Origin of the sequence: Pseudomonas congelans (assembly GCF_900103225.1) — a bacterium.
Lineage (GTDB): Bacteria > Pseudomonadota > Gammaproteobacteria > Pseudomonadales > Pseudomonadaceae > Aquipseudomonas > Aquipseudomonas congelans.
In genome coordinates, this window is sequence record NZ_FNJH01000001.1 from 371864 (window position 1) to 556894 (window position 185031).

The 185031-nt window shown below is 59.8% G+C and carries 171 protein-coding genes, 1 tRNA gene and 5 pseudogenes (1 of these 177 running past the window's edge); 101 read left to right on the plus strand and 76 right to left on the minus strand.

All coding sequences use genetic code 11. The annotated features are described in order from the left end of the window. Positions 1 to 1676, plus strand: partial view of a bifunctional 23S rRNA (guanine(2069)-N(7))-methyltransferase RlmK/23S rRNA (guanine(2445)-N(2))-methyltransferase RlmL gene (gene rlmKL / locus BLR20_RS01515; RefSeq protein ID WP_010428108.1) — the 3' portion only. It extends 577 nt beyond the left edge of the window; only the last 1676 of its 2253 coding nucleotides appear in the window; its start codon lies off the left edge, out of view; its stop codon occupies positions 1674 to 1676. A 202-nt stretch (positions 1677 to 1878) separates the two neighbouring features. After that, the gene (locus tag BLR20_RS01520; protein ID WP_054993021.1) at positions 1879 to 4269 is read left to right on the plus strand and encodes a sensor domain-containing diguanylate cyclase; all 2391 of its coding nucleotides are present in this window, start codon (positions 1879 to 1881) and stop codon (positions 4267 to 4269) included. Between the two features lie 53 nt (positions 4270 to 4322). Here the strand turns inward: BLR20_RS01520 and dacB are convergent, their stop codons facing one another. Beyond that, positions 4323 to 5789: a D-alanyl-D-alanine carboxypeptidase/D-alanyl-D-alanine endopeptidase gene (dacB, locus tag BLR20_RS01525; protein WP_054993020.1), complete on the minus strand. Its 1467-nt coding sequence runs from the start codon at positions 5787 to 5789 to the stop codon at positions 4323 to 4325. A gap of 338 nt (positions 5790 to 6127) precedes the next feature. Here dacB and BLR20_RS01530 point away from each other — a divergent pair, with 338 nt between their 5' ends. Continuing rightward, on the plus strand, positions 6128 to 6472 hold the full coding sequence (locus tag BLR20_RS01530; protein ID WP_003346101.1) for a YggL family protein: 345 nt from the start codon (positions 6128 to 6130) through the stop codon (positions 6470 to 6472). Between the two features lie 93 nt (positions 6473 to 6565). Here BLR20_RS01530 and BLR20_RS01535 read toward each other — a convergent pair whose 3' ends face one another. From BLR20_RS01535 to BLR20_RS01565, 7 genes are all read right to left on the minus strand, one after another. Beyond that, entirely contained in the window at positions 6566 to 10186 is a 3621-nt protein-coding gene (locus BLR20_RS01535) for a transporter substrate-binding domain-containing protein (RefSeq protein ID WP_074594303.1), read from the minus strand. Positions 10187 to 10194: 8 nt separating this feature from the next. Next, a complete protein-coding gene (locus BLR20_RS01540) occupies positions 10195 to 10821 on the minus strand; it encodes a response regulator transcription factor (protein ID WP_003423744.1) in 627 nt (208 codons plus the stop codon). Between the two features lie 357 nt (positions 10822 to 11178). Beyond that, positions 11179 to 11571: a response regulator gene (locus tag BLR20_RS01545; RefSeq protein WP_010428096.1), complete on the minus strand. Its 393-nt coding sequence runs from the start codon at positions 11569 to 11571 to the stop codon at positions 11179 to 11181. A 250-nt stretch (positions 11572 to 11821) separates the two neighbouring features. Beyond that, positions 11822 to 13153: a deoxyguanosinetriphosphate triphosphohydrolase gene (locus BLR20_RS01550; RefSeq protein WP_003433027.1), complete on the minus strand. Its 1332-nt coding sequence runs from the start codon at positions 13151 to 13153 to the stop codon at positions 11822 to 11824. Between the two features lie 178 nt (positions 13154 to 13331). Then, a complete protein-coding gene (locus BLR20_RS01555; RefSeq protein ID WP_010428094.1) occupies positions 13332 to 13688 on the minus strand; it encodes a hypothetical protein in 357 nt (118 codons plus the stop codon). After that, the gene (locus tag BLR20_RS01560) at positions 13685 to 14077 is read right to left on the minus strand and encodes a phage holin family protein (RefSeq protein WP_002553117.1); all 393 of its coding nucleotides are present in this window, start codon (positions 14075 to 14077) and stop codon (positions 13685 to 13687) included. The genes BLR20_RS01555 and BLR20_RS01560 overlap by 4 nt, the downstream gene beginning before the upstream one ends. A 4-nt stretch (positions 14078 to 14081) precedes the next feature. Beyond that, positions 14082 to 14396: an ElaB/YgaM/YqjD family protein gene (locus tag BLR20_RS01565; protein ID WP_003315618.1), complete on the minus strand. Its 315-nt coding sequence runs from the start codon at positions 14394 to 14396 to the stop codon at positions 14082 to 14084. A 247-nt stretch (positions 14397 to 14643) separates the two neighbouring features. Between BLR20_RS01565 and BLR20_RS01570 the strand changes: the two genes are divergently transcribed. The 8 genes from BLR20_RS01570 to pcaC all read left to right on the plus strand — a co-directional run bounded on the left by BLR20_RS01570 (position 14644) and on the right by pcaC (position 21676). After that, entirely contained in the window at positions 14644 to 15714 is a 1071-nt protein-coding gene (locus BLR20_RS01570; RefSeq protein WP_032614570.1) for an acyltransferase family protein, read from the plus strand. 57 nt (positions 15715 to 15771) lie between these two features. Then, on the plus strand, positions 15772 to 16014 hold the full coding sequence (locus tag BLR20_RS01575) for a glutaredoxin family protein (RefSeq protein WP_010428091.1): 243 nt from the start codon (positions 15772 to 15774) through the stop codon (positions 16012 to 16014). 52 nt (positions 16015 to 16066) lie between these two features. Next, positions 16067 to 16987 (plus strand): pca operon transcription factor PcaQ, encoded by a 921-nt coding sequence (gene pcaQ / locus BLR20_RS01580; protein WP_010428089.1) that lies wholly within the window; start codon positions 16067 to 16069, stop codon positions 16985 to 16987. A 137-nt stretch (positions 16988 to 17124) separates the two neighbouring features. After that, positions 17125 to 17844 (plus strand): protocatechuate 3,4-dioxygenase subunit beta, encoded by a 720-nt coding sequence (gene pcaH, locus BLR20_RS01585; RefSeq protein WP_003366939.1) that lies wholly within the window; start codon positions 17125 to 17127, stop codon positions 17842 to 17844. An 11-nt stretch (positions 17845 to 17855) separates the two neighbouring features. Further along, positions 17856 to 18458: a protocatechuate 3,4-dioxygenase subunit alpha gene (gene pcaG / locus BLR20_RS01590; RefSeq protein ID WP_054993019.1), complete on the plus strand. Its 603-nt coding sequence runs from the start codon at positions 17856 to 17858 to the stop codon at positions 18456 to 18458. 87 nt (positions 18459 to 18545) lie between these two features. Next, the gene (pcaK, locus tag BLR20_RS01595) at positions 18546 to 19895 is read left to right on the plus strand and encodes a 4-hydroxybenzoate transporter PcaK (protein WP_032614574.1); all 1350 of its coding nucleotides are present in this window, start codon (positions 18546 to 18548) and stop codon (positions 19893 to 19895) included. Between the two features lie 24 nt (positions 19896 to 19919). Then, a complete protein-coding gene (locus BLR20_RS01600) occupies positions 19920 to 21281 on the plus strand; it encodes a 3-carboxy-cis,cis-muconate cycloisomerase (protein ID WP_054993018.1) in 1362 nt (453 codons plus the stop codon). Continuing rightward, a complete protein-coding gene (pcaC, locus tag BLR20_RS01605; protein ID WP_003416189.1) occupies positions 21278 to 21676 on the plus strand; it encodes a 4-carboxymuconolactone decarboxylase in 399 nt (132 codons plus the stop codon). Before BLR20_RS01600 ends, pcaC begins: the two co-directional genes overlap by 4 nt. A 58-nt stretch (positions 21677 to 21734) precedes the next feature. Here the strand turns inward: pcaC and BLR20_RS01610 are convergent, their stop codons facing one another. Continuing rightward, the gene (locus tag BLR20_RS01610; RefSeq protein WP_054993017.1) at positions 21735 to 22991 is read right to left on the minus strand and encodes an OprD family porin; all 1257 of its coding nucleotides are present in this window, start codon (positions 22989 to 22991) and stop codon (positions 21735 to 21737) included. Positions 22992 to 23227: 236 nt separating this feature from the next. On the opposite strand from BLR20_RS01610, the gene BLR20_RS01615 reads away from it, so the two are divergent. After that, positions 23228 to 24115, plus strand: a complete 888-nt coding sequence (locus BLR20_RS01615) for a DMT family transporter (RefSeq protein WP_010428081.1) — start codon at positions 23228 to 23230, stop codon at positions 24113 to 24115. A gap of 573 nt (positions 24116 to 24688) precedes the next feature. Here the strand turns inward: BLR20_RS01615 and BLR20_RS01625 are convergent. Continuing rightward, entirely contained in the window at positions 24689 to 26017 is a 1329-nt protein-coding gene (locus BLR20_RS01625) for an MFS transporter (RefSeq protein WP_010433346.1), read from the minus strand. A gap of 616 nt (positions 26018 to 26633) precedes the next feature. Here BLR20_RS01625 and quiC point away from each other — a divergent pair. After that, positions 26634 to 28541, plus strand: coding sequence for a 3-dehydroshikimate dehydratase QuiC (quiC, locus tag BLR20_RS01630; protein ID WP_054993016.1), 1908 nt, complete (start codon positions 26634 to 26636; stop codon positions 28539 to 28541). 107 nt (positions 28542 to 28648) lie between these two features. Beyond that, complete coding sequence (locus BLR20_RS01635; RefSeq protein WP_032614585.1) at positions 28649 to 29305, plus strand: TetR/AcrR family transcriptional regulator; 657 nt, start codon at positions 28649 to 28651, stop codon at positions 29303 to 29305. Between the two features lie 3 nt (positions 29306 to 29308). Here BLR20_RS01635 and BLR20_RS01640 read toward each other — a convergent pair whose 3' ends face one another. Then, positions 29309 to 30163, minus strand: a complete 855-nt coding sequence (locus tag BLR20_RS01640) for a shikimate dehydrogenase (protein ID WP_054993015.1) — start codon at positions 30161 to 30163, stop codon at positions 29309 to 29311. 185 nt (positions 30164 to 30348) lie between these two features. Between BLR20_RS01640 and BLR20_RS01645 the strand changes: the two genes are divergently transcribed. Beyond that, on the plus strand, positions 30349 to 31239 hold the full coding sequence (locus BLR20_RS01645) for a pseudouridine synthase (RefSeq protein ID WP_010433337.1): 891 nt from the start codon (positions 30349 to 30351) through the stop codon (positions 31237 to 31239). 77 nt (positions 31240 to 31316) lie between these two features. On the opposite strand, the gene BLR20_RS01650 is transcribed toward BLR20_RS01645, so the two are convergent. Both BLR20_RS01650 and mobA read right to left on the minus strand, forming a co-directional pair. After that, complete coding sequence (locus BLR20_RS01650; protein ID WP_010433334.1) at positions 31317 to 31541, minus strand: YgdI/YgdR family lipoprotein; 225 nt, start codon at positions 31539 to 31541, stop codon at positions 31317 to 31319. 96 nt (positions 31542 to 31637) lie between these two features. After that, entirely contained in the window at positions 31638 to 32243 is a 606-nt protein-coding gene (gene mobA / locus BLR20_RS01655) for a molybdenum cofactor guanylyltransferase MobA (RefSeq protein ID WP_054993014.1), read from the minus strand. Between the two features lie 75 nt (positions 32244 to 32318). Here mobA and moaB point away from each other — a divergent pair, with 75 nt between their 5' ends. From moaB to BLR20_RS01670, 3 genes are all read left to right on the plus strand, one after another. Further along, positions 32319 to 32858 (plus strand): molybdenum cofactor biosynthesis protein B, encoded by a 540-nt coding sequence (gene moaB / locus BLR20_RS01660; protein WP_002553131.1) that lies wholly within the window; start codon positions 32319 to 32321, stop codon positions 32856 to 32858. 6 nt (positions 32859 to 32864) lie between these two features. After that, positions 32865 to 34076, plus strand: coding sequence for a molybdopterin molybdotransferase MoeA (locus tag BLR20_RS01665; protein ID WP_054993013.1), 1212 nt, complete (start codon positions 32865 to 32867; stop codon positions 34074 to 34076). An 89-nt stretch (positions 34077 to 34165) separates the two neighbouring features. Beyond that, entirely contained in the window at positions 34166 to 35092 is a 927-nt protein-coding gene (locus tag BLR20_RS01670; RefSeq protein ID WP_054993012.1) for a glycosyltransferase family 2 protein, read from the plus strand. Positions 35093 to 35129: 37 nt separating this feature from the next. On the opposite strand, the gene BLR20_RS01675 is transcribed toward BLR20_RS01670, so the two are convergent. Then, positions 35130 to 36938: a monovalent cation:proton antiporter-2 (CPA2) family protein gene (locus BLR20_RS01675; RefSeq protein WP_054993011.1), complete on the minus strand. Its 1809-nt coding sequence runs from the start codon at positions 36936 to 36938 to the stop codon at positions 35130 to 35132. Positions 36939 to 37184: 246 nt separating this feature from the next. Between BLR20_RS01675 and BLR20_RS01680 the strand changes: the two genes are divergently transcribed. Further along, positions 37185 to 37373 (plus strand): hypothetical protein, encoded by a 189-nt coding sequence (locus tag BLR20_RS01680; RefSeq protein ID WP_003393013.1) that lies wholly within the window; start codon positions 37185 to 37187, stop codon positions 37371 to 37373. Positions 37374 to 37406: 33 nt separating this feature from the next. On the opposite strand, the gene BLR20_RS01685 is transcribed toward BLR20_RS01680, so the two are convergent. Both BLR20_RS01685 and BLR20_RS01690 read right to left on the minus strand, forming a co-directional pair. After that, on the minus strand, positions 37407 to 37799 hold the full coding sequence (locus BLR20_RS01685; protein ID WP_010433319.1) for a hypothetical protein: 393 nt from the start codon (positions 37797 to 37799) through the stop codon (positions 37407 to 37409). Between the two features lie 225 nt (positions 37800 to 38024). Next, a complete protein-coding gene (locus BLR20_RS01690; protein ID WP_054993010.1) occupies positions 38025 to 39053 on the minus strand; it encodes a FecR family protein in 1029 nt (342 codons plus the stop codon). A gap of 273 nt (positions 39054 to 39326) precedes the next feature. Between BLR20_RS01690 and BLR20_RS01695 the strand changes: the two genes are divergently transcribed. The 4 genes from BLR20_RS01695 to map all read left to right on the plus strand — a co-directional run bounded on the left by BLR20_RS01695 (position 39327) and on the right by map (position 41791). After that, on the plus strand, positions 39327 to 40358 hold the full coding sequence (locus BLR20_RS01695; RefSeq protein WP_054993009.1) for an Ldh family oxidoreductase: 1032 nt from the start codon (positions 39327 to 39329) through the stop codon (positions 40356 to 40358). 102 nt (positions 40359 to 40460) lie between these two features. Then, on the plus strand, positions 40461 to 40658 hold the full coding sequence (locus BLR20_RS01700) for a hypothetical protein (RefSeq protein WP_054993008.1): 198 nt from the start codon (positions 40461 to 40463) through the stop codon (positions 40656 to 40658). Between the two features lie 87 nt (positions 40659 to 40745). Beyond that, positions 40746 to 41003, plus strand: a complete 258-nt coding sequence (locus tag BLR20_RS01705) for a ParD-like family protein (RefSeq protein WP_032614602.1) — start codon at positions 40746 to 40748, stop codon at positions 41001 to 41003. Continuing rightward, on the plus strand, positions 41000 to 41791 hold the full coding sequence (map, locus tag BLR20_RS01710) for a type I methionyl aminopeptidase (protein ID WP_010433306.1): 792 nt from the start codon (positions 41000 to 41002) through the stop codon (positions 41789 to 41791). Before BLR20_RS01705 ends, map begins: the two co-directional genes overlap by 4 nt. A gap of 74 nt (positions 41792 to 41865) precedes the next feature. Here map and BLR20_RS01715 read toward each other — a convergent pair whose 3' ends face one another. From BLR20_RS01715 to BLR20_RS01725, 3 genes are all read right to left on the minus strand, one after another. Beyond that, a complete protein-coding gene (locus BLR20_RS01715; RefSeq protein ID WP_025990999.1) occupies positions 41866 to 42102 on the minus strand; it encodes a DUF6555 family protein in 237 nt (78 codons plus the stop codon). Between the two features lie 223 nt (positions 42103 to 42325). Next, entirely contained in the window at positions 42326 to 43027 is a 702-nt protein-coding gene (locus tag BLR20_RS01720; protein ID WP_032614603.1) for an endonuclease, read from the minus strand. A 4-nt stretch (positions 43028 to 43031) separates the two neighbouring features. Beyond that, positions 43032 to 43283: a DUF1654 domain-containing protein gene (locus tag BLR20_RS01725; RefSeq protein ID WP_003416220.1), complete on the minus strand. Its 252-nt coding sequence runs from the start codon at positions 43281 to 43283 to the stop codon at positions 43032 to 43034. Positions 43284 to 43421: 138 nt separating this feature from the next. On the opposite strand from BLR20_RS01725, the gene BLR20_RS01730 reads away from it, so the two are divergent. The 8 genes from BLR20_RS01730 (at position 43422) to BLR20_RS01765 (ending at position 50963) form a co-directional block, all read left to right on the plus strand. Continuing rightward, positions 43422 to 43646, plus strand: a complete 225-nt coding sequence (locus tag BLR20_RS01730) for a YgdI/YgdR family lipoprotein (protein ID WP_010433300.1) — start codon at positions 43422 to 43424, stop codon at positions 43644 to 43646. 183 nt (positions 43647 to 43829) lie between these two features. Continuing rightward, on the plus strand, positions 43830 to 44789 hold the full coding sequence (locus BLR20_RS01735) for a sugar ABC transporter substrate-binding protein (protein WP_032614605.1): 960 nt from the start codon (positions 43830 to 43832) through the stop codon (positions 44787 to 44789). 53 nt (positions 44790 to 44842) lie between these two features. Beyond that, positions 44843 to 46396, plus strand: a complete 1554-nt coding sequence (locus BLR20_RS01740) for a sugar ABC transporter ATP-binding protein (protein WP_054993007.1) — start codon at positions 44843 to 44845, stop codon at positions 46394 to 46396. Continuing rightward, positions 46393 to 47385: an ABC transporter permease gene (locus BLR20_RS01745; protein WP_032614608.1), complete on the plus strand. Its 993-nt coding sequence runs from the start codon at positions 46393 to 46395 to the stop codon at positions 47383 to 47385. The genes BLR20_RS01740 and BLR20_RS01745 overlap by 4 nt, the downstream gene beginning before the upstream one ends. 1 nt (position 47386) lies before the next feature. Continuing rightward, positions 47387 to 48403, plus strand: a complete 1017-nt coding sequence (locus BLR20_RS01750) for a LacI family DNA-binding transcriptional regulator (protein ID WP_010433291.1) — start codon at positions 47387 to 47389, stop codon at positions 48401 to 48403. A gap of 30 nt (positions 48404 to 48433) precedes the next feature. Beyond that, entirely contained in the window at positions 48434 to 49354 is a 921-nt protein-coding gene (gene rbsK, locus BLR20_RS01755; protein WP_054993006.1) for a ribokinase, read from the plus strand. Further along, positions 49351 to 49755: a D-ribose pyranase gene (gene rbsD, locus BLR20_RS01760; RefSeq protein WP_054993005.1), complete on the plus strand. Its 405-nt coding sequence runs from the start codon at positions 49351 to 49353 to the stop codon at positions 49753 to 49755. Before rbsK ends, rbsD begins: the two co-directional genes overlap by 4 nt. A gap of 182 nt (positions 49756 to 49937) precedes the next feature. Continuing rightward, the gene (locus tag BLR20_RS01765; RefSeq protein ID WP_032614612.1) at positions 49938 to 50963 is read left to right on the plus strand and encodes a nucleoside hydrolase; all 1026 of its coding nucleotides are present in this window, start codon (positions 49938 to 49940) and stop codon (positions 50961 to 50963) included. 22 nt (positions 50964 to 50985) lie between these two features. On the opposite strand, the gene BLR20_RS01770 is transcribed toward BLR20_RS01765, so the two are convergent. Then, positions 50986 to 51180, minus strand: a complete 195-nt coding sequence (locus tag BLR20_RS01770; RefSeq protein ID WP_003315568.1) for a hypothetical protein — start codon at positions 51178 to 51180, stop codon at positions 50986 to 50988. Between the two features lie 309 nt (positions 51181 to 51489). Between BLR20_RS01770 and BLR20_RS01775 the strand changes: the two genes are divergently transcribed. Beyond that, positions 51490 to 51831 carry an I78 family peptidase inhibitor gene (locus BLR20_RS01775; RefSeq protein ID WP_054993004.1) on the plus strand — a complete coding sequence of 114 codons (342 nt, stop codon included), beginning with the start codon at positions 51490 to 51492 and terminating at the stop codon, positions 51829 to 51831. A gap of 66 nt (positions 51832 to 51897) precedes the next feature. Here BLR20_RS01775 and BLR20_RS01780 read toward each other — a convergent pair whose 3' ends face one another. Further along, positions 51898 to 52110 carry a cold-shock protein gene (locus tag BLR20_RS01780; protein ID WP_003315566.1) on the minus strand — a complete coding sequence of 71 codons (213 nt, stop codon included), beginning with the start codon at positions 52108 to 52110 and terminating at the stop codon, positions 51898 to 51900. Positions 52111 to 52405: 295 nt separating this feature from the next. Next, on the minus strand, positions 52406 to 52711 hold the full coding sequence (locus tag BLR20_RS01785; protein ID WP_054993003.1) for a hypothetical protein: 306 nt from the start codon (positions 52709 to 52711) through the stop codon (positions 52406 to 52408). A gap of 350 nt (positions 52712 to 53061) precedes the next feature. Between BLR20_RS01785 and thrS the strand changes: the two genes are divergently transcribed. The 17 genes and pseudogenes from thrS (at position 53062) to BLR20_RS01875 (ending at position 69852) form a co-directional block, all read left to right on the plus strand. Beyond that, positions 53062 to 54984, plus strand: coding sequence for a threonine--tRNA ligase (gene thrS / locus BLR20_RS01790; RefSeq protein ID WP_010433481.1), 1923 nt, complete (start codon positions 53062 to 53064; stop codon positions 54982 to 54984). Further along, positions 54984 to 55535, plus strand: coding sequence for a translation initiation factor IF-3 (infC, locus tag BLR20_RS01795; protein ID WP_170846037.1), 552 nt, complete (start codon positions 54984 to 54986; stop codon positions 55533 to 55535). Before thrS ends, infC begins: the two co-directional genes overlap by 1 nt. A 60-nt stretch (positions 55536 to 55595) precedes the next feature. Further along, positions 55596 to 55790 carry a 50S ribosomal protein L35 gene (gene rpmI, locus BLR20_RS01800; protein WP_002553160.1) on the plus strand — a complete coding sequence of 65 codons (195 nt, stop codon included), beginning with the start codon at positions 55596 to 55598 and terminating at the stop codon, positions 55788 to 55790. Positions 55791 to 55819: 29 nt separating this feature from the next. Continuing rightward, positions 55820 to 56176, plus strand: coding sequence for a 50S ribosomal protein L20 (gene rplT / locus BLR20_RS01805; protein ID WP_002553161.1), 357 nt, complete (start codon positions 55820 to 55822; stop codon positions 56174 to 56176). Positions 56177 to 56280: 104 nt separating this feature from the next. After that, complete coding sequence (gene pheS, locus BLR20_RS01810) at positions 56281 to 57297, plus strand: phenylalanine--tRNA ligase subunit alpha (protein WP_003367019.1); 1017 nt, start codon at positions 56281 to 56283, stop codon at positions 57295 to 57297. A gap of 27 nt (positions 57298 to 57324) precedes the next feature. Then, complete coding sequence (pheT, locus tag BLR20_RS01815) at positions 57325 to 59703, plus strand: phenylalanine--tRNA ligase subunit beta (RefSeq protein WP_054993002.1); 2379 nt, start codon at positions 57325 to 57327, stop codon at positions 59701 to 59703. 3 nt (positions 59704 to 59706) lie between these two features. Then, entirely contained in the window at positions 59707 to 60009 is a 303-nt protein-coding gene (ihfA, locus tag BLR20_RS01820; protein WP_002553164.1) for an integration host factor subunit alpha, read from the plus strand. Next, entirely contained in the window at positions 59990 to 60346 is a 357-nt protein-coding gene (locus tag BLR20_RS01825; RefSeq protein ID WP_003315559.1) for a MerR family transcriptional regulator, read from the plus strand. Before ihfA ends, BLR20_RS01825 begins: the two co-directional genes overlap by 20 nt. 88 nt (positions 60347 to 60434) lie before the next feature. After that, a tRNA-Pro gene (locus BLR20_RS01830) sits at positions 60435 to 60511 on the plus strand. Between the two features lie 297 nt (positions 60512 to 60808). After that, a pseudogene (locus tag BLR20_RS27945) lies at positions 60809 to 61303 on the plus strand (Hcp family type VI secretion system effector). Positions 61304 to 61399: 96 nt separating this feature from the next. Further along, complete coding sequence (locus BLR20_RS01840; protein WP_054993001.1) at positions 61400 to 62092, plus strand: DUF4225 domain-containing protein; 693 nt, start codon at positions 61400 to 61402, stop codon at positions 62090 to 62092. Between the two features lie 697 nt (positions 62093 to 62789). Next, a complete protein-coding gene (locus BLR20_RS01850) occupies positions 62790 to 63512 on the plus strand; it encodes a GntR family transcriptional regulator (protein ID WP_054993000.1) in 723 nt (240 codons plus the stop codon). Then, positions 63509 to 64297: an SDR family oxidoreductase gene (locus tag BLR20_RS01855; protein WP_010433500.1), complete on the plus strand. Its 789-nt coding sequence runs from the start codon at positions 63509 to 63511 to the stop codon at positions 64295 to 64297. The genes BLR20_RS01850 and BLR20_RS01855 overlap by 4 nt, the downstream gene beginning before the upstream one ends. 90 nt (positions 64298 to 64387) lie before the next feature. After that, complete coding sequence (gene kce, locus BLR20_RS01860; protein WP_010433502.1) at positions 64388 to 65320, plus strand: 3,5-dioxohexanoate:acetyl-CoA acetone transferase; 933 nt, start codon at positions 64388 to 64390, stop codon at positions 65318 to 65320. 47 nt (positions 65321 to 65367) lie between these two features. Continuing rightward, positions 65368 to 66246: an SMP-30/gluconolactonase/LRE family protein gene (locus tag BLR20_RS01865; RefSeq protein WP_054992999.1), complete on the plus strand. Its 879-nt coding sequence runs from the start codon at positions 65368 to 65370 to the stop codon at positions 66244 to 66246. An 83-nt stretch (positions 66247 to 66329) separates the two neighbouring features. Then, positions 66330 to 67652 (plus strand): MFS transporter, encoded by a 1323-nt coding sequence (locus BLR20_RS01870; RefSeq protein WP_032614622.1) that lies wholly within the window; start codon positions 66330 to 66332, stop codon positions 67650 to 67652. Between the two features lie 577 nt (positions 67653 to 68229). Further along, positions 68230 to 69852 (plus strand): methyl-accepting chemotaxis protein, encoded by a 1623-nt coding sequence (locus BLR20_RS01875; protein ID WP_032614624.1) that lies wholly within the window; start codon positions 68230 to 68232, stop codon positions 69850 to 69852. 279 nt (positions 69853 to 70131) lie between these two features. Here BLR20_RS01875 and BLR20_RS01880 read toward each other — a convergent pair whose 3' ends face one another. Then, the gene (locus BLR20_RS01880; RefSeq protein ID WP_074594313.1) at positions 70132 to 70467 is read right to left on the minus strand and encodes an ArsR/SmtB family transcription factor; all 336 of its coding nucleotides are present in this window, start codon (positions 70465 to 70467) and stop codon (positions 70132 to 70134) included. A 59-nt stretch (positions 70468 to 70526) separates the two neighbouring features. On the opposite strand from BLR20_RS01880, the gene BLR20_RS01885 reads away from it, so the two are divergent. Next, positions 70527 to 71618, plus strand: coding sequence for an NADH:flavin oxidoreductase/NADH oxidase (locus BLR20_RS01885; RefSeq protein WP_010430619.1), 1092 nt, complete (start codon positions 70527 to 70529; stop codon positions 71616 to 71618). A 38-nt stretch (positions 71619 to 71656) separates the two neighbouring features. Here the strand turns inward: BLR20_RS01885 and BLR20_RS01890 are convergent, their stop codons facing one another. Next, complete coding sequence (locus BLR20_RS01890) at positions 71657 to 73129, minus strand: efflux transporter outer membrane subunit (RefSeq protein ID WP_054992998.1); 1473 nt, start codon at positions 73127 to 73129, stop codon at positions 71657 to 71659. An 87-nt stretch (positions 73130 to 73216) separates the two neighbouring features. Here BLR20_RS01890 and BLR20_RS01895 point away from each other — a divergent pair, with 87 nt between their 5' ends. The 4 genes from BLR20_RS01895 to fabF all read left to right on the plus strand — a co-directional run bounded on the left by BLR20_RS01895 (position 73217) and on the right by fabF (position 79419). Then, entirely contained in the window at positions 73217 to 73831 is a 615-nt protein-coding gene (locus tag BLR20_RS01895; protein WP_032614630.1) for a TetR/AcrR family transcriptional regulator, read from the plus strand. Between the two features lie 76 nt (positions 73832 to 73907). Further along, a complete protein-coding gene (locus BLR20_RS01900; protein ID WP_054992997.1) occupies positions 73908 to 75011 on the plus strand; it encodes an efflux RND transporter periplasmic adaptor subunit in 1104 nt (367 codons plus the stop codon). Then, a complete protein-coding gene (locus tag BLR20_RS01905; RefSeq protein WP_054992996.1) occupies positions 75008 to 78127 on the plus strand; it encodes an efflux RND transporter permease subunit in 3120 nt (1039 codons plus the stop codon). Before BLR20_RS01900 ends, BLR20_RS01905 begins: the two co-directional genes overlap by 4 nt. Before the next feature lie 2 nt (positions 78128 to 78129). Then, positions 78130 to 79419: a beta-ketoacyl-ACP synthase II gene (gene fabF, locus BLR20_RS01910; RefSeq protein ID WP_054992995.1), complete on the plus strand. Its 1290-nt coding sequence runs from the start codon at positions 78130 to 78132 to the stop codon at positions 79417 to 79419. 41 nt (positions 79420 to 79460) lie between these two features. On the opposite strand, the gene BLR20_RS01915 is transcribed toward fabF, so the two are convergent. The 11 genes from BLR20_RS01915 to urtA all read right to left on the minus strand — a co-directional run bounded on the left by BLR20_RS01915 (position 79461) and on the right by urtA (position 89370). Beyond that, positions 79461 to 80318: an urease accessory protein UreD gene (locus tag BLR20_RS01915; protein WP_054992994.1), complete on the minus strand. Its 858-nt coding sequence runs from the start codon at positions 80316 to 80318 to the stop codon at positions 79461 to 79463. Next, positions 80315 to 80986, minus strand: a complete 672-nt coding sequence (gene ureG, locus BLR20_RS01920; protein WP_074594315.1) for an urease accessory protein UreG — start codon at positions 80984 to 80986, stop codon at positions 80315 to 80317. The genes BLR20_RS01915 and ureG overlap by 4 nt, the downstream gene beginning before the upstream one ends. A gap of 27 nt (positions 80987 to 81013) precedes the next feature. Continuing rightward, positions 81014 to 82726, minus strand: coding sequence for an urease subunit alpha (gene ureC / locus BLR20_RS01925; protein ID WP_054992993.1), 1713 nt, complete (start codon positions 82724 to 82726; stop codon positions 81014 to 81016). 3 nt (positions 82727 to 82729) lie between these two features. Beyond that, on the minus strand, positions 82730 to 83425 hold the full coding sequence (locus BLR20_RS01930; protein WP_054992992.1) for an urease subunit beta: 696 nt from the start codon (positions 83423 to 83425) through the stop codon (positions 82730 to 82732). 33 nt (positions 83426 to 83458) lie between these two features. Next, complete coding sequence (locus BLR20_RS01935; protein WP_054992991.1) at positions 83459 to 84190, minus strand: urease accessory protein UreF; 732 nt, start codon at positions 84188 to 84190, stop codon at positions 83459 to 83461. Further along, positions 84187 to 84627 (minus strand): urease accessory protein UreE, encoded by a 441-nt coding sequence (gene ureE / locus BLR20_RS01940; RefSeq protein ID WP_032614639.1) that lies wholly within the window; start codon positions 84625 to 84627, stop codon positions 84187 to 84189. Before ureE ends, BLR20_RS01935 begins: the two co-directional genes overlap by 4 nt. A 22-nt stretch (positions 84628 to 84649) precedes the next feature. Further along, complete coding sequence (gene urtE, locus BLR20_RS01945; protein WP_003432976.1) at positions 84650 to 85339, minus strand: urea ABC transporter ATP-binding subunit UrtE; 690 nt, start codon at positions 85337 to 85339, stop codon at positions 84650 to 84652. A 2-nt stretch (positions 85340 to 85341) separates the two neighbouring features. Continuing rightward, positions 85342 to 86079 carry an urea ABC transporter ATP-binding protein UrtD gene (gene urtD / locus BLR20_RS01950; protein ID WP_003367067.1) on the minus strand — a complete coding sequence of 246 codons (738 nt, stop codon included), beginning with the start codon at positions 86077 to 86079 and terminating at the stop codon, positions 85342 to 85344. Then, complete coding sequence (gene urtC / locus BLR20_RS01955; RefSeq protein WP_010430657.1) at positions 86076 to 87218, minus strand: urea ABC transporter permease subunit UrtC; 1143 nt, start codon at positions 87216 to 87218, stop codon at positions 86076 to 86078. The genes urtD and urtC overlap by 4 nt, the downstream gene beginning before the upstream one ends. 1 nt (position 87219) lies before the next feature. Beyond that, complete coding sequence (urtB, locus tag BLR20_RS01960) at positions 87220 to 88122, minus strand: urea ABC transporter permease subunit UrtB (protein ID WP_003432973.1); 903 nt, start codon at positions 88120 to 88122, stop codon at positions 87220 to 87222. 66 nt (positions 88123 to 88188) lie between these two features. Next, positions 88189 to 89370, minus strand: coding sequence for an urea ABC transporter substrate-binding protein (urtA, locus tag BLR20_RS01965; protein WP_032614641.1), 1182 nt, complete (start codon positions 89368 to 89370; stop codon positions 88189 to 88191). A 728-nt stretch (positions 89371 to 90098) separates the two neighbouring features. Here urtA and BLR20_RS01975 point away from each other — a divergent pair. The 6 genes from BLR20_RS01975 (at position 90099) to BLR20_RS28215 (ending at position 98185) form a co-directional block, all read left to right on the plus strand. Next, the gene (locus BLR20_RS01975; RefSeq protein WP_004412535.1) at positions 90099 to 91247 is read left to right on the plus strand and encodes a transporter substrate-binding domain-containing protein; all 1149 of its coding nucleotides are present in this window, start codon (positions 90099 to 90101) and stop codon (positions 91245 to 91247) included. Next, complete coding sequence (locus BLR20_RS01980) at positions 91244 to 91876, plus strand: ANTAR domain-containing response regulator (RefSeq protein ID WP_003407311.1); 633 nt, start codon at positions 91244 to 91246, stop codon at positions 91874 to 91876. The genes BLR20_RS01975 and BLR20_RS01980 overlap by 4 nt, the downstream gene beginning before the upstream one ends. Before the next feature lie 88 nt (positions 91877 to 91964). Continuing rightward, on the plus strand, positions 91965 to 93635 hold the full coding sequence (locus BLR20_RS01985) for an amidase (RefSeq protein WP_202907609.1): 1671 nt from the start codon (positions 91965 to 91967) through the stop codon (positions 93633 to 93635). Between the two features lie 758 nt (positions 93636 to 94393). Then, a complete protein-coding gene (locus BLR20_RS01990; protein ID WP_032614643.1) occupies positions 94394 to 96520 on the plus strand; it encodes a methyl-accepting chemotaxis protein in 2127 nt (708 codons plus the stop codon). After that, the gene (locus tag BLR20_RS01995) at positions 96517 to 98004 is read left to right on the plus strand and encodes a chemotaxis protein CheW (protein ID WP_054992990.1); all 1488 of its coding nucleotides are present in this window, start codon (positions 96517 to 96519) and stop codon (positions 98002 to 98004) included. Before BLR20_RS01990 ends, BLR20_RS01995 begins: the two co-directional genes overlap by 4 nt. A 55-nt stretch (positions 98005 to 98059) precedes the next feature. Beyond that, positions 98060 to 98185 (plus strand): hypothetical protein, encoded by a 126-nt coding sequence (locus tag BLR20_RS28215; RefSeq protein WP_003315538.1) that lies wholly within the window; start codon positions 98060 to 98062, stop codon positions 98183 to 98185. A 73-nt stretch (positions 98186 to 98258) separates the two neighbouring features. Here the strand turns inward: BLR20_RS28215 and BLR20_RS02005 are convergent, their stop codons facing one another. Together BLR20_RS02005 and BLR20_RS02010 are read right to left on the minus strand one after the other, a co-directional pair. Further along, the gene (locus tag BLR20_RS02005) at positions 98259 to 98744 is read right to left on the minus strand and encodes a GNAT family N-acetyltransferase (protein ID WP_054992989.1); all 486 of its coding nucleotides are present in this window, start codon (positions 98742 to 98744) and stop codon (positions 98259 to 98261) included. A 61-nt stretch (positions 98745 to 98805) separates the two neighbouring features. Beyond that, positions 98806 to 99204, minus strand: coding sequence for a hypothetical protein (locus BLR20_RS02010; protein ID WP_010430683.1), 399 nt, complete (start codon positions 99202 to 99204; stop codon positions 98806 to 98808). Between the two features lie 122 nt (positions 99205 to 99326). Here BLR20_RS02010 and BLR20_RS02015 point away from each other — a divergent pair, with 122 nt between their 5' ends. Continuing rightward, on the plus strand, positions 99327 to 99722 hold the full coding sequence (locus BLR20_RS02015; protein WP_054992988.1) for a DUF4280 domain-containing protein: 396 nt from the start codon (positions 99327 to 99329) through the stop codon (positions 99720 to 99722). Positions 99723 to 99729: 7 nt separating this feature from the next. Here the strand turns inward: BLR20_RS02015 and BLR20_RS02020 are convergent, their stop codons facing one another. From BLR20_RS02020 to tssB, 11 genes are all read right to left on the minus strand, one after another. Then, complete coding sequence (locus BLR20_RS02020; RefSeq protein ID WP_054992987.1) at positions 99730 to 100272, minus strand: toxin-antitoxin system YwqK family antitoxin; 543 nt, start codon at positions 100270 to 100272, stop codon at positions 99730 to 99732. 11 nt (positions 100273 to 100283) lie between these two features. Then, positions 100284 to 102290, minus strand: a complete 2007-nt coding sequence (locus tag BLR20_RS02025; RefSeq protein ID WP_010430692.1) for a type VI secretion system Vgr family protein — start codon at positions 102288 to 102290, stop codon at positions 100284 to 100286. Between the two features lie 55 nt (positions 102291 to 102345). Beyond that, on the minus strand, positions 102346 to 102723 hold the full coding sequence (locus BLR20_RS02030) for a hypothetical protein (RefSeq protein ID WP_025990933.1): 378 nt from the start codon (positions 102721 to 102723) through the stop codon (positions 102346 to 102348). Between the two features lie 40 nt (positions 102724 to 102763). After that, on the minus strand, positions 102764 to 103414 hold the full coding sequence (locus BLR20_RS27695; protein WP_010430699.1) for an endonuclease/exonuclease/phosphatase family protein: 651 nt from the start codon (positions 103412 to 103414) through the stop codon (positions 102764 to 102766). A gap of 30 nt (positions 103415 to 103444) precedes the next feature. Beyond that, the gene (gene tssH, locus BLR20_RS02035; protein WP_054992986.1) at positions 103445 to 106006 is read right to left on the minus strand and encodes a type VI secretion system ATPase TssH; all 2562 of its coding nucleotides are present in this window, start codon (positions 106004 to 106006) and stop codon (positions 103445 to 103447) included. Next, positions 106006 to 107025, minus strand: a complete 1020-nt coding sequence (gene tssG / locus BLR20_RS02040; RefSeq protein WP_010430703.1) for a type VI secretion system baseplate subunit TssG — start codon at positions 107023 to 107025, stop codon at positions 106006 to 106008. Before tssG ends, tssH begins: the two co-directional genes overlap by 1 nt. Next, positions 106989 to 108785 (minus strand): type VI secretion system baseplate subunit TssF, encoded by a 1797-nt coding sequence (gene tssF, locus BLR20_RS02045; RefSeq protein ID WP_010430705.1) that lies wholly within the window; start codon positions 108783 to 108785, stop codon positions 106989 to 106991. The genes tssG and tssF overlap by 37 nt, the downstream gene beginning before the upstream one ends. After that, positions 108769 to 109218 carry a type VI secretion system baseplate subunit TssE gene (gene tssE, locus BLR20_RS02050; RefSeq protein WP_010430708.1) on the minus strand — a complete coding sequence of 150 codons (450 nt, stop codon included), beginning with the start codon at positions 109216 to 109218 and terminating at the stop codon, positions 108769 to 108771. Before tssE ends, tssF begins: the two co-directional genes overlap by 17 nt. A gap of 15 nt (positions 109219 to 109233) precedes the next feature. Then, positions 109234 to 109731, minus strand: a complete 498-nt coding sequence (locus BLR20_RS02055; RefSeq protein WP_003382818.1) for an Hcp family type VI secretion system effector — start codon at positions 109729 to 109731, stop codon at positions 109234 to 109236. Positions 109732 to 109807: 76 nt separating this feature from the next. After that, positions 109808 to 111295 (minus strand): type VI secretion system contractile sheath large subunit, encoded by a 1488-nt coding sequence (gene tssC / locus BLR20_RS02060; protein ID WP_010430711.1) that lies wholly within the window; start codon positions 111293 to 111295, stop codon positions 109808 to 109810. Positions 111296 to 111329: 34 nt separating this feature from the next. Further along, positions 111330 to 111881 carry a type VI secretion system contractile sheath small subunit gene (tssB, locus tag BLR20_RS02065; protein ID WP_010430713.1) on the minus strand — a complete coding sequence of 184 codons (552 nt, stop codon included), beginning with the start codon at positions 111879 to 111881 and terminating at the stop codon, positions 111330 to 111332. A 199-nt stretch (positions 111882 to 112080) separates the two neighbouring features. Here tssB and BLR20_RS02070 point away from each other — a divergent pair, with 199 nt between their 5' ends. Genes BLR20_RS02070 through tssA form a run of 5 tightly spaced genes read left to right on the plus strand, consistent with a single transcriptional unit; the run spans position 112081 to position 119631 of the window. Continuing rightward, positions 112081 to 112554 carry a hypothetical protein gene (locus BLR20_RS02070; RefSeq protein ID WP_010430715.1) on the plus strand — a complete coding sequence of 158 codons (474 nt, stop codon included), beginning with the start codon at positions 112081 to 112083 and terminating at the stop codon, positions 112552 to 112554. 54 nt (positions 112555 to 112608) lie between these two features. Then, on the plus strand, positions 112609 to 113940 hold the full coding sequence (gene tssK / locus BLR20_RS02075; RefSeq protein ID WP_010430716.1) for a type VI secretion system baseplate subunit TssK: 1332 nt from the start codon (positions 112609 to 112611) through the stop codon (positions 113938 to 113940). 17 nt (positions 113941 to 113957) lie between these two features. Further along, positions 113958 to 114728 (plus strand): DotU family type IV/VI secretion system protein, encoded by a 771-nt coding sequence (locus tag BLR20_RS02080; RefSeq protein WP_054992985.1) that lies wholly within the window; start codon positions 113958 to 113960, stop codon positions 114726 to 114728. Further along, positions 114725 to 118534: a type VI secretion system protein gene (locus BLR20_RS02085; RefSeq protein ID WP_054992984.1), complete on the plus strand. Its 3810-nt coding sequence runs from the start codon at positions 114725 to 114727 to the stop codon at positions 118532 to 118534. The genes BLR20_RS02080 and BLR20_RS02085 overlap by 4 nt, the downstream gene beginning before the upstream one ends. Further along, a complete protein-coding gene (gene tssA, locus BLR20_RS02090) occupies positions 118531 to 119631 on the plus strand; it encodes a type VI secretion system protein TssA (RefSeq protein ID WP_010430722.1) in 1101 nt (366 codons plus the stop codon). Before BLR20_RS02085 ends, tssA begins: the two co-directional genes overlap by 4 nt. A 30-nt stretch (positions 119632 to 119661) precedes the next feature. Here the strand turns inward: tssA and BLR20_RS02095 are convergent, their stop codons facing one another. After that, complete coding sequence (locus BLR20_RS02095) at positions 119662 to 120537, minus strand: MBL fold metallo-hydrolase (protein ID WP_054992983.1); 876 nt, start codon at positions 120535 to 120537, stop codon at positions 119662 to 119664. Positions 120538 to 120644: 107 nt separating this feature from the next. On the opposite strand from BLR20_RS02095, the gene BLR20_RS02100 reads away from it, so the two are divergent. Beyond that, on the plus strand, positions 120645 to 121541 hold the full coding sequence (locus BLR20_RS02100; protein WP_235809995.1) for a LysR family transcriptional regulator: 897 nt from the start codon (positions 120645 to 120647) through the stop codon (positions 121539 to 121541). A gap of 224 nt (positions 121542 to 121765) precedes the next feature. On the opposite strand, the gene BLR20_RS28305 is transcribed toward BLR20_RS02100, so the two are convergent. The 11 genes and pseudogenes from BLR20_RS28305 to BLR20_RS02150 all read right to left on the minus strand — a co-directional run bounded on the left by BLR20_RS28305 (position 121766) and on the right by BLR20_RS02150 (position 135364). After that, on the minus strand, positions 121766 to 122533 hold the full coding sequence (locus tag BLR20_RS28305; protein WP_390175897.1) for a methyl-accepting chemotaxis protein: 768 nt from the start codon (positions 122531 to 122533) through the stop codon (positions 121766 to 121768). Positions 122534 to 122623: 90 nt separating this feature from the next. Then, positions 122624 to 123706, minus strand: a pseudogene (locus tag BLR20_RS28310) (cache domain-containing protein); the annotation flags it as partial. Positions 123707 to 123920: 214 nt separating this feature from the next. Beyond that, entirely contained in the window at positions 123921 to 124493 is a 573-nt protein-coding gene (locus tag BLR20_RS02110; RefSeq protein ID WP_054992980.1) for a sarcosine oxidase subunit gamma, read from the minus strand. A 3-nt stretch (positions 124494 to 124496) separates the two neighbouring features. After that, a complete protein-coding gene (locus BLR20_RS02115; RefSeq protein ID WP_054992979.1) occupies positions 124497 to 127403 on the minus strand; it encodes a 2Fe-2S iron-sulfur cluster-binding protein in 2907 nt (968 codons plus the stop codon). Further along, a complete protein-coding gene (locus tag BLR20_RS02120; protein WP_010436663.1) occupies positions 127400 to 127705 on the minus strand; it encodes a sarcosine oxidase subunit delta in 306 nt (101 codons plus the stop codon). The genes BLR20_RS02115 and BLR20_RS02120 overlap by 4 nt, the downstream gene beginning before the upstream one ends. A gap of 13 nt (positions 127706 to 127718) precedes the next feature. After that, positions 127719 to 128960, minus strand: a complete 1242-nt coding sequence (locus BLR20_RS02125) for an FAD-dependent oxidoreductase (protein ID WP_054992978.1) — start codon at positions 128958 to 128960, stop codon at positions 127719 to 127721. Continuing rightward, the gene (gene folD / locus BLR20_RS02130; protein ID WP_054992977.1) at positions 128942 to 129844 is read right to left on the minus strand and encodes a bifunctional methylenetetrahydrofolate dehydrogenase/methenyltetrahydrofolate cyclohydrolase FolD; all 903 of its coding nucleotides are present in this window, start codon (positions 129842 to 129844) and stop codon (positions 128942 to 128944) included. The genes BLR20_RS02125 and folD overlap by 19 nt, the downstream gene beginning before the upstream one ends. Then, on the minus strand, positions 129841 to 130707 hold the full coding sequence (gene purU / locus BLR20_RS02135; protein WP_010436655.1) for a formyltetrahydrofolate deformylase: 867 nt from the start codon (positions 130705 to 130707) through the stop codon (positions 129841 to 129843). The genes folD and purU overlap by 4 nt, the downstream gene beginning before the upstream one ends. A gap of 276 nt (positions 130708 to 130983) precedes the next feature. Then, positions 130984 to 131712 carry a DUF4198 domain-containing protein gene (locus BLR20_RS02140; protein WP_054992976.1) on the minus strand — a complete coding sequence of 243 codons (729 nt, stop codon included), beginning with the start codon at positions 131710 to 131712 and terminating at the stop codon, positions 130984 to 130986. Between the two features lie 53 nt (positions 131713 to 131765). Further along, complete coding sequence (locus BLR20_RS02145; protein WP_054992975.1) at positions 131766 to 133877, minus strand: TonB-dependent siderophore receptor; 2112 nt, start codon at positions 133875 to 133877, stop codon at positions 131766 to 131768. Positions 133878 to 134062: 185 nt separating this feature from the next. Continuing rightward, a complete protein-coding gene (locus tag BLR20_RS02150; RefSeq protein ID WP_054992974.1) occupies positions 134063 to 135364 on the minus strand; it encodes an Nramp family divalent metal transporter in 1302 nt (433 codons plus the stop codon). A gap of 161 nt (positions 135365 to 135525) precedes the next feature. Between BLR20_RS02150 and BLR20_RS02155 the strand changes: the two are divergent. Continuing rightward, positions 135526 to 136275: pseudogene (locus BLR20_RS02155) on the plus strand (carbon-nitrogen hydrolase family protein). A 6-nt stretch (positions 136276 to 136281) separates the two neighbouring features. Here the strand turns inward: BLR20_RS02155 and BLR20_RS02160 are convergent. The 3 genes from BLR20_RS02160 to BLR20_RS02170 form a co-directional block, all read right to left on the minus strand. Next, positions 136282 to 137535, minus strand: a complete 1254-nt coding sequence (locus tag BLR20_RS02160) for an MFS transporter (RefSeq protein ID WP_010436646.1) — start codon at positions 137533 to 137535, stop codon at positions 136282 to 136284. 105 nt (positions 137536 to 137640) lie between these two features. Further along, positions 137641 to 137823 (minus strand): DUF1289 domain-containing protein, encoded by a 183-nt coding sequence (locus BLR20_RS02165; RefSeq protein WP_003315517.1) that lies wholly within the window; start codon positions 137821 to 137823, stop codon positions 137641 to 137643. 2 nt (positions 137824 to 137825) lie between these two features. Beyond that, positions 137826 to 138197 carry a hypothetical protein gene (locus BLR20_RS02170; protein WP_010436642.1) on the minus strand — a complete coding sequence of 124 codons (372 nt, stop codon included), beginning with the start codon at positions 138195 to 138197 and terminating at the stop codon, positions 137826 to 137828. Between the two features lie 329 nt (positions 138198 to 138526). On the opposite strand from BLR20_RS02170, the gene BLR20_RS02175 reads away from it, so the two are divergent. The 5 genes from BLR20_RS02175 (at position 138527) to BLR20_RS02195 (ending at position 142041) form a co-directional block, all read left to right on the plus strand. Continuing rightward, positions 138527 to 139027: an Hcp family type VI secretion system effector gene (locus BLR20_RS02175; RefSeq protein WP_010436640.1), complete on the plus strand. Its 501-nt coding sequence runs from the start codon at positions 138527 to 138529 to the stop codon at positions 139025 to 139027. A gap of 23 nt (positions 139028 to 139050) precedes the next feature. Next, positions 139051 to 139560 (plus strand): DUF2778 domain-containing protein, encoded by a 510-nt coding sequence (locus BLR20_RS02180; protein WP_074594322.1) that lies wholly within the window; start codon positions 139051 to 139053, stop codon positions 139558 to 139560. A 25-nt stretch (positions 139561 to 139585) separates the two neighbouring features. Further along, positions 139586 to 139885: a hypothetical protein gene (locus BLR20_RS02185; RefSeq protein ID WP_054992972.1), complete on the plus strand. Its 300-nt coding sequence runs from the start codon at positions 139586 to 139588 to the stop codon at positions 139883 to 139885. Positions 139886 to 139995: 110 nt separating this feature from the next. Then, positions 139996 to 141096, plus strand: a complete 1101-nt coding sequence (locus BLR20_RS02190) for an SMP-30/gluconolactonase/LRE family protein (protein WP_074594324.1) — start codon at positions 139996 to 139998, stop codon at positions 141094 to 141096. A 108-nt stretch (positions 141097 to 141204) separates the two neighbouring features. After that, positions 141205 to 142041: a DUF1206 domain-containing protein gene (locus tag BLR20_RS02195; RefSeq protein WP_032614655.1), complete on the plus strand. Its 837-nt coding sequence runs from the start codon at positions 141205 to 141207 to the stop codon at positions 142039 to 142041. Between the two features lie 122 nt (positions 142042 to 142163). On the opposite strand, the gene BLR20_RS02200 is transcribed toward BLR20_RS02195, so the two are convergent. Beyond that, positions 142164 to 143108 carry a DNA/RNA non-specific endonuclease gene (locus BLR20_RS02200; RefSeq protein ID WP_010436630.1) on the minus strand — a complete coding sequence of 315 codons (945 nt, stop codon included), beginning with the start codon at positions 143106 to 143108 and terminating at the stop codon, positions 142164 to 142166. A 205-nt stretch (positions 143109 to 143313) separates the two neighbouring features. Between BLR20_RS02200 and BLR20_RS28315 the strand changes: the two are divergent. The 4 genes and pseudogenes from BLR20_RS28315 to BLR20_RS02215 all read left to right on the plus strand — a co-directional run. Then, a pseudogene (locus BLR20_RS28315) lies at positions 143314 to 144069 on the plus strand (MCP four helix bundle domain-containing protein); the annotation flags it as partial. A gap of 132 nt (positions 144070 to 144201) precedes the next feature. Beyond that, positions 144202 to 144927, plus strand: a complete 726-nt coding sequence (locus tag BLR20_RS28320; protein WP_390175898.1) for a methyl-accepting chemotaxis protein — start codon at positions 144202 to 144204, stop codon at positions 144925 to 144927. A 161-nt stretch (positions 144928 to 145088) separates the two neighbouring features. Then, positions 145089 to 146885: a methyl-accepting chemotaxis protein gene (locus BLR20_RS02210; RefSeq protein WP_010436626.1), complete on the plus strand. Its 1797-nt coding sequence runs from the start codon at positions 145089 to 145091 to the stop codon at positions 146883 to 146885. 178 nt (positions 146886 to 147063) lie between these two features. Beyond that, a complete protein-coding gene (locus BLR20_RS02215; protein WP_025991095.1) occupies positions 147064 to 147375 on the plus strand; it encodes a DUF6482 family protein in 312 nt (103 codons plus the stop codon). 7 nt (positions 147376 to 147382) lie between these two features. On the opposite strand, the gene BLR20_RS02220 is transcribed toward BLR20_RS02215, so the two are convergent. From BLR20_RS02220 to BLR20_RS02230, 3 genes are all read right to left on the minus strand, one after another. Then, on the minus strand, positions 147383 to 147784 hold the full coding sequence (locus BLR20_RS02220; protein ID WP_010436620.1) for a RidA family protein: 402 nt from the start codon (positions 147782 to 147784) through the stop codon (positions 147383 to 147385). Positions 147785 to 147847: 63 nt separating this feature from the next. Continuing rightward, a complete protein-coding gene (locus tag BLR20_RS02225; protein ID WP_054992970.1) occupies positions 147848 to 149824 on the minus strand; it encodes a DNA topoisomerase III in 1977 nt (658 codons plus the stop codon). 170 nt (positions 149825 to 149994) lie between these two features. After that, the gene (locus BLR20_RS02230; protein WP_054993043.1) at positions 149995 to 150822 is read right to left on the minus strand and encodes an HDOD domain-containing protein; all 828 of its coding nucleotides are present in this window, start codon (positions 150820 to 150822) and stop codon (positions 149995 to 149997) included. Between the two features lie 332 nt (positions 150823 to 151154). Between BLR20_RS02230 and BLR20_RS28325 the strand changes: the two are divergent. The 15 genes and pseudogenes from BLR20_RS28325 to phnP form a co-directional block, all read left to right on the plus strand. Then, positions 151155 to 152189 (plus strand): annotated as a pseudogene (locus BLR20_RS28325) (HAMP domain-containing protein); the annotation flags it as partial. 90 nt (positions 152190 to 152279) lie between these two features. Next, on the plus strand, positions 152280 to 153044 hold the full coding sequence (locus BLR20_RS28330; protein WP_390175899.1) for a methyl-accepting chemotaxis protein: 765 nt from the start codon (positions 152280 to 152282) through the stop codon (positions 153042 to 153044). 240 nt (positions 153045 to 153284) lie between these two features. Then, complete coding sequence (phnC, locus tag BLR20_RS02240; RefSeq protein WP_010436608.1) at positions 153285 to 154118, plus strand: phosphonate ABC transporter ATP-binding protein; 834 nt, start codon at positions 153285 to 153287, stop codon at positions 154116 to 154118. Positions 154119 to 154162: 44 nt separating this feature from the next. After that, the gene (phnD, locus tag BLR20_RS02245) at positions 154163 to 155173 is read left to right on the plus strand and encodes a phosphonate ABC transporter substrate-binding protein (RefSeq protein WP_010436606.1); all 1011 of its coding nucleotides are present in this window, start codon (positions 154163 to 154165) and stop codon (positions 155171 to 155173) included. 28 nt (positions 155174 to 155201) lie between these two features. Next, complete coding sequence (gene phnE / locus BLR20_RS02250) at positions 155202 to 155990, plus strand: phosphonate ABC transporter, permease protein PhnE (protein WP_003403611.1); 789 nt, start codon at positions 155202 to 155204, stop codon at positions 155988 to 155990. 36 nt (positions 155991 to 156026) lie between these two features. Beyond that, positions 156027 to 156776, plus strand: a complete 750-nt coding sequence (gene phnF, locus BLR20_RS02255) for a phosphonate metabolism transcriptional regulator PhnF (RefSeq protein WP_025991093.1) — start codon at positions 156027 to 156029, stop codon at positions 156774 to 156776. 14 nt (positions 156777 to 156790) lie between these two features. Further along, positions 156791 to 157255, plus strand: coding sequence for a phosphonate C-P lyase system protein PhnG (phnG, locus tag BLR20_RS02260; RefSeq protein ID WP_010436601.1), 465 nt, complete (start codon positions 156791 to 156793; stop codon positions 157253 to 157255). Next, entirely contained in the window at positions 157255 to 157851 is a 597-nt protein-coding gene (gene phnH, locus BLR20_RS02265; RefSeq protein ID WP_054992969.1) for a phosphonate C-P lyase system protein PhnH, read from the plus strand. Before phnG ends, phnH begins: the two co-directional genes overlap by 1 nt. Next, on the plus strand, positions 157851 to 158930 hold the full coding sequence (locus BLR20_RS02270; RefSeq protein ID WP_032614664.1) for a carbon-phosphorus lyase complex subunit: 1080 nt from the start codon (positions 157851 to 157853) through the stop codon (positions 158928 to 158930). Before phnH ends, BLR20_RS02270 begins: the two co-directional genes overlap by 1 nt. Before the next feature lie 11 nt (positions 158931 to 158941). After that, entirely contained in the window at positions 158942 to 159814 is an 873-nt protein-coding gene (locus BLR20_RS02275) for an alpha-D-ribose 1-methylphosphonate 5-phosphate C-P-lyase PhnJ (protein WP_390175900.1), read from the plus strand. After that, positions 159811 to 160632: a phosphonate C-P lyase system protein PhnK gene (gene phnK, locus BLR20_RS02280; RefSeq protein ID WP_010434783.1), complete on the plus strand. Its 822-nt coding sequence runs from the start codon at positions 159811 to 159813 to the stop codon at positions 160630 to 160632. The genes BLR20_RS02275 and phnK overlap by 4 nt, the downstream gene beginning before the upstream one ends. A gap of 41 nt (positions 160633 to 160673) precedes the next feature. Next, entirely contained in the window at positions 160674 to 161390 is a 717-nt protein-coding gene (gene phnL, locus BLR20_RS02285) for a phosphonate C-P lyase system protein PhnL (RefSeq protein ID WP_010434784.1), read from the plus strand. Continuing rightward, entirely contained in the window at positions 161384 to 162529 is a 1146-nt protein-coding gene (locus tag BLR20_RS02290; RefSeq protein ID WP_010434785.1) for an alpha-D-ribose 1-methylphosphonate 5-triphosphate diphosphatase, read from the plus strand. Before phnL ends, BLR20_RS02290 begins: the two co-directional genes overlap by 7 nt. Continuing rightward, entirely contained in the window at positions 162529 to 163095 is a 567-nt protein-coding gene (gene phnN, locus BLR20_RS02295; RefSeq protein ID WP_003423939.1) for a phosphonate metabolism protein/1,5-bisphosphokinase (PRPP-forming) PhnN, read from the plus strand. Before BLR20_RS02290 ends, phnN begins: the two co-directional genes overlap by 1 nt. Further along, positions 163086 to 163838: a phosphonate metabolism protein PhnP gene (phnP, locus tag BLR20_RS02300; protein WP_074594330.1), complete on the plus strand. Its 753-nt coding sequence runs from the start codon at positions 163086 to 163088 to the stop codon at positions 163836 to 163838. The genes phnN and phnP overlap by 10 nt, the downstream gene beginning before the upstream one ends. A 9-nt stretch (positions 163839 to 163847) precedes the next feature. Here the strand turns inward: phnP and BLR20_RS02305 are convergent, their stop codons facing one another. From BLR20_RS02305 to BLR20_RS02340, 8 genes are all read right to left on the minus strand, one after another. Beyond that, positions 163848 to 165371: an amidase gene (locus tag BLR20_RS02305; RefSeq protein ID WP_074594333.1), complete on the minus strand. Its 1524-nt coding sequence runs from the start codon at positions 165369 to 165371 to the stop codon at positions 163848 to 163850. A gap of 228 nt (positions 165372 to 165599) precedes the next feature. Continuing rightward, positions 165600 to 166751, minus strand: coding sequence for a M20 family metallopeptidase (locus BLR20_RS02310; RefSeq protein ID WP_074594335.1), 1152 nt, complete (start codon positions 166749 to 166751; stop codon positions 165600 to 165602). Further along, entirely contained in the window at positions 166748 to 168175 is a 1428-nt protein-coding gene (locus BLR20_RS02315; protein WP_074594337.1) for a M20 family metallopeptidase, read from the minus strand. Before BLR20_RS02315 ends, BLR20_RS02310 begins: the two co-directional genes overlap by 4 nt. Next, complete coding sequence (locus BLR20_RS02320; RefSeq protein WP_074594339.1) at positions 168172 to 169194, minus strand: ABC transporter ATP-binding protein; 1023 nt, start codon at positions 169192 to 169194, stop codon at positions 168172 to 168174. The genes BLR20_RS02315 and BLR20_RS02320 overlap by 4 nt, the downstream gene beginning before the upstream one ends. Continuing rightward, positions 169191 to 170192 (minus strand): ABC transporter ATP-binding protein, encoded by a 1002-nt coding sequence (locus BLR20_RS02325; protein WP_032614677.1) that lies wholly within the window; start codon positions 170190 to 170192, stop codon positions 169191 to 169193. Before BLR20_RS02325 ends, BLR20_RS02320 begins: the two co-directional genes overlap by 4 nt. A 16-nt stretch (positions 170193 to 170208) precedes the next feature. Then, positions 170209 to 171117, minus strand: a complete 909-nt coding sequence (locus tag BLR20_RS02330; protein WP_032614679.1) for an ABC transporter permease — start codon at positions 171115 to 171117, stop codon at positions 170209 to 170211. Positions 171118 to 171125: 8 nt separating this feature from the next. After that, the gene (locus BLR20_RS02335) at positions 171126 to 172043 is read right to left on the minus strand and encodes an ABC transporter permease (RefSeq protein WP_003348343.1); all 918 of its coding nucleotides are present in this window, start codon (positions 172041 to 172043) and stop codon (positions 171126 to 171128) included. Between the two features lie 101 nt (positions 172044 to 172144). Beyond that, positions 172145 to 173665, minus strand: coding sequence for an ABC transporter substrate-binding protein (locus BLR20_RS02340; protein WP_074594341.1), 1521 nt, complete (start codon positions 173663 to 173665; stop codon positions 172145 to 172147). 206 nt (positions 173666 to 173871) lie between these two features. Here BLR20_RS02340 and BLR20_RS02345 point away from each other — a divergent pair, with 206 nt between their 5' ends. From BLR20_RS02345 to BLR20_RS02360, 4 genes are all read left to right on the plus strand, one after another. Next, complete coding sequence (locus tag BLR20_RS02345) at positions 173872 to 174780, plus strand: LysR substrate-binding domain-containing protein (protein ID WP_003408081.1); 909 nt, start codon at positions 173872 to 173874, stop codon at positions 174778 to 174780. A gap of 174 nt (positions 174781 to 174954) precedes the next feature. Next, the gene (folE2, locus tag BLR20_RS02350; RefSeq protein ID WP_074594344.1) at positions 174955 to 175860 is read left to right on the plus strand and encodes a GTP cyclohydrolase FolE2; all 906 of its coding nucleotides are present in this window, start codon (positions 174955 to 174957) and stop codon (positions 175858 to 175860) included. Between the two features lie 11 nt (positions 175861 to 175871). Next, positions 175872 to 176432, plus strand: coding sequence for a gamma carbonic anhydrase family protein (locus tag BLR20_RS02355; protein ID WP_074594346.1), 561 nt, complete (start codon positions 175872 to 175874; stop codon positions 176430 to 176432). 51 nt (positions 176433 to 176483) lie between these two features. Next, a complete protein-coding gene (locus BLR20_RS02360) occupies positions 176484 to 177650 on the plus strand; it encodes an acetyltransferase domain-containing protein (protein WP_074594349.1) in 1167 nt (388 codons plus the stop codon). 48 nt (positions 177651 to 177698) lie between these two features. Here the strand turns inward: BLR20_RS02360 and BLR20_RS02365 are convergent, their stop codons facing one another. Beyond that, a complete protein-coding gene (locus tag BLR20_RS02365; protein ID WP_003423969.1) occupies positions 177699 to 178304 on the minus strand; it encodes a helix-turn-helix domain-containing protein in 606 nt (201 codons plus the stop codon). A 289-nt stretch (positions 178305 to 178593) separates the two neighbouring features. On the opposite strand from BLR20_RS02365, the gene glnT reads away from it, so the two are divergent. From glnT to BLR20_RS02395, 5 genes are all read left to right on the plus strand, one after another. Beyond that, complete coding sequence (gene glnT / locus BLR20_RS02370) at positions 178594 to 179928, plus strand: type III glutamate--ammonia ligase (protein WP_010434809.1); 1335 nt, start codon at positions 178594 to 178596, stop codon at positions 179926 to 179928. Positions 179929 to 180045: 117 nt separating this feature from the next. After that, the gene (locus BLR20_RS02375) at positions 180046 to 180966 is read left to right on the plus strand and encodes a class II glutamine amidotransferase (RefSeq protein WP_074594351.1); all 921 of its coding nucleotides are present in this window, start codon (positions 180046 to 180048) and stop codon (positions 180964 to 180966) included. After that, positions 180963 to 181646 (plus strand): GltB/FmdC/FwdC-like GXGXG domain-containing protein, encoded by a 684-nt coding sequence (locus BLR20_RS02380; RefSeq protein ID WP_032614689.1) that lies wholly within the window; start codon positions 180963 to 180965, stop codon positions 181644 to 181646. Before BLR20_RS02375 ends, BLR20_RS02380 begins: the two co-directional genes overlap by 4 nt. Positions 181647 to 181661: 15 nt before the next feature. After that, positions 181662 to 183002 (plus strand): FMN-binding glutamate synthase family protein, encoded by a 1341-nt coding sequence (locus tag BLR20_RS02385; RefSeq protein ID WP_010434814.1) that lies wholly within the window; start codon positions 181662 to 181664, stop codon positions 183000 to 183002. Positions 183003 to 183549: 547 nt separating this feature from the next. Beyond that, positions 183550 to 184875 carry an ammonium transporter gene (locus BLR20_RS02395; RefSeq protein WP_054994015.1) on the plus strand — a complete coding sequence of 442 codons (1326 nt, stop codon included), beginning with the start codon at positions 183550 to 183552 and terminating at the stop codon, positions 184873 to 184875. Positions 184876 to 185031 lie beyond the last annotated feature (156 nt).

The following is a 185031-nucleotide window of genomic DNA, read 5'->3' on the forward strand; positions in this document are numbered from 1 at the left end:
TCGCTGCCGAGGGGGGCGCGCTGGCTGACCCGATGTGCGGTGTCGGTACGTTCCTGGTCGAGGCCGGCATGATCGCCGCCGACATCGCCCCGAACATCAAGCGTGAACGCTGGGGCTTCTCGGCCTGGCTGGGCCACGTCCCGGCGCTGTGGCGCAAGCTGCACGACGAAGCGCTGGCCCGCGCCGAGGCCGGGTTGGCCAAGACACCTTCCTGGATTCGCGGTTACGAAGCCGATCCGCGGCTGATCCAGCCTGGGCGTAACAACATCGAACGTGCCGGTCTCAGCGACTGGATCAAGGTCTATCAGGGCGAAGTCGCGACCTTCGAACCGCGTCCCGACCAGAACCAGAAAGGCCTGGTGATCTGCAACCCTCCGTACGGCGAGCGTCTGGGAGATGAAGCCAGCCTGCTGTATCTCTACCAGAACCTCGGTGAGCGCCTGCGTCAGGCCTGCCTTAACTGGGAAGCAGCGGTGTTCACCGGCGCGCCTGACCTGGGCAAGCGCATGGGTATTCGCAGCCACAAACAGTATTCGTTCTGGAACGGCGCCTTGCCGTGCAAGCTGCTGCTGATCAAGGTCACACCTGATCAGTTCGTGACCGGCGAGCGACGCACACCCGAGCAGCGTCAGATCGAACGCGAAAACCCTGTCGAGGTTGAAGTCGTTGAGCGGAAACTCAACAAGAACGGCAACCCGATCAAACCGGAACCGGTGGTGGTCGAGCAGGCACGCCTAAGCGAAGGCGGGCAGATGTTTGCCAACCGCCTGCAGAAGAACCTCAAGCTGATGGGCAAGTGGGTACGTCGCGAAGGGATTGATTGCTACCGCGTGTATGACGCCGACATGCCTGAATACTCGCTGGCAATCGATCTGTATCACGACTGGGTGCATGTTCAGGAATACGCAGCGCCCAAGTCCATCGATCCGGAAAAGGCGTCAGCGCGGCTGTTCGATGCGCTGGCGGCCATTCCGCAAGCTCTGAACATCGACAAGAACCGCGTGGTAATCAAGCGTCGCGAGCGTCAGAGCGGCACCAAGCAGTACGAGCGCCAGAGCGCCCAGGGTCAGTTTCTTGAGGTCAGCGAAGGCGGCGTCAAGCTGCTGGTCAATCTGACCGACTACCTGGATACCGGACTGTTTCTCGACCACCGGCCGATGCGTATGCGTATCCAGCGCGAGGCGTCGGGCAAGCGCTTTCTGAACCTGTTTGCCTACACGGCCACGGCCAGTGTGCATGCTGCCAAGGGCGGTGCGCGCAGCACCACCAGTGTCGACCTGTCGCGGACCTATCTGGACTGGGCGCGTCGCAACCTGTCGTTGAACGGTTTCTCCGACAAGAATCGCCTGGAGCAGGGCGACGTGATGGCCTGGCTGCAGGCTAATCGCGACGAGTACGACCTGATCTTCATCGACCCACCAACGTTCTCCAACTCCAAGCGCATGGAAGGCATTTTTGATGTCCAGCGTGATCAGGTCGAGCTGATCGATCTGGCCATGGCACGTCTGGCGCCGGGGGGCGTGTTGTACTTCTCCAACAACTTCCGCAAGTTTGTGCTCGACGAAAACCTGAGTCAGCGCTATGCGGTCGAGGATATTACTGCGCAAACCATCGACCAGGACTTTGCCCGTAACGGCAAGATCCACCGTGCCTGGAAAATAATGGCGCGTAGCTGATCCGGTGCGCGATGAACGGATCGCTAACGGTCCGTTCATCGCGCGTCGCGACACGTCCTGCACTCGTTCGCATGTCCTCGCGGACAGACCAGCGGATCATCCCGAAACAGTCATAAACCTATGAAAATTACTGGCGAATAGCTATAACAGAAGTCATAGCCAGCCTGACGCTTCCGTATGTTGGCGTCATGAGTTTGTGTGTATGACAGTGAAACGGTTCAAACTCAGAGTTCTGAGTTTCATCAATGGCCAGCTTTCAGCGTGGCTTATCGCCGTCCTGGCATTGCTGGTCGGCGCAGCACTTACGATCATGCTGGCGCTGGCCGACAACGAGTTGTATCAACGCCAGTTGCGTCAGCGTTTCGATACGGTTGCCGCGGAGCGCTTCAGTCGCCTGCAGGAACGTCTGGACAGGCAGGTTACCCGGCTCGACACCTTGGCTCGCTTCTTTATCTACTCCCATCAGGTTGAACTGTCCGAATTCGACGGGTTTGTCGCGCCGTTACTGATTGGCACCCAGGCGTATGCCTGGAATCCGAGGGTGCTGCAGGGCGAACGGGCGATGTTTGAAAGGCAGTCGCGTGAGGAAGGCTCGCCCGGATATGCCATACGCGAGATGGATGAAAACGGCACCTTGAAAATCGCTGCCGTGCGAAATGACTACTTCCCGGTTCGATTCATACAGAGCCTCAGCAACATTCCCACGCCAGCGGGTTTCGATATTGCCTCGGAGCCGATTCGCCGCGCCGCTCTGGAACGTGCGCGCTTGCTGAAACGAACGGTCGCAACGCCTCGTATCCGCCTGCTGTCCCTGGAACCTTCCGACACCTACGGCATTTTGCTGGTCGCGCCGGTGTTCTCGCTTGGCCAACCGGTCCCACAATTGAGGGGCTACGTCACCGCAGTGATCAGCCTGACGCAATTGATGAACATCGGCACGGCAGAGCAGGACAACCTTGCCGTGACCATGCTCGACCTCAGTTCGCCGGAAACGCCCGAGCAGGTCTACCAGTCGCCTCTCCCTGCAATAGGTAATCAGCTGTACGCCAGCAGCCTGCTTAGCCTGGGCGACAGGGATTATCTGGTCGAGGTTCGCCCTACGCAGATTTTCAGCCTGAACAACCAGATCATGATGCCCGGCCGGGTGTTATGGCTTGGAGGGCTTTTGAGTCTGATGCTCAGTGCCTTGCTCTACAGCCTGATCAGTCAGCGTCAGCGCGCCTTGCAACGGGTGGCGCAGCGCACCCGCGAGCTGCGCCAGCGCGAGCAGCAATTGAGGGCCGCGCACGGGCAGTTGCGCAGTGTGCTGGACGCGGCGACCGAAGTGGCGATCATCGCGACCGATCTGGACGGGCTGATCAAGACCTTCAATGTCGGTGCACAGAAAATGCTCGGCTATGCGCAGGAGGACGTGCTGGGCAGGTTCCGCCTCATGGACTTTTACCAGTCTGCCGATCTGGAGGCCCGCGCGAGCCGCATGAGCAAGAGCCGCGGACAAACGATCAGCGCTTCGCAACTAATGTTTCTCGACGCCGTGCAGGACGGTAACCACCCTTCGCAGGAGTGGACCCTGCAGCGCAGCGATGGCAGCACGCTGGTGGTGAACATGCTGGTCACTGCGGTGCGTGATGATCAGGGGCTCTGGACCGGGTATCTGGCGGTGTGCATCGACGTCACCGAGCACAAGCGCGTCAATCAGGCCTTGGCCGAGAAGGGGCAGTTGCTGAAAAAGCTTGGCTCGCAAGTGCCCGGCGGTATTTACCAGTACCACCTGGCCATCGATGGCAGCGCACGTTTCAGGTACGCCAGCGCTGGCATGTGCGAGCTGTTCGAAGTGGACGAAGAGCAGTTGCTGAGCGATTCCGAAACTATCCTGCGGCGGATCCATGCGGTGGACCTGGTGCGAGTCAGAAGCTCCATTCTGATCAGTGCCGAACACCTGACACCGTGGAGCGAAGAGTACCGTGTCGAGCTGCCACGCAAGGGGCAGCGCTGGTTACGCGCGGCGTCGACGCCTGAGCGCCTGGCCGATGGCAGCGTGCTGTGGCATGGTTTTGTGTCCGATATCACCGACCTCAAGCGCGTCGAGCAGGAGTTGCGTGCGCTGTCGGTCACCGACGTGCTGACCGGTGCCTACAATCGGCGCTACTTTCAGGACCGGATGCAGGCCGAGTTGAAAAGAATCGACCGGCACGGCGGTAACCTGTCGATCATCATGCTCGATATCGATCACTTCAAACGCATCAATGACCGCTTCGGTCATGCCGCAGGTGATCAGGTGCTCAAGGCCATCTCGGAAAAGATCAGCCAGCGGCTGCGCAGCGACGATGTGTTCTGCCGTCTGGGTGGCGAAGAGTTCATGGTGATCTGCCCGGGAACGCGCGGTGCCCAGGCCTATCAACTGGCACTGAGTCTGAGCGAGGAATTGCGCAAACAGGTTATCGAAGGCGTCGATCAGGTGGTCACGGGCAGCTTCGGGATCGCCAGCTGGCGCGAGGGTGAGGGTATCGACGCGATGTTGCTGCGCGCCGACTCGGGTGTCTACGCCGCGAAACAGGCCGGCCGCGACCGGGTCGAGCCCGAGCAGGGCTGATGCAGACAGACCCGCTGCGAAAGCGGGTCTGCCGATGGCCGGTACTCGGTTGGTTATTGCTGGATCGAGACCGTGGTGTTGGTCAGTTTGGGTTGTCGATACAGATCGACCAGTACCTCGTCGAGTATCGAGGATGCGCCGAACGGACGCGGGTCGTTGAGGATCGCCACGACTGCCCAGGTGTTGCCGTTGCTGTCGCGGCTGAAACCGGCAATCGCGCGCACGGTATTCAGGGTGCCGGTCTTGATGTGCGCCTCGCCGAGCAGCGGGGTGCGTTTGAGTCGCTTGCGCATGGTGCCGTCAAGGCCGGCCAGCGGCATCGAGCTCATGAATTCGGCAGCGTAGGGACTGCGCCACGCCGCTTGCAGGATCACCGCCATTTCACGCGCGCTGACACGCTCGGCCCGCGACAGCCCGGAGCCATTCTCCATGACCAGATGCGGCGCAGTGATGCCTTTCTTCGCCAGCCACTGACGGATTACCCGCTGCGCGGCTTTGCCGTCGTCACCGTCAGCGTCGTTGCGAAACTCTTCGCCGAGGCTCAGGAACAGTTGCTGGGCCATGGTGTTGTTGCTGAATTTATTGATGTCACGAATGACTTCCACGAGGTCCGGAGAAAAGGCTTTGGCCAGCAGCTTGGCATTGCCGGGCAGCACGCCGACGCGGTCCTTGCCCTGAATGGTGCCGCCCAGTTCCTGCCAGATGGCCCGCACTGCGCCGGCCGCATAGGTCGGGTGGTCCAGCAGTGACAGGTAGGTCTGTGAGTTGCAGCCATTGCCCAACTGGCCGGTGACCGTCACGTTGACACTGCCATCCGCCTGGGTGACCGGGTTATAGCGCACATCCCCGGTGCATTGCTTCGAAGCGCTTGCCTTGACCTGATTATCGATGCGAATGCTGGCAATCGGCGGCTCGACCGAGACCAGAATCCTGCCGTCGTCATTGCGGGTCACGAAGCGCAGCGCCTTGAGGTTGATCATCAGCGCGTCGGGCTTGACCAAAAACGGCTTGTTGTCGTCATTGCCGTCATCGTTGAACACCGGCAATTGCGGTTGCACAAAATGACTGCGGTCCAGCACCAGGTCGCCGGTCACCTGCTGCACGCCATTGGCGCGCAGATCACGCATCAGCAGCCAGAGCTTTTCCATATTCAGCTTGGGGTCGCCGCCGCCCTTGAGGTACAGATTGCCGCGCAGCACGCCATTGCTCAGGGTGCCGTCGGTGAAGAACTCGGTTTTCCACTGGTGGGTCGGGCCGAGCATTTCCAGGGCCGCGTAGGTGGTGATCAGCTTCATGGTGGAAGCCGGATTGACCGATACGTCAGCGTTGAATACGGTCGGCGTGCCTGGGCCGTTGAGCGGCAACATCACCAGCGAGAGCGCTTCATCGCCGAGCTTGCTGGCTTTCAGAGCCTGTTGGACCTTGGGGGGCAGGGTGGTGTTGATGACGGCGGCGTAGGAGGGCAGAGCCAGGGGCAAAAGGAGTGACGCGAGCAACAATGGACGTAGCGACTTGATCATTGACTAAAACCCTACTGCAAAGAGGGAAACGAAAAAGAGGGCATGGATGAATTCCCTCGGTAACTATTGCAAATGTCGATTCGATTTCGGTAACTATAGTAGTGAATGCGCGGCGGGCTTTTTTTGTAACACAGAATGCCACGCATGAAACGAGCCGCATTATGCCCCAAGCCGGGCAGGCTTGTGACCGGGGGGCAAGCCGGTAAATGCTATTTTTTATTGATTCGGCATCCAAGGCCGTCGCAAAGCCGGATATCCACCACACGCCGCAATTGTCGGGCTTTTAAATCGCCAAGCTGGTAAAGTGCCGCCCGATATTTATTGATGAGGATTGTCCCATGGCCACTAACCGCTCCCGCCGTCTGCGCAAAAAACTGTGTGTGGACGAGTTCCAGGAATTGGGTTTTGAACTGAACCTGGACTTCAAGCAAGAGCTGGACGACAAGGCAATCGATGCTTTCCTTGACGCTTTCCTGAAAGAAGCAATGGAAGCCAACGGTCTTGGCTATGTGGGCGGCGATGACTTCGGTCTGGTTTGCCTGAGCAAGCGTGGCTCGGTCAGCGAAGAGCAGCGTGCTGCTGTCGAAGCCTGGCTCAAAGGCCGCAGCGAACTGACAGAAGTCACTGTCAGCCCGCTGATCGACGTCTGGTACCCGGAAAAAGAAATCAATCCGGCCGCCTGATGTAACGGGAAGCAGGCCAGCGCCTGCTTCCTTGATTTTCTCCAGTACATCCCTTCGTATTCCCCCTCTCGTCATACCGTCTTTGGTACTCGCTCATTCAGGCCTTGCCTGTTGCAGGATCAGTGCGTCTTCAAGCTCGATCATTGCCAGTTCGACCGCCTGCCGGCAGGTACGAAACTGTTCATCCGGTGTGTCCGGGTCGCAGGCCAGTTCCAGCGCATCGCAGGCATCAACCACCCTTGAAGCCGTGATGATCCGGGCTGCGCCCTTGATCCTGTGCGCCAGATCGCGGGTTTTCCGGCGATCCTTTTCCGGTGTCAGTCTGGCCAGCGCCAGCCTATCCTCATGGTTGCTGTGCAGCAGTTGTGCGAGCAGGCGCTCAACCATTTCAGGACGTTCACCGGTCAGGTTGCTGACGCTGTCGAGGCTGAAGGGCAGCGTACGCGTGTGCGCCAGCGGAGCAATGGCTGCCAGTCGTTCGCTGAGCATCGAGAGGCCAATGGGCTTGAACAGGCAATCGTCCATGCCTGCGGTCCGGCAACGCTCGATCTCGTCGGATTGCGCGTTGGCCGTGAATCCCCAGACAGGACAGCGTTGCCGTTCGGATGCGCGCTCCTGTCTGCGGATGGCAGCGGTCATGTCGTAGCCGTTCATGATCGGCATGTTACAATCCGCGACGACCAGATCAAAGTGATCGGCCTTCCAGCGCTCAAGCCCTCGCGCGCCGTTTTCAGCCATTTCGCAGTGATGACCGAGATAGCCTAGCTGCTGGCAAAGCAACAACCTGTTGGCAGGATGATCGTCGACGATCAGGATCCTGAGCGTCTGGTGAGCGACGGCTGCCGGTTGCTCTGCCACGGGCTGTCCGCTCAGCGCTTCAAGTGTGGTCAGCACCAGGTTCATGCTGATCCGGGTGCCGTGCCCCGGCGTACTGTCGAGCGAGAGATTGCCGCCCATCATCATGCACAGGCTGCGGCATATCACCAGCCCGAGTCCGGCTCCGGTACGCGCCATCTGTCCGGTGTTATCGGCCTGGGCGAACGGCTCGAACAAGCGTTGCTGGTCTTCGACACTGATGCCGATGCCGCTGTCCTGAACGGTGATGTGCAGATGCAGCAGTTGCGGGTCCGGACTTTCGGCTGCCTGCAATACGACCTTGATCCGCCCCATCGGGGTGAACTTGATGGCGTTGCTGACCAGGTTGGACAGTATCTGTTTGAAGCGCAACGGGTCGATCAGTACGTCGGCGTTGATCCTGCTGTCCAGTTCCAGCACCAGTTCGAGGTCCTTCTGCCGGGCCAGACCGTCGAATACCCTGAGCACCGACTCCACCAGTCGACGCAGATTCGCGCGTTCGGGGTTGAGTGACAGCCGCCCGGATTCAATACGTGCGATATCGAGGATATCGCCGATCAGATCCAGCAGGTCGTTGGCCGAACTGTAGGCGACTTCGATGGCGGAACGATCCAGTTCGCCGTGTTCGGCACGTTTGAGCGCCAGCTCCAGCATGCCGATCACGGCATTCATGGGTGTGCGGATTTCATGGCTCATGGTCGCAAGGAAGGTGCTCTTGGCACGACTGGCGGCGTCGGCCTGTTCCTTGGCGGCCTGCAGGTCCTCGATCAGCTGGCGGCGCTCGCTGATGTCGATCCAGCCGCCGATGATGCCCTGTACTTCACCCAGGGAGTCACGAAACGGCAGGATCCAGTGATAGATGGTCAGCTCTCGTTCACCGATGTGCAGCGGTCGGTCGAGGATAAGTGCGGTATCGCTGGCCATGACCCGCTGATAGTCGGCAGCGTACTCGCGGGCTTCGAAGGCATTGCCGAGGCCGCCTTCGGTCGCGCTCTTGCCGATGATGTCTTCGCGTTGCGCGGAGAAAACCTTGAGGTAGCTGTCATTGCACATGCGCAGCATACCCTCGCGATCGCGCACGTAGATCGGATGGGGCGTACCTTCGACCAGCGCGCGCATGAATTCGAACTGATCGCCCAGGGCTCGTTCTGCGGCTTCGCGTTGACGTATCTGCCGTCGCATCCAGGCGTTCCAGGCCAGCAGACCCAGCAGCAACAGGCCCGCACCCACAATAATCTGGTAGATCAGGCGTTGATAGTCATGCCAGTTGGCGCTTGAAGGGGTGTAAACGCGCCAACGGTTGTTGATCGCTGCCAAATCCTGGGGCGCGATGCTCGCCAGCGCCTTGTCGAGAATCGAACTCAGCTCGATGGCATTGCGTGAGGTTGCCATGGAGATCAGCGCTGGGTCCTCACCGACAGTGGCGGTCATCTGCAAGCGGTCCTCGAAGATGCCGGAAGAGAGAAAGTAATCTGCGCTGAGCAGCGAGACGACCGCACCTTCCGCTCTGCCCAGGGACAACATGTCCAGCGTCTGGAACGGGTTGTCGATTTCCAGTGGCACGACCCTCGGGTATTTGCGGCCCAGCCAGTCAAGCATCGGGCTGCCCTGGGTGATTGCCAGACGTTTGCCGTCCATCTGTTCGAGGTAGCTGGGGGCACCCTGATCCTTGCGGGTGACCAGCACGAACGAGTTGTCTATGTACGGGCGGCTGAAGCTCAATCGATCCTCACGCACATCGCTGGACACCAGCGCACCGATCATGTCGGCCTGGCCCTCGCTGACCTGGCTCAGCATGTCGGTCAGGCTGGGCGAACGTTTGACGTCGAACCTGAGGCCGGTACGCAGGCGCACCAGTTCAAGCAGGTCGGCGGTGATGCCGCGAAAGTTGCCCTTGGCGTCGAAGAAGGTCAGCGGTGCGTACGCTTCGTTGACGACCACGCGCACGGTCGGGTGCTGAGCGATCCAGCGCTCCTCGCGTTGCGTCAGTTGCAGCTTCTGGTCGGTGAGCATCAGGTCGCTGCCAGTGCTCCAGCGTCTGGAGATATTGATGCGTTCATCGACAGGGATGGCTTTCAGCGTCTGGTTGATGATGCCCAGCAGTTGCGTGTTTTCATTGCTGACGGCGAAGCTGAAACCGTTGGGCTCGTGCTTGCCGAAATTCGACATCTGCACGTTGTTCAGATAACCCTTGTTGATGATGTATTGGGTGGAAATCGTATCGCCCAGAAACACATCCGCCTGATTGAAGGCGACTGCATTGATGGCGTTCTGAAAAGAAGGGTAGGTCTTCAGCGTTGCGCCCGGATAGGACGCCTCGACCTCGGCAGGCGGCAGGTAGTGATAGACCATGCTCAGCCGCATGCCTTTGAGGCCTTCGTTCAGGGGGCGCGTGTCTCCGACCCGGGTGACCAGAACGGGCTGATCAACCGAGTAGGGCTGGGACAGTCTGATGTTGCGATCAATGGCTTCAAAACCGTTGGCGGTGCCCAGCAGGTCGATCTGACCTGCGGCAAGCGCCTTGATCGCTGCGTCGCGCGTTTCGAAACGCTGCACCCTTACCGGCAGGTCCAGCGCATCCGAAATGATCCCTGCGTAGTCTGCAGTGATGCCTTCGTAATCGTTGCCGGATATCGTGATGTCGAAGGGTGGGTAATCGGGGTTCGAGGTGCCGAGAATCAGTTCACGTTTACCACGTACCCATTGCCATTGGCTGTTGTCCAGCTTCACGTCCATGTGCGCCGGGCTCGAGCGACCGAGCAGGGTGTAATGATCGGCCGCATAGAGTCCGGCCTGAGCACCCCAGCCTATGCACAGGCTTATGGCCAGTATTAATAATTGTCTGAAGCGCTTGGGCATCCGTTTTCTCACACTAGCGCGTTACGTTTTGCCATCTCGATAAGTTCTACCAAGGTTCTGGTTTTCAGTTTTTGCATAAGCCGTGTTTTGTAAGTGCTGACGGTCTTGTTACTGAGAAACATGCCCTTGGCTATTTCCTTGTTGGAGCGGCCCTGGGCAAATAACTGTAATACCATCAGTTCGCGGTCATTGACCAACTTGAATAGCTCGAGCTCGTTGGTCTGACCATCTTCGCGAACCGCACACGTCAACGCTTGACTGGGAAAGTAATTGTAGCCGGATAATACCGCTTTCACCGAACTGAGCAGTTCGCTCAGGTCCTCCTGCTTGCAGACATAACCCGAGGCACCCGATTGCATGCAGCGAATGGCGAACAGGTTGGGGGTTTGCGAGGTCAGCACCAGAATCTTGGAGGGCAGCCCCATCGTATTGAAGCGAGCCAGCACCTCGAGGCCATCGAGCTTGGGAATGCTGATGTCGAGAATGATCAGGTCGGGCATGCATTCACGGACCATCTGCATGGCGTCGACACCGTTATCGGTTTCGCCGACTACCTCATAATTTTCGTTCTCCAAGAGCATTCTTACCGCCATCCGGATAACCGGGTGGTCGTCGATGATGAAAACTGAGTTCATATTCCATTCCATAACAAGCAGTGAAGAAAGCGCGCACCTTAGCTCAGATGTTCGGGCAGGCACATAAAGAGACTTGCTCGGCAGGCATATATAGGAAAAGTCCTACAATAATTAGCGTATCGGAGTACGTAAAAGCCTACGTAAAACATAAGTGTATTTAAACGTTAACGCTTATTTCATTGTGTGTTCGGCAACTGATGCACCGGGTGTTTATTACTTTCTGGAATCATCATTCATGTTGACTGCTGATTTCCTACGAGTCTGAACGTGGATTCACAATCGATCCATTTTCACAGGGTAATGAATGCAGGTATTTCGCCGGTATTGCTGCAACCGAATGAAGTCGACTTGCCGACGTCATTCAGTGATCTCTCCCAGCAGACGGCTGAGGTCGGGGCCATGCAGGGGCTTGCTCAGGCAACCGAGCAGGGGCAGATTGCGCCGCCTGGCGAGCTGCTGAAGACTTTCAAGCTGTGTGTCCGGCAAGCCGCTGAGCAGAATGGCCTGGTGCAGCCAGCCTTGCCGGGAGGCCTCATCAATCAGGTCCAGGCCTGACATGTCCGGCAGGCACTGATCGCACAGCACAAGGCCGTAGGGATGTTCACTGCGTTGCATGGCAGCGAGTGCCTCCGCGGCCGTAAGTGCTGGCGTCAGCAGGAAGTAGCCATGATTGTTGAGCAGCACCTGGGTGGCGATCAGTTGAAACGGGTGATCTTCTACCAGGAGGATGCGCAGGCTATGTGTGGACATGAGTGTTCCGGAAAGGCCCTGACGAGGCGTTCAGGCATCGGCAGGCGGCGTGCGGGCCGGCAAGTTTCGCTGGCGGATGGATGAGGTGCCGGATGGCAGTTGAAGTGGCTGGAATTATTGAGGGATGCAAGAAAAGCTGCGATAGGACTCGTCTGACATGCATGTAGGGCCTGTCTGAGTTTCGCGAGGTAATCAGGTCTGACCAGCCCTTTGCCTGCGTCTGTTCAGGCAGCGGGCCGGTCGATGGAGGCTATATCTGTCCGGAGCGGCCGGTCATTTCCCGGGCCATTTCGCTGGCGTAGCTGTCGGTCATGCCCGCGATGAAGTCGATCATGCGCAGGAACGAGGTATGCAGCGGTGCCTTGGGATCAGGCGCGCTGTTACCCAGCAAGTCGAGGATACGGCGATGCTTGAAGGATGGCGTTCTGCCGCCAAACTGTTCGACGGCCGCACCGCAGAACGCGTTGAGGAGGATCTCCAGCGTGGTGTAGGCGCCGATTTCGTGCAGCGTCTTGCGCTTGTCCTGAAAGATTTTCTTGCGCGCCATGTCCTTGGCGTTGAGCACACAGCGTTTGGCCGGGCCATGCATGTGCTCGACCAGATCGCCAGGCAGGGTGCCGGCCAGCAAGGCGTCCTGTTGCTCGACGAAGGCTCTGGCTGCCGCATTGGTCAAGTGTTCGATGGCCTTGCCGCGCAGGATCGCCAGCTTGCGCCGCCGTGAGTCGCCCGGGCCCAGCTGTCGGTAAGTTTCCGGAAGATCATCACCGACCAGCCCGAGCAGAAGTGATTCCACTTCCGCGTAGTTGAGCAGGTCCATCTCCAGACCGTCTTCCAGGTCGATCAGGGCGTAACAGATGTCGTCGGCCGCCTCCATCAAATAGACCAGCGGATGGCGCGCCCAACGCTGATCTTCGAGCTGCGGCAAACCCAGCTTGCCGGCGATCTGCTCAAGGATCGGCAGTTCGCTCTGGTAACAGCCGAACTTGTGCTTCTTGTAGCCCAGCGAGTCTGCGTGGCGGGCGGTCCACGGGTATTTGAGGTAAGTGCCCAGTGTGGCGTAGGTCAGGCGGGTGCCGCCGTCGAACTGGTGGTATTCCAGCTGCGTCAGCACCCGGAACCCTTGGGCATTGCCTTCGAAATTGAGGAAGTCATTGCGCTCGGTGTCGCTCATCGCGTCGAGCCAGCCACGCCCGGCCGCCTGATTGAACCAGTTGCGAATCGCATCTTCGCCCGAATGGCCGAAAGGCGGATTGCCGATGTCGTGCGCCAGACAGGCCGATTGCACAACCATGCCCAGGTCGCTGGGATCGCACCAGTCGGGCAGGGCGGAGCGCAGCGTTTCGCCGACGCGCATGCCCAGAGAGCGACCGACGCAACTGACTTCCAGCGAATGGGTCAGGCGCGTATGGATGTGATCGTTGCTGGACACCGGATGCACCTGGGTCTTGCGTCCCAGGCGGCGGAAGGCCCCGGAAAAGATGATCCGGTCATGGTCCTTGTGAAACGGACTGCGCCCCAGTTCCTCGGGGCTGTGCAGGGTCTTGCCCAGTCGTTCGCGGTTAAGCAGTGTTTGCCAATCCAATGCGTTCACTCCGTCAGTAATAGGGGCGTAGCTTCCCGGTTCGACACGCCTGCCGCAAGGGGCGCACTGATGAAAACAGGCCTCGTAGAAAAACAAATGCCTGCTCCGGTTACCGGAGCAGGCATTTATATTCAGGCCAGTACAGTCAGGCCATGATCATGCGAAACGCATGGCGCAATCAGATCTTGCGATTGCGATTCTGCAGGGCGCGCGCTTGCATGGCGACCTTGACCACCGGCGTCAACGTGATGCCCAGCTTCAACAGGCGGCCCAGCAGGCTGGTGCGTCCGGTCTTGGCACGTTTGCCGCTCAGAAAGCCCAGCAGGGCGACCGAGCCCACGCCCCAGAGCGGCGCGTGGCGAAAGCCCAGCGCGCTTTTCCAGTCGTGGCGGATGCCGCGAAAGCGTTGCAACGGTTGCATCAGTTGCGCCGATTCGTGGCGAATTTCCTGGCGGTGCATTTCCATGCGCAGACGGATCAATGCCTTGCGCAGTTCTCGACGAGTATTGCTCTGGTGCGACTTGGGTTCACTCATGGCATCAATCGCTCACGGTCGTTGGCCAGTTCTTCGAGAGTCGCATGGAAGGGCGAAGACTCGTCGAAGATCGCTGCCTTGAGGCGCAATCCACAGAAGATCGCGGCCAGCAGGTAAAACGTACACAGGCCGACAATGCCCGCCAGGCGATAGCTGTCCCACAGAACGATCAGCAGCAAGGCCGAGAGCCCGGTGAGCAGCAGCAGGCCGAAAACCAGTGCCAGACCGGCAAACAGCAGCAAGCTGACGGTTCGCGCTTTCTGTTCCTGCAATTCGATGCCGAACAGCTCGACGTGAGTGTGCAACAGGCCAAGGAATGCAGCGCCCAGGCGCCGCGGTGAAGAGCCCGGAGTTCCCTCGGGCGGTGCTGATTCCGTTCCCAGAGTCATGATGTTAGCGCCTTGTAGCCAGCAGACCGATCAGAAAGCCGACACCTGCGGCGATACCGACTGACTGCCAGGGGTTGTTCTGAACATAATCTTCGGTGGCGACCACTGCCGCTTCGCCGCGCTCGCGCAACGAATCCTCGGTGGTCTTCAGGGTTTCCTTGGCACGCAACAGGCTTTCGCGGATCTGGGCGCGCAGTTCATCGGCCTGATCACCAGCGAGAGAGGCGGTATGCGCCAGCAATTTCTCAGTATCGGCAACCAGTACCTGGAAGTCGGCTCTCAGGATTTCCTGAGCATTCTGTGCAGTTTCGCGGGCCATGATGTTCTCCGTTTGGTGGGCGTATAAATGTTTCGAGTACAGGTGATTCCTGAAGGTTCACTTCGATTGCCGTATCGTGTTCGATCAGGCTTCACACTGCCGCTGCACCTTACTCCAAAAGTATCTGCCAGGAAAAACCACAAGCACCGGAAGATTGGGGTTCCGTATTTCTGGCCATTGGCTATGCTCCACACGCGTGACCACGGGATGGCCTGGCGCGCGCGACATCGGTTTAATGGAGAGAGGCATGGAGCGGCTGTATTCCCTGCAGGGGCTCAGGGGCGTAGCGGTCCTTGGCGTTGTGTTGTTTCACATGATGTCGGTAGAGAGCAAGTTTTCCGGTGGCGATATCCTTCTGCCGCCCTGGCTCGATTTTTTTCAGTTGGGCGTCGATCTGTTTTTCGTCATCAGCGGATTTGTGATGGTGATTGTCAGTCGTGGCCGTTTTCAGAGTGCACCCGAGGCTCAGCGCTTTCTGTTCAATCGAGTATCGCGGATCTACCCCACGTACTGGTTGTACTTTTTCATCACCCTGGCGGTTTATCTGGTGCAGCCGGGCATGGTCAACAGCGGTCATGGCTCGTCCAATCTGATCATGTCGTTCCTGCTGTTGCCCAACGACAAGGTGCTGCTGGTAATGGTGGCCTGGTCGCTGCTGTTCGAGCTGTGGTTCTACGTGGTGTTCTCAGGCTTCCTGCTGTTTCGCGAGCGCAATCTGCCGTTTCTGCTTGGCGCCTGGAGTCTGATCATCGTGGTGTTTAACACACTGGCAGACTGGCAGGACTATTCCCCGGCAGTGAAGATCATCCTGCATCCCTATGCCCTCGAGTTCGTGCTGGGTGCTGCGCTGGCACTGTTCTTTTACGGGCGCCACTGTGCGCGCGTGCCCACCGCTGCGGTCTGGTTGCTGCTCGGTGTCGCGCTGATGGCGGCGGTGCCCCTGATCGGCTATTACCGGTTGTATGAGAGTCAGGGGCTGCTGCGCATGCTCATGGTTGGTGGAACGTTCGGCGTGCTGGTCGTGACGCTGGCCTTGCTTGAACGACGCAGACAGCTGCTGGTGCCGCCGTTTATGGTTGCCGTGGGCGACATGTCCTACACGATCTACCTGTCTCATCTGCTGGTGCTGGGGGTGATCGGCAGGGTCTGGAGTCTGGTGGGGCCCTGGCCTGAAAGCTATCTGGACAACCTGTTTTTCGCTCTGCTGATGATGGCGGCAGCGGTGTGCTATGGCTGGGTCGGTTATCGTTGTTTCGAGAAACCGGTACTGGACCGCGCCAATGCGTTCAGCAAGGCGCATTTCCGGGTGTCGACGTGATCCCGGTGCGCGCCTAGAATGATTTCCGGTTACCGAGGATTCGCCGAGGATCGACTCATGCCACCCGAATGCCAGCTGTTCAGCACCCCGGGCTGCCCGCTGTGCGAGGTTGCCGAAGCGGTTTTGCTGCCGTTCGCCATCGAGCACGGCCTGCTGATTGAGCTGGTCGACATCTGCGAGGATGAGCAACTGCTTGAACGCTACGAGTTGCGCGTTCCTGTGTTGCGTCGAGCCGACACCGGTGATGAGCTGGAATGGCCATTCGACGCACCTCAAGTGGCGTCTTTTCTGAGTCGCTGAGCTGCCTTGTCGTCGAGCTGCATGCCCTTTCATTTATCGGACACGACGCGCAGTGAATATCGATACACGCATCAAATTTCGTCATCTGGTCTGCTTTCTCGAAGTGGCCCGGCAGGGCAGCCTGGCGCGTGCTTCCGACGTTCTGGCGATCAGTCAGCCTGCACTGTCGAAAAGTCTCAAAGAGCTGGAAATCCTGCTCGACACCACCTTGTTCGTGCGCAGCAAGAGCGGCGCGGCACTCACCGACGCGGGCGTGGCGTTCATGCGTTTTGCCGGGCCCAGCGTTCAGGCCCTGCGCGAGGGCGTCAGCAGCCTGCGCTCGGGTGAGCATGACACCGTCACTGCACGTCTGGGCGTACTGTCGACGGCCGAAAGCCTGCTGGTGCCCGAAGTGGTTCATCGCCTGCACCAGCGGCACCCGGCGCTGATCGTCAGCGTGATGACCGGGCCCAGTGCCTATCTGTTGTCGCAATTGAGGGTAGGGGAGCTGGATCTGGTGGTCGGGCGCATGACTGACAGTCCGCAGATTCAGGGTCTGACGTTCGAGCACCTGTACAACGAGTCGATGACACTGGTGGTACGCAGTGATCACCCTTTGCTGGCTGCGCCGCTCAAGCCGGAGAGTCTGGAGCGATTCCCGCTGGTGTTGCCGCTGGCAGGCACGACCATCCGCAAGTTTGCCGACAGTCTGTTCGTGCAGTGCGGTATCCGCATGCCGCGCCAACGCCTTGAAACCCTCTCGCTCACCCTCAGCCGCCGCTATGTGCAATGCAGCGATGCAGTCTGGATCGCGCCGCTGGATGCCGTGTCGCTGGAGTTGCAAGGCGGCACGCTGGTCGAGCTGGACATGGGTATTCGTGAGCCGGGCGGCTCGGTCGGTTTGTGCAGCAACCCGGCCTTGCCACTGACGCGCGCGGCGCAGTGGTGTGTGGACGAGCTGCGCAGTCTTGGAGAGGCTTATCGCAATGCCTAGTATCCATAACCAATTGGTTATGGATCATGGGGTTTATTTCAGTTCTCTGTAAGCATGGATCGCGCGACACTTCGCCGCAGCCTGTAGCGCATGTGACCGACGCCTGCGCGCCCCATAAGAAAAACGAGGAGAACGCCATGTCTGCCGCGGACAACAGCCGCTTCGTCATTCGTGACCGAAACTGGCATCCCAAAGCCCTGACACCTGACTACAAGACCTCGATCCTGCGCTCGCCGCGCCAGGCCCTGGTCAGTATCCCGCAGTCCATTTCCGAAACCACCGGCCCGGATTTCTCGCATTTGAAATTCGGTCAGCACGACAATGACCTGCTGCTCAATTTCAACAACGGTGGGCTGCCCATCGGTGAGCGTATCCTGCTGGCCGGACGGGTCTGTGATCAGTACGGAAAACCGATACCGCATACGCTGGTGGAGATCTGGCAGGCCAATGCCGGTGGCCGTTATCGCCACAAGCGCGATGCCTATCTGGCGCCCATCGATCCCAATTTCGGCGGTGTCGGACGTGCGTTGACCGACAGCGAAGGCAATTACAGCTTCCGTACCGTCAAGCCCGGGCCTTACCCATGGCGCAACGGTCCCAACGACTGGCGCCCGGCACATATTCATGTGTCGATCAGCGGCCCGTCGATTGCCACACGCCTGATCACCCAGTTGTATTTCGAAGGCGATCCGCTGATTCCGATCTGCCCGATCGTCAAGGCCATCGCCAATCCCGACGCCGTGCAAAGCCTGATTGCCAGGCTCGATCTGGGCATGGGCAACCCGATGGATTGTCTGGCGTACCGCTTTGATATCGTGTTGCGCGGCCAGCGCAAGACTCACTTCGAAAACTGCTGAGGAGGCCCGACATGCCCGTTCAATTGCTGCAGGAAACCCCTTCGCAAACCGCTGGCCCCTACGTCCACATCGGTCTTGCACCACAAGTGGCCGGCAACTCCACCCGCGAGCTGGAAATCTGGAACGAGATGGCCAGGCCCGAGGCGCCCGGTGAGCACATCGTATTGCTGGGCAACGTCTTCGACGGCAACGGTCATCTGATCCGCGATGCCTACCTGGAATTCTGGCAGGCGGATCATCAAGGCGCGTATCACAGCGAATTCGACCCGGACAGGCCGTTCAACGGCTTTGGTCGCACTGCAACCGCGGACGATGGCCAATGGATCCTCAAGACCATCAAGCCAGGCTCGGCACGCAATGCGGCGGGTGTGCCGATGGCGGCGCACATCAACGTTTCGCTGTTTGCGCGCGGCATCAATATTCATCTGCAGACACGTTTGTATTTCGATGACGAAGCCCAGGCGAATGCGCAGGACCCGGTGCTCAATCTGATCGAGCAGCCCCCGCGTCGCGAAACCCTGGTGGCGCGTCGCTGCACGCACGAGGGGCAGACGGCCTATCGTTTTGATATCCGTGTGCAAGGTGAAGGCGAGACAGTATTTTTCGATTTCTGAATCGTTCTTCGATTTCGAAATCAATGTGCGTGCGTTTCAAGGCGCCTGCATCGGCAGGCGACCCTATAAAAATAAAAGGACACCTTCATGACGCTTTCCGCCAGCAGCCCCGCGTCGAGTACGCTCGACGTTCAGGCCTTCATCAATGCGCAACCGCTGTCCGGGTATCAGTGGCGAGTGGTTGCGCTGTGTTTTCTGATCGTGTTTCTCGACGGCCTCGATACTGCCGCAATGGGCTTCATTGCACCCGCACTCAGTCAGGATTGGGGTATCGACCGGGCCAGTCTGGGGCCGGTGATGAGCGCCGCGCTGATCGGCATGGTGTTCGGCGCGCTGGGTTCAGGCCCGCTGGCCGACCGCTTCGGGCGCAAGGTGGTGCTGGTGGTCGCGGTGCTGCTGTTCGGTCTTTTCAGCCTGGCATCAGCCTACAGCAGCAACATCGATCAATTGCTGGTACTGCGCCTGTTGACCGGGTTGGGGCTTGGCGCAGCGATGCCCAACGCCACCACGTTGCTGTCGGAATACACTCCCGAGCGGCTCAAGTCGCTGCTGGTGACGAGCATGTTCTGCGGTTTCAATCTGGGCATGGCGTGCGGCGGTTTTGTGTCGGCCAAGCTGATCCCGAGCATGGGCTGGCACAGCCTGCTGATGCTGGGCGGTATCCTGCCCATCCTGCTGGCGGTGGTGCTGATGGTCTGGCTGCCGGAGTCGGCGCGGTTTCTGGTGGTACGCAATCGCGGTGCGGAGCGGATTCGCAAGGTGCTGGCACCGATTGCGCCGAAGGCGCTGGCCGGCATCACTGACTTCAGCGTTCCCGAACAGAAAACAGTCAGCAGCCGCAACGTGCTGAAAGTGATTTTTTCCGGCAACTACAGTGCCGGCACCCTGTTGCTGTGGCTGACCTATTTCATGGGCCTGGTGATCGTTTACCTGCTGACCAGCTGGCTGCCGACGCTGATGCGCGACAGCGGCGCAAGCATGGAGCAGTCCGCCTTCATCGGCGCGCTGTTTCAGTTCGGCGGGGTGTTGAGCGCTGTGGGCGTGGGTTGGGCGATGGATCGTTACAACCCGCACAAGGTCATTGGTTGTGCCTACGCACTGGCGGGGGTATTCGCCTGGCTGGTCGGGCAGAGTCTGGGTAACGTCGCGCTGTTGGCCACACTGGTGTTGCTCGCCGGTATGTGTATCAACGGCGCGCAGTCGGCAATGCCGTCGCTGGCCGCGCGTTTTTACCCCACCCAGGGGCGTGCCACGGGCGTGTCGTGGATGCTCGGGATCGGCCGTTTCGGCGCCATTCTCGGCGCCTGGGCCGGTGCCACGCTGCTGGGCCTGGGCTGGACGTTCGAGCAGGTGCTGACCGCGCTGGTGATCCCGGCGGCGCTGGCCGCGATAGCCGTGCTGATCAAGGGCTGGGTCAGTCATTCGGACGCCACCTGAAACCTTTCAATCTGGAGTGGTGATGTGAACAGAGCGAGCAATCAACTTTTCGATGCCTACTTCATGCAACCCGAAATGCGCGAGATTTTTTCGGATGAGGGCCGGGTGCAGGGCATGCTCGATTTCGAGGCTGCGCTGGCTCGTGCACAGGCACGCGTCGGCCTGATCCCGCCCGAGGTGGTCGCCGACATCGAGCTGAGCTGCGACGCACGGCTGTTCGATTTCGACGCGCTGGCAATTGCCATCGGCAGTGCCGGCAATTCGGCGATTCCGCTGGTCAAGGCGCTGGGCAAACAGATTGCCGCACGCAGCGCTGAAGCCGAGCGCTACGTGCACATGGGCGCGACCAGTCAGGATGTGATGGACAGCGGGCTGATCCTGCAGCTGCGTCGAGCGGTCGTGCTGCTTGAGCGTGACCTCACCCGGCTGGCCGATGCGATGGCTGAGCAGGCGCAGCGTCATGCGGGCACGCCGCTGGCCGGACGCACCTGGCTGCAGCAGGCTACGCCGGTCACTTTGGGGATGAAAATCGCTGGCTGGCTGGGCGCGGTCACGCGTCATCGACAGCGTTTGAACGAGATCAAGCCGCGCCTGCTGTGCCTGCAGTTCGGCGGTGCTTCCGGCAGCCTTGCGGCGCTGGGCGACCAGGCGTTTTCGGTGGCCGAAGCGCTCGCGGGTGAATTGCAACTGACGTTGCCCGAGCAGCCCTGGCACACCCAGCGCGACCGACTGGTGGAGTTTGCCGGTCTGTTGGGTCTGATCGCCGGCAGTCTCGGCAAACTGGGGCGCGACGTGAGCCTGCTGATGCAGACCGAAGTGGGCGAGGTCTTCGAGCCATCGGCACCTGGTAAGGGCGGCTCTTCGACCATGCCGCACAAACGCAACCCGGTCGGCGCTGCGGTCATGATCAGCACCGCCACCCGCGCACCGGGGCTGGTGGCCACGATGCTGGCGGCCATGCCGCAGGAGCATGAACGCAGCCTGGGCCTGTGGCATGCCGAGTGGGAGACCTTGCCGGAGCTGTGCTGTCTGGTTTCCGGTTCTCTTCAGCAGGCGTTGCAGGTGATACCCGGTCTGCAGGTGGATGCCGAGCGCATGGCGATCAATCTGCAATCCACCAAAGGGCTGGTTCTCGCCGAAGCAGTGAGTATCGCGCTGGCTCAGCGCATCGGCCGCGATGCTGCCCACCATCTGGTTGAACAGTGCTGCCGGCGTGCGGTGGAGCAGGGTGCGCATTTGCGTCAGGTGCTCGGCGAAACCCGGCAGGTCAGCGAGCAGTTTTCTTCCGACGAGCTGGATCGCCTGCTCGATCCGGCCCATTACCTTGGCCAGGCTCGCCATTGGGTCGAGCGCGCCGTGGCCGAACACACAAGGATTTCCCGATGACCGAAGACGAACGTTACGAAGCCGGCATGCAAGTGCGCCGTGCGGTGCTGGGCGACGCGCATGTCGATAACAGCCTGAGCAAACTGACGCCGTTCAATGAAGAATTCCAGGAGATGATCACCCGTCACGCCTGGGGGGATATCTGGACACGTCCAGGATTGCCGCGCCATACGCGCAGCCTGATCACCATCGCAATGCTGATCGGCATGAATCGCGAAGGCGAATTGCGCCTGCACCTCAAGGCCGCCAAAAACAACGGCGTGACCCGTGAGGAAATCAAGGAAGTGCTGATGCAGAGCGCTATCTACTGCGGCATTCCGGCGGCCAATGCGACGTTCCACCTGGCGGAAGCGGTGTGGGACGAAATGGGCGTGGAGTCGTTGCAGGACCACTGAGCGCTTTGATTGAGAACGCCGCCGCAGCGCCATCGGCCACGGCGGCGTCCTGTGCGGATCAGAGCAGCGACAACGGGTAGCTGACGATCAGGCGGTTTTCGTCGAACTGGTTGGTGCTGTAGTCGCGACGCATGGTGGAGTTGCGCCATTTGACTGAAAGACTTTTGAACGCACCGCTCTGGAATACATAGGCCAGCTCGGTTTCCCGCGCCCATTCTTCGCCGTCGGTGATGGCGCCGGTGTGTACGTTGTCACCGCTGATGTAGCGGTTCATCAGGGTCAAACCGGGCACGCCCATGGCTACGAAGTCATAGTCATGGCGCAACTGCCAGGACTTCTCCCTGGCGTTGTCGAAGCTGGAGTTGTAACTGTCGTTGGCCAAGGTCCCGCCGCTGGTGCCGTTGACGCGCATCCAGGCGCTGTCGCCGCTGACTTTCTGCAGGCCCAGGTAAAAGGTGTTGCCGCCGTACCGTGCCGAAAGCAGCGCTGACCAGGTCTTGTTGTCCAGCTCGCCGGCCAGCGACTGACCGTCGTCCTTGCCCTGGAAGTAGCCGAGGTTGGCTCCCAGAGTCCAACTGCCCAGCGGCTGGCTGTGCAGCAGGTTGAAATATTGCTGGTGGTAGATGTCTTCAAGCTCGGCGTACCACACGCCGACCTGGGTGCGCTTTTCGTTGAACACATATTCGCCGCCGCCAAAGTTGAAGCGGTCGGAAGTGAACGCGGTGCGGCCATTCAAGGACATGTCTTCCATGCTCGCGTCGTTGCGCGGGCTGTTGCCACGGAACTGGCCACCGTAGAGGGTCAGGCCGTCGATCTCCTTGGAGGTGAGCTGCCCGCCCTGAAAGGTTTGCGGCAGTGAGCGGCCGTCATCCGAACGCAGGATTGGCAGTACCGGCATCCACTCGCCGACCTTCAATTCGGTCTTCGAGAAGCGTGCCTTGCCGGCCACTGCCAGACGGCCGAAGTCGTCGGCCGGGCGTCCATCGCTATGGATGGGCAGCAATTGTGTGCCGCCGGTACCCTTGCCGCCGTCTAGCTTGAGCGAGTAGAGGCCCAGTGCGTCGACACCAAAGCCGACAGTGCCTTGGGTGAACCCGGAACGGGCGTCGAGGATGAAGTTCTGCGTCCACTCCTCGGCGTAGTTCTGTGCGTTGGCCGGGTCGACGAAGTTGCGGTTGATGTAGAAGTTGCGTAGGTTCAGATTGACCTTGGCATCTTCGACGAATCCGGCACTCTGGCCGCTGATGGGCGTCAGGCTTGCAGCGACGGCCGCCGACAGACCGCAAAGGAGTTTGCAGGGGGAATTCACGCGCATGGAACAGACCTTTTTTGTAGTTATTGAGTCGTGTAGCTGGCTGCGATAGTGAAATGGCGCAACGCGCCGTGCAATTGTGAAATAGTTGTTTCGGGCGATTATCGAACCTTAATGAACCGGTTAGAACATTTTCTTCGAGATGCTGCAAGCGTGTGTGCGATGCTCACGGGTCAATATGGGTAGAGAGTGCGTTCGGCCATGGCGTCGGGCTGCTGAAACTTGAACAAGGAAGCGCAATGAGCACTGCCAGCACGCCGTTGTCCGGCGTCAATAAACCTCTCAAAGGTATTGGCTTCATTCTTCTGGCGACTTTTCTGTTTGCCAGTCACGACACCCTGTCCAAATACCTCTCCGGCTTCTATCCGATCATTCTGGTGGTCTGGGCGCGCTATCTGGTGCACACGCTGCTGATGGCCTGCATCTTCATGCCGTCATCGGGATTGCGGGTGTTGCGCACCAAGCGTCCCGGCCTGCAGGTCTTGCGCGCACTGGCGCTGCTGGGCACCAGTCTGCTGTTTACCAGCAGCCTGATGTTCATCCCGCAGGCAGAGGCGACGGCGGTCAACTTTCTTGCGCCGTTGCTGGTCACCGCGTTATCGGTGCCGCTGCTGCACGAGCGTGTGACGCGCGGGCAGTGGATAGCGGTGGTGGTCGGGTTTGTCGGGGTGATGATCATCATTCATCCGGGCGGCGAGCTGTTTACCCCGGCGATTCTGCTGCCGCTGTCGTCAGCCTTGTGTTTTGCGCTGTATCAACTCCTGACACGGCTGGTCAGCCCGTTCGACAGTCCGACCACCAGCAACTTTTTCGCGGGGCTGTTCAATACCCTGTTGATGAGTGCGCTGGTACCGTTCTTCTGGGAAGTGCCGGCGCTCAAGCACCTGCCGTTTCTGCTGGCGCTTGGTGCGTGTGGCATGTCGGCGCATTTGCTGCTGACCCAGGCCTTCCGCTTCGCCGCTCCGGCCATGCTTGCGCCTTTCAGTTATTGCCAGATCGTGTTCGCCGGATTGCTGGGGTTTCTGTTCTTCGATCACATGCCATCGCCCACTGCCCAGGCCGGCATTGCCATTATCTGCCTCAGCGGTCTGGCGGCGGCCTGGCAACAGCGCCGCAAGGGTGGGTAGCTCCTGGTGTGAGGCGTCGATTGACGTCGATGCCAATGTTCAGTTCGCATGCAGTTCCTGACGCACTGCCTCACAGGTCTTCGGCGCAGCATAATGTCATGCTGCGCCTGCAGGAGGCCGCCATACGTGCTTTTCGATCACGTTGGCACAGACGACGCAAATTGCGACGTAAGTGACGGCTGAGTCCTGGCGCTGATCCGGGGGTAGCCTGGCAGGACGCCAGGCTAGCCGCACCGGGCCATGGATGGCCCGTTGCGGCGACCCCCGGATCAGTGACAGGGCGAAGGAACCCGACGAAGTCGGGCCGGAAACGGAGCCAGGGGGTTTGGTTACTTTGGCCCCATCAAAGTAACTCGCCGAGGGGCGAAAAGGTGACCTGAGCCGACCCCCAATCCATCTGACAAAGAAAACCCGCCGTGTGACGCGGAGCGTCACGAACTGCATTCCCACGCGGAGCGTGAGGAACGAGAGTTATACGGGAGAAAACTTCTCGCACTCTGCGCAGAGCTTAGGGACGATAGCAAAAAGGCCCGGTCACTGAGTGAGCCGGGCCTTTTTGATGGTGTCAGACGATTACTCGCTGAGTGTCGGAACCTTGCGAGGGGCCATGAAGTACATCCAGATCAGGGCAATGAAATACATCGCCGGGATCATGGTGAACAACACGTTGTAGTTGTTATTGGTGGCGGTCAGCACTGCACCCACGATCTGCGTCATGAACATACCGCCGATGGCCGCACACATGCCGCCGAAGCCGAACACGGTACTCATCATGTGCTTGGGGGTGTAGTCCATCACCAGGCTCCAGATATTCGCCGTCCAGGCCTGATGCGCACCCACGGCAAGCGAAATGGCCAGTACCGCCACCCACAGCCCGCTGGCATTGGCAGCGAACACCACGCTGCAGATCGTGATGGCAAAGATCAGCATCGACAACAGGCGTGCAGTCGTCGCACGCATGCCGCGACCAATCAGCCAGGACGACAGAATGCCGCCACCGACACTGCCGAAGTCGGCCGTCAGCCAGATCAGAATCAGCGGGATGCCCATCTGCGTCACGCTGATCCCCAGGTTGTATTGCTGATTGAGGAACGGAGGCAGCCAGTACAGGTAGAACCAGAACACCGGAGCCGTGATCGCATATGCCAGCGCGAATGCCCACGTACCGCGCATCTTCAGAATGCCGGTGAAAGGTACCTTGACCGGAGCCGGTTCGACTTCCTGATTGATGTAATCCAGCTCGGTCTTGCTGACGGTCGGATGCTCTTCGGGGTTGTAATACTTCAGGCGCCAGGTGATGACCCAGAGCAGCCCCAGCGAACCCATCGCCACGAAGGCAGCCTGCCAGCCCCAGACAGTGAGGATCACCGGCAGCAGGGCCGGGGTCAGCATGGCACCGACGTTGGTGCCGGCGTTGAAGATACCGGTGGCCACCGCACGTTCACCTGCCGGGAACCACAGGCGGGTGGTCTTCACACAGGCCGGGTAGTTGGCTGCTTCGGTCAGGCCCAGAATGAAGCGGCAGACCATGAAGCCGACAGCGGAGGTGGCAAGGCCATGCGCGCCAGTCGCCAGGCTCCACAGCAGCACCGCGAGGAAGAACGCGCGCTTCACGCCGACCTTGTCGATGAAGCGGCCCTGCAGCACGAAGCCGACCGCATAACCGACCTGAAACCAGAAGTTGATGTTGGCGTAGTCCATCGCCGTCCAGCTCATTTCCTTGGCGAGGATAGGCTGCATGACGCCGAGCGCGGCCCGGTCGATGTAATTCAGTGTAGTGGCGAAGAACACCAGGGCGAGCATGCCCCAGCGAGTCTTGCCCACGGCGAGCGCGCCGCGGATCTTTTCGCCCATCCCGGCACGGGCGGCCTGGGCGACAGGGTTGGTCTGGGTGTTAAGCATGATGTTCTAACCATCCGTTCCAGGACTGTGCTGCTGGCAACAGTCGGACTGAGAAGTCCACTCGATGCAGGCGTTGTGCAGGTAAAGTGAAGTCGTAGAACCGTGATTCGACTGGCCTGTAGACTCAGGCTGTCCTCGAAACGATCCGTCGGGCCGACAATTTACAGGCTGGGCCGCGTAAGTGTGTTGGAATGTTTCAGGCGACGCAGACCGTGGCCGGGCTTTTGGCTGGGCGGGTTCGTCGAACATGACGTCTGGTAAGACGGACGGGTGAGCGGGCGAGCGAAGCGAGAAGGGTGCACATGAGCAATGTTCCTGTTTTTTGAATTGTTATGGGTTTGCTGCTGATGAAGCGAAGATCAAATGTCGGACTGCGGGTCTATCCTGCAATGTGATGCTGATGTTGAGCATTGCGAGATACAGCGTCAATTGAGTAAAACGGCTTTTGTTCGATAATCGAACGTAAAACTAACCGGTTCGTACACTTTATGTTGCTGTAGTATTTCCGCAGGCAAATACTTTACTCGCACCTCTGAATAAGGCCGGGAAAGGCCAGGAATGCGGTGCTGTCCAGTCGCGACCCAAGCAGGTCGCGTTCATCCAGGAGCTGAAAAGCATGCAGCGTTCAATTGCTACCGTATCCTTGAGCGGTACTCTGCCCGAAAAGCTCGAAGCCATCGCCGCAGCCGGCTTTGACGGCGTCGAGATTTTCGAAAACGACTTGTTGTATTACGACGGTAGCCCACGCAACATCAGGCAGATGTGTGCCGACCTGGGCATCGCCATCACCCTGTTCCAGCCATTCCGCGATTTCGAAGGCTGCCGCCGTGATCGTCTGCAGCGCAATATTGACCGTGCCGAACGCAAATTCGATCTGATGCAGGAACTGGGCACTGATCTGGTGCTGGTCTGCAGCAATGCATCTGCCGATTCGGTGGGCGACGAAAACATTCTGCTCGATGACCTGGGCCTGCTCGCCGAACGCGCGGGTGCCCGTCACTTGCGCGTCGGTTATGAAGCGCTGGCCTGGGGCAAGCATGTGAACACTTGGCAACAGGTCTGGAGCCTGGTGCGTAAGGTCGACCACCCGGCGCTTGGCGTGTTGCTCGACAGCTTCCATACCCTGTCGCTGAAGGGCGATCCGAGCGCCATCGCGCAGATCCCGGGCGACAAGATCTTCTTCGTGCAGATGGCCGATGCGCCGCTTCTGGCAATGGATGTACTGGAATGGAGTCGCCATTTCCGCTGCTTCCCGGGCCAGGGTGAATTCGATCTGGCCGGCTTCCTTGCGCCGATCCTGCGCAGTGGCTACAACGGTCCGTTGTCGCTGGAAGTGTTCAACGACGGCTTCCGTGCAGCGCCGACGCGCGCCAATGCCGCGGACGGTCTGCGTTCGCTGCTCTATCTGGAAGAGAAAACCCGCCAGTTGATGGCGCGTGACGAGCCGGCTGCGGCTCCCGAAATCCTCTTCAACCCACCTGCTGCCAGTACCTACAATGGCGTCGAGTTCCTCGAGTTTGCAGTCGACGAGAGCCATGGCGCTCGCCTGTCGGGCTGGCTGCAACGGCTGGGCTTTGCCAAGCTGGGTCAGCATCGCTCCAAGGCGGTCAGCCTGCTGGGGCAGGGCGATATCAGGATTGTGCTCAATGCCGAACCCTATTCCTTCGCCCACAGCTTCTTCGAGGCCCACGGCCCGTCACTGTGCGCCACCGCCTTGCGCGTCGACGACGGTCATCAGTCGCTGGAACGTGCGCGTGCCTTCAAGGGCCAGCCGTATCGCGGGCTGGTCGGCCCTAATGAACGGGAGATCCCTTCGGTCCGCGCACCCGACGGCAGCCTGATCTATCTGGTGGATAACGCGGCGCCGGGAGAATCGATCTACGACAGTGATTTTGTCGTCGATCCGCAGGCAGTCGCCAAGGGCGGGTTGCAGCGTATCGACCACATGGCCATGGCGCTGCCGGCCGACAGCCTGGACAGCTGGGTGCTGTTCTACAAAAGCATTCTGGACTTCGAAGCTGACGACGAAGTGGTCTTGCCCGACCCGTACGGTCTGGTCAAGAGCCGTGCTCTGCGCAGCCGTTGCAGCACCGTGCGCTTGCCGCTGAATATTTCCGAGAATCGCAATACGGCTATCTCCCATGCGCTGTCGAGTTATCGCGGCTCGGGTGTGCACCACATCGCATTTTCCTGCGAAGACATCTTCGCCGAAGTAAGCCGCGCCAAGGAAGCTGGCGTACCGTTGCTGGACATCCCGCTCAATTATTACGATGACCTGGCGGCGCGCTTCGATTTCGACGAAGAGTTTCTCAGCGAGCTGGCGTATTACAACGTGCTCTATGACCGCGATGCGCAGGGTGGCGAGTTGTTCCACGTCTACACCGATGCGTTCGACGGGCGCTTCTTCTTCGAAATCCTGCAGCGCAAGAACGGCTACGTAGGGTACGGCGCTGCCAACGTCCCGGTGCGTCTGGCTGCGATGGCCAAGGCGCGCAATGTGGCAGCACGTCAGGCGCGTCTGTAAGGCGAATCCGATTGCAACGCTGCTGCGAGGGTGTGACGCCCTCGCGGCTTCCCTCGGTTGCCGGTCGGCTTCATACTCCGCGCATCACTCGTGGTCATGAGCCAACAATGAAAACAACTGACGACTCTGTTGCCGTTACGTCGAAAGGGCGCAAGAACAATCCGGAAAAGACCCGCGAAGACATTCTGCAGGCCGCCGTTGCCGAGTTTGTCGCCCATGGCCTGTCGGGCGCGCGCGTCGATGCCATTGCCGAGCGCACCAAAACCTCGAAACGGATGATCTATTACTACTTCGGCAGCAAGGAGCAGCTGTACGTCGAAGTGCTGGAAAAACTCTACGGCGCGATTCGCAACACCGAGAGCCAGCTCAATCTGTCCGAACTCGAGCCGGTGGAGGCGATTCATCGCGTGGTCGAGTTCACCTTCGATCACCACGACAGCAATGTCGATTTCGTGCGCATCGTGTGCATCGAAAACATCCATTACGGCGAGAACGTCAAACAGTCCGAGTCGATTCAGGCCAAGAGCCAGAACATCATCAGTGCGCTCGACGGCATCTTGCGTCGCGGTGAAGCCAGCGGCCTGTTCCGTGATGGCGTTCATCCGGTGGACCTGCACCTGATGATCAGCTCGTTCTGCTTCTACCGGATCTCCAATCGCCATACCTTCAGCGAAATCTTCCAGATCGAGCTGTGGAGCGAGGAGGTCAAACAGCGTCACAAGGCGATGATCTGCGACGCTGTATTGCGTTATCTCAAGCGCTGAGGCTTACAACGTGTGGAAGTGCGCCATCATCCGCTCTGCATCGGCGGACCGGCCGCTGAACAGCTCAAACGCCTTGACCGCCTGAAACACCGCCATGGTGCTGCCATCCAGGGTTCGGCAGCCCAGTGCCCGGGCCTGTTTGAGCAGTTCGGTTTCCAGCGGAAAGTAAATGATTTCCGCCACCCACAGGGCAGGCCGTAGCAACTCGACCGGCAACGGCGTGCCCGGCAGTTTGGTCATGCCGACCGGTGTGGTATTGACCAGCCCGTCGGCTTCGGCCATCGCCGCAGGCAGGTCGCTACCCACCTGAGCGCGCCCGGCACCGAAGTGTTGGTTGAGGTTGTCCACCAGTCTCTGGGCGCGTTGCGGCTCGACTTCGAACACCGTGAGGCGTTCGACGCCTGCGCTGAGCAGCGCATGAGCCACGGCCGCTCCCGCGCCACCTGCACCCATCTGCACCACCTGTTGGCGCGGGGCCTTGTCCAGGCCGCGCTGAAAGCCTTCGGCAAAACCCAGGCAGTCGGTGTTGTGACCGATGCGCTTGCCGTCCTTGAACACCACCGTATTCACCGCACCGATACCGCGCGCTTCATCGGACAGCTCATCCAGTAACGGGATGACCGCCTGCTTGCAGGGGAAGGTGATATTCAGGCCAGTGAAGCCGCACTGCCGGGCGCCCTCAAGCAGCCGGGGCAGGGCATCGATGTCCAGTTGCAGGGCGTCGATATCGATCAGCCGATACAGATAGCGCATGCCTTGCGCATCGCCTTCACGCTCGTGCATGGCAGGTGTCCGCGAGGCCTGGATGCCCGAGCCGATCAGACCGGCAAGGATGGAAGGTTTTTCAGCGTGAGCCATAAAATACGTCTCTTGTTTTTGTGTCACTGCCCGGTTGGCGGCAGGTGCTAAGCGGAATGTACCAGATGGTTAATAGTGCCGCAGGCAGGAGTCGATTACCACGCAGCGATGTTGTGCGGTGATCGCACTAATCAGTGATAATCCACGGCCAGCCGCTTCAGGCTTACACGAGTTCGAGTCCCCGCATGTCCGAGTCCGTCTTCAGCGCCGCACAGCAGCAAGCCAGTACGTTGTATCTGCCACCGGGCTCGTGGGCCACGGTGCTTGATTGCCTGTGCGCGAAATTTCCGGCCATCAGTCGTGAACAATGGCTGGATCGTTTTGCTCGCGGCCGGGTGCTGGATGAAAACGGCAAGGCCATCGCGCCTGATCTGGCGTATCGGGAGGGGCTGCGGGTTCACTACTTTCGTGAGGTTGCCAACGAAACGCCGATCCCTGTGGTTGAAACGATCCTCTACGCCGACGAGCATCTGGTGGTGGCTGACAAGCCGCACTTTCTCCCGGTAACGCCCGCCGGCGAGTACGTCGAGCAGACCTTGCTGCGACGCTTGATCCATCGCCTGGGCAATCCTGATCTGGTGCCGCTGCACCGCATCGACCGGCACACCGCAGGGTTGGTACTGTTTTCCGCCAACCGGCAGACGCGCTCGGCTTATCAGGCTCTGTTCCCCACCCGGCGCATCGACAAGTTTTACCAGGCCATTGCGCCAGCGCTGCCGGGGCTGACGTTTCCGCGTCTGCACGAGAGCCGTCTGGTCGAGGGTGAACCGTTCTTTCGCATGCAGGAAGGCGCCGGCGCGAGCAACACCCGTACGCAGATCGAGGTGCTCGAACGGCAGGACAAATTGTGGCGCTACGGGCTTTATCCGGTGACCGGCAAAAAGCATCAGTTGCGTGTGCACATGGCCGCGCTGGGCGCTGCTATCTGCAATGATCCGTTTTACCCGGACGTGGTGAAAGACCCGGTGGACGACTATCGCCATCCTTTGAAGCTGCTGGCCAGCAGCTTGCGTTTCGTCGACCCGCTCAACGGCGAACAGCGCCACTTCGAGAGCCTGTTGACGCTCGACTGGTAGTACAGGGATCGCGAAATGACAGGCAAAAAAAACCCGCACTCGGCGGGTTTTTTCAAATCAGTAGCGCGACGCCCGGATTACAGATCCTTTACGGTACGTACCTGATCCTTGTTAATGCGGGTCTGCTTGCCGTCGAGTTGCTTGAACTCGTAGAAGCCCGAGTCTTCATCGTATTTTGGCGTGTCGACAGACTGGATTTCACGACCATCGTTCAAGGTGATCACAGTGGGCGATGCGCAGCCGGCGAGGGAGGCAATGCTCAATGCAAGCAGGAAGGCAGCGGGAAGGGTCCGTTGTTTCATTACTGTGTCTCCAGATGGATTCTTGATTTACTGAACTCTCAGACGGATACACCGTCAGCAAGTTCCGTATACACCCGCAGCAACTTCAATGACCAGTCACTTGTTGCGGTTTTCGCTGATCCCGGTCAACAGACAGGGAGTGTTCAGGTTGGCCAGGCGTGAATCGCCAGCTTCCAGTTGCAGAGCAACGGGTTGCAGCGGCTCCAGAGCCCGTCTCGGGCTGCGTTCGCCGGCCTGCCATGCGGCTTCCAGCGTTGCGGCGTGGGCGACAGGGATAATACCTAAAAGCGGCTGCCAGTGTTTGCCTTCACGCACCATTATCGGTCGCTCCGGGTATTCAGACGCTTTTTCACGCAGTGCCTGCAGTAACGCTTCATCGACCAAAGGTGCGTCGCAGGGCAGGATCAGCAACCATCGATGCCGCGCGATGGGCAGTGCGGCGCGTATTCCGGCCAGCGGGCCGTTGAAATCGGTATCGTCGTCCTGCACCAGGCGATCGGCGTAACGCGCATAGCGATCGATATTACGATTGCAGGAAATGATCAGGTCATCGGTCAGCGGCCGGGTCAGCCGGTGCAGATGTTCGATCAGCGCGGTGCCCTGCCATTCGATCAGGCCCTTGTCACGCCCGCCCATGCGCTGCCCCCGGCCTCCGGCCAGCAGCAGAATCGAGCAGGGCGGCAGTGTGGCAGGAACATTCATCAAACACTCGTCGGGCAGTCAAAAGGAGTGCTGTGATATAACACCCGCCTGTTTTCTTAACAACTGGATGAGGCCATGAAAGCCAAGGCTGACACACCTTTCGTACCCCTTAATATCGCCGTGCTGACCGTCAGCGATACCCGCACCCGTGAAACCGATACGTCGGGCCAGATGTTCGTCGACCGCCTGACCGACGCAGGCCACGGCCTGATCGAGCGCGTGCTGCTCAAGGATGACCTGTACAAGATCCGCGCTCAGGTAGCGACCTGGATTGCCGATGATCAGGTGCAAGTCGTGCTGATCACCGGTGGCACCGGCTTTACCGGCCGCGACAGCACGCCTGAAGCCGTGGCCTGCCTGCTGGACAAGCAGGTCGATGGTTTCGGCGAGCTGTTCCGGCAGATATCGGTGCCGGACATCGGCACGTCGACCATTCAGTCCCGCGCGCTGGCCGGCCTGTCCAATGGCACGCTGGTCTGCTGCCTGCCAGGGTCCACCAATGCGGTGCGTACGGCATGGGACGGCATTCTTGCCCAGCAACTGGACTCGCGCTTCCGGCCCTGCAACTTTGTGCCTCACCTCAAGCAGGCCGAGCCCTGTGCGACCCGTGGTTGAGTGCTCATGAACAACGAGCCGAAAACCCTGCTGCCGGTTGAAGACGCCATCGCGCGTCTGTTGAAGATGGCCGAGGCCACGCCGGTCACCGAGCGCGAAAGGGTCTCGCTGGCCGACGCCGAAGGCCGGGTGCTGGCAGTGGATCTGGTCTCCACACTGGACCTGCCGCCCTGGCCGAACAGCGCCATGGACGGTTATGCCTTGCGCGTGGCGGACTGGCATGGCGAGCCGTTGACGGTCAGTCAGCGTATCTTCGCCGGTCAGGCCCCTGAGCCTCTGGCCCCTGGCACCTGTGCGCGTATCTTCACCGGCGCGCCGATGCCCGAAGGCGCTGACTGCGTCGAGATGCAGGAAAACGCCGAGGTCCTGGCGGATCAGCGTGTGCGGTTCAACGAATCGCTGGGCGCCGGGCAGAATATTCGTCCGCAAGGCCAGGAAACCCGGGTCGGCGATACCGTGCTGGCCGCCGGTACGCGGCTGGGTCCTATCGAGCTGGGGCTGGCGGCCTCGCTGGGCCTCGCCGAGCTGGAGGTCATTCGCCGCATGCGGGTCGCGGTGCTGTCCACGGGCGATGAACTGATCGAGCCCGGTCAGCCGTTGGGGCAGGGGCAGATCTATAACAGCAACCGTGTGTTGCTGTGCAGCTGGCTGAAGCGGCTCGAATGCGAGGTCGTGGATGCTGGCATCCTGCCGGACGATCTGGAAAAGACTCGCGCTGCGCTGGCGAATCTGCAGGGTGTCGATCTGATTCTTTCCACGGGCGGAGTGTCCGTGGGCGAAGCGGATTTCCTCGGCCACGCCTTGCGGGAAGAGGGCGAGCTGACGCTCTGGAAGCTGGCCATCAAGCCTGGCAAGCCGCTGACCTTCGGGCATTTTCGGGGGGTGCCGGTGATCGGTCTGCCTGGCAATCCGGCCTCTACGCTGGTCACTTTTGCCTTGCTGGCCAGGGCATACCTGTTGCGTCGCCAGGGCGTGATCGACGTCGCACCCTTGCAGTTTCCGGTGCCCGCCGGCTTTGTCTGGACGCGTCCGGGCAATCGTCGCGAGTACCTGCGCGGTCGTCTTGAGCAGGGCCGGGCCGTGGCGTACCGCAATCAGAGTTCGGGGGTACTGCGCAGCGCTACGTGGGCCGATGGTCTGATCGAGGTCCGCGAAGGCTCGACCGTAGCTGAAGGCGACTGGGTCAACTTCATCCCATTGAGTGAAGTGTTGGGCTGATTGCATTCGAATGGTGGGGCGGGTACGCATGAGCTACTCTCAACAACGCTGACACAATGGGCAACCGGACTTCGCCCTGGAGTATTGTTATGGCGCCATTGAGAGTGGCTTGTGTGATCCCGACCTACAACGGACGCAAGGATCTGGAACGTCTGCTGGACTCACTGGCTGCGCAGACCGCGAGCTTCGATACGCTGATCGTGGATTCCAGTTCCTCGGATGGCACGCTGGAGCTGGCGCGATCCCGATGTGCCAATGTGCTGCGCATCGACAGCAAGGATTTCAACCACGGCGGCACCCGGCAGATGATGGTCGATCTGCATCCCGACTACGACGTGTATGTCTTCATGACCCAGGATGCGTACGTTGAAGACATCAATGCCATCGCCAACATTCTGCTGCCCTTCGCCGACCCGAAAGTCGGTGCCGTTTGCGGGCGGCAGTTGCCGCACAAGGACGCCAACCTGCTGGCCCAGCATGCGCGGCTGTTCAATTACCCGCCGACCTCGCAGATCAAGACGCTCGCCGACGCTGGCACGCTGGGCATCAAGGCGCCATTCATGTCCAACTCGTTTGCGGCCTATCGAGGTGAAGCGTTGCGGGCCATTGGCGGTTTTCCGCGGCATGTGATTCTTTCGGAAGACATGTACGTCACCGCGAAAATGCTCATCGATGGCTGGAAAGCGGCTTACGAAGGCTCGGCAGTATGCCGTCATTCCCACAATTACAGCCTGCGCGAAGAGTTTCGCCGTTACTTTGACATCGGCGTGTTCCAGGCCCGTGAAGCGTGGATCTACGAAACCTTCGGCGGCATCGGTGGCGAGGGCATGCGTTACGTCAGGTCCGAGCTGAAATTCCTCGGTCCCCGGCGAATCCTCTGGTGGCCTGTGTCGTTCGTGCGTAATGCGCTGAAGCTACTGGCCTACAAGCTAAGCCGACAGGAAAAGCGCTTGCCCCGCGGCGTGAAGAAGAAACTCGGCATGTACGCGCGCTACTGGGACAGCCCTTACGCCTGAGTCGCGCCGCAAGCCATGCCTGCGGCGCATGAGCAGGTCAGCCTTTCGCGGCTTCTTCGTCCAGACGGTCTGCTTCGAACAGTTGCGCCAGGTCGGCCCTGGCTTCGCGGGCGGTCTGCAGGACCTTGGCGTCGTCGTCATACACCTCATGCTGAGCGGCCAGCACCTGTTCGTCGTGACGCTTGAAGCGACTGATGCGCGCGTCGGCCTGTGTTTCGCTGAGGCCCAGACCCATGAGGGTCTGGCGACTCATTTCCAGGCTTGAGTAGAACGTTTCGCGAACCGCGTGAGCGCCCAGGTCCATCAACCGATGAACATGCTGGCGGTTACGTGCGCGGGCAATGATCTTCATGTGCGGGTACAGCTTGCGGATCAGCTCGGCGGTCTTGATGTTGGTGTCGGGATCATCCGTCGCGATGACGAAGAATTCGGCCTCATCGACTTTGGCGGCACGCAGTATTTCCGGGCGCAGCGGGTCGCCATAGAAGACCGGGACATTGCCGAAGCTGCGCGAGAACTCGATGGACTCGACGGCGGTGTCCAGGGCGATGAAAGGAATCTTCTGCGCGCGCAGGATACGCGCGACGATCTGTCCCATACGGCCCATGCCGGCGATGACCACCCGTGGTTTGTCGGTCTGGATATCGCGGTATTCGTCCGGCACCTCGACGGGTTTGATCCTTGGTTTGATCCAGCGCGCCAGGGCAATGAACAGCAACGGCGTGATCGCCATCGACAAAGTGATCGTCAACACCAGCATGTCGTACAGCCCGGCCTCGAACAGCCCCTGAACGCTGCCGATCTTGAACACCACAAAGGCAAACTCGCCGCCTGCGGCCAGTACCAGACCCAGCTGCAGCGCGCTGCGGTTGTTGAGTTCGCCAAGGGTGCGACCGATCAGGAACAGCATCGGCAGCTTGATTGCGATCAGCAACAGCGTCAGGCCCAGCACGATCAGCGGTGAGCTGAGCAACAGGCCGACGTTGGCGCCCATGCCGACGCTGATAAAGAACAATCCCAGCAGCAATCCCTTGAACGGTTCGATCTGCGCTTCCAGTTCGTGACGGTACTCGGAGTCTGCCAGCAACAGGCCGGCGAGAAACGCGCCCAGCGCCATGGACACTCCGACCAGCTCCATCAGCCACGCCGTGCCTATCACTACCAGCAAGGCCGTGGCGGTCGAGACTTCCTGGATTTTGGTCTTGGCAACGATACGAAACACCGGGCGCAGCAAATAGCGTCCACCAATCACCACAATGGCAATGCTGCCCAGCATGCGCAGGCCGTGGTTGATGCTTTCGCCGGTGTCCATCGCGTGATCGGCCCCAGCCAGAAACGGCACCATGGCAATCAACGGGATCGCCGCAATGTCCTGAAACAGCAGAATGGCGAACGCCATCCTGCCGTGCGGGCTGTTCAGCTGTTTGCGTTCCGCCAGGCTTTGCAGGCCGAAGGCCGTGGAGGACAGGGCAAGGCCCAGGCCCAGAATGACCGCAGTGTTCAGCGGCTGGCCGAAAGCAGAGAAGGCCACCCCGCCGATGATCAGGCCGGTGAGCAGCACCTGCGCCATGCCGACGCCAAACACGGATTTGCGCATGACCCATAAACGCTTGGGCGAAAGCTCCAGGCCGATGATGAACAGCAGCAGCACCACGCCAAGTTCGGAAATGTGACTGACGCTCTCGGTATCGCCGATCAGGCCCAGGACCGATGGGCCAATGATCACGCCGGCGAACAAATATCCAATCACTGCGCCCAGCTTCAGCCGCTTGGCCAGTGGCACAGTCAGCACGGCGGCGAGCAGAAATACCACTGCGACCTGCAGCAGGCTGCCTTCATGGGGCATGTAAAACTCCTTGGTAATAATTGAACACACTGTTGAAGCAGGGGCGGTATTAAAGCATGGGAGTTTTACACGGCAACGCTCATCGCGGCATGACGATAATCAACGTCGTTGATAGAACGTGCAGGAAAGGGCGGGCAGGGATGTGAGGCGAGGCGGGTGACGATGCCATCCGTTGCGTATCGGCGTAAGATATGCCCGCAAACAGGCAGCGTCAGTTGCCCGCTCATGAGCATTCAGGAAACCGTTATGACCAACAAGCAGCGTTTGATTTACTCGATTCTGATCGCCCTCGGCGTTCTGGCGATCATGCTGGGCTTGTCGCATCTGCAAAACAGCGGTGCTATCACCGAAAAGACCTTTCAGTACATCGCCATCAGCGTGGCGGTGCTGGTGGTGATCCTCAACGGGATCATGCGTCGCAAGGTCAAGCGCTAAGCGCTGTTGACCGGTGCGACAACGGCGCCGGGTTTACCGGGCGTTGTCCTTGCCGACTTCTCCCAGCCATTCCCGGGCGCGAGGATGCAGGCTGTAGGTCTTGTCATCGTTGAGATGAATCACGCCCTCGTCGCACAGACGCTTGAGGACCTCGCGCACACTCAGAAACGATAGCGGTACATCAAGCCTGAGCAACTGGCTGTGCACACCTCGCACGCCCAGAGGATGGCCGTCCTCGCTCGAGACCAGTAGTGCATCGAGCACCTTGAGCCTGACCAGGCTGGTGCGCAAGCCAAAGCTTTTCAGGAGCATCCGGATGTGCTCGTTTCCGGGGCGCTCGGTCTCCAGTGCGGGCGACTGTGCCTGCGCAGCCAGTGCGGTTTGCCGCAGCAGGGTGCGAGTCGTGATTCCTTGGCGATTGAACATCCGTAAACTCCTTTTCAGGCTTTTTTAAACACTCTCAATTACTAAGACGAACGAGCCCGGCAAAACCTCAGTTATCAGCGGAAAAAAATACGCGGCCCAATACGTACAGACTCGCTGCAGCGTTGTGCGCTTGAGGTTAGATGAACAATCGTCGGGCGCGAGTGGGATTGCTCTGACGATAGGCGCAGCCGAAATGGCTGCGCATCAGCAGCACCGCGAGTGCGATCAGCCTTTCGGTGTGGCGGAGGGGCGGCGATTGAGTACCGGGTTGCCGTTCTGATTCTGTGTCACATACACCGGCAACACCTTGGGCAGGGAGTCCACCAGGTTCGACAGGTCGTGGGTGTTGTAACTGCCGCCCAGACGCATGGCGCCGGTTGCGCTGTCCGCCAGCAGAATAGGTGTTTGCAGGTAGCGATTGATCAGCGGCAGTGCCTGGCTGAGCGGCAGATCATTGAAGATCAGCTTGCCATTGCGCCACGCCAGGCTGGTATCGCGTGCTTCGGTCTGGCTGATCAGTGGAGCGTCGTCGCCCGCCTTGTAACTGGCCTGCATGCCGGGGGCCAGGGCGTGGCTTGAAGAGGCATGTGCACGATCACTGTTGACCTGAACCGAACCCTCGACCAGCGTCACGCGCACCTGATCCTGATACATCCATACATTGAAGCGTGTGCCTGTGACCTTGATGCTGCCTGCGCCGGCATCGACTACAAAGGGGTGCGTGCTGTCGTGGCTGACCTCGAAGAATGCCTCGCCCTTTTTCAGGGTGACGCTGCGTCGATCCCGGTAATTGGCATAGGTCAGCTCGGTACCCAGATTCAGCTCGGCGCGGCTGCCATCCTCCAGCATGACCAGCCGTGTGGTGGTATCGGCGTTGTAAGTCTGGTAAGCGTCAGGCAGCCAGCCCTGATGCCAGCCGACGTATCCGGCAACCGGCAGCGCCAGGGCAACGACCGCTGCCGCTGCGGCCAGTTGTACCCGGCGGCGACTGCGACGAGGCCGAACGAGATCGTGCGGGGCAGCCTCGACCTGGGGCACAGGTGCCGGGTTGAGCGGTTCGATTTGCCCGGTGATGTCCCAGACCTCGAGCATGGCGTTGTATTCGACCGTATGCAGGGGGTGGGCCTTCAACCATTGCTCGAATGCTTTTCGTTCTGCGGCGGTACAGTCTTCGGCATGCAGGCGCATGCACCAATGCGCAGCGGCATCGGTGATCGCATCGTGTTCTGCCTTGCTGAAATGAGGGTCGCTCATGGGCGCTCCGGCCTATACCTTCGGCGCATTCTACCCTTGGATTTCAGGGAGAGAGAATATTTGCAGGCCATTACCCACCAAGGTGCTGCGTATTTTCTGGTGAATGCAAGCTGCTCTCATTGAAATCTGCCCTGCGACAGTCAGCTCAAGGCAATGAAGTTATCGCATGGGGAGTGTCTTTGCAGAATCCGCAGCGCTACTCTCGGGGGCCTGCTTTCGCCTTGTCGTTTCTCGCTATCGTCCTCGATCTACTGCCATGAACAGGAGTTTCAGATGCGCGCCAACCCTACCGATCAGTCGACCCGGACCGTTTCCTTTGAGCAACTGACAGAGCTGTTGCGTCGAATCTTTGTCGCCCATGGCACCAGCGCGGAGGTTGCCGATGTGCTTGCCGAAAACTGCGCCAGCGCCCAGCGTGATGGCTCGCATAGCCATGGCATTTTTCGCATTCCCGGCTATCTCTCATCGCTGGCCAGCGGCTGGGTGGACGGCAAGGCTGTGCCGCTGGTCGAGGATGTCGGTGCTGCGTTTGTCCGGGCCGACGCCGGGGGCGGCTTTGCCCAGCCTGCACTGAAGGCGGCCAGAGCACTGTTGATCGACAAGGCGCGCAGCGCCGGGATTGCGATTCTGGCCATCCGCAACTCTCATCACTTCGCTGCGTTATGGCCGGATGTCGAACCTTTCGCTGAACAGGGGCTGGTGGCCCTGAGCATGGTCAACAGCATGACCTGCGTTGTGCCGCATGGCGCGCGTCAACCCCTGTTCGGTACCAACCCGATTGCGTTCGCTGCACCCCGTGCAGGCGGCGCGCCCATCGTTTTCGACCTGGCGACCAGCGCCATCGCCCACGGTGACGTACAGATCGCCGCCCGTGAGGGGCGACTGCTGCCAGCAGGCATGGGTGTCGATTGCGCCGGCCAGCCCACCGAAGATCCTCGCGCCATTCTCGAGGATGGCGCGTTGCTGCCCTTCGGCGGGCACAAAGGCTCGGCACTGTCGATGATGGTCGAACTGCTGGCCGCAGGGCTGACAGGGGGCAATTTCTCGTTCGAATTCGACTGGTCGAAGCATCCCGGAGCACAGACGCCCTGGACCGGTCAGTTGCTGATCGTCATCGATCCTGACAAGGGCAGCGGTCAGTCGTTTGCACAGCGCAGCGAGGAATTGGTACGACAGCTCCATGGGGCAGGGCAGGAGCGTTTGCCGGGGGATCGGCGTTACAGCGAACGCGCGCGATCAATGGCGCACGGTATCAGCATTGCCCTGGCTGACCTGGAGCGCCTGCAGGCCTTGGCGGGTCATTGAGCCATTTGCAAATTCACTGACCATTCGTCGCGACCGGTCTTGTATCAGCGCGCTGTTCAAAATACTGTATGTATGAACAGTAAAGAACGAATGAGGTCTGTCATGTCCCTTAAGTCAGCGCAAAGCCCGGTTGCTCAGCAGCATCGCACTCTCTCTGCGGTCAATGAAATGCAACGCGAGGATTTTCTCCGGCTGGCGGCCGCACTGCGCCAGTTCAATGCCTATGAACCGGAGGTGTCGATAGTTATAGCGGCCGCCCGCGCGAGCGGTGAATACCGCCAGGCCAGCGCCGTGGAATAGCGTGGCTGATCGCGGCCATAGCAAGTCTCGAGTTGATTGTGAGTATACGTAACGTATATGCTTCATATATTCAACTTGAGGTGAATCATGGGTCTGGTAAAAATCTCCGAAAACATGCACGCCAATCTGCGCTCTGCCAGCGTTGCGCTCAGCCGCTCCATCAATGCGCAGGCCGAGCACTGGATGCGTGTCGGTATGCTCGCTGAACTGCACCCGACGCTGGATTACAGCGAGATCTGCCAGATGCTGATCCGTCTCGAAAATGCCGGTGAGACCGTTCTCACTGCTTCGAACTTCAATGTCTCCGAGCTTGCAGCTTCCAACCTGTCCAAGGCGGCCTCATGAGCAGCGCTATCGGTATCAAGACCGAACAGGATCTCGTGCACTTGCGTGTAGCCGGCAGACTGGCTGCCGATGTACTTGCGATGATCAAGCCTTACGTCAAGGCCGGCGTCAGCACCGAAGCGCTCGACGACATCTGCAACGAATACATCGTCAAAGAGCTGAAGGTGATTCCCGCGAATGTGGGCTATCACGGTTTTACCAAAACCACCTGTATCTCTCCGAATGCAGTGGTGTGCCATGGCATACCTTCGGCTACCGATATTCTCAAGGAAGGCGATATCGTCAATATCGACGTCGCGGTGATCAAGGACGGCTGGTACGGTGATACCAGCCGTATGTACCTGGTCGGTGAGGTCAGCCCCCTGGCCAGGCGTCTTGTCGAGACGACCTATGAGGCAACCCGCGCCGGTATTCACGCAGTGCGCCCAGGGGCAACCCTGGGTGACATCGGTTACGCCATCCAGAGCGTCGCTCATCGCGAAGGCTTCAGCGTGGTGCGTGAATATTGCGGACACGGCATCGGGCGCAAGTACCATGAAGAACCGCAGGTTCTGCACTACGGTGCGCAGGGCAAAGGCCTCAGACTGAAGCCTGGCATGGTCTTTACCATCGAGCCGATGATCAATGCGGGCAGGGCGGGCACCCGGACGTTGCCGGATGGCTGGACGGTTCTGACCAGTGACCTTTCACTGTCTGCGCAGTGGGAGCATATGGTTGCCGTCACCTCGACCGGTTTCGAGCTGCTGACGCCGTGGCCTGATGGCACAGGCGATTACCCTGCCATTTGATCTGCGGTGGTCTGACAATGCATATGAACAATGGCCTTTTCGAAGGCCATTGTTTTGTTGAACAGAACGATGCCTCATGCTTGCAGCGAAGACCGTCTCCAATGCACCTGCGTCACGCCGAAACGACTGGCCTGAAGGGTTGCCACGCTTATCGGGCCAGCAGATATATTACCGCTTACGGTTCCGACACCTGCATGCAGCGTTGCACAGTGCAGGGCGTCGCTCTGGCAAAGCTGTCTTGCATGGTGCAGGAAGCAACGAGGCTCGCCGTTGAACTGATAGTGAATTTCAAATTCCGCTTGATGATCCATCTTCCCTGCCCGCGAACGTGATAATTAGTCTGACTATTTTCGGCGTGCGTACGACAAAGCTCTTCCCGATCATTCCCTTGTTTTCAGAGCGTAGAACGAAAATAGTATCATTTCGGATTGAGTTAACAGTTGTCCGATGAGTGGCGTTTGCTTCACCCAAATGCGTTGATCAATGGCCGGGCTGACCCTCGTGCGAGGGTGCCCGGCCTTCAATAACGCTGATTTATTTACACGCCTTCAGATCTACAGGACCTACAAAATCATTACCACGCCCCATGACACAGGCGACCTGCTGGTTACGCTGGCGCTCCCAGACCTGGGGCGGATAGGTTTTGTCCCAGGCCTGATAAAGCTGTCGGTCCTGGCGCGACAGGCGCAAGTTGTACTGTTTGCTCATGTAGAAATAGGTGCGCGCGATCATGCCGCGTATCGAGGGGCGCGGCATGACCTTTTTGGCCTTGAAATCCACCTGGGTCAGGCAGGAGCCGTACTGGCCCTTTTGCTCGGGTATCCAGCCAAAACTGAAGTTGCTGCGGTCACCGTTGACCTCGCCGATGCTGGGCACCAGATTGTGCAGGTCAGCCTCTGCGCGTTTGTAAACCGCGTCGGTTCGTGTGCAGTTCTTGCGCCCGCCGTTCTGCCAGCATTGGCGCAGGTGGCCGATCTGCCAGGCAGGCACAATGTGTTCCCACTCAATGCGGCTGGCGCGCTTGGCGCTCTTGCGCGGTACATAGCCGCAGCCAGCGAGATCGACCCGCTTGCCAGTGTATTTGCAGCCGCAGTAAAACTCGGTCGACTGCGGCGCATACAAGCCCCAGGCAACTTTCTTGGCTTCACTGAAGGTGCGCGGGGCTTGGGCCTGTGCGGCGAATGAGGCGCTGATGAGCAGGGTGGTGCAAAGCAGTTTGGAAAATCGAAACATCATGCCGTCAATCTTCCTTCGGCAATGTCCAGAATATTTGCACGCCACCGTCGTCGCGCCAGGCGAGGGTGACATTATCGTTCTCGGCTATTTCTTCAAGCAGTTGCGCCCAGTCGTCTTCTGCCTCGTCCGGCTGACGAAAGAGCAGGGCAGCCCTGGATTTCTGCGCGGTGGGCGAGTTGATGATCTTCTGTACCCGCATGCCCATGCGCTCGTAAGGGCCGGGAGTGGAGGGGGTCGCTGCGCTTTGTTTGGCCACGGAAAAGGTTCCTGAATATTGCTGTACGGGCATACAGTATTTGAGTGTCGGATCTTTCGCAACATCTATGTAAGATTAAGCGTTGCAAGTGGCACACTATTGCCTTGAAAAAACAACCTGACGTTTACGGAGTCACGCATGAATATCAAGTCACTGGCATTTCCGTTACTGGCCTCGGCAGTTGTGCTGCTGGCAGGCTGTTCCACGCCCTCGGTGGTCACGCTGCAAAACGGTACTCAGTACGTTACCAAAGACATGCCCAAGACCAAAACGCGCGACGGCTTCTACGAGTTCGAGGACATCTCCGGCAAGACAATCCGCATCAAGGCCGATGAAGTGGCGACGGTCAAACCCGAAGAGTGAACCCCCCCTTATCGTAATGCTCGTTCCCCGCGCTGGGGGAACGGGCAGATTTAATTTCCGGTGGATTGACAAAGCCTGCAGCTTTTTCCATAGTTCGCTCCTCGCAAACGTTTGCGCGGCGATGCCCAGCATCGATTCTGCGCCGTTCGCCCGAACAATAATCACAATATCGGAGATGAACTCATGAAGCTGCCATTCGCTGGACGCCTTCTCGCTGTCGCCATGTTTGCTGCCGTCACGGCAGTCATGCCCCTCTCTGCAGCTTATGCCCAGACGCCTGAAAAACCCAAGGTCGCACTGGTCATGAAGTCATTGGCCAACGAGTTCTTCCTGACCATGGAAGACGGTGCCAAGGCCTACCAGAAAGAACACGCCAACGAATTCGACCTGATCTCCAACGGGATCAAGGATGAGTCCGACACATCGGCGCAAATCCGCATCGTCGAGCAGATGATCGCCTCCAACGTGAGTGCGCTGGTGATCGCGCCAGCCGACTCCAAGGCGCTGGTGCCGGTGCTCAAGAAAGCTACCGATGCCGGAATCAAGGTCGTCAACATAGACAACCAGCTCGATGTCGATGTGCTCAAAAGCAAGCAGCTGCAAATCCCGTTCGTAGGACCTGACAACCGCAAGGGTGCCAAGCTGGTAGGCGACTATCTGGCCAAGAAACTGACCGCTGGCGACCAGGTGGGCATCATCGAAGGTGTGTCGACCACCACTAACGCCCAGCAACGCACCGCCGGTTTCAAGGACGCCATGGACGAAGCGAAAATGAAAGTGGTGTCCACGCAGTCCGGTAACTGGGAAATCGACAAGGGCAATGCGGTGGCCTCGGCGATGCTCAATGAATACCCTGACCTGAAGGCATTGCTGGCCGGTAACGACAGCATGGCGCTGGGCGCAGTCTCCGCAGTGCGTGCCGCAGGCAAGGCTGGCAAGGTCATGGTCGTGGGCTACGACAACATCAATGCGATCAAGCCGATGCTCAAGGATGGCCGGGTTCTGGCCACAGCCGATCAGTACGCAGCCAAGCAGGCGGTCTTCGGCATCGAAGCTGCTCTCAAGCTGGTCAAGGGCGAGAAGGTCGATACTAACGACAAAGGCGTGATCGAAACGCCGGTACAGCTCGTTACCCAACCTTGATCCACGCCGTGTAAAGGTGCCCGTCCGCAGAGGACGGGCGCTGGGAGAAATGTATGTCAGCGTCTGCTCAGACAGCTGTTCTTTCGGTCAGTGGCATCGGCAAAAACTACGCACAGCCCGTACTCGGTGACGTCGACCTGACGTTGATGCGTGGTGAAGTGCTGGCCCTGACCGGGGAAAACGGTGCCGGTAAAAGCACCTTGTCAAAAATCATCGGCGGGCTGGTAACGCCTACCACCGGGAATATGGAATTCCAGGGCCAGCCTTATCAGCCTGCAAGTCGTACCCAGGCCGAAAAGCTCGGCATTCGCATGGTCATGCAGGAGCTCAACCTGCTGCCGACCCTGACCGTGGCCGAAAACCTGTTTCTTCATGACCTGCCTCGCAGGGCCGGCTGGATCGACCGCAAGCGCTTGCGCGAAAACGCGATCGAGGCCATGGCTCAAGTGGGGCTGGACGCCATTGATCCCGACACGCTGGTGGGCGAATTGGGGATCGGTCATCAACAGATGGTCGAGATCGCGCGAAACCTGATCGGCGACTGTCACGTGCTGATTCTCGACGAACCCACTGCCATGCTCACTTCGCGCGAAGTGGAAATGCTCTTCGAGCAGATCACCCGGCTGCAGGCGCGTGGCGTCTCGATCATCTACATATCCCATCGGCTTGAAGAGCTTGCCAGGGTGTCTCAGCGCATTGCCGTACTGCGCGATGGCAAGCTGGTGTGTGTCGAGCCGATTTCCCGATACAACAGTGAGCAACTGGTGACCTTGATGGTCGGCCGTGAGCTCGGCGAGCACATCGACATGGGCGCCCGGCAGATTGGCGAGGTGGCGCTGTCAGTCAAGGGCCTCAGTCGTGCCGGCAAGGTTCAGGATGTGTCGTTCGACGTGCGTCGAGGTGAAATCTTCGGTATTTCCGGGCTGATCGGTGCCGGACGTACCGAGTTGTTGCGGCTGATCTATGGCGCAGATGTTGCCGACAGCGGTGACATCGAAGTCGGCAGGCCGCTGCAGAAGGTCAGCATACGTTCGCCATCCGACGCGGTGGAGCAGGGTATCGCTCTGATCACGGAGGATCGAAAGAGCGAGGGCCTGCTAATGTCGCAATCGATCAGCGCCAACATTGCGCTGGGCAACATGCATTCGATCTCCAGCGCAGGCGTGGTCAACAGCGACGACGAGCTGAAACTGGCGCAGCGCCAGGTGGCGGCCATGCGCATTCGCAGCTCCAGCCCGGGTCAACTGGTCTCCGAGCTGTCGGGGGGCAATCAGCAGAAGGTGGTGATCGGTCGCTGGCTGGAACGTGACTGCACCGTGATGCTGTTCGACGAGCCGACACGGGGCATCGACATCGGTGCCAAGTTTGATATCTACGCGCTGCTGGCCGAACTGACCCGCCAGGGCAGGGCGCTGGTGGTGGTTTCCAGTGATCTGCGCGAGCTGATGCTGATCTGTGATCGTATCGGCGTGCTGTCTGCCGGTCGCCTGATCGACACGTTCGAGCGCGACAGCTGGACCCAGGACCAATTGCTGGCCGCTGCCTTCGCCGGTTATCAGAAACGTGATGCGCTGCTCAATGATGCAGCGCCCAGGAACGACTCATGAAAAATACTCCTTCTCCGACGCTGACCGTACCGGTCCGTCGCGGCGGCACCTACTTTGGTCTCGGTACCTACATCGGGCTGGCCGGTGCGTTGCTGGTGATGATTGTGCTGTTCTCGATGCTCAGCGACCACTTCCTGTCCTACCAGACGTTCAGCATGCTCGCCAATCAGATCCCGGACCTGATGGTGCTGTCGGTCGGCATGACGCTGATCCTCATCATCGGTGGCATTGACCTCTCGGTAGGCTCGGTGCTGGCCCTGGCCGCTTCGGCGGTCAGTGTGGCAACCCTCGGCTGGGGCTGGAGTGTGTTTCCGGCTGCATTGCTGGGCATCGCCTGTGCGACGCTGGCAGGTACGATCACTGGTTCGATTACGGTTGCCTGGCGCATCCCTTCCTTCATCGTGTCCCTGGGCGTGCTGGAAATGGCCCGTGGCGCGGCTTATCAGATGACCAATTCGCGTACTGCCTACATCGGTGACTCGTTCTCCTGGTTGTCCGACCCGATTGCCTTTGGCATTGCGCCGTCTTTCATCATTGCGCTGCTGATCATCTTCGTTGCTCAGGCGGTACTGACCCGGACCGTTTTCGGTCGCTATCTGATCGGCATCGGCACCAATGAAGAGGCCGTGCGTCTGGCAGGTATCAATCCCAAGCCTTACAAGATTCTGGTGTTCTCGCTGATGGGGCTGCTGGCCGGTGTCGCGGCACTGTTTCAGATATCCAGGCTGGAAGCGGCCGATCCGAATGCCGGTGCCGGGCTTGAGCTGCAGGTCATTGCAGCAGTGGTGATTGGTGGTACCAGCCTGATGGGCGGACGTGGTTCGATCATCAGCACCTTTTTCGGTGTGCTGATCATTTCCGTGCTGGCCGCAGGCCTGGCGCAGATCGGTGCGACCGAGCCGACCAAGCGGATCATCACCGGTGCGGTGATCGTGATCGCGGTGGTACTCGACACCTATCGCAGCCATCGGGCTCGGCGCCAGGGCTGATATGGCAACCATCAAGGATGTCGCGGCCCTGGCGGGGATCTCGTACACCACGGTTTCCCACGTGTTGAACAAGACCCGGCCAGTGAGCGAGCCGGTCAGGCTCAAGGTCGAAGCGGCCATTGCACAGCTCGATTATGTGCCCAGTGCAGTGGCGCGCTCGCTGAAGGCCAAGACCACCTCGACCATCGGTCTGTTGATTCCCAACGGCATGAACCCGTATTTCGCCGAGTTGGCGCGGGGCATCGAGGATTACTGTGAGCGCAATGGCTTTTGCGTGATCCTCTGCAACTCCGATGACAATCCGGAGAAGCAGCGCGGCTATCTGCGCGTGCTGCTGGAAAAGCGCGTAGACGGCCTGATTGTCTCTTCGGTGGGTGGCGATGCCGGTGTTGCAGGCGGTCTTGCCGAGGTACGTACGCCGCTGGTGATCGTTGACCGGGAACTGGACGGCATCGATGCCGACATGGTCCGTATCGATCATGAGCAGGGCGCTTATCTGGCGACTCGGCATTTGCTGGACCTGGGGCATCGCTCCATTGCCTGCATTGGCGGGCCATTCCATAGCACAGTGGCCGAGATGCGCCTGGCGGGTTACCGGCGTGCCCTGCAGCAGGCGTCTGTTCAGGTCCGGGCCGAATGGGCGCTGCACAGTGAGTTCACCAGCTCTGCCGGTCATGAGGCAGCCTGTCAGCTTCTGGCAGCGCACCCGCCGACCGCGATCTTTGCCGGCAACGACGTCATTGCCATCGGTGTGCTGCGCGCCGCCGCCGAGCGCTTGATTCGCGTACCTCAGGACCTGTCGGTGATCGGATTCGATGATATCCAGATGAGTCGCTATGTCTATCCGGCGCTGACCACCGTGGGGCAGTCAATCATGCAATTGGGCGAAACCGCTGCAGAAATGCTGCTGAGCAGAATCGCCACACCTCATGCGGTTCCTGTCGAAAAAAGGCTCGTGACGCCCTGCGTCGTGGTGCGCGAGTCCACGGCAGTGCCAAACACCTTGTCCAACGAATGATGCGCACGCACAGCAACGGATTAATGAGCCATGCAAGCAAAAATAGTAATAGTCGGCAGTCTGAACATGGATCTGGTCATCCGCGCCCAGCGTCTGCCACGTCCCGGCGAGACCTTGAGCGGGGAAACATTTGACACCGTGTCGGGCGGCAAAGGCGCCAATCAGGCAGTCGCTGCGGCACGGCTGGGCGCCAGCGTGGCGATGATCGGTTGTGTCGGAGCCGATGCCTATGGCGAGCAACTGCGCACAGCGCTGCTGGCCGAGCATATCGATTGTCAGGCGGTCACCGTCGTTGATGGAGTGTCCACCGGGATCGCCTCGATCGTGGTCGACGCCAACAGCCAGAACGCCATTGTCATCGTGGCAGGTGGCAATGGTCGGCTCAGTCCGGCATTGATCGAGCGCTTCGACACGTTGCTGGCGGATTCGCAAATCGTCATCTGCCAGCTCGAAGTGCCGACCGAGACCGTTTTCCACACCCTGGCGCGCGCGCGTGCGCTGGGCAAGACCGTCATTCTCAATCCTGCCCCGGCCAGCGAGCCTCTCCCGGCAAACTGGTATGCGCTGATCGACTACCTGATTCCGAACGAAAGCGAAGCGCAGACCCTGACCGGTGTGAACGTCGACTCACCGGCAGCCGCTGAAAACGCAGCATCGGCCATGCTGGCGGCCGGCGCGCGCAACGTGATCATTACTCTCGGCGAGCGCGGAACCCTGTTTGCCAATGCGTCTTGCGTCGAGCATATTCCAGCGCGTCGAGTGCAGGCCGTGGACACCACCGCTGCAGGTGATACCTTTGTCGGCGGTTTTGCGGCGGCGCTGTCCGCAGGCCAGGACGAATTGCAGGCAATTCGTTTCGGTCAGGCAGCGGCGGCCATCTCCGTTACCCGAGCGGGTGCCCAGCCGTCCATCCCGACGTTCGAGGAAGTACAGGAATTCAATTCGCTATGAAAAAGACCCCGTTACTCAATATCGCCCTGTCCCGCGTGATCGCATCGCTGGGCCACGGCAACATCCTGATGATCGTCGACGCCGGGATGCCAGTACCGGCAGGCGTCGAACTGATCGACCTCGCGTTGACCCGCGGTGTGCCGGATTTCATCAGTGTGCTGGATGTCGTGCTGAGTGAAATGCAGGTTGAAAGCCATGTGTTGGCCAACGAGATGGCCGAGGTCAAGCCGCCTGCGTTGCAGGTGATCGAAAGCCTGAATCTCGACGACCAATTGGGGCAGCAGCGCTGGATAAGCCATGAAGACCTCAAGGTCTTGAGTCGCAAGGCCAAGGCAATCATTCGTACCGGAGAATGTCAGCCGTACAGTAATGTGGCGCTGGTGTCCGGAGTCGTCTTCTAGGCTATGTGCAAAAAGTGGCTGCGCTCGGTGATGCTGCGTTAAAAACAGGCTCGGATGCGAGTCCAATCGGAATGCTCATTTACAACACGTAGACTCCGCTTCCTCGCCTGTTTTTGCCTTGCCTGACCTTCGCTCGCCGACTTTTCGCAAAAAGCCTAGTTATTCAAGAAAGGGAGTTTCATATGACATTGGTACAGTTTTCCAGACAGTTCATTCGTGGAGCGTTGCTCTTGTCCATTCTCGGTACTGCTGCTGTGCAGGCGGCTGAAAAGCGCGATCTGATCATCGATACCGATCCAGGTGCGGACGATGTCGTCGCGCTGTTGCTGGCGCTGGCGTCACCTCAAGAACTGAATGTGATGGCTATCACCACGGTGGCCGGCAATGTGCGGCTCGACAAGACGTCGCGCAACGCCAGGCTGGCGCGGGAATGGGCCGGGCGCGAAGAGGTGCCTGTATATGCCGGTGCGCCCAAGCCGTTGGTGCGTACACCGATCTATGCCGAGAACGTTCATGGTCAGGAAGGCCTGCCGGGTGTACCCGTGCACGAGCCCGCCAAAGGGCTGGCCGAAGGCAATGCCGTCGATTACCTGATTCGCACCCTGAGCAAGGCCAAGCCGCACAGCATCACCATCGCCATGCTCGGCCCGCAGACCAACCTGGCACTGGCGCTGGTGCAGGCTCCGGAAATCACTCAGGGCATCAAGGAAGTGGTGGTCATGGGGGGCGCGCATTTCAACGGCGGTAATATTACCCCGGTTGCCGAATTCAATCTGTTCGCCGACCCGCACGCCGCGCAGATCGTTCTGGCCAGTGGCGTGAAGCTGACGTATGTGCCGCTGGATGTGACCCACAAGATTCTCACCAGCGAACAGCGCCTCAAGCAGATCGCTGCACTGGGCAACAATGCTGGCAAGCTGGTCGACGGCATTCTCAATGAATACGTCAAACTGGACATGGAGCATTACGGTTTGCCCGGCGGACCGGTACACGACGCCAGCGTGATTGCCTGGCTGCTCAAGCCCGAGTTGTTTTCCGGACGGCAGATCAACGTGGCAGTGGACACCCGTGAGGGCATCGGTTTCGGTCAGACAGTGGCCGACTGGTACGGCACGCTCAAGCAGCCGCAGAACGTATTCTGGGTCGAGAACGGCGACGCTCAGGGTTTCTTCGATCTGCTGACCGAGCGACTGGCGCGTCTCAAGTAGTCACGCATTCTGAAGCCGCGTATCAGGCGGGCAGTCCTGCCGCCGCATAGCGGCTCAGCACCTGGCTGATGAAGGAACGGGCACCCTCGGTGCCCAGTTCCTTGATCAGCAGGTCGACTGCGATGATCATCAGCTCTTCCGGATTCCCGGGGCTGTGCGAGCAGTGGCCCTGAGGCCACTTGGCCTTGATGTCGGCGTCTAGGGTTATGGCTGTCATGTCTGTCTGATCTCCAGTGAAGGGCCACGCATACGCTGCTCGCGTCCCGGCGCTTGTGTCTCTGGCAGTAAACCATCCCGCGCGCATTTTGACACTTCTACTTACACATGATCCTGATAGCCCGGTTCAATGAGCGCTGGCGATAAATGTTTTGTGACGATTTCCCCACGCGCCCTGTGCCAGGCCAAGGCAGACTTCCGTTCCAGGCAGATCAACAGGTTACACACGGCGTGTCGGTCGGATCGTGCAACCAACGCGCCTTAGCGCGGTCGGACAGGTCTGGAAATGTTCATTGGCAGAGGAGGGTGTATGCCCCGGAAATTCGCAACATTGGGTTTTATGGTCGTGGCTTCATTGGTGGCAGGCTGCAGCAGTACCGCATCTGATAGCAAGGCCAGCGCCGAAGCGCCCGTCAAAGCCGACGCGCCAGCCAGCAACGCGATACCAGGCCGCTGTGATGCGGGGCTCGCCCAGTTCGCCATTGGCAAGCAGGCGTCCATAGACCTCCTTTCTCAAGTCCGCGCCCGTTCCGGTTCGCAGGACGCGCGCATTCTCGGTCCTGACGACATGGTCACGCTGGAGTACCGATCCGAGCGGGTAAACGTCAATACTGACGCTTCGGGGAAGGTGACCCGTATCAATTGCGGTTGAGCCGGTACTTTCTTTTGCGCATAAAAAAACCCCGTCAGTGACGGGGTTTTTTTTGTGTCAGGCGAATCAGGCCACCTGAACTTCTTCTGCTTGCATGCCTTTCTGGCCTTTAGCAGCAACAAAAGTAACGGTCTGGCCTTCTTTCAGGCTTTTGAAACCGTCGCTCTGGATTGCTTTGAAGTGTACGAACAGGTCGTCACCGCCACCTTGTGGAGTGATAAAGCCGAAGCCTTTTTCATCGTTGAACCATTTTACGGTGCCGGTTTGGCGATTAGACATGGTGTATCTCCAGAAACATAATTTTCAGTAACGTGCTGCTCAGGCCAACTGGGCACACCGGGCTATCATAGTCGAAATGGGCAAAAAAACAGCTATTAAGGTGGGCGCTTTGCGTAAAGGTCCCGTATATGCGGTTCACCATACTCTGCAAACCGCCTTCAGGGGTGCCAAACCCTGTACTGCACGTGCTGTATCAATAGCGCTTAAAGCCATGATTTCACTGGCTTTCAGAAGAGCCGGGGCCAACTGCTATCATTGCTTGGCGCGCGCGTTTTACCCCGGCTGAAAAAAATGATTATTTTGTCGCTGTGCAGTTTTCTGCGACCAGTTTTTGCAGTTTTGCCGTCAATGCGGCAGGTGGCGCTGTCTTGGTGTCCTTGAGCGAGGCTATTTCCTTGTCGGTGAAATGACTGTTCACCTGTTTTGCACCGCATTCGCAGTGACTCGTTGCGGTCTTGTCATCCAGCCCCTGTTTCTTGGCCGCAGCAACGCATTCCTGGGTAAAGGTGTTGTGTGTTTTATCGTCCATCGCGGCGTGAGCGCCCAGAGGGATGAGGGTGGCGCTGCACACGAGGAGGCTGGTCAGGCGTGAAAACTTCATGGTGTTCTCCTTAATTGCTGGAAAAAACGTGCGGGGTCTCGAGGGTTTCTGACGCCCGTGAAGCGTGCCAGTTCAGGCAGCGTGCTAATTCCACTTCATTTACGTGGATGTGCATCCCGGCCGGTCTGGCTGTGTTAGGATGCGCGTCCTGTTATTTTCAAGCGCCCCATGGTCAATGGCTTTCGGTGCAGCGCAGGCAGGTTTTTTCGTACATTCCAGTCATCTGGTCCGGTTCAAGGTTGGCCCCAAGGCTCCTGCCACTGTGAGGCAGGTATACCACCGGATCACGTACTGGCTCATCCCAACCCACGTGACCTTTGGTAGGGGTCACCACTAGGAGAGGAGGCGCCATGCCAACTATTACTCTTCCCGACGGCAGTCAACGTTCATTCGATCATGCGGTTTCCGTAGCCGATGTCGCGCTTTCAATCGGTGCCGGTCTGGCCAAGGCCACCGTCGCCGGCAAGGTCGACGGCAAGCTTGTCGACGCCTGCGACCTGATCGAAAACGATGCCAGCCTGCAGATCATCACCCCCAAGGATCAGGAAGGACTGGAAATCATCCGTCACTCCTGCGCGCACCTGGTAGGGCACGCGGTCAAGCAGTTGTATCCGACTGCAAAAATGGTCATCGGCCCGGTGATCGACGACGGCTTCTATTACGATATCGCCTACGAGCGCCCGTTCACGCCTGACGATATGGCGGCGATCGAGCAGCGCATGCAGCAGTTGATCGAAAAAGATTACGACGTCATCAAGAAAGTCACCCCGCGCGCTGAAGTGATCGAGGTGTTCACCGCCCGTCACGAAGATTACAAGCTGCGTCTGGTCGAAGACATGCCGAATGAGCAGGCCATGGGCCTGTATTACCACGAAGAATACGTCGACATGTGCCGCGGTCCGCACGTGCCGAACACGCGCTTCCTCAAATCATTCAAGCTGACCAAGCTGTCTGGCGCCTACTGGCGTGGCGATGCCAAAAACGAGCAACTGCAGCGCGTCTACGGCACCGCCTGGGCTGACAAGAAGCAGCTGGCAGCCTACATTCAGCGCATCGAAGAAGCCGAAAAACGCGACCATCGCAAGATCGGCAAGCGTCTTGGCCTGTTCCATACTCAGGAAGAAGCGCCTGGCATGGTCTTTTGGCACCCGCAGGGCTGGACCCTGTACCAGGTGCTCGAGCAGTACATGCGCAAAGTGCAGCGTGAAAACGGCTACCTCGAGATCAAGACTCCGCAAGTAGTCGATCGCTCGCTCTGGGAAAAATCCGGGCACTGGGCCAACTACGCCGACAACATGTTCACCACCGAGTCCGAAAGTCGCGACTACGCGATCAAGCCGATGAACTGCCCTTGCCACGTGCAGGTGTTCAATCAGGGCCTGAAGAGCTACCGCGAGCTGCCGATGCGTCTGGCCGAGTTCGGTGCCTGTCACCGTAACGAGCCGTCGGGCGCCTTGCACGGCATCATGCGCGTACGTGGCTTCACTCAGGACGATGCGCACATCTTCTGTACCGAAGACCAGATGCAGGCCGAGTCCGCCGCGTTTATCAAGCTGACGCTGGATGTCTACGCCGATTTCGGCTTCAAGGATATCGAACTCAAATTGTCCACTCGCCCTGAAAAGCGTGTAGGCTCCGACGAGCTTTGGGATCGTGCCGAATCGGCGCTGGCTTCTGCACTCGATAGCGCAGGTCTGCCTTATGATCTGCAGCCGGGTGAAGGCGCGTTCTACGGCCCGAAAATCGAGTTCTCCCTCAAGGATTGTCTCGGTCGCGTATGGCAGTGTGGCACCTTGCAGCTGGACTTCAATCTGCCGATCCGCCTGAGTGCCGAATACGTTTCCGAAGACAACAGCCGCAAGAATCCGGTCATGTTGCACCGCGCAATTCTTGGGTCCTTCGAGCGTTTCATCGGAATTCTGATCGAGCATTACGAGGGGGCGTTCCCTGCATGGCTTGCGCCTACTCAGGCAGTGATCATGAATATCACTGACAAACAGGCCGATTTTGCCCTCGAAGTGGAAAAAACTCTGGCCGAAAGCGGGTTTCGTGCCAAGTCCGACTTGAGAAATGAAAAGATCGGCTTTAAAATCCGCGAGCATACTTTGCTCAAGGTTCCTTATCTCCTCGTGATTGGAGATCGGGAGGTTGAAATGCAAACTGTCGCTGTGCGTACACGTGAAGGCGCTGACCTTGGCTCGATGCCGGTCGCCCAATTCGCTGAATTCCTCGCACAAGCGGTTTCCCGGCGTGGTCGCCAAGATACGGAGTAATTATTATTAAGCGTGAAATGAGACAAGATAAACGAGCTGCACCCAAGGCCCCGATCAATGAAAATATCTCGGCCCGCGAGGTTCGTTTAATTGGCGCTGACGGCGAGCAGATTGGCATCGTCTCGATTGATGAAGCGCTTCGTATTGCCGAAGAGGCTAAGCTGGATCTGGTAGAGATTTCTGCCGACGCAGTCCCTCCGGTCTGCCGTGTGATGGATTACGGCAAATCGATCTTCGAGAAGAAGAAGCAGGTTGCTGCAGCGAAGAAAAACCAGAAGCAGATCCAGGTTAAAGAAATCAAGTTTCGTCCAGGGACGGAGGAAGGGGATTACCAGGTAAAACTACGCAACCTGGTACGTTTCCTGAGTGACGGGGACAGGGCCAAGGTATCGTTGAGATTCCGCGGTCGTGAGATGGCCCACCAGGAGCTGGGTATGGAGCTGTTGAAGCGGGTTGAAGGTGACCTGCTCGAATACGGTTCCGTCGAACAGCATCCTAAGATGGAAGGACGCCAGCTGATCATGGTCATCGCCCCGAAAAAGAAGAAATAACCACCAGGGCACGGCAGGCCTTGCGGTTATATTTATCAACTGAATGCGGAGTATCCGAACATGCCAAAGATGAAGACTAAAAGTGGTGCAGCTAAGCGGTTTTTGAAAACCGCCAACGGCATCAAGCACAAGCACGCTTTCAAGAGCCACATCCTGACCAAAATGTCGACAAAGCGTAAGCGTCAATTGCGCGGTAGCAGCTTGCTGCATCCGTCTGACGTGGCAAAAGTCGAGCGCATGCTGCGCCTTCGTTAATTTTGATCAAGATATAGAGGAAGTAACTCATGGCTCGTGTAAAGCGTGGCGTCATTGCCCGTAAGCGTCACAAAAAAATTCTGAAACTTGCAAAAGGCTACTACGGCGCGCGTTCACGCGTATTCCGTGTTGCCAAGCAAGCGGTAATCAAGGCAGGCCAATACGCCTACCGCGACCGTCGTCAGAAAAAACGTCAGTTCCGCGCTCTGTGGATCGCTCGTATCAACGCTGGTGCTCGTGTTAACGGTCTGTCCTACAGCCGTTTCATTGCCGGCCTGAAAAAAGCGTCCATCGAGATCGACCGTAAGGTTCTGGCTGATCTGGCAGTGAACGAAAAAGCGGCGTTTGCTGCGATTGTCGAGAAAGCTAAAGCCACCTTGGCCTAAGTCCCCGACAATCACTTGCCCCGGTTCTCCGGGGTCGGTGTTAAACGTCATAAATAGGGGAAGAGCCTTCAGCTCTTCCCCTATTTTGTATCTGGAGTCTGTACATGGAAAACCTGGACGCGCTGGTCTCTCAAGCTCTTGAGGCTGTGCAAAGCGCCGAAGATATCAATGCCCTGGAGCAAATCCGGGTTCACTACCTCGGCAAGAAAGGCGAGTTGACTCAGGTGATGAAGACCCTGGGGAACCTGCCAGCTGAAGAGCGTCCGCAAGTCGGTGCGCTGATCAACGTTGCCAAGGAACGTGTCACAGAGGTTCTCAATGCACGCAAGGCATCGTTTGAGCAGGCGGAACTGACTGCCAGGCTCGCAGCTGAATGCATCGATGTGACCCTGCCGGGCCGCGGTCAGACCTCAGGTGGTCTGCATCCGATTACCCGTACTCTGGAACGTATCGAACAATTCTTCACGCACATCGGCTACGGCATCGCCGAAGGCCCTGAAGTCGAAGACGATTACCACAACTTCGAGGCGCTCAACATCCCAGGCCACCACCCGGCCCGGTCGATGCACGACACCTTCTATTTCAATGCGAACATGCTGCTGCGCACCCATACCTCGCCGGTACAGGTACGCACCATGGAATCGCAGCAGCCGCCGATCCGCATCGTCTGTCCAGGCCGTGTGTACCGTAGCGACTCGGATATCACCCACTCGCCGATGTTCCACCAGATCGAAGGTCTGCTGGTCGATCGCGATATCAATTTTGCCGATCTGAAAGGCACCATCGAAGAATTCCTGCGTGTGTTCTTCGAAAAAGAGCTGGCCGTACGCTTCCGTCCTTCGTATTTCCCGTTCACCGAGCCCTCGGCGGAAGTGGATATGGAATGCGTGATGTGCAGTGGCAAGGGCTGCCGCGTCTGCAAGCAGACCGGCTGGCTTGAAGTCATGGGTTGCGGCATGGTCCACCCGAACGTTCTGCGCATGTCCGGCATCGACCCTGAAGAGTTTCAGGGCTTTGCGTTTGGCATGGGCGTAGAGCGTCTGGCCATGCTGCGTTACGGCGTCAATGATTTGCGCCTGTTCTTCGACAACGATTTGCGGTTCCTCGCGCAATTTCGCTAAGTCGTACGAACCTTTCAGGAGAGCAGGATGAAATTCAGTGAACAATGGCTGCGCGGCTGGGTAAGCCCGCAGGTTTCCCGCGACGAGCTGGTTGCTCGTCTTTCGATGGCCGGTCTTGAGGTTGACAGCGTGACGCTGGCCGCCGGCGTTTTCAGCGGCGTGGTGGTGGGCGAAGTGCTGAGCACCGAACAACACCCCGATGCCGACAAGCTGCGCGTGTGTCAGGTCAGCAATGGCAGTGAAACCTTTCAGGTCGTCTGTGGCGCGCCAAATGTGCGTCCGGGTCTGAAAATTCCATTCGCCATGATCGGCGCCGAGCTTCCGGGCGACTTCAAGATCAAGAAAGCCAAGCTGCGCGGCGTCGAGTCCAACGGCATGTTGTGTTCGGCTGCCGAGTTGCAGGCCGGCGAGGGCAATGATGGCCTGATGGAACTGGCTGCTGATGCGCCGGTTGGTCAGGACATTCGTGTCTATCTGAGCCTGGACGATGCCAGCATCGAGGTCGACCTGACCCCGAACCGTGGCGACTGCCTGTCGGTGGCCGGTCTGGCGCGTGAAGTCGGTGCGCTGTACGCCGCTGAAGTCACCCGTCCGCAGGTCGCTGCTGTCAGCGCTGTGCATGAAGAAGTGCGCCCGGTCGAAGTATTGGCTCCGGCTGCATGCCCACGTTACCTGGGCCGCGTGATTCGCAACGTCGACCTGTCGCGTCCGACCCCGCTGTGGATGGTCGAGCGTCTGCGTCGTTCCGACGTGCGCAGCATCGATGCCGCTGTCGACATCACCAACTACGTGATGCTGGAGCTGGGTCAGCCTCTGCATGCGTTCGATCTGGCCGAAATCAACGGCGGGATTCGCGTGCGCATGGCCGAGGAGGGCGAGAAGCTCGTTCTGCTCGACGGCCAGGAAGTCAGCCTGCGTGCCGACACCCTGGTCATTGCCGATCATCAGCGCGCGCTGGCAATCGCCGGGGTCATGGGTGGCGAGCACAGCGGTGTGACTGCCGGTACTCGCGATATTTTCCTGGAAAGCGCGTTCTTCGACACCATTTCGGTGGCTGGCAAGGCGCGTTCTTATGGTTTGCATACCGACGCTTCGCACCGCTACGAGCGTGGTGTGGACTGGCAACTGGCCCGTGAAGCCATGGAGCGAGCCACTGGCCTGCTGCTGGAAATCACTGGTGGCGAAGCCGGCCCCGTGATCGAAGTGGTCAGCGAGCAGCATTTGCCGTCGATCGCCCCGGTTACGTTGCGCGCCAGCCGCGTCGAGCAGATGCTCGGTCTGGTGATCGAAAACGCCGAAATCGAACGCCTGCTGACAGGTCTCGGTCTGGCTGTGACTGCCGAAGCCGATGGGCAATGGCGTGTCGAAGTGCCAAGTCATCGTTTCGATATAAGCCTTGAAGTCGACCTGATCGAAGAGCTGGCGCGTCTGTACGGCTACAACCGTCTGCCGGTCCGCTACCCGCAAGCCCGTCTGGCTCCACAGGCCAAGGCCGAAGCCAAGGGCGATCTGCCTGAGCTGCGACGCCTGCTGGTTGCCCGCGGTTATCAGGAAGCGATCACTTACAGCTTTATCGATCCGAAGTGGTTTGAACTGTTCACTCCGGGCGCCAAGCCGTTGCTGCTGGCCAACCCGATCTCCAATGACATGGCGGCAATGCGTGCCTCGTTGTGGCCAGGTCTGGTCAAGGCGCTGCAGCACAACCTCAACCGCCAGCAGGATCGCGTACGCATGTTCGAAAGCGGCCTGCGCTTCGTCGGTCAGCTCGACGGCTTGAAGCAAGAGCCGATGCTCGCTGGCGTGGTCTGCGGCAGCCGCCTGCCGGAAGGTTGGGCGCAAGGTCGCGACGTAGTCGATTTCTTCGACGTCAAGGCTGACGTTGAAGCGGTTCTGGGCTTTGCCGGTGCGCTGGGCGAGTTTACCTTCACGCCGGGTCAGCATCCTGCCTTGCACCCAGGCCAGACGGCTCGCATCGAGCGTGATGGCCGTGAAGTCGGTTTCCTGGGCGCCATTCACCCGGAACTGTCGAAAACCCTCGGCCTGGATCGTCCAGTGTTTGTTTTCGAGCTGGTTCTGGCCGAAGTGTCGACCGGCCGTCTGCCGAAATTCCACGAGTTGTCGCGCTTCCCTGAAGTGCGTCGCGACCTGGCACTGCTGGCCGATCGGGATGTTTCGGCCAGTGCGGTTCTGGACGTTATTCGTGAAAATGCAGGCGAGTGGCTCACAGACCTCAGGTTATTTGATGTTTACCAGGGTAAAGGCATTGATCCGCATAGAAAAAGCCTTGCAGTCGGCTTGACCTGGCAGCATCCATCACGCACTCTTAATGACGATGAGGTAAACGCAACGACACTTGCTATCCTCACCTCGCTTGAGGAGAGGTTAAACGCCACGTTAAGGAAGTAGCGTATGGGGGCTCTGACGAAAGCTGAGATGGCCGAACGTCTGTACGAAGAGCTGGGCCTGAATAAACGGGAAGCCAAGGAACTGGTCGAACTGTTTTTTGAAGAAATCAGGCACGCTCTGGAAGATAACGAGCAGGTGAAGTTGTCAGGTTTCGGCAACTTCGACCTTCGAGACAAGCGCCAGCGGCCTGGGAGAAATCCCAAGACCGGTGAAGAGATTCCGATTACGGCGCGCCGTGTGGTCACCTTTCGTCCAGGGCAGAAGCTGAAGGCCCGAGTTGAGGCATATGCTGGAACCAAGTCATAACGACGAGCTGCCGCCGATCCCCGGCAAACGCTACTTCACCATCGGTGAGGTCAGCGAGCTATGCGCGGTAAAACCGCACGTTCTGCGTTATTGGGAGCAGGAGTTTCCTCAACTCAACCCCGTCAAGCGGCGCGGAAACCGTCGGTATTATCAGCGACAGGACGTGCTGATGATCCGCCAGATCCGCGGCCTGCTATACGATCAGGGCTTCACCATCGGTGGCGCCCGACTTCGTCTTACCAGCGGTGAACCGAAGGATGACACCCAGCAGTACAAGCAGATGATCCGCGAGATGATTGCCGAGCTGGAAGACGTACTCGTCATGCTCAAAGCGTAATTGAGCAGTCAGGATACTTCCAAAATTCAAATGCTTAGGGTATATTCCTCAACGTTTTCGCAGGTTGCAAAACAGATACACGCCTAGTCGGGGCGTAGCGCAGTCCGGTAGCGCACTAGCATGGGGTGCTAGGGGTCGAGTGTTCGAATCACTCCGTCCCGACCATATAATTCAATGACTTAGCCCAATCTGAGAAGGTTGGGCTTTTTCATGCGCGTGAGTTTTGATTGATTCGCTGTCTCTCGATGGTTGTCACCCTTTGCAAATTGTCACAACCACTCCGTGTGATCATTTTCTGACACCATGTTTGCAGCCTAGGTCAGGTGATCCGAGCATTGGTCCTGCGGAGGGACGGATAGGACAAGGAAGGTGATTGCAGGGTTCTGCAGTGGTACTGATTCCACAGAGGTACTAACATGTGACTGATTTTTGCATTTTTGTTTTTGAAGAACAGGGAGTTCTATGTCTTTTGATGCGTTTATGAAGGTTGATGGTGTTGAGGGCGAGTCTCTTGACGATGGGCACAAAGGTTGGGTCGAATTGCTTTCCTACCACTACAACGCCATGCAGTCCATCAGTCAGACTGCCAGCTCGAGTGGGGGAGCTACTGCTGGAGGGGTTTCCCTTGGCGATTTCCAGATCAGCAAATATGTAGATAGAGCCACCCCTAAGCTATTTGAGCTTTGCTGTAGGGGGTCGCATATCAAAAATGTGACTATTCGAATCCATCGTGCAGGAACTGAAAAATTCAAGTATATGGACATCGTACTTTAAGAAGTTCTGATCTCATTAGTCAGCGGTCAAGGTGCCGACCAGTCAGGTTTCCCCGTAGAAGTAGTAAACCTGAATTACGGCCGCATTAAATTTGAATACTCACAACAACGTCGCGCTGATGGTGGTAGTGCCGGCATCGTTTCTGGGGGCTGGGACAGGACTGCGAATAAGCCATTTGCGTAAATGAATGGATTGAGTGCCAACAGATAAAATGGAAAATTTAATCTCATGGGGGGATGTATGACTAACCGCACATACGTTGCCCAGAGGGAATGAAGAATGAAACCAACAGACGAGAACGGCACAAACTATTTGCTGGTCAGTACTGCCGCCGAGAAGCTAGGAGAGCAAGCCTGTACATTAGGTATTAAGCATATTAATAATGGCACACTGCGATTGCAATTCAACCGTGAAGTCGCCTGTTACGCCAGAAGTATTGTTAATGATGTTTCTGAAGGTAAGAAAAGTCCTGAGCAGGGCCTGAAAGAAATAAAGGATGAACAAGATAGCTTGTTTGCCCAGTCATGGGAGGTTGCCAAAAAAGGCGTTGGAGCAGTCGCCGGAGCAATGCAAGTCGTAGCGGGTGCGGGCATTTGCTATGGCTCTGTCGGTACGTTGTGCCTCGTTGCAGGTTTGCCAATTATGGCTCATGGTGCAAATAACGTTTATGAAAACGGGCGCAACCTTTGGGAGGGGCGTAGTGATACAGAAGGCCCAGTAAGAAAGGGATACCAGGCAGCAGCGAAAGCAGTTGGTTACGGGGCACGAGAAGGTAATATGGCCTACGGGTCAGCTGACCTTGCGATGTCTGTATACGGTGTCACGAAGCTGGTTTTAAAACCAGATTCTTGGCGGCTATTTAGATATATTAGAACTGACTATGTTCGTGCATATAGAAACACGTCAGTACCTGTGTTAGTTATAGATAGAGCCGCCGACGCCATCACAGTAGACGGGATACAGAAACAGTGAGCCGACAAAAAGCTGGACGATTTTTTTCAAACGCAAGAGTCTATTTATTTGCGATTGCGTGCGCTGCTTTTCATTCGGTATGGATATTGCTTCTTCTTGATTATTTTTTTGATCTCAATGTTTTCGTGGTCAGGTTTGTAGGTGCGCTAATTTTTATTATAATTTCTTTTTTTTGCATAAAATTATTCCATCAAAAAATAAACAGGCTTTGATTTGCATGGTCGGCAATATACAGATTTTCTGAATTAATCAGAGGCTCAATGATGAGTTGATCAGTATACCGATTACGTACGCCTGTCCATGTCCAATACTGTCGATTTCAGGGCTGATCGAGAGGTGACCTTGCCCCCGAGAAACGTATCCTTTAACCCGGCGTCGGGGTTGAGTATCTAGGGTTGTTGCCTTTGCTAGTTCTGCTCGTCTGGTATTGGCTGAAACCTCCTTGCTTGCACATATAAAGACCTGGCGCTTTTTAGAAGAGGCGCAGTCCCGTGCCAGCGTCCTCATCCAGCCACTCGGAATAGCCAATAGCTGTTACCTAAAATCGTGGCGACCTTCCCCCACACGAACGCTTTGCCCCTAGGCCCGCGACACGAGCTCCCACCAAAGCACCCACTGTCTCCAAAAAAATAATTTGACATATGTTATTTGTGATCACATATTCGTGCCATAAGAAAGCCAATATGAGTCACTCCCCATGACAGATCGTCCCATCCTCCTGCCCGCCATGCGGCAGGTTTCTCGCGATACCCTCCAGGATCAGGTGTACCGGCAGATTCGTGAAGCGCTGATGAGCGGGCGCTTTCAGCCGGGTCAGAAGCTGACGATCCGTGGTCTGGCCGAGGCGCTGGGTTCCAGTCCGATGCCGGTGCGCGAAGCACTGAATCGTCTCAGTGCAGAGAACGCCTTCGAAGTCACCGAAACCGCCCGGCTGCGTGTGCCCATGATGACCCCGGAGCGGCTGCGCGAGATTCGCGATGCGCGTGTGGCGCTGGAAGGTCTGTTGGCCGAGAAAGCCGTGATTCTGATCAACGACGCCGATCTTGCCGACATCAGCCAGCTCTGTGGGCAGATGCAGAAGGCTGCTGACAGCGTTGATGTCGCGCTCTATCTGTGGACCAACTTTGCCTTTCACCGGCGCATTTATGCGGTAGCCAAGGCTGAGCTCATCGTGGCAGCAGTGGAGAATTTCTGGCTGCACATCGGTCCGTGTTTCGCGTTGGTTGCGCCTGACCGGGCGCATCTTCAGCGTTCGATGGAGGCGCACAACCGTATCGTCGAGGCGTTGGCGGCGCGTGATGGGGCGGCGGCTCGTGCAGCTGTCACCGACGACATCATGCAGGCTGCCGACTCTCTGACACGCCTGATCGCAAAGAGCGACCGCTCCAGGTCGCGTGTCTCGGGAGTGAAAAAAGTATGAGTGTTCTCAATCGGCTGGTTCCCTATGCAGGTCTGCGTGTCCTTATTTCCGGCGGTGCAGCCGGGATCGGTGAGGTGTTGGCGGCGGCTTACCTGGAAGCGGGGGCAAAGGTACATGTGTGCGATGTCAGCGAGGCGGCCATTGCGGCATTCCTCGATCGCCATCCAGGCAGTGTCGCCACCCACGCAGACGTTGCTGATCCGGCGCAGATCGAAGTGGTATTCAAGGTGCAGCGCGAGCAATTCGGTGGTCTTGATGTGCTGATCAACAACGCCGGGATTGCCGGTCCGACGGCAGGCATCGATGCCATTAGCGAAGAAGAGTGGCAGCGCACCATCGACATCAATCTCACCGGGCAATACCGCTTCGCTCATCACGCGGTGCCGTTGCTCAAGGCCTCGCCCAACGCTCACCTGATCCATATCGCTTCGGTCGCCGGTCGCTTGGGCTATGCCTGGCGCACCCCGTATGCCGCGACCAAGTGGGCGATTGTCGGGCTAATGAAGTCGCTGGCGTCCGAGCTGGGGGAAAGTGATATCCGCGTCAATGCCTTGCTGCCGGGTATTGTCGAAGGTCCGCGCATGGACGGAGTAATTCGGGCCCGTGCGCAACAGATGAACGTGCCGGAGGAGGAGATGCGCGAGGAGTACCTGAAAAAGATTTCGCTCAAGCGCATGGTCACCGCCGAGGACGTTGCCGCAATGGCACTGTTTTTATGCTCCCCCGCCGCCCGCAATGTCACGGGTCAGGCCATCAGTGTGGATGGCAACGTCGAGTACCTCTGAGGATTCGGCCCGATAGCAACCATGACCGGACGTCGTCCGAGTCATGTTCCAAATCAGACTTCTCGCCAACAACAAGAACGGAGAATGCTCATGCCCAAAAAACGTCCGGTCATCATCACCTGCGCCGTCACGGGGGCGATCCACACGCCGTCGATGTCGCCTCATTTGCCGATCACGCCGCAGGAAATCGCCGATGCAGCCATCGGTGCCGCCGAGGCCGGGGCCTCGATCGTTCATTTGCACGCCCGCGACCCTCGTGACGGGCGGCCCAGTCAGGATGTCGATCTGTTTCGGCAGTTCCTGCCGCAGATCAAGGCAAAGAGCGACGTGGTGATCAATATCACTACTGGCGGCGCGCCGACCATGGGCGTGGAAGAGCGCCTGCAACCGGTGGCGCAGCTCAAGCCGGAACTCGCTTCGTTGAACATGGGCTCAATGAACTTCGGGCTGTACGAAATGCTGGATCGCTACAGCGAATTCAAGCACGACTGGGAGCGGCCCTATCTGGCCGAGAGCGACGACCGGATTTTCCGTAACACCTTCCGCGACATCGCGCACATCCTCAATACATGCGCCGAGAACCGCACACGCTTTGAAATTGAATGCTACGACATCGGTCATCTGTACACCGCAGCGCACTTTCTGCAGCGCGGGTTGCTTAAGGCACCGATTTTCATCCAGTCGGTATTCGGTTTGCGCGGCGGTATCGGCGGGCATCCTGAAGACCTGGCGCACATGCGCCGTACGGCTGACCGCCTGTTTGGCGATGCCTATCAGTGGTCGATCCTGGGGGCCGGTCGCAATCAGATTCCGCTGGGCACCATGGGCCTGTCGATGGGTAGTCATGTGCGTGTCGGCCTGGAGGATTCGCTGTGGGACGGGCCGGGCAAGCTGGCGGCGTCCAATGCCGATCAGGTCAAGCGTATCCGCACGGTGATCGAAGCGCTGGGCGGGCAGGTGGCGACGCCGGATGAAGCCCGTGAAATGCTCGACCTGAAGGGGCAGGACAAGGTTAATTTCTAGTCGCCGCAAAATGCGTCATCTCAATAACAACAAGACAGAGGTGAAAAATGCGTATCGAAATCGTTGTCGACGTGAAGACCACGCTAGGCGAAGGTCCGGTCTGGGATGTCGAGCAACAGCGCCTGTACTGGATCGACAGCTTCGACGGCCGTGTCCTGCGTTGCACGGACGACGGGCGCGAACTGCGCGCCTGGGATGTCGGCCAGAAAATCGGTTCCATGGCCTTGCGCAAGCATGGCGACGCGGCGCTTGTCGCGTTGCAGACCGGCATCTACAACCTTGACCTGCCGAGCGGCGATCTCGAGCTGATCGTCGACCCTGAACCCGGCTTGCCGAACAATCGGCTCAATGATGGCAAGGTCGATCGGCAGGGCCGCTTCATCGTGGGCTCGATGGACACGCAGGAGGATCAGGCCAGCGCAAAGCTGTATCGCCTCGACCCTGACCTGAGCCTGCACACCCTGGATGAGGGCATCATCGTGTCCAACGGCCCTTGCTGGAGTCCGGGCGGGGAAACTTTTTATTTCGCCGACACCTGGTCAGGAGAGATCTGGACCTACGATTACGACAACGCCAGCGGCGCAGTCTCCAACAGACGCACCTTTACCAAGGTCGACACCTCGGCAGGGGGCGCGGCGGATGGCTGCACCGTGGATGCCGAAGGCTGTCTGTGGCAAGCGCTGGTGTATGCCGGAAAACTGGTGCGTTACACCCCTGACGGGCAGGTGGATCGCATCATCGACATGCCCGTGAAGAAAGTGACCAGTCTGACCTTCGGCGGTCCGAATCTGGACACACTGTTTGTCACCTCCATGGCCAAGCCGCCGTTGCCGCGTTTTCCGGAAGATGGCCAGCAGCGCGGTGCCCTGTTCGCCATCACCGGGCTGGGTGTGAAAGGCATTGCCGAGCGGCGCTTTGCCAGTTAACCCACCAACAGACCGAACCTGAACGTTAAGGACGACTGAACCCTTTCTCGCTGGGGCGTGCGCGACACGCCTGGAGATTTCCCATGCCAAATAACAAGAATGCATCGCTGGGCAAGATTCATCGTTTTTCGTGGGTGTCGTTGCTGGTCTGCTGGATGATCTGGATTTTGAACGCCTACGATCGCGAGATCGTCTTGCGCCTGGGGCCGACGATTTCCAAGCATTTCGACCTGTCTGCGGATCAGTGGGGGACGGTGGCAACGGTGGTCATGCTGGCACTGGCCGTTCTCGATATTCCCGGCTCTATCTGGAGTGATCGCTACGGCGGTGGGTGGAAGAGGGCGCGCTTTCAGGTGCCGCTGGTACTGGGTTACACCGCGCTGTCGTTTCTGTCGGGCTTCAAGGCATTGAGTGGCAGCCTGGCCAGTTTCATCGCCTTGCGCGTCGGGGTGAATCTGGGCGCTGGCTGGGGCGAGCCTGTCGGTGTCAGCAATACTGCCGAGTGGTGGCCAGTAGAACGTCGCGGTTTTGCTCTGGGCGCGCACCATACCGGTTACCCCATCGGCGCGATGCTCAGCGGCATTGTCGCCAGTTTCGTGATCAGCACTTACGGAGAGGAAAACTGGCGTTATGTATTCTTCTTCGCCTTCGTCGTAGCGCTGCCGCTGATGATTTTCTGGGCACGCTACTCGACGGCCGAGCGCATCACCCAACTGTACGTGGATATCGCTGCCAAAGGCATGACCCCGCCGGACAGCACACCGTCGACCAATGTAAAAGGCCAGGTGTGGAAGTCGGTGAAGGCAACCCTGAGCAACCGCAACATCGCCCTGACTGCCGGTAACACCCTGCTTACGCAAGTGGTGTACATGGGCGTCAACATTGTTCTGCCAGCCTATCTGTACAACATCCTCAGCCTGTCGCTGGCCGAGTCGGCGGGAATGAGCGTGGTGTTCACCCTGACCGGCATCCTCGGGCAATTGATCTGGCCATCGCTGTCGGACATCATCGGTCGGCGCATCACATTGATCATCTGCGGCATATGGATGGCGGTCAGCGTCGGGGCCTTTTACTTCGCCAACACCATCCTGATCGTCATCGCCGTGCAGTTGCTTTTCGGCCTGGTCGCCAATGCTGTCTGGCCCATCTACTACGCGGTCGCTTCCGACTCGGCGCAACCTTCGGCGACCTCCACAGCCAACGGGATCATCACCACAGCGATGTTCATCGGCGGCGGTATCGCCCCGGTGCTGATGGGAACGCTGATTTCCATGGGCGGTGGCTGGACCAGCCTCAGCGGCTATACCGTGTGCTTTTTCGTAATGGCCGGTTGCGCATTGGGCGGGGCGTTCCTGCAGCTGTTTTCTCACCGTCCAGAGTTGCTGACGGTGCAGCGGAGCGTGTGAGGACGGGCAGTGATGTCACTTGGTTCTGATCTGAAATAGCCGTAAGCCGCTATGTAGGGATGCTTGGTATCTGGACTAATGCGTCAGCCTGCGGGGACCGGAAAGACAGCGTAAGCGCTCAAAATCTGTCCCCGTATCAACCGGAAAACTTCACTTTAAAAGGGGTCGCAAGCGCTTTTCGGGCCGTTAAACCGATTCAATAGCGAAGATAAAGTATGACTTTTCCCTCCATTACTTGCTATTCAGCGACATCTGAGCTGTCGCAATCAGAACATACCTTGACTAACACAGGCAAAAACTTGACGTCAGAAATCTTCGGGCGTCAAGTTTTTCGAGTTGTATAGAGTATTGAATGCCAAGTGTAATAAAAATTTTTTATCGTTAAATATCATTGCCTTAGCTTGGTTTATAGCCGTTATTCAGGTTTTGTAAGCTTATAGCTTCTAAAGTTACTGAGCTGGCGGGCGACATGAGTACTATCTCAATGACATCAATCATAAAAGTTGGTTCAGCCCATTTTTACGAGTGATAGCGCCCACCATGCAAGCCACGGAATGGCTAGTTCAGGACCGACATCATGTTCAGCAAACTCAGCATCTCGCAAAAGCTTTACTTCAGCTTTGCCGCGATCATCGTGCTTATCGTCGTCCTTGTCGCGAGTGCTTACAGAGGTTTCGAGCAGGTCGAAGAGGCTACAAACAGCAATGTTCATACGTATCAGGTGTTGAGCGAAGCGCAACTTGCCCTTGAACAGCTGATCAATATCGAGACCGGGATGCGAGGCTTTGTCATCGCTTCGAAGGATGCGTTCCTGGAGCCATTGGTGGCGGGGGAGAGGCGTTTCAACGAAGAACTCGATTCGCTCAAGCGCCTGACAGCTGACAATGCGGAGCAGCAGCGCCGCCTGGCCGCTCTGGGTGATACCCAGAAGCGCTGGCTCGATGAAGATATCAATCCGATCATCGCCCTGCGCCGCGATCTGACTGCACGCAATATGCCTGATGATGAGCTGGATGCACGCATCACCTCGGGGGCCGACAAAGCCAAGATGGACAGCATGCGTGCTCTGCTCGCTGAAATCAGCGGTACTGAGCAAAAGTTGCTGGTTCAGCGCAGTCAGGAAATGTCCGATGCCAAGCGGTTTGCGATCATGATTCTGATGTGCGGCGGCCTGGCCGCGGCTGTTCTTGCGATGATCCTTGCCGCTGTATTGGGGCGCAGCACCACGGCGCGCTTGCAACTGGCCATTGATGCCGCAACGGCAATTGCCAATGGCAAGCTGGACACTGTGATCGACACCAGCAGTCACGATGAACTGCCGAAAGCCTTTGATCGTATGCAGAATCGCCTGCGCGAGATGATTCAACAGATCAGCCAGGCCGCCAATCAACTGGTCGTCGCCGTGCAACAGATTTCCGGTGCTTCCGAACAGCTGTCCGGTGCTATCCAGGAACAGTCGACGTCCGCCTCGGCGATGGCGGCCACTATCGAAGAACTGACCGTCAGCATCCATCACGTTTCCGAAAACGCCGATGAGGCGCATGAACTCGCCAGCCGCTCAGGGCAGCAGTCGAAGGACGGTGCGCAGGTCATCGAAAATACCCTGTCCAGCATGAATGGCATCGCCCGGACAGTGCAGCTGTCTTCTACTCAGGTCGCAGGACTGGGTCAGCACTCCGAGCACATTTCGTCGATCGTCAGCGTGATTCAGGGCATTGCCGATCAGACCAACCTGCTGGCCCTCAACGCTGCCATCGAGGCGGCGCGTGCCGGTGAACAGGGACGTGGCTTCGCAGTGGTTGCCGACGAAGTACGCCTGCTGGCGCAGAACACCGGCAAGTCCACCAAGGAAATCGCCGGGATGATCGATAAAATTCAGGCGGGCGTACGGGAAACCGTCGAGAGCATGCGCAGCGGCGTTCAGGAAGTGAACGAAGGCGTGGAAATGGCGGGCACTGCCGGTCAAGCGATCATTGAGATTCGCGACAGTTCGGGCAAGGTTCTGCAGGTGGTCGACCAGATATCTTTCGCGCTGCGTGAGCAAACCGCCGCCAGCCAGGATGTTGCACGTAACGTCGAGCGCTCTGCGCAAATGGCTGAACAGAACAACATGTCGGTTCAGGAACTGCTCAAGACCAGCGGCGGCCTGAAGATCCTCGCCACCAGCCTGCAGACGGAAGTGGGCAAGTTTCGGCTATAAGGTCTGAAGAAAGCTCGTCAACCCGCTCACGCTGCTGAAAACCCCGGTATTGGTCTATGGCTAATCCCGGGGTTTTTTCTGGCATATTCAAAAAACGCACCTAACCTTTGGTGCCTTGATGACATACCCGTGGAGGTCGTCAGAACCGGTCAAAAGGGGTGCCAAGCGTGATGCCCTGCGGGCTTTCAGGTCGTCCGGCAGGGCAAGGATGAGCAGTACATCGGAATTCATGCAATGAAATGGCAGCGCAGGCTGTCTCAGGACTGATACCTTTTTACGTCAATGCTGAGCCAGAATACTGTCCAGCAGACCCGGGAAACGGCTTTCCAAGACCTGTTTACGCAGCGAGTTCATGTGCGTGGTGCCCACGTTGCGCGTCTGTACGAGCCCGGCATCGCGCAGCACGCGGAAGTGATGGGACATGCTGGATTTGGGACGTCCGCCGTCCAGTTCGCCGCAGGTGGCTTCTGCAACGCCGGCCAGGCAGCGCACGATTCCCATGCGAACGGGATCACTCAAGGCATAGAGCACGCGTTCGAGTGTGAGGTCTTCAGGATCGGGGTGTTGGAAGGTTCGCATGGCGGGGATGATATCAAGGCTTCCGTTTATTGCCATAGTTCGATTACCATCGAACAACTGAAATCAAAAGTCATCTGGCCTACGGGAGCTTTCCAATGTCTGCATTGTTCGAACCCTTCAAACTGAAAGACGTGACGCTGCGCAACCGAATCGCCATTCCTCCGATGTGCCAGTACTCGGCAACCGAAGGTGTTATCAACGACTGGCACCACGTGCATCTGGCCAGCATGGCACGCGGTGGTGCGGGCCTGTTGGTGGTCGAAGCTACCGCCGTCGCGCCGGAAGGGCGTATTACCCCCGGTTGCACTGGTATCTGGAATGACGAACAGGCGCAGGCATTCGTGCCTGTCGTCAAAGCCATCAAGGCTGCAGGGTGCGTGCCGGGTATTCAGATTGCCCACGCCGGCCGCAAGGCCAGCGCCAACCGTCCGTGGGAAGGCGATGACCATATCGCGGCTTCCGATTCGCGCGGCTGGGACACTATCGCTCCGTCCGCCATCGCGTTCGGTGCCAATCTGCCGAAAGTCCCGCGCGCCATGACCCTGGAAGACATCGCTCGTGTTCGCCAGAACTTTGTCGATGCTGCCCGTCGCGCTCGCGATGCGGGCTTTGAATGGATCGAGCTGCATTTTGCCCACGGCTACCTGGGACAGAGCTTCTTCTCCGAGCACTCCAACCAGCGTACCGATGAGTACGGCGGCAGCTTTGATAACCGCAGCCGTTTCCTGCTGGAAACCCTGGCCGCAGTACGTGAGGTCTGGCCTGAGAACCTGCCGCTCACCGCACGTTTTGGTGTTATCGAATACGACGGCCGCGACGAGCAGACGCTTGCAGAGTCGATCGAACTGGCGCGCCGCTTCAAGGCTGGCGGTCTGGACCTGCTGAGTGTCAGCGTCGGTTTCAGTACCCCGGACGCCAACATTCCATGGGGGCCTGCGTTCATGGGGCCTGTTGCCGAGCGTGTGCGTCGTGAAGCGGATATTCCGGTGACCAGCGCGTGGGGCTTCGGCGAGCCGAAGCTGGCTGAAGAGGCGGTCAAGTCAGGCCAGCTCGATCTGGTCTCGATTGGCCGTGCGCATCTGGCCGATCCGCACTGGGCCTACTTCGCAGCGAAAGAACTGGGCGTGGAAAAATCCGCCTGGACCCTGCCTGCGCCTTACGCTCACTGGCTTGAACGTTATCGCTGAGCACGCCTGACCTGAAGATATGCATGCGTTGGTGGCATCTACAGCATGTGTATCTTCTCTTCCTCTGGAGTGGTGGGCGGCGCTTGCCAACCACCACCCAGCGCTTTGAAGACGGCAACCGCCGCTTGCGCGGATTCGACTTTCGCCTGCGCATTGGAGTCGGCGACCTGCAGCATTTTCTCGTCGGCGCGCAGAACCTCGATCAAACTGGCAGCACCTTTGCTGTAGCTTGCGAATGAGGATTGCCGGGCCGAAGCAAGTGCAGCTTCGCCTTTATCCAGCATTGCAGCTTGAGTTTCGCGGTTGGCCAACGAAGAGAAAGCGTTTTCAACGTCCTCAGTGGCACGCAAAACTGACTGTCGATAAGCCGCCAAAGCCTCTGCCTCTTGTCCTTTGGCTTGACCGATCCGGGCGTTCACCCGGCCGAAATCGAAAAGCCTCCAGCGCAGCCCCAAAACACCTGCTGACTGACTGGCACCGCCGGTAAACAGATTGCCGCTCGACACAGCTGTGGCGCTGCCCAGCAATGCGCTGAGTGAAAGTTTCGGGTAATACTCGCTGATCGCCACGCCGATACGCGCGTTCGAAGCGGCGAGGCGCCGCTCAGCCACTATCAGATCGGGTCTGCGACGTAGAAGATCGGCTGGCGTTCCTGTCGACGCGAGCTCAGGTGTGTGCGGGATTGGACCTGCTTCAGCCAATGAACTTCGATGAGTGCCAGGCGGTACACCCAGCATCACGTCGAGCGCGTTCATCGCCGCGTCGAGACCAGTTTGCAGAATCGGCATTGTTGCCTGCACTTGTAAAAGCTCTGCTTCGATCTGACGGACTTCATATTCCGGGGACAGACCACGCTCATAGAGAAGCTGGACTTTTTCCAGCAGGTCTTGCCGGGTTTGAACCTGTCGGCGCGTGATCGCCAGCCTGGCTTGCAGGCCACGGATGGTGATGTAGGTATCGGCGGTCCGCGCTGCCACAGCGAGCCTGGCAGCCGCAACACCTGCCTGCGAAGCTTGATATTCAGCCAGTGCAGCCTGTCGGCTGCGTCTCAAACCGCCAAAAACGTCCAGCTCCCAGCTTGCCGTCAGATTGGCTTCATAGGAATTGCCATAACGGTCGTAGCCAGGTGCCGAGTTCAGGACCTGACCGAGTGGAGTCTCCACCGATTGATGAGCGCGAGCCGTCTGTGCATCGATGTTGCCCGCTGGGAGTAGGGCGGCGGTCGCCGCATCTGCTCCGGCGCGTGCCTGAGCAAGTTGCGCGCTGGCTTGAGCGAGATCGAGATTCTGCGCCAGGGCGCGTGACACGAAGCTGCTCAGTAACGGATCATCAAAACCGTCCCACCACGCGGCACTGACAAGCGGATGCGCGGTAATATTCGCAGCGCCACGGGGTTGAGTCAGATAGCGGTCAGGCAGGGGCGCATCTGGACGCCGGTAATCCGGGCCCACGGCGCAGCCCGACAGCAGACCGGTGCTCATGACCAGTACGTACGTACAAAGCGGGCGCATGGAAATTCCTTGAGGTGATCAGGTTGTGACTATATTACGATTCGGTCACTTGTTGTCAATGAGTGTTCACCTAGCTAAGCTGGAAATATGACTAAACAAATCAAGACGTCGCCAGTGCGCGGTCCCTCCGACCACAGCGTTCGCGACCAGGTTGTCGAAGCGGCAACACAGCATTTCGGCCACTACGGCTATGAGAAAACCACAGTCTCGGATCTGGCCAAGGCCATTGGGTTTTCCAAGGCCTACATCTACAAGTTCTTCGACTCCAAGCAAGCCATCGGCGAAGTGATCTGCTCGAACCGGCTGGCGATGATCATGGCGCTGGTGAACTCGGCCATCAGCGAAGCGCCAACGGCGTCGGAGAGGCTGCGCCGCCTGTTCCGTTCGCTTGTGGAGGCCGGTAGCGATCTGTTTTTTCACGACCGGAAGCTGTATGACATAGCCGCTGTTGCAGGCCGCGATCAGTGGCCTTCTGCTGCCGCGCACGACGAGCGCATTCGCCAGCTCATCCAGCAAATCGTTCTTGAAGGCAGGGAGTCGGGAGAGTTCGAACGCAAGACACCTCTGGACGAGGCCGTTCAGGCCATTCACCTAGTCATGCGTCCGTACATCAACCCGGTGCAATTGCAATATAACCTCGACATTGTGGCGACAGCCCCGGTCCATTTGTCGGCGTTGATACTGCGAAGTCTGGCGCCGTGAGCTTGTGACCATTGACTAATTTGGTCACTTTCCGGAGAATCGTATCCCTGCTCACTTGATTTCAAGTAGGGATCCCATGCTCCTGTCCAGACACAAAACCACTGCCTTGTTGTTATTGCCTCTCTTTTTGACTGCGTGCAGCGAGTCGTCCGGGGTGCGCGATCCACGTACCCAGTCGCCTCTGGTAAGGGCGGCCACTGTTGCAAATGCTGATCAAGCCTCCCGTTTGTTCACCGGGGTTGTGGTCGCTCGGGTTCAGAGCGACCTTGGGTTTCGGGTTTCCGGGAAGGTGCTTGAGCGCCTGGTGGATACCGGCCAGACCGTCAAGCGCGGTGAGCAACTGATGCGCCTGGACCCCGTTGACCTTGGGCTTCAGGCTCAGGCCCAACAGCAGGCGGTTGCCGCCGCTGTGGCACGAGCCAGGCAGACCGCCGATGACGAAGCGCGTAACCGTGACCTGGTCGTCGCTGGTGCGATATCCGCTTCCGCCTACGACAGGATCAAATCCCTGGCCGACACCGCCAAGGCAGAACTGAGTGCTGCACAAGCGCAGGCCAGCGTGGCGCGCAACGCAAGCGGGTACGCTGTTTTACTGGCGGACGCCGACGGCGTTGTGGTCGATACGCTGGTCGAGCCTGGACAGGTCGTCAGCGCAGGCCAGCCCGTGGTCAGGCTGGCAAAGGCGGGGCCACGCGAAGCCATTGTCCATCTGCCTGAAACCTTGCGGCCGACTATTGGTGATCGGGCTGAGGCCAGACTGTATGGCGACAGTGCGCGCGTCATACCGGCAAGGCTGCGGCTGCTCTCTGACGCCGCAGACCCGCTGACGCGTACGTTTGAAGCCAGGTATGTGCTTGAAGGCTCAAACCTCAGTGCGCCTCTGGGGTCAACGGTGTCCCTCGATATCGCTGTGGGCAAGGCAGCCCGGCAGTCGCTGGCGGTACCCATTGCTGCTCTGCATGACCCGGGTCAAGGCCCGGGTGTCTGGGTCATTGCAGGTACGCCTGCCAAAGTCACCTGGCGCGCCTTGCAACTGCTGGGTGTGAGTGACGATTTGGCAAACGTGAGTGGCGGTCTCCAGGCCGGCGAGCAGGTCGTGGCATTGGGCACGCATTTGCTTCACGACGGTGAGGAAGTGCGCGTGCAGCAGAGTGTTATCACCGCTGAGGCACGGCCATGAATCCGGGACGCTTCAATCTTTCTGCACTGGCCGTTCGCGAACGCGCCATCACACTTTTTCTGATTATTTTGATAGGCGTGGCCGGTACGCTTTCATTTTTCAAACTGGGTCGTGCGGAAGATCCGCCTTTCACCGTCAAGCAAATAACCGTCATTTCTGCCTGGCCTGGCGCAACCGCTCAGGAGATGCAGGATCAGGTCGCCGAGCCGCTTGAAAAGCGCATGCAGGAATTGAAGTGGTACGACCGTAGCGAGACCTACACCCGGCCGGGTCTGGCATTCACTATGGTTTCATTTCAGGACAAGACCCCACCTTCCCAGGTGCAGGAAGAGTTTTATCAGGCGCGCAAGAAACTCAGTGATGCCGCGAAGTCGTTGCCTGCGGGGGTCATTGGTCCGATGGTCAATGATGAATTCTCGGACGTGACCTTTGCGCTGTTTGCGTTGAAAGCCAAAGGTGAACCGCAGCGGCTGCTGGTACGCGATGCCGAGTCACTGCGCCAGCGTCTGCTGCATGTGCCGGGCGTGAAGAAGATCAATATCATCGGCGAACAGGCCGAACGAATTTTTGTGTCGTTCTCCCACGAGCGGCTGGCAACATTGGGCTTCTCTCCTCAGGACATTTTTTCGGCGCTCAACGAACAGAACGTCCTGACCCCTGCCGGTTCGATTGAAACCAGCGGGCCGCAGGTGTTTCTGCGTCTGGACGGTGCCTTCGACACCCTTGAGAAAATCCGCAACACGCCGATTGTGGCGCGGGGTAAAACGCTGAAGCTCCAGGACGTGGCGACAGTGGAGCGCGGCTATGAAGACCCGGCGACCTTTCTGGTCCGCAACCAGGGGGAGCCGGCCCTGTTGCTGGGCATTGTGATGCGCGACGGCTGGAACGGCCTGGACCTGGGTAAAGCGCTGGAAGCAGAAACCGTCAGAATCAATCAAGGCATGCCATTGGGAATGACGCTTTCGAAGGTCACTGACCAGTCGGTGAACATCGGTTCGGCCGTTGACGAGTTCATGATCAAATTCTTCGTCGCCCTGCTTGTGGTGATGCTGGTCTGCTTTCTCAGCATGGGCTGGCGCGTCGGTGTGGTGGTCGCAGCAGCCGTACCGCTGACGCTGGCCATTGTCTTCGTCGTGATGGAAGCGACAGGCAAGAACTTTGATCGTATTACCCTGGGATCACTGATCCTGGCGCTGGGCCTGTTGGTGGACGACGCAATCATTGCTATCGAAATGATGGTGGTGAAGATGGAGGAAGGCTACGACCGGATCAAGGCGTCAGCCTATGCCTGGAGTCACACAGCTGCGCCCATGCTTGCCGGTACCCTGGTGACCGCTGTCGGCTTCATGCCGAACGGTTTTGCGCAATCGACTGCCGGCGAGTACACCAGCAACATGTTCTGGATTGTCGGCATCGCCTTGATCGCCTCCTGGATAGTTGCAGTGGTTTTCACACCTTATCTGGGGGTGAAGATGCTGCCGGCAATCAAGCCGGTTGAAGGCGGACATGCCGCCATCTACGACACTGCGCATTACAATCGTTTCAGGCGGATTCTGGCCCATGTCATTGCCAGGAAGTGGTGGGTGGCGGGTGCGGTGATCGCTGCATTTGTGGTGGCGGTTCTCGGGATGGGAGCGGTCAAGAAGCAATTCTTCCCGACCTCCGATCGCCCGGAAGTACTGATCGAAGTGCAGATGCCCTACGGCACATCCATCGAGCAGACCAGCGCCACCACCGCCAAGGTCGAGGCGTGGCTGCAAAAGCAGGATGCCGCGAAGATCGTCACGTCCTACATCGGCCAGGGCTCGCCACGTTTTTATCTGGCAATGGCGCCGGAGCTGCCGGACCCATCGTTTGCAAAGATCGTTGTACTGACTGAAAGCCAGGACGCACGTGAGGCGCTCAAGCTGCGGATTCGTGAAGCGGTTGCTGACGGGCTTGCACCCGAGGCCCGGGTGCGGGTCACACAGCTCGTGTTCGGTCCTTATTCACCGTTTCCCGTGGCGTATCGCGTGCGCGGGCCAGACCCTGACACATTGCGCGAGATCGCCGGGCGGGTCGAAGCCGTGATGGCGGCGAGTCCGATGATGCGTACCGTCAACAGCGATTGGGGAGCACGAGCACCCACGCTGCACTTCTCTCTGGATCAGGATCGTTTGCAGGCCGTCGGGCTGACCTCGAGCGCAGTTGCCCGTCAATTGCAGTTCCTGCTCTCAGGTGTCCCTGTCACGTCTGTGCGCGAAGATATCCGTTCAGTGGACGTGATGGGCAGGGCGGCGGGTGACATCCGCCTGGACCCTGCGAAGATCGAGGGTTTCACGCTGGTGGGGGCTGCCGGTCAGCGTATTCCTCTGTCGCAGACCGGAGTGGTCGAAGTGCGTATGGAAGACCCGATTCTGCGCCGCAGAGATCGTGTGCCGACCATCACCGTGCGCGGTGATATTGCGGAAGATCTGCAGCCGCCGGATGTCTCCGCCGTAATCATGAAAGAACTGCAGCCGATCATCGACAGCCTGCCGGAGGGCTATCGGATCGAGCAGGCCGGATCAATAGAGGAGTCGGCGAAGGCCACTGTGGCATTGGCCCCGCTGTTTCCGATCATGATTGCCGTCACCTTGCTGATCATCATCCTTCAAGTGCGTTCGATGTCGGCGATGATGATGGTGTTTTTCACTGCGCCGCTTGGGTTGATCGGCGTTGTGCCGACACTGCTTCTGTTCAATCAGCCGTTCGGCATCAACGCTCTCGTCGGGCTGATCGCGCTGTCCGGCATTCTGATGCGCAATACCTTGATCCTGATCGGGCAGATCGACCATAACGAAAAGCAAGGGCTCGACCCGTTTCGTGCGGTGGTCGAAGCGACCGTACAGCGAGCACGCCCGGTACTGCTCACGGCACTGGCGGCGATCCTGGCGTTCATCCCTCTGACCCATTCGGTGTTCTGGGGCACGCTTGCCTACACGCTGATCGGAGGCACCCTCGGCGGGACTGTCATGACGCTGGTCTTCCTGCCGGCCATGTATTCAATCTGGTTCAAAATCCGTCCGGATAGAGGAACGCAGCCCCGAAACTCCAGCAGTCACGCCTCAACTGGCACAGAGATGAAGAGGATCTGATCATGAATCAATATGGCCAAAAGCGGATTGTCGTAACCGGTTGCGGCATAGTCAGTCCCTTGGGGTGCGGGGTCGAAAAGGTATGGCACAGATTGTTGCGTGGCCGCTCAGGCATTGGCTTGCTGCCAGGCAGCGTCAGTGACGGCACCGGTGTTTCCGTCGCAGGTCAGGTGCCGACCCTAGGAGAAGACCCGGTTGCCGGATATGCCCCGGATAGCGTGATCCCGATGAAAGAGCGCAAGAAGATGGACCGCTTCATCGAGTTCGCGCTCGTTGCTGCTCATGAAGCGCTCGCGCAGGCGGGTTGGCATCCTGACTCTGAAGTGGAACAACAGCGCACGGCGACCGTTATTGCGTCGGGGGTTGGCGGTTTTGGCGCCATTGCCGAAGCTGTGCGTGTCACGGATACCCGTGGACCTCGCAGGCTGTCGCCATTCACTGCGCCATCCTTTCTGGCGAACATGGCAGCTGGACAGATTTCCATCCGTTATGGTTTCAAAGGGCCGCTGGGTGCACCCGTGACTGCCTGCGCAGCCGGCGTGCAAGCCATTGGCGACGCAGCGCGGTTGATCAGAAGCGGTGAGGCCGACATTGCAATCTGCGGTGGTGCCGAGGCCGCCATTGATCGCGTCACCCTGGGGTGCTTCGCTGCGGCTCGTGCGCTTTCAACCAGCTTTGCGGGTCGACCGCAAGAGGCTTCACGCCCGTTTGACCGGGACCGTGACGGTTTCGTCATGGCTGAAGGGGCAGGCCTGCTGGTCATTGAATCACTGGAGCATGCTCTGGCGCGGGGCGCGACGCCGCTTGCGGAACTGACAGGCTATGGCACCAGTGCGGATGCCTATCACCTGACCGCCGGACCGGAAGACGGTGGCGGTGCCCGCAGGGCGATGGCGCAGGCACTGCATCAAGGTGGCGCAGGGGTTGATGAGGTGCAGCATATCAATGCTCACGCCACTTCCACGCCTGTCGGTGACAAGGGTGAGCTGGCTGCGATTCGCTCATTGTTCGGCACTCGATCAGGAGTCGCCATCAGTTCTACGAAATCGGCCACCGGACATTTGCTGGGTGCTGCCGGCGGAGTCGAAGCAGTTTTCACGGTGCTGGCATTAAGAGACCAGATCGTGCCCCCCACATTGAACCTCACCCACCCCGATGAGGCTGCCGAAGGGCTTGACCTGGTGGCCATGGTCGCCCGAGAGACCCCGATCGTTCATGCCCTTTCAAACGGGTTCGGATTTGGCGGGGTCAATGCCAGCGTTCTCTTTCGTCGCTGGGAAGGCAGGCCGTAAGTCATTTGAGCCTGGAAAGTGCTTTGTAACCGCCTGGCGGATTACTTGCGCCGCACCCGCGGCGCAAGTCCTGTCAATTGCTGCCGAACGCATGCCCAAGCCAGGTGCAGGGCATTGCGCAACGCCACTGCATCGGCGCTCATCACGCGTACGGACACGCCGCAATCGTTCGGCAATGCGCTGACGCCCTGGTAGCTATCGGCAACGTCGTGCAATGCCTCGCGCAACGTCCGCTTCAAATCCTCTACCGGCAAACCCTGACCCACCAGCATGAACGTTGCCAAGGCTTGCCGTTGTCCGCTCACGCCGGGCAGTCGGCGTTGCAGGTCTGCCCCGGTCATTGCCAGTCGGTCACCGGCCAGCAGTTTTCCGGCCGGGCTATAAACCTGCAGATCGGCGCGGTAAAAGCCGGGCAGCCCTTCGCTGCCAGGAGGTGTGTGCAGGCAGAATGCATCGCACAGCAGCACCCGCGCACCGGGGTGCAGTGTCACGTCCACCTGGCTGTGCAGCCGCGTCTGTGGAAACAGGATGGTAGCCATCGGCAGGTACTCCAGCAGCGCGTCGGGTTCGGCGACCAGTGTCACGGTCTGCCGCGCCGACTGCTCGAGCATGCTGTGCGCGACCGTCGCAGCGCCGGTGCTGACGTGCACTTGTGTGCCTGGCCCTGCGTGCAGATGCAGGTGCAGTTGTTCCCCGGCGAACAGGCCTCCCGAGCACGATTGCAGGTAGACCGCTGCCATGCCGGGCGGGTCTTGCGGCAGGGTCAGGGTACGCCCCAGATGGAAGGGGTAGCCTACTTCCTGACGAGACACATAGCTGGCCCCGGAAGGCGCCTTGCTGAAGGCAATATGCGCCGTGCTTCTGGTCTGTGCAGGCAGTGCCGATTGATGGGCGTTCATATGCGGTCAAACAACACGGCACGGCTTATCGCTTCAACCACCGCGTCGACGCCCTCGCCAGTGTTGCAGTTGGTAAACAGCACCGGCTGGCCGTTGCGCGCCTGCGCCGACTCGCGTCGCATGCGCGGCAGGTCGACACCCACATAGGGTGCCAGGTCGTATTTATTGACCACCAGCAGGTCGCAGCTCAAAACGCCGGGGCCGCGTTTGCGCGGGATATCGTCGCCGCCTGCCACATCAATGACGAAAATCCAGTAGTCCACCAGATCCAGCGAAAAAGTCGAGGCCAGGTTGTCGCCGCCGGATTCGATCAGTACCAGATCCAGATTGCCGAAGCGCGCTTCCAGCTCATCGGCCATTTGCAGGTTGAGGGTCGGGTCTTCACGAATGGCCGTGTGCGGGCAGGCGCCGGTTTCTACCGCACGAACCCGCTGTGGGTCGATCAGCCCGCTGCGTTGTACACGCTCGGCATCCTCACGGGTCGCAAGGTCATTGGTGATGATCGCCAGCTCTGTACCACGCGCGATGAAGCGCGGGATCAGTTGTTCCAGCAGACGGGTCTTGCCCGAGCCGACCGGCCCGCCGATGCCGACGCGCGCTGCGCCGGGATGGGGGGGCGCATCGGTCTGTCCGGAACTCGGGGCGGGGGCATTCATGGTTTGGCTCATTGTCGGGATTCCTGTGCGGGGAGGGTTTCAACGCAGCATGTAGCGTTGCGCAAGCGGCACTTCGCTGACCGGCTCGCAGTGCAGGCGCTCGCCGTCGGCGTACACGTCGAAAGTCTGCGGGTCTACGCGGATGTCCGGGCAGGCATCGTTGTGCAGCATGTCGGACTTGCGCAGGGTGCGAGTGCCGAACGCGGGCAGCAGTTGCTTCTTCAGCCCCAGGCGCGTTGCGGTGTCGGCCTCGACGGCAAGACGGTTGACGAAGTTGACCGACAGCGCCTGTTTCGCCTCGCCAAATGCCCCCCATTGCGGGCGCATCACCAAGGGTTCGCAGGTGTACAGCGAGGCGGCGGAATCGCCCATCACGGCGTGCACGATGAAGCCACCCTTGACCACCAGCTCCGGCTTGATGCCAAAGAAGGCCGGCCGCCAGAGCACCAGATCGGCCAGCTTGCCGGGCTCCAGAGAACCTATGTAGCTGTCGATGCCGAACACCCGCGCGGCGTTGATGGTGTATTTGGCGATGTAGCGCTTGATCCGTTCGTTGTCGCCCTGCGCTGTGTTTTCCTCTGGCAGGCGACCGCGCTGGTCTTTCATTTTCGACGCCAGTTGCCAGGTCCGGCAGATCACCTCGTTGATACGGCCCATGCCCTGGCTGTCTGAGCCCAGGATCGAAATGGCGCCGGTGTCGTGCAGGATGTCCTCGGCGGCGATGGTCTGCGGGCGCACCCGCGATTCGGCGAACGCTACGTCTTCCGGCACGTCCGGATTGAGGTGGTGGCAGACCATGATCATGTCCAGGTGCTCGTCGAACGTATTCACGGTGTAGGGGTTGGTCGGGTTGGTCGAGGAGGGGATGCAGTTGCTTTTGCCAGCGACGCTGATGATGTCCGGCGCGTGTCCGCCGCCTGCACCCTCAGTGTGGTACATGTGGATGGTGCGGTCGCCGATGGCCGCCAGCGTGTCTTCGAGAAAACCGGATTCATTGAGCGTGTCGGTGTGCAACTGGACTTGAAAATCGTATTCGTCGGCGACTTTCAGGCAGGTGTCGATCACCGCCGGCATGGCGCCCCAGTCCTCGTGGATCTTCAGCCCCAGACAACCGCCGCGCAGTTGCCCGAGCAGCGATTCGGGCTTGCTGGAATTGCCGCGTCCCAGAAAGCCGAAGTTGATCGGCCAGGCTTCGGCAGCCTGTAACATCTTGCCGACGTTCCACTCCCCGCCACAGTCGATGCCGACCGTGATCGGCCCCAGTGAGCCGCCGATCAGTGTGGTCAGACCTGCTGCCAGCGCGTGATCGCAGAGTTGCGCGGAGTCGAAATGCACATGCACGTCGATGCCGCCGGGGGTGACGATCAGGCCCTCGGCATCGCGTACGGTCGTGGCGACGCCGCAGATCAGTTGCGGGTGTACGCCGTCCATGATCTGCGGGTTGCCGGCCTTGCCAATGGCAACGATCCTGCCGTCCTTGATGCCGATGTCGCCTTTGACGATGCCGATCACCGGGTCGATGATCAGCGCGTTGCAGATCAGCATATCGAGGGCACCGTCGGCGCTGTCATGCCCGGGCATCAGGCCCATGCCGTCGCGCAGCGTCTTGCCACCGCCATGCAGGCACTCATCGCCGGGCACCGAGTGGTCGAACTCGACTTCGGCCAGCAGCGAGGTGTCGCCCAGCCGCACGCCATCGCCAGTCGTGGGGCCGTACATGGCGGCGTATTCCTTGCGCGTCATCGTCGCCATGCCTCAGGCCCCCTTGAAGTATTGGGCGCGGGCACGTTCCAGCGCTGCGAGCTTGCAGGCCGGATCGTGCAGGTTGCCGTTGGTCAGGCCACTGAAACCGTGGATGTCGCCGGTACCGCCAAACTGCACCAGATGCACTTCGCGCAGCTCGCCGGGTTCGAAGCGCACCGCCGTGCCTGCGGGAATATCCAGGTGCATGCCGAAGGCACTTTCACGCGGGAAATCCAGCGCCTTGTTGACCTCGAAAAAATGATAGTGACTGCCGATCTGCACCGGCCGGTCGCCGGTATTGATCGCGCGCAGGGTGGCGGTCGGGCGGTCGCCGTTCAGGTGGATATCGCCGTCAGGTGAAAGAATCTCCCCCGGTGTGGGCATGACCGCCAGCGGCAGTCGGCCCGGCCGGATCGGTTGATGCACGGTGACCAGTTTGGTGCCGTCCGCAAACGTGCCCTCGACCTGCAGCACCGGCAGCAACTCGACGACCCCTGGCATCACGTCATCGGTATTGAGGATCGTCGAGCCGAAACCGATCAGCTCGGCGACGCTGCGACCTTCACGCGCACCTTCGAGGATTTCGTCGGCGATCAGTGCCGAGGCTTCCGGGAAGTTCAGGCGCAGGCCCTTGTTGCGACGTTTGCGCGACAGTTCGGCGGCGGTGTACAGCGTGAGTCGTTCAAGTTCGGTAGGGGTCAGCAGCATGAGGGGGCTCCAGAGCGGTCAGTAGACGGCCGGTCAATTGGCGAACAGGCGCAGGTCCTGGGTTTCGTGACGCATCACGGCGATTTCGGCCATGGGTGTGAAGCCGCACGCGTCGTCCGGTTCAGGCGGCTCCTGCGCCAGCAACTCGGTGATCAGCGGTTGAATATCGGTCAGCACCCGTTGCGCATCGATGTGGCCCATGACCCCGAGCCGTACGGCGGCGCTGACCAGCCCGGTACACAAAGCGTGCGCGGCAGCCAGTTGGCAGTGATCGCGGTGCATGCCCAGGTGGTTCCACAGCAAGCCCTGCACCACGGGCAAATGGCCCGGTGTGTGACCTGCCAGAATCTGCTGCTGATAGGACGCCGCGCCCGATGTGCCCAGCGCGACATGCACGCCCAGCAATGCCTGGCCGACACGTCGTGAGCCCTGGCGCAGTTCTTCGGCCAGGGTCAGCGCTTCGATCCGGGCGTCCAGAGCCATCAACTCTGGCTGGTCATCAGCCGCGTGCCAGGCGGCGAGCAGAAACACTCGATCAAAACTGTTCCAGCGATGGCGCAACTGGCCTTCGACGAAGCCGTGCACCTCGGCACTGCGGCTATGGCGAACAGTCCGTTGCCGGCGTCGTGGCGCGACGATTTCGCCGTGGCCAAGGTGCCCGTCAGCGACCAGCGTTTCCAGACCCCACGACCACGCCACTGCGCCGCCGGGAAAGAAACTGTCGGCCTGCTGCAGGGCCAGCAACAGGCTGCTCGAGGCGTTCATGCGCGTTGCACCCGGCCGTCCGCGAGCATGGGCGCCAGACGTTCGAGGTAGTCAGCTTCCGGACCGTTGAGCGGGATCTGCAAGGTGTTTCCGGCAAAGCGCACCGCCCAGTGCATATTGCCGGCGAAATAACCCAGTTCCAGCGCGGCGGCCGCGTCGCGCGGTTGCAGGTCGAGGTATTCCTGATCCTGCATTTGCACGACGATGGCGCGTTGACTGTCGAGCATCAGTACCGAGCCGTTGCGCAGTTGCTGATGGCGTTCCAGGCGAATCGCGCAATCGGTGCCCCGATCACTGGCCAGGCGCAGGCGATGGCGCTGAATGTCACTGCCGGACAGGCTCAGGGTTTCGACCTGACCGGCGTGGCTCAGGTCATGCAGGCGGTCGGCGAGGGCGGGGTCGCTGGCCTGGCCCAGAATGCGGTCGAGTATCAGCATGGCGATGGCTCCTGTGCGTTGTTCAGATTGTCAGGTAGCGCAGGATGCGCTCGCGGTCGACGGTTTCGCGGACCTCGCTGTGGACGAATTCGCCTTTTTCGATGATCAGGTAGCGGTCTGCCACCGCCATGGCGAACGACAGCACCTGCTCGGAAACAATCAGCGAAAACCCGCGTTCCTTTTTCAGCAGGTTGAGGGCTTTGGCGATGTCCTTGATGATCGAGGGCTGGATGCCTTCGGTGGGCTCATCGAGGATCAATACCTTGGGGTTGGAGACCAGCGCGCGGGCGATGGCCAACTGTTGTTGCTGGCCGCCGGACAGGTTGCCGCCCTTGCGTCGACGCATCTCGAACAGCACCGGGAAGTATTCGAAGATGTAGTCGGGAATCGGCGCGGCGGGCGCACCCTGCATGCCGGTCAGGATGTTTTCCTCGACACTCAGATAGGGAAAAATCATCCGCCCCTGAGGCACGAAACCGACCCCGGCGGCGACCCGCTCGTAGCTCTTGCTGCCGGTCAGTTCCTGCCCGGCCAGGGTGATGCTGCCGCTGCGCGTCGGCAACATGCCGACCAGGCTTCTGAGCAGCGTGGTCTTGCCCATGCCGTTGCGGCCCATGACCGCGAGTGACTCGCCTGCCGCCAGCTCCAGGCTGAGGTCGCGCAACACGTGGCTGTCGCCGTAATACACATTGAGGTGAGAGACATTCAGCATGTTCAGTGCCCCAGGTAGACGTCGATGACGCGAGGATCGTTCTGCACCTGATCCATCGAGCCGTAGGCCAGGGTCTTGCCCTGATGCAGGACGGTGACCTTGTCGGCCACCGATTTCACGAACTCCATGTCGTGCTCGATGATGACCATCGCGCGACCCTTGGCGATGAGCTTGAGCAGGCCTGCGGTTTTCTCCCGCTCGCCTGCGCTCATGCCGGCGACGGGCTCGTCGAGCAGCAGCAGTTCCGGACGCTGCATCAACAGCATGCCGATCTCCAGCCACTGCTTCTGGCCGTGGGACAACAGCCCGGCCTTGCGTCCCAACTGGTCCTTGAGAAAGATCATTTCGGCGGTCTGATCGATTTCGGCATTCAGCGCTGCGTTCTTGCCGGCGAACAGGCAGTTGAAGATGCCGCGCTTGTCCGGCGAGGAAATGTCGAGGTTTTCGCGCACGGTGAGGTCTTCGTAGACTGACGGGTTCTGAAACTTGCGGCCCACGCCTGCGCGGGTGATCTGGTACTCGATCATGTTCGCCAGTTGCAGGTCCTTGAAGCGGATGCTGCCGGCACTCGGGCGGGTCTTGCCGCAAATCATGTCGAGCAAGGTGGTCTTGCCCGCGCCATTGGGCCCGATCACCACATGCACCTGGTTTTCCTCGACATAGAAATTGAGGTTGTCGACCGCCTTGAAACCGTCGAATGACACGGTCAGGTCTTCGACACTCAGTAACATCGCGCTCATGACTGCGTCTCCTTGTTGCTCAGCCGCTGCAGCAGCCCGGCCAGCCCGGTGGGCAGGAACAGCACCACGGCCATGAACAGGAAACCGATGAAGTACTGCCAGAAACTGACGAAGTTTTCCGACAGCCAGGTTTTGGCCGTACCGATCAACAGCGTGCCGTACACCGCACCCACCAGCGAGAGGCGTCCACCCAGCGCGGCGTAGATGACGATCTCGGTGGACGGAATGATGCCCACCAGCGAGGGCGACGCCAGCCCGACCTGCAAGGTGAACATCACCCCGCCCAGCGCGGAAATCAGTGCGGCCACGGCAAAAATGAAGGCCTTGAACAGCGCAGTGTTGTAGCCGGAGAAACGTACCCGGTCTTCGCGATCACGGATCGCCACGATCACCTTGCCCAGACGGCTGCGCAGAATGAACCCGCACATCGCGACGCTGGCCAGCAGCAACAGTGTGGTGATCAGGTAGAGAATCCAGGGCGTCTGGGGCGTCTGCAGGCTCAGGCCGAAGGCAGTCTTGAAATCGGTCAGGCCATTCACGCCTCCGGTGTAGCCCTGTTGGCCGATGATCATGATCGACATGATCGAGGCCAGTGACAGGGTAATGATCGAGAAGTACACGCCGCCCACGCGCTTTTTGAAGTACGCATAACTGAACAGAAACGCCAGCAGCGCAGGTAGGATCAGGATCGCTGCCAGGGTAAAGGTTGCCGACTCGAACGGCTTCCACCACCAAGGCAGGGCTTCAACGCTGTTCCAGATCATGAAGTCCGGCAGTGCCGAGCCGTAGAAAGCGGCGAGGGCGCTGGCCGCTTCGTCCGTGGCGGTGGCTTCGAGTTTGAGGTACATCGCCATCATGTAGCTGCCCAGGCCGAAGAAGATCCCCTGGCCGAGACTGAGGATGCCGCCGTAGCCCCAGATCATCACCATGCCCACTGCGCAGAACGCCAGGCTCAGGTATTTGCCGGCCAGACCGAGGCGAAAATCGCCTAGCATCAATGGCAACGCCACCAGCAACAGCAGCGACAGCCAGATCAGGCTGTAGCGCTCAATCAGCGTCAACCAGCCACCCGCTGGCTTGCCGGGGCCAGACACATTGGCCTGCGGCCGGAGCGTCGGCTTTTCAGTCATGTCATTCATCTCAACGTCTCACTTTCGTGGCGAACAGGCCGTTGGGGCGGAAGAACAGCAGCACGATGACCACCAGCAGGGTGATCGCCTTGGCCATGGAACCGGTGGTCAGGTATTCCAGCGAAACCTGGGTCTGACCGATGGCGAACGCCGAAAGGAAGGTGCCCAGCAAGCTTTCCACGCCGCCGAATACGACGACGATGAAGGTGTCCACCAGGTACTGCTGACCGCTGACCGGGCCGGTGGACGCAAGCATGGTGAACGAACTGCCGGCAATGCCCGCCAGGCCGCAGCCCAGCGCGAAGGTCACCGAATCGACTCGCGCGGTATTGATCCCGGCCGCACCGGCCATGGCGCGGTTCTGAGTCACTGCGCGAATGCGCAGGCCCCAGCGACTGCGGTAGAGAAACAGGAACACCGCAGCAGCAATCACGAAGGTCAGACCGATGATGAAAATCCGGTTGAGGGGCAGTTCCAGCCCATCGCTGATTTTCCATGCGCCCTGCAACCACTGCACGGTGGGCACGCTGACTTCCTTGGGGCCGAAGACCTGACGGAACAGCTGCTGCAGGACCAGAGACAGCCCCCAGGTCGCCAGCAGGGTGTCGAGCGGTCGGTTGTACATGAAGCGAATGAAGCAGCGCTCCAGCAGTAGACCGAAAGCAAAGGTCACCACAAAGGCCATCCCGATGCCGATGATGAAATACCAGCCCATGAGCTCGGGAAAGTAGCGCTGAAACACCACTGAGGTGACGTAGGTCATGTATGAGCCCATCGCCATCAGTTCGCCGTGCGCCATGTTGATCACGCCCATCAGGCCGAACACGATGGTCAGCCCGAGTGCCATCAGCACCAGCACGGAAAACAGCGAGAACCCGCTGAAGACTTGCATTACCAGCGTATCGAGAGTCATGCCGTCGCTACCTGTTGCTGCACATTGACGAAAGCGGGCGCGAAGCGGATCGCGCCCGGGCCGGGATCAGAGTTTCGGAAAGGGGTTGGGCTCGATCGGTGCCGACTCGTAGATCACGTCGACCTGGCCCTGCGCATTGAGGGTGCCGATGCGCGCACGCTTCCATAGGTGGTGGTTGTCCTTGTGCACCTTGATCTCGCCTTCAGGCGCATCGAGGGTCAGTTCCGAGGATGCGGCGATCACTTTCGGCACGTCGAAACTGCCTGCCTTCTCAACGGCTTTTTTCCACAGGTACACCGCGGTGTACGCCGCCGCCATCGGATCACCGACGACGCGCTGCTGCCCATAGCGCGTCTTGAACGCCTGAACGAACTTCTCGTTGACCGGGTTTTTCAGGCTCTGGAAATAGCTCATGCAGGTCAGGAAGCCGACGAGGTTTTCCGCACCGATGCCGGTGACTTCCTCTTCGGTGATCGCCAGCCCCATCAGCGTCTGGTTGGTGCTGTCGATACCCGCGGCCTTGAGCTGTTTGTAGAACGCCACGTTGGAGCCGCCGACGATGGTCGACAGTACGATGTCCGGCTTGGCTGCCTTGATCTTGTTGATCACCGAGGAAAACTCGATGGCCCCCAGCGGCAGATAATCTTCGCCGACGATGGAACCGCCCTGTTTGGTCACCGATGCCCGCGCCAGCTTGTTGGTGGTGCGTGGCCAGATGTAGTCGGAGCCGACCAGATAGACGCTCTTGCCCTTATTGGCCATCAGCCAGGTAACGGCCGCCAGGGTCTGCTGCGAGGCCTCGGCACCGGTGTAGATAATGGCCGGGGATTTCTCCAGCCCTTCATAGAAGGTCGGGTAGTAGAGCAGGCCCTTGTTGCGCTCGAAGACCGGCAGCACCGCTTTGCGCGAGGCCGAGGTGAACGCGCCAAAGGTGACCGCGACGTGGTCGTTTTCCAGCAGCTTGCGGGCTTTCTCGGCAAAGGTCGGCCAGTCGCTGGCACCGTCCTCGATGATCGGTTCGATGGTTTTGCCCATCACGCCGCCACTGGCGTTGATTTCTTCGATGGCCAGTTTTTCTGCGTCGACAACCGAGGCTTCACTGATGGCCATGGTGCCGGTCAGCGAGTGGATGATGCCGACTTTCACGGCCTCGTTCGCCTGCGCCTGACCGATCAGGGAAAACGGCAGCAGGCTGATAGCACCCAGCAACAGAGCATGCTTGATCAAACGGCGTTTGTCGTTGTGCATTCACTTATCTCCCAGGAATAAAAAAAGCCCGACGTCCCGGCCAAATCAATGGGCGGGAGGTCAGGCTTTTGTGCCGAATCTGGCGGGACAACTGCGTCCGATCCAGTCGTACGCGAGGTGTTTCCCTACTTGCCGAGAGGGGCGTAGGGCAAACAGCTGGCGCGATGTCTCAGGAGGAACTTAGCAAGGGCAATGCCAACTGGCGAAACCGCTCTTTGCGCGCGTTTCCAAACCCACAGGCAGAGCCCCCCTACATTAATTGCACGCACAAACCGACATGCGCCGCTTTGGCGCGAACAGGGCTCCTGCGCACCAAAAGCGTGACGCAGAAGCCCCTTTTTTTTCGCGATATGTACTCGTTCAGGCACTGAAATATTGTGCTTTTGTAGGAGCGAACTTGTTCGCGAAGGCACTGTTCAGGGCGACATGAAGCCCAAGAATGTACGCCCGTCTTCGCCAACGAATTTGCTTTTCCCCGACGCGCCGCGTCACGCATGGCCCGCTCCCTGCATGAGCCTGCCTGACACCCTCGCAGGGTCTCTTGCCACACGCCCATTCTCGGCAGGTGTGGAAGGCCCCTCGCACGACTGGTCCTGACACTGCTGTCACGCCAGCCCCAGGCACAACCGCCTGAGAGCCACCGTTGAATCCACGGTTATTCGCTCAGTCTTCTTTTCAGGCTCCCGGCCACCTGCGGGCGTCTCATCTCACGTGAAAGGTTTATAGGCATGACTGACCCGTCGATCCGCATAGGAGGTCTGTTTTCCAATACCGGCGTCACCGCTGCCGGTGAGTGTTCAACAATGCGCGGCGCACAGTTTGCAATTCATCAGATCAATGCGGCCGGGGGCGTGAATGGCCGTCCTCTGGAACTGATCACCCGCAACCCGGATTCCACGCCTGCGCTGTTTGCCATGCATGTCGAATCGCTGATTCGCGAAGAGAACCTGCGGTTTTTCTTCGGTTGCTACACCTCGGCGGCGCGCAAGGCCGTATTGCCTGTCGTCGAACGCTACAACGCATTGCTGCTCTATCCGGTGTACTACGAGGGCTTCGAGTATTCGCGCAACATCATTTACACCGGCGCCACGCCGAACCACAACGCAGTGCCACTGGGCAGCTACATGTTCGATCACTTCGGCAGTCGCGTGCTGATGATCGGCTCCGAGTATGTCTACCCGTATGAAACCAACCGGTTGATGAGCGACCTGCTTTACGAGCGGGGCGGCAGCAAGCTGGGTGAATACTACTTGCCACTGAAAAACGCCAGGGCAGAGGACTTCGCCAGGCTCATGGTCAAGGCGAGGGAGCTGAAACCCTCGTTCATCTTTTCGACAGTGGTCGGCGACACCATGGCGCACCTGTATCAGGCCTACGCTGATGCCGGTTTCGATCCTGCGGTCATGCCGATCGCCAGTGTCACCACCAGCGAAACCGATATTCAGCAGATGGGCGTCCATCTGGGCACCGGGCACATTTCGGCAGCGACCTATTTCCAGTCGATCGACACGCCGCTCAACCGCCAGTGCATCGCCCAGTACCGGGAAATGTTTGGCCAGCATCAGGTGACCGACCGCTGCTGGGAGGCTGCTTACTTTCAGGTCCATCTGCTGGCCAAGGCGATCGCCCGTGCAGGCAGTACCGAAGTGGAGAGTGTGTTGCAGACCATGCGCGGTCTGGAATACGACGCACCGCAGGGACGGGTGCGTATCGATGAGCACAATCACCATACCTACCTGTACTCGCGGATCGGCCGTGCCAATGCCGACGGGCAGTTCGACATCCTTTACGAAAGTCAGAAAGCGCTTAAGCCCGATCCTTATGCGGTGGCGCCTGACTTCAATGGCTGGTCCAGCCTGACCGGGAGGCGTCCATGACCCTGCGTGCCGCCAAGAAACGTTTGCGCAACGACAGTGCAGGCGGCATCAAGGACCTGCGCGATATCAGCGTGCTGGTGATGCATCCCGATGACGAAGACGGTCGCAACCTGATCGCTCAGTTGCAGCGCATCGGTTGTCAGGTGCGGGTGCAATGGCCGATCCCCGAGCGTCTGCACAGCGAGGCTGATGTGATCGTACTGGCGGTATCGCCGGAGAGCCTGTCGACCAACACGCCCTGGCTGCTGCACCACTCGACGCCACCGATCATTCCGGTGATCGCCTATGAAAACCCGATCATCGTCGAGGCGCTGGTGCAGCTCAACGCCTGTTCGGTGATTCCGTCGCCGGTCCGGTCGTTCGGCCTGCTGACCGCCCTGGCCATCACCCTCAGCCAGGCCCGCAAGACGCGGGAACGGGAAAAACACGTCAAGCGCCTGGAAGGGCGCATGGCGGTCATGCGCACCGTGCAGCAGGCCAAGATCATCCTGATGGAAACCAAGGGCCTGTCCGAGACGGACGCCTACAACGCGTTGCGTGATCAGGCAATGGCCAAGCGCGAACCGGTGGAAAAAATCGCCGAGGCGCTGGTCAAGGCCCATGAACTGTTTCAACAAGCCTGTTCCTGACAGCTTGCAGACAAGCTTCGAGTGTCGGCCCTCCAGGGCCTGATCCTCTTCTGCGCGGACGGTTGCCATACGCCCTGAACTGGCAGGTATGGAACACCGCGTGGCGACCGGCGCGGACAACGACGTCCTCCGGATCGAGCCCAGGCCTGTGCGCCCTGCGCAGGCGGCTCCAGTCAATGACTGCCTGAACCCGGGCTGTCCTTACCGTTATCTGGAGAACACCATGTCCGTAAAACGCCCCAGCAAAGCCGACTTTTTGATTGCCGCCCAGGACCATGGCTACGACCTGTCAGACAGCCAGATGGAGTCGTTCCTCAGTCTTGCAGACGAAACTCTGGGTTCCTACGAAGCCATTGATACCCTGTACGCTGCCCATGTCGCCCAGCCTGCGCCGTTGCGCGAACACAGCACGCCGGCTGCGGCCGAGAACCTGCATGGGGCCTGGTACGTCAAGACACACATTGCCGGTGCTGCCAGCGGCCCGCTGGCAGGCAGAACGGTGGTCATCAAGGACAACGTCTCGGTGGCCGGTGTGCCCATGGCCAATGGCTCTCTGAGCCTTGATGGTTACGTGCCGTCCGAAGACGCCACGGTGGTCAGGCGCCTGCTGGCTGCCGGTGCGACGGTCGTCGGCAAGTCGGTATGCGAAGACCTGTGTTTCTCCGGAGCCAGTTTTACCTCGGCCACCGGCGCGGTGAAAAACCCCTGGGACCTGACCCGCAACGCAGGCGGTTCATCCAGCGGCAGCGCCGTGCTGGTCGCCCTGCAGGAGGTGGACATGGCCATCGGTGGCGATCAGGGTGGGTCGATCCGCATGCCGTCGGCCTGGAGCGGCATCGTCGGACACAAACCTACCTACAGCCTGGTGCCTTACACCGGCGCCTTCCCGATTGAACGGACCATCGACCATGTCGGGCCGATGGCCAACAACGTACGCGACTGCGCGATCATGCTCGACGTGATCGCCGGCGCCGACGGGCTCGATTCACGACAGAAAAACCCGCCAGCCGTCAGCTGCGTCGCGACCCTCGATCAGGGCGTTGCGGGCTTGAAAATAGGTCTGCTGCGTGAGGGGTTTGCGATTCCCGGCATGTCCGAGCCGCAGGTTGATGCACTGGTTCGCGCCGCCGTGGCGCGACTGGAAGATCTCGGTGCGACGGTCGGTGACGCCAGTGCGCCCTGGCACCGCGGAGTGGCGCTGGACATGTGGAATGTCATTGCCACTGATGGCGCGGCCTACCAGATGCTGCAAGGCAACGGTTATGGCATGAACGTCGACGGGTACTACGATCCCGACATCATGAGTTACTTCGGCGCCAAACGTCGCGAACACGCCAATGCATTGTCCAGCAGCGTGCGTTCCGCGGCACTCACCGGGCATTACAGCCTGAAAAACCTGCACGGTGCTTATTACGCCAAGGCGCGGATGCTGGTGCCGGAGCTCACCCGCCAATACGATGAAGCTTTCAAGCACTTCGACGTGCTGGTAATGCCGACCATGCCGTTCGTGGCCACCCCACTGACCGCCGCCGACGCGCCGATTGAAGAGTACGTGCACAGCGCGTTGAACATGCTGGCCAACACTGCACCTTTCGACCTGACCGGCCACCCGGCCACGTCAGTCCCCGCAGGTCTGGCCGAGGGACTGCCGGTCGCCATGATGATCGTTGCGCCACGCTTCAAGGATGCCCTGGCGTTGCGTGTCGCGCAGGCTTATGAAAGTGCTCGCGGAGCGTTTCCCACGCCGCCGGGTGTTTGAGTTCAGCGTTTGAACGGGGCATACATTACTCGATGTGAGTGTGTATGCATCCGTGACACCTCAACACTCCGCGCCTTGTAAAGCAGGTCGGGTGCGAAGAATGCACTGACGACCTGCACGTCATCCCCAACCTTGATTATCAGCCCCTCACGGCTAGGTCTGCGACCTGCTCATGGACCTGGCCGGCCCGCAACGAACAAAAATTGATCCAGGGCAAAACCTGCACGTCTACAGTGCTCCAATGTAACGAAAATAATTGTTATGTCGGTGATCCGGCCGATATAGGCCTACGTATGCAGCCCTCAGCCTACCTAAGCCTTCTAGAACAGGAGTTCCATGGATCCGCGTCTTGCTGGACTTTCCTTCTTGCTGACCCTGGGCTGGACTGGCGCTGTCATTCTTGTCATCTGGTTTTATGCCTGATGAAAAAGAGGTGTTCAACGTCGATAAAGGAGTGGTGTTCGAAGCGCTCTTCGCTGACGACCGGCAGCCTGTCTGTGTGATGGCGAAATAGCGGTCCTAAAGCTGTTCCGTTTGATGCCGATGTTAATACTACAGCTACCTGCCAGGTGGAGTCGGTCATTCCATCCAGCGCTGACGGCCTGACAGTTCGCGCTATGGACGGCATTGAGAAAGACGATTAACCGGCTTGATCGGCAGCCTTCATAGTCCACACATCGGTGTGTCTGACAGGGCTCGCAGAGACCGGCGCTTCATAACAATACTTCCATTGATGCTTACTCGCAGAGTATTTCCGCATGTCGACCACTATTGAAAGCACCCACAGGGCCGGGCTGGAACTTGATCTTCACTCGCTGATGACGGCCATTGACCGTTCCCAGGCGATGATCGAGTTCGATCTCGAAGGCAATATCCTGCGGGCCAACACCAATTTTCTGGATTGCGTCGGCTATCGGCTGGATGAGGTCCAGGGTCGGCATCACCGTATGTTCTGCACGCCGGAACATGCGTCGAGCCTCGAATATGCAGCGTTCTGGGAAAAGCTGGGCAAGGGCGCTTTCGACGAAGGGCAGTACAAGCGCCTAGGCAAGAACGGGCGCGAGATCTGGTTGCAGGCGACTTATAACCCGGTGTTCGACGAGCAGGGCAATCCGTTCAAGGTGGTGAAGTTCGCCACGGACGTCACTGCGCAACGCAAGTCCAATGCCGAGTACGAAGGCAAGGTCGCGGCCATTGATCGCTCGCAGGGCATCATCGAGTTCGACCTGAACGGTCGCGTGCTCAACGCCAACGAAAACTTTCTCAAGGTCTTGGGCTATCGTCTGGACGAGATTCAGGGTCAGCACCATCGCATGTTCTGCGAAGACGACTACCTGAACAGTCCGGCCTACCGTGCCTTTTGGGCCAAGCTGGAACGTGGCGAGTATGACTCCGGGGAATACAAGCGCATCGGCAAGAACGGTCGCGAGCTGTGGATCAGCGCCACTTACAACCCGATCCTTGACCCGGATGGTCGTCCTTACAAGGTCGTGAAGTTCGCCAACGATGTCACCGAGAGCCGCGTTCGCCAAGCCGAGTCCGCAGGCAAGGTGACGGCCATCGAGCGCTCCCAGGCGGTGATCGAATTCGATCTGACCGGCAAGGTGCTGCACGCCAACCGTAATTTCCTGGCGGTATTCGGCTACGATCTCGACGAAATCGTCGGCGAACACCACCGCATGTTCTGCTCCGAGGAATTCGTCAGCAGCCTGCAGTATCGTGAGCTCTGGGAGAAGCTGGGGCGCGGCGAATACGACGCCAACGAATACAAGCGCAAGCGCAAGGACGGTAAGGAGATCTGGATTCAGGCGACTTACAACCCGATCTTCGATGCACAGGGCAAACCCTACAAGATCGTCAAGTTCGCGCTCGACGTAACTGTGGCCAAGGAAACCAGCGTCGAGGACCAGGGCAAGGTGAATGCCATCGACCGCGCCCAGGCCGTCATCGAATTCGACATGGCCGGCAACATCATCACCGCCAATGCCAACTTCCTCAAAGCGCTGGGTTACGGCCTGCTGGAAATCAAAGGCAAGCATCACCGTATCTTCTGTGAGGAAGAATACGTGCGCGGCACCGAGTACCGTGAATTCTGGCACGGGCTGGGGCAGGGCGAGTTCTACTCCGGGCGCTTCATGCGTGTCAGCAAGTACGGGCAGAAGATCTGGATTCAGGCGACGTACAGCCCGATTTTCGACCACGACGGCTTGCCGTTCAAAGTGGTGAAATTCGCCTCTGACATTACCCGTCAGGTCGAGATGGAACAGGCGATAGAGGCCAAGACCCGCGCCATGGGCGACTCGGTGAAAGCACTGATGAACGCCATTTCCTACGTCGCAAAAAGTACCGAGACGGCCACCGATCTGGCCAGAATGACGCGTGAGCAGGCCAGTGCCGGTTCGCAGACGCTGGTCAAGGCATCCGACGCGATGGGCATGATTGCCAAGTCCGCCGAGGGCATTCAGGACATCATTCAGGTGATCAGCGAGATCGCCAGCCAGACCAACATGCTGGCCTTCAACGCGGCTATCGAAGCGGCCCGGGCCGGTGAGCACGGCCTGGGATTCTCGGTGGTGGCCGACGAGGTGCGCAAGCTGGCCGAGAAGTCCTCGCGTGCGACCAAGGAAATCAACAAGCTGATTCTCGAAACGGTCAGCCGGATCGAGTCGGGCAACGAGATTTCGCGCAGTGCCGGCGAAGCCTTCGAACACATCGTGGAAGGCGTGATGCAGACCACCCAGGCGATCGACGGGATCAACACAGCGACCGAGAAACAACGCCTGTCGGCGCAGGAAGTGGAAGCACTGATCGTCGAGCTGCATAAAGCCAACCTGACCGGCTACACCGAAACTCTGGACAAGGTATCCATCGGACAGCCTGCATGAGCAGCCTGAATGCCTATGGCGTCGTGCAGATCAATGGTGTGTACCTGGCGGTGGTTGCCGATGCGTTGATGGAGGCCGTGCACTGGCCTGCTGATCTGCATCCTCATCCATTGACCCGGGGTGCGCTGCGTGGGGTGTTTACCTTGCGCGGCAAACCGGTGCCATTGGTCGACCTGCGGGCGCAACTGGCGGAGGGCGGCGATATGTCTTCGCCGACGCCGCTGGTGGCGATTCTCAAGTACGGCGGTGGTTACCTCGGGCTGGCGATCGACGCGGTGTGCGACATTCTCAAGGCCCGTGATTCTCAGTTCAGTCCGCTGGGACCATCTGGCAGCAGTGTCGGGCTGCTGCCCTCTCTGCTGCTCGGCGCTGAAGAGTCGCGGATGATCTACAAGCTCGACCTTGCCTTCATGAGTGGTTTGCCAGGCGTACTGTTCGCTGCCGATCCGAACGCGCAAGTGCTCAAGGACGAGGCGCTGGCCGCCAAGAGCCGCTTGCTGCACTACCTGGTGTTCGAGTGCGACGGCCGTAACTTCTGTATCGATGCCAGCGTTGTGACCGAGTTAGTGGACGATCCCGAGATCACGGCGTCGGATTTTGCCAGTGACTGCTGCTTTGGCGTCACCTCGGTGCGTGGCACCAAGGTGCCGGCGCTCAATCTGTCCGAGGTGCTTGGCCTTGACCATCAGCGTCAGACGTCCAAGCCGCAGTTACTGCTGTTGACTGCGCCGGACGGGCGGGTGTGCGGGTTTGGCTACGACCGCATGGTCGCCATTCAGCGTCAGGATCCGGACAGCCTGTTGGCGGCACCGGGTTACGGCCTGCCGCATCCAGAGTTGCTGGCCGGGGTAATGAACCTGGAGGAGGGGCAGCAGGCCTTACTGCTTGACCATCCGATGCTGTTGCAGCGTCCGGAAGTCAAAAGCTACACCCAGGTTTACCAGCATGACGTCAAACCTGCCCAGGCTTCGCATGATGTGACTAAGGCCATGCTGCGCCACGCCTGCCTGTTGTTCGATGCGCCGACCCGCTTCGTCGCACCGCTGAGTCAGATAGTGGAGATCATGAGCATGCCGCCGCAACTGATCGGCCTGTCGCAGCCGGAAACGCATTTGCTGGGGCAGTTCAATCTGCGCGGCGAACAGGTGCCGCTGATCTGCCTGAGCAGCCTGCTGGGCGAAGGGGCGCAGGTCCAGGGTGAAGCGTCGCGGGTATTGATCGTGCGTGGCGAGCGGCTGTGCTTTGGTTTTGCAGTGAACCGCGTGGATGCGATCGACGCGTTCAATCAGTTCGATCCGGCCATGCTGGAACAGGGCTGGCAAGCCAATACCGGCAAGGGCATTTCGGTCAATGACCGGGTCCGTTCGCTGGTCAGCGTAGGCACTCAGGAGCGCAGTTGGCGCGCGACCCTGCTCGATCTGCAGGGCCTGGCCAGGCAACTGGAATGCAACGTCAATCAGCGCCGCGCCGTGCAATCAGTCTGAACCGAATGCTCCGCGCGTGGCCTTATTTGAGTGTCCACCAGCGGAGTCAACGACCATGACTGACAAGAAAGACGAGAAAAAACCGGAACCGCAAAGCGATGTGCCTGCGCATTCGACGCCGGAGGAAAAGGAACGTCTGAAAGACTTCAACAAGGACGGCATCCCGCCTGGGGTTTGCTGACAGCTGTTGAATGCTTTTCCCGAAGCGCCCGGCCTTTTGCAGGCCGGGCGTTTTCGTATCAGGCCCTTGTGTTTCAGTCGCCGCCCTTGGCGAAGTCCAGCAACCCGGCACCCTCCATCCGGTAACGAACCCATTCACTTTGCGGTGCCGCGCCGATGGCTTCGTAGAACTGGATGGCTGGCTCGTTCCAGTCCAGAACGCTCCATTCCAGGCGGCCACAATCGTTGGCCACCGCTTCGCGAGCGATATGTCGAAGCAGTGCGCGTCCAGCGCCGATGCTGCGTTTCTCCGGCGTGACATACAGGTCCTCCAGATACACACCATTGCGTCCCAGCCAGGTCGAGTAGCTGTAGAAATAGACGGCATAGCCAACGGGCTTGCCGTCATCCAGGCACATCAGCGCCTTGGCAGGTGCGTTGTCGGCGAACAGGCTGCGTTGAATATCGTCGGCACTGGCCTTGACCTCGTGCCCGGCGCGTTCATAGATGGCAAGTTCGGTGATGAACGCCAGAATCTGACTGGCATCAGAGGCAATGGCTGGGCGGATTTCGAGGGACACGCAGGGCACTCCTTGGCTAATGGGCGCAGCATGATAGCCGCACTCGCCAGGCGCTCGATAGTCAGGCGTCGCGCAGCAGGTCGTTGGCGTTGAGCAACTGATAGGCGATCTGTGGACGTGCCTCCAGCGCGCGGCGGATGGCGGCAGGTATCGATTGACGCGTCTTGCGACACAGCCCGACCTTTTCCTCGACGACAATGCTGATGCCGCGCATGGTGCGCACTTCGTTGAAGCCCGGCGCGACGTCGACACGCACGCCCAGTTGCTGGGAAATCTTGCGCTGCATGTGCTCCAGATCTTCCAGGCTTTCGATACGCTCCAGGCGATCCAGCAGGGTTTTTTCCGCGTCGCGGGTCAGCAGCAGAATCCGCAGGTCTGCATCTTCCGCGTCCAGCAGCTCGCGCTTGCAGTCGCAAGCGCCGGGCGGGCAGGGGGTTCGGATTTTGACAGGCGGGTTCATGGCGGCCAGCATAGCGATGTATCAGGGTGTGTGGCCATAGTCTGCGCAGCCAATTTTCATCACGGCTGGCGGCGCTTATCGCTGTGCGCTATGTTGCTTGGATATCCATTCAGGTGCACGCCATGTCCTGTCCGCAAGTCTGTGCCGGTGCCGTGCTGCAATGCAGTTTCGGCGCAGCCCCGGCCGTTTTGAATGTGTTGCCGGTCAATCGCGTGCTGACCAGCGGCATGCCAGCGGCGACGATCATGGACCATATTCCACTGGTCAATGTACCCACCTTCGGCATGTGCATGAGTATTGCCAACCCGATGGTCGCTGCTGCCACAGCCGCCGCGCTGGGTGTGCTGACCCCGATGCCCTGCATGCCTGCCACTGCCACGCCGTGGATTCCAGGCGGCGCACCGACGGTGTTATTGGGCAATATGCCGGCTATCGACGCCAACAGTACCCTGATGTGCAACTGGGCCGGCGTCATCAAGATTGCCATGCCGGGGCAGGTGCAGATGTTGATTCCCTGAGCTCCGGTTATTCGTCCGGAGCCGACTGCTGCGTCCACCACCAGCGCAGGCGTGAGACAGGTTTGCCTTGCGCGTCCAGCGGGCGGCCGTCTTCGGCGAATTGCTGTTGCTGATCGAGCTGTTGACCGTTCAGATAGCGCGCTTCGAATGAAACGTTGCCGTTGCTGTGAAAGCGCCGATACAGACCGTCTCGCACGCCATCCCGGTAATGCTCCAGTTCTGCCGGCTGCCCGTCGGGGTAATGAATGCTGGCGTCGCCGTGCAGCAGCCCGTTGTGATGCGTCGCGCGCCGCTGCAAAAGGCCTTCCGGCGAATAATAGCTCGCGATGCCGTGCAGTCTGTCGTTCACATAGGGTAACTGCGCCGACACTTTGCCATTCGGATGGTAGGTAAGGCTCATGCCGTGCAGCGCGCCATTACTGTAATTCAGACTTGCCAGCGGCCGGCCGTTTTCTTCGATTCGCAAAGGACCGTTCAGTTTGCCGTCATGAAGTCGTCCGGCCAGTTGAGCGTTACCGCTTTGTACATCCACCACTTCAGATCCGGCCATTGCCGTCCACCTCAGTTGACTTTCACCAGACCGCCCTTGAGGGTCAGCATGCCGCCACCATCCACGGTCTGTGACGCGCTGGCCTTGTTGATCAGGCTGACGCCTGCGTCGTTGGTCAGGGTTGTCCCTGCTTTGTTATCCAGCGTGGTGCCGGCTTGATTGATCAGCGCTGTTCCCGCCTTGTGGCTGATGGCGGTACTGGCCTGCGTCGCCAGATCGGCACCACTCTCAATGCCGAAACTACCGCCGCTTTCCAGGGTGATGGTGCCGGTAACCTTGATGGTCAGGTTGCCATCCACGCTCAGGCTGTAGTTGCCAGTGACCTTGTCGGTGTAATTGCCGCCTGTGCTGTGGGTCTGGTCGCCGCCGACCGTCACGCTGCGGGTATCTTTGACGTCCAGCGTGTCGCTGCCGGTCTGGATGGCCACACTGCGTTTGCCCTTTTCCAGCGTGACGGTTTCGTCGCCTTCCTTGACCGTGCGGGTACGGGCGTTCTGTACCGTCAGGGTCTCATTGTGGCCGACGGTGACCGTGGTGTCGTTGAGCACGTTGGTCTTGAAGTCTTTCTGCGCTTGCAGGAAGACCTCTTCGGCGTCTTTCTTGTCCTCGAAGCGCAGCTCGTTGAAACCGCCGCCGCCTTTTGAGGAGTTGGTCTTGATGCCCGATTGCGTCTGATTGGCGGGCAGCGCATAGGGCAGGGCATTGTCGCCGTTGTACACGCAGCCGCTGACCAGTGGCCGGTCCGGGTCGCCGTCGATAAAGGTGACTATCACTTCCTGGCCGATGCGCGGCACGAACTGCATGCCGAAGCCCTTGCCGCTCCACGGCAGCACCACACGCACCCAGCAGGAACTGCTTTCATCATGCTTGCCGTCGCGATCCCAAGGGAACTGGATCTTGATCCGGCCATATTCATCGGTCCAGATTTCCTCGCCTGCCTTGCCGACCACGATGGCCGTCTGGGTATGCATGCGCGGCTTGGACGTTATACGCACCGGGCGATAGGCTGTGGCCTTGGGAATGGCCTCGAAACGATTGCGATAGCTTTCATGGTTGGCTTCGTGACTCACCGCCGTCACAACCCAGTCGATATTCAGGGTTGCATCGTCATGCCCGCCGAGGGTGAAAAAGTGCCCCGGCACCAGCCAACGGCAATCGCTTTCGCCAACAAGACGTTGCTCCTGGCTACGCAGGCCATCAACCCGTTGCTTGGTCAGTGCGTCGCCCTGAGCCTTGGCGATATAACCTCCCGGATGCTCATACATCGACAGCGGTCCGGCCTTGGCTTCGGCTTTGCTGTACAGCGACGTTGCAGGCGTGGCAAAGGCATAATCAGTCGCCGAGTAGACCCCGGAAACCGCCTGTAACACCAGTTGCCCGGAACGAATCCCGTGCAACTCCCGATCGCCCATCTGCTGGCCCAGATACTTTACCGCCGGGCCATTGGGCAGCGGCGGGAATGCATCGTTACTGTCCGCCAGCACCAGCGTGTGCTTGCCTGAGTCATGGGTGAAGAACCAGAAAATTCCTTCTTCTTCCAGCAATCGCGAGACAAACGCGAAATCCGTCTCGCCGTACTGCACGCAATACTCGCGAGGCGTGTAACTGCCGGTCAGCGACAGCTTGAAATCACTGAAACCGTGAGCGGTGAAGATCGACGTGACAATGTCCGACGTCGCCAGATTCTGAAACACCCGGTTGTTGCTCGCCAACGTCAACCACCATAACCACGGCCGCAACAGCACTTGATAACGGTCTGCCGAAGCGTCCGCCGGCAACTGACGAATCTCTGCAACCAGCGCATCCAGCGGGCGCTGCATCGCGTCGTTGTGCAGGGTCAGGGTGACGTGAGAAGCAATAGCCGTGGTCAGCGTCAACGGCGCATCGCACTGGCCATGTAGTACCTGCTGGCCAAGGTTGTTGAGGGATTCCTCGCCGCTGACCGACTCCGGGTACAGCGCGGTGAGGGCTGTGCCGGTCAGGGAGAGGGTGGTTGTGGTGTCGGTTGGGCGGGGCATGAACTTATCTCAAGACGATGACGGGAACTCCCGTGATGAATATTGTTTGGCAGGGTCAGCCAAGCATCTCTTTGCTATCAATGTCGTATTTATACTTTGAAATGATTAGATTGCGGACGGTCGTGCGTAGCCCACCTGTGACAGGTGCAACGATATCCAGAATCAGATCAACTACTCTCTGGTTCGTGGAGAAGTTACTTCCGTGGGTAGCATGTGATTTATTCGGAATGCCCCAGCTTTGGCAAAGTGAAGCCCGCAATTTGGATGCGCTTCCGATGTCCAGCATTTCGAGAAGCGCATCTGACAGTGGTGTTTGCTGGAGCTGTCCCTGTATTTTTCGGGGGGGTGTGCAGAGGCACAACATTGCCGTGTTAAGCTCTTGACCAATGTATGTTTTTCCGCAGTTATCGCAGTGATATCTGAAATGAGGCATGATGGTTTCCTAGGTCATTCGGTGAGGTAGACAGACAGGCTCATATATTTATGTTCACCCAGGCAGGAAAATGATCACCTTTTTCTGATCCATACAGGCCCATACCGGTTACCGGATTAGCTACGAAGTTGTAGAGCCAGAATCCATCGAGTGAGCCGCCTCCAAAATGTGATCCTCCCGGGATCGCCCACTGCCCGATGGCAGATCTGTTAGCAGCCTGGTTGAAATCTCCTCCAACGATAATGGGATTGGCTCCAGCAACTGCAATGACTTGACTCATCATATTGTTGTGAATGAGGTCCCAATCATTGCCATTTGGAGACCATGCGTGGACAGAGCAAAGATGTAGTGTCTGCAGGCCGCGCTGTATCGTTGTATAAAGCACGCCACGACTGACGCCGTCGGGGTGGGGGATAACTTGTGAGGGCGTCATTGCCAGATTTTGACGCAGTACAATGCTGGTTGCACCTTGATAACCGCCATGCCATCGGGCGCGGGCACCCTGATATAGCACGCCAGGCCTGCTGTGGCTTCCGGTATGACCTTGGAAGTCATAAGTATTACCGATCACGTCCCCTGACTCGGCGGATTCCTGTAAAAAGATGATATCCACACCGTTTAGAAACAGACTCTCAACGCTTTTCTCTACCCCGTTACTGCCTTGAGTATTCCATGTCACACATGTCAGCATATATAGCTCCCACACAATACGATCAAAAAATCACTCCAACACCCACTCCGCCAACTTCCCAGTCACCTGTTTCATCAACACATTTTCAATATCCCTGGCCCCGGCCCCGCTGCACTTCGCCAGCACGGCCTTGACGATCCCGTTATCAAAATCAAACTGCTTGCCCGTCGCAGCCTTGTATCGCACGCGCAACTTCTCCAGTTTGGCCAGCACGATCCCTTCCAGCGTCGCTTCATCCAGCGGGCGATAGGGCACTACGGTCATGCGTGCCAGGAAGGCGGGGCGGAAGGCTTTTAATAGAGCTGTGTGCAGGCGTTCATTGAAAGCATCGCTGTCCAGTTGTGCGGTGGGGGTGTCGAGGATCAGTTCGGCGCCGACGTTGCTGGTGGCGAGCATCACGGTGTTTTTGAAGTCCACGACCAGACCGGTGCCGTCTTCCATGACGCCTTTGTCGAAGACGTTGTAGAAGGCTTCCAGTACGTCCGGGTGTGCTTTTTCGATTTCGTCGAGCAGCACCACGGAATAGGGCTTGCGTCGTACGGCTTCGGTGAGCACGCCGCCGGTGCCGTAGCCGACGTAGCCGGGCGGCGCGCCTTTGAGCTGGCTGACGGTGTGGGCTTCCTGGTATTCGGAAAGGTTGATGCTGATCAGGTTACGCTCACCGCCATACAGGGCGTCGGCCAGGGCGTAGGCAGTCTCGGTCTTGCCGACGCCGGTCGGGCCGGGCAGCAGGAACACGCCGACCGGTTTCTGCGGGTCGGTCAGTCCGGCGCGGTAGGCTTGCAGGCGCTGGGCGATGGTGTCCAGCGCAGCTTTCTGGCCCATGACCCGCTGGCCCATGCGCTGCGCCAGGTTGCGCACGGCATGGGCTTCATCGGCGAGCATCTTGCCCACCGGAATACCGGTCCAGCCGGCGATCACCGCAGCGACGGTTTTACTGTCGACCTGTTCCGGCACCAGCGGATCATCCTGGCGAATGGCGTCCAGACCCGCCTCCAGACGCACCAGTTCTGAGGCCAGGTAATCGATGCGGCCATCGGTGTCCGGGTCGCGTTTTTCGATATCGGTATTGGCATCCATGCGTTCGCTCAAGGCAAGCAACTCGCGACGGGTTTCCAGTAATTCGCGTACCGCTTCGCGCTCTTCGACCCAGCGCACCTCCAGCTCGCGAATGGCCTGTTGATTGCTGACCGACTCACGCTCCAGCGCATTGATACGCTCACGGTGGTCCAGACCGGTGGCCTGTTCGCGACGCAGCCGTTCGACTTCTTCCTTGAGGCTTTGCTGGCGGTGGCGCAGGCTTTCCAGCGGCGGCGGCACGTCGTGCTGGCCGAGGGCGACACGTGCGCAGGCGGTGTCCAGCACGCTGATGGCCTTGTCCGGTAGCTGTCGCCCGGAAATGTAACGGTGAGAAAGTTTCACGGCGTCCAGAATCGCCGCATCGAGCACCTGGACACCGTGATGCTGCTCCAGTTTGCTCGCCACGCCACGGAGCATTTCCACAGCAGTGGCTTCGTCCGGCTCCTCGACTTGCACCAACTGAAAACGCCGGGCCAGTGCCGGGTCTTTTTCGAAATACTTTTTGTATTCCAGCCAGGTGGTGGCCGCCAGGGTGCGCAGCTCGCCACGCGCCAAGGCTGGTTTGAGCAGGTTGGCGGCGTCGCTGCCACCTTCGGCGCCGCCTGCGCCTATCAAGGTGTGAGCCTCGTCGATGAACAGGATGATCGGTTTCTCCGCACTGCGTACCGCATCGATGACGCTTTTCAGGCGTTGCTCGAACTCGCCTTTGACCCCTGCGCCGGCCTGCAACAGGCCCAGATCAAGCACACGCAGGCTGACGTCCTGCAACGAGGGCGGTACATCACCTGCGGCAATGCGCAACGCCAGACCTTCGACCACGGCGGTTTTACCCACCCCCGGCGCACCGACCAGAATCGGGTTGTTCTGGCGACGCCGCAGCAGAATGTCGATGCACTGGCGGATTTCACCGTCGCGCCCGACGATGGGGTCGATGCGTCCGGCGTGCGCGTCAGCGGTCAAGTCCTGAGTGTATTGATCGAGGGTTGAATCCTCGCTCGCTTTTGCTGTGGCGTTGCCGGGCTGGCCTGCCAGAACGCTGGCGGTGTGTTCGCGAGATGCCTGCGTCCATTCCAGAAGATTGTTGCGCAGTGCTTCGCGCGGAATGCGCAGCAATAAAGGTGCGCTACTGAGGAGCAGGCTGCGACGCTCGTCGCGGTCCAGCAGCGCCACCAGCAACAGGCCCGAGCGAATGCTTTGCTGGCCCATGACGCTGGCCTGCACCACGGTGTCTTCCAGCAGGCCGATGGTGTGCACCGACAGCGCCGGGGTACGGGTGCTGCCGGACCTGAACAGTTCCAGCGCCTTGTTGATCTCCGCCGTCAGGGCATCGCGCTCCAGACCGAATCTTGGCAGCAGGCAGGCAAAGTCACCGCCTTCGATATCCAGCAGTTCGAGCAGCAGGTGTTCGATTTCGACGTAGTGATGACCCCGTTGCAGGCAGCGTTGCGCGGCGCGTTGCAGCGCGTTTTTGCTCTCACCGTTAAGGCGCGCGATCAGGCTGCCAAGCTCCATCAGCCGATCTCCGTCTGGCGCAGGTACGTGTCGATGCGTTGCTGCTGTGACGTGGGCTGGCGATGCAGGCCCAGGTTCCAGTTGAGGGCGGGCGGTTGCTCGCGGTCCATTACCATCGGTTGAGCGCCTGCCACCAGCAACGTCAGTGCGCAGTCGAGATCGGGGCCGAAATACTGCGCGGCAAACCCGGCCAGTTGTTGATGCGCCGTGCCATCGGGCAGCAGGCTGTCGGCCTGCTCGTTGCTCAATGGGCCGAGGGTCAGGCGCACGCCCGCGTGCTCATCCCAGACGCGGGTGCCGGCGATGGCGCTGCTACCCAGTGTCAGGTTGCGCCCGCCTGGCTTGAGGCGGCTGCGGCTGGCGGCAGGAATGTCGCGCCATGCGCCCTCGTAAGCGCTGAGCTGTACGGGAACCAGAAAGTGTTGGCGGACGATGGCGGCAAAGCCTGCCAGCGACCGGCGCTCATCGGCAAACAGTGCACTGCGGGCCAGAATGGCAGCGTCCGGCAGTGCCTGGCGCTCCTGCACAGGCTTTGGCAGCAGGCCGGTCAATGCCCGCAGTTGCGCCTGAACCGGGCTGGCCGATGGCACTGAATAGCCCGCTGCAATTCGGTGTTTGCGCAAGATCCGGTAAAGCAGGCTGAGCAGACGGTGGTGGAACAGGTCGAGGAATTCTGCGGGCGCGTGATCTTTGGCGCGGGCCCGTTGCTGCAGCCATTCCTGAAAGGCGTAGGGCAGCGGGCCGTCCGGGCCGCCAAGGCCGAACACCGGCGTGGTCAGCACCGTCTGTTGGTCGTGCTCTTGAAGCAGGCTTTCAATCTGACTGGAGGCGAAGACCGGTGTCAGCGGGCCGCGCAGTCTGACAGCTTCGGCATGCGGCGATGTACCTGTGCCCAGAGACGCCGCCTGGGGCTGCTCGCGCTCCAGCACCAGCAGCGCCTGCAACAGCTCAAAGGCCTGCGGTGTCCGGCGCAGCGTTGTGCTTAGAGGGACAGCGGCATTCCGGCTTGCGGTTTCCATACCATGACCTCCTTGTCGGCGCTGATCAGCACCGTGCGCACGAAGCGATTAGCGGTGGCGTAGAGCGAGAAAAACTGGGCCAGCACGGCGGAAAAAAGCACCGCGCTGTTGCCCACGAAATGCTCAGGGTCCAGTTCCAGGCTGACTTCCAGCCCGTTGCGCCAGCCGCGCCAGGCGTCTTCACCGACCTGCGCGACGACCCGCTCGCAGCTCAGCCTTTGCAGCCCGTCGATCTGTCGACGTGCGCTGGCTTCGTCGCGCAGGTTATGCAGCCCCAGGATTTCCTTGAGCGCTTCGAGTGCCTTGGGGCCCTCCACCAATGACAAGTGGTTGAGGGTCAGTTGCGACACCAGACGCCAACGCGATTCACCATTCAAATGGGGTGCGCTTTGCGAACTGGGTGGGTTGATGATGCTGGCGCGAGCCACTGGGCCGGGGCGTTCGAAGCTCAGTACGGTTCCGGCGATCAGGCTCTGCGCCAGATACCGATTGGTGCAGAGCAGTTCGGCGGTCAGGGTGTAATCCGGGGTGTCGCGCACAGGGTCGAAGTGAGTGTCGACCAGGCTGATCAGCAGATCGCTGCCCAGACGATTGGGTGTCAGACCGTTGATGCGCCGCGCGTGCCAGTAAAGCGGGCTGTCACCTTGCCGGTGTTGGCTGCCGTAATAGGCGGATACACGGCTGACGCCTCTTGGCGAGCTGGCCCGCATGCCACGGATGCTGTGAATTTCTACGCTGTTTTCGCGGTGACTGTCTGCCACCAGGCGGTATTCGCTCTGCGTACCGTCGGGTCTGACCGGCTCCGAAGTACGCGGGAACAGGTTGATCGCCGGTGTGCAGCCCAGCGCAATATCGCTGGCCTGCAAGTGCAGACGGGCCTGCGGGGCGCGGTCGAAGACCAGGTACAGGTACAGCGTCTGACCGTGGACGTGTGTGGCGTGCAAGGGAATATCAAAGAAGTTGAATTTTTCCGGGAAGGCGAAATATTCGGCGATCAGACGCCTGCCGGGATGTACCCCATCTTCTTCGGGGAGCAGGGCTTGGTCATCGGCAAAACCGACGACGACGGGCAGCGTCGCCTCGGCCGTGGGAAGACTGCCCGGCGCGCCACTCAGCACCTTGACGGTGTGAGCGCCGAGCAGGTCATAAAGCACGGCGTTGACCACCGGTGAGGCGTTCAGGTGCAGGCGCAGGTGCTGCAGCGTCAGCTGTGCCCAGGTAGTCTTTTCGCCCAGGCAATCTAGGGTCAGGCGCAATGCCGAGCGTGCCTGCGCCACGCCGGTCAGCGCCTGGGCTTCTTCGGCGCTCAGCAGCAGCGCTTCACTGATCTGCACCGGCCACAGGGTTGCCTTGGCACAGGTGCGAAAGTGGATGGTTTCGCCCTGAACGGTGGTCACGAAAAGCGGTGTATCGCGCGGCAGGTCGTAGCCGGAGGCCAGGTTGCCTTTGGCCGGGTCAGGCTCGAAACGCACCACCGTGCATGACGGCAGTGGCCGCAGTGACAAGGGGTAAAGCTGTTCGAGCAGGGCGTCACTGAATTCCGCATAGTCGTCATCAAGCCGCCTTTGCAGGCGTGCGGCGAGCAGCGCAAAGCCCTCCAGCAGGCGTTCCACATGCGGGTCCTGGCTTTCGCCGGGGGACAGCTCCAGACGCCTAGCGACTTTTGGGTAACGATTGGCGAACACACCACCGGCATGCCGCAGCCAGGTGAGTTCGCGCTGATAATAATCGAGCAGTTGCGGGTCAATCGAATCGCTCATGGCTCACCTCCATGCCTGCCTCGGACGTGTGCAGGACAAATGCCACGGGCCATTGCTGGCGGTCGTTGCGCAGTATGCCGGCGAGGCGGATGCCCAATCGCTGTGGATGTCCGGGCACCGGCTGAACATCGACATCGGTCAGTTGCAGGCGTGGCTCGAAATGACTGATCGCGGCGCGTATTTCACGGGTCATGCGCCGCCGATCGTCACTGTTGCTGGCGTGCAAACTGCTCCAGTCGGCGATTCCGTAATCGAGCAGAGTCGGCGGTGACGTCATGTCGGGCGCCGCCCGGCGGGTGTTGAGCAGGCGCAGCAGTTCGCTGCGCACTGAGTCGGCCAGCGCCTCCCGGTCGAGAAACGTAGGGCGCTGCGACTCGTCCTCGCTGAACGCCAGACGCTCGAACAACAGCGGGCGGATGCCTGTGCCGGGCATGACGGGCGGCCGTCCTTAACTGGCTTTCTTGTTGGCGGCCATGTCCCAGCTGGTGCCGGCCACGCCTTCCTTGGTGCCGTCGTCCTTCTGGGCGGTCAGCTCCCACTTGATCTTGGTGAAGTTCAGCGACAGGGTTTCGACCGGCTTGCCGCCCGTGCCGCCGCTGACACTGACGTTGGACAGCACCACGTTGTCCAGCGTGTAGGTGATGAACGCCATGAGCTGACCACTGCCTTCTGCAGCGTTGCGCCCGATGACGATGGTTGCCTTGGGGATCGGCTTGCCAGCGCAGCAATAGCTGTTGAGGGTCGGGGTGGAGCTGTCGACGAACTTGGTCAGGGTGAACTCGCCGATATGCGGCTTGCCCGAAGTCCGCTCGGAGTTGCTGACGTCGTTTGTAACTTGCATGGCCACGTTGTGGCTGTAGGACATGATTTCGATCTTGTCCTTGTAACCTTCCAGCAAACTGTCGCCTTTGATCTCGTCGCCCAGATCGAGAATGATCGCATCCATCGCGTGTAGCTCCTGCAGTGAAAACCAGATAGGAAGGTAGGTGCCTGCGGGCTATCGAGGCCCGCAGGGCTTCAGGTCAGGCCGCTGCCGGAGGAGGCAGGGTGGCGACCAGACGAATCGACGCGGTCAGCTCTTCAAGCTGGAAGTGCGGACGCAGGAACACCGTTGCCCGATACGCGCCCGGCTTGCCGGCCACTTCGGTGACATCAACGCGTGCTTCGCGCAGCGGATACTGCGCCTTGATTTCCTGAGGGGCGTTGTCGTTGATCAGCACGTAGTCCGCGATCCAGTTGTTGAGGTAGGTCTGGACATTGTCGCGGGTCATGAAGCTGCCGATCTTGTCGCGCATGATCACTTTCAGGTAATGGGCAAAGCGTGACGCCGCCAATACGTAGGGCAACATTGCCGAGATGCGCGCGTTCGCGTTGGCCTCGCTGGTGTTGTACAGCCGCGGTTTGTTGGTGGACTGCCCACCGAAGAACACCGCAACGTCGCTGTTCTTTTTGTGGCAAAGCGAGATGAATCCCAGGTCGTTGAGTTCTTTTTCGCGGCGGTCGGTAATGGCCACTTCGGTCGGGCACTTGAGCGACAGATCACCCGAACTGGTGCGGAAGGTATGCGCAGGCAAGCCTTCGACCGCGCCACCGCCTTCAGCGCCACGAATTGCTGCGCACCAGCCGTATTTGGCGTAGGCCTCGGTGATGCGCTGGGTCAGTGCCCAGGCGGCATTGCCCCACAGGTATTTGCTGTGGTCGGTGCCAGTGGTGTTCTCGACGAAGTTCATGCCTTCGACCGGATTGGTGTCCGGGCCGTAGGGCAGGCGCAACAGGTAATGCGGCAGCACCAGCGACACGTAGCGCGAATCCTCGCTTTCGCGGAATGAGCGCCACTTGATCAGTTCCTGGCTTTCGAACACTTTCGCCAGGTCTCTCGGGACCGAGAGCTCGGTAAAACTGCTCATGTCGAACAGCCGTGGGCTGGCCGCAGCAATGAACGGTGCGTGGGCAGCGGCGGCAACGCTGGAGAGTTTTTCCAGCAAGCCGATGTCCTGCGGATGGCGGCCGAATGTGAAGTCGCCGACCAGTACGCTGAACGGGTGACCACCGAAGGTGCCGTACTCTTCTTCGTAGATCTTCTTGAACAGCGCGCTCTGGTCAAACTCGACGGCTTTTTCCAGGTCAGTCTGCAGCTCTTTCTGCGACACATTGAGCAGACGCAGTTTCAGGCGGGTGCCGGTTTCAGTGTTCTTGACCAGCGCATGCAGGCCGCGCCATGAAGCCTCCAGCTTCTGCACGTCTTCGTGGTGCAGGATTTCATTGAGCTGGTCGCTGATCAACGAGTCGATCTTGCCGATGCGCTCGTTGATCATGGCGACCGTATCTTTATCGATCGCCATGCCCTCGTCCAGCACCTGGGTGGCGAACTCTGCAAGCATGTCTCGAGCGTAACCCTGCTGGCTGTCGTCATGCGCCATGCGTCCTTCGGCGATGATCTTGTCCAGTAACGTCAGGGTCTGGGTATTGCCTTCGCTGCCTTGACTCTCAGCGCTGGGTGACTTGGCCATGGTTAATCCTCCGCGAATGGGTTAGCGACGACGATCAGGCTTGCGGCTCTGCAGGCGGTTCGCCCTCGGCAGTCGCTGGCGCAGCAGGTGCGCCTTGCGGAGCCGCCGACTTGATTTCCTGCAGGCCTTCGGTGTTGGCGACCACTTCCTGGAGCAGCTTGTCCAGGTCGTCATTACCATCGAGCTTGGTCAGTAGATCGCGGAGGCGTTGGCGGGCTTCGAGCAGGCGGCGCAGGGGGGTGACCTGCCTGACCAGATTGATCGGGTCGAAGTCGTCGATGTGGCTGAAGCGCAACTCGACGTTGAGCGAGCTGTCGTCAGCGCTGAGGGTGTTCTTGACCTGAATGGCCGTTCGCGGGGCAATGGAGGCGAGGACTTCGTCGAAGTTGTCCCGGTCGATTTCGACAAAGCGTCGGTCGATCAGTTTGGGGAGGGGGGCATCGGGCTTGCCGGACAGATCGGCAAGTATGCCAACCACGAGAGGCAATTCCTTTTTCTCGATTGCATTACCGATTTCAACGTCGTAAGTGATCTGTACACGCGGCGGGCGAACCCGGTCTAGCTTGTGCTGAGTACTTTCGGCCATGGTGGCTGAACTCCGATGCATGAGGCGGGCGCAATGCAACGGTTTCCCACTGATCGCATTCCCTTGCTTGACCGCAAAGCCGGCAAACCCTGGCGGGTTTGAATTTTCTGCGATCCACTCAATTCGTCGTGGTGGCGAATTGGGCTTGATGCTATAACAGCATCGGCCAAATGCAAGATAAAACTTTTTTTGGACAATCATGACCGCGAAACAGTTCAACTATCGACAATGGATTGCCGTTTTGCTGATCGCGGTTGTGGTCGCAGGCTGTTCGCTTTTCGGGCCCAGGGTACGGGTTGACGGGATTACGCTGGATGTGGCGTTGCGAGCCAACGACGACTCACCCATTGCCGTGGATTTTGTCGCCGTCAACGATGCCGGATTGCTCCGGCAGCTGTCCGCAATCACCGCCGACGAGTGGTTTGCCCAGCGTGCCCAGTTTCAGCGTGACTATCCTCAGCAACTGTATACGTGGGGTATGGAACTGGTTCCCGGTCAACTCGTGGAGTCAGGTATTTTCCCGCTCCACGGTAAACCTGCACTTGGCCTGCTGGCGTTCGCCCATTACAGCTCGCCAGGCGCGCACCGGTTGCGGCTGGACGATCAGCGCCGGATATGGTTGAAATTCGATAGCCGTGAAATGACGCTGCACGATGAAAAAGCGATCGAGTAGCCGTACCGACTCGATAATGGGCTACGCGCCTGGAACAGGACGTCAAGGATTACTATGAGCGTGTTACCTGATGCAGTCTGCTGGCACGAGGGCATGCAATTGCTGCCCCAGCACTTTCAGTTGCAAGGCTTGCGTGCAGAGGCGCTGGCAGCTCATCTGGCACTGGCCGCCAACCCCTGGTATTGGGGCGTTACCACGCTCGAAACCGATCCTTCGGCATTGTTTGCCGGGCAGGTACGACTTTTGGCGCTGGATGCCATTTGCCCCGACGGGCTGCCGCTGAGCCTGCGCGCAGGCCCGGGTAGCGTCGTCGAACTGGACGTCAACGAAGCCGCCGCTGCGTCCCCGACCTCTACCGTCACGGTCTACCTTGCCGTCAGCCCTTTATGGCGCGGCGGACAACTGCTGCCCCTCAACGGGCGTCTGCAATCGCTGTTGGGTGATGCATTGCCTGACCTTGCCAGCGGCAAACATCCCGAAGTGCTGACGGTCTGGCGGCCCAGTCCGCGTCTGGTCACCGAGGCGAATCGGGCCGACTCCATCTGTCTACCGCTGCTGCGCCTGCGCAAGGAGGGCGGCGGTTTCATCCAGCTGCCCTACGTGCCGCCTACGCCGTTGATCCTGCCCGAGTCTGTACTGGGTCGCCGGGTGGCCGCGCTGTGTGCCCGAGTCCGGGAAAAATGCATGTTTCTGGCCGGTCGCCTGCGCATGGCGCGGCAGGCTGGCAACCTGGATGACGCCGAAGAAATTCGCCTGCAGAGCGCTGCATTGTGGGCACGCCTGCCCGAAGTCGAAGGTGCGCTGGGCAGCCGAACCGCCACACCGCAAGCGTTGCATGGCCTGTTGCTGGGCATGACCGGGAGCTGGTCGGTTCTCGATCCGCTTAGCGGGGTGCCAGCGTATGCGCCCTTGAACTTTCTTGATTTGAATCTGGGCTATGAGGATGTGCTGGGCTGGCTGGAGCGAACGCTCGATCAGTTGCGTGTCGGGTTTCGCAGCGTGCCGTTCCAGCAGACCGAGCATGTCTTCTCGATCATGCTGCCGGAGCAAAAGGCGCGTCAGCGGCTGGTGATTGGTTTGCGCATGCCTGCCGGTGTTTCGGAGCAGGCAGCTGGCGAGTGGCTGGATCGGGCCATTATTGCGTCCGGATCTCACATCCCGGTGCTGGCCCGCCAGCGGATGAGCGGTTTGCCTCATCAGGCGATGGCGCGTCAGGAACAGATTGCCCACAGCACGGGCGACGACACGCGCCTGTTCGTCATCGAGGCCAGCGGCCAGTGGTTCGATCCCGCTCAACCATTGCACATCACCTCGTCTGTGGCTGGCGCAGCTGTCAGCCCCTGGCAAGTGATTCTGTTGACAGATAACACCCAGGAATCCGCCTGATACGGTAGGGAAGTCGTATGCCTGAAGGGAATGCAGTGGCGCGTTCGCGCGCAGTGCAGGAAGCACCGCTGAGCCATGCGTTCCGCCAGGCCTGGCAGGAGTGGCTGAGCGCCTGGCGCGAGCTGGACAAAAGTGTCGAAGACACCGGCAAGCTGGTGGATACCGTGGTCGAGCTGTCTACCCGGATCACCCGCCGGCTGTGGCGCAACGCATTCGCCAGCGTCGGAGATTCGGCAACCCTGCAAATGAAAGCGATGGTGTATGCCTTCGTTGCGCTGTTGGATGAAACCCTGCTGTTCGCTGACTGGTCGGGGCAGGGTGCCTGGCAGGAAAAACCGCTGGAATCGCGACTGTACGCCAGCCGTCAGGCGGGTCAGCGCGTGCCCCTTGAAATCAAGCGTTTGCTCGACGAACAGGCGCCCACCAGCCGCGATCTGGGGAACGTCTATCTGTTGTGCCTGATCCTTGGTTTTCAAGGGCATTTGCGCGGCGAACGGGGCAGGACGCTGCACGAAAAATGGCGCAACGCGCTGTACACCTTCACCCGGCAACGCGAACCTGAGTTCGCCAACGTCAGCCAGCAACTGACCGAACCCGCCAGCGCGGCACCGCGCACACGTGTACTGCACCAATCGATGCCCGACGGGATGCGCCTGGCCCTGATCATCCTGCTGGCCACCGTGTTGTTGATTGGCGTCGGTCATCTGCTATGGCGGGATATCGGCCAGCGGCTGGAGCCTGCCTTGAACCCTGGCAGCACCGCTTCAAGTACGGAGCAGCCGCAATGACGCTTGCTCTGCTGGGCTGGGTCCTGGGCATTATCGCCGTACTGCTGGTCCTGATTCTGGTGGTCTGGTGGCTGCGCACACGCAATGCGCCCGCCGTACGCAGTTTTCACCAGGCCGTGCGGCAGATGGAGCGAGAGCAGGGCGTCAGTGATCGTTATCAGACGCCTTGGATGCTGATGGTCGGAGACGATGCGCACAGCGCTCCACTGTGTGCCAGCTGGAATCTTTCCTCGGTGGGTAACCCGGCCTGGTTCGGACGCTGGTGGGCGGATCCCGAAGGCGCCGTGCTGGTAGTGCCGCAATCGCTTTTTCTGCCGGATGCCAGCGTCAAGGCGCAAGGATCGGGCTGGGCCAGCCTTCTGGGTCTGCTATTGCGGGTCAAGGGGCGCCGCCCGCTGGATGCCGTGATCTGGAACATTTCAGCGGCCGACCTGCTCGACAGTGATCGCGCCATTGCACTGGGCATTGCGGCGCGCCGGCGCTTTGTGGATTTATTGCAGAGAACCGGGCTGGCGCTGCCGGTCTATGTGGTTGTGAACGGCATGGACGAGGTGCCGGGGTTTCAGGACCTGGTGGCGGCGCTGCCACAGGATGCTCGCCAGCAAATGCTTGGCTGGTCTTCTCCTTATGAGCCAAGTTCGGTGTGGGAGTCGCGCTGGAGCGACATCGCCGTAGATGAGGTGACGCAAGCGCTCTCAGAGGCCGTCATTCAGATCGGCGCGCTGTCCGGCCAACTGACTGACGACCTGAGTTTTCTTCCCGAACGTGTCCATGCCTTGCGCCGCAACGTACAGATGCTGCTGGAGCCCGTGTTTCAGGGTAATGCGCACAGCGAAGCGATGAGCTTCCGGGGCCTGTACTTCACTGCGCGGCAGGCCGGCCTGGCCGAGCACAACAGCCTGTCTGCACTCGGTGGCCCTGTCACGCAAATCGCCTTTGGTGAAGCGCTCTGGCAGCGACGCATCAATGCCGAGCGTGGGCTTGCGCAGCCAGTTGTGCGCTTGCTGCAACTGCGTCGGCGCTGGCAACAGTTGACGGCTGGGGTTGCTCTCGCTTTCGGTGTGGTCTGGGCAATCTGCATGGTGTGGGTGTGGAGCGATTTCAGTGAAGATGCCGACAAGCTGTCCCGATTGGTACAGAACACGCAGGGCAGCTACGTTGCCATCAATGACGAAACGCAACGAGTGGAATCGACCCGGCGCAACGTCAGGGCATTCTGGCAAATGCTGGCCACCGCGCCTCGTTGGCACTACGCCTCGATTGTGTTTCCCACATCATGGTTCTCCTCGCGCGATACCGATATGGACGCGGCGCTGCAACGCGTTGCGGACACTCATCTGCGTCAGCCGCTGTATGACTTGCTGGCTGCGCAGATCAAGGACGTGCAGGCCATCACTGACAGTGAGCGGCGTAATGGCGTTCAGGGCGATGATCCCGGCCAATGGTCAAGCTACCTGAAAGCCCGGGAGCTGGTGGAAAAAGCCACGCGTCTCGAACAGATGAATGCACTGTACGCTGCTGCGCTGGCTGATCCGAGCAAACCGCTGGATGAATGGATGCAGTTGAGCAACGCACAGCTGGGTTTGAATCTGAACCTGGCCACGCTGCCGCGCGAGGGCTTTTACAATCACCTGCTGGCCGAGGATGAGTCGACGCCGGGTGCCGTGGACCTGACGATGTATCGCAAGGAAGTCTCCGACAACTTCAACGCGCTTATGGACAAATGGCTGGGGCAATATTTCCGGGCCGACGGTTTCATCGCGTCTGCGGGTTATCTCAGGCTGCATTTGCAAAGGCTGGAGTCGAGCACCGACACCAGCCTTGAAGAAATCGAGCGCATCAACGACCTGATCGATGACCTGCAGGCAGTGGTCGATATGACCAACTCGATCTGGAGTCGCGGCAAGGGCCAGGATCTGGTGCAGGGGTATCAGGCGTTGCTGGAGGCGGTGAGGCAGAGTTCATTGCTGGGCGCGCCCGTGGCCCAGCGGCTGGAAGCCCAGGCGGCGCAGTTGCAATACAGTTTCAAGGACCAATGGGTCTCACAGGACGCCGCCAGCAACAGCCTGCTTACCCAGGGGGCAAACGGGCATTTGTCGTTGCAGGATCGGGTCAGCGAGTTGCGCAACGCCATCGTGTTTCTGCTCAAGAGGGATTTTGTGGCCAGTGCGTTGCGCGTGCCTGATTCGTCCATTTCCGATGCTGCGCTGCATGTCGATGACGAAGGCCTGGATCTGGCTTTGAGCTATTACGACAGCTACAAGCGGTACTCTCAGGAAGAGCTGACCAAGATACCGGCGGCCTATCGTGCCGCATTGTTGAAGACCGCGGAGCTGACGACGGCGAAATCGATGTGGTTGAGCATGGGTGATCAAGCACCGGACGCCTTGCAGAGCGAAGATCAACCGTTCGATATGAAAGCCGGGCAGGCCCTGGCGGTCAACAAGGCCTTTCAGGACCTCAAGCGTCCGCAGATGGCGATCAGTCTGCAAAACTACCTCAACCGACTGGCGCTGTCTGACATCGCGGTCGCCACCCGCCAGATTCTGGAACAACCCCTGTTCAGGGACCGTGCCGATATCAACCAGTGGGACGGTGAAAAAAACTTCGGCCTGCAATTGTTGCGTGCCAGCGATCCTCAGGACCTGAAGCGCGGTCTGGATTTGCAGTTTTCCACGATCTCCAGCATCACCGAGCAGCATGCGCCAGCGGTCGAGTGGCTCAAGACCCAGCAGCGTAATCTGTTGATGGGCGACGTGGAAGGTCTGCTTCGATTCGACGCCTTGAGCGAAAACATGGCGCAGTACAAGGCACAGAACCCATCCAGCGGCCCGGCGATGATAACCCGCCTGCTGACCCAGGACTTCAACGAAATGAACACCGATACCTGCCTGGGCATTCTCCAGTCGGCCAGTGCTCCGGTCAGCAACGGAGAACTGACGCAACGCTGGCTTGCCCTGCAGCAGGGCGCATTGCGTCGTTGTCAGGCGCTGCAGCAAGGGCAGGCCACGGGGGCCTGGAACGAGCTGGCGGGCTACTTCAATCAATACCTCTCGGGGCGTTTCCCGTTTGCCGACAATTTGCAGGCGAGTGATGCCGATCCCGCGCGCGTGCAGTATTTCCTGAGTCTGATCGACAGCCGTCTGGTGCAGGCGCAGGAGGGGCTAAAAGCGTCCTCGGTTCGCGACAGGGCTGCTGCCGGCGAGTTTCTCGAGCGCCTGCGCCTGGCGCGGCCCTGGCTGGGGGCGCTGCTGGTACGTGACAAGGCCGGTCTGGTGGGCGCCGATATGGAAGTGCGCTGGCGCACGGACCGCGACAGTGAGCGGGGCGCCGACCAGGTCATCAGTTGGAAGCTTATCGCAGGTAATCAGGCCATCAGCTACCCCGGCGACACATCCAACGTGCTGCACTGGAGCGTCGGCCAGCCGGTCAGCCTGATTCTGCGCTGGGCCAGAGACGGTACGCAGCGCCCGGTCAACGATCCGCTGCAGCCCGATTTACGCGTCGGTGGTCTTGAAGCGGAATGGCAATACATCGGCCCTTGGGCGCTGTTGAGGCTGATGGGGGCTCACGTCTCCATGCAGCGCCAGCCGAACATGGATTACACCGAGTTTCCGCTGAGCCTCGAAGTGCCGGTGCATGCGCCGGCGGGTGAGGGGAATCAGACCCTGATGTTTGTACGTCTGTCATTGATGAGTCAGGGCAGTAAAGCGCCTTTATCCATTCAGCCCTTGCCGACGCTGGCACCGCGCTCTCCGTTCGGTTCTGCACCGCGCTCCGTCGCCGCTATGGAAGTCAAACCATGAATCAGCTATCCGCCCGGGTCAGTTCGCTGCTGGAGCCTGTCAGTGAATCGTCTGCATGTGGTGTAAGCCTACGCCATGACCCCGTTTACGATCGTCTGCGCCAGCTGCGACTTCAGGAAGATGACAGTCTGCCGCGCGGTGTGTGGCAAGCAGACCTCAAACGGGCTGACTGGAGCCAGTTGGAGATGCTGGCCTCATCAATCCTGAGTGAAACAAGCAAGGATCTGATGGTGGCGGCGTGGCTGGGCGAAGCCTGGCTGCACAAGGATGCGTTGTCCGGCATTGTCGACGCGCTGAGCCTGGTCGAGCAGTTGTGCGAGCGTTATCCGGAGGATTTGCATCCGCGGCCTGAAGAGGGTGATCAATCCTGGCGGGCACCGCCTTTGGAATGGCTGACTCGTCGTTATGCAGAGCTGTTGATTACGCGACTGCCCTTGTTTGGTTCTGACGACGCCGAGTTTGCCGGATACAGCCTTGGCGACTGGCGGCAGATGACGCGCAGGCAGGTGCTGGTCAACGACAGCAAGGCCGCCAAGGTGTCTGCAGAAGACGCGCTCAACGAGCAGAAAAAACTCAATCAACGAGTGCGCAGCACCCCACTGAGCGCGTGGCTGAACCGGCTGGATGCGATTCAGACGGCTCTCGATACGCTGGCGCGACTGGAAGACTGGACTGAACGGCATCTGCAGGATCAAGCCCCCACCTTTGGAGTCTTGCAAAGTAACCTTCAGTCGCTGGCGGCACTGTTCAAGGAATTTATCGCCATGCATCCGCCTCAGGATCTGGCACCTGCCCCTTCCGAGTCATCGTCCATGGAAACGCTCGATATGCCACATGACCCTGTATCTGACGCAGGCCCGAACCGCGATCAAGTGACTGCCCGAGCGTTCGTTGAACCGCGTAACCGCGAGGACGCCTATCGGCAGCTATCGGCCATCGCCGATTATCTGACCAGGACCGAGCCACACAGTCCGGTGCCTTATCTGATCAAAAAGGGCGTGGAGTGGGGCAACCAACCGTTAAAGGAATTGCTTTCCGAGCTGATTTCCTCCGACACGGAAGCGCGGCGGGTCTGGACGTTGCTGGGCGTGCTGTAGGCGCGCTCGGCGGCGATCAAAACGGGCAGATCAATTCGGCCACTTCATCTCGCCCTTGATGACTTTTGCACTCATTTCCAGCGAAGCCGGTTCGGCCAGTTGCGGCCAGGCTTTTTGCATGGCGTCGATCAGGGTGGCGGAATCCTTGGCTTTGGCGGCGTGTTCTTCGAAGGACTTCAGGTAGTCGGCGGTGAACGTCACTGCCTGGGTGCCTGCCGGGATCTCGCCCAGGTAATGGCCCGGAATCACGGTGGCCGGTTTCAGCGCTTTGATGCTTTTAAGTGCCGCGAGCCAGTCCTGACGCGATTTCGGGCTTTGGGTGTCCGCGACCCAGACATGAATACCGCTGGATACCACGACACCGCCAACCACGGCTTTAAGGGACGGAATCCATACGTAGCTGCGCTCGGGGGCCGGGCCGTTCAGGCCTTTGATCTGCAACGGCTGGCCTTCAAGCGTCAGGTGATCGCCCTTGAGCACTTCCGGCACAACCAGGCTGGCTGGCGCATTGTCCTTGAGAATCGGGCCCCAGTAGGCGAGCTTGCCTTGCATCGAAGCCTTGATCGCTTTCACGGTAGGCGCGCTGGCGACGATCTTCGCTTCGGGGAACGCGGCTTTGATGACGTCCAGGCCGAAGTAGTAATCCGGGTCACTGTGGCTGATGTAGACCGTGGTGAGTTGTTTGCCGCTGGCCTTGATCTTCTGCACCAGGGCTTCGGCGTCGTTGCGCTGAAACTGCGCATCGATGAGCACCGCATCATGCTTGCCGGTGATCAGTTCGGATGACACCGGGAAGACGGCTTTTTCGGCCGGGTTGTATACCTCGATTGCCAAGGGGGCGGCGGCCTGGGCTACGAGAGGGAACAGAGCGGCGAAAGACAGGGCAAGCAGTGATGTGCGCAACATGGGTAGGACCTTTGTCTGGGCTGGGCTGAGGTCATTATCTTAGGTTGCCCGAAGTGAAACAAAAGCCTCAGTATTGGCAACTATTGATTGCTTATATCGGACGAATCGTGGATCGGATCATAGCTGCACGGGTATTCATCGCCATCAACGAAAGGGGTAGCCTCATCGCCGCAGCCGAGGCGCTGGACATGTCGCGGGCCATGGTCACGCGTTATCTGGCGCAGATGGAGAGCTGGGCCGAAGCGCGACTGCTGCACCGGACCACACGCAAGCTCGGCTTGACTGCGCCCGGACAAGTGACATTGTTGCGTTGTCAGCAACTGATCGAGCTGGCCGACGCGGTGCCGCTGGCGGCCGATACGCACGTCGACGAGCCACGCGGCATGCTGCGCATCGCCTGTTCGCAGTCACTGGCTCTGGCCGTTCTGGCGCCAGCGGTGACGGCTTACCTGCAACGTTATCCCGGTACCTCGGCAGACCTGCTCATCGGCAACGAGGCCGTGGATCTGGTCAGCGAGCGAATCGATCTGGCGATCCGCATCACCAATCAGCTGGACCCCAATGTAGTTGCCCGTCCGCTGGGGCAGTGCGCTTCGGTGGTGTGTGCTTCTCCAGCCTATCTCGCTGTGCACGGCACACCGATCAGGCCACAGGAACTGCCTGCCCACAACTGCCTGACCTATTCGTACTTCGGCAAAAGCCTGTGGGAGTTCACCCATCAGCAACTGCCGCTCAGTGTGCCGGTCGGCGGCAACCTCAGTGCCAACGATTCAGTGGTGCTGCTGGAGGCCGCAGTGGCTGGAGCCGGCATCAGCCTGCAGCCGGTGCATTCGGCGGCACCGCTGATTGCGAGCGGCAAGCTGATCGCCCTGATGCCGGAGTACCAGCCACGGGCTCTGGGGATACACGCCATCTACACCTCAAGGCACCATCAGTCGGCAACGCTGCGCACTTTTCTGGCTTTCTTGACTGAGTGGTTTGAGAGGGAGGGCGCAGAGCCCTGAGACAAGATCACCTACTGCGGACAGGACGCAGAGCGTCCGGAACGGCATGCCCACGCGGAGCATGGGCACGATGAAGGGCATCCAGACACCTATCGTTCCCATGCTCCAGCGTGGGAATGCCCTGGGTAACGCTCCGCGCCACAGATCTGCACTGCGTACGCAGAGCATGGGCACGATAGGGGTGTGCGGATACCTAGCGTTTCTCACGCTCCGCGTATGCATTATCAGGTCTTGAACTTGCGCACCAGACCGTCCAGTTCGCTGGACAGGATCTCCAGACTTCTGGAATCCGCGCGGGCCGAGTCCGAGAGTTCGGCGATCAACTGCGCATCGCCATGGATCTGGCTGATGTGCCGGTTGATGTCTTCGGCCACCTGATGCTGTTCCTCGGCGGCGGTTGCGATCTGGGTGTTCATGTCGCGAATCACATCCACTGACTCGCGGATTTGCCCGAAGCTGCTGCGTGCCTGACCGATCTTGGTCACCGATTGCTGCGAGACGTCGAGGCTGGCATGCATCTGCTGCGCCACCGACGCCGTGCGTTTGGCCAGGTTGCCCAGCAGGTTGTCGATTTCGGCGGTCGAGTCCGACGTACGCTTGGCCAGTGCGCGGACTTCGTCGGCTACGACGGCGAAGCCGCGACCCTGTTCGCCTGCACGTGCTGCCTCGATGGCGGCGTTGAGCGCCAGCAGGTTGGTCTGCTCGGCAATCGAGCGGATGGTGTTGAGAATCGACTGAATGCCTGCGCTGTCCTTTTCCAGTTGTGTCATGTCCTTGGCCGAGCGGGTGAGTTCCTCGCTGAGCTGGTCGACGCTGCGCACCGCATCGTCGATCTGACGCTGACCTTCACGCGCCTGTTGCTGACCGTTGTCGGCCGAGTCGGCGGCCTGGCTGCAGGAGCGGGCGACTTCATTGGAAGTGGCGACCATTTCATGAAACGCCGTGGAGACCATGTCCACTGCTTCGCGCTGCCGGCCAGCGGCTTCGGCCATGTCGTTGGAGACACGTGTCGAGCTGTGTGAGGCTTCGAGAATCTTCCCCGCGGCCTGGCCGATGTGCTGGATCAGGCTGCGAATCGCAGTCAGGAACTTGTTGAACCAGCCTGCCAGTTGCGCGGTTTCATCCTTGCCGCGCACGGCGAGGTTCTGGGTCAGGTCGCCTTCGCCACCGGCAATGCCTTCCAGCCCGCTGGAAACGCTGTGGATCGGGCGCACGATGACGCTGGCGAAACTGGCACCGACGATGGCGAAAACCAGCGCCAGCACGGCAGCGATGATGCCGATCAACCAGGTCAGGCGGGTGGCCGAAGCCATCACTTCGTCCTGTTTGATCAGGCCGATGAAGTTCCAGCCCAGCTGCTCGGATGAGTACACATTGGCCATGTAACGCTCGCTGTTGAGTGTGACCTCGACCAGACCACTGGCAGTTTTGGCCAGCTCGCTGAAGCCGTCGCCCAGCTCACCCAGTTTCTTGAAGTTATGCTCGGGCTGCTTGGGATCGACCAGCACGGTGCCGTTCTTTTCCATCAGCATCAGATAGCCGCTTTCGCCCAGTTTGATCTGCTTGACGATGTTGGTCAGTTGCTTGAGCGATACGTCGATATTGACCACGCCGCCAGGGTTGCCCAGCTTGTTGGGGATCGCCCGGATGGTGCTGACCAGCACAGCGTCGTCGTTGGCCCAGTAATAGGCATCGCTGCGCACGGTCTTGCCGGCATTGGCCATCGCCGTCTTGTACCACGGCCGCACACGCGGGTCGTAGTTGCTCATTTTCGGGTCTTCCGGCGTCATGATGTAGCTGCCGTTGATCAGACCATAAGAGACGTAGGAGTAGGCTGGGTGAGCCTTGGCGATACTGGCGAACAGCTCGGTCGCCTGCCTGTCATTCTCGGACTGCGCGGTAGGCGTCGCACCCATGTAGTTGCGGAAATCATCGCTCGCCCCGGCGATCAGCGGGTGCGCCGCGATGTAATTGACGTTCTGCGTAATACCGTCGAAAAACAGCTGCATGGCATTGTCGACCTGGCGAATTTCTCGCGCGCTGCTGTCCGCGAAATCACTGGTCGCCTTGTCACGCAGGTTTACGATCACGATGGCGGCGACGACTAGTATGGGCAAGCACGCAATGACTGCGAACGCCCACGTCAATTTCTGTTTGATATTCATTTGAGCTCCGGGATGTCCGTTACTGCCGCAAGTGTTGGGCGCTGCATGGATGCAGTCTGCGACCCCAAGCGTTGCGCTGAGGGTCGCTCTTATGGTCTACCAAGAGGTCAACGACTTTTTGCCGGCATTCTTTAACTGGCTTGGCGTTAACAGACACTTACTGTCGCTTATGAGCACGACATGACCTTTACTCACTAGCGCAGTAACTCGTTGCTCATAAATAGCGCCCTCCAAACTCGGTCATGGCATCCAGCATCGCGTCCTTGAAGTAAGCCAGTGAAGCCCGATCAAAGAGAATCTGGAAACAGGGTTCGGTCTGCGCACCGAGGTTGATGACGATCACATTGATGCGCGCCGCCGAGGTCTGCGCCACCGAACCGGCTGCAAAAGCCTCCGGGCGCAGATCCACGCCGCACAGCTTGGCCATTACCTGGGAGATGCACGCGCCACTCAGTTGCAGCCAGGCATGGCTGTCTTCGCGAGGCAGCAGGTAATTGGCGCTGTGGTCCAGCTCCCAGCGAGCTTCTTCATCGGCAATGCGCTGCCCGTTATCAAGCGGGCTGCCCAGCAGCAGGAATTCGGTCTGCGAAAGGCGTGCGACATGGCTGCCGTCCGCCTGCGTGACGGCGCGGTTCGGTGCGTCGGGCAGGTTGAAACCGCGTGCCGTCAGGTATTCAGCGCTTTGCGTACCACGAAATCCCACGCGTGGCCGATCGGTGAGGTCTTGCAGTGTGCACAAGGCGCGCGCGTTGGCGCCGACAGGGCGGTCCTGGATAAGGCTGGTCATGGGTCAGAGCTCCTGGCGCTGGTTTTCAGGGTCGAAGAAGGGCAGTTTCACGACGGTGGCCTGAACCACCACACCGTCTTCGACGCGGATCGGAATCTGCTGGCCGGGAGTGCTCTGGTCGAACGCGGCATAGGCCATGCCGATGATCATGCCCAGAGTCGAGGAGTACTCGCAGGACGTCACGTTGCCACTGATGTCCGGGCCCTTGAGCACCAGATGGCCCTCAAGTGGCAGCGGGCTGGCCTTGGGCAGGGTGAAGCCAACCAGTTTGCGCTTTTGCGGCTGAGCCTCGAGGATGTCCACCGAGCGGCGACCAACAAAGAAAGGCTTGCTCCGGCTGACGGCCCAACCCATATCGATCTCTGCCGGATGGGTCATGCCGTCGGTATCCTGGCTGATGATGACGTGACCTTTTTCCAGACGTAACAGACGTTGCGTCTCGACGCCGAACGGACGCATGTCGAATGCCTTGCCAGCCTCGACAAGCGCATCCCAGAGTCTGAGCGCGTGACGAGCGGGGACGTGGATCTCGTAGCCCAGTTCGCCGACGAAGCCGACCCGCAACAGCCGCGCCTTGATGCCGGCAACAGTGCCCAGGCGCACGCCAAGATAAGGGAAACCTGCGGCAGACAGATCAAGGTCGGTACAGACCTGCTCCAGCACCTTGCGCGAATCCGGACCCGCCAGGTTGACCGCAGCAATGGCCGCCGTGACGTTGGTGATGTCCACGTTCAGACGCCACTGGGCATTCCACTTGAGCATCTGCTGATAAATGCGATCCACACCGCTGGTGGTGGCGGTGACATAGAAATGCTGTTCGGCAAAGCGCGCGCAAACGCCGTCGTCGATGACCACGCCTTGCTCGTTGGTCATCAGCGCATAACGCGAACGCCCGACCGGCTGTTTGAGAAAGGCGAAGGTGTACAGGCGGTTGAGCAGCTCGGCGGCGTCGGGGCCGCGCACGTCCAGGCCACCGAGTGTCGACACGTCGATGATGCCGACCTTGTTACGCACGTGCAGCGCTTCCTGCTGCATGCAGGCATCGCGTTGCGAGGGTTTGCCATAGAACGCCGGACGCTGCCAGATCCCGGCCGGCATCATCTTCGCACCGGCCTGCAGATGACGCTGGTGCATGGGCGTCTGCCGATACGGATCGAAGGCACGGCCTGCAACGTGTGCCAGCTTCTCTGCCTCGAAGGGCGGACGGGCCGTGGTCACGCCGGTTTCACTGATACTGCGCTGGGTCGACGCGGCCACCAGTCGTGCAGTCGGCAGTGCCGAGTGACGGCCTTGTGACGGCCCCATGCCCACCGTGGAATAGCGTTTTACCAACTGGATGTCGCGATAGCCGATGCGCGTGGCATTGACGATATCGCGTACCTGAAGGTCTTCGTCGAAATCGACAAAATCCTTGCCGTCGGGGTGCGGGAAAATCGGCCAGGCGAAGTTGACCTGCGCTTCACTGCGCAGGAGGGCAGGGGCGCCAGCCGATTTCAGGCCCAGTGCCGATACCACGCTGGCGGCGGCAAGGGCCGCATCGGCCAGCACGTTGTCCAGCGCGTGGTAACCGTTGACCGAGCCCGCGATGCCCAGGTTCTGCGGCAGGCCACTGATGGCGAATTCGGCCTGCTGATCGTCATAGGCCAGCTTGCCGCCTGCCTGACACAACAACTGGTAGACCGGCATGTAGCCGCCGGACATGCACAACAGATCGCATTCGACACGCGAACCGCTGTTCGCCACCTGACCCTGGCCGGTGATCTTGCGCAGTTCGGCACCGCTCACATGGCGCATGCCTTTCTCATGCAGTGCTTCATAAACCGTCGTATTCAGGTGGCAGACGATGCCGCGCTTCTCCAGCGCAAGCCGCAGCGACCGGTCCGACGGGCCGCTGCGCATGTCGGCAACTGCGACCACGTCGATGCCTTGATCGTGCAAATCCAGTGCGGCGAGGTAACCGTCATCATTACCGGTCAGCACCACCGCGCGTTTGCCGGGCTTGACGGCGTACAACTTGATCAGACGCTGTACGGCGCTGGTCAGCATGACGCCGGGGAGGTCGTTGTTGCGGAAAATCACCGGCTGATCGAGCGAGCCGCTGCACACCAGACAGTGCGTGGCGCGCACCTTGTACAAACGCTTGCCCTGAATCACCGGCAGGTAGTTGTCGGTGAACCAGGCATTGCAGGTCGCTTGCTTGAGCACCTCGATATTGTCATGCGCTTCTACCGCAGCGACCAGTTCACGCCGCAGCTGTTCGGCACGCAGGCCGTCGACATCGAAGCGTGCATAGGCCAGCGAGCCGCCGAGGATGGGCTGCTGTTCAATCAGCAACACCTTGGCGCCGGCTTTTGCGGCGCTCAGTGCCGCCTGCATGCCGGCAGGTCCCGCGCCGATCACCGCCAGATCCGTGAACAAGTAGGCCTTGTCGTAGTACTCGGGCTGGAACGTCAGGTCCAGCACGCCAAGGCCGGCCTTCTTGCGAATGATCGGTTCCCAGACTTTCCACATGCCCTTGGGCTTGTAGAACGAGCGGTAATAGAAACCCACCGGCATGAACTTCGAGAACTTGCCCAGGTACGCGTCCCGGTCATTGTCCAGCGAGCCGCTGAAGTTCTGCCCGGAGGCCTGCAAGCCGTCCTGCAGGGCAACGGTGTCGGCCATTACGTTGGGCTCGTGAGGCAACTGGATCAGGCTGTTGGCGTCCTGTCCGGCCATGGTCAGCGGGCCGCGCGGACGGTGGTACTTGAACGACCGCGAAAGCAGGAAGCGACCGTTGGCCAGCAGGGCACTGGCGATGCTGTCGCCCTGCAGGCCCTGATAGGTTTTGCCATCGAAGCTGAACGTGAGCGGCTGAGTGCGATCGATCAGCAGGCCCATGGGCGCGGGCAGGCGGGCTGGGGTGGTCATCCTGCGATCTCCTTGGAGGCGAGAGTGGCGAAGTCGATACGTGCGGTAAATAGTTCTCGTGGGTCGAAAGTGCGGATGATCTCGTCGCTGCCGGTGTGGCGCTCGGCCAGGAACCAGTAGCTGGAGGGGGTGTGCATCCACCACTCGCGTACCACGCCCAGCGTGTCCTCACTGTTGAACACGTAATCGGCCCACTCGCTGTCGCTGCAGGTTTGCGGGTCGGGCATGTGTTTGAATTCCCCGCCGTAGGTGAATTCGCTGATGTTGCGCGGCCCGTTGAGCGGGCAGGTCATGATTTTCATGTGTCGCTCTCCGTCAGTGGCTGGCCGCTGTTGCGCCCATTTCGTTGACTTGCTGAAAGGTCGAGAAGCGTTCGAGCGCGAATGGCTTGATCAACTCGGGTACCTTGCCGCCGCTGGCCACCAGTTCAGCCATGGTCTTGCCGCAGATCGGCGTCGCCTTGAAGCCCCAGGTGCCCCAGCCCGCATCCAGGTAGTAATTCCTGACCGGAGAGAGGCCCATGATCGGGCTGTAATCCGGGGTCATGTCGGTGATCCCGGCCCATTGGCGCATCAGTTTGGCGTTGGCCAGAAACGGAAACATCTCGATGGCGTGGGCCAGCAGGCTTTCCTTTAGGTCCAGCGTCGAGCGGCTGTTGAACAACGGGTAGGGATCAGAGCCGCCGCCAAACACCACTTCGCCACGGCTGGTCTGTTGCACATAGCAGTGCAGGGCGGACGAACTCACCAGCGGGTCGAGGAAGGGTTTGAAGGGTTGAGTGACCATCGCCTGCAGGGGGAAGGTCTGAATCGGCGAGCGAATCCCGGCCTTCTTCATCATCTGCGAACTCATGCCTGCCACCGCCTGCACGGCGCATCCGCACTGGATGGTGCCGCGATTGGTCTTCACCGCAGTGAGGGTGCCGTTCTCGATCACCAGTTCCTGCACTTCGGTCAGTTGATGAATCTCCACACCGCGCTTGGCCGCCTGCTTGGCGTAGCCCCAGGCAACCGCGTCATGCCGGGCGGTGCCGCCGTCGATGTGCCACAGGCCTGCCAGAACCGGCAGATGGCCGGGGTCCAGATTGAGGCTAGGCACCAGTTCGCGGATCTGCTGGCGGTCGATCATCTCGGTGCGGCCGCCGAAATGCTTGTTGACCTCGGCGCGCTGGCGAAACGAGCGGACCGTGGCATCGGTATGCGCGAGGGTCAGTTGGCCGCGCTCGGAGTACATGATGTTGAAGTCGAACTCGTTGGACAGGCCCTGAAACATCTTCACCGACTCGGCATAGAACTTCACGCCTTCGCTGGTCAGGTAATTGGAGCGAATCACCGCCGTGTTGCGCGCCGTATTGCCGCCGCCCAGGTAACCTTTTTCCAGCACGGCGATATTGGTGATGCCGTGGTATTTCGACAGGTAGTAAGCGGTGGCCAGACCATGCCCGCCACCGCCGATGATCACCACGTCGTAGGAGGACTTGAGTTCCTTGGGCGCAGGCAGATCTACCTCTACCGGGTACTCCGAGCTGAGCCCGTATTTCAACAGGTTGAAAGGCATACGGCCTCCGATTGGCTGCGTTGCGCGTGGGCCTGCTGCCGGGCAGCAGTCACGGTGTTTTTCATCAGAAAAGCGATGGTCATCGGGCCGACGCCGCCTGGAACCGGGGTGATGGCAGCAGCGACTTCGCTGGCGCTGTCGAAATCCACATCGCCCACCAGGCGGCTACGGCCGTGGTCCTCGATGCGGTTGATACCGACGTCGATCACCACCGCGCCGCGCTTGAGCCAGCTGGCATCGATCAGGCGCGGACGGCCAACCGCCGCCACGACGATGTCGGCCAACTGACACAAGGCCCTGGCGTCGGTACTTCGCGAATGCACCACCGTCACCGAGCAATGCGCTTGCAGCAGCAGGGCGGCCATGGGCTTGCCAACGATGTTGGAACGACCGATCACCACCGCATGCTTGCCGCTCAGATCGCCGCAGGTTTCTTCGAGCAAGTGCAGGCAGCCGCTGGGCGTGCAGGGCGTCAGTACATTGCGTCCCTGACTCAGGCCACCGACGTTCTCACTGTGAAAACCGTCAACGTCCTTGCCCGGATCTATAGCCTGCAGGACGCGGTTTTCTTCTAGGTGAGCGGGCAAGGGCAGTTGCAGGAGAATGCCGTTCACCGTGTTGTCGGCGTTCAATTCGGCAATCAACGCCAGTAAGCGGGCCTGGCTGCTGTCGGCCGGCAGACGGTGTTCCAGCGAGCGAATGCCGGCTTCCTCGGCGCGCAGGATCTTGTTGCGTACGTAGACTTCACTGGCCGCGTCGTTACCGACCAGAATGACCGCCAGTGCCGGTTCGATCCCTTCGGCCTTCAAGTTTTCTACGTCGTGTCTGATCTGCTGCAGAACGCGAGCGGCGGCGGCCTTGCCGTCGATGATGTGTGCACTCATCGGAACACCACCGTTCGATCCGTGTTGAGAAACACGCGGTGCTCCAGGTGGTATTTGACTGCCCGCGAGAGCGCGATGGTTTCGTTATTGCGTCCCGCCGCGACCAGGTCGGCAGGCAGATAGACGTGATCGACGCGCTGCACTTCCTGTTCGATGATCGGACCTTCGTCCAGGTCGCTGGTGACGTAATGCGCGGTGGCACCGATCAGCTTCACGCCGCGCTCGTAAGCCTGATGGTAGGGCTTGGCACCCTTGAAACCCGGCAGAAACGAGTGATGGATATTGATCGCCCGACCCGCCAGTTGCTGGCACAGGTCGTCGGAGAGAATCTGCATGTAGCGCGCCAGCACCACCAGCTCGGTGCCGGTCTCATCGACCACCTTCATCAGCGCGGCTTCCTGCGCAGCCTTGGTCTCTTTGGTCACGGGCAGGTAAATGAAGCGAATACCCTCACGTTCGGCCATCGGCCGCAGGTCCAGGTGATTGGAGACGATGGCGGTGATGGTCATGTCCATTTCGCCCTTGTGGTAGCGGTACAGCAGGTCGGTCAGGCAGTGATCGAACTTGCTGACCATCAGCAGCACACGCATCGGCCGGCGCGTGTCATGCAGCTCCCACTGCATGGCAAAGTCGTTGGCCACAGCGTCGAAGCCGGCTTTCAACTGCTGGATGTCGCCCTCATGACCATCGTTGAAGCGAAACACTGCGCGCATGAAAAAAGTACCGCTGTACTCATCGTCGAACTGGGCCATTTCACCGATGTAGCAGCTGTTGCCAGCCAGGTAGGAAGTCACCGCCGCGACAATGCCGGAGGTCGCCGGGCAGCTGATCTTCAGGATGAAATGGTTCTTCTCGTGTTGCATGGCGTGTCCTCTGAAGGGTGGCGGCAGTTTGGCGCAGGGCGAAAAAGGTCAGATGCAGAGGTGTTTCGTCGATGAATAAAATTCTCTACAGGAATTTAATATTCTTGAAGGCTTTTTTATAGGCGAAAGGAAATCCAGCGTCCAGAGGTTTCTGGAAACTTTGTTTACTAAAGGGAATATGGAGGGGCGAGGCAGCCGGGGGAGCGGAGCTCAGGCTCACGCTCCTGAAGACAGAAAACGCCTGCAGCAGGCGTTTTCCGAAAGCAGGAAGTGGGGTTACTCGTGATGCGTCTCACCGACAAACGTCAGCGAGGTAAACAAGCCGCGTTCGGCGATGTCGGCGTTGTCCTTGACGGGTAGTGTGACCTCGGCCGCGATGACATTCAGCCCCTCATTACGCACGATGACGCTGGCCAGGCCTTGTGCATCGGTTTCGGCGCTGACGACGTCCGGTGCGCTGCGGTAATCGCCGATCAGCTTGATACCGGCGGCAGGTTTGCCGTCGATCAGTACGCGCACCGGCAGTGGTTTGCCTGCGCCGACTTTCAAGGGGTCGGTCTGCGGCACGATCACGAAATTCAGCTTGTTGAATGCTGGCAGATGCGCGCCTTCGGCATAAATGGCCACGCTGTATTTGAAGGTGTGGATGGAGTCGGTGCCGTTGGGCACTTTGCTGCGTCCTTCATTGATCCATTTCTTCTCGGCGTTGCGCGTCCACATGCCGTTATCCAGCGCTACGCTCATTACCGCAGGCGGCTTGAGCGGCACCAGACGCGCGTGGTCCTCAAGGCGTTGTACCGTCACCGGGATCATTTTGCCCTGCAGGTCGTAGGCCCACGCACCGCTGACCTTCTGTGCCTTGAAGGCATTGTCTTCCGCGCCATGACCGTAGACCACTTCGATATTGCCGCGACGCTGTTCGGTCCACAGACCGTGCGCATTGACGTGACTGGCGAACAAAGCGCCGAGCAGGCCCAGGGCCAGGAAAGGTTTGCTTGAAAGCATGATGCGTCCTTGTTGTTGGGAGCGGGGTGTTGTGAATCGGGTGGTCATGGGCGTCAGAGACTGAGGGTCAGGCTGACCGTGAAGTTGCGCGGTTCGCCAGGCGCGACCCAGTAGTTGCTGTAGGAGCGCTCGTAGTATTTTTCATCGAAAATGTTGTTCAGGTTCAGACCCACCGTGACGTTGTCGCTGGCTTTGTAATGCGCCAGCAGGTCTACGGTCTGGTAGGCCGGCAGTTCGAAGTCAGAGCCCGACTGCCCCGAGCGATCGCCGACGTAGGTGTACGCAGCGCCCACGTCCGAGCCGCGCAATGCGCCTTCCTGGAACTCATAGACGCCCAGCAGGCTGCCGCTGTGTTTGGCGACACCGAGGATGCGACTGCCCGTGGGGATGGTCTGGTCGCCCTTGGTCACTTCGGCGTCAATGTAGGCGAAGGCACCGATGACCCGAATGGCTTCGCTGACCTGCCCGGTAAACTGCAGGTCGAAACCCTGGCTGCGAGCCTTGCCCACCGCGCGATTGGTGTCGGTGCCAGGATCAAGGGCGAGAACGTTTTCCTTCTCGATATGAAAGGCGGCGAGGGTCGTGCTCAGGCGATCGTCAAACAATTCACTCTTGATGCCGACCTCGTAGCCGACGCCTTCTTCCGGGTCGAAGGTTTTGCCGGCGGCATCCAGGCCATTGTTGGGCTTGAAAGAGGTGGAGGCGTTGGCGAACAGGCCTACCTGCGGCGTGAGCTGATAAAGCAGTCCGGCGCGCTGAGTGAAAGCGTCCTGGCGCTGCCCTGAGGTGGCGTTGGTGGTGAAATCATCGACCTGCTGATCAAAGTGTTCGTAGCGTGCCCCGATCATGCCGCGCAGTTTGTCGGTAAAGACAATCTGGTCCTGCAGGTTCAGCGCACGGCTTTCGACATGCTCGTAAAAATCAGTACCGGAGCGTGCGCCAGCAGGTTTCGGCTGGCCATAGACCGGGTTGTAGATGTCGATGGCGTAGGGGCTGCCGGCGATGGTCGTGACGCGTTCGTTCTTGCGATAGTTCTCGTACTCAGTGCCGATCAGCACTTCGTGCTCGACCCCCATGCCGTCGAAACGACCGCGTAACTCCAACTGGGTGATGCTGTCATGCCAGTTGTTGTCGCGCTCACGATAACGGCGATTGACAGTGTGCCCGTCGGCGTTCAGCGGGCGCGCCTCGCTGGCAAAACCCGACATCTCCCCCTGTTTGTAATGGCTGGCCAGACGCAGCGACCACACATCGTTGAGCTGGTGGTCCAGCGCGAACTGGACCATGTTGTTGTCGTTATCGATGTCATCGTCCGGCTCGCCGAGGAAGGTCGAGCGGGATACGCCACTCCACTTGTTATTGGGGGCGACCACGCCTCGGTCGAAAGTCGATGTGTGGCGCACAAACTCGGTTTCCACCAGCAGACTGGTGTCAGGGTTCAATTGCCAGCTGAAGGACGGGGCGACAAACACCCGTTTGCTCTCTACATGGTCACGAAAGCTGTTGTTGTCTTCGACAGCCAGATTGACCCGTGACAGCAGATTGCCTTCTTCATCCAGCGGAGTGTTGACGTCCAGCGCGGTGCGATAGCGATCCCAACTGCCTGCGCTGGTCTGCAAGGTGGTAAATGCTTCACGCTGGGGTTTTTTGGTGACGATATTGACCGTGCCGCCCGGATCGCCACGCCCATACAGGCTGGCGGCGGGGCCTTTCAGCACTTCGATACGCTCGATGTTTGCGGCATCCGGCGTGGCAGGGTAGCCGCGGTTGGCGCTGAAGCCGTCCTTGTAGAATTCGGACGTGGTAAAGCCGCGGATGCTGTACTCGTAAAGCGTCAGGCCGCCGAAGTTATTCTGCTTCGATACGCCCCCGGCAAAATCCAGCGCGCGCTCGACATTGTTGCTGCCGAGGTCCTTGAGCACCGAAGCAGGCACCACGCTGATCGACTGCGGAATATCCGCGATGGCGGTATCGGTTTTGGTGGCCGTGGCCGAGCGGGTGGCGCGATAGCCCTGGACCGGGCTGGTCGCCGTTTCGTACTGATAGTCGGAAGTGACGTTGACGCTTTCCAGTTCAATGGTCTGCGGGCTTTCCTCCGCGTAACCCGTATTGCCAAAAACCCCGATTGCCAAGCCTGCCAGAGACGCGATTCTACGAGACGACATGTGAGACTTCCTGATTAGAATAGATACAATATAACATCTCCTTTGAGAATTATTGCTGTTTGTTAAGGGCGATGTAAACGCGGCATCTATCAGCAGGCATCCCGGGTTGATGCTCAGGATTCACGTGGTGGGAAAGGGGATAACGTGCAAGGTCCATTTCAGTCGATGAAATGGACCTTGCTCACTCATGCCAGCATCTCTGTCCCGAGTTGAAATGCCACCCACAACGCCAGTCCGGTGGCGAAGGTCAGCGCGATGTTCTCGAACCAGTTGTTGCGGTATTCCTTGCTCAACAGTGACTTCTGATTGGACATGATCAGCAGCCCCAGCGAGATGACGGGCAACCCGATGATATTCAGCGCGTTGACACCCAGCGTCAGGGTCACGAAGTCCGGCATGCCGGGCAGCGACCAGATCAGCGGGGTGACCAGAATGAACAGCATGAACCAGCGGTGCATCGGGTCGTTGTGGAACACTTTGCCGTAGCGTTCGCGGCGCTTGGGCTGGATGTGCTGGAAGGCATCGGTGATCAGCATCGGAAAGGCTGTGGTCTTGCCGGAAATACTGGCAAACAGCGTGGCGAACACGCCGATGAAGAAGATGTACCAGCCCAGCGGGCCGAAGAAGATTTCCAGTGCCTTGCCCAGGTCGGCCAGGGTATTGACCTGAATGCCGTTGGGCCGCAGGATTTCGACGCCTACCACCCAGATGGCCAGGTTGATGATGATGCCGACGATCACCGCGAACAGCAGATCGTTGCGCTGGATGCGCTTGTGCTCGGGGCCGGTCCAGCCTTTTTCACGCATCACGTAAGGGTGGACGAAGTTGGCGATGGACCCGGCCACGGCACCGATCACCGAGACCGCTACCAGCAGCGCGCCGTGCACGCCTTCATCGGGTGGAATACTGAAGCCGATGGTGCCCTTGATGATGCCGGTGACATCGGGGCCGGACATGATCGCCAGGGTCAGAAATGCCAGGGTCATGATGGCCAGCAGTACCTTCATCACGCCTTCGATCATTGCGTAGATATTGCGCCCCACCAGCAGCCACACGGCAATCACCACGGCAACGGAGCAGAGCAGTGGCTGGTTGATGTGCAGCAGCATGGCAAGCGCCTCGCCGGCGCCCTTGATCATATAGGCGTTGATCAAATGGCCCATCAGCAATGCGTAGGCAAGCATGAACCAGGCGAACAGCGGGTGCAGTTGCGCATAACCCTGAAGGATGGTCATGCCCTGGTTATTGCAGAGCTGGAAGCGGGCGATGATGTTGACGATCAGGAACCTGAGCAAAAGCGAAATCGCCAGTACCCACATCATGGCGTAGCCATAACTGGCGCCCGCAACCGATGAGGTGATCAGGTCGCCCGCGCCCAGCCAGGACAGCACGGCGATAATGCCGGGCCCCAATAGCTTGGCAAGTTTCTTGAGACGGGGTTCGGCTACTGGCGTGGACGTTTCTTTGAAAGACGGGGTTTGCGGCATGCGGTGAATCTCCGTTTTTTATTGTAATGAGATGTCAGTCACTGCCAGACAAGATAGGACGTCATACAACATGGGTCTCTGGTAAAAATGTAACTACGTGTGAACCAGCTGCAACGCGGGCTAAGCTTGCGTCTGCCAATCTCGTTTTCCCTGGAGAGCCAATGACGTTTCCAATACTTGCCGCTGCCCAATTCTGCTCTAGACGTGGAGATATCCAGCACAACCTCTCCGGGCACCTGGCGTTCATGCAACGTGCAGCCGAACTGGGCGCCAGTTACTTGCTGTTTCCCGAATTGTCACTGACAGGCTACGAACCGGATCTGGCTCGCGAGCTGGCCTTGCTTGCAGACGATGCACGTTTGGCGCCGCTCGCGGCACTGGCTGTGAAATTGCAATTGACGACCACCGTTGGCGTGCCACTCAGGGGGCCGAGCGACAGTGTCCTGATCGGTGCATTGACCTTCACCGCCGCGGGCGATGTCATCGCCTATGCCAAGCAATACCTGCATCCCGGTGAAGACGCCGTATTCACTGCCGGCAATCAGGACTGCTATCTGCTACTTGATCAGCACCGAATCGGTCTGTGCGTATGTGCAGACTTCAGCCACGCCGAGCACGCGCAACGCATGGCACAAGGTGGAGCCTGGTTGTACGCAGCCAGTGTGCTGATCTCGCCGGGCGGCTATGAATACGATGCCGGACTGCTTTCGGGGCATGCCCGCCGTCACTCGCTGCCGGTGTTGATGGCCAATCATGGCGGGGCAACTGGCGGCTGGCTGTCGGCGGGGCGCAGCGGTCTGTAGGACGAAGCAGGGCGTTGGGTCGGCGGGATGCAAAGTGAAGGAGGTGGTCTGGTCGTCGCGACCCGCCAGCGCGAGGGCTGGCAGGTCAGAGCGGTTACGGTGGACTAAGGCGTTTCACGCGCCCACGGCATTTTCCGGTTTGAGCCCGGGTTGGTTATGCGAGGGTGAAAGGGTCTCCGGCACGGTCAGCCACAACAGGCAGAACGCGACCGCTGCCACACCGGCAAGGGTGAGAAATGCTGCGCTGTAACCTGCTGCATGCACGACAAAACCCGCCAGGCTGTTGCTCAGCGCTGCGCCCAGCCCGAACAGCGTCGACAGCGCCCCAAGGCTCACGTTGAAACGTCCGCTGCCTTGAGTGAGGTCCTTGACCATCAATGGGAACAGGGCACCGAACAAGCCCGCGCCGATGCCGTCGAGCATCTGGACCGCCACCAGCCAATAGGGATCGTCGGAAAGGGTGTAAAGCACACCGCGAATCGGCAAGAACAGAAAGCCGGCCAGCAACAGCGGCTTGCGCCCCCAGACATCGGCTTTCATGCCTACCAGCAGCGCGGCCGGTACCATCACCAGTTGGGCTGCAACGATGCACGCCGAGGTCAGCGGCGTTGCCATTTGCATGTTGATCTGTGACAGCTTCTGACTCACCAGCGGCAGCATCGCCGCGTTAGCCAGATGGAAGAGGGCGCAGCAGATACCGAACATCAGCAGCGGCTTGTTGCTTAACAGCGCAGAAAGGCCCGAAGGTTGATGACCACTGACGTCGTGACTGGCGTCAAAGCCCCGAGCCACGTCGTGATCGATGGCGTCTGCGGAAACAAAGCTGACCGCGACAATACTCGCCAGCGCCATCGCGGCCATCAGGTAAAACACCGCAATAGGCCCGAATAGATAGGCGAAGCCGCCAGCCAGAAGGGCTGCGCAGGCATTACCTGCGTGGTTGAACGTTTCGTTGCGCCCGGTACGGCGGGTAAACGCTTTGGGCCCGGTGATGCCCAGCGAAATGGCCGCGATGGCCGGTGCAAATACCGAGGCCGCGATGCTGCTCAACGCTTGGGTCAGGGCAACGATGGAAAAAGACGAAGTGAAGGGCAGAATCAGGCAACTCAGCGTCACCAGCAAGGCCGCCACACCGATCATGGCGCGCTTGTAGGGCGTGCGGTCGATCAGCGCCCCGGCAGGTGTCTGGGTCAGCAGCCCGGCAATGCCGGCAATGGTCATCACCACACCGATGCTGGCCGGGTCCCATTTGTGCACCGCCAGCAGATAGATCGCCAGATACGGGCCCAGGCCATCGCGGACATCGGCAAGGAAGAAGTTCAGGCTATCCAGTGAAAGGGTGTTGCGGCGATCTGCATGACTGACCAAGAGTGAAGTTCCTGTAATTCGTCCGACCCCAGGCAACCGAGTCACGGGTAATACTGACCCGGGCCGTTTTAAAGAAGTTTCCACACCGAAGATGAAATTTAGGCTTCAAATGCTCTTTTTCTGCAGGCTTTTCAGCCGCTGGGTCGCACGTTGCACGGCAGCCATTTTTTCAGGCCGTTTCATGCGCTTCCACTTGCGGATATCGTCCTTGGTACGCCCGCAGCTCACGCACAGATCGCCGCTGAGCTGGCATACGGAAATGCACGGGTTTTCGATGTCCTTGGCCATGCTCAACCTCGTCTGGCGTATTTGCGTTTGATGCGCTGCTGCCAGTCGCCCGCGTTCTCGCGCAGGCACAGCTCTTCGCAGTCGACATGCACATGAGCCGATGGATTCGACAGGCTGACCTGAGCATCGTCAAGTGCCTCTACCGTCAGCCCGATCATCCGCTCCACCAGCCCGCGGGCCAGCGCGGCGTTCTTGTCGGCCAGCGTATCAAACACCCACACCACCTGCAGGCTGGCCGGGAACGCCGCGTAATCGACTTCATGAGTTAGCCAGCAGAAACCGGGCATCTCGGCCTTGGCAGTCTCGCAGGCGTGCGTCAGAGCGCTCACCAGACGCCGATCTGTCCGGGCCTGTTCGCGTTTGCTGGATGGCATGGTGGACCTTGGAGTGTAGAGGGAAAGATGGTCACGATACCTTATGCCGGTATTGCTCGCAGTACTGATCAACCACATAAAACGGGGAACGGCGCCTGGCGTCGGTACCCTTCACGTGACGCGCCACAAACAAATGAATGTTTATTGTTAAACACAATTTTGCGATGAGTCCCTCATGATCTTCGGACCGGGATGATGGAGTGGGTGATCGCAGTTCAGGTAGTCTGGTAGTCAGTAAACCGATGTAGTTTCAGCTGGGCTAAAGAGCGTTACAGGCTTGAAAGGCCAGGCCGTTGAGCTGTTTTTAATGTATCGAAAAGGAGCGTTACATGGCATTTGATACCTATATGCACATCGAAGGTATTCCGGGCGAATCGTTTGATGAAGTGTTCAAAAACTGGATTGAGCTTTCCGACTTTGATGTGGGTGCCAGTCAGTCAGCTTCAGTGTCGACGACTAGCGCTGGTGGAGCGAGCAGCGGACGAACCACTATGAGTGACTTCTTTTTTCGCAAAACAGTAGATAAATCTACCCCCAAGCTGCACGAGGCTTGTTGCAGTGGGAAGCACTTTAATGAGGTGACTATTGCAGTGAATCGGGCGGGTGAAGAAAAAATTAAATACCTAGAAATAAAACTGGAAGAAGTCATGATTTCTTCCGTATCGCTCAATGCTAATGGCGCTGCCGAGAATGGATTTCCCACTGAAACAATACGTCTTAATTATGGGCGTATAAAAATGCTCTATACACAGCAAAAGCGTTCCGATGGCCAAGGTGGCGGACAGGTCGCGGGTGGATGGGACGGCATAAAAAATAAAGTCTATGCTTGATATTGGCAAGAGACGGGTGCCCAATGTCTGATAATCCTAATATTGCATACTGCCGTTTTTTGTTAAATGGTAAGCCTACAAGTCATTTGCGTTGCGGACATGCTAGCTATGAAGCGTTTTCAGGTATGGGCGTTCCTTTTGTTAATAGCCCGCAGTATCAGTCTGTGGAAAAAAAGGGTGCCATTCCAGCGGGGCGATATTTCATCGTTGATCGGCAAAGTGGGGGGCATCTCGGTTGGATTAAAGAGCCCATACAGGATTTTATAGCTGGTACGGACCGGGGGGAGTGGTTTGCTCTTTACAGGGATGATGGAGAGGTTGATGATCAGACCACCATTGATAATATAAGGCGTGGCGCCTTTAGACTCCATCCCGTTGGGCCGCGTGGTATAAGCCAAGGCTGTATCACCCTTAACTCTCAGGTTGGATTCGATGAGCTCAAGAAGTATCTTCGCAGTCAGCGCGGTGAAACGCTTCCGGGAACGAATCTGAAGTATTATGGCGTAATAGATGTATCTGTTTTTAGTGAGTAGTGAACAATCCAGAATGAAAAAAATAATGAAACTCATCTTTCACAGTGTGCTGATTCTGGTGCTTTCTGTACTGCTTACCAAATGGCTCGTCGCATGGGGTCTGCTAGGCTGGCTACTTCAAACTGAAGCAGGCCTCGATCTGTATGTTTCGGCTACAAATACCCTGGGCATAATCGGTGGCGAGGATGGAGAGTTCATGCTCCTTGCCTTGATGGTATTCGTAATGCTGGTGCCATCGGCGTTTCTTGTAGGCACCGCAGCTAAAATGCTTGACAAGTTCAGAGCAGAACGGCAGTCAGCAGCAAATAAGAGAGCTGGCAGATAATGCTCAACGCAATCTGATCGCACACGGCCATTATTCAAGCCATCCAGCGGTATCTTGTAGGATGACGTGCGGCCGCAAGACGCGCGCCTTTCCGATAATAAAGATAATGGATGCTCATCATGGAATTCTCATCGTCAGGCAATACACCCGATCACAGCCGCAGGGGCTTTCTCAAGCAGTCGCTGGCGGTTTCGGCAACCGTTGCCGCCATTGGCGCATTGCCGCGTCTTTCCAGTGCTCAGCCGCTGACCCAGCGCTACCCCGACCCGCTGGTCAGTGTGCTGGACGACAGCTTTACCCACATACGAATCTTCAATGCCAGCGTCGAGAAGCTGGCCAGCGGCATGCGCTGGGCCGAAGGGCCGGTGTGGATCGGTGACGGTCGCTACTTGCTGGTCAGCGACATCGCCAACAATCGCATCATGCGCTGGGACGAGGTGACGGGTGAGCTGTCGGTGTACCGCGAGCACTCGAACTTTTCCAATGGCATGTGTCGCGACCGTCAGGGCCGGCTGCTGGTTTGTGAGGGCTCCAGCACGACCAACGAGGGGCGGCGGGTGACGCGCACCGAGTACAACGGGCGCATCACCGTGCTGGCCGACAGCTTCGAGCGCAAACCTTTCAATTCGCCCAACGACATCGCCTGCAAACGTGATGGGTCTATCTGGTTCACCGATCCTACCTTCCAGGCCGAAAGTAACTACGAAGGTCAAAAGGTCAAACAGGAGCAACCCTTCGGCGTCTATCGCATCGATCCCTCGAACGGCAAAGTCTCCAGGGTGATCGATGATCTGGCAGGTCCGAACGGCCTGTGCTTTTCGCCGGACGAGAAAACTTTGTACGTGGTCGAAGGGCGCGCCAAACCCCACGGTCTCATCTGGGCGATAGCGGTCAATGACGACGGCACGCTGGGCGAACGGCGCAAGCTCATCGAAGGCCTGGACTACGCAGCCATCGACGGCATCAAGTGCGACGAGAGCGGCAATCTGTGGTGCGGCTGGGGCGGTAATGGTGATCCCAAGGCAGATATGGAGAAACTCGACGGCGTGCGAGTGTTCAACCCTCAAGGCAAGCCCATCGGCCATATCAGCCTGCCCGAGCGCTGCGCCAACATCTGCTTCGGCGGGCGAGAGGGCAATCGGCTGTTCATGGCCAGCAGCCATTCGCTTTATTCGGTGTTCGTGAACGCCCGCGGTGCCACGTTTGCCTGACGGCGTATGGCCCGATGACGGCGCATGACACGACGCGTCGTCAATCGGGTCGAACCCCTAGGGCTGTGCCCTGTCTGTTCCTGTAATTACTTTCAGGGATAGTTATTTATGTCGGCGCAACGCGGCCTTGTTCTACTTGCACGAGGCGGCTATGCCGCCCGTGGTGTTGTTTATCTGATTATCGGTCTGTTCGCGGTACTGGCGGCGCAAGGATCCTCGCAGCCGGCCGACAGCCACAGCAGTCTTGAAGCGCTGTTGAGTCAGCCCTTCGGCGGCGTTCTGGTCGGGGTGGTGATCGTCGGTCTGCTGGCGTTCGCGGCATGGCGCGTTTTGCAGGCTACGCGAGACGTTGATCATCATGGTCGCGAGTTCAAGGGGCTGGTGATTCGCGGAGGTCTGTTGGTGGGCGGTTTCACCTATGGTGCTCTGGCCTTCTTTGCCCTGGGCCTGCTGGTCAGTGGGCTGAAGAGCTCCGGAGGCTCATCGGAGGGTGGCCAGGCCAAGGACCTGCTGGCAGCCATTCTGTCCTGGGATCACTCCAATCTGCTGGTCTACGTGGTCGCCCTGGTGCCACTGGGGCTGGGCATTGTGCACATCATCAAGGGCTACAAGGCGTCCTTCGAGAAGTATTTCGAGGCCGATGAAGACGTCATGAAGTACGTGCGTCCGGTATCGCGCTTCGGCCTGATCGCCCGCGGCGTGGCATTCATCGAAATTGCCGTGTTACTGGCGGTAAGCGGTTCCAGTTATCAGGCCATGCACCCGCCGGGCATGAAAGATGCGCTCAACGGTTTGCAGGATCTGCCGGCAGGCGGCCTGGTATTGCTGATCGTGGCGCTGGGCCTGATCGCGTTCTCGGTGTACAGCTTTGCCCAGGCTGCCTGGCGCCGTATCAATATGGATGTGCCTGACGCGCCGGAGGCCGTGGCGCGTCATTTCCGCTGATTCAACCGCCTTGTCAGAGGACGCTGAACCCGCTGACGGCGCGCCAATGCACAGCATTGGCACGCCAGTCCGTCGGATTGCGTGTAACTCCAGCCTCAATGTGCCGGAAGCTTATCGGCAAGTCAGACCCGAATATCCTGCGGACCGCGGATCTGGGCTTCGATGCGCGTGCCGGTGAGGCGCTCTTCGTTGGAGAACCCGTCGTAGCTGGACAGGTCGCCAAAGCGGATACCGGTGAGTTGTTCGATCTGCGCGACGCTGCGTTGCCAGGTTTTGAGCGGCCCGAACATGATATCCAGCTTACCCAGTTCGCGGGTCTGGTCGATCATGTAGGCGCTTGCCGAAGGCTTGCCGTCATCACCTAGAAAGGCCACGACTTTCCAGAATGCCGAAGGGATTTTGACGTTGCGGTAGCTGCGGTCGTCGTCGCGCAGCACCGGGCCGGTGAATACCGTTACCCGTGATTTCCAGCGCCGTGTGTTTTCGAGAATGTAGTCCTCCAGCTCCAGCCAGGTCTTCTGATTGAACGCACCCATCTGCGGCGAGCAGTTGGTGAAGTGGAAGGTGTCGCTGTTGGCAACTTCGGCTTCCTTGCCCCAGTTAGGGTCCTGACGCCGGACCAGATGGCCGCGATCCAGCAGGTTGTCGGCATACACGCTTTCGCCAATCTGCGCTTCGGCGGGCAGGCGGCCGTCAAATGCCCAGGAATCCTTGCTGCGCTTGACCTCTACGCTATTGGCACCATCGATGTTGACGCCGACATACAGCGCCAGACGCCGACTGCGTGACATGGTGATGGAAAAGTGTGTGTAATCGAGGCGGTCCCCTGTGTTCTTCAAAGGATAGACATCCGGCGCAAGTTCCTCGTCAACTGTCGGCCAGGGCACGATGAAATCACCGAGGAAGTTCTCGGCGTAGCCGGTGCGCTTTTTCAGGTCGCTTGCCGGTGTGGTACGGGGTGCGGCCAGCGCCTGTGGCTCGAGCAGCGTGGTAGTCGACGTCAGCGGCTTGAGGTCGGCAAGGCGGGGCCGGTAGGCGAGATCGATGGCGAACTTCTTGTCAGGCACAGTGTTTGCTCCTGTGGGGGATTAATATCGTTAGTTCACCATAGACGCGTTACAGAGCGGCGTCAGGCCGGAGGGTCAAGGTTATTGTCTGCCGATTCGGCAATAGCTGCTAAATAGGGCTAAGTATCTGGCAACGTGCGTCGATAAGCTGTTGATAAGAGCAATCCGCAGCTCGCGTTATTTCATTGACCGGAGGGGCTACAGGATGTCGATAAAACTACGTCTGTTCTTGCTGATAGGCACCAGTGTACTGACCGTCATGATCATCAGCCTGGTCAACTTCCTGGGTAATACGCGCATGGAGGCGGCAATGCTCGACAGTGAAGTGAGCATGGCTGCGCTGGGCAATCACCTGCAAGCCGACATGATGCACGACGCGCTGCGTGCCGATGTGCTGTCAGCGATGCTGTTCGGCCTGGGCAGGAGCGACAGCACGCGTGACGAAGTGCAGGTGTCGCTCAATGAGCATGCCGCACTGTTTCGCAAGGTAGTGAGCGATAACTTGCAACTGCCGCTCACCGATGCCATCAAGGCAGAACTCAGCAGGATCAAGCCTAGCCTGGACGCTTATATCAGCGCAGGCGAGCGCATCGTCGGGCTGGCCATCGACAGTCCGGACCGCGCGCAGCAAGAGCTGGGTACATTTTCCAGCGCCTTCACGCAGTTGGAGGGGCAGATGTCGAGCTTGAGTGACCTGATCGAGGACAATTCCAAAGCCAGCGGCGAGCGCACTCGTCAGGCGATTAGCACTGCCAATGTGACCTTGGCGGTCGTGCTTTCGATCAGTATTTTGTTGCTGCTGGTCCAGGGTCACTGGGTGACGCGCAGCATCATGATCCCGCTGGCGTCCGCCAGCCGTATTGCCGACAGTATTGCCCATGGCAACCTCCGCGATCCTATCGACGAGCCCCGTGGTCGTGACGAAGCCAGCATGTTGATTCGCAGCCTGGCGATCATGCAGCGTGACCTGCGCAGCATGATCGAAGTGGTGCGCAGCAACGCCAATGACGTCAGTGGCATGAGCCGTCAGCTCAGCAGTGGTTGCCATGAGGTGGCCGACAGCAGCCGGCAACAGAGTTCTGCTGCCGGCACCATGTCGGCGGCGACCAGCGAGATGACCGCAAGCATTGAAGAAATCACCCGGCATGCCGGGCAGGCCCTGGAAATGGCCGGTCAAGCCGAATCCCTGGCCAAGAACGGCGGTCGGGTGATCCATCAGGTGGTTAGTGATATGGACAGCATCGCCCGTTCGGCGCAGCAGTCGGCTCAGGTGATCCGCACGCTGGACAAGGACTCGGAAGGAATCTTCAATATTATCCAGGTCATCAAGGGCATTGCCGACCAGACCAACCTGCTGGCGCTCAACGCTGCCATCGAGGCTGCCCGTGCTGGCGAGCAGGGCCGGGGTTTTGCCGTGGTTGCCGACGAGGTGCGCAGCCTGGCGGGGCGCACCAGTGCTTCCACTCAGGAAATCACCGCCATGGTCGCGCGCATTCAGCAGAGCACCCGCGAGGCGGTTACCAGCATGGAAGCCGGTGTGGCTCAGGTCGACAAGGGCATGGCGGTCACCGCCGAAGTGGAACGTGCGATCAGCGATATCCTGGATGCCACGTTGAGCACCACGCAATTGGTCAACGACATCACCCGCACCATTGGCGAGCAAAGCCTGGCCAGCAATGAAATCGCCCATCAGGTAGAAATGATTGCCAGCATGTCCGAGGGCAACAGCCGGGTAATCGTCCAGACCGCCAGTACCACCGATGAACTGTCGGTGATGGCCGGGCAGCTTTCACAATCGGTTGATCGTTTTCAGCTGTGATATCAAATTGCCCAGCTCTGCAGTACTCTGCGGCGCGAAAAGCGCCGTGAGCTGTGTGGCTGAAGTTTTTCGCCTGCGCTGAAGGCGAACGCATTAAAGCTTTGGTAGCGACAGACGTTAACCATCGCACGAGAATCACCCTTGTACCCAGGAGCAGCAAAATGCAGACGTTAAAGGCTTTGTATGAGTCAGTTGAAAAGCAGTTTTTCAACACGCTGACCAAGAAGCTATCAAGCCTTTTCCTGCTGGTCCTGGTCAGCGCCCTGCTGTATTGGGTGGCGCTGAACATCCGTTCCGACATCATGCTGCAATTGCGCGGTACGCAAACGGACCCTGTTGCGCTGGGCGTGATCCAGAGTCAGCTTGATCTGCTGAGCAACGCGATTCTGCTGAGCACGCTGTTCACGCTGGTCATGGTCAGTTTCATGGTCTGGTATTTCCGCCACCTGATCGTGCGTCCAGTGATGTCCATGACCCGTGCGCTCGAGGAGGTCGCCAGCGGTGAGGGTGATTTGTCGAGGGATCTGCCGCTGCTCACCCATGATGAAATTCGCGGGCTGGCCAGTACCTGCAATCTGTTTCTGGCCAAACAGCGCGAGATCATCAGCAGCATTCAGGGGCTGACTGTACAGATCGCCGTCGAGTCGGCGCGTTCGCTGAAGAACATCAGTGATTCCAGCGACAGCGCGACCGATCAGGCACGCTTCGCCAGAGAGGTGATGGACCAGAGCAACATGGCGGTGGGCAGCATCGAAGACGTCTCGCAACAGACGCAGGGCATTTCCAGCACCACTGCGCAGAACCTGAACATGGCGCGCGACTCTTACGCCGAGTTGCTGGAAGTGACTGGAAACATCAGCCAGATATCCAGCAGTCTCAATGAGTTCGGTGGGCTGGTCTCCGGCTTGAATGAGCGCTCGTCAAGCATCAAGTCGATCGTCGGCCTGATTCAGCAAATTTCCTCGCAAACCAATCTGCTGGCGCTCAACGCGGCCATCGAAGCGGCGCGGGCGGGGGAGAGTGGTCGAGGTTTTGCGGTGGTGGCCGACGAGGTGCGCACGCTGGCGCAAAACGTCAGTAAAGCCACTGACGACATCTCGCGCAACATCGACGCCATGCTTCAGGAAGTCAGCTCCACACACGAACAGACCATTCAGATCAGCCACAGCGCCCGCGAAACCCAGCTGGTGGTAGAACGTGCGTCCGGCCATTTCGAGAGCATGATCGGCGATTTCGAGTCGACCAACGACAAGCTCGCCGACATCGCTGCGCACATTCAGCAGTTCGCTTCCACAAACACGGGGATCAACGAGCGGGTAACGCGGATCTATGCCGATAGCCAGGCCATCGACCAGCGCATGCAGCACTCCGCGACCGCCACCCGGGATCTGTCCAGTGTGGCCGAGCAGGTGCAGGCGCTGCTCGGGCGATTTGTGCTTGGGCATGGCGAGCTGGATGCGGCGATTACTCGCGCCAGTCAGTGCCGTGACATTCTGCAAGTACGCCTGGCCGAGCTGCACAAGCAGGGCGTCAATCTGTTCGATCAGAGTTACAAGCTGATTCCCGGCACAGATCCGAAACAATACACCACCGGCTACACCGAGCGTTTTGCGCAAATCTGCCAGGACGAATGCGACAAGCTGACCAAGGGCACACGCGGCGGCAAGGTCACCTTCATCGTCGACAGCAAAGGCTATTGCCCGGTCAACAACAGTTGGGTATCGCAAAAACCTACCGGCAACCGCGAAGTCGATCTGCCGGTGTGCCGCAACAAACGTATGTTCTCCGATCCGATCGGCCTGCGCGCTGCGGGCAACAAGCAGCGTTTTCTGTTGCAGACTTACCTGCGTGATACCGGCGAGATCATGACCGAAATCGACGTACCGTTTTTTTTCGAGGGGCGCCACTGGGGCAACTTGCGGATGGGCTTCGATGCAGCGCTGCTGTTGGGTAAATAAGCGAGGGCGCGACGTGCGCGCCCGGTGTTCGATGCCGACCCACAGTGACATCGCTCAATGTGTTTCATGCACTGACGGCAGGCGTGTTCAGGCTGGCCTGAACCGAAACGACTGAACGTTTGCGCCAATAAAAGCTCCATTTTCAAGCGGCGCTGATTTCCAGAACGCCACCGGAGGTGTGACTTTGAAAATTCAAGACCTGACCAAGCATGTAAAGGATCAAGCGGTTCGTGAACTCGATCTGATCTCCATGGAAGGCGGTTCCTACGTACTGCACGCGAAGCTCGACGGCCAGTCTGTGCCGGTGGAGGATTCGAGCGGAAAAACCCTGCACGTTGCCTCGGTGGAAGAGGCGCGCAAGGTGCTGTCTTCAGTGTCTGACGTAAAGCTGTTCATGACCCAGGCTGTGGCGCATGACGAAATGGTCGGTCTGGACGATGTCCGTGCACAGGCTTCGCGGCAAGAGATACCCTTGCGCTCCAGCCTGTGACCGCCGATCAGGCGTTGCTGCGCCTGACCGCAACGCACTTGATTTCGAGCAGCAACCCGGGGTGCGCCAGTTCGGCCACGCCGATGCAGGTCCAGGCGCACTGGCCACGGGGGAAGATGCGGTTTTTCACCTCACGAAACACCGCCATATGCTCGCTCATGGCGACGTGATAAGTGGTCATGTCGACGATGTCGTCGAAGGTGCAGCCGCCCTCGGCGAGTACCGTGCGCAGATTTTCCCAGCAGGCGATGAATTGCGCCTCCGGGTTGAGAATGACTTCCATATCCCGCGTACGTCCCACCTGGCCCGCGCAGTACAGGGTATCCCCAACCCTGACTGCAGGCGCATAGCCTGCTCGGTCCATGATCGACTGCATGGTGGGCGGAATGATGAGTTCTCGGTCTGACATGTTGTAACACCTGTTCGTAACGCTTGAATGTGCAATGGCTGATCTGGCTGTCACTGTTCCGGCCTACGCCTTGGCGGCTGGTCTGGCAGCACGCCGCGGCTTTTTCGCTGGAGTGTCCGCCGAGGCGGAGGAGGTTTTGGCGACGCGCTTTGTGGTCTTGCGTTTTTTCTTCCAGGGCGGCGTGACGCCCGCCGGGCTGGCCGGTCCGCTGATGCTCATACGCATGCCGACGCAACGGCTGACCTGTTTGCTCATCCACGCCGCCTGTTTGGCGACGAACTCTTCAAGGCTCATTTCGCCGCTCTGGACCATGTCCAGCGCCTGTTCCCAGATGGCTGTGGTGCCCGGATCGGCGATGGCACGGGGCACGGCGTCGATCAGGCTGAAGGCTGCCGGTGCTGCGCACAGCGACTTGCCCTGCTTGGTCAGGTAGCCACGGTCCAGCAGCCCTTGAATGATCCCGGCGCGCGTGGCTTCGGTGCCGATGCCGGTGGTGTCCTTGAGCTTCTGTTTCAGCAGCGGATCTTCCACCAGTTTGGCGACGTTCTTCATCGCCTTGATCAGGTCTCCCTCGGTGAACGGCTTGGGCGGCTGGGTCCAGAGGTCCTTGAGGATGACCTCGGCGACTGCGCACTCGCAGCCCTGAAACAATGCCGGCAACGGCTGCGGCGCAGGCGCTTCGCGACCCTTGGCCGGGGCCAGCGCTTCGGGCATCGCTCGCTTCCAGCCCGGCTCGACAATCTGCTTGCCCACCGCACGCAGCGCGTGGCCTGCACAGTCGAAGTCAGCCTGGGTGCGATCGTATTCATGGTTGGGCAGAAACTGGGCCAGGTAGCGCGCCCTGATCAGGGTGTACACCGCCCGCGGTTTTCCGGTCAGACGTTCTACGCCGCGTACCGCCGCAGTGGGAATGATGCCGTGGTGGGCCGTCACTTTGCTGTCATTCCAGGCCCGGGACCGACGTTGTGGATCGAGGTGCGGCGACAGGCCTGTCAGTGCAGGGTCGGCCTTGCACAGCGCCGCGATGATGCCTGCGGCTTCACCGTGCTGACTGTTCGGCAGGTAACCGCAATCGCTGCGCGGGTAGGTGATGACCTTGTGGGTTTCATACAGGGACTGGGCGATGTCGAGGGTTTCCTGCGCACCGAGCCCGAGCTTCTTTGAACAGATTTCCTGCAGGGTACCCAGGTCGAACGGCAAGGGCGCCGCTTCGCGCATTCGCTCGGTGCGCAGCTTGACCAGTCGTGCGCCGGCAGCGGCGCGCATGTCGTGCGCAGCCTGTTGCGCCAGCGCCTGGTTCAGGCAGCGGTCCTGATCGTCGCAGGCATCCGAGGGTGCGCGCCATTGGGCAATGAAGGCCTGACTGTCATGCAGCAGCCTGACGTCGATAGCCCAGTAGGGCGCCGGGACGAAGTTGGCGATGCTGCGATCACGGTCCACCACCAGTCGCAGGGTCGGGGTTTGTACCCGGCCGACTGGTAACACGCCCTGATAGCCGGATTGTCGACCCAGCAGGGTGAACAGACGGCTCATGTTCATGCCGATCAGCCAGTCGGCGCGTGATCGGCCCAGTGCCGAGTGATACAGGCTGAACGTATCGGCACCGGGCTTGAGCGCCGCCAGCGCCTTGCGGATCGAGGCGTCGTCCAGTGCCGACAACCACAGGCGCTGAATCGGCCCGCGATAGCGACAGTGCTCGATCAGTTCGCGGGCGATCATTTCGCCTTCACGGTCGGCGTCGGTGGCGATCACCAGTTCCCGGGCTTCACCCAGCAGCCGCTTGACTGCCTTGAACTGGCTGGCGGTTCTGGGCTTGACGAGCATCTTCCATTTTTCCGGCACGATGGGCAGGTCTTCCAGTACCCAGCGTTTGTAGCGTGCATCGTAGGCATCGGGCGGGGCGGTTTCCAGCAGGTGGCCAATGCACCAGGTCACTGTCGCATCGGCACCCACCCAGCAGCCGTCGCCACGCCGGGTGGCGCCGAGCGCAGCCGCAATATCTTTGGCCTGGGAAGGTTTTTCGCAGAGAAACAGCCGCATGACTACCGTCGTCGATTACCGGTGCAAGGGCTGCAAGGATGAACGCTGAATGCGTGGCGGGCAAGTTTTATCTGTATGGATATACAGATAAACTCGCTGTGCGACTCCTGAAATGGACCGCTTGACGCCATGCCCGCTTGCGTTGGTCAGGCTGAAGAGTTGCCGATGGCTCAGCTCAACAATTCGGAAAATGCCTTGTCGGCTTCAAGCACTGCCGGCAACCCGGCAAACAGCGCGTCCAGATCAATGCCCTCCATCAGCGGCCCGCCTGAGGCCTGCTGCGCCTGAGGCGTCGCGCCGCCGTGGGCCTCCAGCGCATCCGAAATGGTGATGGCCTGGGCAACGATCTTTGGCAGCGGTGCGTCAGCCGGTGCCTTCAGCGGCGTTGCCTGATAGGCGATAGCCTGTTGAATGACCTTGGGCAGATGCCAGCGACTGGCCAGTTCTGCACCGACTTCCGGGTAGCTGAAACCCAGTTGCAGGGTTTCGCCGGCTGCACGTCCTGGTGTCCCGGCCTTGGCGGCGTTGTTCAGGCGTTCGGCGACATCGGGCGCACCGGTCTGGATCAGCAACTCACCGATGTTATGCATCACCCCGCAGGTAAAGGCAATTTCAGGATCGACGCCCGTCTGTTTCGCCAGCATCCGGCAGATGCCGGCCACTTGAAAGCTTTTCAGCCAGAACCCCTTGAGATCAAAGCTCGGCCCGGCCTTGAACGCACCGGTCACTGCCGAGGCCATCACCAGCGTACGCAGCGTATTGAAACCCAGACGCATGGCTGCGTCTTCGATGCTTGAGGATTCCCTCGAGCCGCGAAAGCGCGCCGAGTTGGCCAGGCGCAATACCTTGGCCGCAATCACCGGGTCTTTTTCTATATTGCGGGCAATGCTTTCCAGGTTGGAAGAGGGATTGTCAAATTGCAGCATCAAGTCCTGAGCCACTTTGGGAATACTCGGGAGGCTATGCAAACCGTCAAAAAGTTGCTCGATACTTGGCATGGCGTGGCCATCCTGTGCAGTGCGGGGGATGATTTCAACCATAGCCAGTTTTTCCTGTTCTGCACGCTTGAGTGTCGATTATGGGAAAGACGTCTCGACCCCCGACGAAAAAATAATCAAGGACTCGCGGATCGCGCCGATATGGCGATACAAGCGTCTCTATAAAGTTTCGATGCTCTTGCCTGTCCGTTGATTGACGCCGTGGCAGAGGTCTCGGCTCCGGCCGCTGAGCGGCCTGTGGGTTGTAACGTGAAATAGACGGCACCGTTGTGAAGTTTGATTGGCGATCCAGAGATCGTCCTTATTGGTTTTTTGCCGTGGAAGTCACCGCTATGAAGAGTCTGGGGTTCAGCAAGAAAATCCTTCTTGCCGCTGCATTGATTGTGGTTGTCGCGTTCAGCGTGTTCATTGTCGTCAATGACTATCGCCAGCGTCAGTCACTCAAATCCAGCGTCAAGTCCGAGTTGCAACAACTGGGTACGCTCACCACGCAGAATATTCAGACCTGGCTGGAAAGCCGCATGCAATTGCTGCAGTCGATGTCGCAGCAAATCGCCGCGGATGGCAAGGAACTGCCACAGTTGCAGCGCGCCATCGGCCTGCCTGCCTACAGCGACAGTTTTCAGTTGAGCTACTTTGGCAGCACCGAGGGCGTCATGTTCTCGGTACCATCGGCCAATCGCCCCGCTGATTATGATCCGCGTGCGCGTGGCTGGTACAAGGCGGCACAGAATGCGCCCGGCACCATCGTGACTGAACCCTACATCGCGGCCTCTTCCGGCAAGCTGGTCATGACCATGGCCACACCGGTCAAGTTCCAGAATCAGTTCGTGGGCGTGGCCGGTGCTGATATCGCTCTGGACAACGTCACCAAGATCATCAACTCGCTGAACTTCGATGGCCATGGCTATGCATTTCTGGTCAGTGCCGACGGCAAGATCCTGGTGCACCCGGACAGCAAACTGGTGCTCAAGAACATCAGTGAAGCCTACCCGACCAACACGCCGAAAATTGCCACCGGGGTGACTGAAATCGACTCCGGTAAAAAGCCGGAGATCATTTCCTTCACGCCTGTTCAAGGTGTTTCGACGGCCAACTGGTACGTGGCACTGGTACTTGAGCAGGACTCGGCCTACGCCATGTTGGCCGAGTTCCGTGCTTCGGCCATCACGGCGATGGTGGTTGTGGTGGTGGTAATCATCCTGCTGCTGGGTCTGTTGATTCGGGTGTTGATGCAACCCTTGCATCAGATGGGCCGTGCGATGCGTGATATCGCTGACGGCGAGGGCGATCTGACCAAGCGTCTGGCCATCACTTCGCAAGATGAATTCGGCGAACTGGCCGAGTCGTTCAACCGTTTCGTCGAGCGCATTCACGCCTCGATCCGTGAAGTGGCCTCGACTGCCGCGCAATTGGGCGAGGTTGCCACCCGGGTGGTCAAGGTCTCCAACGCGTCCATGGGCAACTCCGACCAGCAGGCCAACCGCACCGAAAGCGTGGCCGCGGCGATCAACGAATTGGGCGCCGCAGCCCAGGAAATAGCCCAGAATGCGGCGCGCACCTCGCAGCAGTCGAGCGATGCGAGCGGCCTGGCCAGCGACGGTCAGAACGTCGTGCAGCAGACTATCAAGGCGATGAACGAGCTGTCCGGGAAGATCAGCGAGTCGTGCGTGAACATCGAAAGCCTGAATGGCAAGACCGCCAACATCGGGCAGATTCTGGAAGTGATCACCAGTATTTCCCAGCAGACCAACCTGCTGGCGCTCAACGCGGCCATCGAAGCGGCGCGTGCCGGTGAAGCAGGGCGCGGGTTCGCGGTAGTGGCCGACGAGGTGCGCAATCTGGCGCATCGCACTCAGGATTCTGCCCAGCAGGTGCAGACCATGATCGAGGAGCTGCAGGTCGGCGCTCGCGACGCAGTGACCAACATGACCGAGAGCCAGCGTCAGAGCGAGGACAGCGTCGGCATCGCCAACCTTGCCGGCGAGCGTCTGAGCAGCGTGACCCGCCGCATCGAAGAGATCAACGGCATGAACCAGTCGGTTGCGGCGGCAACCGAGGAGCAGACCTCGGTGGTCGAGTCGATCAATGTCGACATCACTCACATCAACACCCTCAATCAGTTGGGCGTCGACAACCTGCGCCAGACCCTGGATGCCTGCAACTCGCTGGAAGAGCAGGCTGCGCGCCTGCAGCAACTGGTAGGCAGCTTCAGGATCTGATCCTGCTGCCTCTGCGCCGCTCCGCAGTACTGGGAGCGGCTGCCTGGCTTCTTTCAGTTCTGACGCTTCGGTGTGGCGATACAGCGGATGACGCTCCCACCGCTGTCCGTTGCCACACCATTGGCGACAAACTGTTATCACTTGGTCACTCGCGGTTCATGAGGCTGCAACAACACAGGTCCAGTTTGGTTGACAACCAAATGCGACCTGTCCCGGGTCGTGCACAGACCGAGAAGCCTCATGAACGAAGCCATTCATGTACAGGGCCTGAACAAGACCTTTTCCCATAAAGGCGCTTTGATTGACCTCGCGTTGTCTATACAACCCGGTGAGATGGTTGCGCTGATTGGCGCTTCCGGGTCGGGCAAGTCAACGCTGCTCCGGCACCTTGCAGGCCTGGCGTGCTGTGATCGCAGCAATGGCGGTCAGGTTCAGGTACTGGGTCGCGAGGTTCAGTCCTCCGGCCGCCTCAACAGCCAGGTGCGACGTCTGCGCGCCGATATCGGCTATATCTTCCAGCAATTCAATCTGGTCAATCGCCTCAGCGTGCTGGACAACGTCCTGCTTGGTTGCCTGGGGCGCATGCCACGCTGGCGCGGCAGTCTGGCGCTGTTCAATAACGAGGAAAAACAGCGCGCAATGGCTGCGCTGGAAAGGGTCGGGCTGGCGGACCTTGCCGCGCAACGGGCCTCGACCCTGTCCGGTGGTCAGCAGCAGCGGGTGGCAATTGCGCGTGCCTTGACCCAGCGTGCCGAAGTGATTCTCGCCGACGAACCTATTGCCTCGCTGGACCCGGAGTCGGCGCGCCGCGTCATGGAAATCCTCGCCGACATCAACCGCAGCGACGGCAAAACAGTCGTGGTGACCCTGCATCAGGTCGATTATGCCGTGCGCTATTGCCCGCGTGCGGTGGCCCTCAAGGCAGGGCGCATTCATTTCGATGGCCTGGCGCAGGACCTCAGCAAACAGTTCCTCAACGACCTCTACGGTGCAGACGCGGACGCGAGTCTGATGATCACCGAACGAAGCCGGCGCGTGCGGCAAAAAGCCCGCCTGACGCTGGCCAAAGTCTGACGTCCTTCCACCATCCCCCACCTGACATTTTCCGGAGAGCCTGCATGTTCAAGCGTATCGGTCGTCTTCTCGCCTCTGCCGCCTTGCTGACTGCCTGCGCGTTGGGCACGGTCCAGGCCGCAGAAGAAAAAGCCATCAATTTCGGCATCATGTCCACCGAGTCCTCGCAAAACCTGAAAAGTATCTGGCAGCCGTTTCTCGATGACATGAGCCGCAAGACCGGTCTCAAAGTCAACGCCACCTTCGCCTCGGACTACGCCGGCCTGATTCAGGGCATGCGCTTCAACAAGGTGGACGTAGCCTGGCTGGGCAACAAGGCGGCGATGGAGGCGGTGGACCGCTCCAACGGCGAAATCTTTGCCCAGACCTCCGCCGCCAATGGTGATGCGGGCTACTGGAGCCTGCTGATCGTACGCAAGGACAGCCCGATCAATAGCGTCGAAGACATGCTCAAGAATGCCAAGAGCCTGACCTTCGGTAACGGTGACCCTAATTCCACTTCAGGCTATCTGGTGCCGGGTTATTACGTGTTCGCGAAAAACCACGTCGATGCGTCCACCGCTTTCAAGCGCACCCTGAACTCCAGTCATGAAGTCAACGCCCTCAGTGTTGCCAAGGGGCAGCTGGACGTTGCGACCTTCAATACCGAAAGCTGGGATCGTCTGGCCGTGACCCAGCCCGACAAGGTCGAGCAACTCAAGGTGATCTGGAAATCGCCGCTGATCCCGGCCGACCCGATTGTCTGGAGCAAGGCGCTGTCGGACCAGGACAAGGCAAAGATCCGTGAATTCTTCACCAGTTATGGCAACACAGATGAAGAGAAGACCGTCCTGAAGAACATGCAGATGGGCAAGTTCCTCAAGTCCAGCGATGACCAGTTGCTGCCCATTCGCCAGCTCGAACTGTTCAAGCAGCGTACCGAAGTGGTGGCCAGCACCACGCTGGATGCCCAGGAGAAAGCCACCCGTCTCAAGGATATCGATGCCAGCCTGAGCAAGTTGCAGGAGCGCATCACCGAGCTGAACCAGAAAACCGCAGGCAGCTCCGCAGGTTGAGCCAGCCGTTCACGATCAGGAGTTCGTCATGACCACTCACGTTGCCTATACCCAGGTTGCGGGCAAACCCAACTGGTCCCGTTATCTGGGCTGGGGTCTGTTGCTCGCTGCACTGGCCTGGGCCTGGCACGGCGCAGAAATGAACCCGATGGCACTGGTTCGCGACTCGTCGAACATGGCGACATTCGCCGCCGATTTCTTTCCGCCGGACTTCCGTGAGTGGCGCAGTTACCTCAAGGAGATGCTGGTGACTATCCAGATTGCCCTGTGGGGTACGGCGCTGGCGATTGTCTGCTCGATACCGCTGGGCATTCTTTGCGCCGAGAACATCACGCCGTGGTGGATTCATCTGCCGTTGCGGCGCTGCATGGACGCTTTTCGTTCGATCAACGAGATGGTTTTCGCGATGTTGTTCGTGGTCGCCGTCGGCCTGGGGCCGTTCGCCGGGGTGCTGGCGCTGTGGATCAGCACCACCGGGGTCCTCGCCAAACTGTTCGCCGAAGCTGTCGAAGCCATAGAGCCCGGACCGGTCGAAGGCGTGCGCGCCACCGGTGCCAGCGCCTTGCAGGAAGTCATCTACGGGGTCATTCCGCAGGTTATGCCGCTGTGGATCTCCTATGCTCTATACCGGTTCGAATCCAATGTGCGCTCGGCAACCGTGGTAGGGATGGTCGGTGCAGGGGGCATCGGGGTTATTCTCTGGGAAAACATTCGCGCCTTTGCGTTCGTCCAGACCAGCGCCGTGCTGCTGGTGATCATCGTTGTGGTAAGCGTCATCGACATCATGTCGCAGCGCCTGCGCAAGCAATTCATCTGACAGAAGAGGGGTGTTCAATGAACACTTTTTTTAACCATGCAGTTGTCTAGACAATACGAGCCGATGTACCTGGAACTGGCCGAGACGTTGCGTGACGAGCTGGCCACGTATCTGCCTGGCGATTACCTGCCCGCCGAGTTTCAGCTGGCCGAACGCTTCAGCGTCAACCGCCACACCATCCGCCGCGCTGTCGACGAGCTGGTCCGCGAGGGCAGTGTGCTGCGCCGCCAGGGCAAGGGCACTCAAGTACTGGAACGCCCGTTGATCTACCCGATGCAGGCTGACAGCGCCTACAGCAAGTCGCTGTCGGCGCAGGGCATCGGGGTCGAGGCCGTGCTGCTGGTGCGTCGCGAATGCCTCGCCACTCAGGAAGATGCGCTGCATCTGGGGCTGGCCGAGCATGCGCCACTGATCGAACTGCAGACCTTGCGCAAGCTGGACGGCCAGGCCGTGAGTCTGATCTGCCATCGCTACAGCGCCCGTTACAGCGAACTGCTGGCTGAGTATCAGGGCGGCTCGGTGCGCCAGTACCTGGCCGAGCGCGAATTGCCGCTGAGCCGTGCACAGAGCCTGATCGGGGCCCGCCTGCCGTCCCGCGGAGAGGCCGGGCTGCTGCTGATGCCTCGGCATATACCTGTGCTGACGGTGTTGACGGTTTCGTGTGACCGCTCGGGGCAGCCTGTAGAGCTTTCGCGCTCGGTCAGCCGTTCCGACCGCTTCCAGTATCAAGTGGCATTCAACGCGATTGCCGACAGCCATATGGCTGGCAACCCAACGACGGACTGACCCCGAGGTGTTCCATGCAAGCATCCCCTGAAACAGCCGCACGTCAGCACTGGATGGGCGTATTGGCGCGCGCCCATGTCGATGAGCCGAGCCGCGAGCGATTGCAGCGTCACGAAGCGGCGTTGCGCGACACCGATTACCAGATGATCCGCGCCCCGGAAATCGGCATGACCCTGGTGCGCGGCCGTATGGGCGGCACCGGTTCAGCCTTCAACCTTGGCGAAATGAGTGTGACGCGCTGTGTGGTGCGTCTGGCCGATGGGCGCACCGGCTACAGCTATCTGGCTGGACGCGACAAGCACCACGCGGAACTGGCGGCGCTGGCCGACGCGCATTTGCAAGGCGCACAGCAGGCCTGGTGGCTGTCCGAACTGATCGAGCCCCTGGCGCGCGCGCAAGCCGAGCGTCGGGCGCACAAGGACGCCGAGGCCGCTGCCACCAAAGTCGAATTCTTTACCCTGGTCCGAGGAGAAGACTGATGAGTGCCGTTCTTTTGCAACCTGCCTTCACCGATCCGGTACTGGATGCCCAGCGCAGTTTTCGCGTCGCCCTCAAGGCGCTGTCCGGGCCGGGGGTGATCCAGAACCTGCCCGCTGCGCACCAGCCGCCGGCCTTGCAGGGCCTGGACAGTGCCACCCACGCCTTGTGCCTGGCGTTGCTGGACCTGGACACGCCAGTGTGGCTGGCACCGGCGTTCGATACCCCGGCGATTCGCGCAAACATTGCCTTTCATTGCGGCAGCCCGATTGTCACGGAGCGGCACGCAGCGCGCTTCGCGTTGCTCGATGCGTCGACGGCCCTGCAACTGCACGATTTCGATACCGGCAATGACCGCTACCCGGATCAATCCTGCACCTTGCTGATCCAGCTGCCTGGCCTGGAAGGCGGGCAGATGCTTGCCTGGAGCGGTCCCGGCATCGAGCGACAAAATTCGGTGGCCCTGCCGCTGGATGAAGGTTTCTGGGCCGCACGTGAAGCGCGCAATGTCTTCCCTTGCGGGCTGGATGTGTTCTTTGTCTCGGGCAATCGATTGCTCGGCTTGCCACGCAGCACCCGCGTGCAGGAGTGTGCCTGATGTACGTCGCAGTCAAGGGTGGCGAACAGGCCATCGATAACGCTCACCGCCTGCTGGCCAGCAGGCGTCGTGGCGACACCGGCATTGCCGAACTCGACGTCGAGCAGATCCGTCAGCAACTGCCGCTGGCGGTTGCACGGGTCATGAGCGAGGGCTCGCTTTACGACCCGCAACTGGCTGCGCTGGCGATCAAGCAGTCGGCGGGCGATCTGATCGAAGCGATCTTCCTGCTGCGCGCCTATCGCACCACGCTGACGCGCTTCTGTGCCAGCGTGCCCATCGACACTTCGCACATGCAACTCAGCCGTCGCCTCTCGGCCACATTCAAGGACGTCCCCGGCGGTCAATTGCTGGGGCCGACCTTCGACTACACCCACCGCTTGCTGGATTTCACCTTGCTGGCCGAAGGCGAGCACCCGGGCCCGGAAGTCACCCCGCACGCCACCCTGGAGCCCTGTCCGCGAGTGCTCGGGTTGCTGGCCAAAGAAGGGCTGATGAAGCCAGAAGTCGACGATGGCGAGCGTGTGGCGGACATCACCCGCGAGCCGTTGGAGTATCCGTCCAGTCGTGCCCAGCGCCTGCAGGCTTTGGCGCGTGGTGATGAAGGGTTCCTGCTGGCGCTAGGTTATTCGACCCAGCGCGGCTATGGCCGCAATCACCCGTTCGCCGGGGAAATTCGCATCGGCGAGGTGGAAGTCTGGATCGAACCTGAAGAGCTGGGCTTCCCGATCGTGATCGGCGACATCGAAGTCACCGAGTGCGAGATGGTCAATCAGTTCGTCGGCTCGGCCAGCGAACCCGCGCAGTTTACCCGCGGTTACGGCCTGGCGTTCGGTAACGCCGAGCGCAAGGCGATGGGCATGGCACTGGTGGACCGCTCGCTGCGCGCCGAGGAATTCAACGAAGAAGTCCGCTCACCGGCCCAGCAGGAAGAGTTCGTGCTCGCGCATTGCGACAACGTGGAAGCGGCGGGTTTCGTCTCGCACCTCAAACTGCCGCATTACGTGGACTTCCAGTCCGAGCTGGAGCTGATCCGCAAGCTGCGCAAGTCTGCACCGAAACCGGAGAGCGACCAATGAGCAATGCACCGATGAACACCGCACAGCAAAGGCATGCACGGGATGAGGCCTACAACTTCGCTTATCTGGACGAGCAGACCAAACGCATGATTCGTCGCGCCTTGCTCAAGGCGGTGGCAATCCCCGGTTATCAGGTGCCGTTTGGCGGTCGCGAAATGCCGCTGCCGTATGGCTGGGGCACTGGCGGGATGCAACTGACCGCCGCAATCCTGGGCGCTGATGATGTGCTCAAGGTCATCGATCAGGGCGCTGACGACACCACCAACGCTGTCTCGATCAGGCGTTTCTTCGCCCGCACGGCCGGCATCGCCACCACCGAGCGCACGCCCGAGGCGACCGTCATCCAGACCCGTCACCGGATCCCGGAAACGCCGCTGCAGGCCGATCAGATCATGGTCTATCAGGTGCCGATTCCCGAGCCGCTGCGTTTCATCGAGCCTTCGGAAACCGAGACCCGGACCATGCACGCGCTGGATGATTACGGCGTCATGCACGTCAAACTCTACGAGGACATCGCGACCTTCGGCCATATCGCTACCAGTTACGCTTACCCGGTGATGGTCGATGAGCGCTACGTGATGGACCCGTCGCCGATTCCCAAATTCGATAACCCCAAGCTGCACATGAGCCCGGCATTGATGCTCTTCGGTGCGGGGCGCGAAAAGCGTCTGTACGCCGTGCCACCGTATACGCAGGTGGTGAGCCTGGACTTTGAAGATCATCCGTTCGAGGTGCAGCGCTGGGAGCAGTGCTGTGCGATCTGCGGTAGTCATGATTCCTTTCTTGATGAGCTGATTCTCGACGATGCCGGCACGCAGAGCTTTGTCTGCTCCGACACCGATTACTGCGCCCAGCGCGTCAAACAGCAGGAGAACGACCGATGATCAGTGCACGTTCATTGGACCCGGCGGGCGAGCACCTTCCCGAGGCTGTGCAGCCGCTGCTCAAGGTGCGCGGCCTGACCCGTCTGTACGGTGTGCAGAAGGGCTGTCAGGACGTCAGTTTCGATCTCTACCCCGGCGAAGTGCTGGGCATCGTCGGCGAGTCCGGCTCGGGGAAATCCACGCTGCTCTCGCTGTTGAGCGGACGTTGCCCGCCGGACCGCGGCAGCATCGACTATCGCAGCAAGGAGGGCGACTGGTTCGACCTGTACAGCGCCAGTGAGGCGCAGCGGCGCACTTTGCTGCGCACCGAGTGGGGCTTTGTCGAACAGAACCCGCGCGATGGCCTGCGCATGGGCGTGTCGGCCGGCGCCAATATCGGCGAACGTCTGATGGCGCAGGGGGTACGCAATTATCAGCAGTTGCGGGGTGCCGCGCTGGACTGGCTGACCCAGGTGGAGATCGATCCGCAGCGCATCGACGACCTGCCGCGGACCTTTTCCGGCGGCATGCAGCAGCGCCTGCAAATCGCCCGCAATCTGGTCTCCAGTCCCAGACTGGTGTTCATGGACGAACCCACTGGCGGGCTTGACGTGTCGGTGCAGGCACGTTTGCTCGATCTGTTGCGCGGGCTGGTGCGCGAGCTGGATCTGGCCGTGGTCATCGTCACCCATGATCTGGCGGTCGCGCGGTTGCTGGCTGACCGGCTGATGGTCATGCGTCGCTCGGAAGTGGTCGAGAGCGGCCTGACCGACCAGATTCTCGATGACCCGCAGCACCCGTATTCGCAACTGCTGGTGTCCTCGGTATTGCAGCCATGAGCGGCACTGTCCGAACAGCCTGTACAGAAGAGGTGAGCCCGATGACAACGTTGATCGAGGTCCGTGACCTGTCGAAAACCTTCACCCTGCATCAGCACAACGGTGTGGTCCTCAATGTGCTGCGCGGCCTGAATTTCTCGGTGCGCGCCGGCGAATGTCTGGTGCTCAGCGGGCAATCCGGCGCGGGCAAAAGCACGCTGCTGCGCACTTTGTACGGCAACTACCTGCCTGCCGCCGGCAGTATTCGCGTGCAGCATGAAGGCGAGTGGACCGAACTGGTCGGCGCAACCCCGCGCCAGGTGCTTGAGGTGCGACGCAAGACGCTCGGCTACGTCAGTCAGTTTTTGCGCGTGATTCCGCGCGTGTCCAGCCTGGACGTGGTCATGGAACCGGCCCTGGCGCGCGGCTGGTCCCGTGAGCAGGCGCAGGAGCGTGCGCAACTGCTGCTGGGCCGGCTGAATATTCCGCAGCGCCTGTGGCCGCTGGCGCCCAGTACGTTTTCCGGTGGCGAACAGCAGCGTATCAACATCGCGCGCGCGTTTATGGTGCCGTGGCCGGTGCTGTTGCTCGACGAACCGACGGCGTCGCTGGACGACGCCAACCGCCGTGTGGTGCTGCAACTGGTCGATGAGGCCAAACAGGCCGGTGCCGCCCTGATCGGTATTTTCCATGACCGCGACGCCCGCGAGGCAGTCGCCAATCGTCAACTCGACATGACCCCGGTGGACCTTACCGCCAAGGAGTTGCTGCAATGCTGAACGAACAGGTTTTCAGTAACGCCCGCGTGGTGACGGCCGAGCAGGTATTCACCGGCACTGTGGTGGTCCGTGACGGCCTGATTGCCGAGGTCGAGAGCGGATGCAGCCAGTTGAGCCAGGCCCAGGACATGCAGGGCGATTACCTGCTGCCGGGGCTGGTGGAATTGCACACCGACAACCTGGAAAAGCACCTGTCGCCGCGTCCGGGTGTCGACTGGCCGTCGATGTCGGCGGTGATCAGCCACGATGCGCAAATCGTCGCGGCGGGCATCACCACGGTATTCGACGCACTGTCGATCGGCGACATCAACCCCAAAGGCAAGCGTATGCAGCAATTGCCCGCCATGCTGCAGGCGATTGCCGACGCCAACGCGGCAGGCCTGACCCGCGCCGAGCACTTGTTGCACCTGCGCTGCGAGGTCAGCCACCCGGATACCTTGAGCGTGTTTCGTGATCTGCTGGACCAGCCGCTGGTGCAACTGGTCTCGGTGATGGACCACGCGCCCGGCCAGCGCCAGTTCGCCCTGGAGTCCAAGTACCGCGAGTACTACATGGGCAAGTACCACATGAACAACGAGGAAATGGACCGTTTCATCGTCGAGCAGGTGGCCAACTCCAACGAGTACGCCGACCGTTACCGGCGTGCGATCGTCGAGCTGTGCCTGGCGCGCGGCTTGTCGATTGCCAGTCACGACGATGCAACCATGGCGCATGTCGAGGAATCGGCGGGCTTCGGCATGAACATCGCCGAGTTCCCGACCACACTCGAAGCGGCCCGTGGCTGTCGGCAACTGGGCATGAGCGTGTTGATGGGCGCACCGAACATCGTGCGCGGCGGCTCGCACTCCGGTAACGTGGCGGCAGCATCGCTGGCCCGTGACGGGTTGCTGGATATTCTGTCCAGCGATTACTACCCGGCCAGTCTGTTGCAGTCTGCATTCATGCTCGCCGCTCAGGACAACGAATGTGACTTGCCGCAGGCGATCAACATGGTCAGCCGCACGCCAGCGGTGGCTGCCGGACTGGCGGATCGCGGTGAAATACGAGTGGGGCTGCGCGCTGATCTGATCCAGGCGCGTGATCATGCCGGCCTGCCGGTTATCGACAAGGTCTGGCGACAAGGCAAGAGGGTGTTTTGATGGTTGGCAGGTTGATCTATCTCATCGGGCCGTCCGGATCAGGCAAGGACAGCCTGCTGGACGCGGCCCGGGATACCCTGGCGCAACGCGATTGCCGGATCGTCCGGCGGGTGATTACCCGTTCCGCCGAAGCGGTGGGCGAGGCTGCCCAGGCGGTGACCGTCGAGCAGTTCGAGCAGATGCGCGAGCGAGGCGCGTTTGCCTTGAGCTGGCAGGCCAATGGTCTGCACTACGGCATTCCCGTCGAGATCGATCAATGGCTGCTGGAAGGCCATGATGTCCTGATCAATGGCTCCCGGGCGCATCTGCAAAAGGCGCAGGCGCGTTATCCCACGCTGCTGGCGGTGTTGCTGACCGTCAATCAGGAGGTGTTGCGCAAGCGCCTGCTGGCGCGTAACCGGGAAAGCCTCGCGGAAATCGAAGAGCGCCTTGCGCGCAACTCGCGCTTTGCCGGAGACCTGCTGGCGAGCAATCCGCAGGTCTTCCCGCTGGATAATTCCGCTGACCTGCAGCAGACCGTTGCCACGCTGCTGGGCTTGCTCGACAAGCGTCACGCATGCGCCTGACCCTGCTGGGCACCGGTGACGCCCGACAGGTGCCGGTCTACGGTTGCCAGTGTGTGGCGTGTACTGCCGCGCTTGCCGACCATGATCTGCGCCGTTTGCCGTGCAGCGCGCTGATCGAATGCGCCGACCAGCGCTGGTTGATCGACAGTGGCCTGAGCGACCTCACCGAGCGTTTCCCGCCGCGCAGCCTGAGCGGGATTCTGCAGACCCACTACCACGCCGACCACGCTCAGGGGCTGTTGCACCTGCGCTGGGGCCAGGGGCTGGTGATTCCGGTCCACGGCCCGGCAGATCCGGAAGGCCTGGCCGACCTCTACAAACACCCCGGTATTCTGGATTTCAGCCAGCCATTCGCGGCTTTCGAACGCCGTGCACTGGGCGCATTGCAGGTCACAGCGCTGCCACTGGCACACTCAAAGCCTACGTTCGGCTACCTGTTGGAAGGCGACGGGCAACGTTTTGCCTACCTGACCGACACCGTCGGCTTGCCCGACGACACCCGCGAGTATCTGCAACGTGCACCGCTTGACCTGCTGGTGCTCGACTGCTCGATGCCGCCACAGCCTCAGCCGCCGCGTAATCACAACGACCTGACGTTGGCGCTGCAAACTATCGATTGGTTACGACCGGGCAGGGCGGTGCTGACGCATGTCGGCCATACGCTGGATGCGTGGTTCATGGAGCACTCCGGGCAGTTGCCGGGCAACGTAGTGGTTGGGCGGGATGCAATGAGGGTGGTCTGAGAGAGGTCTTCACATCGCCCCAATCTCCGGCTTGCCCGTTCTCGACCCGCCATAAATCGGCGGATGCGTGACGATGTGGGTCAGGTCGACTGCCGAGGCCAGCAGCTTCTGCAGGTCGGGACGCGGACGTGACAGGCGTGGATCATTCAGTGTTGCCTGCTCGATCGCCTCGGCGCAGGCAAGCAATTTTGCGTCGCCACGGAATCCGCCGATCATTTGCAGCCCGAACGGCATACCGTTGTGGTCGGTGCCGCAGGGCAGGGACAACGCCGGGTTGGTGGTCAGGGTGATGGTGTAGCACAGCGCCAGCCAGCGATAGTAATTGTCCAGGGGCACGCCGTTGACTTCGCGCAGGTACAGCTCGCTCCAGGGGAAGGGCGAGACTGGCGTGGTGGGCGCGATGATCAGGTCGTAATGCTCGAACTGTTTCTGGAAGCCGCGAAAGATCCGGCTTTGCTCGCCATGCGCCTTGACGCAGTCCTGTAGCGACATCGCGGCGCCCATGTCGAAATTGGCGCGGGTGTTGGGCCCCAACGCATCAGGATCACGGTCGTGAGCGTCCTGCAGCCCGGCGACGAACGCTTCGGCACGCAGTACGTCGAAGGTGCGATGGGCGCTGGTCAGCTTCAGGTCGATGGCTTCGCAGGACTTGAACAGCGATTTCAGGGTGTTGATCTTTTCCCGAAAGACGGCACGGATCCTGTCATCCACAGCACACGCGCCGAAGTCTTCGCTGTAGCCGACACGCAGTTGGCTGAGGTCGATCGGGCGGGGTGCGAACTCGTCAGCGGCGATGACATAACTCAACGGGTCGGACTGCCCCAGCCCGGCGCTGGCGCGCAGTTGCAGCAGGGTATCGGCAACATTGCAGCCCATGGGGCCTACGACTGAAATCGGTGTCCAGCCGAGCTTCTTGCGTTCGCTCGGCACCAGTCCTGGCGAAGGGCGCAGGCCGACGATGCCACACAGCGCTGCGGGAATGCGCAGCGAACCACCGGTGTCCGAGCCGCTGCACAACGGCACCATGTCGACGGCCAGTGCGGCGGCGGATCCGCCCGAAGAACCGCCGGCATTCAGTTCAGGATTGAACGGGTTGCCGGTCGCGCCCCACACCACATTGCGGGTATTGGCTCCTGCGCCCAGTTCGGGCACATTGGTCTTGCCGACCACGATTGCCCCGGCAGCACGCAGGCGCGCAACGAACAGGTTGTCCTGCGCGGGAATGTTGTCGCGAAACAGTTGCGAGCCGTAGGTGGTGAGTACCCCGGCGGTTTCTTCCAGGTCTTTGATGCCGATTGGCAGGCCATGCAGCAGGCCCTGCGGTTGGCCCTGCATGACGGCATGTTCGGCCAGCAGTGCCTCGTCGCGGGCGCGCTCGAAACAGGTCGCGGCGAACGCATTGATCTTCGGGTTCAGGCGTTCAATCCGCTCGATACAGGCGTCCAGCAACTCCACCGGAGAGAGCTGTTTGTTGCCGATCAGCGCACGCAGTTCGGTGGCGGATTTACCGAGCAGCTCGGACGAATTTTGCATGGAGTGTTCCTCACTGGACTGTACAAATCGAACGGGTTATCGCGTCAGGTATCTTGGTCTTGACACGTATTCTGCGCTGCATTTTCGGCGACCATGCTGGCCCCTTTCGTACGGCCAGAATCAGAAGCGGGCTCATGTATAACGCGGAGCAAGGGCACGATAGTTGCCATCCCGAATGTTCATCGTTCCGCACGCTCCGCGTGGGAATGCATTTCGTGACGCTCTGCGTCACACATCCCCCAGCGCCAGAATCGTCGCGACCAGCGCCTGGCCTCTGGGCACCAGGGTGTTCAGTTCCAGGTACTCGCGGTCGGTGTGGACCTTGCCGCCCACCGGGCCGAGGCCGCACAGGGTCGGGATACCCAGGCTGGCGGTGAAGCCCGAGTCGGCGCAACCCCCGGTGAACTCGCCTTCAACGCTGAAACCCAGTTCCTGCGCGAGGCTCTGGTAAAGGCTCAGCAACTCGGTACTGTGCCGGGCTTCCATCGGCAGGAAGGTGGTGGCTTCCAGCAGTCTGGCTGACGTGCCGGGCAGTTCCTCTTCGGCGACGATGGCCTGCACGGCGGCCAGTATTTCCTCCCATTGGCGAAGCTCGATAAAACGCACATCGAGCTTCGCCGTTGCGCTGGGCGCTACCGTGTTGCTGGAGGTACCGCCGCAGATCAGCCCGACATTGGTGGTGATGCCCGCCGCGTAATCAGTCAGCGCATGCAACTTGATCACCTTGTGCGCCAGCGCCTGGATGGCACTGGCGCCGTCGGCATGATTGCCCCCCGAATGCGCCGCGCGGCCGCTGACTTCGATGATCAGCGTGGCACCGCCTTTGCGCGCGCTGACCACATTGCCGCTGGCGCGTCCCGGTTCGGGGTTGAGCACCGCGCGCGCCTGGCGGGCGTAGTGTTCGATATGAGTGCGAGCGCTGGCTGAGCCTATTTCCTCGTCGCCGGTGTAGAGGATCTGCACCGGAAACGGCAGCGGGCCTGCGCGCTTCAAGGCTTTCAGTGCAAAGCAGTTGAGCACCAGTCCGCCCTTCATGTCGGCCACGCCAGGGCCGTAGGCCAACTCGGCGTCCTTGGTATAGCCGCGGGTGGACGTGGTGCCCTTGGGAAACACCGTGTCGCGGTGCCCAAGCAGCAGCACCGGTTTTCCGGGGCCGCCGGGCAACTCGGCGAGCAGTACATCGCCAAACCCTTCGACCGGGATGCGCGTGACGTCGATACCGTCGGCCTGCAAATGCTCGACAAGCAGGTCCCCGACAGCGTCGACGCCGACCTTGTCGTAACTGTTGGAATCGGTATCGACCAGGCGCTGCAGCAGCGCTTCCATCGCCTCATATTGCTCGGCCAGCCACGCGGTAGCGTGCAGTTGTGCCTCATTCATTCACTCAGCTCCTGTGCCCGCTGCTCCCGGGTCAATCTTGCGCCGTCCGTGCCCAGGTCCCAGAACAGTCCGGCCATGATTTGCAGGCTCTCCTTGACCACCGGAGCCAGCAAGTGCTCGTCAGGTGCATGCTGCGAGCACGCCGGGTATGAGTGTGGTACCCAGACTGTCGGCAGGCCCAGCACTTCAGCGAACACGTCATTGGGCAGCGAACCGCCCAGATTGGGCAGCAGCGCGGGTTTCTTGCCCGTGGTGGCGGCCAGCGAATCCAGCGCCCAGCCGACCCACGGGCTGTCCGGCGACAGACGCGTGGCGTGCATTACTTCCATGCGCGTCTGCCGGACCTCGACACGATCGAAGCCATTGGCATCCAGGTGCGCGCGCACGGCGGGGATGAACGCGTTGTAATCGCTGTCGACCACAAAGCGAATGTGACACAACGCGTGAGCCTTGCCAGGAATGGCGTGTACCGGGGCGTCCGGGTTGCCGGTCTTGAAAGCCAGAACGTCGAAGGTGTTCCAGCCGAAGACTTTTTCGCTGAGTGACAGCGCCGGGTTTCCCCAGTCGGCGTCGATGTCCGGATCGCCTGGGCCGCCGCCGACCTCGATATCCGCCAATGCGGCCTTCACCGCGTCGGGGATCGCCTTGGGCATGAGCCCCGCGACTTTCACCCGACCATGCTCATCGACCATGCTGGCGATGGCATTGGCCAGAATGATCCCCGGGTTGGCCAGCAGGCCGCCCCAGTTGCCGGAATGGTGCGCGCCTTCGCGCAGGTTTACCGTCAGCTCGAAGTTGAACACTCCGCGCGAGCCGAGAAACAGGGTAGGGCGTGCCGCTGCCAGGCGCGGGCCATCGGAGGCAATGAAAATATCGGCGGCGAGTTCTTCTGCGTGCGCCTGGCAGAACGCGCTCAAGCCAGGTGAGCCATCTTCTTCGCCCATTTCCAGAAGCAATTTGACGTTGAAACCCAGCTTGCCGTCGCGAGCCTTGAGGGTTTGCTCCAGTGCCGTCAGGTTGATCAGGTGCTGGCCCTTGTTGTCGGCGGTGCCGCGTCCATACCAGCGCTCGCCACGTTCGATCACCTGCCACGGCGACAGGCCGGTCTGCCACTGCGCGTCATAGCCGCGCACCACGTCCCCGTGCCCGTAACTGAGCAGCGTCGGCAGTTCAGCGCCTTCGATGCGTGTGGCGATCATCAGCGGGCCGCGTCCGGTAACCGGGTTGTCATGCACGGCAACGCTGAAACCCAGACGCTCGACATGCGGGGTGATGAACTCATGAAGATAACGATACAGCTCGGGCAGGCTTTCGGCCTCCTGGCTCTGGGTCGGGTAGGAAACGCTTTTGCCGAGCAGGGCGAAAAAGGCGCCGTTGTCGAACTGTTCCGTGACGTTTTCGATGGCGTGCGAACGGCTACTCATGAGGGCATCTGCTCCAGAGGTTTCGAGGTGTCGTGCAGGTGGCAGCGAACGGTTCCGCCTTCCATGCGGCCAATGGCCGGGGCTTTTTCCTTGCACACCGGCATGCAGGCCGGGCAGCGCGGATGAAAGGCGCAGCCGGCCGGCGGCGACATGGGGTTGGGAAAAGTGCCGTGCAAACCCAAGTCGGGAATGCCCAGATGCGGGTCCGGGGTCAGCACCGAGTCGAGCAACGCCTGGGTGTAGGGATGGCCGGGTCTGGCGAACAATGATTCGCGGCTGCGCTCTTCGACGATCCGCCCCAGGTACATGACCGCCACGCGGTCGGCCAGATGTTCGATGACGGCCAGGTTGTGGCTGATCAGCAGGTAAGTCAGGCCGAATTCCTGTTTGAGGTCCTGCAACAGATTGAGGATCTGCGCTTGCACTGAAACGTCCAGCGCCGAAGTCGGTTCGTCGCAGATCAACACATCCGGGCGCATCACCAGCGCCCGGGCAATCGCCACACGCTGGCGCTGGCCACCGGAAAGCTGGCTCGGGTAACTGTCGATCACGCGCTTGGGCAAGCCGACCACGTCCATCATCGCTTCGGCGCGCTGGCGACGTTCGGCCGGGGTGCCAATGCCATGCACGATCAGCGGCAGTGTGACGATCTCGCACAGGGTCTTGCGCGGGTTGAGTGACGAGTAGGGGTCCTGAAAGATCGGCTGAATGCGCCGCGCCATCTCCTTGCGGTCGGTACCGGCGAGGTGCTTGCCGTTGACCAGTACGTCGCCGCTGCTGGGCGCAAGGAGACCCAGCAGCATCTTTGCCAGGGTACTTTTACCGCAGCCCGATTCGCCGACCAGCCCGAGTGTCTCGCCGCGCATCAGGCGCAGCGAAACGCCATCGACGGCTTTGAGCGTGGCATTGGGTTTGAAAAAACCACGACTGATGCTGAATTCGCGGCGTATATCGCACAGTTCCAGCGCGATGTCTTTCTTGACGCTGGCAGTCGGAATCTGTTTCACGGCGGTATTCATGACGGTACGCCCTCACGGTGAAACACAGGTTCGGCGCCCGCTGCGGCAAACAGGCAGCGAGTCATGTGGTTGTGGCTATTGATCGGCGGGACGTCGTCGGCACAGGCCGGGATCGCTTGTGGGCAGCGATTGCGAAATGCGCAGCCGTGTTGCTCGCCGACCAGACTGGGCACCAGCCCCGGAATCGACCCCAGCGGCTGGCCCGGCTGAGTGCGTCCGGGGATCGGAATGCTCGCCAGCAAACCGCGGGTATAAGGGTGTTGCGGGTTCTCGAACAACTCGATGGCCGGGGCGGTCTCGACGATCTGTCCGGCGTACATCACCGCGACCCGGTCGGCGATACGTGCCACCAGCCCCAGGTCGTGGGTGATGAAGATCACGGCCAGGCCCAGCTCCTTCTGAATGTCGCGGATCAGGCGCAGGATCTGCGCCTGAATGGTCACGTCCAGCGCAGTGGTCGGTTCGTCGGCGATGATTACGTCCGGTTCGCACATCAGGGCCATGGCGATGATCACTCGCTGGCGCAGGCCGCCGGACAATTGGTGCGGATACTGGCGCAGGCGCTCGTCTGCGTTGCTGATCCCGACTTTCTCGAGCATCTGCGCGGCGCGCTGCAGGGCCTCCTTGCGTGACACCTTGCGGTGTCGGGTGAGCACTTCGCTGAGCTGATCGCCAATGCTGTAGGCCGGGTTCAGCGAGGTCATGGGCTCCTGAAAGATCATCGCCAGGCGGTTGCCGCGCAGGTCGCACATCTGCCGCTCGCTCTGGGTCAGCATGTCGATGCCATCCAGACTCAGGGTCGTTGCGGTACGCCGGGCCTTGTGCGGCAGCAGGTCCATGAGCGCCAGCGAGGTCAGGGATTTGCCGCAGCCGGACTCGCCGACGATGCACAGCATTTCGCCGCGCTCGACCTGAAAGTCCAGGCCGCGCACTGCGTGGAGCGTGTCTTGCCCGAGAGGAATCTCGACACGCAGGTTTTCAACATGCAACAGCGCCATGTGCGTATCTCCTCTGTCAGTTGCGCCCGTCGGGCAGGATCAGGTCGCGCAAGCCGTCACCGACCAGATTGATGCCCAGCACCAGCACCATCAGAGCAACACCTGGAATGGCGATGACCCAAGGGGAAAAGAACATGTACGGTTTGCCCTCGGCGATCATCAGCCCCCATGAAGGAATGGGCGGCTGCACACCGACCCCGAGAAACGACAGTGCCGACTCGAGGAGGATCGCGTGAGCCATTTCCAGCGTAGCGACGACGATCAGCGCACCGACCAGATTGGGCAGAATTTCGCTGGCCAGAATGCGCAGCGTCGAGCAACCCAGGGCCTGGGCCGAGGCGACGTATTCGGCGTCGCGAATCTGCTGCACGGCAGCGCGTACCACCACGGCAAAGCGGTCCCAGAGCAGGCAGCCAAGCAGCACGATCACCACTTTCAGCGAGCCACCGATCAGCGATGCAGAGGCCAGCGCGATCATCACCACCGGCATCGCCAGGCGTGTGGTGATCAGGTAGCTGATCAGCGCATCGGTCTTGCCGCCAAAATAGCCGGCCAGCAGGCCCATGATGGTGCCGATGATTCCGGAGATCAGCGCGGCCGAGAAACCGATGAACAGCGAGATGCGTGCGCCGTAGAGCAGGCGCGACAGGTAATCGCGGCCCAGTTTGTCGGTGCCCAGCACGTAGTCCCAGGTGCCGTTGGCCATCCACACTGGCGGTTTCATGCGCAGCATTACGTCCTGCGCATAGGGGTCGTAGGGGGCCAGCCAGGGGGCGAGCAGTGCGCCGAGCAGGATGATCAGCAGCAGTATCGCGCCGATGGCGAAGCCGCGATGCGCGAAGCTGCTGCGTAAGGTGCGCCAGACGCTGCGCGCCGGAGGCTGGTAATCGTTGATCAGCAGCGGCGATGAGGTGGTTGTGCTCATGGGGCCTCCTATTTCACGCGGATGCGCGGGTCGAGCAGTGCATTGAGCACGTCGGCCAGCAGGGTGAGGACGATGTAGATCACCGCGATCAACAGCACGACCGCCTGCACCACCGGGAAGTCGTCACGGGCAATCGCGTCCCAGGCCAGTTGGCCAATGCCTTGCAGCGAGAAAACCGTTTCGATGACCACCGAACCGCCGAGCATGAAACCGAATTCCACGGCGGCGAGGGCCACCACCGGAATCAGCGCGTTGCGCAACGCATGCTTGAACAGCACGGTGGCAGGGCGCAGGCCCTTGGCCCGCGCAGTACGGATGTAATCGGAGTTGAGCACGTCGAGCATGCCCGCACGGGTCAGGCGCATGATCGCCGGCGTGGCGTAATAACCGAGGGCGATGGCAGGCATCACGAAGTGCGCCCAGGTCGAATTGCCTGATACCGGCAGCCATTTCAGGGTGACTGAAAACACCACGATCAGCATCAGTGCGAACCAGAAACTCGGCATGGCCTGACCCAGTACTGCGATGCTCAGTGCCAGCCGATCAATCCACGTGTCGCGTTTCACCGCGGCCAGCACACCCAGCGGAATGGCAATCAGCAACGCAATACTCAGGGCCATTGCGCCCAGCCCGAGCGTGATCGACAGACGTGAGGCGATCAGGTTGTAGACCGACTCCTGAAAGAAGAACGAGTCGCCCAGGTCAAGACGCACCACGTCGGCGAGCCATTCGAAATACTGCGTCACCAATGGCTTGTTGAGGCCGTACTGCACACGGATCTGTTCGATCTGCTCGCTGCTGGCTTCCGGCCCGCCGATGGCAGTGGCCAGATCGCCGGACAGGTGCAGCAGGGAAAAGCTGATCACCGACACGGTAATCGCTACGCACAGGGCAATACCCAGGCGGCGCAAGAGAAATCCGAACATGGCAAGTGACCTTGTGTTCAGGGGATGACGGGGTGGCTGACCCTGCTGCAAGGCGCGGCATGCGCCTCACAGCCAGGTTCACCGACTGGCTCGGGCAAGGCTTATTTCCAGCTCGACAGCACGAAGCGCGGCAGCTCGTCCGGGTAAGGCTTGAAGTTCAGGTCCGAGACATAGGCGTAGTTCATCGAGTAGTTGAACAGTGGCGCCCAGTAGGCCTGCTCGCTGATGCGCTGCAACGCCTTGCGGTAGTTGTCCTTGCGCACCTGTGGGTCCAGCGCGTTGTCGGCGGTCTGCAGCCAGCCCTGGACTTGCGGGTCCTTGATGTTGTCGTCAGGGTTGCCCTTGAACCAGGTGCCGGCCGACGCCGAGGTGTCGAGGATCGAGAACGAGCCCCAGGCCTGGAACGACATCGGTACCTTGCCGCCGCGCTGCTGATCACGCAGGGCTGCGTATTTCAGGTAACGCAGCTTGGCGTTGATGCCCACGGCGCGCAGGTTGCCGATGATGGCTTCCACGTAATCGCGGTCGCGGTAGGCGAAGATTTCGGTTTCAAAACCGTTCGGGTAGCCGGCTTCGGCGAGCAGCGCCTTGGCCTTCGCCGGGTCGTAGTTGTAGACCGTGGCGGCGGTGGTGTCGCAGCCGAACTGGCCAGGGTAGCAGGCGACTTGCAACGGCTTGCTTTCGCCACCGACCAGTTGCGAGGCCAGGCCGTCACGATTGATCGCGTAATTGATCGCCTGACGTACCTTCAGGTGCTTCATCGGCGAATCGGCGCTGGAGGTGCCGCGTGCATCCAGAATCAGAAAGCCGATGCGCATGGTCGCACCGCTGGTGACCACCAGATTGGGCATGGCCTTGAGGTTTTCCGCCTGATCCGGCGCCACTCGCCAGGTCCAGTCGACGCCACCGGTCATCAGCTCGGCCAGACGCGTTTCGGCATCGGCGATCACGCGAAAGTTGATGTGACCTATCTTCGGCTGACCCTGGGGGCTGTCCTTGAAGTAGTCCGTGTTCTTGTCCATCTTCACGCCTTCGCCGGTGGCGATGGCCGTGACCTTGTAAGGCCCGGTGCCGATCGGCTTACGACTGAACCCAGCCATGCCGACTTGTTCGAAATACTTTTTCGGAAACATCGGGACAGCGTTGGAGAGGTATTCCAGCGCAGGCGGGAAGGGCTTTTTCAGGTGCAGGCGGACGCTGTAGTCACCGAGTTTCTCGGCGCTCTTGATCCAGTCGACGTTTTGCACGGTGACCACCTTGGACTCGGGGGACACCACATAATTGAGGGTGAACACTACGTCATCTGCGGTAAACGGGTCGCCGTTGTGAAACTTCACACCCTGGCGCAGCTGGAAATCGATTGTCGTATCGTCGACCTGTTTCCAGCTGGTGGCGAGCATCGGTTGGTATTCGCCATTGTCCGGGTTGCGATAGACCAGGTTGTCCCAGATCAGACGACCGAGGATCACGCCTTCGCGCAAATCGTTGTGATAGGGGCTGATGTTTTCCGGTTCGCTGTCCGAGGCGTAGACCAGTGTGTCGTCAGCCTTGCCGGCCAGGACGGAGAAACTGCTGAACAGGCTCAATAGCGCGATGCTGCGAGCGAAACCCTTGATTCCCATGCCGTCGTCTCCAAAAGGCGAAGTGGATGTATCAAAGGGCAGTGGGTCGCAAATGCGAGAAGGAAGAAGCAACGAGGTCGCAGTGTTCTTTTGATTGGCTTCTTTTGATGAGTTGCGCCTCGACACGACTCTAGGCAAAGCGTATCAATGCCACAAGCACAATATTTCGAACCTTTCATTGCTGAAAAGGCAACGCAGGAGCATCGATGCAACTCTACGGCGTACAGTCCACAGCCTTGCGCTACTTCCTCGAAGTGGCGCGGTGCGGATCGATCAGCGAAGCCTCGATCCGCCTCAATGTCGCGTCTTCGGCAGTCAGTCGACAGATCAGCAAACTGGAGCGGGAGCTGGATGCTGTGCTCTTCGAACGTCAGGCGCGCGGCATGATGCTCAGCGAGGCGGGTGTTCGTCTGGCGGCCTATGCGCGCAAATCACAGCTTGAGGCCGAGCAGGTGGTGCTGGAAATCACCGAGCTGCAAGGCTTGCAGCGTGGTCATGTGCGCATCGCCTGCTCGGAGGGCTTTGCCCTGGATTTTCTGCCGCAGTGCATTGCGCGCTTTCGGCGGCAGTACCAGGGCATCCATTTCTCGATGGAGGTCTGCGCCCCGGCGCAAGCCACCGAACGGGTGCGCTCTGGCGATGCAGACCTGTGCCTGACCTTCAGCCTGACGCCGCAGAACGAGATCAAGGTCGAGCACATCCACAGCGGCGCGATCTGCGCAGTGGTCAGTCATAACCATCCGCTGGCCGCACGCAAGGAGGTCACGCTGGCTGAACTTCAGCCTTACGCCATCGCCCTGACCAACACCGACACGACCTTGCGCCAGTTGTTTGATATCTGCTGCGGCGTGCAGGGCCTGCTGTTCGATCCGGTGCTGACCAGTAACTACATAGGCGCGTTGCTGCGGTTTGTGCGGGAGGAGGGCGGAATCAGCCTGTCCAGCGAGATGACGCTGGATAAACGCGCCCATGAAAAACAGCTCAAATCGCTGCCGATCAGCGACGATGGCATGAAGGCACGGCGTATCGAGTTGCAAAGCATGGCCGGGCGCAACCTGCCGGCGGCAGTCGCCGCCTTTCGGGATTTTCTGATCGAGGAGCTGGCAAAGACCTGAGCCGCTGGCGGTATTGCGAGGGCGCGGTGCGGGGTGGGTAACGTTTGGTTGATGAAGTTAACAATCATGATGTTATAGTGTAACGAATTTATGGCCGTGCACTGTACGGCTGTGAACCGCCAACATCAGGCTTCGCCCACGTGGTGAAGTTCGCCAACGAGACGAACGACGCACATGAACAAACCTCTCCCGGATGTTGCCCTGACGGAAATTTCCCCGGCGCTGGTGTCACTCGACTGGGTCGGCATGCAAGGTGTGGAGGTGCCGATCAGACTGGCTGAAGCGAGCATTCGTCACCCGGTTCACGCGCATGTCGATCTGCAGGTCGATCTGGCCGACCCGAGCGTCAAAGGTATCCACATGTCACGACTCTATCGGTTGCTCGACGGCTATGCCGAGCGCCAGATCGTCAGTCCCGATACGCTGGCTGCCTTGCTGGAAGCCATGGTCGAGAGTCACCTCGACTGCCACTCCAGTCACGCCCGTCTGACGCTGAGCTTCAATCTGCTGTGCCGGCGGCCGGCATTGATTACCGAAGGGCTCAGCGGCTGGAAATCCTACCCCGTTAAGCTTGAGGCTACCTGGCATGCCGGCCGTCTGTGCCTGGACAGTTCGGTGGATGTCACCTACTCGTCCACCTGTCCGTGCTCGGCCGCATTGTCTCGCCAACTGCTGGAAGAGGCATTCGCGGCGCGCTTCGGCAGGCAGTCGTTTGTCGATCCGATGCAGGTCGCGAGCTGGCTGCGCGAAAACGCATCGCTTGCCACGCCGCACAGCCAACGCAGCGTTGCGACGGTGAAGGTGCGGGTGTCGGAGCAAGCGGCTGAACTGGGCCTGATGACGCTGATCGACAGTGTCGAGCAGGCGCTGGGCACTCCGGTACAAACCGCCGTCAAGCGGGCCGACGAGCAGGCCTTCGCGCGGCTCAACGGCCAGAACCTGATGTACGTCGAAGACGCCGCGCGCAAGGTCCAGCAAGCACTCGAAGGCCGCTATGCAGCCTCCAGCGTCAGTGTCCGTCACTTCGAAAGCCTGCATCCGCACGATGCCGCTGCCCAGACTTCCAATTACCTGTCCTGAGGTTTCATTCCGTGATCCGTAAAAATCCTTCCGGCCATCTGCCGGTCATTGCCGAGTCCGCCTACATCGATAAGACCGCGATCATCTGCGGCAAGGTGATCATCAAGGACAACGTGTTTGTCGGCCCCTACGCCGTGATCCGTGCCGACGAAGTCGATGCCAGCGGAGACATGGAACCGATCGTCATCGGTGCCAATTCCAACATTCAGGACGGCGTGGTGATCCATTCGAAATCAGGTGCTGCTGTCACCATCGGCGAGTTCACCTCGATCGCCCACCGCTCTATCGTGCACGGACCTTGCATAGTCGGAGACCGTGTGTTCATCGGTTTCAATAGCGTGTTGTTCAATTGCCAGGTCGGCAACGGCAGCGTGGTCAGGCACAACTCGGTGGTCGACGGTCGCGATTTGCCGGAGCACTTTTACGTGCCGTCCACCACCCGGATCGGGTCGGGCACTGACCTTTCGCAATTTCCGCCGGTGAGCATTTCGGCTTCGGAATTTTCCGAAGATGTGGCGCATACCAATATTGATCTGGTGTGCGGCTACAAGGCGCTTCAGAACGAGTTCTGACTCATTACACCTTCGACTCATTGCACTTCCGCCCACGGATCTGGATCTTTCATGACAACAGCTGTTCACTCAACCCGGGCACCCGCATCACGGCTGCGCTCGATCGATGCTCTGCGCGGGCTGATCATTCTCTTCATGTTGCTGGACCATGTCCGCGAAACGTTCTTCATGCACCATCAGGTCATCGACCCGATGGACGTCACAACCACTGCGCCCGAGCTGTTCTTCAGTCGGACGCTGGCGCATTTGTGTGCGCCTCTGTTCGTCCTGCTGACCGGGCTTTCGGCGTTCCTCTATGGCGAGAAGCACCAGGGCAAAACCGACGTTGCGGCGTTCCTGCTCAAGCGCGGTCTGTTTCTGATTGCGCTGGAGTTCACGCTGGTGAGCTTTGCCTGGACCTTCCAGTTCCCGCCGACCATCATCTACCTGCAAGTGATCTGGGCCATCGGCCTGAGCATGGTCGCGCTGTCGCTGATGGTGTTCCTGCCGCGCTGGGCACTGGTGCTCATCGGTGTGCTGATCATCGCCGGGCATAACCTGCTGGACACGCTGCATTTCGGTGTCGAGTCGGCCATGCACGTGCCGTGGGCGATTCTGCACGACCGTGGCTGGATCGAGGCTTCCGATAACCTGCGCTTGCGTACGTCTTATCCGTTGTTGCCGTGGATCGGCATCATCGCACTGGGCTACGCCGCAGGCCCCTGGTTCTCAAGCAGCTACGATGCGGCGAAACGCCGTGCGAATCTGTGGAAGTGTGGGGCAGGGGCGTTGCTGGGCTTCGTGGTTCTGCGCCTGATCAACGGCTACGGTGAAAAGCCGTGGAGCGTCGGCGACAGCGGTATACAGACGCTCATGAGCTTCTTCAACATCACCAAATACCCGCCCTCGCTGCTGTTCATCTGCCTGACGCTGGGGATTGGTCTGTTGATCCTCATCGCCTTCGAACGCGGTCAGGAAAAAAGCGTTTTGCGGCCGCTGGTGGTGCTCGGTTCGGCGCCGATGTTTTTCTACCTGCTGCACCTTTACATGCTGAAGATCCTTTACCTGATTGCCTTGGCGATCTGGGGGACCAATCAGGGCACCTACTTCGGCTTCGACCACATGTGGGGTGTCTGGCTGACGTCGGTGGTACTGGCCATACTGCTGTTCCCGGCGGTGCGCTGGTTCGCTGCGCTCAAGGCACGTCGTCGGGATATCAGCTGGCTGAAATACTTCTAGTCCCCGCAACAGCGGTACGCCTGCAGGCGTACTGCTTCTCGCTTGGCGTCAATCTCCGTGCGCCCCGTAGTTCATGATCGACAGCAGTTTGATCGGCACTTGCACCAGTTGCTCGGGGCCATGGGGAATGTCGCCGTCGAAGGTCAGGCTGTCACCGGCCTGCATCGGATACAGCTGGTTGCCATGACGGTAGATCAGTTCACCTTCCAGCAGGTGCAGGAACTCCGTGCCTGGGTGTGAGAAGGTCGGAAACTCTTCGCTGGCATCGTCCATCGTCACCATGTACGCCTCGAAACTCTTCTTCGGCCCACGGGTATGGTTGAGCAGGTGATAGGTGTGGCCTTTCTCGGTGCCGCGCCTCACCACTTCGAGTCCTTCATCGGCCTTCACCAGCAGGGCGCTGCTGCCTTGCTGGTCGTACTGGCTGAACAGTTTGGACATGGGCATGCCCAGCACGTCGCACAGGCGGCTGAGGTTGTCGAGGCTGGTCGAGACCTGCGCGTTCTCGATCTTGCTCAGCATGCCCTGGCTAATACCGGCAATGCGCGCCACGTCGGCGAGCTTCAATTCCTGTGCCTGGCGCTGACGCTTGATCTGAATGCCCAGGTACTGTTCGAGCTTCAATTTCGGATGAGGGTCGGTCGGCATATTCATCGGCTTTGCACACTTTCCGTTCAATAATTTTTATTTCGCACTGGGAATGTGCGTTTCGCTACGGCCGTGGCGCTGCCGGATTGCAGATTATTCCCAGAGGGAAAACGAGTTTCCCATATAAACAGCTGAATTACCCCTCCTGAGTCGCCTCGTTTAACTGGCATACCAAACTGGCAAGCGGCTTGCATTCCTAAAGGGAAAGTAACTTTCCTGTTCGGAATATATCCCGAAAGGCAGTGAATAGCGGTCCTTCCCTGAAACGTTTTGCTTTTGCCAGGAGACACGTCCCATGTTGCCACCCGAAACACAACGTCTGATCGAACAGCACGGCATCAAGTACGTACTGGCCCAGTTCGTCGACATTCATGGTTCGGCCAAGACCAAATCGGTTCCTGTGACAGGTCTTGAAATGGTTGCAGAGGACGGTGCCGGCTTTGCCGGTTTCGCAATCTGCGGCATGGGCATGGAGCCTCACGGGCCGGACTTCATGGCCAGGGGCGATCTGTCATCGCTGACACCGGTGCCGTGGCAGCCGGGCTATGGTCGGGTGGTGTGCATCGGGCATGTGGATGGCAAACCCTGGCCTTATGACAGCCGTTATGTGCTGCAGCAGCAGGTCGAACGCCTCAGCCAGCGCGGCTGGACCCTCAATACCGGCCTGGAGCCCGAGTTCAGCCTGTTCAAGCGTGATGTCACCGGTAGCCTGCAGATGGTCGATGCCAGCGATAACCTCGACAAGCCGTGCTACGACTACAAGGGGCTGTCGCGTTCTCGCGAGTTTCTCGAGCGCCTGACCGAGGCATTGCAGCCGGTGGGTTTCGACATCTATCAGATCGATCATGAAGACGCCAACGGCCAGTTCGAGATCAATTACACCTACAGCGAGGCCATGGAATCGGCCGACCGTTTTACCTTCTTTCGCATGGCCGCCGGTGAGATCGCCAATGACATGGGCATGATCTGCTCGTTCATGCCCAAGCCCGACCCCAAGCGTGCCGGCAATGGCATGCACTTTCACTTGTCGATCGCCAGTGCCAGCAACAAGAACCTGTTCCACGATGCCAGCGATCCCTCCGGCATGGGGTTGTCGAAGCTGGCCTATCACTTTGCCGCGGGCCTGCTGGCTCACGGCCCTGCGCTGTGTGCCTTTGCCGCACCCACGGTCAACTCCTACAAACGCCTGGTGGTCGGCAATTCACTGTCGGGCGCCACCTGGGCTCCGGCCTTCATTGCCTTTGGTGCCAACAACCGCTCGGCGATGGTGCGCGTGCCCTACGGCCGCCTGGAGTTTCGTCTGCCCGACGCTGGTTGCAATCCGTATCTGGTCAGCGCCGCGATCATTGCTGCAGGGCTGGACGGCATCGACCGGCAACTGGAGATCGATCACGTCTGCAACGAGAACCTCTACAAATTGAGTCTGGAAGAGATTGCCGCACGGGGCATCAAGACCCTGCCGCAGTCGCTCAACGAAGCCTGCGATGCGTTGCAGGCCGACCCGCTGTTTGCCGAAGTGCTGGGCAGCGAAATTGTCGACGAATTCATCCGCCTCAAGCGCATGGAGTGGGTGGAATACAGCCGCCACGTGAGCGACTGGGAAGTGAAACGCTATATCGAGTTTTTCTAGCTGCACGTTTCAGGCTTCCAGCTGCAAGAAGAAGCTGGATTGCGGCGTATTTGATTTTTCTGTCTATGCGGTTGGCTTGCAGCTTGAAGCCTGCCGCTCCCGAACAAGGTGAGGCTTATGTGCGGAATCGTTGGTTTGTATCTGAAAAACCCGGCGCTGGAGTCGCAACTCGGCAAGTTGTTCGAGCCGATGCTCGAAGCCATGACCGACCGCGGACCGGACAGTGCAGGGTTCGCCATCTATGGGGATGAAGTGGCGCAGGGCTGGGTCAAGCTGACCTTGCAGGCCACCACCGAACAGTATGATTTCACAGCGCTGATTACGGCGCTGCAAGGCAGGTTGAACGCGCCGCTGGACTGGTTTCAGAACGCCAGTGCCGTGGTGTTGAAAATTCAGGCAGAAGAAGCTCCGGTGCGCGCTGTGCTGGCGGAATTGGCACCCACCGTGCGCATCATGAGTGCCGGTCAGAGTATCGAGATCCTCAAGGGCATGGGCCTGCCGCGGGAGATTTCCGAACGCTTTGGCCTGGCGTCGATGCAGGGCAGTCACATCATCGGCCACACCCGCATGGCCACCGAAAGCGCCGTGACCATGGAAGGCAGTCACCCATTCTCGACGGGCTCCGACCTGTGCCTGGTGCACAACGGCTCGCTGTCCAACCACTTTCGCCTGCGCCAGAACCTGCGCCGCGAGGGCATTCACTTCGAGACCGACAACGACACTGAAGTGGCCGCGGGTTATCTGGCCTGGCGTCTGCAGCAGGGCGACAGCCTGAAACAGGCGCTCGACAAGTCGCTTGAAGACCTCGACGGCTTCTTTACCTTCGCCATCGGCACACGCAATGGTTTTGCGGTGATTCGCGACCCGATCGCCTGCAAACCGGCGATCCTTGCCGAAACCGATGACTACGTCGCCATGGCCTCGGAATACCAGGCGCTGTCCAGCCTGCCGGGGATCGAAAACGCCAGGGTCTGGGAACCGGTCCCGGCCACCATGTACATCTGGGAACGCGAGCCAGCCGAGGGAGCACGCCCATGAAAACCGTCGATCTTTCCAGCGCCACCGTGCGTGATCTCAATCAGGCCCTGCACGATCAGGCCAAGCAATTGCAGGACCGCGAATGGCTGGTCACGCATCCCGATGGCGCACATAACCTGGCGGTCGGCGTCAACGAAGCCATCTCCGTCGATATCCAGGGCCACGCGGGTTACTACTGCGCGGGGATGAACCAGAAAGCGTCGATCACCGTGCACGGCAACGTCGGTGTCGGCTGCGCGGAAAACATGATGTCCGGCGCTGTGCGGGTCAAGGGCAGCGCCTCGCAGGCGGCCGGCGCGACAGCACATGGCGGCCTGCTGGTGATTGAAGGCGATGCCGGGGCGCGTTGCGGAATTTCCATGAAAGGCATCGACATCGTGGTCGGCGGCAGCATCGGCCACATGAGCTGCTTCATGGGCCAGGCCGGGCGGCTGGTGGTCTGTGGCGACGCCGGCGATGCGCTGGGCGACTCGCTGTATGAGACGCGGATCTACGTCAAAGGCAAGGTCGAGTCACTGGGCTCTGACTGCATCGCCAAGGAGATGCGTGAAGAGCATCTGCAGGAGTTGCAGGAGTTGCTCAATCGCGCGGGCTTCAACGAGAAGGCAGCGGATTTCAAACGCTACGGCTCGGCCCGTCAGCTGTACAACTTCAAAGTCGATAACGCCTCCGCGTACTGATCCAGGAGCATTACCATGAGCGACCCTATTAGCCACAAACCTGCTCCAGTCCTGCGCGAGTCGGCCACTTTCGATCGCCTGACCATTCAGGAAATCCAGCGTGCTGCGGAAACCGGCATCTACGACATCCGCGGTGGCGGCACCAAGCGCAAGCTGCCGCACTTCGACGACCTGCTGCTGCTCGGTGCCAGCGTGTCGCGCTACCCGCTGGAAGGCTACCGCGAGAAGTGCGGCACCGACGTGGTGCTCGGCAATCGTTTTGCCAAGAAGCCGTTGTATCTGAAAATCCCGATAACCATTGCCGGCATGAGCTTCGGCGCGTTGTCGGCCAACGCCAAGGAAGCACTGGGCCGTGGCGCGACCATCGCGGGGACCAGCACCACCACCGGCGACGGCGGCATGACCCCGGAAGAGCGTGGCCAGTCGCAGCATCTGGTCTATCAGTACCTGCCATCGCGCTATGGCATGAACCCGGACGACCTGCGCAAGGCCGATGCCATCGAAATCGTGCTGGGGCAGGGCGCCAAGCCTGGCGGCGGCGGCATGTTGCTGGGCATGAAAGTGACCGAACGTGTCGCCGGCATGCGTACCTTGCCGGTCGGCGTCGATCAGCGTTCTGCATGCCGTCACCCGGACTGGACCGGTCCTGACGATCTGGCGATCAAGATTGCCGAGATTCGCGAGATCACCGACTGGGAAAAACCGATCTACGTGAAAATCGGTGCCAGCCGTCCTTACTACGACGTGAAACTGGCCGTGAAAGCCGGCGCGGACGTGATCGTGCTCGACGGCATGCAGGGCGGTACGGCGGCGACTCAGGAAGTGTTCATCGAACACGTCGGCATCCCGATTCTGCCTGCCATCCCGCAGGCCGTGCAGGCGCTGCAGGAAATGGGCATGCACCGCAAGGTGCAGTTGATCGTCTCCGGCGGCATCCGCAACGGCGCCGACGTAGCCAAGGCCATGGCACTGGGCGCCGATGCGGTAGCGATCGGCACGGCGGCATTGATAGCGCTGGGCGACAACCATCCGCGCCTCGACGAAGAACTGAGAAAGATCGGTTCGGCAGCGGGTTACTACGACGACTGGCAGAACGGCCGCGACCCGGCGGGCATCACCACCCAGGACCCGGAACTGTCCAAACGTCTCGACCCGGTCGAAGGTGGTCGGCGGCTGGCCAACTACCTGCGCGTACTCGTCCTCGAAGCCCAGACCATGGCCCGCGCATGCGGCAAATCACACCTGCACAACCTCGACCCGGAAGATCTGGTGGCACTGACCGTCGAATCAGCAGCCATGGCCCGCGTGCCCCTGGCCGGGACATCGTGGATTCCGGGTTCAGGGTCGGGTTACTGACGCCATAACGTGCTTTCGAACGCGATGTACTGACTGACGCCATAACGTGCTTTTCGATCACGATGGCACAGACGACGCAAATTGCGACGTAAGTGACGGCTGAGTCCTGGCGCTGATCCGGGGGTAGCCTGGCAGGACGCCAGGCTAGCCGCACCGGGCCATGGATGGCCCGTTGCGGCGACCCCCGGATCAGTGACAGGGCGAAGGAACCCGACGAAGTCGGGCCGGAAACGGAGCTGCGGGCTTTGCCTACTTTGGCCCCATCAAAGTAGGTCGCCGAGGGGCGAAAAGGTGACCTGAGTCGAACCCCAATCCACCTGAAAAAGAAAAACCGCTGTGTGACGCGGAACGTCACGAAAGGCATTACCACGCGGAGCGTAGGAACGAGCGTCGCAATGTGATTTTTGATCACGTTGGCCCCCGCGAGAATTGAGTGCATCCCCACGGAGTGCACGACGATGAACCTCAAGAGGCCGAAGAGTCTCGCCTGTCCCAATGACCCTCTTTGCTGCCAGACACTTTCCATTCATTTGCGGGAGCTTTGAACATGGTCAATCGTCTACACGGCAAATCCCTTACAGCTTTACTCGCGCTCGGCGCCTTTGCTCCGATTGTGCAGGCAGCTGACGCCCCCGTTCTGAACACCGGCAGCACCGCCTGGATGGTCACCGCAGCCGTACTGGTGCTGTTCATGTGCCTTCCGGGGCTGGCACTGTTTTACGGCGGTCTGGTACGGGCCAAGAACATGCTGTCGTTGTTCACCCAGTGTTTCGGTATTGCCGGGGTCGTGGGCGTGTTGTGGGTCATCTACGGCTACAGCATGGTGGTGGACACCAGCAACATGGTCGAAGGGCAGGTGAGTTTCAACAGCTTCGTTGGCGGCCTGAGTCGTGCGTTTCTGGCCGGCATGACGCCGGACAGTCTGGTTGGCGACATTCCGGAGGGTGTGTTCGTGACCTTCCAGATGACCTTCGCCATCATCACGCCGGCACTGATCGCCGGGGCCTTCGCCGAGCGCATGAAATTCTCTGCGGCGCTGCTGTTCATGGCGCTGTGGTTCACCCTGGTGTATGCGCCGGTTGCCCATATGGTCTGGGGCGGGGCGGGTGCGTTGATGCACAACTGGGGCGTGCTGGATTTCGCCGGCGGCACCGCAGTGCACATCAATGCCGGTGTCGCGGCACTGGCGGCATGCCTGGTATTGGGCAAGCGCAAGGGTTATCAGAACACCCCGATGCCGGCGCACAACCTGAGCCTGACCATGGCTGGCGCGGCGATGCTCTGGGTCGGCTGGTTCGGTTTCAATATCGGTTCCGGTGGCGGGCTGAACGGCACGTCCGGCATCGTCATGCTCAACACGCAAGTGGGGGCGTGCGCCGGGATACTCGGCTGGATGTTCACCGAGTGGTTCAAGGTCGGCAAGCCCAGCGCCCTGGGTCTGGCAAGCGGTGCATTGGCGGGTCTGGTCGGCATCACCCCGGCGTGTGCCTACGTCGGAGTCGGCGGGGCACTGGCGATTGGCGTGCTGTGCGGGGTGTTCTGCTACCTGAGCGTGACCGTGCTGAAGACACGCCTGGGCTATGACGACAGCCTCGATGTCTTCGGCCTGCATGGCATCGGCGGGATGATCGGTGCAGTGCTGACCGGCGTGTTGTGCGTCCCCTCACTGGGCGGCCTGGTACCTGATGTCAGCATGGCGGCCCAAGTGATTGCCCAGATCAAAGGCGTGCTGTTCACCACCGTATACTGCTTCGCGGTCAGCTGGATCATCCTCAAGGCCGTCCAGGCACTGATCGGCCTGCGCGCGCATGAATCAGTGGAAGAAATGGGCCTGGACCTGGCCGAGCATAACGAGCGGGCTTACAACCATTGAGAGGGCTGTCGTGCCCATAATAAAAGCGCCTTTTAATCGCGATGGCACAGACGACGCAGAGTGCGACGTAAGTGACGGCTGAGTCCTGGCGCTGATCCGGGGGTAGCCTGGCAGGACGCCAGGCTAGCCGCACCGGGCCATGGATGGCCCGTTGCG

Coding starts and splice junctions, on each gene's coding strand:
- BLR20_RS01520 (WP_054993021.1), top strand. CDS start 1,879: ATGACAGTGAAACGGTTCAAACTCAGAGTTCTGAGTTTCATCAATGGC.
- dacB (WP_054993020.1), bottom strand. CDS start 5,789: ATGATCAAGTCGCTACGTCCATTGTTGCTCGCGTCACTCCTTTTGCCC.
- BLR20_RS01530 (WP_003346101.1), top strand. CDS start 6,128: ATGGCCACTAACCGCTCCCGCCGTCTGCGCAAAAAACTGTGTGTGGAC.
- BLR20_RS01535 (WP_074594303.1), bottom strand. CDS start 10,186: ATGCCCAAGCGCTTCAGACAATTATTAATACTGGCCATAAGCCTGTGC.
- BLR20_RS01540 (WP_003423744.1), bottom strand. CDS start 10,821: ATGAACTCAGTTTTCATCATCGACGACCACCCGGTTATCCGGATGGCG.
- BLR20_RS01545 (WP_010428096.1), bottom strand. CDS start 11,571: ATGTCCACACATAGCCTGCGCATCCTCCTGGTAGAAGATCACCCGTTT.
- BLR20_RS01555 (WP_010428094.1), bottom strand. CDS start 13,688: ATGAGTGAACCCAAGTCGCACCAGAGCAATACTCGTCGAGAACTGCGC.
- BLR20_RS01560 (WP_002553117.1), bottom strand. CDS start 14,077: ATGACTCTGGGAACGGAATCAGCACCGCCCGAGGGAACTCCGGGCTCT.
- BLR20_RS01565 (WP_003315618.1), bottom strand. CDS start 14,396: ATGGCCCGCGAAACTGCACAGAATGCTCAGGAAATCCTGAGAGCCGAC.
- BLR20_RS01570 (WP_032614570.1), top strand. CDS start 14,644: ATGGAGCGGCTGTATTCCCTGCAGGGGCTCAGGGGCGTAGCGGTCCTT.
- BLR20_RS01575 (WP_010428091.1), top strand. CDS start 15,772: ATGCCACCCGAATGCCAGCTGTTCAGCACCCCGGGCTGCCCGCTGTGC.
- pcaH (WP_003366939.1), top strand. CDS start 17,125: ATGTCTGCCGCGGACAACAGCCGCTTCGTCATTCGTGACCGAAACTGG.
- pcaG (WP_054993019.1), top strand. CDS start 17,856: ATGCCCGTTCAATTGCTGCAGGAAACCCCTTCGCAAACCGCTGGCCCC.
- pcaK (WP_032614574.1), top strand. CDS start 18,546: ATGACGCTTTCCGCCAGCAGCCCCGCGTCGAGTACGCTCGACGTTCAG.
- pcaC (WP_003416189.1), top strand. CDS start 21,278: ATGACCGAAGACGAACGTTACGAAGCCGGCATGCAAGTGCGCCGTGCG.
- BLR20_RS01610 (WP_054993017.1), bottom strand. CDS start 22,991: ATGCGCGTGAATTCCCCCTGCAAACTCCTTTGCGGTCTGTCGGCGGCC.
- BLR20_RS01615 (WP_010428081.1), top strand. CDS start 23,228: ATGAGCACTGCCAGCACGCCGTTGTCCGGCGTCAATAAACCTCTCAAA.
- BLR20_RS01625 (WP_010433346.1), bottom strand. CDS start 26,017: ATGCTTAACACCCAGACCAACCCTGTCGCCCAGGCCGCCCGTGCCGGG.
- quiC (WP_054993016.1), top strand. CDS start 26,634: ATGCAGCGTTCAATTGCTACCGTATCCTTGAGCGGTACTCTGCCCGAA.
- BLR20_RS01635 (WP_032614585.1), top strand. CDS start 28,649: ATGAAAACAACTGACGACTCTGTTGCCGTTACGTCGAAAGGGCGCAAG.
- BLR20_RS01640 (WP_054993015.1), bottom strand. CDS start 30,163: ATGGCTCACGCTGAAAAACCTTCCATCCTTGCCGGTCTGATCGGCTCG.
- BLR20_RS01645 (WP_010433337.1), top strand. CDS start 30,349: ATGTCCGAGTCCGTCTTCAGCGCCGCACAGCAGCAAGCCAGTACGTTG.
- BLR20_RS01650 (WP_010433334.1), bottom strand. CDS start 31,541: ATGAAACAACGGACCCTTCCCGCTGCCTTCCTGCTTGCATTGAGCATT.
- mobA (WP_054993014.1), bottom strand. CDS start 32,243: ATGAATGTTCCTGCCACACTGCCGCCCTGCTCGATTCTGCTGCTGGCC.
- moaB (WP_002553131.1), top strand. CDS start 32,319: ATGAAAGCCAAGGCTGACACACCTTTCGTACCCCTTAATATCGCCGTG.
- BLR20_RS01665 (WP_054993013.1), top strand. CDS start 32,865: ATGAACAACGAGCCGAAAACCCTGCTGCCGGTTGAAGACGCCATCGCG.
- BLR20_RS01670 (WP_054993012.1), top strand. CDS start 34,166: ATGGCGCCATTGAGAGTGGCTTGTGTGATCCCGACCTACAACGGACGC.
- BLR20_RS01675 (WP_054993011.1), bottom strand. CDS start 36,938: ATGCCCCATGAAGGCAGCCTGCTGCAGGTCGCAGTGGTATTTCTGCTC.
- BLR20_RS01680 (WP_003393013.1), top strand. CDS start 37,185: ATGACCAACAAGCAGCGTTTGATTTACTCGATTCTGATCGCCCTCGGC.
- BLR20_RS01685 (WP_010433319.1), bottom strand. CDS start 37,799: ATGTTCAATCGCCAAGGAATCACGACTCGCACCCTGCTGCGGCAAACC.
- BLR20_RS01690 (WP_054993010.1), bottom strand. CDS start 39,053: ATGAGCGACCCTCATTTCAGCAAGGCAGAACACGATGCGATCACCGAT.
- BLR20_RS01695 (WP_054993009.1), top strand. CDS start 39,327: ATGCGCGCCAACCCTACCGATCAGTCGACCCGGACCGTTTCCTTTGAG.
- BLR20_RS01700 (WP_054993008.1), top strand. CDS start 40,461: ATGTCCCTTAAGTCAGCGCAAAGCCCGGTTGCTCAGCAGCATCGCACT.
- BLR20_RS01705 (WP_032614602.1), top strand. CDS start 40,746: ATGGGTCTGGTAAAAATCTCCGAAAACATGCACGCCAATCTGCGCTCT.
- map (WP_010433306.1), top strand. CDS start 41,000: ATGAGCAGCGCTATCGGTATCAAGACCGAACAGGATCTCGTGCACTTG.
- BLR20_RS01715 (WP_025990999.1), bottom strand. CDS start 42,102: ATGGATCATCAAGCGGAATTTGAAATTCACTATCAGTTCAACGGCGAG.
- BLR20_RS01720 (WP_032614603.1), bottom strand. CDS start 43,027: ATGATGTTTCGATTTTCCAAACTGCTTTGCACCACCCTGCTCATCAGC.
- BLR20_RS01730 (WP_010433300.1), top strand. CDS start 43,422: ATGAATATCAAGTCACTGGCATTTCCGTTACTGGCCTCGGCAGTTGTG.
- BLR20_RS01735 (WP_032614605.1), top strand. CDS start 43,830: ATGAAGCTGCCATTCGCTGGACGCCTTCTCGCTGTCGCCATGTTTGCT.
- BLR20_RS01740 (WP_054993007.1), top strand. CDS start 44,843: ATGTCAGCGTCTGCTCAGACAGCTGTTCTTTCGGTCAGTGGCATCGGC.
- BLR20_RS01745 (WP_032614608.1), top strand. CDS start 46,393: ATGAAAAATACTCCTTCTCCGACGCTGACCGTACCGGTCCGTCGCGGC.
- BLR20_RS01750 (WP_010433291.1), top strand. CDS start 47,387: ATGGCAACCATCAAGGATGTCGCGGCCCTGGCGGGGATCTCGTACACC.
- rbsK (WP_054993006.1), top strand. CDS start 48,434: ATGCAAGCAAAAATAGTAATAGTCGGCAGTCTGAACATGGATCTGGTC.
- rbsD (WP_054993005.1), top strand. CDS start 49,351: ATGAAAAAGACCCCGTTACTCAATATCGCCCTGTCCCGCGTGATCGCA.
- BLR20_RS01765 (WP_032614612.1), top strand. CDS start 49,938: ATGACATTGGTACAGTTTTCCAGACAGTTCATTCGTGGAGCGTTGCTC.
- BLR20_RS01770 (WP_003315568.1), bottom strand. CDS start 51,180: ATGACAGCCATAACCCTAGACGCCGACATCAAGGCCAAGTGGCCTCAG.
- BLR20_RS01775 (WP_054993004.1), top strand. CDS start 51,490: ATGCCCCGGAAATTCGCAACATTGGGTTTTATGGTCGTGGCTTCATTG.
- BLR20_RS01780 (WP_003315566.1), bottom strand. CDS start 52,110: ATGTCTAATCGCCAAACCGGCACCGTAAAATGGTTCAACGATGAAAAA.
- BLR20_RS01785 (WP_054993003.1), bottom strand. CDS start 52,711: ATGAAGTTTTCACGCCTGACCAGCCTCCTCGTGTGCAGCGCCACCCTC.
- thrS (WP_010433481.1), top strand. CDS start 53,062: ATGCCAACTATTACTCTTCCCGACGGCAGTCAACGTTCATTCGATCAT.
- rpmI (WP_002553160.1), top strand. CDS start 55,596: ATGCCAAAGATGAAGACTAAAAGTGGTGCAGCTAAGCGGTTTTTGAAA.
- rplT (WP_002553161.1), top strand. CDS start 55,820: ATGGCTCGTGTAAAGCGTGGCGTCATTGCCCGTAAGCGTCACAAAAAA.
- pheS (WP_003367019.1), top strand. CDS start 56,281: ATGGAAAACCTGGACGCGCTGGTCTCTCAAGCTCTTGAGGCTGTGCAA.
- pheT (WP_054993002.1), top strand. CDS start 57,325: ATGAAATTCAGTGAACAATGGCTGCGCGGCTGGGTAAGCCCGCAGGTT.
- ihfA (WP_002553164.1), top strand. CDS start 59,707: ATGGGGGCTCTGACGAAAGCTGAGATGGCCGAACGTCTGTACGAAGAG.
- BLR20_RS01825 (WP_003315559.1), top strand. CDS start 59,990: ATGCTGGAACCAAGTCATAACGACGAGCTGCCGCCGATCCCCGGCAAA.
- BLR20_RS01840 (WP_054993001.1), top strand. CDS start 61,400: ATGAAACCAACAGACGAGAACGGCACAAACTATTTGCTGGTCAGTACT.
- BLR20_RS01850 (WP_054993000.1), top strand. CDS start 62,790: ATGACAGATCGTCCCATCCTCCTGCCCGCCATGCGGCAGGTTTCTCGC.
- BLR20_RS01855 (WP_010433500.1), top strand. CDS start 63,509: ATGAGTGTTCTCAATCGGCTGGTTCCCTATGCAGGTCTGCGTGTCCTT.
- kce (WP_010433502.1), top strand. CDS start 64,388: ATGCCCAAAAAACGTCCGGTCATCATCACCTGCGCCGTCACGGGGGCG.
- BLR20_RS01865 (WP_054992999.1), top strand. CDS start 65,368: ATGCGTATCGAAATCGTTGTCGACGTGAAGACCACGCTAGGCGAAGGT.
- BLR20_RS01870 (WP_032614622.1), top strand. CDS start 66,330: ATGCCAAATAACAAGAATGCATCGCTGGGCAAGATTCATCGTTTTTCG.
- BLR20_RS01875 (WP_032614624.1), top strand. CDS start 68,230: ATGTTCAGCAAACTCAGCATCTCGCAAAAGCTTTACTTCAGCTTTGCC.
- BLR20_RS01880 (WP_074594313.1), bottom strand. CDS start 70,467: ATGGCAATAAACGGAAGCCTTGATATCATCCCCGCCATGCGAACCTTC.
- BLR20_RS01885 (WP_010430619.1), top strand. CDS start 70,527: ATGTCTGCATTGTTCGAACCCTTCAAACTGAAAGACGTGACGCTGCGC.
- BLR20_RS01890 (WP_054992998.1), bottom strand. CDS start 73,129: ATGCGCCCGCTTTGTACGTACGTACTGGTCATGAGCACCGGTCTGCTG.
- BLR20_RS01895 (WP_032614630.1), top strand. CDS start 73,217: ATGACTAAACAAATCAAGACGTCGCCAGTGCGCGGTCCCTCCGACCAC.
- BLR20_RS01900 (WP_054992997.1), top strand. CDS start 73,908: ATGCTCCTGTCCAGACACAAAACCACTGCCTTGTTGTTATTGCCTCTC.
- BLR20_RS01905 (WP_054992996.1), top strand. CDS start 75,008: ATGAATCCGGGACGCTTCAATCTTTCTGCACTGGCCGTTCGCGAACGC.
- fabF (WP_054992995.1), top strand. CDS start 78,130: ATGAATCAATATGGCCAAAAGCGGATTGTCGTAACCGGTTGCGGCATA.
- BLR20_RS01915 (WP_054992994.1), bottom strand. CDS start 80,318: ATGAACGCCCATCAATCGGCACTGCCTGCACAGACCAGAAGCACGGCG.
- ureG (WP_074594315.1), bottom strand. CDS start 80,986: ATGAGCCAAACCATGAATGCCCCCGCCCCGAGTTCCGGACAGACCGAT.
- ureC (WP_054992993.1), bottom strand. CDS start 82,726: ATGGCGACGATGACGCGCAAGGAATACGCCGCCATGTACGGCCCCACG.
- BLR20_RS01930 (WP_054992992.1), bottom strand. CDS start 83,425: ATGCTGCTGACCCCTACCGAACTTGAACGACTCACGCTGTACACCGCC.
- BLR20_RS01935 (WP_054992991.1), bottom strand. CDS start 84,190: ATGAACGCCTCGAGCAGCCTGTTGCTGGCCCTGCAGCAGGCCGACAGT.
- ureE (WP_032614639.1), bottom strand. CDS start 84,627: ATGCTGATACTCGACCGCATTCTGGGCCAGGCCAGCGACCCCGCCCTC.
- urtE (WP_003432976.1), bottom strand. CDS start 85,339: ATGCTGAATGTCTCTCACCTCAATGTGTATTACGGCGACAGCCACGTG.
- urtD (WP_003367067.1), bottom strand. CDS start 86,079: ATGAGCGCGATGTTACTGAGTGTCGAAGACCTGACCGTGTCATTCGAC.
- urtC (WP_010430657.1), bottom strand. CDS start 87,218: ATGAATGACATGACTGAAAAGCCGACGCTCCGGCCGCAGGCCAATGTG.
- urtB (WP_003432973.1), bottom strand. CDS start 88,122: ATGACTCTCGATACGCTGGTAATGCAAGTCTTCAGCGGGTTCTCGCTG.
- urtA (WP_032614641.1), bottom strand. CDS start 89,370: ATGCACAACGACAAACGCCGTTTGATCAAGCATGCTCTGTTGCTGGGT.
- BLR20_RS01975 (WP_004412535.1), top strand. CDS start 90,099: ATGACTGACCCGTCGATCCGCATAGGAGGTCTGTTTTCCAATACCGGC.
- BLR20_RS01980 (WP_003407311.1), top strand. CDS start 91,244: ATGACCCTGCGTGCCGCCAAGAAACGTTTGCGCAACGACAGTGCAGGC.
- BLR20_RS01985 (WP_202907609.1), top strand. CDS start 91,965: ATGGAACACCGCGTGGCGACCGGCGCGGACAACGACGTCCTCCGGATC.
- BLR20_RS01990 (WP_032614643.1), top strand. CDS start 94,394: ATGTCGACCACTATTGAAAGCACCCACAGGGCCGGGCTGGAACTTGAT.
- BLR20_RS01995 (WP_054992990.1), top strand. CDS start 96,517: ATGAGCAGCCTGAATGCCTATGGCGTCGTGCAGATCAATGGTGTGTAC.
- BLR20_RS28215 (WP_003315538.1), top strand. CDS start 98,060: ATGACTGACAAGAAAGACGAGAAAAAACCGGAACCGCAAAGCGATGTG.
- BLR20_RS02010 (WP_010430683.1), bottom strand. CDS start 99,204: ATGAACCCGCCTGTCAAAATCCGAACCCCCTGCCCGCCCGGCGCTTGC.
- BLR20_RS02015 (WP_054992988.1), top strand. CDS start 99,327: ATGTCCTGTCCGCAAGTCTGTGCCGGTGCCGTGCTGCAATGCAGTTTC.
- BLR20_RS02020 (WP_054992987.1), bottom strand. CDS start 100,272: ATGGCCGGATCTGAAGTGGTGGATGTACAAAGCGGTAACGCTCAACTG.
- BLR20_RS02025 (WP_010430692.1), bottom strand. CDS start 102,290: ATGCCCCGCCCAACCGACACCACAACCACCCTCTCCCTGACCGGCACA.
- BLR20_RS02030 (WP_025990933.1), bottom strand. CDS start 102,723: ATGCCTCATTTCAGATATCACTGCGATAACTGCGGAAAAACATACATT.
- BLR20_RS27695 (WP_010430699.1), bottom strand. CDS start 103,414: ATGCTGACATGTGTGACATGGAATACTCAAGGCAGTAACGGGGTAGAG.
- tssH (WP_054992986.1), bottom strand. CDS start 106,006: ATGGAGCTTGGCAGCCTGATCGCGCGCCTTAACGGTGAGAGCAAAAAC.
- tssG (WP_010430703.1), bottom strand. CDS start 107,025: ATGGAAACCGCAAGCCGGAATGCCGCTGTCCCTCTAAGCACAACGCTG.
- tssF (WP_010430705.1), bottom strand. CDS start 108,785: ATGAGCGATTCGATTGACCCGCAACTGCTCGATTATTATCAGCGCGAA.
- tssE (WP_010430708.1), bottom strand. CDS start 109,218: ATGCCCGGCACAGGCATCCGCCCGCTGTTGTTCGAGCGTCTGGCGTTC.
- BLR20_RS02055 (WP_003382818.1), bottom strand. CDS start 109,731: ATGGATGCGATCATTCTCGATCTGGGCGACGAGATCAAAGGCGACAGT.
- tssC (WP_010430711.1), bottom strand. CDS start 111,295: ATGGCCAAGTCACCCAGCGCTGAGAGTCAAGGCAGCGAAGGCAATACC.
- tssB (WP_010430713.1), bottom strand. CDS start 111,881: ATGGCCGAAAGTACTCAGCACAAGCTAGACCGGGTTCGCCCGCCGCGT.
- BLR20_RS02070 (WP_010430715.1), top strand. CDS start 112,081: ATGACCGCGAAACAGTTCAACTATCGACAATGGATTGCCGTTTTGCTG.
- tssK (WP_010430716.1), top strand. CDS start 112,609: ATGAGCGTGTTACCTGATGCAGTCTGCTGGCACGAGGGCATGCAATTG.
- BLR20_RS02080 (WP_054992985.1), top strand. CDS start 113,958: ATGCCTGAAGGGAATGCAGTGGCGCGTTCGCGCGCAGTGCAGGAAGCA.
- BLR20_RS02085 (WP_054992984.1), top strand. CDS start 114,725: ATGACGCTTGCTCTGCTGGGCTGGGTCCTGGGCATTATCGCCGTACTG.
- tssA (WP_010430722.1), top strand. CDS start 118,531: ATGAATCAGCTATCCGCCCGGGTCAGTTCGCTGCTGGAGCCTGTCAGT.
- BLR20_RS02095 (WP_054992983.1), bottom strand. CDS start 120,537: ATGTTGCGCACATCACTGCTTGCCCTGTCTTTCGCCGCTCTGTTCCCT.
- BLR20_RS28305 (WP_390175897.1), bottom strand. CDS start 122,533: ATGGCCGAAGCCGCTGGCCGGCAGCGCGAAGCAGTGGACATGGTCTCC.
- BLR20_RS02110 (WP_054992980.1), bottom strand. CDS start 124,493: ATGACCAGCCTTATCCAGGACCGCCCTGTCGGCGCCAACGCGCGCGCC.
- BLR20_RS02115 (WP_054992979.1), bottom strand. CDS start 127,403: ATGACCACCCCAGCCCGCCTGCCCGCGCCCATGGGCCTGCTGATCGAT.
- BLR20_RS02120 (WP_010436663.1), bottom strand. CDS start 127,705: ATGAAAATCATGACCTGCCCGCTCAACGGGCCGCGCAACATCAGCGAA.
- BLR20_RS02125 (WP_054992978.1), bottom strand. CDS start 128,960: ATGCCTTTCAACCTGTTGAAATACGGGCTCAGCTCGGAGTACCCGGTA.
- folD (WP_054992977.1), bottom strand. CDS start 129,844: ATGAGTGCACACATCATCGACGGCAAGGCCGCCGCCGCTCGCGTTCTG.
- purU (WP_010436655.1), bottom strand. CDS start 130,707: ATGCAACACGAGAAGAACCATTTCATCCTGAAGATCAGCTGCCCGGCG.
- BLR20_RS02140 (WP_054992976.1), bottom strand. CDS start 131,712: ATGCTTTCAAGCAAACCTTTCCTGGCCCTGGGCCTGCTCGGCGCTTTG.
- BLR20_RS02145 (WP_054992975.1), bottom strand. CDS start 133,877: ATGTCGTCTCGTAGAATCGCGTCTCTGGCAGGCTTGGCAATCGGGGTT.
- BLR20_RS02150 (WP_054992974.1), bottom strand. CDS start 135,364: ATGCCGCAAACCCCGTCTTTCAAAGAAACGTCCACGCCAGTAGCCGAA.
- BLR20_RS02165 (WP_003315517.1), bottom strand. CDS start 137,823: ATGGCCAAGGACATCGAAAACCCGTGCATTTCCGTATGCCAGCTCAGC.
- BLR20_RS02170 (WP_010436642.1), bottom strand. CDS start 138,197: ATGCCATCCAGCAAACGCGAACAGGCCCGGACAGATCGGCGTCTGGTG.
- BLR20_RS02175 (WP_010436640.1), top strand. CDS start 138,527: ATGGCATTTGATACCTATATGCACATCGAAGGTATTCCGGGCGAATCG.
- BLR20_RS02180 (WP_074594322.1), top strand. CDS start 139,051: ATGTCTGATAATCCTAATATTGCATACTGCCGTTTTTTGTTAAATGGT.
- BLR20_RS02185 (WP_054992972.1), top strand. CDS start 139,586: ATGAAACTCATCTTTCACAGTGTGCTGATTCTGGTGCTTTCTGTACTG.
- BLR20_RS02190 (WP_074594324.1), top strand. CDS start 139,996: ATGCTCATCATGGAATTCTCATCGTCAGGCAATACACCCGATCACAGC.
- BLR20_RS02195 (WP_032614655.1), top strand. CDS start 141,205: ATGTCGGCGCAACGCGGCCTTGTTCTACTTGCACGAGGCGGCTATGCC.
- BLR20_RS28320 (WP_390175898.1), top strand. CDS start 144,202: ATGTCGGCGGCGACCAGCGAGATGACCGCAAGCATTGAAGAAATCACC.
- BLR20_RS02210 (WP_010436626.1), top strand. CDS start 145,089: ATGCAGACGTTAAAGGCTTTGTATGAGTCAGTTGAAAAGCAGTTTTTC.
- BLR20_RS02220 (WP_010436620.1), bottom strand. CDS start 147,784: ATGTCAGACCGAGAACTCATCATTCCGCCCACCATGCAGTCGATCATG.
- BLR20_RS02225 (WP_054992970.1), bottom strand. CDS start 149,824: ATGCGGCTGTTTCTCTGCGAAAAACCTTCCCAGGCCAAAGATATTGCG.
- BLR20_RS02230 (WP_054993043.1), bottom strand. CDS start 150,822: ATGCCAAGTATCGAGCAACTTTTTGACGGTTTGCATAGCCTCCCGAGT.
- BLR20_RS28330 (WP_390175899.1), top strand. CDS start 152,280: ATGGGCAACTCCGACCAGCAGGCCAACCGCACCGAAAGCGTGGCCGCG.
- phnC (WP_010436608.1), top strand. CDS start 153,285: ATGAACGAAGCCATTCATGTACAGGGCCTGAACAAGACCTTTTCCCAT.
- phnD (WP_010436606.1), top strand. CDS start 154,163: ATGTTCAAGCGTATCGGTCGTCTTCTCGCCTCTGCCGCCTTGCTGACT.
- phnE (WP_003403611.1), top strand. CDS start 155,202: ATGACCACTCACGTTGCCTATACCCAGGTTGCGGGCAAACCCAACTGG.
- phnF (WP_025991093.1), top strand. CDS start 156,027: ATGCAGTTGTCTAGACAATACGAGCCGATGTACCTGGAACTGGCCGAG.
- phnG (WP_010436601.1), top strand. CDS start 156,791: ATGCAAGCATCCCCTGAAACAGCCGCACGTCAGCACTGGATGGGCGTA.
- phnH (WP_054992969.1), top strand. CDS start 157,255: ATGAGTGCCGTTCTTTTGCAACCTGCCTTCACCGATCCGGTACTGGAT.
- BLR20_RS02270 (WP_032614664.1), top strand. CDS start 157,851: ATGTACGTCGCAGTCAAGGGTGGCGAACAGGCCATCGATAACGCTCAC.
- BLR20_RS02275 (WP_390175900.1), top strand. CDS start 158,942: ATGAACACCGCACAGCAAAGGCATGCACGGGATGAGGCCTACAACTTC.
- phnK (WP_010434783.1), top strand. CDS start 159,811: ATGATCAGTGCACGTTCATTGGACCCGGCGGGCGAGCACCTTCCCGAG.
- phnL (WP_010434784.1), top strand. CDS start 160,674: ATGACAACGTTGATCGAGGTCCGTGACCTGTCGAAAACCTTCACCCTG.
- BLR20_RS02290 (WP_010434785.1), top strand. CDS start 161,384: ATGCTGAACGAACAGGTTTTCAGTAACGCCCGCGTGGTGACGGCCGAG.
- phnN (WP_003423939.1), top strand. CDS start 162,529: ATGGTTGGCAGGTTGATCTATCTCATCGGGCCGTCCGGATCAGGCAAG.
- phnP (WP_074594330.1), top strand. CDS start 163,086: ATGCGCCTGACCCTGCTGGGCACCGGTGACGCCCGACAGGTGCCGGTC.
- BLR20_RS02305 (WP_074594333.1), bottom strand. CDS start 165,371: ATGCAAAATTCGTCCGAGCTGCTCGGTAAATCCGCCACCGAACTGCGT.
- BLR20_RS02310 (WP_074594335.1), bottom strand. CDS start 166,751: ATGAATGAGGCACAACTGCACGCTACCGCGTGGCTGGCCGAGCAATAT.
- BLR20_RS02315 (WP_074594337.1), bottom strand. CDS start 168,175: ATGAGTAGCCGTTCGCACGCCATCGAAAACGTCACGGAACAGTTCGAC.
- BLR20_RS02320 (WP_074594339.1), bottom strand. CDS start 169,194: ATGAATACCGCCGTGAAACAGATTCCGACTGCCAGCGTCAAGAAAGAC.
- BLR20_RS02325 (WP_032614677.1), bottom strand. CDS start 170,192: ATGGCGCTGTTGCATGTTGAAAACCTGCGTGTCGAGATTCCTCTCGGG.
- BLR20_RS02330 (WP_032614679.1), bottom strand. CDS start 171,117: ATGAGCACAACCACCTCATCGCCGCTGCTGATCAACGATTACCAGCCT.
- BLR20_RS02335 (WP_003348343.1), bottom strand. CDS start 172,043: ATGTTCGGATTTCTCTTGCGCCGCCTGGGTATTGCCCTGTGCGTAGCG.
- BLR20_RS02340 (WP_074594341.1), bottom strand. CDS start 173,665: ATGGGAATCAAGGGTTTCGCTCGCAGCATCGCGCTATTGAGCCTGTTC.
- BLR20_RS02345 (WP_003408081.1), top strand. CDS start 173,872: ATGCAACTCTACGGCGTACAGTCCACAGCCTTGCGCTACTTCCTCGAA.
- folE2 (WP_074594344.1), top strand. CDS start 174,955: ATGAACAAACCTCTCCCGGATGTTGCCCTGACGGAAATTTCCCCGGCG.
- BLR20_RS02360 (WP_074594349.1), top strand. CDS start 176,484: ATGACAACAGCTGTTCACTCAACCCGGGCACCCGCATCACGGCTGCGC.
- BLR20_RS02365 (WP_003423969.1), bottom strand. CDS start 178,304: ATGAATATGCCGACCGACCCTCATCCGAAATTGAAGCTCGAACAGTAC.
- glnT (WP_010434809.1), top strand. CDS start 178,594: ATGTTGCCACCCGAAACACAACGTCTGATCGAACAGCACGGCATCAAG.
- BLR20_RS02375 (WP_074594351.1), top strand. CDS start 180,046: ATGTGCGGAATCGTTGGTTTGTATCTGAAAAACCCGGCGCTGGAGTCG.
- BLR20_RS02380 (WP_032614689.1), top strand. CDS start 180,963: ATGAAAACCGTCGATCTTTCCAGCGCCACCGTGCGTGATCTCAATCAG.
- BLR20_RS02385 (WP_010434814.1), top strand. CDS start 181,662: ATGAGCGACCCTATTAGCCACAAACCTGCTCCAGTCCTGCGCGAGTCG.
- BLR20_RS02395 (WP_054994015.1), top strand. CDS start 183,550: ATGGTCAATCGTCTACACGGCAAATCCCTTACAGCTTTACTCGCGCTC.